This is a genomic window from Bartonella sp. LJL80 (assembly GCF_054871565.1).
Genome location: NZ_JBTXLM010000004.1, coordinates 346029 through 509651, shown reverse-complemented (window position 1 = coordinate 509651; position 163623 = coordinate 346029). Strand labels below are relative to the sequence as shown.

The 163623-nt window shown below is 46.4% G+C and carries 161 protein-coding genes, 6 tRNA genes and 2 pseudogenes (1 of these 169 cut by a window edge); 75 read left to right on the top strand and 94 right to left on the bottom strand.

Annotated features, from left to right (window positions below; genetic code table 11):
* Positions 1 to 344, top strand: a 344-nt coding sequence (locus ACYSNS_RS09215) for a contractile injection system protein, VgrG/Pvc8 family (protein ID WP_461722837.1), incomplete at its 5' end; no start/stop codon positions are given.
* 111 nt (positions 345 to 455) lie between these two features.
* Here ACYSNS_RS09215 and tssF read toward each other — a convergent pair.
* The 9 genes from tssF to ACYSNS_RS09170 form a co-directional block, all read right to left on the bottom strand.
* Positions 456 to 2222, bottom strand: coding sequence for a type VI secretion system baseplate subunit TssF (tssF, locus tag ACYSNS_RS09210; RefSeq protein ID WP_461722836.1), 1767 nt, complete (start codon positions 2220 to 2222; stop codon positions 456 to 458).
* 608 nt (positions 2223 to 2830) lie between these two features.
* Complete coding sequence (locus ACYSNS_RS09205; RefSeq protein WP_461722835.1) at positions 2831 to 3088, bottom strand: hypothetical protein; 258 nt, start codon at positions 3086 to 3088, stop codon at positions 2831 to 2833.
* The gene (locus tag ACYSNS_RS09200; RefSeq protein WP_461722862.1) at positions 3049 to 3258 is read right to left on the bottom strand and encodes a hypothetical protein; all 210 of its coding nucleotides are present in this window, start codon (positions 3256 to 3258) and stop codon (positions 3049 to 3051) included. The genes ACYSNS_RS09205 and ACYSNS_RS09200 overlap by 40 nt, the downstream gene beginning before the upstream one ends.
* A 327-nt stretch (positions 3259 to 3585) precedes the next feature.
* Positions 3586 to 3661 (bottom strand) — tRNA-Thr (locus ACYSNS_RS09195).
* A gap of 125 nt (positions 3662 to 3786) precedes the next feature.
* Complete coding sequence (gene aat, locus ACYSNS_RS09190; protein WP_461722861.1) at positions 3787 to 4356, bottom strand: leucyl/phenylalanyl-tRNA--protein transferase; 570 nt, start codon at positions 4354 to 4356, stop codon at positions 3787 to 3789.
* A gap of 38 nt (positions 4357 to 4394) precedes the next feature.
* Positions 4395 to 5753: an acetyl-CoA carboxylase biotin carboxylase subunit gene (accC, locus tag ACYSNS_RS09185; RefSeq protein WP_461722834.1), complete on the bottom strand. Its 1359-nt coding sequence runs from the start codon at positions 5751 to 5753 to the stop codon at positions 4395 to 4397.
* A gap of 14 nt (positions 5754 to 5767) precedes the next feature.
* Positions 5768 to 6244 (bottom strand): acetyl-CoA carboxylase biotin carboxyl carrier protein, encoded by a 477-nt coding sequence (accB, locus tag ACYSNS_RS09180; protein ID WP_461722833.1) that lies wholly within the window; start codon positions 6242 to 6244, stop codon positions 5768 to 5770.
* 265 nt (positions 6245 to 6509) lie between these two features.
* Positions 6510 to 7370, bottom strand: coding sequence for a DsbA family protein (locus ACYSNS_RS09175; protein ID WP_461722832.1), 861 nt, complete (start codon positions 7368 to 7370; stop codon positions 6510 to 6512).
* Positions 7371 to 7390: 20 nt separating this feature from the next.
* Complete coding sequence (locus tag ACYSNS_RS09170) at positions 7391 to 8812, bottom strand: M48 family metalloprotease (protein ID WP_461722831.1); 1422 nt, start codon at positions 8810 to 8812, stop codon at positions 7391 to 7393.
* A gap of 95 nt (positions 8813 to 8907) precedes the next feature.
* Between ACYSNS_RS09170 and ACYSNS_RS09165 the strand changes: the two genes are divergently transcribed.
* Complete coding sequence (locus ACYSNS_RS09165; RefSeq protein ID WP_461722830.1) at positions 8908 to 10077, top strand: pyridoxal phosphate-dependent aminotransferase; 1170 nt, start codon at positions 8908 to 8910, stop codon at positions 10075 to 10077.
* Positions 10078 to 10102: 25 nt separating this feature from the next.
* Positions 10103 to 11089: a tRNA dihydrouridine(20/20a) synthase DusA gene (gene dusA, locus ACYSNS_RS09160; protein ID WP_461722829.1), complete on the top strand. Its 987-nt coding sequence runs from the start codon at positions 10103 to 10105 to the stop codon at positions 11087 to 11089.
* Between the two features lie 7 nt (positions 11090 to 11096).
* Here the strand turns inward: dusA and ACYSNS_RS09155 are convergent, their stop codons facing one another.
* Positions 11097 to 11792 (bottom strand): TIGR02281 family clan AA aspartic protease, encoded by a 696-nt coding sequence (locus tag ACYSNS_RS09155; protein ID WP_461722828.1) that lies wholly within the window; start codon positions 11790 to 11792, stop codon positions 11097 to 11099.
* Between the two features lie 36 nt (positions 11793 to 11828).
* Positions 11829 to 12602 (bottom strand): adenosylcobinamide-GDP ribazoletransferase, encoded by a 774-nt coding sequence (locus ACYSNS_RS09150; protein WP_461722827.1) that lies wholly within the window; start codon positions 12600 to 12602, stop codon positions 11829 to 11831.
* A gap of 97 nt (positions 12603 to 12699) precedes the next feature.
* On the opposite strand from ACYSNS_RS09150, the gene cobT reads away from it, so the two are divergent.
* Positions 12700 to 13707, top strand: a complete 1008-nt coding sequence (gene cobT, locus ACYSNS_RS09145) for a nicotinate-nucleotide--dimethylbenzimidazole phosphoribosyltransferase (protein ID WP_461722826.1) — start codon at positions 12700 to 12702, stop codon at positions 13705 to 13707.
* A gap of 3 nt (positions 13708 to 13710) precedes the next feature.
* Here cobT and thiM read toward each other — a convergent pair whose 3' ends face one another.
* The 8 genes from thiM to ACYSNS_RS09105 all read right to left on the bottom strand — a co-directional run bounded on the left by thiM (position 13711) and on the right by ACYSNS_RS09105 (position 19788).
* A complete protein-coding gene (gene thiM / locus ACYSNS_RS09140; protein WP_461722825.1) occupies positions 13711 to 14517 on the bottom strand; it encodes a hydroxyethylthiazole kinase in 807 nt (268 codons plus the stop codon).
* On the bottom strand, positions 14518 to 15003 hold the full coding sequence (locus tag ACYSNS_RS09135; protein ID WP_461722824.1) for an Lrp/AsnC family transcriptional regulator: 486 nt from the start codon (positions 15001 to 15003) through the stop codon (positions 14518 to 14520). It abuts the gene before it with no gap.
* Between the two features lie 99 nt (positions 15004 to 15102).
* Positions 15103 to 15738, bottom strand: a complete 636-nt coding sequence (locus ACYSNS_RS09130; protein ID WP_461722823.1) for a uracil-DNA glycosylase family protein — start codon at positions 15736 to 15738, stop codon at positions 15103 to 15105.
* 56 nt (positions 15739 to 15794) lie between these two features.
* The gene (locus ACYSNS_RS09125; protein WP_461722822.1) at positions 15795 to 16343 is read right to left on the bottom strand and encodes a thermonuclease family protein; all 549 of its coding nucleotides are present in this window, start codon (positions 16341 to 16343) and stop codon (positions 15795 to 15797) included.
* 13 nt (positions 16344 to 16356) lie between these two features.
* Positions 16357 to 16980 (bottom strand): glutathione S-transferase family protein, encoded by a 624-nt coding sequence (locus ACYSNS_RS09120; RefSeq protein WP_461722821.1) that lies wholly within the window; start codon positions 16978 to 16980, stop codon positions 16357 to 16359.
* Positions 16981 to 16989: 9 nt separating this feature from the next.
* Positions 16990 to 17508 (bottom strand): molybdopterin-guanine dinucleotide biosynthesis protein B, encoded by a 519-nt coding sequence (mobB, locus tag ACYSNS_RS09115; RefSeq protein ID WP_461722820.1) that lies wholly within the window; start codon positions 17506 to 17508, stop codon positions 16990 to 16992.
* Positions 17505 to 18122: a molybdenum cofactor guanylyltransferase gene (gene mobA, locus ACYSNS_RS09110; protein ID WP_461722819.1), complete on the bottom strand. Its 618-nt coding sequence runs from the start codon at positions 18120 to 18122 to the stop codon at positions 17505 to 17507. Before mobA ends, mobB begins: the two co-directional genes overlap by 4 nt.
* A 46-nt stretch (positions 18123 to 18168) precedes the next feature.
* The gene (locus ACYSNS_RS09105; RefSeq protein WP_461722818.1) at positions 18169 to 19788 is read right to left on the bottom strand and encodes a fumarate hydratase; all 1620 of its coding nucleotides are present in this window, start codon (positions 19786 to 19788) and stop codon (positions 18169 to 18171) included.
* Positions 19789 to 19941: 153 nt separating this feature from the next.
* Here ACYSNS_RS09105 and ACYSNS_RS09100 point away from each other — a divergent pair, with 153 nt between their 5' ends.
* Positions 19942 to 21891: a L,D-transpeptidase family protein gene (locus tag ACYSNS_RS09100; protein WP_461722817.1), complete on the top strand. Its 1950-nt coding sequence runs from the start codon at positions 19942 to 19944 to the stop codon at positions 21889 to 21891.
* A gap of 162 nt (positions 21892 to 22053) precedes the next feature.
* Here the strand turns inward: ACYSNS_RS09100 and rpmG are convergent, their stop codons facing one another.
* The 5 genes from rpmG to topA form a co-directional block, all read right to left on the bottom strand.
* Complete coding sequence (gene rpmG, locus ACYSNS_RS09095; protein WP_241437046.1) at positions 22054 to 22221, bottom strand: 50S ribosomal protein L33; 168 nt, start codon at positions 22219 to 22221, stop codon at positions 22054 to 22056.
* A 102-nt stretch (positions 22222 to 22323) separates the two neighbouring features.
* Positions 22324 to 23496 (bottom strand): MFS transporter, encoded by a 1173-nt coding sequence (locus tag ACYSNS_RS09090; RefSeq protein ID WP_461722816.1) that lies wholly within the window; start codon positions 23494 to 23496, stop codon positions 22324 to 22326.
* Positions 23496 to 24218, bottom strand: coding sequence for an NUDIX hydrolase (locus ACYSNS_RS09085; RefSeq protein ID WP_461722815.1), 723 nt, complete (start codon positions 24216 to 24218; stop codon positions 23496 to 23498). Before ACYSNS_RS09085 ends, ACYSNS_RS09090 begins: the two co-directional genes overlap by 1 nt.
* Entirely contained in the window at positions 24215 to 26428 is a 2214-nt protein-coding gene (rnr, locus tag ACYSNS_RS09080) for a ribonuclease R (RefSeq protein ID WP_461722860.1), read from the bottom strand. The genes ACYSNS_RS09085 and rnr overlap by 4 nt, the downstream gene beginning before the upstream one ends.
* 75 nt (positions 26429 to 26503) lie before the next feature.
* Entirely contained in the window at positions 26504 to 29119 is a 2616-nt protein-coding gene (gene topA / locus ACYSNS_RS09075) for a type I DNA topoisomerase (RefSeq protein ID WP_461722814.1), read from the bottom strand.
* A gap of 240 nt (positions 29120 to 29359) precedes the next feature.
* Here topA and ACYSNS_RS09070 point away from each other — a divergent pair, with 240 nt between their 5' ends.
* Positions 29360 to 29530, top strand: a complete 171-nt coding sequence (locus ACYSNS_RS09070; protein WP_461722813.1) for a hypothetical protein — start codon at positions 29360 to 29362, stop codon at positions 29528 to 29530.
* On the opposite strand, the gene dprA is transcribed toward ACYSNS_RS09070, so the two are convergent.
* Genes dprA through ACYSNS_RS09050 form a run of 4 tightly spaced genes read right to left on the bottom strand, consistent with a single transcriptional unit; the run spans position 29511 to position 33621 of the window.
* Positions 29511 to 30695 (bottom strand): DNA-processing protein DprA, encoded by a 1185-nt coding sequence (dprA, locus tag ACYSNS_RS09065; RefSeq protein ID WP_461722859.1) that lies wholly within the window; start codon positions 30693 to 30695, stop codon positions 29511 to 29513. The genes ACYSNS_RS09070 and dprA overlap by 20 nt on opposite strands.
* On the bottom strand, positions 30695 to 31333 hold the full coding sequence (gene plsY / locus ACYSNS_RS09060) for a glycerol-3-phosphate 1-O-acyltransferase PlsY (protein WP_461722812.1): 639 nt from the start codon (positions 31331 to 31333) through the stop codon (positions 30695 to 30697). The genes dprA and plsY overlap by 1 nt, the downstream gene beginning before the upstream one ends.
* Before the next feature lie 27 nt (positions 31334 to 31360).
* Positions 31361 to 32656, bottom strand: coding sequence for a dihydroorotase (locus ACYSNS_RS09055; protein WP_461722811.1), 1296 nt, complete (start codon positions 32654 to 32656; stop codon positions 31361 to 31363).
* Entirely contained in the window at positions 32656 to 33621 is a 966-nt protein-coding gene (locus ACYSNS_RS09050; protein WP_461722810.1) for an aspartate carbamoyltransferase catalytic subunit, read from the bottom strand. The genes ACYSNS_RS09055 and ACYSNS_RS09050 overlap by 1 nt, the downstream gene beginning before the upstream one ends.
* 135 nt (positions 33622 to 33756) lie before the next feature.
* Here ACYSNS_RS09050 and ACYSNS_RS09045 point away from each other — a divergent pair, with 135 nt between their 5' ends.
* Entirely contained in the window at positions 33757 to 35385 is a 1629-nt protein-coding gene (locus tag ACYSNS_RS09045) for an acyl-CoA dehydrogenase family protein (RefSeq protein WP_461722809.1), read from the top strand.
* On the opposite strand, the gene ruvX is transcribed toward ACYSNS_RS09045, so the two are convergent.
* Positions 35370 to 35849 carry a Holliday junction resolvase RuvX gene (gene ruvX, locus ACYSNS_RS09040; RefSeq protein ID WP_461722808.1) on the bottom strand — a complete coding sequence of 160 codons (480 nt, stop codon included), beginning with the start codon at positions 35847 to 35849 and terminating at the stop codon, positions 35370 to 35372. The genes ACYSNS_RS09045 and ruvX overlap by 16 nt on opposite strands.
* Positions 35850 to 35945: 96 nt before the next feature.
* Here ruvX and ACYSNS_RS09035 point away from each other — a divergent pair, with 96 nt between their 5' ends.
* From ACYSNS_RS09035 to gatA, 3 genes are all read left to right on the top strand, one after another.
* Positions 35946 to 36650: a metal-dependent hydrolase gene (locus tag ACYSNS_RS09035; RefSeq protein WP_461722807.1), complete on the top strand. Its 705-nt coding sequence runs from the start codon at positions 35946 to 35948 to the stop codon at positions 36648 to 36650.
* A gap of 76 nt (positions 36651 to 36726) precedes the next feature.
* A complete protein-coding gene (gene gatC, locus ACYSNS_RS09030; protein ID WP_461722806.1) occupies positions 36727 to 37014 on the top strand; it encodes an Asp-tRNA(Asn)/Glu-tRNA(Gln) amidotransferase subunit GatC in 288 nt (95 codons plus the stop codon).
* 27 nt (positions 37015 to 37041) lie between these two features.
* Complete coding sequence (gene gatA / locus ACYSNS_RS09025) at positions 37042 to 38523, top strand: Asp-tRNA(Asn)/Glu-tRNA(Gln) amidotransferase subunit GatA (protein WP_461722805.1); 1482 nt, start codon at positions 37042 to 37044, stop codon at positions 38521 to 38523.
* A gap of 209 nt (positions 38524 to 38732) precedes the next feature.
* Here the strand turns inward: gatA and ACYSNS_RS09020 are convergent, their stop codons facing one another.
* The 6 genes from ACYSNS_RS09020 to gloA all read right to left on the bottom strand — a co-directional run bounded on the left by ACYSNS_RS09020 (position 38733) and on the right by gloA (position 44158).
* Positions 38733 to 39443, bottom strand: coding sequence for an ABC transporter ATP-binding protein (locus ACYSNS_RS09020; RefSeq protein ID WP_461722804.1), 711 nt, complete (start codon positions 39441 to 39443; stop codon positions 38733 to 38735).
* A complete protein-coding gene (locus tag ACYSNS_RS09015) occupies positions 39430 to 40212 on the bottom strand; it encodes an ABC transporter ATP-binding protein (RefSeq protein ID WP_461722803.1) in 783 nt (260 codons plus the stop codon). The genes ACYSNS_RS09020 and ACYSNS_RS09015 overlap by 14 nt, the downstream gene beginning before the upstream one ends.
* Positions 40209 to 41267 (bottom strand): branched-chain amino acid ABC transporter permease, encoded by a 1059-nt coding sequence (locus tag ACYSNS_RS09010; RefSeq protein ID WP_461722802.1) that lies wholly within the window; start codon positions 41265 to 41267, stop codon positions 40209 to 40211. Before ACYSNS_RS09010 ends, ACYSNS_RS09015 begins: the two co-directional genes overlap by 4 nt.
* Positions 41267 to 42343, bottom strand: a complete 1077-nt coding sequence (locus ACYSNS_RS09005; protein ID WP_461722801.1) for a branched-chain amino acid ABC transporter permease — start codon at positions 42341 to 42343, stop codon at positions 41267 to 41269. Before ACYSNS_RS09005 ends, ACYSNS_RS09010 begins: the two co-directional genes overlap by 1 nt.
* A 113-nt stretch (positions 42344 to 42456) precedes the next feature.
* The gene (locus ACYSNS_RS09000) at positions 42457 to 43590 is read right to left on the bottom strand and encodes an ABC transporter substrate-binding protein (RefSeq protein WP_461722800.1); all 1134 of its coding nucleotides are present in this window, start codon (positions 43588 to 43590) and stop codon (positions 42457 to 42459) included.
* A gap of 127 nt (positions 43591 to 43717) precedes the next feature.
* On the bottom strand, positions 43718 to 44158 hold the full coding sequence (gene gloA / locus ACYSNS_RS08995; RefSeq protein ID WP_461722799.1) for a lactoylglutathione lyase: 441 nt from the start codon (positions 44156 to 44158) through the stop codon (positions 43718 to 43720).
* Positions 44159 to 44385: 227 nt separating this feature from the next.
* Here gloA and ACYSNS_RS08990 point away from each other — a divergent pair, with 227 nt between their 5' ends.
* From ACYSNS_RS08990 to ACYSNS_RS08970, 5 genes are all read left to right on the top strand, one after another.
* On the top strand, positions 44386 to 44961 hold the full coding sequence (locus ACYSNS_RS08990; protein ID WP_461722798.1) for a cold-shock protein: 576 nt from the start codon (positions 44386 to 44388) through the stop codon (positions 44959 to 44961).
* A 109-nt stretch (positions 44962 to 45070) separates the two neighbouring features.
* Positions 45071 to 45556: a DUF192 domain-containing protein gene (locus ACYSNS_RS08985; RefSeq protein WP_461722797.1), complete on the top strand. Its 486-nt coding sequence runs from the start codon at positions 45071 to 45073 to the stop codon at positions 45554 to 45556.
* Entirely contained in the window at positions 45553 to 46326 is a 774-nt protein-coding gene (locus ACYSNS_RS08980; protein ID WP_461722796.1) for an alpha/beta fold hydrolase, read from the top strand. The genes ACYSNS_RS08985 and ACYSNS_RS08980 overlap by 4 nt, the downstream gene beginning before the upstream one ends.
* 36 nt (positions 46327 to 46362) lie before the next feature.
* Positions 46363 to 47175 (top strand): serine O-acetyltransferase, encoded by an 813-nt coding sequence (gene cysE, locus ACYSNS_RS08975; RefSeq protein WP_461722795.1) that lies wholly within the window; start codon positions 46363 to 46365, stop codon positions 47173 to 47175.
* Positions 47176 to 47264: 89 nt separating this feature from the next.
* Positions 47265 to 47477: a DUF3126 family protein gene (locus ACYSNS_RS08970; RefSeq protein ID WP_461722794.1), complete on the top strand. Its 213-nt coding sequence runs from the start codon at positions 47265 to 47267 to the stop codon at positions 47475 to 47477.
* A 199-nt stretch (positions 47478 to 47676) separates the two neighbouring features.
* Here the strand turns inward: ACYSNS_RS08970 and radC are convergent, their stop codons facing one another.
* Genes radC through sfsA form a run of 3 tightly spaced genes read right to left on the bottom strand, consistent with a single transcriptional unit; the run spans position 47677 to position 50010 of the window.
* Entirely contained in the window at positions 47677 to 48453 is a 777-nt protein-coding gene (gene radC / locus ACYSNS_RS08965; protein WP_461722793.1) for a RadC family protein, read from the bottom strand.
* Positions 48454 to 48470: 17 nt separating this feature from the next.
* Complete coding sequence (gene map / locus ACYSNS_RS08960; protein WP_461722792.1) at positions 48471 to 49301, bottom strand: type I methionyl aminopeptidase; 831 nt, start codon at positions 49299 to 49301, stop codon at positions 48471 to 48473.
* A 4-nt stretch (positions 49302 to 49305) separates the two neighbouring features.
* Positions 49306 to 50010: a DNA/RNA nuclease SfsA gene (sfsA, locus tag ACYSNS_RS08955; RefSeq protein WP_461722858.1), complete on the bottom strand. Its 705-nt coding sequence runs from the start codon at positions 50008 to 50010 to the stop codon at positions 49306 to 49308.
* 177 nt (positions 50011 to 50187) lie between these two features.
* Between sfsA and ACYSNS_RS08950 the strand changes: the two genes are divergently transcribed.
* The 5 genes from ACYSNS_RS08950 to ttcA all read left to right on the top strand — a co-directional run bounded on the left by ACYSNS_RS08950 (position 50188) and on the right by ttcA (position 53803).
* Complete coding sequence (locus ACYSNS_RS08950; protein WP_461722791.1) at positions 50188 to 50373, top strand: hypothetical protein; 186 nt, start codon at positions 50188 to 50190, stop codon at positions 50371 to 50373.
* A gap of 48 nt (positions 50374 to 50421) precedes the next feature.
* Positions 50422 to 51270, top strand: coding sequence for an RNA methyltransferase (locus ACYSNS_RS08945; RefSeq protein WP_461722790.1), 849 nt, complete (start codon positions 50422 to 50424; stop codon positions 51268 to 51270).
* The gene (murI, locus tag ACYSNS_RS08940; RefSeq protein ID WP_461722789.1) at positions 51263 to 52063 is read left to right on the top strand and encodes a glutamate racemase; all 801 of its coding nucleotides are present in this window, start codon (positions 51263 to 51265) and stop codon (positions 52061 to 52063) included. The genes ACYSNS_RS08945 and murI overlap by 8 nt, the downstream gene beginning before the upstream one ends.
* A gap of 197 nt (positions 52064 to 52260) precedes the next feature.
* The gene (rpsD, locus tag ACYSNS_RS08935) at positions 52261 to 52878 is read left to right on the top strand and encodes a 30S ribosomal protein S4 (RefSeq protein ID WP_461722788.1); all 618 of its coding nucleotides are present in this window, start codon (positions 52261 to 52263) and stop codon (positions 52876 to 52878) included.
* An 88-nt stretch (positions 52879 to 52966) separates the two neighbouring features.
* Positions 52967 to 53803 carry a tRNA 2-thiocytidine(32) synthetase TtcA gene (gene ttcA, locus ACYSNS_RS08930; RefSeq protein ID WP_461722787.1) on the top strand — a complete coding sequence of 279 codons (837 nt, stop codon included), beginning with the start codon at positions 52967 to 52969 and terminating at the stop codon, positions 53801 to 53803.
* A gap of 53 nt (positions 53804 to 53856) precedes the next feature.
* On the opposite strand, the gene ACYSNS_RS08925 is transcribed toward ttcA, so the two are convergent.
* The 8 genes from ACYSNS_RS08925 to purC all read right to left on the bottom strand — a co-directional run bounded on the left by ACYSNS_RS08925 (position 53857) and on the right by purC (position 60334).
* A complete protein-coding gene (locus ACYSNS_RS08925; protein ID WP_461722786.1) occupies positions 53857 to 55137 on the bottom strand; it encodes a multidrug effflux MFS transporter in 1281 nt (426 codons plus the stop codon).
* 72 nt (positions 55138 to 55209) lie between these two features.
* On the bottom strand, positions 55210 to 55542 hold the full coding sequence (gene grxD / locus ACYSNS_RS08920; RefSeq protein WP_461722785.1) for a Grx4 family monothiol glutaredoxin: 333 nt from the start codon (positions 55540 to 55542) through the stop codon (positions 55210 to 55212).
* A 99-nt stretch (positions 55543 to 55641) separates the two neighbouring features.
* Complete coding sequence (locus ACYSNS_RS08915) at positions 55642 to 55875, bottom strand: BolA/IbaG family iron-sulfur metabolism protein (RefSeq protein ID WP_461722784.1); 234 nt, start codon at positions 55873 to 55875, stop codon at positions 55642 to 55644.
* Between the two features lie 68 nt (positions 55876 to 55943).
* Positions 55944 to 58154: a phosphoribosylformylglycinamidine synthase subunit PurL gene (gene purL / locus ACYSNS_RS08910; protein ID WP_461722783.1), complete on the bottom strand. Its 2211-nt coding sequence runs from the start codon at positions 58152 to 58154 to the stop codon at positions 55944 to 55946.
* Positions 58155 to 58184: 30 nt separating this feature from the next.
* The gene (locus tag ACYSNS_RS08905) at positions 58185 to 58583 is read right to left on the bottom strand and encodes a hypothetical protein (protein ID WP_461722782.1); all 399 of its coding nucleotides are present in this window, start codon (positions 58581 to 58583) and stop codon (positions 58185 to 58187) included.
* Entirely contained in the window at positions 58580 to 59248 is a 669-nt protein-coding gene (gene purQ / locus ACYSNS_RS08900; protein ID WP_461722781.1) for a phosphoribosylformylglycinamidine synthase subunit PurQ, read from the bottom strand. The genes ACYSNS_RS08905 and purQ overlap by 4 nt, the downstream gene beginning before the upstream one ends.
* 12 nt (positions 59249 to 59260) lie before the next feature.
* Positions 59261 to 59500, bottom strand: a complete 240-nt coding sequence (gene purS / locus ACYSNS_RS08895) for a phosphoribosylformylglycinamidine synthase subunit PurS (protein WP_461722780.1) — start codon at positions 59498 to 59500, stop codon at positions 59261 to 59263.
* A gap of 69 nt (positions 59501 to 59569) precedes the next feature.
* Positions 59570 to 60334 carry a phosphoribosylaminoimidazolesuccinocarboxamide synthase gene (purC, locus tag ACYSNS_RS08890; protein ID WP_461722779.1) on the bottom strand — a complete coding sequence of 255 codons (765 nt, stop codon included), beginning with the start codon at positions 60332 to 60334 and terminating at the stop codon, positions 59570 to 59572.
* A gap of 211 nt (positions 60335 to 60545) precedes the next feature.
* Between purC and ACYSNS_RS08885 the strand changes: the two genes are divergently transcribed.
* Positions 60546 to 60866: a DUF1476 domain-containing protein gene (locus ACYSNS_RS08885; protein ID WP_461722778.1), complete on the top strand. Its 321-nt coding sequence runs from the start codon at positions 60546 to 60548 to the stop codon at positions 60864 to 60866.
* Positions 60867 to 61045: 179 nt separating this feature from the next.
* Here ACYSNS_RS08885 and ACYSNS_RS08880 read toward each other — a convergent pair whose 3' ends face one another.
* The 3 genes from ACYSNS_RS08880 to rpe form a co-directional block, all read right to left on the bottom strand.
* Complete coding sequence (locus tag ACYSNS_RS08880; RefSeq protein WP_461722777.1) at positions 61046 to 61594, bottom strand: RBBP9/YdeN family alpha/beta hydrolase; 549 nt, start codon at positions 61592 to 61594, stop codon at positions 61046 to 61048.
* 104 nt (positions 61595 to 61698) lie between these two features.
* Positions 61699 to 63000 (bottom strand): adenylosuccinate lyase, encoded by a 1302-nt coding sequence (gene purB, locus ACYSNS_RS08875; protein WP_461722776.1) that lies wholly within the window; start codon positions 62998 to 63000, stop codon positions 61699 to 61701.
* A gap of 16 nt (positions 63001 to 63016) precedes the next feature.
* The gene (rpe, locus tag ACYSNS_RS08870; protein WP_461722775.1) at positions 63017 to 63685 is read right to left on the bottom strand and encodes a ribulose-phosphate 3-epimerase; all 669 of its coding nucleotides are present in this window, start codon (positions 63683 to 63685) and stop codon (positions 63017 to 63019) included.
* A gap of 215 nt (positions 63686 to 63900) precedes the next feature.
* On the opposite strand from rpe, the gene ACYSNS_RS08865 reads away from it, so the two are divergent.
* Positions 63901 to 64437 carry a flavin reductase family protein gene (locus ACYSNS_RS08865; RefSeq protein WP_461722774.1) on the top strand — a complete coding sequence of 179 codons (537 nt, stop codon included), beginning with the start codon at positions 63901 to 63903 and terminating at the stop codon, positions 64435 to 64437.
* On the opposite strand, the gene ACYSNS_RS08860 is transcribed toward ACYSNS_RS08865, so the two are convergent.
* The 4 genes from ACYSNS_RS08860 to ACYSNS_RS08845 form a co-directional block, all read right to left on the bottom strand.
* On the bottom strand, positions 64438 to 64971 hold the full coding sequence (locus ACYSNS_RS08860) for a hypothetical protein (protein WP_461722773.1): 534 nt from the start codon (positions 64969 to 64971) through the stop codon (positions 64438 to 64440).
* A gap of 96 nt (positions 64972 to 65067) precedes the next feature.
* Positions 65068 to 66093 (bottom strand): YcjF family protein, encoded by a 1026-nt coding sequence (locus tag ACYSNS_RS08855; protein WP_461722772.1) that lies wholly within the window; start codon positions 66091 to 66093, stop codon positions 65068 to 65070.
* Complete coding sequence (locus tag ACYSNS_RS08850; RefSeq protein ID WP_461722771.1) at positions 66090 to 67526, bottom strand: YcjX family GTP-binding protein; 1437 nt, start codon at positions 67524 to 67526, stop codon at positions 66090 to 66092. The genes ACYSNS_RS08855 and ACYSNS_RS08850 overlap by 4 nt, the downstream gene beginning before the upstream one ends.
* An 80-nt stretch (positions 67527 to 67606) precedes the next feature.
* Complete coding sequence (locus ACYSNS_RS08845; protein WP_461722770.1) at positions 67607 to 68173, bottom strand: SixA phosphatase family protein; 567 nt, start codon at positions 68171 to 68173, stop codon at positions 67607 to 67609.
* A gap of 142 nt (positions 68174 to 68315) precedes the next feature.
* Between ACYSNS_RS08845 and dksA the strand changes: the two genes are divergently transcribed.
* Positions 68316 to 68732, top strand: a complete 417-nt coding sequence (dksA, locus tag ACYSNS_RS08840) for an RNA polymerase-binding protein DksA (protein ID WP_461722769.1) — start codon at positions 68316 to 68318, stop codon at positions 68730 to 68732.
* Positions 68733 to 68788: 56 nt separating this feature from the next.
* Here the strand turns inward: dksA and ACYSNS_RS08835 are convergent, their stop codons facing one another.
* A complete protein-coding gene (locus tag ACYSNS_RS08835) occupies positions 68789 to 69496 on the bottom strand; it encodes a flagellar biosynthetic protein FliO (protein ID WP_461722768.1) in 708 nt (235 codons plus the stop codon).
* Positions 69497 to 69751: 255 nt separating this feature from the next.
* Here ACYSNS_RS08835 and ACYSNS_RS08830 point away from each other — a divergent pair, with 255 nt between their 5' ends.
* Together ACYSNS_RS08830 and ACYSNS_RS08825 are read left to right on the top strand one after the other, a co-directional pair.
* Complete coding sequence (locus tag ACYSNS_RS08830) at positions 69752 to 72307, top strand: response regulator (RefSeq protein WP_461722767.1); 2556 nt, start codon at positions 69752 to 69754, stop codon at positions 72305 to 72307.
* 101 nt (positions 72308 to 72408) lie between these two features.
* On the top strand, positions 72409 to 73512 hold the full coding sequence (locus ACYSNS_RS08825) for a branched-chain amino acid ABC transporter substrate-binding protein (RefSeq protein WP_461722857.1): 1104 nt from the start codon (positions 72409 to 72411) through the stop codon (positions 73510 to 73512).
* A gap of 132 nt (positions 73513 to 73644) precedes the next feature.
* Here the strand turns inward: ACYSNS_RS08825 and ACYSNS_RS08820 are convergent, their stop codons facing one another.
* The 3 genes from ACYSNS_RS08820 to purM all read right to left on the bottom strand — a co-directional run bounded on the left by ACYSNS_RS08820 (position 73645) and on the right by purM (position 76832).
* On the bottom strand, positions 73645 to 74856 hold the full coding sequence (locus ACYSNS_RS08820) for a hypothetical protein (protein WP_461722766.1): 1212 nt from the start codon (positions 74854 to 74856) through the stop codon (positions 73645 to 73647).
* A gap of 294 nt (positions 74857 to 75150) precedes the next feature.
* Positions 75151 to 75762: a phosphoribosylglycinamide formyltransferase gene (purN, locus tag ACYSNS_RS08815; RefSeq protein WP_461722765.1), complete on the bottom strand. Its 612-nt coding sequence runs from the start codon at positions 75760 to 75762 to the stop codon at positions 75151 to 75153.
* Positions 75759 to 76832: a phosphoribosylformylglycinamidine cyclo-ligase gene (gene purM / locus ACYSNS_RS08810; protein ID WP_461722764.1), complete on the bottom strand. Its 1074-nt coding sequence runs from the start codon at positions 76830 to 76832 to the stop codon at positions 75759 to 75761. The genes purN and purM overlap by 4 nt, the downstream gene beginning before the upstream one ends.
* A gap of 166 nt (positions 76833 to 76998) precedes the next feature.
* On the opposite strand from purM, the gene ACYSNS_RS08805 reads away from it, so the two are divergent.
* Together ACYSNS_RS08805 and ACYSNS_RS08800 are read left to right on the top strand one after the other, a co-directional pair.
* Positions 76999 to 78210, top strand: a complete 1212-nt coding sequence (locus tag ACYSNS_RS08805; protein ID WP_461722763.1) for an AI-2E family transporter — start codon at positions 76999 to 77001, stop codon at positions 78208 to 78210.
* Positions 78207 to 78896, top strand: coding sequence for a P-loop NTPase family protein (locus ACYSNS_RS08800; RefSeq protein ID WP_461722762.1), 690 nt, complete (start codon positions 78207 to 78209; stop codon positions 78894 to 78896). The genes ACYSNS_RS08805 and ACYSNS_RS08800 overlap by 4 nt, the downstream gene beginning before the upstream one ends.
* 163 nt (positions 78897 to 79059) lie before the next feature.
* Here ACYSNS_RS08800 and ACYSNS_RS08795 read toward each other — a convergent pair whose 3' ends face one another.
* Positions 79060 to 79683 (bottom strand): hypothetical protein, encoded by a 624-nt coding sequence (locus ACYSNS_RS08795; RefSeq protein WP_461722761.1) that lies wholly within the window; start codon positions 79681 to 79683, stop codon positions 79060 to 79062.
* A 153-nt stretch (positions 79684 to 79836) separates the two neighbouring features.
* Here ACYSNS_RS08795 and ACYSNS_RS08790 point away from each other — a divergent pair.
* The 3 genes from ACYSNS_RS08790 (at position 79837) to ACYSNS_RS08780 (ending at position 80413) form a co-directional block, all read left to right on the top strand.
* Positions 79837 to 79913: transfer RNA gene (locus tag ACYSNS_RS08790), tRNA-Pro, on the top strand.
* Between the two features lie 86 nt (positions 79914 to 79999).
* Positions 80000 to 80305: an ETC complex I subunit gene (locus tag ACYSNS_RS08785; RefSeq protein ID WP_461722760.1), complete on the top strand. Its 306-nt coding sequence runs from the start codon at positions 80000 to 80002 to the stop codon at positions 80303 to 80305.
* 31 nt (positions 80306 to 80336) lie between these two features.
* A tRNA-Arg gene (locus ACYSNS_RS08780) sits at positions 80337 to 80413 on the top strand.
* 210 nt (positions 80414 to 80623) lie between these two features.
* Here the strand turns inward: ACYSNS_RS08780 and ACYSNS_RS08775 are convergent.
* The 3 genes from ACYSNS_RS08775 to ACYSNS_RS08765 are packed head-to-tail and all read right to left on the bottom strand — an operon-like array spanning position 80624 to position 82988.
* Positions 80624 to 81379, bottom strand: coding sequence for a metallophosphoesterase (locus ACYSNS_RS08775; protein WP_461722759.1), 756 nt, complete (start codon positions 81377 to 81379; stop codon positions 80624 to 80626).
* An 8-nt stretch (positions 81380 to 81387) separates the two neighbouring features.
* The gene (locus ACYSNS_RS08770; RefSeq protein WP_461722758.1) at positions 81388 to 82704 is read right to left on the bottom strand and encodes a DNA polymerase IV; all 1317 of its coding nucleotides are present in this window, start codon (positions 82702 to 82704) and stop codon (positions 81388 to 81390) included.
* On the bottom strand, positions 82695 to 82988 hold the full coding sequence (locus ACYSNS_RS08765; protein ID WP_461722757.1) for a DUF3572 domain-containing protein: 294 nt from the start codon (positions 82986 to 82988) through the stop codon (positions 82695 to 82697). The genes ACYSNS_RS08770 and ACYSNS_RS08765 overlap by 10 nt, the downstream gene beginning before the upstream one ends.
* Before the next feature lie 74 nt (positions 82989 to 83062).
* Between ACYSNS_RS08765 and ACYSNS_RS08760 the strand changes: the two genes are divergently transcribed.
* Positions 83063 to 83428 (top strand): response regulator, encoded by a 366-nt coding sequence (locus ACYSNS_RS08760; protein ID WP_461722756.1) that lies wholly within the window; start codon positions 83063 to 83065, stop codon positions 83426 to 83428.
* 154 nt (positions 83429 to 83582) lie between these two features.
* Here ACYSNS_RS08760 and rpsI read toward each other — a convergent pair whose 3' ends face one another.
* The gene (gene rpsI, locus ACYSNS_RS08755; protein WP_461722755.1) at positions 83583 to 84068 is read right to left on the bottom strand and encodes a 30S ribosomal protein S9; all 486 of its coding nucleotides are present in this window, start codon (positions 84066 to 84068) and stop codon (positions 83583 to 83585) included.
* Between the two features lie 2 nt (positions 84069 to 84070).
* Positions 84071 to 84535 (bottom strand): 50S ribosomal protein L13, encoded by a 465-nt coding sequence (gene rplM / locus ACYSNS_RS08750; RefSeq protein ID WP_461722754.1) that lies wholly within the window; start codon positions 84533 to 84535, stop codon positions 84071 to 84073.
* 264 nt (positions 84536 to 84799) lie between these two features.
* Here rplM and ACYSNS_RS08745 point away from each other — a divergent pair, with 264 nt between their 5' ends.
* The 3 genes from ACYSNS_RS08745 to recJ all read left to right on the top strand — a co-directional run bounded on the left by ACYSNS_RS08745 (position 84800) and on the right by recJ (position 88539).
* Positions 84800 to 85222, top strand: a complete 423-nt coding sequence (locus ACYSNS_RS08745) for a CoA-binding protein (protein ID WP_461722753.1) — start codon at positions 84800 to 84802, stop codon at positions 85220 to 85222.
* A gap of 96 nt (positions 85223 to 85318) precedes the next feature.
* Entirely contained in the window at positions 85319 to 86605 is a 1287-nt protein-coding gene (locus ACYSNS_RS08740) for an O-acetylhomoserine aminocarboxypropyltransferase (protein WP_461722752.1), read from the top strand.
* A gap of 149 nt (positions 86606 to 86754) precedes the next feature.
* Entirely contained in the window at positions 86755 to 88539 is a 1785-nt protein-coding gene (recJ, locus tag ACYSNS_RS08735) for a single-stranded-DNA-specific exonuclease RecJ (protein WP_461722751.1), read from the top strand.
* A gap of 140 nt (positions 88540 to 88679) precedes the next feature.
* Here the strand turns inward: recJ and ACYSNS_RS08730 are convergent, their stop codons facing one another.
* On the bottom strand, positions 88680 to 91295 hold the full coding sequence (locus tag ACYSNS_RS08730; protein ID WP_461722750.1) for a hypothetical protein: 2616 nt from the start codon (positions 91293 to 91295) through the stop codon (positions 88680 to 88682).
* Between the two features lie 390 nt (positions 91296 to 91685).
* Positions 91686 to 93764: a DNA topoisomerase IV subunit B gene (parE, locus tag ACYSNS_RS08725; protein ID WP_461722749.1), complete on the bottom strand. Its 2079-nt coding sequence runs from the start codon at positions 93762 to 93764 to the stop codon at positions 91686 to 91688.
* Between the two features lie 168 nt (positions 93765 to 93932).
* On the opposite strand from parE, the gene ACYSNS_RS08720 reads away from it, so the two are divergent.
* Positions 93933 to 94892 carry a glycosyltransferase family 2 protein gene (locus tag ACYSNS_RS08720; RefSeq protein ID WP_461722748.1) on the top strand — a complete coding sequence of 320 codons (960 nt, stop codon included), beginning with the start codon at positions 93933 to 93935 and terminating at the stop codon, positions 94890 to 94892.
* Positions 94889 to 95809 carry a ChbG/HpnK family deacetylase gene (locus ACYSNS_RS08715; protein WP_461722747.1) on the top strand — a complete coding sequence of 307 codons (921 nt, stop codon included), beginning with the start codon at positions 94889 to 94891 and terminating at the stop codon, positions 95807 to 95809. Before ACYSNS_RS08720 ends, ACYSNS_RS08715 begins: the two co-directional genes overlap by 4 nt.
* 35 nt (positions 95810 to 95844) lie before the next feature.
* On the opposite strand, the gene ACYSNS_RS08710 is transcribed toward ACYSNS_RS08715, so the two are convergent.
* From ACYSNS_RS08710 to ACYSNS_RS08680, 7 genes are all read right to left on the bottom strand, one after another.
* Entirely contained in the window at positions 95845 to 96249 is a 405-nt protein-coding gene (locus ACYSNS_RS08710; RefSeq protein WP_461722746.1) for a GtrA family protein, read from the bottom strand.
* A 28-nt stretch (positions 96250 to 96277) separates the two neighbouring features.
* A complete protein-coding gene (locus tag ACYSNS_RS08705; protein WP_461722745.1) occupies positions 96278 to 97834 on the bottom strand; it encodes a glucosyltransferase domain-containing protein in 1557 nt (518 codons plus the stop codon).
* 13 nt (positions 97835 to 97847) lie between these two features.
* The gene (lipB, locus tag ACYSNS_RS08700; protein WP_461722744.1) at positions 97848 to 98582 is read right to left on the bottom strand and encodes a lipoyl(octanoyl) transferase LipB; all 735 of its coding nucleotides are present in this window, start codon (positions 98580 to 98582) and stop codon (positions 97848 to 97850) included.
* A gap of 334 nt (positions 98583 to 98916) precedes the next feature.
* Entirely contained in the window at positions 98917 to 99567 is a 651-nt protein-coding gene (locus tag ACYSNS_RS08695) for a TPM domain-containing protein (RefSeq protein WP_461722743.1), read from the bottom strand.
* Positions 99561 to 100358 (bottom strand): TPM domain-containing protein, encoded by a 798-nt coding sequence (locus ACYSNS_RS08690; protein ID WP_461722742.1) that lies wholly within the window; start codon positions 100356 to 100358, stop codon positions 99561 to 99563. Before ACYSNS_RS08690 ends, ACYSNS_RS08695 begins: the two co-directional genes overlap by 7 nt.
* Before the next feature lie 50 nt (positions 100359 to 100408).
* Positions 100409 to 101038, bottom strand: a complete 630-nt coding sequence (locus tag ACYSNS_RS08685; protein ID WP_461722741.1) for a LemA family protein — start codon at positions 101036 to 101038, stop codon at positions 100409 to 100411.
* 382 nt (positions 101039 to 101420) lie between these two features.
* Positions 101421 to 101496 (bottom strand) — tRNA-Val (locus tag ACYSNS_RS08680).
* Positions 101497 to 101737: 241 nt separating this feature from the next.
* Between ACYSNS_RS08680 and ACYSNS_RS08675 the strand changes: the two genes are divergently transcribed.
* The 21 genes from ACYSNS_RS08675 to ACYSNS_RS08575 all read left to right on the top strand — a co-directional run bounded on the left by ACYSNS_RS08675 (position 101738) and on the right by ACYSNS_RS08575 (position 123534).
* Positions 101738 to 101814 (top strand) — tRNA-Asp (locus tag ACYSNS_RS08675).
* Between the two features lie 470 nt (positions 101815 to 102284).
* The gene (locus ACYSNS_RS08670; protein WP_461722740.1) at positions 102285 to 102650 is read left to right on the top strand and encodes an NADH-quinone oxidoreductase subunit A; all 366 of its coding nucleotides are present in this window, start codon (positions 102285 to 102287) and stop codon (positions 102648 to 102650) included.
* Positions 102641 to 103222, top strand: a complete 582-nt coding sequence (locus ACYSNS_RS08665; RefSeq protein WP_461722739.1) for a NuoB/complex I 20 kDa subunit family protein — start codon at positions 102641 to 102643, stop codon at positions 103220 to 103222. The genes ACYSNS_RS08670 and ACYSNS_RS08665 overlap by 10 nt, the downstream gene beginning before the upstream one ends.
* Positions 103223 to 103236: 14 nt before the next feature.
* On the top strand, positions 103237 to 103848 hold the full coding sequence (locus ACYSNS_RS08660; protein WP_461722738.1) for an NADH-quinone oxidoreductase subunit C: 612 nt from the start codon (positions 103237 to 103239) through the stop codon (positions 103846 to 103848).
* Positions 103845 to 104285 carry a GFA family protein gene (locus ACYSNS_RS08655; RefSeq protein WP_461722737.1) on the top strand — a complete coding sequence of 147 codons (441 nt, stop codon included), beginning with the start codon at positions 103845 to 103847 and terminating at the stop codon, positions 104283 to 104285. The genes ACYSNS_RS08660 and ACYSNS_RS08655 overlap by 4 nt, the downstream gene beginning before the upstream one ends.
* 2 nt (positions 104286 to 104287) lie before the next feature.
* Positions 104288 to 105478 carry an NADH-quinone oxidoreductase subunit D gene (locus ACYSNS_RS08650; protein ID WP_461722736.1) on the top strand — a complete coding sequence of 397 codons (1191 nt, stop codon included), beginning with the start codon at positions 104288 to 104290 and terminating at the stop codon, positions 105476 to 105478.
* Positions 105478 to 106260 (top strand): NADH-quinone oxidoreductase subunit NuoE, encoded by a 783-nt coding sequence (gene nuoE, locus ACYSNS_RS08645; RefSeq protein WP_461722735.1) that lies wholly within the window; start codon positions 105478 to 105480, stop codon positions 106258 to 106260. The genes ACYSNS_RS08650 and nuoE overlap by 1 nt, the downstream gene beginning before the upstream one ends.
* Before the next feature lie 49 nt (positions 106261 to 106309).
* Positions 106310 to 107617, top strand: coding sequence for an NADH-quinone oxidoreductase subunit NuoF (gene nuoF, locus ACYSNS_RS08640; RefSeq protein WP_461722734.1), 1308 nt, complete (start codon positions 106310 to 106312; stop codon positions 107615 to 107617).
* A 65-nt stretch (positions 107618 to 107682) separates the two neighbouring features.
* The gene (gene nuoG / locus ACYSNS_RS08635) at positions 107683 to 109752 is read left to right on the top strand and encodes an NADH-quinone oxidoreductase subunit NuoG (protein ID WP_461722733.1); all 2070 of its coding nucleotides are present in this window, start codon (positions 107683 to 107685) and stop codon (positions 109750 to 109752) included.
* Between the two features lie 24 nt (positions 109753 to 109776).
* Entirely contained in the window at positions 109777 to 110823 is a 1047-nt protein-coding gene (nuoH, locus tag ACYSNS_RS08630; RefSeq protein WP_461722732.1) for an NADH-quinone oxidoreductase subunit NuoH, read from the top strand.
* A gap of 12 nt (positions 110824 to 110835) precedes the next feature.
* Positions 110836 to 111327, top strand: coding sequence for an NADH-quinone oxidoreductase subunit NuoI (gene nuoI / locus ACYSNS_RS08625; RefSeq protein WP_461722731.1), 492 nt, complete (start codon positions 110836 to 110838; stop codon positions 111325 to 111327).
* Between the two features lie 98 nt (positions 111328 to 111425).
* Positions 111426 to 112046: an NADH-quinone oxidoreductase subunit J gene (locus tag ACYSNS_RS08620; RefSeq protein ID WP_461722730.1), complete on the top strand. Its 621-nt coding sequence runs from the start codon at positions 111426 to 111428 to the stop codon at positions 112044 to 112046.
* 13 nt (positions 112047 to 112059) lie between these two features.
* Positions 112060 to 112368, top strand: coding sequence for an NADH-quinone oxidoreductase subunit NuoK (nuoK, locus tag ACYSNS_RS08615; protein ID WP_461722729.1), 309 nt, complete (start codon positions 112060 to 112062; stop codon positions 112366 to 112368).
* Between the two features lie 6 nt (positions 112369 to 112374).
* Complete coding sequence (gene nuoL, locus ACYSNS_RS08610; RefSeq protein WP_461722728.1) at positions 112375 to 114339, top strand: NADH-quinone oxidoreductase subunit L; 1965 nt, start codon at positions 112375 to 112377, stop codon at positions 114337 to 114339.
* A complete protein-coding gene (locus ACYSNS_RS08605; protein ID WP_461722727.1) occupies positions 114339 to 115808 on the top strand; it encodes an NADH-quinone oxidoreductase subunit M in 1470 nt (489 codons plus the stop codon). The genes nuoL and ACYSNS_RS08605 overlap by 1 nt, the downstream gene beginning before the upstream one ends.
* Before the next feature lie 16 nt (positions 115809 to 115824).
* Positions 115825 to 117279 (top strand): NADH-quinone oxidoreductase subunit NuoN, encoded by a 1455-nt coding sequence (nuoN, locus tag ACYSNS_RS08600; RefSeq protein WP_461722726.1) that lies wholly within the window; start codon positions 115825 to 115827, stop codon positions 117277 to 117279.
* A 5-nt stretch (positions 117280 to 117284) separates the two neighbouring features.
* Positions 117285 to 118088 carry a biotin--[acetyl-CoA-carboxylase] ligase gene (locus tag ACYSNS_RS08595; RefSeq protein ID WP_461722725.1) on the top strand — a complete coding sequence of 268 codons (804 nt, stop codon included), beginning with the start codon at positions 117285 to 117287 and terminating at the stop codon, positions 118086 to 118088.
* Positions 118089 to 118137: 49 nt separating this feature from the next.
* On the top strand, positions 118138 to 119814 hold the full coding sequence (locus ACYSNS_RS08590; protein ID WP_461722856.1) for a ribonuclease J: 1677 nt from the start codon (positions 118138 to 118140) through the stop codon (positions 119812 to 119814).
* A gap of 434 nt (positions 119815 to 120248) precedes the next feature.
* The gene (proS, locus tag ACYSNS_RS08585) at positions 120249 to 121574 is read left to right on the top strand and encodes a proline--tRNA ligase (RefSeq protein ID WP_461722724.1); all 1326 of its coding nucleotides are present in this window, start codon (positions 120249 to 120251) and stop codon (positions 121572 to 121574) included.
* On the top strand, positions 121574 to 122854 hold the full coding sequence (locus tag ACYSNS_RS08580) for a lipoprotein-releasing ABC transporter permease subunit (protein WP_461722723.1): 1281 nt from the start codon (positions 121574 to 121576) through the stop codon (positions 122852 to 122854). Before proS ends, ACYSNS_RS08580 begins: the two co-directional genes overlap by 1 nt.
* On the top strand, positions 122854 to 123534 hold the full coding sequence (locus tag ACYSNS_RS08575) for an ABC transporter ATP-binding protein (protein WP_461722722.1): 681 nt from the start codon (positions 122854 to 122856) through the stop codon (positions 123532 to 123534). The genes ACYSNS_RS08580 and ACYSNS_RS08575 overlap by 1 nt, the downstream gene beginning before the upstream one ends.
* A gap of 50 nt (positions 123535 to 123584) precedes the next feature.
* On the opposite strand, the gene ACYSNS_RS08570 is transcribed toward ACYSNS_RS08575, so the two are convergent.
* Both ACYSNS_RS08570 and ACYSNS_RS08565 read right to left on the bottom strand, forming a co-directional pair.
* On the bottom strand, positions 123585 to 123899 hold the full coding sequence (locus ACYSNS_RS08570) for an AzlD domain-containing protein (RefSeq protein WP_461722721.1): 315 nt from the start codon (positions 123897 to 123899) through the stop codon (positions 123585 to 123587).
* The gene (locus ACYSNS_RS08565) at positions 123896 to 124618 is read right to left on the bottom strand and encodes an AzlC family ABC transporter permease (protein WP_461722720.1); all 723 of its coding nucleotides are present in this window, start codon (positions 124616 to 124618) and stop codon (positions 123896 to 123898) included. The genes ACYSNS_RS08570 and ACYSNS_RS08565 overlap by 4 nt, the downstream gene beginning before the upstream one ends.
* 146 nt (positions 124619 to 124764) lie before the next feature.
* Here ACYSNS_RS08565 and ACYSNS_RS08560 point away from each other — a divergent pair, with 146 nt between their 5' ends.
* Together ACYSNS_RS08560 and mfd are read left to right on the top strand one after the other, a co-directional pair.
* Positions 124765 to 125058, top strand: coding sequence for an FAD assembly factor SdhE (locus ACYSNS_RS08560; RefSeq protein ID WP_461722719.1), 294 nt, complete (start codon positions 124765 to 124767; stop codon positions 125056 to 125058).
* Between the two features lie 2 nt (positions 125059 to 125060).
* On the top strand, positions 125061 to 128555 hold the full coding sequence (gene mfd, locus ACYSNS_RS08555; protein ID WP_461722718.1) for a transcription-repair coupling factor: 3495 nt from the start codon (positions 125061 to 125063) through the stop codon (positions 128553 to 128555).
* A gap of 152 nt (positions 128556 to 128707) precedes the next feature.
* On the opposite strand, the gene ACYSNS_RS08550 is transcribed toward mfd, so the two are convergent.
* Positions 128708 to 129382, bottom strand: coding sequence for a DsbA family oxidoreductase (locus ACYSNS_RS08550; protein ID WP_461722717.1), 675 nt, complete (start codon positions 129380 to 129382; stop codon positions 128708 to 128710).
* 13 nt (positions 129383 to 129395) lie between these two features.
* Positions 129396 to 131123, bottom strand: coding sequence for an extracellular solute-binding protein (locus tag ACYSNS_RS08545; protein WP_461722716.1), 1728 nt, complete (start codon positions 131121 to 131123; stop codon positions 129396 to 129398).
* Positions 131124 to 131543: 420 nt separating this feature from the next.
* Between ACYSNS_RS08545 and ACYSNS_RS08540 the strand changes: the two genes are divergently transcribed.
* Positions 131544 to 132158, top strand: a complete 615-nt coding sequence (locus ACYSNS_RS08540) for an invasion associated locus B family protein (protein WP_461722715.1) — start codon at positions 131544 to 131546, stop codon at positions 132156 to 132158.
* A 588-nt stretch (positions 132159 to 132746) separates the two neighbouring features.
* On the opposite strand, the gene gpt is transcribed toward ACYSNS_RS08540, so the two are convergent.
* The 3 genes from gpt to ACYSNS_RS08525 all read right to left on the bottom strand — a co-directional run bounded on the left by gpt (position 132747) and on the right by ACYSNS_RS08525 (position 134486).
* The gene (gpt, locus tag ACYSNS_RS08535; RefSeq protein WP_461722714.1) at positions 132747 to 133244 is read right to left on the bottom strand and encodes a xanthine phosphoribosyltransferase; all 498 of its coding nucleotides are present in this window, start codon (positions 133242 to 133244) and stop codon (positions 132747 to 132749) included.
* A gap of 118 nt (positions 133245 to 133362) precedes the next feature.
* Positions 133363 to 134121, bottom strand: coding sequence for a competence/damage-inducible protein A (locus ACYSNS_RS08530; protein WP_461722713.1), 759 nt, complete (start codon positions 134119 to 134121; stop codon positions 133363 to 133365).
* Between the two features lie 128 nt (positions 134122 to 134249).
* On the bottom strand, positions 134250 to 134486 hold the full coding sequence (locus ACYSNS_RS08525; protein ID WP_461722712.1) for a DUF2171 domain-containing protein: 237 nt from the start codon (positions 134484 to 134486) through the stop codon (positions 134250 to 134252).
* Positions 134487 to 134706: 220 nt separating this feature from the next.
* Here ACYSNS_RS08525 and ACYSNS_RS08520 point away from each other — a divergent pair.
* From ACYSNS_RS08520 to ACYSNS_RS08485, 8 genes are all read left to right on the top strand, one after another.
* Positions 134707 to 134782, top strand: a tRNA-Lys gene (locus ACYSNS_RS08520).
* 520 nt (positions 134783 to 135302) lie between these two features.
* Positions 135303 to 136433: a septal ring lytic transglycosylase RlpA family protein gene (locus tag ACYSNS_RS08515; RefSeq protein ID WP_461722711.1), complete on the top strand. Its 1131-nt coding sequence runs from the start codon at positions 135303 to 135305 to the stop codon at positions 136431 to 136433.
* A 54-nt stretch (positions 136434 to 136487) separates the two neighbouring features.
* On the top strand, positions 136488 to 137651 hold the full coding sequence (locus ACYSNS_RS08510; protein WP_461722710.1) for a D-alanyl-D-alanine carboxypeptidase family protein: 1164 nt from the start codon (positions 136488 to 136490) through the stop codon (positions 137649 to 137651).
* A gap of 29 nt (positions 137652 to 137680) precedes the next feature.
* The gene (tmk, locus tag ACYSNS_RS08505) at positions 137681 to 138331 is read left to right on the top strand and encodes a dTMP kinase (protein ID WP_461722709.1); all 651 of its coding nucleotides are present in this window, start codon (positions 137681 to 137683) and stop codon (positions 138329 to 138331) included.
* The gene (locus ACYSNS_RS08500) at positions 138324 to 139361 is read left to right on the top strand and encodes a DNA polymerase III subunit delta' (protein WP_461722708.1); all 1038 of its coding nucleotides are present in this window, start codon (positions 138324 to 138326) and stop codon (positions 139359 to 139361) included. The genes tmk and ACYSNS_RS08500 overlap by 8 nt, the downstream gene beginning before the upstream one ends.
* 86 nt (positions 139362 to 139447) lie before the next feature.
* On the top strand, positions 139448 to 140995 hold the full coding sequence (gene metG / locus ACYSNS_RS08495) for a methionine--tRNA ligase (RefSeq protein ID WP_461722707.1): 1548 nt from the start codon (positions 139448 to 139450) through the stop codon (positions 140993 to 140995).
* Between the two features lie 2 nt (positions 140996 to 140997).
* Positions 140998 to 141771, top strand: a complete 774-nt coding sequence (locus ACYSNS_RS08490) for a TatD family hydrolase (RefSeq protein ID WP_461722706.1) — start codon at positions 140998 to 141000, stop codon at positions 141769 to 141771.
* Between the two features lie 10 nt (positions 141772 to 141781).
* Entirely contained in the window at positions 141782 to 142594 is an 813-nt protein-coding gene (locus ACYSNS_RS08485) for an MBL fold metallo-hydrolase (protein WP_461722705.1), read from the top strand.
* A gap of 334 nt (positions 142595 to 142928) precedes the next feature.
* Here the strand turns inward: ACYSNS_RS08485 and ACYSNS_RS08480 are convergent, their stop codons facing one another.
* Positions 142929 to 144347 (bottom strand): c-type cytochrome, encoded by a 1419-nt coding sequence (locus ACYSNS_RS08480; RefSeq protein WP_461722704.1) that lies wholly within the window; start codon positions 144345 to 144347, stop codon positions 142929 to 142931.
* A 5-nt stretch (positions 144348 to 144352) separates the two neighbouring features.
* The gene (locus ACYSNS_RS08475; RefSeq protein ID WP_461722703.1) at positions 144353 to 146578 is read right to left on the bottom strand and encodes a PQQ-dependent dehydrogenase, methanol/ethanol family; all 2226 of its coding nucleotides are present in this window, start codon (positions 146576 to 146578) and stop codon (positions 144353 to 144355) included.
* A 908-nt stretch (positions 146579 to 147486) separates the two neighbouring features.
* On the opposite strand from ACYSNS_RS08475, the gene ACYSNS_RS08470 reads away from it, so the two are divergent.
* On the top strand, positions 147487 to 147855 hold the full coding sequence (locus ACYSNS_RS08470) for a hypothetical protein (RefSeq protein WP_461722702.1): 369 nt from the start codon (positions 147487 to 147489) through the stop codon (positions 147853 to 147855).
* Between the two features lie 17 nt (positions 147856 to 147872).
* Positions 147873 to 147998, top strand: a pseudogene (locus tag ACYSNS_RS08465) (N-acetyltransferase); the annotation flags it as partial.
* A gap of 12 nt (positions 147999 to 148010) precedes the next feature.
* Here ACYSNS_RS08465 and ACYSNS_RS08460 read toward each other — a convergent pair.
* From ACYSNS_RS08460 to cbiE, 9 genes and pseudogenes are all read right to left on the bottom strand, one after another.
* Complete coding sequence (locus tag ACYSNS_RS08460; protein WP_461722701.1) at positions 148011 to 149024, bottom strand: alpha/beta hydrolase family protein; 1014 nt, start codon at positions 149022 to 149024, stop codon at positions 148011 to 148013.
* A 171-nt stretch (positions 149025 to 149195) separates the two neighbouring features.
* Positions 149196 to 149699 (bottom strand): ClbS/DfsB family four-helix bundle protein, encoded by a 504-nt coding sequence (locus ACYSNS_RS08455; RefSeq protein WP_461722700.1) that lies wholly within the window; start codon positions 149697 to 149699, stop codon positions 149196 to 149198.
* Between the two features lie 116 nt (positions 149700 to 149815).
* Positions 149816 to 151008: pseudogene (locus ACYSNS_RS08450) on the bottom strand (ISNCY family transposase); the annotation flags it as partial.
* A gap of 80 nt (positions 151009 to 151088) precedes the next feature.
* Positions 151089 to 151895: a methyltransferase domain-containing protein gene (locus tag ACYSNS_RS08445; RefSeq protein ID WP_461722699.1), complete on the bottom strand. Its 807-nt coding sequence runs from the start codon at positions 151893 to 151895 to the stop codon at positions 151089 to 151091.
* Positions 151888 to 152871, bottom strand: a complete 984-nt coding sequence (locus tag ACYSNS_RS08440; protein WP_461722698.1) for a bile acid:sodium symporter family protein — start codon at positions 152869 to 152871, stop codon at positions 151888 to 151890. Before ACYSNS_RS08440 ends, ACYSNS_RS08445 begins: the two co-directional genes overlap by 8 nt.
* 93 nt (positions 152872 to 152964) lie before the next feature.
* On the bottom strand, positions 152965 to 153495 hold the full coding sequence (locus tag ACYSNS_RS08435) for a gamma carbonic anhydrase family protein (protein WP_461722697.1): 531 nt from the start codon (positions 153493 to 153495) through the stop codon (positions 152965 to 152967).
* Between the two features lie 32 nt (positions 153496 to 153527).
* Complete coding sequence (gene hflX / locus ACYSNS_RS08430) at positions 153528 to 154871, bottom strand: GTPase HflX (protein ID WP_461722696.1); 1344 nt, start codon at positions 154869 to 154871, stop codon at positions 153528 to 153530.
* A 54-nt stretch (positions 154872 to 154925) separates the two neighbouring features.
* Positions 154926 to 155165, bottom strand: coding sequence for an RNA chaperone Hfq (gene hfq, locus ACYSNS_RS08425; protein WP_461722695.1), 240 nt, complete (start codon positions 155163 to 155165; stop codon positions 154926 to 154928).
* A 110-nt stretch (positions 155166 to 155275) separates the two neighbouring features.
* Positions 155276 to 156505 (bottom strand): precorrin-6y C5,15-methyltransferase (decarboxylating) subunit CbiE, encoded by a 1230-nt coding sequence (gene cbiE / locus ACYSNS_RS08420; RefSeq protein ID WP_461722694.1) that lies wholly within the window; start codon positions 156503 to 156505, stop codon positions 155276 to 155278.
* On the opposite strand from cbiE, the gene cobG reads away from it, so the two are divergent.
* The 4 genes from cobG to cobJ are packed head-to-tail and all read left to right on the top strand — an operon-like array spanning position 156491 to position 160720.
* On the top strand, positions 156491 to 157942 hold the full coding sequence (gene cobG, locus ACYSNS_RS08415; protein ID WP_461722693.1) for a precorrin-3B synthase: 1452 nt from the start codon (positions 156491 to 156493) through the stop codon (positions 157940 to 157942). The genes cbiE and cobG overlap by 15 nt on opposite strands.
* A gap of 6 nt (positions 157943 to 157948) precedes the next feature.
* Positions 157949 to 158575, top strand: a complete 627-nt coding sequence (locus ACYSNS_RS08410; RefSeq protein ID WP_461722692.1) for a precorrin-8X methylmutase — start codon at positions 157949 to 157951, stop codon at positions 158573 to 158575.
* Entirely contained in the window at positions 158572 to 159312 is a 741-nt protein-coding gene (locus ACYSNS_RS08405; RefSeq protein WP_461722691.1) for a precorrin-2 C(20)-methyltransferase, read from the top strand. Before ACYSNS_RS08410 ends, ACYSNS_RS08405 begins: the two co-directional genes overlap by 4 nt.
* A gap of 4 nt (positions 159313 to 159316) precedes the next feature.
* A complete protein-coding gene (cobJ, locus tag ACYSNS_RS08400) occupies positions 159317 to 160720 on the top strand; it encodes a precorrin-3B C(17)-methyltransferase (protein WP_461722690.1) in 1404 nt (467 codons plus the stop codon).
* Here the strand turns inward: cobJ and ACYSNS_RS08395 are convergent.
* The 3 genes from ACYSNS_RS08395 to folP form a co-directional block, all read right to left on the bottom strand.
* Positions 160717 to 161268 carry a hypothetical protein gene (locus ACYSNS_RS08395; protein WP_461722689.1) on the bottom strand — a complete coding sequence of 184 codons (552 nt, stop codon included), beginning with the start codon at positions 161266 to 161268 and terminating at the stop codon, positions 160717 to 160719. The genes cobJ and ACYSNS_RS08395 overlap by 4 nt on opposite strands.
* Before the next feature lie 119 nt (positions 161269 to 161387).
* The gene (gene folK / locus ACYSNS_RS08390; protein WP_461722688.1) at positions 161388 to 161873 is read right to left on the bottom strand and encodes a 2-amino-4-hydroxy-6-hydroxymethyldihydropteridine diphosphokinase; all 486 of its coding nucleotides are present in this window, start codon (positions 161871 to 161873) and stop codon (positions 161388 to 161390) included.
* Positions 161870 to 162712 (bottom strand): dihydropteroate synthase, encoded by an 843-nt coding sequence (gene folP / locus ACYSNS_RS08385; protein WP_461722687.1) that lies wholly within the window; start codon positions 162710 to 162712, stop codon positions 161870 to 161872. Before folP ends, folK begins: the two co-directional genes overlap by 4 nt.
* A 102-nt stretch (positions 162713 to 162814) precedes the next feature.
* Between folP and ACYSNS_RS08380 the strand changes: the two genes are divergently transcribed.
* Positions 162815 to 163444, top strand: a complete 630-nt coding sequence (locus ACYSNS_RS08380) for a DUF922 domain-containing Zn-dependent protease (protein ID WP_461722686.1) — start codon at positions 162815 to 162817, stop codon at positions 163442 to 163444.
* Between the two features lie 6 nt (positions 163445 to 163450).
* Here ACYSNS_RS08380 and ACYSNS_RS08375 read toward each other — a convergent pair whose 3' ends face one another.
* On the bottom strand, positions 163451 to 163623 hold the 3' portion of the coding sequence (locus ACYSNS_RS08375) for a 2Fe-2S iron-sulfur cluster-binding protein (protein ID WP_461722685.1). The gene runs 148 nt beyond the window's last position; the window shows 173 of its 321 coding nt (coding positions 149–321); its start codon lies off the right edge, out of view — the gene reads right to left on this strand; its stop codon occupies positions 163451 to 163453.

Sequence of the window (163623 nt, the reverse complement as noted above, 5' to 3'; positions counted from 1 at the left end):
AGAAGGATTACGAGCTTTATGACTATCCCGGCCGTTATAAGCAGGATGCTGCCGGCAAACCCTTCACCCGTTATAAGCTTGAGGCAGCGCGCGTTGATGCCTCGCTTGCTTACGGCATCTCGAACGCCCCGCATTTGCTCACCGGCCATGCGGTTGATTTGCAAGAGCATCCAGACAAAAAGCTGAACCAGAACTGGCGTTTGCTGACCATCCGCCATGAAGGTGTGCAGCCACAGGCATGCACAGACGACGACCTATGGATCGTTGGCATGAAGGATATTTTACATTTCAACGGCTCTGCATGGGAGCGTATAGATTTTCCTGGCAATCCGCCTATCCGGTAAAATTGCTTAAATATAAATTTTTACATGAAAAACTCTAGCATAACGCTTGGCTACGGCTTTTGGTTATTAGCTTTTAGAACGACGACGCACCTTTTTGGGCGGGATGAAGTGTTAAATCAAAGGTTGTGTTCCATATCTTACAGGCCATTCAAATATTTCACCCGATCTAGTCAGCTTAAATTCCAGCTGATGGAAGGCATTGGTTGTCGCATAGAACCGGAAAAAATGCGATAATATGCTCCCGAAGAAGTAAATCTCTCCCAACGAGGGAAAAGCATCATCATTGATCCAAAGTGTTGTCCTGATCCCCCTTACAGGTCTTCCTTGAAATAAACGATCAACTGGATGTGTTTTTACATCGACGATACCATTGAGCCTTTTGTCAAATTCACGTTCTTCCTGCCGGTTATGGGCTATGACATAATTATATTTACGGATGAGATTTTTAATCGCTTCCGTATTGTACAGATCATGATAGTTGGGCGACAAGCCGGAAATAAGATTCCAATTGAAATGGCTATCCTGTGGCGGATAGACCGTTGCTGTTGGCTTTGTAATGTTTGCATAAGTAACAAAAGCCGGCATTGTATCTGTTGACTTGCAAATATCCCCTATATTCAGTTTGGATGTTCGTTTTTCATCGAAACAGAGAAGCTCAGCAATCAGGCTTCGATTGTTGGGGATGGCTGGCTGCCCATTGCGTTTGCAAAAATAAAGGGATATTTTTTTGTTCTTATAATCAAGTTGATCTTCTACCTTAACCTTATAGAACACATCCTCACTAATACGGGGATCGTCGGTATCCTGAGATAGGGCTGTGAAAGGTTTATATTCAACCTTATTCAGGATATTGGTATTAAGATCGTTTTGCCGGGCATTTTTGAGACAAGTTATATCATAAATACTGATGTCATTCACCAATTGACCATAGGGGACGAGCTCATAATAAGCCTTGTCATCATGTACTTCAATCATTGTCGAACTATGCTTGTAAAGGTTGACGGCGGGGACAACATAAAGGCTGAAATCAACATCTCCCACTGCAATATCGGTAGGAAAAGGCCGGCTGAACTCAAAAATCAACTCAAAAGTGGCATTTTGGTTATTGTTGAAATAAGAGGCGAGGTTTTTGATATCGTAGCCAAGAAATTTATCAGGAAAAACAAAATATTCATGTAAAATTCTATGCGCAATAAAATTATCTTTTGTTTGCGGCTGTAAGGCCTCTTCATCGCTATAGCCGATAGGCGTTATCTGGCTAATAACGTTAAGTTGCTTTTTGCTGCCATCTGAAAATTGGATATAGGCTTTATCGATGAATTCCCCGATCCACAGGAATAATTCGGTTTTTGATTGCTTATCACCTGTGAGTGTCAGGCGAAGGTCCTGCATATTCATTTCGGATAAAGGTTGTCCGGTTAAGGATTCAAATTTTATTGAAAGTGAGGCATTGTCACGCGTTCTATAAAGATTAACTCCCTTGATTTCCAATGGGTAAATATCTGCATCGTAAGCCATGACATAAAGACTTTCGAGTCTATCGATGTCCTTTGATTTAATAACACTTTTAGCCTTAATTGTTTGGCGCTCGGTTATGGCTTTTTCAATTGGGTTGAATTTTACCAACGTGGTTGATGGAAACGGACGAATAAGGTTGGGGCACACAACAGATAAGACCGACGTTGTAAAGTCGTTCATCTCATCATCGATTTCAGATCGAACTCGCGTCGTTAAGAAAGCGAATGTTTCAATCAATCGTTCGACATCTGGATCAGTTGAGGTTTTGCCAAAAAACTTTTCGAGTTTTGGGTTTAGATTGGTAAAATTTTGTGCAGATTCTCTTAAATATCCGAGCTCATTTTGATAAAGTTTTTCCATTTTTTTACCTTAAGAAATCTTCATCTATTACTGATCGAAGAAAGTTTCTGTATGCTGACAGTAGATATTTCAGGAAACATCGAGTTATTCTGGCTGCATTTTGGTTTTAAATCAAGCGATGTGCACCGTTGTTTCATTTTAGTCTACGTTCCATTTTCTCAAAAGTCATGGGCCATTTTTTCAATATATGTATTTGGTCATTTCTCCTCCGGTATTTCATTTTTGAAGTGCTTGCCCTGTTGCGGGTGCGTGGCGAGGGTTATTGTGAAGCCGTCGAAGCGCAGGTTGCCCTAAGCCTTGGCTTCTGCCTGATATTACGGAGCAATCGGTTCGGTTGCTGTCAGCTAGAAACGGATGAACATAGCCGTCATGTCCGTGAGAATGACGATATCGCACTCAAGGCGCTGTAGCTGACGGCTCATCTGGTCGAGACGGCGGGTAAAGGCTGCTTCCTGTTGGTTTTCGGCATCCGCGGATAACAGCTAGGCGATTGTGGCCTCGATGATCGACGCGCGTGACAGGTTTTGGGCTTGACCAGCCGGTCAAGGCGGGCTTGCAATTCGGCCGTGAGATAGAGAAGGTATTGCGGATTTTCATGAGGCTTCCTTTCAAAGGTCGCTGCCGTCATCGGGATCGAGTGTTGCCTGGCGGGCAAGGCCGCGCATGTCGCGCTTTATCTGTCGTGAATTGCGATTGTTCTGCTCATCGTCAACCTCGTCGAGCATGGTAAATTGCGTCGCTGGATCGTAATCAGACTTTGCCGGCATGATCTCTTCATGTTCCGGCAGTTCTGGTTCGCAACGAATGCCGCCATTGGCTGGATCGGCTAACGCGGCCGTGTCTTGCGGGTGTTGATGCCGCGGCATGATTCTGTCAGTCCACGGATCGTTCGGGCAATCACATTGCTGCCTTTTAAGGTCGGGGGCCTGAAGGATACGGGCGGCAAGCAGCGGGGCATAAAAATAGCGGGCTTTTTTGCCTTGATCGGTGGGGTTGCCGACGGCATGACGATTTTATCGTCGGCCGGCAGTTGCATAAACTTGCCCGGCGTGAACAGGGCGCGCGGTGTTTCTGAGCGTGACACCATCATGTGCCCAAGCCCTCTTGACGTAGCGATGCATATCGTTCCCAAACGCATAGGAAGAAAACTGCTTGTTATCCACAGCTAACAGCAATGAACCGAACACAGCCAAGCCACTTTGATACTCTCAAAAAAAGACCGGAGAGGAAGAGTAGAGTTGGGAGATGGTGCCGCAGTTTCAAAAGGGAGAGGATAGATAAACTGCCTTTATACGATATTCCGCGTCACAAAACCCACCACTTTTTTTGTGATGAAGATAACATACAACTCATTGAAAATGATTGGTGCCCCCAGAGAGACTCGAACTCCCGACCCCCTGATTACAAATCAGGTGCTCTACCAACTGAGCTATAAGGGCACACGGCAGTGCAAGTAGCATAAACTATCCAAAAGGCAAATAGAAAAGTGCACAAAATTCAATCTTTTCCAATAGGATTACCAGATAAGCTGTGTGAAGCGTTTTTCACAGTATCCATTGCCGCATTAAAACGTCGCTACATCCTGCATTGCTGCCGCTAATAGTGCTTCATATGCTTTGCGCGGCACCTCTACTACGCCGAATCGTTCTAGATGCGGCGTGGTGAATTGGGTATCGAGAAGTCTAAAATTATTCGATCGTAAATGTTCAACCAAATGGACAAGGCATATCTTTGAAGCGTCTGTTCTGCGTGCAAACATACTTTCACCGAAAAAAGCCTGCCCCAGCGCAATTCCATAGAGACCGCCGACCAAGGTTCCCTCAGCCCAAGCTTCTACCGTATGGCAATAACCCATGTCGAACAGCTGTTTATAGGCATCACGGATAGTCTTATTGATCCATGTGGTTTCACGACCGGGCTGAGCTTCTGCACATCCTTTTATCACGCCATCAAAATCACTATCTAAACGAATCTCGAAAGGCTTTTGCCTTATGCGCTTTTGTAGGCTTCGCGGCACGTGGAAACGTTCAAATGGTATGATACCCCGTTTCTCAGGTCGTACCCAGAATATTTCAGGATCGTTCGCATCCTCAGACATAGGAAAGAGACCCTGCGCATAGGCGTTCAACACCAGCTCAGGGTCTAATGTGTCATCTTGTGACATCGGCGATGTTACTGGCGCTGGCCAGAACTTTTCTCTGCCAGATATTTCTCGAGCCAATGGATGTCATAATTGCCTTTTGCTATGTCTTCATTGCCGATTAAGTCACGGAAAAGTGGAAGCGTCGTATTGATTCCATCGACTACAAATTCATCAAGTGCACGCCGCAGACGCATCATGCACTCTAGACGCGTACGGCCATGGACAATCAACTTTCCAATCAGGCTGTCGTAATAAGGCGGAATGCGATAGCCGGAGTAGACACCGGAATCTACGCGGATACCTAGACCACCCGGAGTATGGAAATGCGTTATCAAGCCGGGCGAGGGGGTAAAGTTGACAGGGTCTTCTGCATTAATACGGCATTCAATAGCATGTCCGGAAAAACGAATATCACTCTGTTTGGCTGAAAGACCGCCGCCTGAAGCCACACGAATTTGTTCGTGTACGAGATCAATTCCGGTGATAGCCTCCGTTACTGGATGCTCAACCTGAAGCCGCGTATTCATCTCGATAAAATAAAACTCGCCGTTTTCGTAAAGAAATTCAATGGTTCCGGCGCCACGATAGCCCAACTCTGCACATGCATTGGCAACAATGCTACCAATTTTTTCACGTGCCTTATCGTCGAGTGCTGGTGAGTTGGCTTCTTCCCAAACCTTTTGATGGCGTCGCTGCAGAGAGCAATCACGCTCACCAAGATGAATGGCAGCGCCAGCACCATCGCCCATAACCTGAACCTCGATATGACGCGGCTTTTCTAAATATTTTTCAATGTAGACTGCATCGTCTCCGAAGGCTGCACCGGCCTCTGTTCGCGCTGTATTCAAGGCGATTGATAATTCGTCAGCCGAGCGAGCCACCTTCATACCACGGCCGCCGCCGCCAGCAGATGCTTTGATGATAACGGGGTAGCCGATTTCGTTAGCAACGCGAGCCGCTTCAACATCATCTGTGACGGCACCGTCTGAACCGGGGACTACGGGAATGCCGAGGCGTTTCGCAGTTTTTTTGGCTTCAATCTTATCACCCATAATGCGAATATGGGCAGCAGTCGGGCCGATAAAAGTAATAGCGTGGGCTTCCAAAATCTCGGCAAACTTAGCATTCTCAGACAGAAATCCGTAGCCGGGATGGATAGCATCTGCACCCGTAATTTCACATGCCGACACAATCTGATGAATATTCAGATAAGAATCGCGTGACGGAGGCGGGCCAATGCAAACACTTTCATCTGCCAGCCTGACATGCATTGCATCAGCGTCGGCTGTGGAGTGAACAGCGACTGTCTTAATCCCTAATTCTTTACAAGCACGAAGAACGCGAAGAGCTATTTCACCACGATTGGCTATCAGGATTTTCTGAATCATATCAAGATCCCGTCTTATTCAACTACAACGAGCGGTTCACCGAACTCAACAGGCTGTGCATCTTCAACAAGAATGGCAGTAACAGTGCCTGACCGCGGTGATGATATCTGATTCATTGTCTTCATCGCTTCGATGATAATGAGCGTCTGTCCTTCAGATACTTTCTGGCCAATTTCAATAAAGGGACGGGCACCAGGTGCAGGTGCAAGATAAGCGGTGCCGACCATAGGCGATGTAACGGCATTTTTGGAGCGCTCTTCTTTAGCAGGTGCGGCAGGCGTAATCGGTGCAGCTTGCGCAGCGGGTGCCGGTGCATAGACCGTCTGAACTGGCGCGCCACCCATAAGCTGGCGCGAAACGCGTATGCGCAGATCACCCTGTTCTACTTCAATATCCGATAGATTGGTATCATTGAGAATTTCAGCAAGATCGCGGATAAGCTCTTTGTTAACACCGGTGCTTTTGGCTGTACCTGTAGGTTTTGTTGCCATCTTTTTTAACTCCTCGATCGTCAAGACCGTTATTATTTTATCACCAAGATCGCAGGCTTCATTAAGGCCATCGACCATATCCGACTTGCCATGAACGCAAATACGAACGATTTTTTTGCACAATAAGAGCCGTCATGGATTTCCTCACAGACAGCCAAGAACCTTATCACCGCTTATAAGCATGTTAACCAAAAAGCGAAAGTGCAAAATCCGCACCCGCTTTATAACGTCAACAAAAGTTTAACAAATATAAGCCTGTATCGCGCTAATTTGACGATATAGCCTTGATTTTTTTCTCGAGAATGTCTTCGCCGACAGCTCCTACCATAACTTCATTGCCCAAAATGTAGGATGGCGTGCCATTGATATTCAACGCATAGGCGATTTGCCCGTTGGTCACGAAAGGCTGTTGCAGTTTTGGATCCTTCATTTCATTTCGAAGTTTTCCCTCTTCAGCTCCAAGCTTCACTGCAATTGCGATAGCCTTGGCTTCGTTCGCGCGACCCTCACTTGTTAGCAGTTGACGATGGAATTCGGGGTATTTTGCCGGTAACAGCTGTTTAAATGCCCGCGCTACGATATGCGCTTTGACGGAATCGGAACCGAGAATGGGGAAATCCTTGATGACAACACGGAGATCTTTATCACCGTCAATGAGGGCTTGGATATCGGGATAAGACTGTTTGCAATATCCGCAATTATAGTCAAAAAATTCAACCAGCGTTACCTTGCCGTCGGGATTGCCCAAAACAACGTCATCAGGAGAATTGAATATCTCTTTCGACATGGTTTTTATCGCAGCAGATTGGCTTTCTGCTGTTTTTTCTTCTTGTTTTTGACTGAGTGCGTCTTGCACTTCAATCATGATTTCTGGATTCTGAACAAGATAATCTTTAACGACTTTCTTGATGTGGTCATCTGAATTCTGATTGGTGATCTTGTCACTTAGCGTTTTGATAAAATCAGCATCATTCAAAAGTTGGCTTTTTACACTATCAAGCGTTTTGCTGTCTATTTCTGCTGCATTTGCGGTTCCGATAAAGGCTGCCGCCGACAACATTAAAAGGCCCGCCAATTGCGACATCTTATTGTGTCGGCTTCTATTGTTTTCGATACATTGGATCATCTGGAATGCCTTTATGTTGCTCAACGTTTACTTGACTGTGTTGTATTGAGAATATCCTGCGCACGCAACCAGTCTGCGGAGCCTTGCTTCAATTTCTGTTGCGCGCGCGTTGCAAATATACGCGCTTGCATACGGTTTCCGTTATAATAATGCATATCAGCTGTGGCCAAATCTGCCTGCGCCACCTGACCGTTCCGGCCATAAGCCATAGCGAGATAGCCGTAACCGGCAGCAAATTCAGGCTCCTTGCTGATACCATCGCGAATTTCTGTGATGGCTAAAGCGACATTCTTCTGGTTATTTGTTAAAAGGAGGGCGCGGCCATAACTTATACGCAGCAGGCTTGAGCCGCGAGGATCAAGTTCGGCAGATCGCTTGTAAGCTGCAGCGGCACCTGCAGGGTCGTTTGCTTTTATCAAAGCATCGCCCAATAATTCCTGAAAGAAAGGATTTTTTGGATCCTCTTTGACCAGGGCATTTACCTTGGCAACGCCATTTTTCGGCGAGCCGCTGCCAACTGCCAATATTGCTTCACCATAACGGGCGGGTAATCCTCGCGGATCATTCTTGAACATTCGCCTCAATTCAGTAAACTGGCCTGTATTCGCAGCGATCTTTGCACGCGCCATATCATGTCGACGTTGCAATTCAGGTGGATCTTTTTTGTCAAAATAAGGACTTTGTTTTGCCAAAGTTTCAAGTGCCGCAATACGCTCGCGTGGTAGAGGATGGCTTATTCGATAGGGATCCACTTTGGAGCCGGATAATGCAAGAGCACTGGAAAAACGCTCAAAGGTGATCAACATGCCCTTGGTCGATTGTCCGCTTTTATTGAGATAGTTGACAGCGGCCCTATCCGCTGCTGATTCTTCGCTGCGTTGATAGTTCAACAACGTACGCATGGCGATTTCACTGCTGCCCGCCGCGATTCCTCCGCCTGCACCTGCTGCGGACGGATTTCCGGTTGTTGCGCCCGCAACCCCGGCACCAATGCCAAGAAGCATGCCGATGACGGCCATGGTTTGGGCCCGCTTTAATTGTTCACGCAAGCGTTGTTGGTGTCCATTGGCCAGATGGCCGGTTTCGTGCGCTATCACGCCAATGATTTCATTGGGTGTTTCAGCTTGCATGAGGGCGCCGATGTTGACGAAAATACGCTTTCCGTCAACGAAAGCATTGAAGCTTTGGTCATTCACGATGATGATTTGAATATTTGATGTTTTCAGACCGGCAGCCTTGAAAATCGGCGCTGTGTAATCTGCCAGCAATTGCTCAATTTCGGCGTCACGAACGATGGGAACAGACTGCGATTGTGCTTGGGCGTTAGACAATAACGGCGTAAAAGCTAAACTACCGGCCAGAAATAGGCGGAAGATTGCGCTGAGCGACGTTTTTTTGAAGAAAGATAAGCGTTGTGCTAACTTTTGCAGCCGTTTTATCATCAGCGAGCCTTCGGTTTGAATAGGAGAAGCGCGAAAAATTGAGTTGTTTTAGTCATAGCTTTCGGGCATTTGTGCGGCATATCCTTTGATTTTATATGTTTTTTGTGTTGGAGGCCAGTGTGATTTATCTATCTGAAAGAAGTCGGGTGGAACCATTCTTTGCAATGGATGTGCTGGCTGCAGCCAATAAACGTCGTGCCGAGGGCGCGCCAGTTATCTCTATGGCTGTAGGGCAACCGGCTGCACCATGCCCTCGTATTGTGTTGGATACTGCAGCGAAATCGTTGCGTGATGGCCATATAGGATATACGGACGCGCTCGGCATTGCGCCGCTGCGGGAAAAAATATCAGCCTATTATTATCAGCATCATGGCGTTGCCATCTCGCCTGAGCGTATCGCTGTTACAACCGGTTCGTCTGCCGGCTTCAATCTGGCCTTTTTAGCATTGTTTGATGTCGGTGATCGTTTGGCGATAACGCGTCCGGGTTACCCAGCCTATCGTAATATCATGAAAGCATTGGGCATAGAGGTTGTCGAGATCGAGACGGAAGGGAGCGGGCTGTTGACAGCAGACCGTCTTGCAGAAGCACATAAGGACGGTAAGCTGAAAGGTGTGCTTTTTGCGTCACCTGCTAATCCGACAGGTGCGTCCATATCAAGCGACGAAATGGAGAAAATTGCGGATTTCTGTCGTGAAAATGAGATAAAGGCAATATCGGATGAAATTTATCATCGATTGAATTTTTCGGGACCCGATGTAACCGCATTATCATTCGGTGACGACATAACCGTTATAAATTCATTTTCAAAATATTATTGCATGACCGGCTGGCGGATAGGTTGGATGGTACTGCCTGCTGTCGCCGTACGTGCTGCGGAACGTATTATGCAAAGCCTTTATATTTCTGCTCCCGAGCTTTCGCAACAGGCTGCCGTTGCGGCATTTGATGCCACCGCAGAGCTGGAACTTGTGAAGGACAGCTACCGCATTAACCGACAAAATCTCCATCAGCAACTTCCAGCAATGGGATTTGATTTGCTGGCGCCAATGGATGGCGCATTTTATGCGTATTGCAGTATTCACAAACATAGCAATGACAGTATGGAATTTTCACGTAAAATGCTTGAAGAAACCAATGTTGCTGCGACGCCGGGAATAGATTTCGATCCTATTGAGGGAAACCGTGCTATGCGTTTTTCCTATGCTGGATCGCCAAAGGACATCAGTGAGGCATTGTCACGATTGTCCAATTGGCTGCGATAGGTAAGGTCTGAAAGAATAATTTGTAATGCCAATATACCAAGCTTCCAATATTCCAAAGTTTGCTGTTGCACCCATGCTTGATTGGACAGATCGACATTGCCGTTTTTTCCATCGTGTTTTAACTAAAAAAACGCTGCTCTATACTGAAATGGTCGTGGCCGATGCTGCTATACATGGGGTGAGGGAGCGACTTCTTGGGTTTAGCGATGCGGAGCATCCGCTGGCGCTACAGCTAGGTGGGAGCGACCCTGTTAAGTTATCGGAAGCTGCGCGTATCGGTGAAGAATTTGGCTATGACGAGATAAATTTAAACGTCGGTTGTCCATCTGATCGCGTACAATCCGGCACCTTTGGCGCATGCCTGATGTTACAGCCCGATGTTGTTTTGAAGGCTGTTGCGGCAATGAAACAAGCTGTATCAATTCCGGTGACAGTAAAATGCAGAATTGGTGTGGATGATCAAGATACACAACCGGCATTGGACGAATTGAGCGCCAAAGTATGGAGTGTTGGTTGTGATGCTTTATGGGTGCATGCCCGAAAGGCATGGTTGCAAGGGCTTAGCCCGAAGGAAAACCGCGATATCCCGCCGCTTGATTACGAACGCGTTTATTCTCTAAAGCGTGAAAATAAAAATAAAATCATAGGGATAAATGGTGGGGTGAATTCAATAGGTGAGGCTGTTGACCATCTGCAAAATGTTGATTGTGTCATGGTGGGGCGTCAAGCCTATCATAATCCTGCCTGTCTTTTGGATGTTGATAACGCAATTTATGGGATGAGCGAAGCGAAGACGGATGAGGCATCAATCATAGACAAAATGTGTGAGTATGCTGCAAAGCATATAGAAAACGGCGGACGCTTGTCTCACATTTCACGCCATATGGTAGGCATGTTTCATGGCAGAAAAGGCGCGCGAAAATGGCGGCAAATCCTATCAAGTGATGCAAATCACTATGATGCTGGTACAGATGTGTTGAGGCTGGCATTCAGCTATATTGATCGTGAGTGAAATATTGTCAGTCTACCAATATCAAGCGATCGCCGCGCACCGAATAACCGGACAAGCGGTCAAGATAACTCATGCCGAGTAGGCTTCCCGAAAGATCACCACGCTTGCTGACCATCGCTGGAATATTGTGCCGTTCTATAGCGCCGATCTTGAGCGCATCAATCATAATTACCGCGGTATGCGTCTGCCCATTGGCCGTGTCCACGGGAAGCGTAAAACTGAGTTTATTGACGTCTATACCGATAGCGGCAGCATCCTCATAGGACAATATGACGCTGGAAGCGCCCGTATCGATGGTAAACAGGATGGATTTCCCGTCGACTTCAGCGCGTGATTGGAAATGCCCGTTGGCTGCACGCTCGAGTGTTACCGTTGTCCCGTCTTCTGTGTAACGTGTAACTGGACTGCCTGGGATGAGGCCAGCGGTTATGTTGCTGGCAAAATCTTGGATTTCGTAACGTGTATTATACACCAGCATCAGCGCGAAGATTGCGGCCAGCCAGATGGCGGTACTTCTCACCATATGAGTGAGCTTGATGCCGGAACCAAGAAGGCCGGACGCCAAGACCAGCCCCCAAATACCGTAATAGCTTGCTTGCGCCAGCTTGTCGGTATCGATACTCGCGTTGCCGGAATTGTTATACCCCATGAAAACCAAGATGATGGCGGCAAGAACGGCGATAATAAGCCAAAACGATTTCATAGATACCCCGGTCAAAATAATAGATCATAACTTGTTTTAGCAAGCCAAATGAAAGGTAACGAGTAGAAGTACCATGAGGCATTGTTGTGTTGCTCCCAAGGTATCACCGGTATAACCGCCGATACGTCGCAGACACATTACTGAAAAAAACATAATGAACAAGGCGGAAACAATTAAAGCACTGATAAACCAAAAAAGACCGAAAACACCTAAAGCGCCTAAAAACATGATCGCGATAGCAGATACAATGGCGCAGAGACTTGACTGTGCCGTTGGGTGGCCGGCTTTGGCTGCTGTTCCTGCCAATCTTGCGAGGGGTAACCGCGACCATAACCAAACCATGCCGCCGCGACTGGCCGCCTCCGCCACGATCAATGCTAGAGCTGCTGATAAGAGTCCATTATTTGTTAAAATCGTCGTGAATAGAGCGGTGCGCAGACCTACAGAAAAAATAAGCGCCAGAGTTCCATAAGTACCAATGTGCGAATCCTTCATGATCGCAAGACGTTGCTCTTTGTCTTTTGTAACGAAAAAAGCATCCGCAACATCTGCCAAGCCGTCTTCATGGAGAGCGCCGGTCGCAATTGTCACGCTCATGATCGCGATAAACGCCGATATTCCATCCGTAAAACCAAGCATGAAAGTAATGCCGAGGCATATGGAACCGAACAAACCAATGAGTGCACCGGCAATCGGAAAATAGGCTGCATCGTCGGCGATAGTATAATTTGCTGAGAACCATCGATTTGATACCGATAACCGCGAGAGAAATGCCAAAGCGCGCATGGTGGGGCTGATAAAATCACGCAATGTCGCCCGTGCTCCTATTAAAATTAAGTTGAATTGCTTATAGAACGGTCTGATGTGAGATTCTATTCATTCGTTTCAAATTTGACAGGATGTTTCAGTGACCCTTAGTCCATTCGATGATTTCCGTGCTTTGTTATCCAATTTACCAGACCCGGATGAGTTTGCCATGACGCTTGCGAGAAAACGTCAGGCAGAATTGACCAAACCGAGGGGATCTTTGGGCAAGCTTGAAGATATCGCAGTGTGGTACGCTGGCTGGAAAGGCGGTGAAAAGCCTATCGTGACCCGTCCGCTTGTTGCGGTTTTTGCCGGCAACCATGGTGTAACGGACGAAAATGTTACACCGTTCCCAAGATCAGTCACCCAGCAAATGGTCGAAAATTTTGCATCTGGTGGGGCCGCGATCAACCAGATTTGCGTGGCCTACGATCTCGGTTTGAAAATTTTTGATCTTGCATTGGACTATCCAACAATGGATATTACCAAAGATGCTGCAATGGATGAACGCGGCGCTGCAGCTACAATGGCCTTCGGTATGGAATCGATCGCGGGCGGAACGGACCTACTGTGTTTGGGTGAAATGGGGATTGGTAACACCACAATAGCAGCCGCGCTTTCCATGGGATTGTTTGGTGGAGAGGCTGAAGAGTGGACTGGTCCGGGCACTGGCTCAACGGGCGAATTCTATCAACGTAAACTTAATGCCGTTAAAAATGCGATTGCGCTGCATAAAGACCATCTTTCTGACCCCTTTGAAGTCATGCGGCGCCTTGGTGGTAGAGAGATAGCAGCGATTGTCGGTGCTATTCTTGCCGCTCGTATGGAACGCATTCCGGTTATATTGGATGGTTTCGTCGTGACAGCCGCTGCCGCAATCCTACACAAGGCTCATCCGCGCGCGCTAGACCATTGCATTGTCGGTCATGTTTCTGCGGAGCCTGGTCATAGGAAACTTCTGCAAAAGCTCGATAAAGAGCCTTTGCTGGACCTGAATATGCGTTTGGGTGAGGGGACAGGGGCGGCAATGGCTGCTGGCGTCGTTAAGGCGGCTGTATTAACCCATGCTCAAATGGCTACATTTTCTCAGGCCGGTATCAGCGTTTAAACGCTAAGGTCGCCATTGACAGATTTCAACAACGTTTGAGATGTCATAATCGTCGATCTTGGCCAGTGCGTCTATAAAAAGCGGCACGAAAGTGCCGGGGCCAGCGGCTTTATCGCCTGCCAATTTTCCAGCTGCGGCAAATAAAGCCATTGCACCGATAGCGGATTGGAGCGCGTTATCGGGCATTATTGCTATAAACGCGCCCGTTAGGCATGTAAGGGCGCAGCCGGTTGCAGACGTTTTGGACATCAGCGGATGCCCACCTTTAAGCGCCCAATGGCTTTCACCATCAGTGATAAAATCTGTCGAACCAGACATTGCAACGACTGTATTTTTAATACGAGAGAGGTGGATTGCAGCCGTATATGCTGTTTCCACCGGATCCCGACTATCGACGCCTTTGGCAGATGTCTTGTCTGTAAAGGCGATAATCTCCGACGCATTTGCCCGAACAATTGCAGGATTAAACGACAATAGATCGCGTGTTGCATCACGCCTGAATTGCGAAGCAAAATGCGCAACCGGATCGAATACTACAGGTTTTCTCGATTCCGACGCACATTTCATGGCCGACAACATTCCGCTATAGCGTTCCCCGGTCAAGGTTCCGATGTTGATGGTTAATGCGTCCGCAATTTTTGTAAACTCGGCGGCTTCTTGTGGAGCATAAGCCATGACCGGTGATGCGCCAACAGAATTCAAAACATTGGCGCTGAAGTTCATCGCTACTTCATTGGTAATGCATTGGACGACCGGTGATGCTTTACGTATCTCGCCCAGACACTTTCGAAGATCCAACGCATGCGTCATTTAAGAGCGGTTGCTTTCCTTTTCCAGCATCATATAATCCAGCGGAAGTTCGGTGGTATATTTGATCTGTTCCATTGCAAAAGCCGATGACACATCTCTGATGTCAATTTTTGCAATCAGTTTTTTATAGAAAACATCATAGGCCGCGATATCCGGCACAACCACGCGCAGAAGATAATCGACATCACCACTCATGCGGTAAAATTCCACCACTTCCGGGAAGTCCTGAACAACCTCTGAAAAGCGCTTTAACCATTCATGGTTGTGGGACCCAGTGCGTACTGAAACGAAGACGGTGACGCGGGTGTTGACCTTTTCAGGCGATAGAACCGCAACGCGCCGTTGAATGACGCCATCCTCTTCAAGTTTCTGGATACGCCGCCAGCAAGGCGTGGTGGAAAGACCGACTTTCTTTGCAACATCGGCGACAGCCAGTGTAGCATCTTCCTGAAGAAGCCGAAGAATTTTTCTATCAAGACGATCCATAGCAACATCCATAGATTAAATAAAATCAGTATTAAACCTCTGCTTACACGAAAAATAATTTCATATAAATAGATTAATTCAAAAATTATTCTATTAAAACTATGAAAATTGCCGGACAAGCGTTTTTAGTTTTGGTAGTAGTTCATTTTCAAACCAGGTATTGCGCCTGATCCAGCTTGTATTACGCCATGAAGGGTGCGGTAATGGAAGAACATTATACCCGCGCGATTGCTTCATATTGAGAATATTTTTCCAATCTTGAACGGTAGCCGTAACTGATGTGCCTCGATGATCGTCAATGTGGTATTTTTGGGCATATCCTCCGATAGCAAGTACAAGCTCGATCTGTGGCATAGTTGCAAAAATCTTGTCATGCCAAATGGTTTTGCACTCTTTTCTAGGCGGGAGGTCACTTTTATTTTTGTCATAACCAGGAAAACACAATCCCATTGGCACAATCGCAAATTTGCTCGTATCATAAAATTGTTCATTGGATACCCCGAGCCATTCTCTCAGGCGATCGCCGGATCTGTCGTTGAAAGGAATGCCCGTTTCATGCACGCGCAATCCAGGCGCTTGACCCGCAATTGCAATCTTTGCATTGGCTGATAGATAGACCACAGGTCGCGGTTCGTGGGGGAGAGGCGGCAGATATAGGGGGGCATCATAACATATCCTGCAATGCGATACATCATCCTTGAGCTTATCAATTAGGCAGGGGAATGCTGATTTCATAATCCTATATATGCAGTCATGCGTTTCAAACTGCAACGGTCGGCGGAACAAATGCTTTAGCGCGGATGGCTCCGGCGCCAATCTCGCGGTCGCTGAAAGGGAGAAGCCCAGAGGCCGCGTCGCTCACGACGTGCTAACGTTTCTTGTACCGGATAGCCATGATAGCTTACCGCCCAGCCATCCTCGACCATTTGCTTGTTGAGATCAATTTCACCGGCTTTGCATCTTGCCAATATCCGGTGAAATTTATCCTTGGTTTGCCACGTGCAAACAACAAGTTGGTTTGCAATAAGCGAGCCAAGATGTGCTTTGGCTCTTACACCGCATTCGTACCGGCTCTCTTTAGGGCCACAGAGTTGATGAAGCTCAGGTGCATCAATATCAATCAGTCGAACCTTCGTGCCAGAGATAACGAGAGAATCGCCATCAGCTATTCGGGGTTTCCCGGTCAAAATGTTATCCGTCCCGTCATTTGGCAATGGAACTTTGTTTTCTGGCCAACTCAAAAAGGCTGCCACACCGATCACAACGATCGCCACAGCAATATCGGTAAAACGAAAACGCCGCTTGCCGGATTTTGACCAAGACCGGTTGCTTTTCATCATGCGGATTTTAGCTTTATGTGATTGGCGTCATGACGTGTTTGATGTAACCCGGACGAGCCTGCAATTTTTTGTACCACGCTTCTACATTGCTGAACGATTGTGTCCGGGGCAAGTCGAGTGCGTAATAATAATAAACGAATACCCCGGTGATGATATCACCGATGCCTAGTGCATCGCCTGAGAGGTAAGGGGCCTCTGCCAGTGCCCGATTAACAATTTTCAAACCGTTTTCAAAATTTTGGACGCCGGATGTTACCTTTTCAGCTTTTCTTTCCTCAACTGGAAGACGCACCGAGTGGAAAAGAATATCCTTGAACGGTTCAAACAGTGTTCCCATGGTCCAATCCATCCATTTTTCAGCGGAAGCCCGTTTGGAACAATCTTCAATCCACAGAACCCCTTTGCCATAGCGTGCAGCGAGGTAGCGGACGATGGTGTTTGATTCCCATAATACCAGTTCATCATCCTTGATCGTTGGCACCAATCCGTTTGGATTCAAGGCGAGAAATTCCGGCGTATCAAGCCCGCCATAAGCTCCGCCAGCCTTGATGTGTTGATAGTCAAGCCCGATCTCTTCGAGCGTCCAAAGAACTTTTTTGACGTTGCTGGAAGTTGCGCGTCCCCAGAGTGTAAGCATTTATCTTCTCTATTTATGTTTGAGTTGCATATGGTGTTCAACGAAATCGGCTATTGCAGCGATATTGTCGATATCAAATATCGGAATCTGAGTATCAGCTATCGGCATATCGGTTGCAATCGCCACTATATGTGGATCGGTATCGCTTAATGCATCACCGCTTTTGCCGCCTGTTCTACGAACTTCCAATTTGTCATGCGTGTCTTTTTTATAGCCTTCAACAATAACCAAGTCACAGGGAGAAAGGCGACTGAGCATATCTGAAAGGATAGGCTCCTCATCTGTCTTATTTTCATGAATAATAGCAAATCGGCGTGATGATACCACAGCCACTTCTTTTGCGCCGGCTTTGCGGTGTCGCCATGAATCTGTGTCCTCATGGTCTATATCAAAGTCGTGATGGGCGTGTTTGACGGTGGCAATTTGATAGCCGCGTGCAGTCAATTGCTCAACAAGACGAACAACCATGGTTGTTTTTCCGTTGTTTTTCCAACCTGTTACACCAAAAACCTTATGCATTTCCTTCATTCTTTCCCAAAGATTTCCCGCTTTGCAAATTCGAGATCTTGCAGCGTGTTAATGTTAAAGAATGCGCCCTTGGGATAAGGATTGTCAAACGATATGGTTTCCGCCTTTTGTCCGAAAGCAAAAGCGCGAATGCTTTTCTTTTGAGAGCTAGCCATAAAAGCTTGCAATTCCGGTAGAAGATATACCGGCCAAAGCGCGAATGCGGGTTGTAAGCCAACCGGAGTTTCAGCAAGTCGTATCGGTTGTTGCTCGCCAATATTTTTCAGCATACGCTGAAAGTAATCGTCTGGTATGATCGGACTATCAACCGGGATAGTAACGATGAATGCGTAATTACGGTATTGCGCGTATTGTAATGCTGCAGCGATTCCCGCTAAGGGGCCGGAATATCTGTGATGTTCATCGTCGGCTATAAACTTGATATTCGTATCGCCGATATCGTGGCTGGTTGTGTTGGAACTAATAACCACGTCCAACTGATTTACTCGAAAATTCTCAACAGCAAGTTGTAACAGCGTAGCATGACCTATTTGCAAGTCGGCTTTGTCTCGTCCCATGCGCGAAGATTGGCCGCCAGCAAGAACAACGCCGAGAACTTCCAAAAAAGCAGCCAATCTGTCTATTCCTTCAATAAGTCGTTCTGTTTACCAATACGATCATTCAGCTTAAGTTAAGTTCTTTGAAAAAATCATTTCCCTTATCGTCGATAACAATAAAGGCAGGGAAGTCGACCACCTCAATGCGCCAAATGGCTTCCATGCCCAATTCGGGATATTCGACCACTTCAACTTTCTTGATGCAATCTTGTGCCAATCGTGCAGCCGGTCCACCAATAGAGCCAAGATAGAATCCTCCATGCGCCTGACAGGCATCACGTACCGCTTTTGATCTATTGCCTTTGGCGAGCATCACCATTGAGCCGCCGAAGGATTGGAATTGATCAACGAACGAATCCATGCGTCCCGCAGTGGTGGGGCCGAACGAGCCCGATGCATAACCCTCTGGCGTTTTCGCAGGTCCAGCATAATAGATGGGATGGTTTTTGAAATATTTCGGCATAGGGTCTCCCGCTTCCAGTCGAGCGCGAATTTTTGCGTGTGCCATATCACGGGCAACAATAATAGGGCCGCTCAACGAAAGCCGGGTCTTTACAGGATGTTTTGCAAGCTCTGCTAGAATTTCTTGCATTGGTTGGTTCAGGTCAATTTTGACGACATGAGATGTCAGGCGTTCCTCATCAATATCCGGCATATATTGTGCGGGATTGGTTTCTAACAGCTCCAGAAAGATACCTTCTTTGGTGATCTTTCCCTTCGCCTGTCGGTCAGCTGAACATGACACCCCTAATCCGATTGGAAGCGATGCACCATGACGCGGTAAGCGAATAACACGGACGTCATGACAGAAATATTTTCCACCAAATTGTGCACCGACCCCCATTTGTTGCGTAAGTTTATGAATCTCTTTTTCCATCTGAACATCGCGAAATGCGTGACCGCTATCCGAACCTTTGGTTGGCAGCCCGTCGAGATAACGTGCTGAAGCGAGTTTAACGGTTTTCAAATTAATTTCAGCCGATGTGCCACCTATGACAATGGCCAAGTGATAGGGCGGACATGCCGATGTGCCGAGCGATAGAATTTTATCCTTTAAAAAATCGATCAAACGGTCGTGGGTCAAAAGCGAAGGTGTCCCTTGATAAAGGTAAGTCTTGTTTGCAGAACCGCCACCTTTGGCCATGAAGAGGAATTTGTAGGCATCTTCCCCCTCGGCATACAGATCTATCTGGGCGGGAAGATTGTTGCGTGTGTTTTTCTCTTCAAACATTGAAAGGGGGGCGACCTGAGAATAACGCAAATTCTTGCGCTGATACGCACTTAAAACCCCTTTCGAAAGTGCAGCTTCGTCGTTTCCTTCAGTCCATACGCGCCTGCCTTTTTTACCCATGATAATTGCCGTGCCGGTGTCCTGACACATCGGAAGAATACCTCCAGCGGCAATATTGGCGTTTTTGAGTAGATCGTAAGCAACAAATTTATCATTATCGGTGGCTTCAGGATCGGATAGAATGGCTGCCAATTGCTTGAGGTGACTGGCCCGAAGCAGATGATTAATGTCGGCAAATGCCGCATCCGCGAGTAGTGTTAAAGCCTCGGTGTCAACAACCACCATTTCCTCACCGCGAAAAGTATCACGATGCACAAACTGGTCTGTAAGCTTTTTATAAACGGTTTCATCCTGTTCCATAGGGAACAACTCGTATTGTTGCACGTCAGACATTCGTTTAACTCCGGGGTATCTTTTATTTTGTCTTAGCTTTATCTCAAAAGTCGATCTTTGGGCAATCTATGTGTCCATATAACGGTTTGATTTAAGAGCTTTTATACCAAAATGTTTTAAGTGTTCTCCATTGTCATCCGGATACCCTTTGCTATGACCACCAAAACACTTACCAAAGTCACTGCTTCAATCATCGCTTCGGCAATGCTCAGCGTTTCTCCGATAGTGCTGACGCCTGCTGATGCTGCCAACAGTCTTATGGAATTGTTTGGTAGAAGGTCCACTGCACCCGTGTCAGTGCCTGCACAAGTTGCGCCTACTGTGCCGAAGAGCCCTATGACGCCTAAGGTGAAGGCGGCTGATATGAAGCGCGTTACTGTTTCGGCACCCAAGGTTTACGATTATAAGCCAGAAAAACTCGTTCTTATTGATTTTTCACAGATCGATTTCCAGGCGACCAATTCAACGCGCAGTAGCACGGCCGAGACAAGGCTTCCTTTATTGCCACCTTATAATGTGGTGCTGGAAGGAATAGGCAGTGATGAAACCCCTGTGAATGCGCCTTCCCAGTCGCATGATTTCTCTAAAGTCAATGTGAAGGCGGAGAAGCCAATAGCAGATGCCATTGTTAAATTTTATAGCCTTCATCGAGGCTATGTTTGGTCTCAAAACGGAAGTTTGAACGATAAGGCTAAACAGCTATTGCGATTTTTTAATCGCGCTGATGAAGATGGTTTGCAGCCAAATGATTATATGGTCCAAGAGCCAGACGTCTCTCTCACGGGCGAAGCACGCAATGATGCCCTTCTTGCGTTTGATGTTGCTTTAAGTGCGCGCGCGTTGCGTTATGTCACAGATGCCGCAGAAGGACGCATCATCGCGGATAGGTTATCAGCGTTTCATGATCTTCCACGAAAAAATCTCGATCTTGATATGATCATGCAGCAGATAAACGGTACCGATCAACCACAAACGATGTTGAGTGGATATCTGCCACAGTCTAACGCCTATTTGGCATTGAAACTGGAACTGGCAAATTTGCCTCATTCCGATACGTCTCACACTGTGCAGTTGGCTCGTAATACCGTTATAAAGCCCGGACAAAATGACAGTGCATTGCCGCAGTTTATAAGCCTGCTTTTACAGAGAGCTCCTCGGTCATATTTGGACTCCCATCGTGATGTGCTGGAAAAACATCAAACGGATACCAGTTACGATCTTGAGTTGCGCGATGCCATCGTCGCGTATCAGAAACTTGTCGGCAATAATGGAGACGGTGTTATTGGCCCGGCCACAATTTCTGCGCTGATGAATGATAACGCCGCCGTCAAACGTGAAAAGATTATTGCATCTCTCGAACGTTTGCGATGGCTGCCGCACGACTTTGGCAATCGCTACGTCTTTATCAATCAAGCCTCATATCGCGCACAGTATTTTGATGACCATCAAATTAAGCTGGATATGAAAGTCGTTGTTGGGAGCCCGCGTAATCAAACCTACTTTTTTTATGATAATATTCGATTGGTCACTTTCAATCCATCTTGGGGCGTTCCACGCTCAATCGTTTTAAACGAAATGTTACCGCGCATTGTTAGTGATAATGGATATCTTTCCCGCAACAATTATGAGCTTTATGACAGCGCTGGAAAGCGGGTTTCTGCTGGGGCAGTCAATTGGCAACGGGTGGCCTCCACGGGCAATGGTGTCAGCATTCGCCAAATGCCGGGCAAAAATAATGCACTCGGCGAACTGAAGATCCTTTTCCCGAACAAGCATGATATTTATTTGCATGATACGCCGAATAAAACCGCTTTTACGCGCGATATGCGCGCCGTTAGTCACGGGTGCGTCCGGTTGGAGCATCCCCGTGAAATGGCTGCTGCGGTATTGGGGAAATCCGTTTCAGACTTGCAGCCCTACTTTGGTAAAAATGAACGCAGTGTTTCACTGAAAGAACAAGTCCCCGTCTATCTGACATATTTTACCGCTTGGCCCGACGTGAAGAAAGGTCAGATCAAATACTATGATGATGTCTATGATCGCGATGAGCTTTTGATAAAAGCGATGGAAAAAACAGATATGTCACGCAGCCAAGAAAGCTGATTCTGTCTTTTCGTCACACTTTGCAACGATATGCCGTCTTGACATAGAGGGCCTTTATGGCCTTGGCTTGAACAGTGTCATGCCCCGATAAATGCGGTTCTGGATAATAAAAAAACCTGCCTTCGTGACAAAGGCAGGTTTTTTGTGTTCGACAGAAACCGATTACTTAATCTTGGTTTCTTTAAACTCGACATGCTTTTTAGCAATCGGGTCATATTTACGTTTGCTCATTTTGTCAGTCATTGTACGGCTGTTTTTCTTCGTAACGTAGAAAAAACCGGTATCTGCAGTCGACAAAAGCTTAATCTTGATGGTTGCTGCCTTGGCCATGATAAGGGTCCTGTTCTTACAAAAATAACACCGCCCTGCTGCCGGAACGCATTTCCGGCGCAAGCGGATTTTGCGGCGACACTACGGATGTTGTGAAAAAAGTCAAGAGCGGAAAAGCTTTCCAATCAATCTCGACAGCACTAAAATGATATAAAGCCCAAAAAAAGCGGCCATCGTGCTCGAAAATCCATAAGGATTAAAAATATCCATTGCCTTGCCGATGATAGCAGGCCCAACCAGCATACCGATGCCATAGCAAAAGATAAAGGCAGAATTGGCCGCAGCCAGTTCGTGCCCCTTTAAACGCGCACCAAGCTGTGCAAGCCCGATTGTATAAAGTCCGGCTGAAACGCCGCCTAAAATAAACAGGTCAAGCATGAGCGCCCACTGAAAATGCGCAATCCAAGGAACCGCCAACGTTCCAGCAAGACCTATTATTGCACATCCCATAAGCGGATAACGGCGATCCTTCACGAAATCGCTAATGATACCGATTGGAATAAGCAATAATACATTACCAAGCGCCAGTATGGCCATGAATTTCGCCGCTTCATTTTCGGCATAGCCGAGCGAAAGACTAAAAGGGGTGATAAGCGTCAAAGCGCCCATCTGGATTGCACCGTAGACCAAAACAGCCATGGTTGAGGTGGGGACCGAGAAAATGTAGGGTAAAAACGCGACGTGTTCCCCATCCTTGAATTGCGGGCTTAAACGCCACGCTGCCAAAATAGGAATTGCGGCCAGAGCAATAAGAAAACATGCTGTCCCAAAGGGGATGAATCCATGGCTTCCGACTCGGGCAAGTAGGGTGGGACCCACGGTAAATCCAAGACCGAGAGTTATTGCATAGAATGCCAACACCATGCCGCGTCTTTTGGGCGGTGCAGAGCTGTTTACCCAGAATTCCGATAGGATAAACATAATGGTCATGGCAAAATGCAACGTGAAACGTAGTACAAACCATATCCATATCGACTGGAAATAATAAAATCCGAGAAAACTTGCGCAGCCGACAAACATCATAATCAGAATAGATCTTGCGACGCCAAGTTTCATCGCGATTCGTGCAGCGAAAACAGCTGCTATAATGGTGGCTATTCCCCCGACGGTGCCGCTATAGCCGATAACACTGCTGGAAAAACCCCGCGCGGCCATCAAAAGGGAAATCAATTGCGTTCCCAAACCTAAAGCTACCCCTACGGCCCCGATGGTGGCGGTGGCCGCAATGATGGCACGCCATGAATGGTTATTGCAGTCTGGTGTTTCGGTATGCATCAGTAAATATCGATTGTATCTTGATGTTGAGTGCCATGCGCGGCGTGAAAGAATTCAATAGGAACCGGATCGTGTAACAACGGCGATTTCTGTAAGACCTGTGCAGCTATTTTCATGATCTCCCGTGTTATGGGGTGAATGGATAAATCCTCCGGTGCTTGGAAACTAACCCACTGTAAGTCCTCAAGCTCTTCTGAAGGCTGCATGTCTAATGGATTGAGTACATTTGCGGCATCTGTCAAAAAAAAACGTGTGTCATATCGCCTGACATTTCGTGGCGGGGTAATCGCACGCGCAAAATACCGCAGTGATGATAGAACGGGAATGATTCGGTGTTTGTAGAGGAACGCCCAATGCGGATGAATGCGCGATTTCTGCATCACACCCAAACGTTTTCCGATCAGGAGCCCCGTTTCCTCGTAGGTTTCACGAATAGCCGCTAACGCAATGGCATTGGCAGCGTTGGCTGACCCAGCTTTTCCCAATTCTGACAATATACGTTTTTCATCAACTGCATGCAGCGGAGCATCTGCGTTGACATGATAATCAGCTCGATCAACTCGTCCACCGGGAAAGACAAAGTAACCGGGCAAAAAAGCGTGTTGGTGATGTCTTCTGCCCATCAACACAAAAGGAATTTGGTTTTTCCAACGCACGATGAGCAATGTCGCAGCATTTTGCGGACGTTTTGGACGTGATTTCGCAAGCAATGTGCTATTCAACGCCTGCGTCCTCTTCTTGCCGTACGGCCATTATCGCGTTTGCCTTTCTGGCTTTTATGAAAAGATGAAGGCGAAAACGGCAATGGACGGGGCGGGCTTAACATTTCAAAGCGCAAAGCACCTGCAATCGGCTGCGCCTCGACGAGTCGAACCTCGACATTATCGCCAAGTTGATACCATTTGCGGCTGCGCTCTCCGTTCAACGCATGTCTCGCTTCATCAAAATGATAGTAATCCGACGCAAGCGTAGAGATGGGAATAAAACCATCTGCACCAAGCCGATCAAGCGCGATGAACAGGCCAGATTTTGTGACGCCTGCTACACGACCGTGAAATGTTGCGCCAATTTTATCCGCTAGAAAATGGGCAATCAGCCGATCAACGGTTTCACGCTCTGCTCCCATGGCTCTACGTTCAGTCAGCGAGATTGATGCCGCAATATCATCGAGTTCGCCTTGCTGATTGTCTGTTAGGCCATCACTACCAAGTTTTAAGGCACGTATCAGTGCTCGGTGAGCGATAAGATCGGCATAACGACGAATTGGAGATGTGAAATGAGCATAATTATGCAGGTTTAAGCCAAAGTGGCCAATATTTTCAGGTGTATACTCGGCTTGCGATTGTGAACGCAAAACGACCTGATTGACCAATTCCTGTTGTTCTGTCTTATCGACGCGTGCCAATATTCCATTCATACGGGCAGGGGTCAGCTCTGCACCGCGTGCAAGCGACATGCCTAACGAATGGAGGAATTCACGTAATGCCTCCTGTTTGGCGAGCGAGGGCTGGTCATGAACGCGGAATATCAAAGGTTGGTTTTTTGCCTTCAAAGTCTCGGCTGCCGCAACATTGGCTTGAATCATACACTCTTCTATCAGCTTATGCGCATCAAGCCGCGGCGGTACAACTACATCTTCGACACGTCCCTGTTCATCAAGAAGTATTTTTCTCTCGGGCAGGTCCAGTTCCAGTGGTTGCCTTTCTTCCCTTGCATGACGTAAGACTGAATAAGCAGCCCACAACGGTTTCAGTATGGTCTCGAGCAATGGAGCCGTTTTGTCATCGGTTTTTCCATCTATTGCGGCTTGCGCTTGCTGGTAGGACAGCTTTGCTGCAGAACGCATCAAAATCCGGTGAAAACTGTGTTTGCGTTTGTGCCCCTGAGCATTAAATACCATTCGTACCGCCATTGCGGGACGGTCTTCTCCCTCACGCAAGGAACAGAGATTGTTAGAAATACGTTCAGGCAGCATTGGCACGACGCGATCCGGAAAATAGACTGAGTTTCCGCGCTTAAGGGCTTCAATATCGAGCGCTGTTCCGGTTCTGACGTAATAGGCGACATCGGCAATCGCGACAGTTACGATAAAGCCGCCTTCATTGGCGGGATCGGAATCTGCTATGGCATGAACAGCGTCATCGTGATCTTTTGCATCAAATGGATCGATTGTTATCAACCCCAATTCACGCCAATCTTCGCGATGATCCATTGTAACAGGTTTGGCTTCTTCTGCTTCCTTTATAACGGATTCCGGAAAAATATAGGGAATGTCATGAGAGATAATGGCGATCATTGAAAGAGCCTTTTCACTCTTTATCTCACCCAATACCTCACGCACACGACCGCGTTTAAGTCCATAACGGTTGTCACGCCCAATCTCGACCTCAACCAGGTCTCCCACTTTTGCATGCATTTCCGCAGTCGCGTCGATGACAACTTCGCCGGCTTTTCGGTCAATGGGCTCTAAGCGCCATTCACCCTTATCCGTCTGGCGGAGAACACCAATTGTCGTTGCCGCTTTTTCGTCGAGCTTTTTGATGACCCGACCAGTATAGGCGGGACCATCAGGCGCTTTATTTCGGAAGATCTTTGCCAGTATCCGATCGCCAACACCAATGGCGGGGCCGCGGCCATGACGCGATGGATGCACTGAAACCAAAGGTGCTTCATCACCTTCCCATTCGACCGGACGAGCAAGGAAACCACCGTCTTTGTCGCGTTTCAATATATCTAACGAAGTCACCGGTGGTAAGCCGTTCTTGACAACGATGTTCTTTCGCTGTTTGGAAACCAGTCCCTCATCCTTTAGGTTACGCAAAAGGTCTTTCAACCATATGCGTGCATCACCTTTTAGATTAAAAGCCTTTGCTATTTCCCGTTTGCCGGAAAGATGCGGATTTTCTGTGATAAAAGAAAGGATATCCTGCATTGAAGGCAGATTTTTCTTGGCCTTTGTAAAGCCGGGATGCTGTTTGGTCGATGGCTTGTCATCCCGTTTCACAAATTAATCCGCCTTTTTTACAGTTGTCTTCTTTGTTGTGGTCTTTTTTGCTGCTGCTTTTTTTGGAGCGGCTTTTTTTACCGGCGCTTTCCGCCCTTTTTTAGGAGCGGCCGATTTTGCAGAAATCAAGACCAATGCCTCTTCGAGTGTAACAGAGGTTGGCTCTTTACCTTTCGGAAGTGTCGCATTGACCTTTCCCCAATTTACATAAGGGCCATAACGCCCGTCTCTGACCGTGACCGTCCCACCGTCTGGATGGTCGCCCAGCGTAGCCAAGGCTGCAGCAGTTGTTCGACCACGGCCGCCGCCTTTCGCCTGTTTTTCTGCAAGGACTGATACAGCACGGTTGATTCCAACGTCAAATACTTCCTCGGCATTATCCAGATTGGCATATTGGCCGTCATGGGCAATATAAGGGCCGTAACGACCAATAGATGCCGTTATTGGTTTACCCGTTTCCGGATGAAGTCCAATTTCTCGAGGAAGAGCCAAAAGGGCTAAAGCCTTTTCAAAAGTCATATCAGCCTGTGCCCAACCCTTTGGCAGCCCGGCACGCTTGGCCTCTTTGCCTTCACCGCGTTGTACATAAGGGCCGAAGCGTCCGCTCCTCAACGAAATATCCTCGCCGGTTTGTGGATCTTGCCCTAATACTGACGGTTCGTCAGAGCGGGCGGCCTCGCCGTCTGATCCATTTTCACTTCCCAACTGACGAGTGAATTTGCACTCAGGATAGTTTGAGCAGCCGACAAAAGCACCGTAGCGTCCCAGCTTCAGCGACAATTGACCGGCATGACACAAGGGGCATGAACGGGGATCGCTTCCGTCTTCTCGCGGCGGAAATGCCAAAGGTGCCAATGTCTCATTCAGCACATCAAGAACATTGGTGACACGCAATTCTTTAATATCTGCAACAGATGCGTTGAAAGCATCCCAGAAGTCGCGCAAGACCTGCTTCCAAGAAAGCTTGCCATCCGAAATCAGATCAAGCTTCTCTTCAAGGTCTGCAGTAAAATCATATTCGACGTAGCGGTTAAAGAAATTTTCAAGGAAAGCGGTAACAATACGTCCCTTTGCCTCTGGAAACAACTTGCGTTTGTCTATCGTGACATATTCTCTATCGCGGAGCGTTGCCAAGGTCGAGGCGTAGGTGGATGGACGCCCGATACCCAGTTCCTCAAGCTTCTTAATCAGTGATGCTTCCGAATAGCGGGGCGGCGGTTCGGTTGTGTGTTTTACCGCTTCTACATCATTCTTTTTCAGTCTTTCGTTGGCCTGCATGTGCGGCAAGCGTGCTGAATCTTCGTCATCGCCGGCATCTTCATCTTTTTGATCGGTATATGCGGCAATAAAACCGTCAAATCGGATAACGGAACCTGTGGCGCGCAAGTTGGCATGGTCAGAACCGCGAATAGCTTCGATTTCAACGGTTGTCCGCTCGATATCGGCAGGTAACATCTGGCTTGCAATCGCGCGTTTCCAAACCAGCTCATACAAGCGAGCCTGATCGTTATCCAAATACTTCCTTGCTTGCTCGGGTGTGCGCTTGAAGTCGGTGGGACGGATGGCTTCGTGGGCCTCTTGCGCATTTTTTGCTTTAGTTGAATAAAAGCGCGGCTTTTCTGGGACGTATTTGTCACCAAATTCACCTGCGATGGCTTTACGCGCACCATCGATGGCTTCGGGTGCCATTTGAACGCCATCGGTACGCATATAGGTTATAAGACCGGTCGTTTCTCCCCCAATGTCCACGCCTTCGTAAAGCTTTTGCGCCACTTGCATAGTCCGTGAAGCCGAAAAGCCTAACTTTGAAGACGCAGCTTGCTGCAGCGTCGATGTAGTGAAAGGTGGAGAAGGATTTCGTTTCGTAGGTTTGGCTTCAACGCTTAGCGTCCTATATTCAGCGCTTTGCAACATTGAGCGTATAGTATCTGCCTGTTCCTGGGTTTTTATGTCCAGTTTACCGAGCTTCTTTTGGTTATAATTGGTCAAGCGGGCAATGAAAGCATCGTTGCGAGGTGTGACCAACTCTGCCGCGATAGACCAGTAATCTTCACGGATGAAGCGTTCGATCTCCGACTCACGGTCGCAGATAAGACGAAGCGCCACCGATTGCACCCGACCAGCCGAACGGGCTCCGGGCAGCTTTCGCCATAAGACCGGGGAAAGTGTGAAACCAACCAGATAGTCTAAAGCGCGTCTGGCAAGATAAGCATCAACCAAAGGTTCATCAATATCTCTTGGATGTGCCATGGCTTCCAAAACTGCCTGCTTGGTGATGGCGTTGAAGACAACTCTTTTTACCGGTTTATCCTTAAGAACCTTCTTTTGACGCAAAACTTCCAGTACGTGCCAAGAAATGGCTTCACCTTCGCGATCAGGGTCAGTTGCCAAAATCAATCCGTCAGCGTCTTTTAACGCCTTGGCAATTTCCGTCAAACGCTTTGCGGACGCACTATCAACATCCCATTTCATGGAGAAATCTTCATCTGGCAGAACAGAACCGTCCTTGGCCGGAAGATCACGAACGTGACCAAAGGACGCCAAAACCTTAAAGTTCGAGCCTAGATATTTATTGATTGTTTTAGCTTTTGCCGGTGATTCGACGACGACAACATCCATATTTATATCCGTTTACCTGAACCAGATTTCGATTTCAAACTGCTCTCAAATGAACAGCGAAACGACTTTGGTCAAGGCTAAATGGAAAAAAAAACGATAATACAACTATTGATTGCAAATGGTTGTAATGCACGTTATAAGAAAAAAGTGGAATATTTCCGGGGTCGTTTCCGAGGGGGAAATGGAAAAAGGTTTTGTTCTGCAGAACAGAGCGGGGGTGCGCAACAATAGGAGGGACCCATGCCTAAGAACCGCTTAAAAGTAGTAGGTTATATAGCCGACATGTCACGGCAAATGAATAAGATGGCGTTGAATGCGCAGATGCCGTTTCTGGCTTTCTTGCTCGAAATGGTGGTGAATGAGGGACAGGATATGTTAAAAAGTACGCGCCCTAATCGGGATAATCGCTAACGGAAAGTGATACATACCCACCGGAATGGCGGATGAGCTTGCCGGCAAGGTCTAGTTCAATCAGCAAAAGATACATTCTTTGCAAGGGGACACCGGAGTGAATGCAGAGCGTTTCTATGTCGATTGGCGTGGTTGAAAGTGCCGATAAAACAGAAGCCAATTCATTATCCGAGGAATCGTGCCCTTCCTGTTCAATCGGTTCATTATTGTTGGAAGGGAAGGGGAGAAAATCTTCTGCCGGACTCTCAAAAAAAGAGTACTGAGCATTTTGTGGTGTAGATGGGGTGAGGGGCGTCAGAGTTTCCGCAAGGTCGCTGGCATTAGTCACTAAAAGCGCTCCATCTCGTATAAGATGATTGGGGCCAGCGGCCCTTGGGTCGAGTGGAGAGCCAGGTATGGCAAACACAATACGCCCAATTTCTGCGGCTAGCCGCGCAGTGATAAGAGAGCCAGACCGCGCAGCAGCCTCGACAACGAGAAGTCCGAGTGAAAGACCGGCAATGATGCGATTCCGTCGCGGAAAATCGACCGCTCTCGGCTGCCAGCCAATCGGCATCTCACTGATAATGGCACCACCCTGCTCAATAATTTCTTGATATAGTCTCGTATTCTCAGGTGGATAGATATGATCAATGCCGCCAGCTAAAACTGCAATTGTGCCAGACGACAAACTCGCCGAATGAGCAGCAGCATCAATACCGCGAGCTAAACCTGAAACGATGGAAAAGCCCAATTCGCCCAAGCTTTTTGCGAACTGAAAAGTGATCTTTTTACCGGGTGCGGAGGCATTGCGTGAACCAACGATACCAACAGACGGTTTTTGAAAAACTGTTGGATTTCCTTTGATGGTTATCAAGGGTGGTGGATTGTCGGTTGCCCTGAGTAAAGGTGGATATTCGGGCTCTCCAACGCCGACGAATTGAACACCTATCTTATGAGCGGCATCCAGTTCGCGTTCTGCGTCTTCTCGGCTTGCGACACGGATGGGCTTTCCCGCTCCACCTTTGCTGCTTAACTCTGGCAAAGCACAAAGCGCCTTTTCCGCTGAACCATAATGCTCAATAAGGCTCATAAAAGTAACAGCCCCGACATTCTCGCTGCGTATCAGCTGCAGCCAATGTAGACGTTGCTTATCAGTTAGACGGATGCCCTTACGATTTTGCATCATTTGCTCTTTTTGCCAATTTTGCTTTCTTCACCCTTTATGAGACGGCTTATATTCGCATGATGTTTTACAATAACAATAATACTCATGACTGCAAGCACTGTGGCAATCATATGAGAAGCGGGTATCGGCATAAAAACAAAGACAAAAACGGGCACGAGCAACATTGCGAACAGTGCAGATAAAGACGAATAACGTGTCAAAAATGCCGTTAAAAGCCAAACACATGCAAAAAATAGCGCAGATGGCCAAAAGAAACCGAGACATACGCCCAAGTAAGTTGCGACACCTTTACCGCCCTTGAATTTCAACCAAATTGGATATAAGTGGCCGATAAATGCAGCAAAACCACCAAGCGCGATAAAAAGGTGATCTGCATGAGGCGCAGACAGAAACGCGGCCAAATAAACGGCAATCGTCCCCTTCAACATGTCACATAGAAGAGTCAGGGCGGCGATTTTCTTATTGCCTGTCCTTAAAACATTCGTGGCTCCGATATTACCAGAGCCGATCGATCTCACATCGCCAAGACCGGCTAGACGGGTAAAAATAAGGCCGAATGGTATGGAACCAATCAGATAACAACCCAAGAGGGCTGCCCATAAAACAAATTGCGTAGGGCTGGTTATATCTGCCATGAAAACAGGCTTTCTTTCTACTACGTGTTAATGCGTCTGATATTGATAGACTGAACGACCGCGAACATAGGTTTGTAAAACACGCCCTTGGAAGCGGGCATTTTCAAATGGCGTGTTTTTTGAACGGGAGTGCAACATATCCAGAGTTAGAACCCAAGGTTCATCGAGATCGACGATAATGAAATCAGCATCTCTTCCATTCTGCAATGTGCCAGTATCCAGCCCCAATAACCGCGCAGGGTTGGTGGATAGAAGCTCTATAATTCGTAAAAGTGGAAGCGAACCGTCGTGATAAAGCCTTAATGCAGCTGCCAATAATGTCTCCATGCCGACGGCGCCGGCCTCGGCATCTTCAAATGGCAGCCTTTTTGTATCGACATCTTGTGGATCATGGGACGAGACAACAATGTCAACCGTACCGTCTCGAACAGCCTCAATCATGGCTTGTCTGTCATCTTCGGCTCGAAGTGGCGGCGTTAATCGAAAGAATGTACGATATTCGCCAATGTCATTTTCATTCAATGTTAGATGGTTGATGGAGGTGCCTGCCGAAATGGTGCTGCCCCGTTGTTTGGCGACGCGAATAGCATCCGCAGACATTGCTGTGGAGATCTGAGAAGCATGATAGCGGCACTTTGTCAGCGCTGCTAAACGTAAATCTCTTTCTAGGGGAATAACCTCTGCTTCCCTGGGAGCGCCAGCCAATCCCAGCCAACTGGCAAGCAGGCCCTCGTTCATTACACCGCGTCCGGTCAAATTTCTATCTTGTGTTTCATGCATGATAGGAACATCGAAATCACGAGCATATGTCATGGCGCGGCGCATGACAGAAGGATTTTCAATGGTTTTCCGACCATCTGTAAATGCAACGGCCCCTGATGCCTTGAGTAGTCCAAATTCGGTCATTTCCGTACCATCAAGACCTCGCGTGATCGAAGCCGCAGGATGAACTTTGACGCGGGCAGTTTCACGCGCAGTACGCATGACAAATTCTACCAATGCAACATCATCAATGACAGGATGAGTATCCGGCATCATGACAAACGACGTCACCCCGCCCGCTGCGGCTGATTGGCTGGCAGATGCAATCGTTTCGCGATGTTCCGCGCCAGGTTCGCCGACGAAAACGCGCGCGTCGACCAATCCTGGAAGAATCGCTCGCCCTGCCAAATCAACGATTTCGGCTCCCTCTGGAGCTCCTTGATTGTAAGCGTTTGCACCTGAGGCAACTATTTGTCCATCCTGCACGATCAAAGTGCCGATCTCGTCTTTACTACAGGAGGGGTCAACAATGCGGGCATTTTGAAAGACCATAGTTTTCATCAATGTTCTCCTTCACCCCAGTTATGACGCGGATCCAAAAGCGCTTCCATGACAGCCATGCGTACCGCTACCCCCATTTCAACTTGTGTTTGTATGACGCTATGCGGGCCATCGGCGATATCGGAAGCTATTTCCACTCCACGGTTCATCGGGCCGGGGTGCATAACAATGCAATCGGCATTGGCACGCTGAAGCTTTTTCTGGTCTAGACCGAAGAAATGAAAATATTCTCGTACCGAAGGTACAAATGAGCCAGCCATCCTTTCGCGTTGCAGCCGCAGCATCATGATAACGTCGACACCTTCCAGTCCCGTATTCATGTCGTTGAACACTTCAACACTCATATCGGCAATGCCGGAGGGTAGAAGGGTCGAGGGTGCAATAACCCTGACACGTGCACCAAGTGCATTCAGGCTGATGATATTTGACCGGGCTACGCGTGAATGGAGAACATCGCCACATATCGCAACGGTCAATCCTGCTATCGTGCCTTTGGCCCGACGGATGGTAAGAGCATCCAATAAGGCTTGTGTCGGGTGTTCGTGCGCACCATCGCCAGCATTGACAACCGAGCAACCAACCTTTTGCGCCAATAAGGCTGCCGCTCCGCCGGAACTATGACGAATAACGAGGATGTCGGGATGCATGGCATTGAGTGTCATGGCGGTATCAATCAGCGTTTCGCCTTTTTTAACCGACGAATTACCGACCGACATATTCATAACATCGGCGCCGAGCCTCTTTCCGGCCAGCTCAAAAGAAGATTGAGTCCGTGTAGAAGCTTCAAAAAACAGATTGATTTGCGTGCGACCACGCATAGAGGACTTTTTTTTATCGATCTGTCTGGATATTGCCACATTTGCGTCGGCTCGATCCAATAAGATGGTAAGGTCGTGGGCGTTTAGGCCTTTTATGCCTAATAGATGGCGGTGTGGAAAGATAGGAAAAGGCGTGTTTTGTGTCATAGCAGGTGTTTCCTATAGAGTCTCGCCGAGACTACAACAAGCGTTGCATTTGATGCAATGAGAGTTTTTAACCGCTAAAAAACCAAATGTCTGTAAAACAATGGATCTGCGATTCGAAAAACTAGGGATAAGTCTGTGAACGCTCTCGCCAGCCAAAATACACAACGAAAAAATGCCTTTCTCAGCGATGCCGTTCTCTTTCGGTTTGCTTCGGTGCTTCCAACGGGCTTGCTTGCGGGCTTTGAGGAAGTGGGGGCTTTCGTGGCGAGTAAAGAGGCTTCTGATTTGGCTCGCTTGGCAAATGTACACCGTCCATCCTTGCGCCGCGAGGACGAATGGGGAGATGCTGTTCAACAGCTGGAGATCCATCCTGCATACCACGCTTTGCAAAGGCGTTCAAAATTGGCGGGTCTGGCGTCTTCTTTATGGGAGCAAGGTACGGCTGAAAACGGTGCTCGCTATCAAGCGCGTGCAATGCGTCTCTATTTGATGGCGGGCCTTGAAACGGGGCATTTAAACGAAATTATGTTGAACAGCGCGGCAATTGCTGCGCTGATTGGTGAAACCGATCTTTTTCAAAACTGGCAAAACGCACTGCTTTCCCGTCAACATGATTTTTCCACGCGCCCCATATCTGTAAAGAAGGCTGCAACGCTTACATTTGCGTTTGATGACGGTATGCAGGTATCTCGTGGCGATAAGCACGTCGCGTCTGCATCCCGTGTATCTTTTGATTCGAATACGAGCCGTGATCTTTATCGGATTGATGCGGTTAAAGGATCGGTGATCAATCCAATGGCTGATGGTTATTTCGTCACTGCAGGTGTTGGCGGGCAGACAAGCTGCTTCCTTGTACCACGACTGCAAGAAAACGGTATGCTGAACGGCGATTTATCCATTGATTTTCTCAATCATCGCTCAGGAGAATGTTCGGTTCCTGAAGGACAAGTTTCGTTCCACCAAAGCCATGGATGGCTGATCGGTCAACTTGGAGATGGAGAAAAGGTCATCCGGGATATCGAAACGATGATCCGTTTTGATCAGGCGATTATTTCTGCCGGCGTGTTGCGGGCGGCATTGCAATCAGGGGTTAATTTTTTCCGTCGGGGAAATCCACGTCAAGCGCTTTCGCCTTTGACTGAGCGGGTTTTTGCCGATTTGGCTTTGGATGTGACTGCTGCACAATGCCTCGTTATACGGTTGGCACGTGCCTTCGATCAGGCTGCCCATGATCGCAGTGAAGCTGCGTTTGCGCGCATCATGACGCCGATCATCGCCATGCACGTTAATCAATTGGTCGTACCGATTTCGGGAGAGATTATTGCCCAAGTCGGCAAGAATGCGTTTCATGTCGACAGTCGTTTATCCCGTATGTTGCATGACGCACCGGCGCGAGCTATGCAGGGGGCAGGCGGAAACGATCTCGTCAATGACACTGTCAGAATGGCGGAAAAAGCGCCCGGACTTTTTCAGCAATTATTGGACAAAATAGCATTGGATATCGGCGCAGCTGGTCCAAAGACGGTGGAGATACTCAAAGCGGCTGCGCAGGTGGCAGCAAGCGATATCGGCGCGGGCAGGCTGTTTGTTGAACAAATGGCCTATGCAGGTGCAGCCGCAGCATTACGGCAAACCGATATGGATCATATAACGGCTGCATATGTTGAAAGCCGTCTTGGTGGTCAATGGCGTTCGTCTTACGGCATGTTAAGCGCTCGTCACAATGCCGGTCACATATTGGGTACGCTCTATCCAGCGGTTTGAAGCAGAGTTTGTAAACGATCAAGCGCGCCCTGCAGAATAAACGATGCAGCTGCGGAATCAATTCGGTCGGCTCGTTTTGTACGTGACACATCCATTTCCAGCAGACCGCGCTCGGCTGCGACAGTCGATAAACGCTCATCCCAAAAAATAAATGGGACATGTGTCAAACTATCCATATTTCTTACGAAAGCGCGCGTTGCCTGAACGCGTGGTCCGCTGCTGCCATCCATATTGATGGGGAGCCCTATGATTGCAGCGCCGATATTTTCCTGATCGAATATACTATTCAATGCAACGGCATCTAAGGAAAACTTTTTACGGCGCAAGACAGGACGAGGATTGGCAAATCGCCATCCAAGGTCGGACACAGCAATACCGATTGTTTTCGTTCCCAGATCAAGGCCGGCAATGTTCTTTCCGGCAAGAGGTAAATTTGATATTTCGGATATGTCGATAACGGGCATGTGACTTGTTTCTCTTCGGCATCCCTTGGCATTCTTTGTTAAAGCGTTCATATATTGATCGATATGAAAAGACCAATCAAAAGAGGAGTAGGTACAATGAAACTTACATGGTTAGGTCACGCCGCTTTCCGTATTGAGACCGGTAAAGCTGTCATTTTGGTCGATCCGTTTCTAACCGGTAATCCGGCTGCCAAAGACCTCGATATCAAGCAAGCGATAAAAGGTGTTACGCATATTGCGCTCACACATGGGCACAGTGACCATGTGGGTGATACGGTAGCTATAGCCAAGGAAAAAAATATTCCGGTGACAGCCAATGCAGATCTAGGTGCATGGCTTGGAGCGCAGGGAGTTGCAAATGTGGTGCCGGGAAATACTGGTGGAACGCAGCACCATAGCGGTTTTTCAATAACATTCGTCAATGCATTACACTCGTCTGCTGTGCTGACACCCGACGGCGTTTCCCAATGTTTAGGAAACCCCAATGGTCTGGTGTTTCATTTTGACGATGCCCCGACGCTCTATCATATGGGTGATACCGACATATTTTCAGATATGAAGTTGATTGATGAGCTACATTCGCCCGAGATTGGTATCGTTCCAGTTGGTGATTTTTTTACCATGGGCGGCGCTGTCGCTGCACTGGCTTGCCAACGGTATCTGAATCTAAAAACCGCTATTCCCTGTCATTATGGTACTTTTGGATTGCTCGATCAAACGGCAGATACGTTTGTTAACGCGATGGATGGCAGCAAAACAGCGGTTGCAGTGCCGAAAGTCGGTGAAACGCTTACTTTTTAACGCTCTTTTCTTGCGCTCTTCGGTGATGAGCTGTATAGCCCGATAGGTTAATTTAATTTCATACAGGAAGTTTTTTATGTCTGTAGATATGAAAACGGTTAAACGTGTGGCGCATCTGGCACGCATCGCCGTACAGGATGATGAAGCCGAACGTATGACCGGCGAATTGAATGCAATATTGGGCTTTGTCGAGCAACTTGATGAAGTCAATGTCGATCATGTTGAGCCGTTGACTTCTGTAATGCCGATGGCTCTACGTATGCGAGAAGATGTCGTGAGTGACGGCAACAAAGCAGCCGACATTGTTGCCAATGCACCGTTGAGCGAAGAAAATTTCTTTCTTGTGCCCAAAGTTGTTGAATAAAACTCCCAGCTATATTTGAGACCCAACATGACCGATTTGACGACGCTGACAATCGCTGAAGCCCGTGACGCCTTAAACAAGCGTGAGTTCAAGGCGACAGAATTGACGGAAGCCTACCTCCAGGCAATTGAGGCATCCAATCCTGCAATCAATGCCTATGTCACCGTTACCGGAGACCAAGCGCGCCAGATGGCAGAGGCGTCGCAGCAACGCATCGAAAAAGGCGAGGCGGGAGCACTAGAGGGCATTCCCCTGGGCATCAAAGATCTGTTTGCGACCTATGATGTACATACACAAGCCTGTTCCCATATTCTGGAAGGCTTCAAGCCGAAATATGAATCGACGGTCACTGCCAACCTTTGGTCTGATGGTGCCGTAATGTTAGGTAAACTCAATATGGACGAGTTTGCCATGGGATCTTCCAACGAAACATCACACTATGGACCAGTCGTCAATCCTTGGCGGGAGTCCGGCTCGACAGATGAACTCGTACCTGGTGGTTCTTCGGGTGGTTCAGCTGCCGCCGTTGCAGCCCGTCTTTGCGCTGGCGCAACGGCAACGGATACAGGCGGGTCTATTCGCCAACCTGCAGCCTTTACTGGCACCGTTGGGATCAAGCCGACTTATGGCCGTTGTTCACGTTGGGGAACAATTGCTTATGCATCTTCACTCGATCAGGCAGGCCCGATTGGGCGGGATGTCCGCGATTGTGCTATTATGCTCAAATCTATGGCATCGTTCGATCTGAAGGATTCAACATCTGTCGATCTTCCCGTACCTGATTATGAAAGCTTCATCGGTCAATCGGTTAAAGGCATGAAAATCGGTATTCCAAAAGAGTACCGTGTTGAGGGGATGTCGGAGGAGATATTGGAGCTTTGGCAAAAAGGCATTGCCTGGTTGAAGGATGCTGGTGCGCAGATCGTCGATATATCGCTTCCGCATACGAAATATGCCTTGCCAGCATATTATATTGTTGCTCCGGCTGAAGCATCTTCCAATCTTGCCCGTTATGATGGCGTACGTTTTGGACTTCGCGTACCCGGTAAAGATATCATCGAAATGTATGAAAATACCCGTTCTGCCGGTTTTGGCGACGAGGTAAAGCGGCGTATCCTGATCGGGACTTATGTCTTGTCAGCAGGTTATTATGATGCTTATTATCTTAAAGCGCAGAAGGTGAGAACACTTATCAAGCAAGATTTTGATCAGTGTTTTGAAGCGGGTGTGGATGCAATCCTCACACCGGCAACACCAACCGCCGCTTTCGGCGTTGCCGATGAAAAGCTAAAAAATGACCCTGTTGCGATGTATCTCAATGACATTTTTACGGTAACTGTCAATATGGCCGGTTTACCTGGAATTTCGGTTCCCGCCGGTCTTTCTTCGCAAGGCTTGCCACTAGCGCTCCAATTGATTGGCAAATCTTTCGCTGAAGAAAAGCTGTTTCAAACAGCACATGTAATTGAACAAGCTGCCGGAAAGCTGACGCCAGCGAAGTGGTGGTAAGCCATCTGACTGTTGTCATGATCTTAAATCTCGTGTGATTAAAGCTACGTCGATACTGAGTGTATGACGTAGCTACCCTCAACACAGGCTTTCGCACTCATCAAAGTGATGTTGAAGTCTCGACAGCAGATAGATGATATGCGTACATGGTCCAGTGTAAACTTCACGTTGTATGCTTGATATCCATTAGAAGCACTAGCAGCGTGAAATCAACCGCCTAGATATGCCTCTTTTACTCTTGGGTCATCCAACATGGCTTTGCCTTCACCCTCAAGGATAATTTTCCCCACTTCTAATATGTAAGCATAATTGGCGATAGAAAGAGCCGCAAAAGCATTTTGTTCGATCAATAAAACGGTTTTTCCCATCTCGTTAATCTTCCGGATGATGGAAAAAATCTCCTGCACAAGGATGGGAGCCAATCCAAGAGATGGCTCGTCCAGCATGACAAGGTCAGGGTTGCTCATCAAAGCGCGTCCCACAGCCAGCATCTGCTGTTCACCACCGGACATGGTTCCACCTAGCTGTTTTGATCTTTCCCGCAATCTTGGAAAGAGATCGAATATCCATTCAATGTCACGGGATATTCCTGCTTTATCATGACGAATATAAGCACCTAGTTGTAGATTTTCCATTACCGTCAGATGCGGCATTATACGCCGCCCCTCAGGACTGAGCGCTATGCCTTTTCTTAGAACCTCTTCAGGCTGGCATCCAAGGATATTTTCACCCTTATAGCAAATAGCACCATTAACCGAGCGATTAAGGCCTGCGATAGAGCGTACCGTGCTGCTCTTACCGGCACCATTGGCACCGATCAGCGTGACTATCGAGCCTTCTTTAATGGTCATTGATAAGCCTTGAACAGCCTCAATTGCTCCATAACGCACATGGAGATTGTCAATTTTAAGAATGCTCATGGAACTCTCCGCCTAAATAGGCCTCAATTACTTTAGGGTTGTTACGAATTTCGTGTGGAGAGCCATCAGCAATACAGGCGCCATATTCCAGCACCCAAATGTGCTCGCATAATCCCATAACCACGCGCATATCATGTTCGATCAGAAGAATTGTCAAATCAAACTCTTCACGTATCCTTGCGATAAATCCGCGTAATTCTTCGCTTTCTTGAGGGTTCATCCCTGCGGCTGGCTCATCGAGCAGCAAAAGCTTAGGTTCTGTTGCCAATGCGCGGGCAATCTCAAGTCTTCTTTGCGCACCGTAGGCCAGCGCAGTTGCTGGTTGGTCGGCGAGATGATCAAGATGCACACGTTCAAGAAGCTGCATTGCCCGATTGCGAATTTCGCGCTCTTCGCGTACCGCACCAGGTAAGAACATAGCGCTTGCAAACCAAGGGCTTTTTTGACGGATATGGGCACCGACCATAACATTTTGCAAAACATTCAAGCCGGTGAAAAGGCGTATGTTTTGAAAAGTCCGTGCGATATGTCGTTTGCAGACGAGATGAGGAGGAAGGCCGGACACCTTTTCCCCGTCCAGCATAATGTTACCACCGGTTGGTTTGTAAAAACCGGATATCATGTTGAAAACGGTCGTCTTTCCGGCGCCATTCGGGCCAATAAGGCCGGTAATGCTTCCGCTTTTAATGTTAACATTAATCCCGTTTACCGCGGTCAAACCGCCAAACTTCATGGTAACATCATTTAGCGTAAGGATATCTCTATTCATGATTTACCTCCGCTTTTTGACGCACGTTCACGTTTTAAAAACCTATAGATTCCGTTCCACGAAAATTCGCGTGTGCCCAGAAGGCCGCTGCGCCAAAACAGAATAATCGCCATAAGTAGGATAGAGAATATGACCATTCGCAGCCCCGGTATTCCGGGAATTTGAAGAAATCCGAGATCTATAGGACTTTCGACGATTCGGAGCCATTCCAACATAACGGTGATGATAACACTACCGATAATACTGCCAGTTATGGAGCCCAGCCCTCCTGCCACAACGATCATTAATATATTGAATGTAAGTAGGAAATTGAACATTTTAGGATCGATGGTCGAGATCAGAGCTGCCATCAACGCACCGCCTACGCCGGCGAAAAATGCGCCAACGGTAAATGAAAGACAGCGATAGTAAAACGTATTGATACCCATTGTTTTAGCGGCAATTTCATCGTCACGAATAGCGCATAGAGCGTTGCCGGTATTGCTGCGCAATAACAAAACAATAAATATCACTGTAAAAGCCAGCCAACCATAGTTCCACCATAAAGTGGCATATTGCGGAATGCCCTTTATACCAAGCGAACCATTGGTAATCGGCGCAGCGTTCGTAATAACAACGCGGATAATTTCTGCGAAGCCCAGTGTCGCAATACCAAGATAATCACCTCCTAGACGTAATACAGGTATCGCAATCACCAATCCCAGTAAGGCCGCACATAGACCGCCCAAGATTACCGCAAAAAAGAAAGGTAGTTGCAGATTCTGCAATGGCCCGAACATTGGTTCCAGGATCCACATCATCTGTTTTTGTTCAGGCGACAATAACAAAATTGCGCATACATAGGCACCGATCGCCATAAAACCAGCATGTCCAAGAGAAAACATACCAGTGAAACCGTAAATCAGATTGAGAGAAACAGCGAGAATGGCATTAATGGCTATCAGGTTAAGGATACGAACCGTATAAGCGTCAAACGCATTTTCTGCGTAAAAGAGAAAAGCGATCAGGCAAGCTATACAGATAAGCGATAGGATGATCTGTGAGGATTTTGACATTAGATTTTTTCCTCATTCTTTTTGCCCATAAGACCGGTCGGCATGACCAGAAGGATCATGATGAGCAAGATGAAGGCAAATGCATCGCGATATCCGGATAGCGAAGGAAAGAATGCAATTATCATGATCTCGATGAAACCCAAAAGTAATCCGCCGAGCATTGCGCCTGGAACCGACCCGATGCCGCCAATCACAGCGGCAATAAACGCCTTCAAGCCGGGGATCACGCCCATATAAGGATTGATCTGCGGATAGCGCAGCGCCCACATGATTCCTGCTATGGCTGCAAGCGCTGAGCCAAGGCCGAAGGTGAATGCAATGATCTTATTGACAGAGACACCCATAAGGCGTGTCGTTTCAATGTCGCGCGAGATAGCTCGCATAGCTAGGCCTGGTTTTGTTTTATTGATGATCCATAGCAGAACGACAACCAAAACAAATGATACGACCGGCACAATCAATGCCATTGGTACAATACGGATAATGCCGGCTGGACCTTCCCCAAATTGCCACTGAATGGGCGTAACCAAAATATCTGGCTGTTTAACACTTTTGGGCACACCGGTGAAAAGAACTGTCGCTAGATTTTCAATTAGGAATGACATGCCGATGGCGCTGATCAAGGCTGAAATTCTCGGAGCATTACGCAAAGGTTTATAAGCGATACGATCAACAGCGATACCGCCAGCGCTTGTGACAAACACGGCAAAACACACAGCAAGAATCCAGATCGGTGTGAAATCTTGCGGAGAGATAATGCCATAATATGCCAAGGCCAAGATCAAGATACAGAAGACAGCCAACCAATAGCTTTTGATCCGTGTTTTGAAACCGATAAAAACTGAATAATAAACCAGTACAGCCAATAAGATCAGCAAAACAGCAGCCCAAGCAGGCATGAAACTGATTGTGGAAAAAAACACGAAATAAGCGCCCAACATAAAAATGTCGCCATGGGCGAAATTGATCAGCCGCAATATGCCGTATACCATGGTGTAACCAATGGCGATAAGTCCGTAGAGGGACCCCAATGCCAGCGCATTAAAAAAATGCTGGATGAACATTTCTGTGCTCATCTCTCACCCTTCCTTCATTCAGATTGGCTTGAACCTTTAGGCCACACACAATCAATATGGTCCGGCTGATGTTTCCACATCAACCGGACCTTCAACCTTGCCAAAACATGGTATTACAGTGCGGGTGTTACTTCACCCATATAGACACGTTTGCCGTCTTTGATTTCAATCACACCAATCGGAATTTCAGGATTGTGGTTTTGATCCATTGTCATCCCACCAAAAGGTGTCTGGAAATCTTTTAATTTTGCAAGCTCGGCCGTGATAGCCTCGCGATCATCACTACCGGCATTTTGTATGGCCTGCATGAACATCATGTACGAAGTATATCCAAGTACGGCATTAACGTTCGGCTCCTTATTAGGATAGGTTGCTTTCCACTCGGTGGTGAAATCTTGAGCAGCCTTGGGCATATTCGGCATGTTTTCGTCATAAGGGAATGTTGTGTGCAGGAAACCTTCAGCAGCTTTACCACCAATTGTAACTGTTTCCGGATTATCCATTGCATCACCACCCATAATTCGGAAAGTGGCTCCGAGTTCACGGGCTTGCTTCATGATGATTGCACCTTCGGCAAAATACGCAGGGATGAAAAGCACGTCAGGTTGCTGCGAAATTATCTGCGTCAGTGCGGCTGAAAAATCCTGATCACCTGAATTATAATTGAGATTGGCGACAACTTCACCACCTTGTTTGGTAAACGAGCTATTGAAGTAATTGGCCAAACCGATAGCATAGTCGTTGGAAACATCCTTGAGGATGGCCGCTTTTTTCGCGTTCAGATTCTTAATCGCGTATGTTGCGGCCCCAGCACCCTGATAAGGATCAATGAAACAGGCACGGAAGTAATATTTTTTACCCTGTGTTACCAAAGGATTGGTTGCAGATGTTGCAATAGCAGGTGTTTTCGCTTGCTCCGAAACCTCGCCTCCCGCCAATGCCAGCGACGATCCGTAAGTACCAATGATACCCTGAACTTTATCAGAAGCGGTCAAGCGCATGACGGCATTGGCTGCCTCTACCTTATCCGATTTGTTATCAACGATAACAAGCTCCACCTTTCGGCCAAGAACTTCCGGCATTTTCTTGTGGGCTAGCTGAACACCTTCGAGTTCCAATTGCCCTCCAAAAGCATTTTGACCGGTCAACGGCAGATAGACGCCAATTTTGATTGGGTCAGCAGCATAAGCGCTTGCGGTCATCGCAAGTGCCGCTAGTGCAGTAGATAAAATTTTCCTGAAAGCCATTTTGTTATCCCTCTCCATTTTACGGTGCAGAAAATGCCGTCTTTACATTTTATTAACGTGTTCCAAAACGGCATACAAGCTACGTCGCCCCTCCGACGTGGACTAATTTACCGATTTTCCCGTTTTTTCACCAATTTCCAATATTCGGCATAGATGCCCAAGGTTCCTTAACAGCTAACCGGTCACCCTTCTGCAGTAATTCAATGGAAATACCGTCTGGAGATTTGATAAAGGCCATATGTCCGTCACGCGGTGGGCGATTGATGACAACGCCTTGAGCCACCAAATGCTCACATGTCTCATAGATATTATCGACTTCATAAGCCAGATGTCCGAAATTGCGTCCGCCAGTGTATTCCTCTGTTTCCCAATTATAGGTCAGTTCTAACTCTGGAGCGTGATGCGCTTCGGCGTTTTTCAGATCTTGCGGGGCAGCCAGATAAACAAGCGTAAAACGCCCTTGTTCATTTTCGATCCTGCGGGTTTCGATCAATCCAAACACTTTGCAATAAAAATCCATGGATTGCTGTAGATCTTTGACGCGAACCATCGTGTGTAAGTAACGCATATTGAGCCTCTTTCATTCATTCGTGGACAGAATTTAGCCTTTTTTAAACGTATTTAAAAGCGGTATCCACTGCTAATACACATGCCAAACACCCCCAATTGTGGCTGTCGACATAGACAAGATGGGGAAATCTCATATGGGTACTTGCGCCCGTACGACGGAGCAATGTTTACTTGCGAGAAGAGAATCATTGTTGATTTGATCATGTTGACAGGACCAAACGGATTATGACGAGCAAGGAAACATCAGAAGACTACCTTCTGTCTCAGGATAGTTCTGACAGTGCTGCCGATGTTATTGAGATCAGCGGAAGCATTAAATGGTTCGATGTCAGTAAGGGTTATGGCTTTATTGTTCCCGATATTGGCGCTCTTCCCGATATTTTATTGCATGTGACCATTATGCGCAGAGATGGTTTTCAAACTGCGCTTGAGGGTGCCCGCATCGTTTGCATCGTCAAGCAGGGAGACCGCGGTCTGCAGTGTATTCAAGTCAAATCTATAGACCTTTCAACTGCAATTCATCCATCAGAACTACCGGCGCGGACACATGTTGTCGTGACGCCGGAAAGCGGACTTGAGCGCGCAATTGTCAAGTGGTTCAATCGTGATAAGGGATTTGGCTTTCTCACACGCGGCGAGGGGACAGAGGATATTTTCATTCATATGGAAACCTTGCGTCGCTTTGGGTTGGCCGAGTTGCGCCCTGGACAGGTTGTTTTGGTGCGTTACGGAACGGGTGGAAAAGGTTTAATGGCGGCGGAGGTGCATCCGGATATTGCCACGCCATTTCCAACACATTAGCGATCTCGACCTATTTAGTTACACATACAGCTTTTTCGTACAAGAAATGCCATGGTTTTGGCATTGAATGGGGATGATAAGCAGATCGCATAATTTTTAAGGGTCTGAAATGCATAGGCTAATCGTTGGTTTTTTGCTGTATCTTTATTTAGGAATGGTCTCGGCGTTTGCACAGCAGGCCATGCATATACCTGTCGATGCAACACCTCTCGTAATTGAAACGGCGGATGGAAAAGCTGTCTATGATGTAGAGATTGCCTTTCAACCGGAACAAACCGCAGCCGGTTTAATGTATCGGACAGATTTTCCACGCGATAGAGCTATGCTATTCAAATTCTCCGATCAACGCATTGTCACCATGTGGATGGCGAATACACCGCTCTCGCTCGATATGGTTTTCATTGATGACACGGGTGTCATCGTTTCAGTCGCCGAAAATACGACGCCATTTTCAACCAAAATTGTGTCGTCACGTATGCCCGCTTCGTTTACGATAGAGCTGAATAGTGGTGAAGTTGCTCAAAAGCATATTGCGCCCGGGCAACGTGTCATTCATCCTGCAATTTGCGGTGCTTGCAAGGTAGACCAGAAATGAGCGCTGAAGACGTAGAATTTTTTGAACATGATGGATTTCGCCTTGCCTTTCGGCAAGAGGGGCAGGGACAACCCATATTACTCATACATGGATTTGGCTCATCTGCACGGGTCAATTGGTATGCTCCAGGGTGGTTTAGAGTTTTAAACGAAGCTGGCTATCGGGTGATCGCTATAGATAACCGCGGTCATGGTGACTCGGAAAAAAGCCACGATCCGGCAGTTTATACGCCGGAAGTAATGGCAGGTGACGCGGCAGCACTGCTCCAGCATCTGGGAATCGAAAAAGCACACGTCATGGGATATTCCATGGGGGCACGTATCAGCGCATTCATGTGCATGCTTTATCCTACCTTCGTCAACAGCGTCATCTTTGGCGGTTTGGGAATCGGAATGGTCACCGGTGCAGGCAACTGGGAACCGGTTGCGGAGGCTCTCCTGGCGGATGATATTGCAAGCATAACCAATGCCCGCGGTCTTATGTTTAGAAAATTTGCTGATCGCACAAACAGTGATAGGGAAGCGTTGGCGGCTTGTGTAATCACCTCAAAAAAAGAGTTAACAGCTGCGGAGGTTCATTCAATCAAGCAGCCTGCACTTGTAGCGGTAGGATCTCTTGATGAAATAGCGGGTGAAGCAGAGCCTCTGACAGCTTTACTACCGCATGGCGAAACGCTGGTCATTCCTAACCGCGATCACATGCTGGCAGTTGGCGATGTTGTCTATAAAAAAGGCGTCATAGATTTTCTTTCCCGCCATCCTATGTCATAACGAGCATCATAATATCAAAGGCTGGAAGGATGAGCCATGTTGTCTCGCGCAGAATATGAAGCGCTCCATCGTAAGCCCGAATTACTTTGGAGTGAGATAAGACAAGAGGCTTTGGCAGCCGGCGAAGCTGATCCTGCGCTCGCAGCATTCTTTTATAATGCTATTTTGAAACATACCAGTCTTTCACATATGATCGCTGGTAGAGTCTCTGCCCGTTTGTGGACACGCGAACTGAACGAAGATACCCTTTTTCAAATTTGCTTGGACCAAACGGTAAAAATTGATCACTTCGAAGACAGTATAGCCGCCGATATTCAGGCGGTGTATCATAGAGATCCTGCATGTCACCGCTTTATGGAACCGGTGCTTTATCTCAAAGGTTTTCTTGCGATACAAGCACACCGTTTTGCGCACAATTTATGGATTCAGGATAGGAAAGACCTGGCCTTGTTTTTACAAGGGCGTTCGTCATCAGTTTTTCAAACCGATATTCATCCGGCAGCCAAATTTGGGAATGGTATCTTCCTTGATCACGCAACTGGTTTTGTTGTGGGTGAGACTGCTGTTATTGGTGATAATGTATCGATTTTACAAGATGTGACGCTTGGTGGAACTGGTAAGGAATGTGGTGATAGGCACCCGAAAATACGCCACGGTGTTCTGATCGGGGCAGGGGCAAAAGTGCTTGGCAATATAGAAATAGGCGAATGCGCAAAAATTGCTGCATGTTCTGTGGTATTGAAACCGGTTCCGGCCCACGCCACTGTTGCTGGTGTACCGGCGAAAATTATAGGTGAAACCCATGACGAAGAGCCGGCTTTGAGCATGAACCAGGGTTTGGAAGAATAAAATAAAACCTCATCAGCTTCTTTACAGATAGAAGCGGGTGCCTTATCTGCCCTTATGTAATAAAGAACTCACAAATGCAGGAGATCGCAGTGAAACCTGACGAAATTAAAAAGCTTGATTCCTACTTCAAGCGCACATTCCAAAATCAATCACTGCAAGTCAAAGCCAGACCACGGAAAGATGATTCTGCCGAGGTTTATATGGGCGACGAATTTCTAGGTGTTGTCTATCGCGATGAAGATGAGGGTGAGCTCTCTTATAATTTTTCAATGGCGATTTTGGATATTGATCTCGACGAATAGAAGCTTAAGCCGCGCGAATGTCACGTCGTTTTGAAAAAAAATCACAACGCCAACACTTGGCTTTGTATTCATCTCGTCCGTTTTGCAGCGCTGCAAATTCTAAAAACTGCAACTGCAACTGAATATTCATCCTTGCATCAAGCTATTTCGATCTTTGCTGTTTTTCATAAAGTCGACTGCAGGAGTTGATGACAAAATCTTATATGAGTTTCATAGCGCGAAAGCTGGTATAACCATTGCGCGCTATGATGATATGATCATGAATTGCAATACCTAAAGCGTTTGCTACGTCCTTCAGAGTGTGAGTCATTGCGATGTCTTCTCTTGAAGGTGTAGGATCTCCAGAAGGATGGTTGTGCACCAGAATGAGTGCGGATGCCGACAATTGCAATGCTCGGCGTACCACTTCACGAGGATAGACGGGTGTATGATCTACCGTCCCCACCTGTTGGATTTCATCTGCAATCAGGCCATTTTTCTTATCAAGGAACAATATCCGAAATTGCTCGCGTGTTTCGTGCGCCATGGCAGCCTTACAATAGGCCAGAACTTTGTCCCACGATGAGAATATATCGCGTTTGCGTAACTCGGACCTGTTAAGCCGCTCCCCAATTCCCGCAATGATCTTCAAATCTCCAGCAACTGCAGGCCCGCAGCCCGGCACTTCAAGCAACAAATGCAGTTCTGCCCCTAATACGTCGGCAAGGCTGCCAAATCTTGCGATTAAGGCCTTGGCCAAAGGTTTTGTATCTGCACGCGGAATAGATCGAAATAGAAGAAGCTCCAAATATTCATAATCTGCAAAGCCGCTGCCATTCGTCTCAAAATATCGCTGCCGCAAACGTTCCCTATGACCTTTGTTAAGCATAGGCTCTTTAGGCTTTTTTGTTTGATTCTCCGTTGGTTTGGGCAACCCAGATGTCAAGGCAAATGCACCACTTTCGGCAAAGGCATTTTTATCCAGATTTTTTGCCATAGTAGCGCAGGCTCCTCTTAGGAAGACGCATTTGCAAGATAGAATATATTCTTTGGAGACCGCGTAAAGATCTCACACCCGTCTTTTGTAACACCTATCGTATGCTCGTATTGTGCAGTAAGTGACCGATCACGCGTGACAGCTGTCCATCCGTCACTAAGAACCTTCACACCGGGTTTACCGAGATTAATCATAGGTTCGATGGTAAAAATCATACCTTCGCGCAATTCCGGTCCTTCACCAGCTTTGCCATAGTGCAAAATGTTAGGAGTGTCGTGAAAGAGCTGGCCAATACCGTGACCACAGAAATCGCGGACGACCGAACAACGTTCTGCTTCGGCATAACGCTGGATCGCCGCGCCGATATCGCCTGTTGTTGCACCCGGTCTTACCGCAGCAATACCACGCATAAGGCTTTCATGTGTCACCTCAAGCAGACGTTCCGAAGCGCGCTTGATTTGTCCAACCGGATACATTCGGCTTGAATCACCATGCCAACCGTTAAGAATGAATGTTACGTCGACATTGACAATTTCTCCCTCCCGCAACGGCTTATCATCGGGTATGCCGTGACAGACGACGTGATTGATGGACGTACAACATGAATGGCTGTAGCCGCGATAGTTCAAATCAGCCGGTAATGCGCCGCGATCCGCGCCGTAAGCAAAAACAAAATCATCTATCTGCTGCGTGGTGACGCCCGGCTTCACAATATCGGCAAGAGCATCAAGACATTCTGCTGCAATCAGACAAACTTTGCGCATTTCCGCAAACGCCTCGTCATCAAAAATACGGATTTGACCATCATATTTGATCGGTGCATTTTTATAATTAACGTAATTGACCATTTGTCTAAATATTCTCTATCTTTATACGTTGAACGGGTATGATACTTTCCGGGCTTATCATGCATTTAACCGCGTATGCTTCCACCCCGGCTTTTAAGGCTAAATCGAACTTATGTCCATAAACAGGATCGAGATCCCGACAGATCCTGAATGCCTCACAATCCCCCCTTTGAATCAGGTAAAGCATAGCTGCTCGTTTGCCTGATTGCACGACTTTTATCAATTCGTCCAAATGTCGTGATCCGCGTTCGGTTACCGTATCTGGAAATTCGGCGACATCCTTGAGCCGGATGAAATGGACATTTTTCACCTCCAGATAACAATCTGGAAGATTGTCGCCCTTCAGCAGGAAATCAATGCGTGATTTCTCACCATAGCGTTGTTCAGGAAGAATGTGTTGATAGTTCGCGAATTCAGGGAGCAGATGGGTTTGCATTGCCTCTAATGCCAACCTATTCGGCAAGCTGCTGTTGACACCGACCAAAGTGTTATCGGCCTCGACGATTTCTAGCCTGTAAGCATATTTACGCGTGATACTGTCACTGTGAGATAGCCAAGCTTTCGAACCAGGGGTAGTTAAACCCAACATCGACCCCGTATTGGGAACCGATACGGTTGTCGTAGTTTCGCCGTCAAATGATACATCTGCCAGAAAACGCTTGTAACGACGAAGAAGTGTGGCTGGTCTTAAAGGCGGTGTAAAAAACATCAAGACATAATAAGTTCTGATGACGCGTATTGCAATCGGTCAGATATCTTTCAACATTTTCAATGGCGTTAGGTAAAACTTTCAAACAAAGATTGAAAGGCCGACATTCATCCATTTTTGATGCTTTAAAATGCCGATATTAAATCATTTATAGTCATATTTGCACATAAGACCATCATGGTTGCGATTACCGCTGCTGCCATTAATGTTATCGTCGTTCTGGTCTCTATATTCATCATGCTGCCCTCGCTTGATCTGGTATGTCTATCTTTGCAATTGAAGATAAAAAATGGGCTTGAGTTAGGCGTGAAAAAGGCCATTTCGCGTTCATTTAAAGAACCGGTGATTGTGTGGTTGAGGTAACGCGCCTAAAACGCTAAAAGACGACGATCATGACAATTGGTGGACAGTATGGCAGGAACAGATAGAAAGCGCGAAAATATCACGGGCGGACCGATTATCATTTTGGTTGAACCGCAACTGCCTGAAAACATCGGTATGGTCGCTAGAGCAATGGCGAATTTCGGATTGTTCAATTTGAGGCTCGTTAATCCACGCGAAGAATTTCCCAGCGAGAAGGCGATCGCGGCTGCGAGCAAAGCAGACCATGTTATTGCAAACACAAAAGTGTTTTCGAGCCTAAAAGAGGCGATTGAAGACGTTAATTACGTTTTTGCGACTACAGCACGGGCGCGTGACTGCTTCAAACCTGTGAGGAGCGCCGTTGAGGCAGCAGGTGATTTACGTCGGCGCGAAGAATTGACGCAAAATACCGCAATTTTATTTGGTCGCGAAAGATGGGGATTGAATAATGAAGAAATCAGTCTCGCTGATGAAATTGTAACTTTTCCGGTCAATCCTGCATTTGCTTCTCTTAACATCGCGCAAGCCGTACTGCTAATGTCATATGAATGGATGAAATCAGGGCTGAGCGACAACACAGAAACACTATTCCGCGGTCCAGAGATTGAACCAGCTCGAAAAGCTACTCTTCACGGTTTCTTCGAACAACTGGAGACTGCGCTTGATATCCGCGGTTATTTTCGTCCCAAAGAACGTAAAGACGTGATGATTGGTAATTTGCGATCCGTGTTAACGCGTGCGAATTTCGGAGAAGCTGAAGTTCGGCTGTTGCGTGGGGTTATATCATCGCTTGATCATTTTTCACCAAAACTTCCTCGTGGCGCAGGAGCCCCTGAAGAGCGCAAACGCATAAAACGAGTGGACGTCAACGAAGACGGATTGGAAAACGATGTGTGAACGTCCCATTCTTTTTTTTGATAGCGGAATAGGCGGCTTGACCGTATTGCGGGAAGCGCGGATCATAATGCCCGAGCGGCAGTTCATCTATGTGGCTGACGATGCGGCCTTTCCTTACGGTGCTTGGGAGGAAGATAAGCTCAAACTCCACATTATTGACTTGTTCCATAAACTTTTGGCGCAATACGATCCTGCTCTTTGCGTGATTGCTTGCAATACTGCATCCACCCTTATTTTGAATGAATTACGTCAGATTTTTCCATCAATCCCGTTTGTGGGCACAGTTCCTGCGATAAAACCCGCAGCAGAACAAACACAATCTGGTTTGATTTCCGTTTTAGCGACACCGGGAACGGTGAAAAGGGCTTATACGCACGAGCTTATCTCGTCATTTGCAAGTCAATGTCATGTACGTTTGGTTGGAAGTGCCAAATTGGCAGGCTTTGCTGAAGATTATCTTCGTCGACGCCCGATAGATCGCGATGCAGTGACGCAGGAGATCGCACCGTGCTTCATGGAAAAAGAGGGGAGCCATACGGATATTGTTGTGCTTGCATGTACGCATTATCCATTTCTCGTAAACCTGTTTCGTAAATGTGCTCCGTGGCCGGTGGACTGGATAGATCCAGCTGAGGCGATAGCCAAACGGGCGCTCTCGCTGTTGCCTGACGAAACAAATAAAAACGCTTTGGATCATCTCGTCGATATGGCGTATTTCACGTCGCATCGCGCCGACTACGAAACAAGACGTCTGCTTCATGGTTTTGGCCTAAAATGTGATTGGATGCCTTGACTTCCAGTCCAGATACCCATAGAAGCACCCCAGTTGTTTTTGATTTAAAAGCGGCATTAACCAACGTGTCCCGTGGGCAGTCTCGCAAAGCGTGCGCTGATTGCCCTGTCAGTCTTCAAATATGAAGGCAGAGGAGGGCGCGTTTCCTAGAGGTTGTTCTTAATGCTCAACCTCGTTTTTTGTTTGAAGGAAATGCGATGAGTAAGCGCGAATCTGCGAAATATAAAATTGACCGCCGTATGGGCGAAAATATCTGGGGCCGTCCAAAGTCTCCTGTTAACCGTCGTGAATACGGTCCAGGTCAGCATGGTCAGCGCCGTAAGGGTAAACTTTCTGATTTTGGTATTCAGCTTCGTGCAAAGCAGAAGTTGAAGGGTTTTTACGGTGATATCTCGGAAAAACAATTCCGTAAAACCTATGAAGAAGCTGCCCGTCGTCGTGGTGATACCGGTGAAAACCTTATTGGTTTGCTGGAGTCCCGTTTGGATGCAGTGGTTTATCGCGCCAAGTTTGTTCCCACGATTTTTGCTGCCCGTCAGTTTATCAATCATGGTCACGTCAATGTTAACGGCCGTCGTACCAATGTGCAGTCTTACCGTTGTAAGCCAGGTGATGTTATTGAGGTTCGTGAAAAATCAAAACAGATGATCCTCGTTCTTGAGGCTGTTCAGTTGGCAGAACGCGATGTTCCTGAATACATCGATGTCGACCATAACAAGTTGAAGGCAACTTATACACGCATTCCTGCATTTTCGGATGTACCGTATGCAGTTCAGATGGAACCTAATCTAGTTGTCGAATTCTATTCACGTTAATCGTGTTATATATGTCTTTTCAGCAGGGAGCCGTTGGCTCCCTGTTTTGTTTTAAGGCTTTCTTGTCTAATGCTTGAAGGAACGGGACATGACCAGTGATATAAATGATGCCGCGTTGCAGTTGGATGGTTGCCATCCGATGTTTCAAAACGCGCCATCTACGGTTGAGTTCAACAAATTGAGAAAGCGTGTTTTAAGACATATGCGACAGGCTATAGAAGACTTTTCGATGGTTAATGCCGGTGAAAAATGGCTGGTTGCGTTGTCCGGCGGCAAGGATTCGTATGGGTTGTTGGCGTTATTACTGGACTTGAAATGGCGTGGCTTGCTTCCTGTAGAACTTTTGGCCTGTAATCTTGATCAAGGTCAGCCGGGTTTTCCAAAGCATATTTTGCCGGATTTTCTGGAAAGCAACAATATAGCCTATCGGATTGAGTATCAGGATACCTATTCAGTGGTAACTGACAAATTAGCAGAAACGCAAACCTATTGCTCACTATGTTCCCGTTTGCGCCGCGGAAATCTCTATCGTATCGCGCGAGAAGAGGGGTGCACGGCGCTTGTACTTGGCCATCATCGCGACGATGTGCTTGAAACGTTCTTCATGAATTTGTTTCATGGGGGGCGTCTTGCAGGTATGCCCGGTAAACTATTGAACGACGAAGGTGATTTACATGTATTGCGTCCGCTGGTCTATGCAGCTGAGGAGGACATGGAAAAATTTGCCCAAGCTATGCAATTTCCCATTATCCCGTGTAACTTGTGTGGCAGCCAAGATGGGCTTCAGCGCAATGCGATGAAGGCGATGTTGAGTGAGATTGAACGGAAAATGCCGGGACGTAAGGACACAATGATCCGTGCCCTGACCAATGTGCGGCCGAGCCATCTACTTGATAAAAAACTGTTTGATTTTGGCGGTTTATGAACTTCATATGGTGCCGCCGGACCATATGAAGCTTTTGTTTATTTCCGCGATGATCATTTGCCTTTTTCGTCGATCACGGTCATCGTTTGGGAATGGTTGACTTGTTGGAACAAACGACCATTTTCGGCAAACAACACAAGAATGACTGCGCCACAACCTAAAAAGAAAAAACCTGCCGCAATGGGTGTCGTTGAGCCATCGAATTGCTGGCCAATCAGAAATCCGAGACCTGCGCCAATTGTCGTTTGCATGAAACCAAAGACCGACGACGCTGTTCCTGCAACTTTGCCCAATGGCTCCATAGCAAGTGCATTAAAGTTTGCGCCCATGCCACCGAAAGAAAACATGATCAAGGTGAAGAGGACCATGTAACAGAAAAAAGGAATAACTCCGCCTGCAAGCGCTGACCATATAAACCAGATCAAAGCCGATATGCAGAACATCAGCAGCAAGCCATGCGAAATTCTTCGCATGCCGAAGCGGCCGACAAAACGTGAATTCAGAAATGCAGAGAGAGCTTGAAAGGCAGCTACTGTTGCAAAGGCTGCAGGAAACCAGACGCCCAAACCATAGATTCCATCATAGATTTGTTGAGCGGTGTTCAAAGCCCCGAAAAGCCCACCTAAAATAACAGAGAAAGCAAGCGTATAGCACAAAGCCACCTTATTGGATACAACAGTCCATAGGCCTCTGCCGACCGATGAAAATGTTAAAGGCCGCTTCTCATAAAGGGTTTCAGGCAAACGTAAAAACACCCAAAGCGCAATGATCAAGCCAGCTACTGCCATGAAAAGAAAGATCAGCTGCCAATGTTCAAATACCATAATGGCTTGTCCTGTGGCGGGTGCTATGACAGGCACGATCATAAAAACCATCATAACGATCGACATGACTTCGGCCATCTTACGACCACCGTAGATGTCGCGCACAATCGAAACCGTAAGCACGCGTGTAGCAGCGGCGCCTATTCCCTGAATGGCACGTAAAACCAGAAGTCCAGTAAAACTTGGAGCAAAAGCACAAGCGGCAGACGCCACCGAATAAAAAATCAAACCAGCGATAATGGGCTTTCGGCGGCCGTACCGGTCGCTGATAGGGCCAAAGAAAAGTTGGGACAGGCCGAACCCGACGAGATAACAAAAGATAATGTAATGTTGGTCATTTGCGCCGATCATCTTCAAACTATGCGAAATCTCACTCATAGCAGGCAGCATGATATCAATCGCGAAAGCATTGGTAGCCATCAACGCAGCAATCATGATGACGAACTCTTTATAGCCGAGACGTGATTTTACAAAATCGATGTGCTTTTGCTCTTCAACCGAGTGTGACATGCAAATCCCCAAAATGAAAAGTGCCGACCATTGATCGGCACCCTCACATAGTTTTAATCAAAATCCAAACAGTTATGCTGTTTTAACAGCTATACCTTTTTCTTCAAGAAGCTTTTGCAACTCGCCTTCCTGGAACATCTCACGGATAATATCGCAGCCGCCAACAAACTCGCCTTTAATATAGAGTTGAGGAATGGTTGGCCAATTTGCATAATCCTTGATGCCCTGACGCAATTCGTCTGATGTCAGAACGTTGACGCCTTTATAGTCAAGACCGAGATAATCCAGAATCTGAACAACTTGTCCAGAAAATCCACACTGCGGAAAACCTGGTGTCCCTTTCATGAATAGAACGACATCATTGGATTTAACTTCATTGTCAATAAAATCGCGGGCAGCGCTCATTTGTTTTCCTTCCGTATTGGCAACCTCATCCGGCCGCCGGCATGTCAAATCATTTAAGGTTGGTGAAGCATAATAACAAGTATCTCGGCTTCATCATCATTATTCAGGTACACTGGTTTGTAGGGCCAAGGCATGCAAAACACCGCCCATATTACCTTTTAAAGCCTCGTATACCATCTGATGCTGCTGCACCCTATTTTTTCCCCGAAAGCTTTCCGCCACCACTTCAGCCGCATAATGTTCACCATCACCAGCTAAATCGCGGATTGTCACTTTGGCGTCGGGAATGCCTTCGCGAATGAGTGTTTCAATCGCATGTGCGTCCATTGCCATGGGGTATTCTCCTATCCTATTCATCCGGTGTCAAAATATCATACCATCTATTTTGATGCGACCGTCGTTTATTCATTTCCCATAAAATCTGGAAACCAGCTTTCATAGGCATGTTGTAATTTATCAATAGGCAGATCGAAAACGTCTTCGACAGCCATTGTGTCGCCAACGACTTTACCGATGACATCCACTTGTACGCCTGCTTTTACAGCATCCGCTTCAATAGACTTTATGGTGTCTGCAGGCACTGAAAGGATATAGCGTGCCTGATCCTCACCAAAAAGCTCGGCATGTTTTGGTGTATTCCCGGTGAGGCGCACTTTTAGGCCTTTACCTGATTTGATCACCATCTCTGCCAAAGCAAGTGCCAAACCGCCATCGGACAAATCATGACACGCATGTATCTTTGAAGTCTGGATAAGTTCACGCACAAAAAGCCCGTTGCGCTTCTCGAGATCAAGATCAACATGAGGTGCCGTACCAGATGTCTGGTTCAGGATATCGCGTAAATAGATAGATTGACCGAGATGAGAGCCACATCCGCCAACCAATACGATAACATCTTCCTGTTGCATCCCGTCGATGCGTGCCATTTTATTCCAATCGGCCAATAAGCCTACGCCGGCCATCGTTGGAGTGGGCAGAATGGCTTCACCATTTGTCTCATTGTAAAGTGACACATTTCCCGAAACAATCGGGAAATCCAACGCCTTACATGCTTCGCCAATACCTTTAATCGCAAAAACCAGTTGTCCCATAATTTCAGGTTTTTCCGGGTTTCCGAAGTTGAGATTGTCTGTCGAGGCTAATGGTATAGCGCCCGTTGCCGTTATATTGCGCCAACATTCAGCAACGGCCTGCTTGCCGCCTTCATATGGATCGGCTTCGCAATAGCGTGGCGTAACATCAGAGGAGAAAGCGAGCGCTTTTTTCCCATGCCCATCGACGCGAATAACACCCGCATCACCACCAGGACGGACGAGGCTATTACCTTGGATCAGCGTATCATATTGTTCATAAACCCAACGGCGTGAGCTCTGATCGGCTGAGCCAAGAAGGGTTACTAGAGCTGCGCCAAGATCGTCCACTTGTTTGATCTCATTTGCGTCAATACGCTCAGGAACGTTAGGTTCAGTCCAAGGCCGATCATATTCCGGCGCTTCATCACCAAGTTCTTTGATAGGAAGATTTGCAACTTCGTGCCCCTGATGAGAAACCCTGAAACGCAAATCGTCAGTCGTCTTGCCGACGATGGCAAAATCCAATCCCCATTTATGGAAAATAGCTTCAGCCTGCTTTTCAAGTTCTGGTTTCAGAACCATTAGCATGCGTTCCTGACTTTCGGAAAGCATCATCTCGTAAGCAGACATGTTTTCTTCACGGATGGGCACAAGATCGAGATTGAGTTCAATCCCAAGATCACCCTTGGCCCCCATTTCAACGGCCGAACACGTTAAACCGGCGGCCCCCATATCCTGGATCGCGATGACAGCTCCTGAAGCCATCAATTCAAGACAAGCTTCCAAAAGACATTTTTCCGTGAACGGATCCCCAACCTGCACGGTGGGGCGTTTTTCTTCAATGGTATCATCGAATTCAGCAGATGCCATCGTCGCGCCGCCAACACCGTCGCGCCCTGTTTTCGCACCGAGATAGACGACTGGTAGGCCAACACCTTCGGCTTTGGAATAGAAAATCGCATTTGTCTTTGCTATACCCGCCGCGAAAGCATTGACAAGGATGTTGCCATTATAGCGCTTGTCAAAATTGACTTCTCCTCCAACGGTTGGAACGCCAAAAGCATTGCCATAGCCACCGACGCCTGAAACGACACCTGAAACCAGATGTTTCGTGCGCGGGTGATCCGGCGCACCGAAGCGCAAAGCATTCATAGCAGCAACGGGCCGTGCGCCCATAGTAAATACATCGCGTAAGATACCGCCAACACCGGTGGCCGCGCCCTGATAGGGTTCGATATAAGACGGGTGATTATGGCTTTCCATTTTGAAAACCACGCATTCACCATCGCCAATATCAACGACACCAGCATTTTCACCCGGCCCCTGAATGACGCATTGACCTGCAGTAGGAAGGGTACGTAACCACTTTTTTGATGATTTATAAGAACAATGTTCGTTCCACATTGCCGAGAAAATACCCAGTTCCGTAAATGTGGGCTCCCGACCGACGAGCTTCAGAATACGATCGTATTCATCCGGTTTCAAACCGTGGGCTGCAATGAGTTCAGGTGTAATCGCAATGTCGTTATTCACGCTCATTGGTATCTGCTCCATAAAAAAGAGAGTTTATCAGCACTGATTGTCGCCCTTTGTCCAGCGATCAAGATCATCAGCAATGTCGTTCCCCATAGGGCTTCCCATGAGCGGGCCGTAAGCCGATACTTTAGCTGGCTGACCTTCAGCCTCTACTACAAGCAGAGGTTTTCCACCTGGGTTGTTATAAGGAACGACGAGAATACGCGGGCGACCCGAATAGGATTGAAGTTCGGGCGCAAGTCTGTAAGTTCTAAATTCGCTCTTATTACCCTTGAACCAGCATTGATTGGCAGTCAATGCTATATGTTCCATGGTTTTTAAAGAGGTTTCGCCACTGGCAAGCTCAATATTACCGGGGCCGGGCCTTACACAAGACGCGACCACTATTGATGCGGAAAGACAGACCAAGAGTAACTGTTTTTTATTCTTCACGCTGCTACCTCTAAAACGCTGGCAAATAAACCACGCCCATCCACACCGCCATGAGCGGCTTCGATAAGGTTCTCAGGATGCGGCATCATGCCGAGCACGTTACCCTGCTCATTAACAATACCAGCGATGTCATGGACTGAGCCGTTAGGATTGGTTCCTTCGGCATAACGGAATACGACCTGGCTGTTATCTTCCAGTTTTTTAAGTGTATCTGGATCTGCAAAGTAGTTACCATCATGGTGGGCGACGGGGCATCTAATAAGTTGACCTTGAGCGTAAGCTTTCGAAAAGATGGTATGCGCGTTAACAACCTCAAGCTTCACTTCACGACAGACAAATTTCAATGACGCATTGCGCATAAGCGCACCAGGCAATAATCCGGCTTCCAGAAGAATCTGGAAACCATTGCACACACCCATAACTCTGACACCCTTGGAAACCTTTTCCCGGATAGCTTGCATGACCGGCATACGTGCGGCAATCGCGCCGCATCGCAGGTAATCGCCATAGGAAAATCCACCGGGGATAACGATAAGATCGACATCAGGAAGGGTTGTTTCCGTCTGCCAGATTTTTAGCGGTTCAATACCGGTGACTTGATGCAATGCGGCGATCATATCGCGATCACGGTTGAGCCCCGGTAACTGAATTACGGCTGTTTTCATCATAGTGTCCGATCAGATGAGGTCGATCTGGTAATTTTCGATAACGGTGTTTGCCAATAGCTGCTCACACATCTGTGTTAGCTGCTTTTTTGCGTTGTCTGCCGACATATCGTCCAATACGATGTCGAAGACCTTGCCTTGTCTGACAGATTGGACGCCTGTAAAGGCGAGACTATCCAATGCGCCACCAATAGCTTTTCCCTGTGGATCGAGAACACCATTTTTTAAAGTAACTGTAACACGCGCTTTCATTATTCTTTCCTGCGATTATTGCCATCGTGGCAGAAAAGGCAAAGGCGGCCAGTTAGCCGCCCGCCGATATTATTTTACAAGAACAGGACCCGTGGGGCGGGGTTGTTCATTTTCGTTCATGATGCCGAGACGTCTTGCAACCTCTTGATAGGCTTCAACTAGCCCGCCCATATCGCGACGGAAACGGTCTTTGTCCATTTTTTCTTTGGTATGAATATCCCAGAGACGTGCTGAATCTGGCGAAATTTCATCTGCCAGCACAATCCGCATCATATCGCCTTCCCACAACCGGCCAAACTCCATTTTGAAGTCGACAAGCTGGATACCGACAGCAATAAATAGTCCTGAAAGGAAATCGTTTATGCGAATGGAAAGCTGCATAATGTCTTCAAGCTCTTGGGGGCTGGCCCAGCCAAAAGCTGTGATATGCTCTTCTGAAACCATCGGATCATCGAGTTCATCTTTTTTATAATAATATTCGATGATGGATTGCGGCAGCAGTGTGCCTTCTTCAATACCAAGACGCTTGGAGAGTGAACCGGCAGCGACGTTACGCACAACAACTTCAAGCGGAATGATTTCAACAGCTTTAATCAACTGTTCACGCATATTTACCCGCTTTATGAAATGCGTAGGGATGCCAAGCCTATCAAGCTGCGTGAAAATATATTCAGAAATGCGGTTGTTCAACACGCCTTTACCATCAATGACTTCGTGCTTTTTTGCATTAAATGCAGTAGCATCATCTTTGAAAAACTGGATATACGTGCCAGGCTCTGGTCCCTCATAGAGGATTTTTGCCTTGCCTTCATAAATACGGTGGCGACGATTCATCGTGATTCTCTACTGTTTGTCGGGATAATAAATTGTTCAACTCTTCCCTAAACCAATTGCACACATTTCTCAATGACCGCATGGCTCGCTTCTGTCAGTTTTTAGCGTTTTGAACCGACAAATTTATGGTTATGGTCTTGCCTACAGTGTTTAAATACGGCAAGAGAAGTAAAATAACTCAAACAACACCGAATGAGCAGGAGACACTTCGATGGATGGAATGAAAGAGCGTGAAGGCGCTTTTGAAAAAAAATATGTGTTGGATGAGGAAATTCGGTTTAAAGCAGATGCCCATCGTAATCGTATGATTGGTTTGTGGGCTGCAGACCGTTTGGGCAAAAACGGCGATGCTGCTGATGCCTATGCGAAGGATGTCGTTATGACCGCTTTAAAGCACGGTCGCGAAGATGATGTCATTGCCAAGATCGTTGCAGATTTCACGACCGCTAATCTACCGGTGGATGAAAATGAACTGCGTGAAAAAATGGCGCAACTCATGCAAGAATCGCTTGCACATTTTCAAGCGAGCTAAGAATTATTTGTTAAAAAGAAAACCCGCTGCAAGCATTTGGCTTTGAAGCGGGTTTTTCTATGTATTCAAGATCGAATTTAGAGCGTTTTGCGAAAAATGTTAAACGGTTTGTGAATAAAAAATGGATTGTAAACAATAGGCTAGAGCGTCGATCTAATCCAATCAGATCAAAATTCGCTCTAAAGCTTTGCAAGAAATTGCGATAAGACCATGAGGCCTTCTGGCCATGGACCATGGCCGGATGCTGCATTGATATGTCCGGCTTCCCCAGCATCTAGAAACAAAGAACCCCAATCTTTCGCGATATTTTCAGCGACATCGAAACTGCAATATTCATCATTGCGGCTTGCGATTACTAGTGAAGGGAAGGGTAATGCTTCACGCGGATATGGTCCAAAGGTCATGAGATGTTTTGGCCTTATCGACGGATTAGCGACATCGGGTGGTGCGACGAGAAAAGCTCCGCGCACTTTCTTTGCGATACGGGGTACCGCTTGGATGACAGTTGGAACACCTAGCGAATGCGCTATAATTGCGACAGGTTTATCAGCTTCTTCGACGGCCTTCTCAACCTGATAAACCCAGTCCTCAAGAACCGGCTTTGACCATTCTGCCTGTTCAACCCGACGTGCTGTCGAAAGTTTTTTCTCCCAGCGGGTTTGCCAGTGCTCAGGCCCCGAACCTGTGTAACCCGGCACAATAAGAATATCGAGCTGACTTGCTTTCATGATCGCACGCAGTTGCCTTTCCTTTAACAATGAAGGCTGGTGAAAAATAAGATATCCACCAGCCTCCATTCTTATAAACTATCGACTGAATTATACGCGAAAATTCAACCAAAAACACGATGGAAAATCGTATCAACATGTTTGGTGTGATAGCCAAGATCAAATTTTTCGCGAATTTCTTCTTCGCTCAAAGCTTTACGAACATCCTCATCGGCTAATAATTCTTCAAGAAAGTCTTTGCCCTGTTCCCAAACTTTCATCGCATTGCGCTGGACAAGGCGGTAGGAATCTTCACGGCTGACGCCTGCTTGCGTCAAAGCCAACAATACGCGTTGCGAGTGCACCAATCCACGAAATTTATTCATGTTTTTCATCATATTATCGGGGTAAACAAGAAGTTTCTCAATAACGGATGTCATCCGCGCCAACGCAAAATCCAACGTGATTGTTGCGTCCGGGCCAATGAAGCGTTCAACAGAGGAATGCGAAATATCACGTTCATGCCACAATGCGACATTTTCCATGGCAGGTATCGAAAAAGAGCGCACCATACGGGCCAGTCCAGTCAGGTTTTCAGTCAAAACGGGATTACGCTTATGCGGCATTGCAGAGGAGCCTTTCTGGCCCGGAGAGAAATATTCTTCTGCTTCAAGAACTTCTGTGCGCTGCAAATGTCGGATTTCAACCGAAAGGCGTTCAATGGAAGAAGCTAAGACACCCAGTGTCGCAAAATACATTGCGTGCCTGTCGCGCGGGATGACCTGAGTGGATACAGGTTCTGGATGCATGCCTAACGCTTTTGCGACATGCTCCTCAACACGCGGATCGATATTGGCAAATGTACCGACAGCACCTGATATCGCACATGTAGCAATCTCTTCACGCGCTGCAACCAGACGCGCGCGACAACGAGAAAATTCTGCATATGCCAATGCCAGTTTAACACCGAAGGTCGTCGGTTCGGCATGGATCCCGTGGCTACGACCGATCGTTACCGTGTCTTTGTGCTCAAATGCGCGTTTTTTTAGAGCTGCCAAAAGTTGATCAATATCGGCAAGCAGAATATCGCTGGCACGCATCAATTGCACATTGAGCGTTGTATCCAACACATCCGAGGACGTCATGCCCTGATGAACGAAACGGGAATCGGGGCCGATAAATTCCGCCAGATGTGTCAGAAATGCTATAACATCATGTTTGGTAACCGCTTCGATCTCATCAATCCGTGCGACGTCAAACGTCGCACTGCCGCCTTTTTCCCATATGGTCTTGGCTGCTTCCTTGGGAATAACACCGAGCTCTGCCAAAGCATCACAGGCGTGGGCTTCGATTTCGAACCAGATGCGATATTTAGTTTCAGGCGACCAAATTGCAACCATTTCAGGACGGGAATAACGCGGGATCATGGTGTTTTCCTTATGTTCAGTCTTGCGCAGCTCTGCGAAGCGCTTCGATACGAGTTTTATAGATTTCTTTACTGCCATTTTTATAGATGGCTGAACCGGCGACAAACGCATTGGCACCTGCCTTCGCAGCCATACCAATAGTCTCGGTTGTGACACCGCCGTCAACCTCAAGATCAATAGGACGCTGTCCGATCATGGCATGAATGCGCTTTATCTTTTCTACAGTTTCAGGAATGAAGCTTTGACCGCCGAAGCCCGGGTTGACGGTCATAACCAGGATAAGATCCAATTGATCGAGAAGGTATTCAATAACCCCTTCGGGCGTGCCCGGATTAACCGCAATTCCAGCCTTTTTGCCCAATGATTTGATTGCCTGCAGTGAACGATGAATATGGGGGCCAGCTTCTGCATGAACTGTAATAATATCAGAACCAGCCTTTGCAAACGCTTCTAAATAAGCATCTGCAGGCGATATCATCAAATGGACGTCGAAAACAGCATCCGTCAATGGACGTATCGCCTTCACCACATCTGGTCCGAATGTGATATTAGGAACGAAATGCCCATCCATGACATCTATATGGACCCAATCGGCGCCGGAATCGATGACATCCGTTACCTCTTGTCCGAGTTTTGAAAAATCGGAAGCTAAAATAGAGGGGGCAATCAACTGTTGACGGGGCATGTCTCTCTCCTGCGTTGACGCTTCCTATCATGGAAGGCAATGATGTTAAACCCGCATTTACGGCTGATCCACATGACGATGGACCAATTTCTGCAAATATGTTTAAAACGATGATTGACAAATGATCTATAAAATTGCGTCAAAAAGAGTTATCAGATAGTGATAATTGCATGATCTGTACTTGAAAGTTTCTCAAAGCTGTATAAGTCGGAATAATGACTGAGCATTCTACACATCTGATACCCTACGGGCCACCTATCGAGACTGTATCACCGCTGGAATATCGTGATGCGATGAGCCATTTTGCGGGGGCGGTTCACATTGTCACGACCGATGGAGTGAGGGGAAAGCGCGGTGTAACCATTTCAGCCTGCTGTTCCCTTTCAGATGATCCGCCTACGGTTCTGGTTTGCCTCATGCGTCACAACCAGGAAAACCGTCTTTTCATCGATAACGAGAAATTCTGCATCAATACACTGGCTGGTCATCATCGCGACCTGTCGGATATTTTTGCCGGGCGGGGCAAGTTAAATCAGACAGAACGGTTTTTGGCTGGGCAATGGCAGACGCTAAAAACCGGTGCGCCAGTTCTGGATGATGCACTCGCATCGCTCGATTGCCAACTGGTCAGTTGGCATGTTCACGCTACACATTATGTCTTAATCGGTGAGGTTGTGGCAATTAAACGCAATCAGGCAGACGACGCATTGATGTATCTCAATCGTGCCTATCATACCTTACCACTAACGTGATTATTTCTTTGCTACGTCGCGTGTAAGGTCGCTTGTACGTTTCAGCTTCATTCCAACTACGGGTATGAGATCATTTTCGATCTTAACTGAAACCGTTATATTCATCGAGTTTTTATCAGCAAGTCTGGCCATCATTGCACCGTTTAATTGCTTTCGATTAAGCCCGAATACCATATGGTCACTCCCGACTTTACCCGAAATGACGTCAAGACCTTCACCTTTTGACCCATCGTTAAATGCACCGGAAAACCCGGTGGGGCCACGCAAAACCGTCGCTTTCATAGGTTGAGAAAAAACGCCAACGCGGCAATTGCCGTCCAATGTCATGCCGGTTTGGACAACTTCAGAAGTCCCCGCAAAATTACAGGTAAATTTTGTCCCTTTATATTTACCCGCGACCACCTCACCTGGACCTGACCAATTGCCTTCAATCGAACGGAAAAAATCAGCATCACTATCGGAAGCGTAGGCATTATTGGTCAAAGTGCAGGAGAGCAGCGAAATTGCAACAAGCGACTTGAAGATGATTTTCATTTTGGTACTACTCTACTTCTACACGTTACTCAGGTCAGACGCCGCATAAAACACAGCAATCAATTGCCATCATTATGAATAGAAATGGTTAATGCTTTATTCTGAATCTGACGTGCTGTTTTGTTTTTTTTCGCGTGTTTTTGGCTTCTGCCCGTTGAGACCAATAAGATCGCTCGTGAAGTCGCTCAAGCCTGGTCGCCTTTGCCCGTCGAACGGAAAAGGCCGTAAAGCGTCCATGGCAGCGATTCCAATGCGCGTTGTCATTAAGCCGTTCACAACACCTTCGCCCAAACGGGCCGAAAGACGCGTTGCCAATCCCTGACCTATAACTTGTTGCACCAACCCGTCACCGATAGCCAAGCTGCCGGTAACAGCTAAATGTGCCAATACACGGCGCGCGAGTGCGATGAAACCGAAACGTCCCGGGCGAGCTCCGTACAATGTAGCGAGCTTGCGGATAAGGCGAGTAGATTCATAGAGCACATACCCCAGATCTACCAAAGCACGCGGACTGACGGCCGTCACGATGGATACGCGTTTGGCTGATCCAAGGATGATCTTCCGCGCTTCCAAATCCAATGGCCGTAGAATTTCATGTTCGGCTAAGTGAATGAGGCCGCGCCCGTCTATAATATCATGGCGGTGGGATTGCATCGCGCTGCGCCCGCCAAATGTAAAAGCCGTATGAGATGTATAGCGGATAAGATCATCGACAGACTTTCTCGCCATAACCATGTCATCATTTTTGACCGCAATTGCTGCTTCATCTCTTAGGTGATCAACAGAACGCAGCCGCATCAACGCGCGTATCTCGTTTAAGATGAAGATCAACAGAGCCAGGAAACCGATAAGTGTTGCAGCGAGTGCCGTCCATCCCAAAAAGCTGTATCGTTCAAACAACGAGCGAACCAGTCCGTCAGCCCATAATCCGAGACTTAGAATTATTAACACTGATAGCGCAGAAAGACATAGTTTTCCCCAACCGAAAGCTGAACCAATACGTTCCGGCGCGACAAGACCGAGTTTTTCCAACTCTGTTGTGTCTTCAGTCGTGAAAGGATTTTCCTGTTCTTCCACTACAGAAGATAGATCCGTAATGGCCTGTGGCTTGCGACTATTCATGAGAGATAATCTCCAAAAAGGAATTCCAAAGCCCGATCAAGACGAATGTGGGGAAACGCATCTTGACGAAAGGTTTGCGGCGGGCGGAAACGCACAAACTTCAACAGATTTTTGTTCGGCGCATCAATAAGCCGTCCCAGTGTATCGGGTAGATCACCGGGAAAAATACCGGTTTCTGTTTCTCCATCAAAGATCAGTCCATCCACGACCTCATTTGGCATAGGGGTACCGATAACGATAGGCAATTCATCACCGTTTTTCCGCAAGGTTCCCTCACGTGTCGATCTTACTGCTGCAAGAGCAAGCGTATCAGTTGCGGCACCACGATATCCTGCAGCCTTTACAGCATCTGCCACGATCTCGGCGGTGATTGTTTCCAGGTGGTCATGACTGGTGTGATGAAGATGGTCAGCCTTTGTCGCAGCAACGAGAATACGCGTGATTTTGTGTTTCCAAAGATTGGTAATCCAATTGTTCTTTCCTGTCCGAAAACTGGATAGAATTTCGCCTAAAGCTCTCTGCATCTCTAAGATCGAAGCGCGGCCGCCATTTATGGCCTGCAGTGCATCAACAAGAATGACTTGCCTATCCAGTCGTGCAATATGTTCGCGAAAAAAAGGCTTTACGATGTGTTTTTTGTAAGCTTCATATCGACGTTCCATAACGCCTGCGATGGAACGCTCAGGAAAATGGCTATATCCAAGATCGGGCAGGGGAGAGAAAGTCAGCGCGGGAGCACCTTCAAAGTCACCCGGCATTAAAAAACGCCCCGGAGGCAAAACGGAAATGATATTATCGTCGTTTTTTGCCGATCTGAGATAGTGTTTAAAACTGTCGGACAGGCGTTCTATATCGCCCTCACTCGCATCAGATAAAATATTGATGCTTTGTATTTCAGCACGCCAGTCTTCAGAATGCGAAAAATGCTGCGGTGAGCTTGCTCGTTCTATGGCTTCTACACAAAATTCGCGATAGCTTTTATTTAGAAGCGGCAGATCCAGCAACCATTCACCCGGATAGTCAATGAGGTCGATGTTCAGCTTGCCTCGCGGGAGCAGCTGCAACGCAGAAGGCCGCGGTGTATAATCCAATTTGAGACGCAATTGTGATATTGAACGGGTGGAATCCGGCCATATCCTGTCACTTATCAACGCATCAACGTGTTTTTCATATTCAAAACGAGGTATTTTACCGTCAGAGCTTTCAGTAAGTTCTGCATGAACAAGGCGTCCTTCGCGCATAACCTCAAACATAGGTAAGCGGCCGTTTTCAACAAGATTGCGGACTAGGGAAGTAATGAACACGGTCTTTCCAGCACGTGAAAGTCCGGTAACACCAAGCCGCAAGGTTGGTCGTGTTATACTGGCCGTGCGATCGGCCAAGGCATCGAGCGCGATGAAAGTCTCATCCTTCAGGGAGGTGAATGAAGCCAAATACACTTGTTCCTTTTCAATAACACCCGATAACTTTTGCTATATGGGGCCTGTCGTTCTTGGCAACAAGGGGATGGCGGCTATGCGTGGTATATATCATTCATCACACATTGTCCTGACAGGTCGGCCGTCGCGGTCTTCGGTAAAGACAACAGAGCGAGCGTTGCCGGAGGGAAATTTTTGGAAAAATACGTTTTAGAACTATGTTTATCCCAAAGCCGAAATGCCACCTCGGCAATGCTCGGATTATGTCCAATGAGCAACGTTGAGGGCCTATATTCCTGACGAAGCAGTGTCAAATAATCATCTACACCACCATCATACAACAGGTTATAGTAATTAATATCGGCCAAAATGGTGAGGTCGAGCGCCTCTAATGTCTGCTTTGTTCGCAAGGAAGGCGAGCACAAGACATGCAACGGCGGTTTCAAACTTTCCCGAATTTCAGCTCCGATATGTCTTGCTTGCTCCCTTCCATGTTGTGACAACGGCCTGTCGAAGTCCAGCATACCAGTTTTGGCTTTCTCGGCCTCTGCATGACGCAGTAATGCAATTGTAGGAAAAATCACTTGGTATGTGTCCTGATATGAGGGGGTGAAATTATAGGTTGACGAGCGGTGACGGACAGGCAAAAGTTGTAACATCATTTTTCATAATAAAGAAGATGTTGTCATTTCTTTGCAATATCAACATGTTGAAAAACCAATAAAGCAAAATCTTTTGTCTTGTGTTGCTGCATCTTGCACAATATATAGAGGCGCACCTACCATATGTGGAGACTTTATGGTTATGAGCGAAGCGATTACACTTGAATATCGTCCTACCGAAGACGAGCCTTTTATGAACGAAAGGCAGAAAGCATATTTCCGTGCGAAGTTGATTGCCTGGAAAAGTGATATCTTGCGTGAAGCGCGTGAAACGCTTGAAAATCTACAGGAAGAAAATGCCAATCAACCGGATTTGGCAGACCGAGCCTCTTCAGAAACAGATCGTGCGATTGAATTGCGCGCGCGTGATCGGCAAAGAAAGCTGATATCAAAGATTGATGCAGCGCTCGAGCGGATTAATGATGGTACCTATGGGTATTGTGAGGAAACTGGTGAGCCAATCAGTATTAAACGTCTTGATGCACGTCCGATAGCTACTTTATCGTTAGAAGCACAGGAACGGCATGAAAAACGTGAAAAAGTCTATCGAGACGATTAATAGTTTTCAAACTAAAACGCCCTCATATAATTGAGGGCGTTTTAGTTTATCGGCTATCAGGGCTTATCCACCCGAACCGCTTCGCGAAGTTCATCTTCAAACATTCGGTCGAATTCATCACCTAAATTGACATGCCGTGTACTATCATTGGGCTGCACCGTTAAAGACGGTTCTCTGCGGCCTTCTATTTCTGCTGAAATTTTATCATCTCTCAAATCTTGGCTTGCATCGTGACGTAACGGAGCGTTTTGCAATGATGGTGTTGGTTGAATTGGTTGCCTGGAGGCGTGTTCAACCGCGCTGTTAATATTTTGCGTTGGAGAACTCTGCATACGCGGTGTAGCCATGTGTGGACGCCTTACCTCAATATCAGGCTCCGCTAATACGGGTTCTTTATGGATGTTGGTATCCTTTGTGGAGGCTTGAACAACATCTGGGTAATGCTGACGGTGGTCGGCAAGATCGCTACCGGTAACAATGTTCGTTTCGATAACGACATCGGTAGGGCCACCTATCAATATAAGATGTTCTACGTTATCACGCCTAACAAGTACCAGCCTGCGCGTACGATCGACCGCAGCTGCATCGCGAACTGAAAGTCGCGGAGTACGACCCTTGCCACCCATGACAAAAGTGCCGCCGTTGAATCTGCGCAGAACCGCAATGGTTATCGCAATTGCAGCAATGACCACGACGAGAACGACAAGGCTGGTGATGATGTTAGCCGCTGAGCTCCCAATCTGGTTTGATAACCAGGCGTTCATACTAAGTCTCCTGTAATATTTCGAATATGCAACACACGCATTTCAAACTCTATAGACGTTTTATAGCCAGAACATGGCGTCTTAAAGGTAAAAAGGAATACGCAACACCCCCGATCCACCAAAAACTTGGCTAGGGCCAGATAAATTTGCAGGATAAACATTGGGTAAGACAAAGCCAAGGCTTCATGCCAGTGCTCAATTCAGGCACTATATGCAAACAGAATCATTCGTCAATTTGAAAGGCGCAGGCTAGAAATGGAAAAACGATTGCCACATAGACAAACATCGTTATTTCCGGCCCGCATGATGTTTTTTCTAAGAGTGTTAAGTGCACTCTTACTGCTGTTCATAATAGGTCTGTTGCCGGTTGCGTACTGGAGCAGTTTTGAAAAACTGAATCTATCTTTCCTCATCATTTTTTTGCTTTTGGCAACGGTGGGATTTTCGGCACTGTTAAGTTTCAGTCTCGGTGTTTTTCACCATACACATTCTGGACTGGAAGAAGACATTTTACTGCTTGACCAATTGGATGATGCTTTGGTGCTGACAGACAGCTCTGGAATGGTGATCCGAGCAAACGCGTCTTACAAGCAGCTGTTCAAAAATCACGATCCAAACATTTTCAATTCACTTTCTATATCGAGTGATTTTGATGCCGTAATGTATCGTTTGAAGGCGAAAGCGCTAGCGGGTGAGTGTGGTCGGGAAGAGGTGCGACTGAACAAGCCGATGTTCAGTCAAGCGCTATCTGATACGCAATTTTGGTATAGCCTGTCTGTAAAGCCATTGCGTGACGGCCATAGGTTGATGCTCATGTGGCGTTTGGCGGATATGGGTTCCACGCAGCAGAAAAACGAGCCATTATTCCAAAACTTACAGGAAGCCATCAACCATCTTGATCAGGCACCTGTTGGTTTCCTCTCATTGGACGGAAATGGTAAAATTATCTACGTGAATGCGACGCTTGCCGATTGGTTCAGTATTGATCTCGCAGCTTTTGATGTTGGCAAGATAGAATTTAGTCAACTCTTCGCGACAGAAAAGCAATTTTCAACATGGAAAGAGATAGAGCAGCTGTGTCAGTCTGCGAGCGGGGTAGTCGGATTTCCAGTGCAGCCACGTGATCACGTGGGAACAAGCACCCAGTATCGCGCTTATCTGTCGTATAATGGAGTGAGAGATGAAGAAGATATCATCTATCGCATGGTTATCGTTCCGCTTAGCTCCACAGAAACAAAGCAGCTACCGTCCAACGCAGATAATGGCAAATTTGAATGTTTTTTTGATCAATCTCCTTTTGCCATTGCCACTGTCGGAAAAAATGGTGAATTGCTGCGTATCAATGCGCCATTTGCTCAGCTTTTCGGAATTTCTCGAGATACACAGCCGCCAGTTAATCTGAGAACGCTCGTTGAGCAAAGCGATGGTTCTCGCATTGAGCGTATCTTGAAACAAGCAGTATCTGGCATGCACGCTGCTCCCATGTTGGAAACAGTTATGGCAGCAGAGGCTTCACGCCATCTGCGACTTTATTTTATCCCTTCCAATCGCGGGCCACAACAATCTGGAGATGAAGCAGCCATTCTTTCCGTCATCGAAACCACGGAACAAAAAACACTTGAGGATAAGATGGTGCAAGGCCAGAAAATGCAGGCTGTCGGTCAGCTTGCAGGCGGTATCGCACATGATTTCAATAATGTTTTGACCGCGATTCTTATGTCATGCGATCTTCTACTGGCAAGCCACCGCAGTTCCGACCCCGCTCACTCCGATCTGATTAATATAAAAAACAATGCCAATCGCGCGGCGTCGCTCGTTCAACAGCTTTTAGCCTTTTCCCGCCGTCAAACTCTGCGGCCGGAAGTAATAGATCTTACTGAGCTTTTATCTGACGTTCGTAATCTTCTTATGCCTCTTCTCGGTAGTAATGTTCAATTGAAAGTCATCCATGGTCGTGACCTATGGGATGTAGAGGTCGATCAGTCATCTTTTCAGCGTGTGTTGATGAATTTGGTTATCAATGCACGGGATGCAATGCCAGAAGGTGGTTGTGTGACAATTTCAACATCCAATATTGACCGAGATGAAAGCTTGAAATTTGGGTATGACGGATTGGCAGCAGGAGAATATGTGGAACTTGATGTCCAAGATACAGGCACTGGCATCGCAAATGCTGTCAAAGAAAAAATGTTCGAGCCGTTCTTTACGACCAAAGAGGTTGGTAAAGGTACAGGGCTCGGCCTATCAATGGTCTATGGCATCATTAAGCAGTCAGGTGGTTATATCTACTGTGATAGCGAGGAGGGCAAAGGCACAGTATTTCGTATCTTTCTTCCTCGCCACATTCGTCCACTGGTCGATAGTGCTGTCAGCCAACCGCAATTGAGCGGGCAAGAATCCGCTCTGGCAGACAAGAACACCGACCTTTCTGGTTCAGCGACTGTGCTACTGGTAGAGGATGAAGACGCTGTGAGAATGGGCGGCGTACGCGCGCTGCAATCGCGTGGTTACACAGTTCTAGAGGCCGGTAACGGTGTCGAAGCACTCGAAATCCTAGAAGAGCAAGCGGGCGCTGTCGACATCGTCGTCTCTGATGTGGTGATGCCGGAGATGGATGGGCCGACGCTTCTCGGCGAACTTCGAAAAAAATATCCTGAGATAAAGTTTGTTTTTGTTTCAGGCTACGCAAAGGATGCTTTTGCCAAGAATCTGCCTGAGGATGCGGTATTTGGCTTTTTGTCAAAACCGTTTACGCTTAAGCAGCTTGCACTTAAAGTGAAGCAAACGCTTGAAGGCGCTCCAGATGTATAACGTTTTTTCGTTGCCAGTGTGGATACAACATTGAATTCGTGCACAGCAGGTGCGAATATGAAATTCTTTACAATGATCAGGAGGGTGAAATATTGCGTAAAATTTTAATTTCTACCGTTTCGGCTTTGGCGATGTGCGGCGGTTTTTGGGCTACCACTGCTCAAGCTGATATTACCATCGGATTCATAGGGCCTGTTACAGGCGCTGTTGCTGCATACGGTATACAAGTGAGTAATGGTGCGAAAGTCGCCGTTGAAGAAATCAATAAAAAGGGCGGCGTAAACGGCGAAAAGCTTGTACTGAAAGTTTTTGATGATGCAGCAGACCCAAAGCAGGGCGTCTCTGCGGCCAATCAGGTTGTCGGTGAGGGGATACTATATGTTGTCGGCCCCGTGACATCGAACTCGTCTTTGCCGGTTTCGAATGTGCTTGAAGAAAACGGCGTTCTGATGATAACGCCATCGTCTACAACACCGGAACTTTCATCGCGGGGCATGTGGAATATTTTGCGCACCATTGGCCGTGATGATCAGCAAGGTGACTATGCGGCAGACTTTTATGTCAAGAACTTCAAGGATAAACGCATAGCAATCATCCATGATAAAGCCACTTACGGTAAGGGACTGGCAGATGCCTTCAAAACGGCGCTCAACCGTGGTGGTGTCAATGAAGTTTATTATGGAAACATCAGTCCAGGCGAAAAGGACTACAGCGTGATGGTCACACGTTTGAAATCTGAAAACGTCGATTATGTATATTTTGGTGGCTACCATCCAGAAGCTGGCTTGCTTCTGAAGCAGATGCGTGAACAAGGTGTTGAGGCTCCGCTTATCGGTGGCGACGGATTCAACACATCCGAATTGTGGTCGATCGCGGGAGATGCTGCTGAAGGCACAATGTTTACTAACTCCATTGATGTTCGCACCAATCCTGAAGCTCAAGCCGCAGTGAATGCGCTACAGGCACAGTCTATTCCGCCAGAAACATTTACGTTGAATGGTTATGCGGCTGTGCAAGTGCTGGCCTATGGTATCGAAAAGGCAGGTTCTGCAAATGATCCGGAAGCAGTCGCTAAAGCCGTAAAATCGGGTGAGCCAATCGCAACGACCCTAGGAAATATTACATATGGAGATCGCGGCGATATGACATCAAAGGTTTTTTCAATGTATAAGTGGCATGAAGGCAAGATAGTCTCTGCAGAGTAAACATGTCTAAGGCGGCCTTGCGCCGCCTTTTTATATATGTAAAAACTACCCTATCTAAAAAATAAGCGGCCGGTGTCACAACGGCAATGTGTACGGTTCCGGTAATGATTACTCTGTGCTTAAAACCCTAGTCTAGTTACTGGCAACAGCAGACGATTGAAAAACACGATTAAGCAATTGCGCGCCGTCTTTTTGCATATTTGCCTGCATTTTGTTTTCTGTCGCGACGAGTAATTGCGAGACAGTATTGTTTCTTATGGCTACAGGATTGCGCTCATACCCGATACGCAGGAAAAAATTGGCTGTCGGGACTTTGTCACGAAATGCGGTTGGCATCGTCACCATATCATAGCCGTTTCCATCGCCCGTAAGATTGAGCATTTCAAGTTCCGCGCCAGTTAAAGAACGAGAAACACCTTTTCGCCTTAGAAAAGCTAGAGACGTCTTCAGTTTATGAATTTGCAGGAGAGGTCCGACATCCTTGTCCATCGTCATTGCGTGCATTCCAAGACCAGCTTCCGTTTTGGCAAGCTCAGCCTGCGCGCTCCACCGATGAGGCACTGTCTTTGCTTTTGCCGTCATTTTGTCAACCACGGCAGCTTTCGACAAAAGACGTGTTCTCTCCGCACCACTGCTGTTTTGTGCACGTGAGCGCAATTCGTTCGCGATTTCCCCACCATATTCCCACATTAAGCTGACACTGGCTGTCGCAACCAATTGATTATATCCAATAGCAGTCGATATCGGTCTGGCATTTTCACGACCTTTGATCATGCCAGACTGCAGGTCGTGTGTCCCGTCGCCACCGGTTTCAAATGCGTAAACAGCAACCAATTGTTGACGCGTTAACCCCACTTGCTGCGCAGCGTTTGCATAAGCGCGCATAAATTCCGCTTCGTTTGCCGGACGTTCTGGGGCAAACCCATATATTTTTTTAGATGCGGCAATAAAATCAGCAGTTCCCGGGATTGTTCCTTTGGAACCGCTTGGCGGCGTTTTTGAAGGAGGTTTGCGAGGACCGTTATATAGAGGTGGTTGTGAAAGAACATAGTCGGATAATGCAATAGATTGTCCGGCAGCGCGTTTTTGGTTGCGGATTTTTCGCTTTTCGCTCACCTGATCCCAATAGGCTGATGCTTGCCGATCATAAACACTATAAGCGCTTTTCCATGCAGCATAATCTGAATCGGTCACATTCTTGAGAGCAGAATCAGAACGGATACTTCCCGTTGTCTCAGACGAAGGTTTTTGCGAAGAAAACTGCATACTTTTCAGGGAATCCGACATGCATCCCCCGATGACAATGCTGAAACCTAGTAATAATGTCGTTTCCAATTTACGCACAACAAATCTGCCTTCTGAATAGAGATTGCAGAATTATGCTTTTGATTGGTTGATAATGTATGAAGGCGTAGGTAACGTTTTTTCAAAAAATATTGTTAGCAAGCATCAGAAGAATAAGGGGAAAAATTTCCCCCATAGATAGAGAAATATGCATTTACCTCTTAACAGATTGGCAACCGCAGGTCTGTCTCTTTCGCTTGCTACGGACATTGTAGCGCCATAAAAACTCTACGTCAGTACAAGCGCTTTTCTGATGACGAGCTTTGATGGTCAAAATGTCAGGAGATCAGCCAGCTAAAATGCAAAAAGCTGTTGTTCTGCATCTACGCAATTATGTTTACCTTCAATAAAGGCGCGCAGAATCGCAGGGTATAGTTGGTGCTCTACCTTTAAAACCCGCTGTGCCAATGATTTTGCTGTATCGCCCGTTAAAACCGGTACGCAGGCTTGGCCAAGTATCGGGCCTTCATCCATACCCTCAGTGACCAAATGGACTGTACAGCCAGAAACCTTGACGCCGGCGTCGATCGCTTTTTGATGCGTATCAAGGCCTTTGAAGAGCGGGAGAAGCGAGGGATGAATGTTTAATATCCGACCACTATAAGGCGCGATAATAAAGTTGGATATTAAGCGCATATATCCGGCCAAGCAGATAATATCGGGATTATAGAGTTCCAGCGTATCAAGGACTGCCTGTTCAAAAGCCGATTTCGTCGGATATGATTTACGTTCAATGCAATGGGTGGCAATACCGAGTGCCTTGGCTTTTTCGATACCCCCTGCATCGTTGCGGTCACTTATCACCGCGGCAATTTCTGCTGGATAGTCCTTTTGACGTGCTGCTTCAGCCAGTGCGATCATATTTGATCCACTACCCGAAATAAAAATTACAATCCTTTTTTTCATAGGGCAAGCTTACCTTGATAGGTCACGCCGGAAGTCTCACGGTGAATGAGGCTGCCGAGGCGAATAACCTTCTCGCCATTCTCAATCAGAGCATCTGCAACTTCATTCGCCGCTTCCGCACGCACCACAACAATCATTCCGATGCCGCAATTGAAGGTGCGCAACATTTCTTTTTCAGCAATATTTCCTTGCTGTGCCAGCCATGAAAACACCGCTGGTACGTGAATGGCGGGAAGATCGATCTGCGCGGCTAAATGATCGGGAAGAACACGCGGAATATTTTCAGGAAAACCGCCGCCGGTAATATGAGCCAGAGCCTTAATGCCATGATGCTCTTTTATAACTGAAAGCAGAGAACGGACGTAGATTTTTGTAGGTGTCAGCAATGCTTCAGCAAGCGATTGGGTTTCGTCAAAGGGAGCCTTATCGTTCCAGCCGCATCCACTGCGTTCAACGATTTTTCGAACGAGAGAGAAACCATTAGAATGGACGCCGGAAGATGCCAGACCTAGAATGACATCGCCTTCCTTTAAACTTTCACTCGGCAAAAGATGTCCCCGCTCCGCTGCCCCGACAGCGAAACCGGCAAGGTCGTAATCGCCCTTGGCGTACATTCCAGGCATTTCAGCTGTTTCACCACCAATTAACGCAGCACCCGCCTGCCGGCAGCCTTCCGCAATACCAGCTACAATTTTCGCGCCTTGGTCGGCATCGAGTTTTCCCGTTGCAAAGTAATCCAAAAAGAAAAGGGGTTCTGCCCCTTGAACTACAAGGTCATTGACGCACATGGCCACCAAATCAATACCAACCGTGTCATGTATCCCACAATCAATGGCAATTTTAAGCTTAGTGCCAACGCCGTCATTCGCTGCAACGAGAATAGGATCCTTGAAGCCAGCCGCCTTAAGATCGAACAAGCCGCCAAAACCACCAATCTCAGTATCAGAGCCCGCACGACGGGTGGAGCGGACCAATGGTTTGATTTTTTCCACCATTGCATTGCCCGCATCAATATCGACGCCGGCATCCGCATAGGTTAGATTATTGCCAACGCTTTTATTGTCGCTCATTGAATTCGTCCTCGTTCAAGATCACATTCAGATCGCTACGCAATGCCATGATCGCGGTGATCCTGCAAGTTTTATCGCAGTCTCGTGAAAGATATAAACGATTGTTTGCTTGACCTTGCGCAAAGAAGTCGCATATCAGATAGGATAATGAACCGCGCGGATTTCCATGAGCAAGACACACGTTGAAAAAGACAGTGCCGAACAGGCCACAAAAACGAAAAAAAAGGCCCCAAAAGGCGGCAGATCACGAAGGCCGGTTTACGTGCCGGCCTATGCAAGCGTACCATTTCGCGGCAGCGTGAAAAAGCAAGCGGTTTTCTGGCTCGGTACGTTACTATTTTTTATCATCTTCATGTTCGTTTTCAGTTCGGTGCTCTTACCGTTTGTGGCAGGAATTGCACTCGCCTATTTTCTTAATCCGATTGTCGAACTGCTTGAAAGGTTTGGTATTTCCCGCGTTTGGGGTACGGTTCTTATTACAATATTCATCATGCTTGTCTTGGTGGTTGCACTAACAATCCTTATTCCGGTCATTAGTTCGCAGTTACAACAATTTATTCGTGACGGTCTTCCAGTTTACGTCAATCGGATTCAGACATTTTTTACAGAGCATAGTTTTGATTGGATAAAAAGCTATCTGGGTAGTGACCCGACTGAAATTCAATCGAATATTCAGGCGATGTTGGGACAAAGCTCCGATCTTGTCAAATCGGTCCTGAATTCGGTTTTGAATTCTGGTAAATCGATCGTCAATCTCGTCAGCCTGTTCGTTGTTGCTCCTGTCGTTGCGTTTTACATGCTGCTCGATTGGGAACGTATGGTCGAAACAATCGACTCGTGGATACCAAGGGATCATTTGGAAACGGTTCGTGGTATTTTTCATGAAATGGATAGAGCTGTCGCCGGTTTCATACGGGGGCAGGGCACGGTTTGTCTAATTTTGGGTGCATATTATGCAGCTGGCCTTACAGTCGCAGGGCTTAATTTCGGACTGTTAATTGGTCTCTTTGTTGGCCTGATCAGTTTTATTCCTTATGTCGGCTCAATGACAGGCTTTGTGCTTTCCGTCGGTGTAGCATGGGTGCAATTTTATCCAGACGACTGGGCTTGGATCATTGTTGTCATGGGTGTATTTTTTGTGGGGCAGTTTATTGAGGGGTATATTTTGCAGCCTAAACTGGTGGGATCCTCCGTTGGGCTACATCCGGTTTGGCTGATGTTCGCACTTTTTGCTTTTGGCTCTCTTTTTGGTTTCACAGGTATGTTGATAGCCGTTCCGGCAGCAGCCGCAGTGGGCGTGCTTGTACGCTTTGCGTTGCATACATATCTTGCATCGCCGTTATATTCTCAAAGCGGACGGGTGGAGCGTGAAGAATGAACGCGTCGCTCGAACAATTGCCGCTTGCTCTCTCACATTCAACAAATTTCTATCCCGATGATCTTGTTGTCACAAAGAGCAATATTGCGGCGTTTGAGCTGATTGAACGCTGGCCATCATGGTCTTTGCCCGTTGCGGTTTTAACAGGGCCAAATGGTGCCGGAAAAACACATTTTGCACGCGTTTGGGTAAATTTATCGAACGCTTTTATCGGCAACCTTACCGACATTGATACGGCCATTACCAAGGTTGGGGAGGGGTATTCAGTGCTGCTGGAAGACGTCGATGCAAATCCAATGCAAGATGTGGCCCTTTTTCATCTCATTAATGCGGTGAAGCAGGCCAACACGGTCGATCCCCGAGTGACTTTACTTTTGACAGCGCAGACCAATCCTTCACAATGGAATGTCGAGCTTGAGGATTTATCCAGCCGACTGAAATCCGTTACCTTAGCGCGCTTGGAACAACCTGACGATGAATTATTGACTTCGGTCGCGTTCAAACTCTTCGCTGATCGCCAGATTGCCGTCGACGCTCAAACGATTGGTTTTCTTATCAGTCGTGGGGAGCGTTCTTTATTAGCTTTGGAGCATCTTATTGAATCGATTGATCGCTTGGCATTGCAACGCAAAAGCAAAATTACAAAAACCATCATCAGTGAAGTTCTACAGGGGCATGACGAATAGCTAAACCGGTTCGTTAAGCGAAAGCTCGGCAATGCAGGAGCTCATCGCGAGATCGATCGCTTTTAGACAAAGATTTTGATGGACTGAAAACGATAGCGATCATTGTTGACGACGGTTTTTTCTGCTGTTCTTTGCCAAATAACCGCCAATGGATTTGATTTTACTATTTAATTGAACTGGTCGCATTTGTATCAATACCGCTGCGCGACTTCGATGCCGTTAGGGTTTCATCCTTCGCCCAGCCGATGATATTTGTGGAAGGCACGACGATTCGATGCCATCTTCCATTTGTTTCATAAGACCGCATTTCTTGACCCTTTTCGACAAAGGCAACTATCTTCGACGTTTGATCCGCCTTGAAGTAAATTGTTGTACGTTTTTGGGCATAAATCGCATTCGCCGCATTATTGATTGCGAATTGACCTTTCGGAGGCAGATGTCTATCGACCGAATAGGGCGGACGACTGACAACGGTATCAATTTTAGGCTTGACCGAAGTGACCTGTATAGAAGGGGCAGCAGCAGGGACGGGAATTTTAGGTCTAGGCAATCCATTACCAAGCACTGGATCAGATGCGAAAGCGGCAGGTTTTTGTATGGGGGCTACCACTTCTTTTTGTTGCATAGCGATTGTTTGTTTCTTTTCAACGCTACGGCTGCCGGGAGAGTAATACCAACCGGCCGCACCGAGAATCAAAATAGCTCCGAACGTCATGTATCCCGTTATCGAGTGAGATTCTGAAGTTTTTCTAGAACGTTTTGTGGTATTTTTCTTCCGTACGGCCATCTTTGATCCTTTCCAATAACCGCATTTTGACACCAAAACGTTTGGAAAAAGTTATCCGTAGAAAGAATTTTGTCGTTATACCAGAAAAAATACGTTTTGCGCTTGCACTTCTCGTAGGAAGAATTTAGGGAAGGTGCGTCGAAGGCAAATCGTCGGAGCGTAGCGCAGCCTGGTAGCGCACCTGATTTGGGATCAGGGGGTCGTAGGTTCGAATCCTATCGCTCCGACCATGCCTTGATTTGACAAAAAGATGATGCGACATAGTGCTAAGAATATTGTTATATAAATGCATTGCATGATCTGAAGGGAAGAAATCATGGTTGCTCGTATTTACAGTCCTGCTAAAACTGCCATGCAGTCTGGAAAAGCTAAAACAGGATTTTGGGTTCTCCAGTATGAGCCAAGTGAAGCTAAAATGATTGAGCCTTTGATGGGTTATACCTCAACGGCCGATATGAAAAGTCAAGTTCGACTTGAATTTGAAACGCAGCAAGAAGCTGTCGCTTACGCTATAAAAAATGGTATTCCCTACAAAGTTGAAGAAGCTCACGAAGCTGAGCGGAAAAGAGTTTCCTACTCTGATAATTTTCGCAGCGACCGTCAGCAACCTTGGACACATTAAGACCAGCTTATAGCATTCTCATGTTTAATGCGGTCCCGTAGCTCAGTTGGATAGAGCAACGGCCTTCTAAGCCGTGGGTCACAGGTTCGAATCCTGTCGGGATCGCCACCTCTTCTGTCGCGAACGTAGTATTTATTTATCTTGATAAGTGTCTGTAAATTATCCTTAACAAAGCGGTGAATAATTGCTGTGCTATAGAATGGCTATGGGCTTATCCTATCACGCAGCTATCTTAGCGTAAACTTCATCGATTGATTGAAACCCTAGTAACCAGCCATCTACCTAATGAAAGGTGTGGGACGATCATATAATTGGCCGCTACGATGTCCATGTCAGGTCTTTACGATCCAGAAACGTTCCATAACCTCTATCTATAACGACAGGGGCGACCTTTTTGAGTTCACCATCACAGGCTTGCAGAAACTCAACATTGATATCATCATCAATGAGACAGCAGGTAAGGCGTCCGGAACGATAAATTCCCGTATCAATAGAAATACGGTTTTCAGTTATCACCGGATAGTCGCCCACAATTGTGTGCCCATGAATAACAACCGGCGCCGCAGGATCAACGTGATCGAGAAAACTATCCCTTATCCAACATAGCGTTTCTTCGCTTTGCTGCTCAATCGGGATGTCAAAATCGATACCCGCGTGGGCGCTGATAAAGCTTCCTTCAAGACGATACAGACAAGCCTCACTCAATAGCCTGAGATGCTCCGGATAAAGATGTGAAACATCATTGACGCGTGATCGATCAACTTCATATGAAGCAAGCGTTTCCTCACCCCCATAACGCAGCCATGCCGTCATACTCTCAGATCGAGCACCCTCTTTTATGACAGATCGAAATTTTTGATCGTGATTCCCAAGGTGAAGATGACAATCTGGCCATAGGTTTTTCGCATTCAAAACGAGTTGTAAAACAGCGCGCGAATCGGGGCCCCTGTCCACGAGATCACCAATAAAGTTAACGCAAACATCCTCAACGTGATAATTTCGAGATATCTCGTTTAATAGCAATTCCAATGGTTCCGGATATCCATGGACATCACCAATGTAAAACCTTTGCATTTAATATCCTAACTGTCTTTGTCTTCGCCGGATTTCGTCGTTTTACGCCCGAAGGTGTAACCGGTTTCAATCGCGCTACCACCGAATTTCTTGCGCAATTTATCTATAGCAGTCTCGGCTGCGGCACGTTTGAGTGCAGTGCCATCAAGCAGGTCCGCTGGATCCGGTGAGAACCGCTCTGTGAGGTGCTGTATTCCTACGCCTAAGAGACGAAAGGCGGTGCCATCGACTTCTTTTTCAAGCAATTCGAGACTGACGCGAAATATACGGTCGGCTAGCTGCGTTGGATTTTGAAGATGCTTGTTCCGAGTACGGCTTTTAAAATCCTTCGTTTTCAACTTTAGTACAACAGTTTGTCCTGCGATGTCGCTCATCTTCAAGCGATATGCAACTTTCTCGGATAGTGCACGTAGTACAGGTACGAGATCACCCTTGTCTTTCAAATCACTGGAAAATGTTGTTTCCGCAGAAACGCTTTTCATTTCATGTGATGGCTCGACCCGACGACTGTCCTGACCGCGTGACAGGTGAAACAATCGTTGGCCCATCTGTCCGTAGCGTCTCATCAAAGAACTCTCCTCCATTTGCTGGAGCTGACCTATTTGGGTAATGCCATCACCCGCCAATTTCTGCGCGAGTGAAGCACCGACACCCCAAATGGTCGTTACCGGCCTTTGTGCTAAGAAGGATAGGGCTTCCTCCTTGCCAATAACGGAGAAACCTTTTGGTTTATCGATGTCGGATGCTACTTTTGCGAGAAATTTACAGTAAGAAAGACCAACGGATATGGTTATGCCTATCTCACGCTCCACTTGGTCGGCGAAACGTGCCAGAGTATAGGCTGCAGGCGCCTTGTGAAGCTTTTCTGTTCCGGTCATGTCCAGAAAAGCTTCATCAATGGAAAGTGGTTCCACTAAAGGCGTTAAATCATGCATGAGAAGCTTTATCTCTGCTCCGACACGCGTGTATTTTCCCATATTCGGCGGAACAACGACTGCATCTGGACATAGCTCCAACGCTTTGAACATTGGCATAGCAGACCTGACGCCGTTGATACGCGCTATGTAACAAGCCGTCGATACAACCCCTCGCTTCCCACCTCCAATGATGACAGGCTTATCGCGTAGTTCGGGGTGATCTCTCTTTTCCACGGATGCATAGAATGCATCGCAGTCTATATGTGCCAAAGAGAGCCTATATAATTCATTGTGGTGGATCAAACGTGGCGATCCGCATTTTTGGCAGCGTTTGTTGTTCTTTTGTTGAAGTGTGAAACAATCGCGACAAAACCCAAAATTCGGTTGATCAAATGGTGCTAAAGCCATTCAATATGCTCTCCACCGGGTAAAAGTTGTTGCGCCTGACTGATCGCTTGAGGAGGGTACCCAGATGCATCGGAAAAAGCTAAGAGTGTCGGCTCATGCGCTAGAATAAATTGTAAAACGCCCGCGAGAAAGCCGGAAGAACGTGCTGCCTCACGGATTTCCAGCGCTGTTATGCCGGTAAGATTGAGAAAACGGGGCATAAGTTCAACGTCATTTGCAATAAACAGAAGCGCTGCAATTGCAAGTTCTTCCGCTTCTTCACGATTATTAATCTGTTTTTTCATATCATTTTAGCCAAGTGGTAACCGAATGGAGTGTACTCTTGCAAATGTAATGCCGAAAGAGCGGAGTTTGAACGATGCCGAAAAAAGTCATGATTGTGGAAGATAACGAATTAAACATGAAGTTGTTTCGCGATCTTGTCGAAGCCAGCGGCTACGAAACCGTTGAAACGCGTAGCGGACTTGCCGCATTGGATTTAGCTAGAAAAAATGAACCCGGTTTGATTCTCATGGATATACAATTGCCGGAAGTCTCAGGCATTGATGTCATTAAGCAGTTGAAAGCTGACAGCGAACTCAAAAAAATCCCCGTCGTAGCCGTTACAGCTTTTGCTATGAAGGGCGATGAAGAACGCATCCGGGCCAGTGGTTGTGAGGACTACATGTCCAAACCGATATCAGTTCCCAATTTTATAGCCATGGTCAAACGCTTTTTAGGCTAGTGGTATTAAATTCATACAATTATTACTATCCAACATACGAATCGAACCAAGACACGTTCTACGCACGCAAATGACGTCTAATATGAAGATTCGGCATTACTCAAAAGAAAAACCCCGCATGAAAGCGGGGTTTTCCAATATATCTGAAACGATATTAACGCTTCGAGAACTGGAAAGAACGGCGAGCCTTGGCCTTACCGTATTTCTTACGTTCAACAACGCGACTGTCACGCGTAAGGAAGCCACCCTTTTTCAAGATAGCGCGCAATGCTGGTTCGTAATAGGTCAAGGCCTTGGAAATACCGTGCCGTACAGCACCGGCTTGGCCAGAAAGGCCACCACCAGCAACAGTCGCGATAATGTCAAACTGACCATCCCGATTTGTCGCAACGAGTGGCTGGCGCAAAATCATCTGAAGGACTGGACGAGCAAAGTATTTGTCGAAATCCTTACCATTTACGATGATCTTACCGGAACCAGGCTTTACCCATACGCGGGCAACTGCATCTTTACGTTTGCCGGTAGCGTAAGCGCGGCCCTGATCATCAAGTTTCTGCACATGTACTGGTGCAGCGTTTTCGGTAGCTTCAACAACACCGGTTGCCGCACCAAGTTCGGAAAGAGAATTGATCTCAGCCATGATTAAGCAATCCTTTTGTTTTTACGGTTCAAAGCGCCGACATCAATAGCTTCCGGCTGCTGTGCTTCATGTGGGTGCTGGCTGCCAGCGTAAACACGAAGATTCTTCATCTGGCGACGACCAAGCGGCCCGCGGGGAATCATGCGTTCAATTGCTTTTTCTACGACACGTTCAGGAAAACGACCTTCGAGAATCTGGCGCGCTGTGCGCTCTTTGATTCCGCCAATATAGCCTGTGTGCCAGTAGTATTTTTTGTCTGTATATTTCTTGCCGGTCAACGCGACTTTGTCAGCATTGATAACAATAACATTATCACCATCATCAACGTGAGGTGTGAAGGTTGCTTTATGCTTACCGCGAAGACGGTTTGCAACGAGCGTGGCAAGACGACCTAGAACAAGGTTTTCAGCGTCAATGATGACCCATTTCTTTACCACTTCAGCAGGCTTTTGTGAAAAAGTTGCCATTGAAGGTTTCCTTTATAAAATCCCTCGTAAAACGAAGGCGTTTTTTGTTGCTTGACGTTGTGGCGATGACCACAACAAAAAAACACGCCTTTGCGGCATGTTGGGCGGATACATATATCGTTGGACATGAACGGTCAACATAAAAATAACCGCATATTATCAATGTCTTATTATTGTGGTATCATAATACCTTGTTCTTTTATATGCACGTTATCCAGGCCTATGCTATAATCATATGAAAACAGAAATTTATAAGGTAATCCCATGTCAACCGGCAGCTATTTAACAGACCACAAAGCGATCGTCACCCTATTGCAGGGCGTAAGCAGCATTGCGCTTGTCGGTGCCTCCGCTAACCCTGAGCGACCAAGTTACGAAGTTATGGCTTATCTATTATCGCGTGGGTATGATGTATTGCCTGTCAATCCCGGTCTGGCTGGTGGTTCAATTTTGAACCAAATAGTCTACGGCAGTCTTGCAGATATCGATAAACCGGTAGACATGGTCGACGTTTTCCGAAAATCCAATGCGGTTGTTGGCGTTCTCAATGAAGTTTTGAAAATGCGGAAAATTCCGAAGATTTTTTGGACCCAATTGGGCGTTTTTGACGAGGATGCCGCCGAGATTGCAGTGAGAAATGGATTAACCGTTGTTATGGACAGATGTCCAAAAATAGAACTGTCTTGATTAAGAAAGTTTTTTTCTCAACAACATAGAGAAACGGTTTTCTTGCTGTACCTGAAAACGCGTATATTTTAGGTAAAATAATTATCGGAGGATTTGATGAAAAACAAACAACCAGGCTTTGAAACATTAGCGGTGCATGCAGGCGCTGCGCCCGATCCCACAACAGGGGCAAGGGCAACGCCAATCTATCAGACGACGGCATATGTCTTTGATGATGCAGATCAGGCAGCAAATCGATTTGCGCTCACCGAACCCGGCAATATTTATACGCGTATAACCAATCCTACCCAAGCAGTTTTAGAAGAAAAAATCGCGACACTTGAGGGCGGCACCGCAGCGCTTGCGACATCGTCTGGTCATGCTGCTCAATTCTTGACATTTCACACGCTTATGGAGGCGGGCGATAACTTCGTCGCTGGCAGACAACTCTATGGCGGCTCTATCAACCAATTTGGAAATGCATTCAAGTCATTCGATTGGCAGGTTCGTTGGGCCGATAGCGAAAACCCTGCGTCTTTCATCGATCAAATAGATGCGCGCACGCGTGCTATTTATATAGAAAGCTTTGCAAATCCAGGTGGCATTGTTGTCGATATCAAGGCCATTGCCGATATTGCTCATGCTCATGGAATCCCCCTGATTGTCGACAATACATTGGCGACACCCTACCTCGTTCGGCCAATTGAACATGGTGCTGACATTGTTGTTCATTCCTTGACGAAGTTTATCGGTGGTCACGGAAACTCAATGGGTGGCATCCTCATTGATGGCGGCACCTTTGATTGGGCGAAGTCGGGCAACTATAAAAAACTTACAGAGCCTCGACCCGATTATGCCGGTATTGTGCTTTATGAAGCATTGGGCAATGTGGCGTTTGCGCTTGCTGCCCGCGTTTTAGGAATGCGTGATTTTGGACCGACGATATCGCCATTCAATGCGTTTCTTCTCCTAACTGGAGCAGAAACATTGCCACTTCGCATGCAAAAACATTGTGACAATGCCTTATCGGTAGCCCAATATCTACAAAAACATCATAAAGTGTCATGGGTTAATTATGCGGGGCTTGCGGATAGTAAATATCATTCGTTGCAACAGCGTTATGCGCCAAAAGGCGCAGGTGCCGTATTCACCTTTGGTGTAAAGGGCGGTTACGATGCAGGTGTGAAGTTTGTTTCATCTTTGAAACTGTTTTCACTCTTGGCAAATATTGGAGATACAAAATCTTTGGTTATCCACCCCGCTTCTACAACGCACCGACAATTGACCGACGATCAACGTGTTGCAGCTGGTGCAGGACCCGACGTTGTTCGACTGTCTATAGGAATTGAAGATGTTGACGATATTGTAGCAGATATCGACCAAGCCCTGAACTCTTTGCGTTAATAACAATGACGGCGGACATTTTGAGGCATTTTTGAGTGCTGGAATGTTCGTCTTCGCTTACTTAATGAATCCATTTGTATGTTACTTGATATGCCAATATTTATGATCTTGAATTGCTTTTAATTCCGGTTTGTAGCATCACAATCAATATGACGCAGAAAAAACGCTTTTTTTTAAACGTGACGCATTCAGCCGTTGGACAAGCTTGGCTTGATAGTTTGGATGTCGACGGCGCTAATCAAGCAATGGTGATTTCACAGAAATATGGAATTGCTGAACCACTTGCGCGTGTTCTAGCAGCACGCGGTGTAGAGGAACATTTGGCGGTTGACTACCTCAACCCGACTATTCGCAGCTTGTTGCCTGACCCGAAACTTTTGAAAGATATGGAAAAGGCTGCCGATAGGCTGGTGAAAGCCGTTATCGCTAAAGAAAATGTTGCGATCTTCGGAGACTACGACGTCGACGGCGCCTGTTCGTCAGCAATATTATACCGGTTCTTAAGTGCACTTGGCTTAAACTGCCGTATTTATATTCCTGATCGCATAGTCGAGGGATATGGGCCAAATCCGCAAGCCATGAAAATGTTGGTCGAGGAGGGTGCCAGTCTGATTGTTACCGTCGATTGTGGTGCAAATAGCCCTGAAGCCATAAGAGCGGCGCGCCAAGCGCAAGCAGATGTTATTGTTTTGGACCACCATCAAATGGGAAGTATTCACAACGAAGCAAATGCCTTGGTAAACCCCAATCGGCCGGATGATCAATCGGGGCAGGGGCATCTTTGTGCAGCAGGCGTTGTTTTCATGACAATAGCATGGACCAGCCGGTTGTTGCGTCAACAACAACGAAACGGGAATCTGCCGGATATTTTAAAGTATTTAGATTTGGTGGCGCTAGCTACGGTATGTGATGTGGTACCGTTAATGGGAGTCAACCGTGCGTTCGTTACGAAAGGCATCCAGGTCGCGCGCAGCATGAGCAACCCAGGTATCGCAGCATTGTCGAGAGTTTCTCGGGTAGGCGAGCCATTGAATAGCTTCCATCTTGGATATTTACTGGGGCCGCGTATAAATGCTGGTGGGCGTATTGGTGATCCGGCTTTGGGTGCAAAATTGCTTACCTGTGAAAATCTTGAAGAAGCTAATTCTATTGCCGAACAGCTCAATAGCCTCAACCAAGAACGGCAAGACATGGAGGCGCAGCAATTAGAACAAGCTGAGGCCGACGTGGCCTACATGGCGCGTGACGGTATACCGAAAGTGATTGTCGTCGCTCACGCAGACTGGCATCCAGGTATCGTCGGAATCATGGCAGCGCGCCTGAAAGAGCGGTTTCATTGTCCTGCATTTGCAATAGCACTCAAATCCGATGGTACCGGAGCGGGGTCAGGACGTTCAATAAGTGGTATCGATTTGGGAGAACTCGTTCGAGAGGGCGTTGAACTTGGCATATTAGAAAAAGGCGGCGGGCACGCAATGGCTGCGGGCCTCACCATAAAAGAGGCCAACATTGAACAATTCAGGTCATGGTTAGAGGGAAAGTTATCGGAACGGGTTGATAGTTTACGTGCGCAAAAAAGCCTTTTAATTGACGGGACAATTTCTGCGGCCGGCGCTACAAAGGATCTGTATGACATGGTGGATAAAGCTGGACCATTCGGATCAGGTAATGCAACACCGGTCTTTGCTCTTCCCGCGCATCGGCTGGTCGATATTAGAGAAGTGGGAAAAGGGCATCTCACTATGTCTATCTCAAACGTATCGGGAGCCAAATTGAAGGCAATTGCTTTTCGTTCAGTGGGGACTCCGCTTGGAGACTTTCTGCAATCACATGTTGGGCAAACGATCCATATAGCCGGTAATTTGAGTTTAAATTATTGGAATGGCTCCATCTCAACTCAGCTGCGCGTCATTGATGCAGCTGAATCCAGATAGGATAAAGGCAGAGCGAAAACCGCTTATCAACTGTATTGAGGACAAAGGCGTCAATGAAGTGATTTGGCCATCACAAAACCACCTGAGAATAGTTGCAGAGCTGTGATGACCAAATTCGTGTATTCAGGCTCTATCGCCCATCAAAACTGATACTTCAATTTCACAGAACCACCCCCGCCTTGCCTTTGTCCGGCGTAACCTTCACCAGCAACGTCAATGTTGAACGGTTTGCCTTTTACAGGGGTAAATGAAACACCGAGCTCAAGAACGGCGGTGTCTCCTTTCAATGACGGCTTATCAAGCTCGAAACTATAAGCCCGGGCTGATACTTCGCCTTTAAATTCATGTTCGTATGCAGCACCTATATAAGGTTTTATCTGTTCGTTTATGCGGTGGGAATAGCGTGCACCAACTCTGATTTTACTGCTCGCGGAGCTGTCGAAACGCAAACGATCTTTCCCTATTGAAACAGTATCACTTTCCATTTTTGTCCACATGTAGCGCGTATAAACATCCAACGATTGATAATCATTGAAGTTAAACACATAGCCTGCAACTGCATGAGCTCCATAATATCTTACTTTTGAATCGTAACGGCCGCGGTACCCTTCACCATCGACAAGATCAGAACTATCAAAGTCCATCGTGGTTTCACCCGTACGGATGGAACCCTCGGCGTAAAGGCCATCGTTGACGTCAGACCGGAGCTTTGAGACGCGTCCAAGTCCCGTTCCAGAAAAATCTAAACGGAACAACAGTCCTCCACCGCTATAATTTACATTGCCATCGCCATAGATGGAGCCAGTTTCAATTGCATTATAACTATCGTAATTGCCGCGCCCAAATTCATAAAATGCCGCTAAGGTCAATTGATGACCCGCACCGAAAGAAAGTCCTGAAGCGATGCCGAGCGCTGTATTTACGCCTTTTACATCAATATGGCTTCCAGTTTTATAACGTGAAGATCCGCCGCTTGTAACTATGAAAGGCACAAACCCATAGTGCGATACATCAGCATCAGCCGCCGCTAAAGCTGCACGCGCAGCATTGCCACCATGGATAGCTATAAGATCCGAACCTTGTGTCAGGAAGGCAAGAGATGCTGCACGCCCTGCTGAAAACGCGTTGGATGATGGGTTCAATTCAATCGGATCAACAGGCTTAACAGGTGGAATACCCGGTTCAGGATCGGGTGTCGGTTCCGGCTTTGGATCTGGGCCCGGACTAGGCTCGGGATCAGGGTCGGGCTTGGGAGGATTCGGATCAACTTCGGTTTGCTGTTTAACCGTCAGAACGAGGGCATTGCTGCTATCAGACACTTCCATATTGTAGTTCAGGAAGAAACCTTGAGAAACAGTTATATCCTTGCTTCCAAACCCATGCGCTTTGTCGATGAGCGTGATACTGTCACCGACATTCAAAACGTTGCCGTCATTTGTCATGGCGACCGTTTGGGTGGTCCCCGTTAGATTGACTGAATCATTCCCGGTGATTTTAATCAGTGTATCACCACTGACCACATTTTTAGGCAAGATCCAGTTATAGTTTTCGAAATTATAGATCCCTTTGACGCTGCCGCGATATTCATTCAAATTAAGTGTATTGCCACTGAAAATCTCCACGGCATTGGCGTTGTAGTCATAACCGCCATATAGACTTCCGATTATGGACATTTTTTCACCGAAAAGCGCAACTGTGTTATTTACAGCTTGTCCCGATGATGTTGAACCACCAATCACATCCGCATTAATTGTACCGCCGTATATATTGACTTTATTGGACGACGATACCCCACCGGAACTTTGGCCGCCATAAATGGTTCGTGAAACTGTTCCTGCAGTTACATTCACAGTGTTTTCACTAACTAGACCTGAGCCAGGGGTGATGCCGCCAAAGACAAAGCGAACACTTCCACCGTCTATATTAACGGTGTTTCCAGTCGCTTGCTTGCTTGAACTGCTGCCGCCATAAACAAAAGCAACATAGCCTCCAGTTACAGTAACGCGATTTTCTACCGCATCATTCGTACTACTCTCGCCTCCGGATAACGAACCAGAAATCGTACCTTTTGAAAAATCAATGCTATTACCGCTAACCTTTCCGTCTCTGCTCCCTCCACCCACAATGCTCGCTGTAGACGATGTATTGACAGGTAAAAAGGTCCCTCCAGATACAGTGACGTTATTCCCTACAACATCACCACTCAGGCTATATCCACCATAAACCTGACGATACGCAACGCCTGCATTGGCACCATACTGGATGGTACCCCCAGAAATTTCCACTTTATTGCCTGAAACGATACCACGAGCGCTGTAGCCTCCGAAAACAGGGCCCATTGTGCCACCATTGACAGAAACAACATTGTCCATAACGGCACCATCTGCGCTGTAACCGCCATAAACGCGAGAAGGGATGGCGTAAGATGAACCGGAAACACCTGAGTTTACGGTTACATTATTATTGGACGGAGAGGTAACACTTGGCAATAAACTCTGCGCGCCACTATTATCTGCCGCGGGATCGCTTGTTAATTCAGAGCCATTGCCAGTGAAAATAATTTCTTCAGCATATGCAAAAGAACCGATCGTTGCCAACGAAGCGACCGTGCCTGATACTAATTTGAGTAAATGCAGTGCCGCAATTCGGTGATATTCCACACGTTTCGGGAAAAATTCTGCTACAGGACGTAGCGAATGCGAAAATTTCAAAGTGCGCACCGACAAGATGCGTTCTTCGCGGAAAGTATTTTTCATTAGACTACAGGCCGTTTCGGTTCGTGCTTACGACAAAGAGAAAAATCAACCCACCGCTTTAATTCAACGTAGAGCCATAGACTTAAAAAATGGCTAAATTATAACGACTGTTTTTTTATTAGCTCGTAAATGTAATGATGAAGCCACGCCGGCGAACAGGTCACTATTCGATCGAGTTATATCGGGGATCAAATCTTGTTAGGCTCTTTTGATACTTAGCCCTAAAATGGCCCGAACCTTCCCGTATGTGGGTTAAGCGGGCTAATTCCAGATTGAACCAGATAAACCACTTATCACACAACGTATATCCGATTCAAACTGCTACTGAGCCAGGATTGATCCAAAGAAAATTTGAATCTATCCAGAGATAGATATCAAACAGTTTCAGCCCTAAATATCAAGATCGTGCGCGAACACCGCATTTTCTTGAATGAAACGGAAACGAGCTTCTGGTTTGGTTCCCATAAGATCGTCGACAACCTCTTTTGTGAGTTGGTTGTCCAGGACATCAATATCGACGCGCAACAAGGTACGTTTCTTCGGATCCATCGTCGTTTCTTTCAATTGATCCGCGCGCATCTCTCCCAATCCTTTGAAACGTCCGATCTCTATTTTTCCACGTCCGGTAAATTTGGTTTTCAATAACTCATCTTTATGCGCATCATCGCGGGCATAAGCGACATTCCCGCCCTGCGCGATACGATAAAGCGGCGGCACGGCTAGATATAGATGTCCTTCGCGAATAAGGTCAGGCATTTCCTGATAGAAAAATGTAATCAGCAAAGACGCAATGTGGGCGCCGTCGACATCTGCATCCGTCATGATGATGATACGATCATAGCGTAAATCATCTTGCCGGTATTTGGATCGTGTTCCACAGCCAAGTGCTTGCACTAAATCGGCAATTGTTTGGTTGGCGACCAGCTTATCACGGCCAGCACTTGCAACGTTTAGAATCTTCCCGCGGAGAGGCAAAATTGCCTGTGTGGCACGATTGCGCGCCTGTTTTGCAGAACCACCAGCTGAATCACCTTCCACGATAAACAATTCCGCTCCAGCGGCGGCATTTTGGGTGCAGTCGGCTAATTTTCCCGGCAAACGGAGTTTTCTCACCGCTGATTTCCGGCTCACTTCTTTTTCTTGTCGCCGCTTGAGCCGCTCTTCAGCCCGTTCTACAACCCAATCGAGTAGCTTTGTTGCTTCCTGAGGCGCATTTGCAAGCCAATGGTCAAATGGATCACGAATAGCATTTTCCACTATCCGTTGGGCTTCAACAGTGGCGAGACGGTCTTTTGTCTGCCCGACAAATTCGGGTTCACGTATGAAGACTGAAAGCATCGCCGCAGCTGAAATCATAACGTCATCCGTCGTGATAACAGAAGCCCTTTTATTTCCGGTCAGCTCAGCATAGGCCTTTAAACCACGGAGCAATGCCTGCCTTAAACCCGCTTCATGAGTTCCACCTTCACCAGTGGGAATCGTATTGCAATAAGAATGTACGAAACCATCGCCGCCATACCAAGCAACAGACCACTCGACAGATCCGTGGCCGCCGCGCTGCTCTGTTTTTCCAGCAAATATCTCGTTTGTAACGCGATAATCACCCCCAAGAGAAGTTTCTAGGTAGTCCTTCAAACCACCAGGGAAATGAAAAACAGCTTTTTCAGGAACATCTTTTGCTCCATTCAGCTTTTCAGGAGCGCAGCTCCATCTGATTTCAACGCCGCCAAAAAGATAGGCCTTCGAACGCGCCATCTTATAGATGCGTTCGGGCTCAAAAGCAGCTTTATTGCCAAAAATCTCCGCATCCGGATGGAACCGCACACGCGTACCACGACGATTGTGAACATCTCCCAAATCTTGAAGTGGTGTTTGGGGAACGCCACGAGAAAAACATTGTTTGTAGAGCTTTTTACCACGCGCTACCTCGACTTCCATGTCATCGGATAACGCATTTACGACTGAAATACCGACACCATGAAGGCCGCCCGATGTTTCATACGCTTTACCGTCGAATTTTCCGCCAGAATGAAGTTCGGTCATAATCACTTCAAGCGTAGACTTGTCAGGCATTTGAGGATGGTTTTCTACCGGGATACCACGACCGTTATCGGTAACTGTGAGATAGCCTTCAGCATCAAGGGAAACATCGATGAAATTAGCATAGCCCGCCACAGCTTCATCCATAGCATTATCGATCACTTCAGCAAAAAGATGATGCAATGCTTTGCTGTCTGTGCCACCGATATACATCCCCGGGCGAAGACGGACAGGTTCCAAACCTTCTAAAACGCGAATGGAAGATGCCCCGTAACTATCTTCTGCAGCAATTTCAGCCTTTAGAGCTCTTGGTTGCGACATCTGAGGTTCACTGGCGGCCGATTGCACTTTCGGCTCCGTTTTTTCAGTTTCCTTTGCTTTTTGCACATTGCCAAACATGTCAAAAAGATCGTTGTCATTGTCATCCATGGGAGCTTATATCTATCTTCTGGCTTACTTTAAAATTCAACACGAATCATAGCCTAATTTATACATTTTTCAGCAAAAAACGACAACGTTCCTGTTCTGTTCACAAGGCTTTTCTTTCGGCGCATTTCGTGCGAAGAAGTGCAATATAGCACACCATCCGGATTTTCTATGACTAAAATAGCAATTATCAGTCCTGTATATAACGAAGGAAGCAGTATCAACTCTTTTATCAAAAGGGTTGATGAAGTTTTTGCACGTTCGTCATATGAGGTTCGCATTGTTTTGGTTGACGATGGCTCAGTCGATGACAGCTGGTTCCATTTAAAAAATGCAATTGCAAGCGACTGCGAGATCACTAGTATTCGATTAGCAAAAAACTTCGGCAAAGAAGCTGCTATTGCTGCCGGATTGTCGGTAGCGGATGCCGATGTGGTAATAACTATCGACAGTGATTTGCAACACCCTCCAGAGCTTATCCTCGAAATGCTGAAAAAATGGGAAGAGGGGGCCGAGATCGTTGTTGCTGTTAAGGAAGAACGCCAGGAAGAGTCTTTTTTCAGTCGGTTGGCCGCTCAATCCTTTTATCGAATTTTCCGTTGGATTACGGAAAATGATATTCAGGGTTCGAGTGATTTCATTCTTCTCGACCGAAAAGTTGTAAAAGCACTACGCGCGCTCCCCGAAAAATTATTTTTCTATCGTGGTGTCGTTCACTGGTTGGGCTATAAACAAACCAGCGTATCGTTCACCCCGGCAAATCGGTTAGTCGGTGTTAGCGGTTGGTCGTTCTGGAAGAAAGTGAGATTGGCGATCGATTCTCTGACTGGTTTTTCAGCAAAACCGCTTATGTTAATTTGGGCGCTCACACTCGTTTTCATAATTTTCGCTGCACTGGTGGGCGGCGACGCGGTCATCTCTAAGTTCTTAGGCAAGGCGGTGAGCGGCTTTTCAACGCTTATTCTGGTTGTTCTTATTACCGGGATCGCAATTTTGTCGTCTTTTTGTTTACTGACGGTCTATGTCCGACAAATTTTTTATGAAGTAAAGGCACGACCACGATATTTCATAAGTGAGAAAAGTGGCGTTGGTGACGAGGAAACACAGAGTATTGAGGAAAAAGCAAGTTGACATTGCATTGCCTTTTTCATGCTGATGACTTCTCACTAAATGAATCTTGCTCAAATGGCATTATAAAAGCGATGTCCAAAGGGCGGCTGCAGGCTACAAGTATCGTTGCAGGCGGAGCAGACCAAAGCAATTATGATCAACTTAAAAGTGTCGATCCTCTTTATGTGAATGTGCATCTCAATCTTTTAGAGGGAAGGGCGCTCCACACCGGTGGCAATTTGGTTGACATAGCGACCAGTGATGGTTTTTTTCATCTTACACTCGGTCAACTTCTATTAAAGCTCTCAAATCCGCTCAAGCGGGACCTATTGCTTTCTTGGATATTTGACGAATTTTGCAAGCAAATAGACTATGTTCACGCAATTTTCCCGGAGAAACAAATTCGGCTCGATGGGCATCTCCATATTCACGTTTTACCAGCTCTTCGACCGGTTATAAGAGCGCTCATCGAAAAATATCCCATTGCTTACATACGAACGCCGTCAGAGAAATATTACCGAACGAACCGTAACTATTTTTCAAAGCTCAAAGGAAACGCTCGGCGATCTTTGTTGTCTCATTGGGCAAAGGGGATGCAGCAAATCTTGCGTCGATACAATGTCGGCACAGCTGATTATTTCCTTGGTAGTACTTCAAGTTGTGATCTTACGCTCGCAGATATTGACAATGGTTTGGCGAAAATTAAAAAACTTGCGGGTAAAAAAGACGTATTGGTGGAGGTGATGACGCATCCCATTGTCAAATCCTTAGATGCAGATCGGTTTTATAAAGATAGTCGTTACATCAGTGCACATATAACTGATGAACGCTGCAATGAATTGGATGCTTTAATTTCAGAGGCTTTGGTGGACATTCTTTTGAAAAATGATGCCGTTTTCTTTACGTCTGACAGTCGAATAATGGCTATTCGCGACTAAAATCGAATAGAAGGCAATCTTCGAAAAACGAAAGTTCATTTTTTGAAAAAAAAGAAGTGGCTTGTTGCATAGTTTAAAAACAATCCAGAACACGAACCTACCGCAACAGCAAATAACAACACAATAGGCGTTGTCGGGGTGAAATTCTTGAGAATGAGCATACTGGTGAAATAATTAACACTGCCACCGATTGCGGCCAGTGCAATGTAAGTGCTCCAACCTTTCATTTTGCGCAAATGGGCATCTCGTCCTTTAAACGAAATGCGACTGTTGAATATCCATGTAAATGTTGCCGCAACAGCAAAAGCCAGAGCCCTAGCAACCCAAAGGTTTAATCCGAGCGCGCTGAAAATCCATAACATGACAAAATCAATAACAAATGCAATGCTACCTGAAATGGCAAACCATATAAAAGATCGATAACGTTTGTAGACGCTCATTGTTGATTTCTGTTTCGTCTGCGTCATTTCAGTCTTCGTCATCACGACCGATACCGTTGTATTCAGTCAAACACATTTCACGACGACCAACCCAAATAAACAGATGGTCTCCAATATCATATATAGAAAAATAGGGGCGTTTAGTATCTGGTTTCATTTGTGTGGAACATAATTGTCCAACGGTTTTTCGAACATCAATATGTGTCTCCGCCCAAATGACGTTGTCATAGCCAAATTGTTTCAACCGCAACCACAACGTCCAATCTGCTACACGGGGAAGCATATGGCGCAAAAGACGCATTCGTTCGGATGTTGTATCCACAAAAGGTGCAACCCCAAATTTGCCCAGGATGAACGCTGGTTTGTCGATAGGATATTTTTCCAAGGAGGTTGCCAATTGTTGAACCAGATATTGATCACGTTTATTCTGATTGCGAATGGCATTATTGGCAATGTAGCTAAAAGCTAGAGGACAAATCAAAATTAGAATTATGATGAACCATGTAATCCGTGTCGTTGCGATGCGCTGTAAATCGAGTACAAGAGATGACCTTTGTAGGCGTGTTGAAAAGCGCAATGTCAAAAAAACAATGACGACAGAGAAGAAAATTGACGATGCCATGAGGCGCGGTGCGATCCGCCCGTTTCCAACTACTCCATAGAGAACACCTAGAGATAGAGGTAAGATTAGAATAAACGTGAAAGAGACGATTGCTGCACGTAAGAAGCGATGAGAGAACTGAGCGTCTTTATAAAAACGTAATTGGATCTCGAGAAGTCCGACCAATATCGCTAGTCCATACAATGACTTTCCAGTCGATGATAAAAAACCGAAATACCGCGAATACACGTTTTCCAACATAACCGAATAATAATAAAGAATATTTCGGTCACCCATAAAAACCAAGGCGCTTTTCTGCTCGGCGAATTTCTGAATAAATAATTTAGCGAATAGATAATATAATACGCAGATGACGACTGCTAGAATCAGGCCTTTAAGTAAGTATCTTCCTGATTCCTGCAAGCTATCGCCACGGTAAAGACGGTAAAGTACCTCTATGATCATAAGGGTCGTAAAAACATTGATGAATGACTGATAAAAACCCATCGCGATAAAGCAGAATAATGCTGCGCGGATTTTTGCAGTCGGAAAATACGCCCATGCCATTAAACCACAAGCCAACCCAGCTGCCATGATTACGCAATCGAAGCGATAAAGCATAGATGCTAGCAAAAATGGATTAAATAAGAAAGTAATCAAAAGCGTTGCAGTCGTACAATTAAATGGCAGCTTTCGAACCTGTAAGGCGCGACAAGTTGCCGTGACGATCAATACCAATGCTACGACGAGAAAAAGCGGCGATGAGTCTGGAAGCCATTGCCAATCAGCTGAAATGATATGGGCCAATATGTCGGCGAATGGTCGTCCGAGCGGTGACCACCCCGGTTGTTGTTCTACCACCCGGAAATAATCATCGCGATAATAATCATTACTTATAATGAGCGGAAAATAGAATACCAAGATCGATAATATTGCAGTGATATAGAATTTTTGATTATTATCTAATTTTGCATCAACCATCATCTTCAACTTGCTTCTAGATTATCTTTGTGGGCCCAAAAATATCTTCAAATGCAAGTTTAAGTGCAATGTCAAGATCATTCATCGTTACTGGAAGCCCCAAGTCGACGAGGCTTGTCACACCATGATCGGCGATTCCGCAAGGTACGATACCGGAATAATGCGATAGATCCGGTTCAACATTGATTGCGATCCCGTGAAAACTTACCCATTTGCGTAAACGGATACCGATTGCAGCTACTTTATCCTCTGCCGGAAAGCCTTGTTGCGTGGATTTCTTGTCTGGACGGACAACCCAAACACCAACACGGTCCTCTCGTCTTTCGCCCTTTATATTGAAGCGTGCCAACGTTTGAATTATCCACTCTTCCAATGACGCAATAAACGCCCGCACATCCTGTTTACGACGTTTGAGATCTAACATTACATAAGCGATACGCTGACCTGGGCCATGATATGTAAATTCTCCGCCGCGGCCAGCGTCATAGACTGGAAATTTGTCAGGAGCCAACAGGTCACTCATTTGCGCACTTGTGCCAGCGGTATAAAGAGGAGGGTGCTCCAGTAGCCAGATACGTTCTGGACTCTCGCCAGATGCTATGCGCGAAACGTGCTCCTCCATCATCGCGAGTGCATCCGGATACGCAATCAATGTGTCGCTCACCAGCCATTCAACTGGTTCTGACCGATGCGCAGGCTTAAATTGATGATCCAAATTTTCGCGATTCTTGTATTGTTTTGGGTGTGTCATTTGCTATGCCGGAGCCAAATTCGTTTCGAATTAAAATGAACAATTTGCTTTACTCCGTTTTTTAGCCCTGTTGATAGGACTGCACAACCAAAATCGAAATTGCTATCATTGCTTCCCCTGCATTCGCGGCCTTGCCAAACCGTATGATGCTGGAAGTTGTTGGGCTATCCGACTCAACAAGCTTTTCAAAATATCACAAAACTAAGCCGATCAATCCAAATAGGCTGCAATTTTGCTCTATACTGGCGTGTGAGCAACTGAAACTAACAAACCATACAGTTGCTATACTGCCCAGCGAAGGAGGGGCACATAAACGTAATGCTTCAAACGAATCTTATAGTTCTACGATGTGATCTGGAAGTTCGTTTAACGAGCCTTCACTTGGTGGAAAATGCGCCGCTAATATTGTACCGGCATGGTTTATAGCCTCGACGTAGGCTGCGGAAAGTTCACCTTTTTGCGACTGCTGTATCATCCCGCGGATCATCGAATCCCATGTCGATTGCGAAACTTTCTCTGCAATTGCCGTGTCCGCAATCACTTCTGCATAATGTTCTGCCAAGGAGACGAACAACAGAATTGCTGTTCGGTTACTGGTGCGGTGTACATTTTGGGCAAGAAACTGCTTGACAGCGTTGTTATGGCAAATTCCTTTTTTCAGCGACGCTGGTGTCATTGCAAGCCGTAAACCAGGCAAGATAGATAAATAGAAGAGCCCAACAAGATACACCAAAAGCATACCTGCACCAAAATAATGCAGTGGAACATCGCGCCAACTCCAGTGCAGCCAAAAGGCAACAAGAATGGCGGCAATGAAAACCGTCAAGGTCCACACGAAACACGAAGTAAAAAAGTAGGTGTCACTTTCGCGGGTGAATACAGCGTAGATTTCACCGCTCGTCGTCTGTTCTGCGCTATGTATAGCAGCGCTTATTTCGTCATGCTCTTCAATGCTGAAGGACGTTCGATCGCTTGTCTTTACCATCTTCCGGACGCTCCGCCGCCACCTGACGATCCGCCGCCACCGCCGAAGCCGCCACCAAATCCACCACCTGAACGTCCCCCGCCAAAACCGCCACCGAAGCCGCCCCCGCCAATTCCACTGCCGAGAAACCAAAGAGTGAAAACGATTCCAAGCCAACGATAACGCTTAGGCCCGACCTTTTTGCCGAATATAGAGGCCAAAACGGGAAGGCCTACAAAAATGAAAAATAGAACTATGATGATTATGTTGGAAATCGACTCGCGTCGTTCGTCTTGCTGACGCTTGTCAACCTCAATAGCCTGCTTTTCGCGCACGCGTGCTTCAAAATCGGCACGGTTACCTTCAAGGATATCGGTTATGGCATCTGTGGCCTCAACAATACCAAGCTGATAATCGCCGTCGCGGAAATTAGGCAGAATGACACTATTGATGATGACGGCGGAAACAGCGTCCGTTAGATCACCTTCCAATCCATACCCGACTTCTATTCTCACGCGCCGCTCATTCGGAGCGACCAGCAATAATACGCCGTTGTCCATTTTCTTTTGCCCTAGCGCCCATTGTCGGAACAACGTATTGGCAAAATCTTCAATATTATAGCCACCTAAACTAGACACGGTAGCTATGACGACCTGGTCGCCGGTTTGACGCTCAAGTGCTTCTAATTTTTCAGTTAGCCGCAATTTAGTTTGATCATCTAAGAGATTAGCGCGATCGACAATCCTGCCCGTAAGGGCAGGGGTATCTTGTTGCGCAAAAGAATCGCTTAAAAAAAACGGCCCAACGAACATCACAACTGCTATGAATAGCAGCCATAAAAAATTGGGCCGCGTCATAGGGGTCATTGATTGAACTCTACTTTTGGCGCCTGTTGCGCCGCCGTATCAATCGTAAACGTGGGCATCGGCTTTGCGTCGCGGAACCATATCCATGTCCAAATCATGGTGGGCATCGTTTTAATGGCTGTGTTGTAAACACGTACGGCTTCAATATAATCGCGCCGAGCAACTGCTATGCGATTTTCTGTCCCTTCCAGCTGAGACTGTAATGCAAGAAAGTTTTGATTCGCTTTCAAATCAGGATAATTTTCAACCACTGCCATCAATCGAGAAAGTGCTCCGGATAGATTTGCCTGATTGTTCAAAAATTGTTGCATAAGTTCTGGATTATTCAACATATCGGCATTGATTGTTGTTTGCGTGGCTTTTGCCCGCGCTTCCACAACCCCCGTCAGCACCGCCTGCTCGTGTGATGCATATCCCTTAACAGTCTCTACGAGGTTCGGAATCAGATCAGTACGTCTCTGATACTGATTTAATACCTCGCTCCAAGCAGCGTGAGCCTTCTCCTCATTTGTGGGAATGGTGTTAAAGCCGCATCCGCTCAAAAGTGGAACGAAAATCGCCAGCAAGAAGAGTATTGGTGCAGACTTATAGAACTGATTTTTCGAAAGCGTTGTTGTGTAGGACATAAAGGTCTCTCCAAATAAAATCATCTTCGATAACATAGGAGCATATTATGTAATGAAAAGACTAGAGTGGGCGCTATTTCTGTCAAATAACATCTATCCACTCCAATCCAAGCGCAAAACCTCGCGTTTGTTACGCTTGGAGATTTTAACAGCATTCCCGATCGATGGTCACCACACTGCCATTCATGGTCGTTGGTAGCCGAACTCTTTTATACGGCAACGGCCCACCTTCATTCGCTAACTTTGAATCATCAAATGCAAAGGATAGTTCTACAAATTTTGCACGACAGAAATGCCAAAGAAAAATCAAAAAAGATAAATTCTTCATCAAGTCTCTGAGTGAGACGCTAAAAACCTGCCGGATATATAAAGGAAATATAAGTGGTGGGCGATGAGAGACTCGAACTCCCGACATCCTCGGTGTAAACGAGGCGCTCTACCAGCTGAGCTAATCGCCCACTGTTACGTATATCCGTAACAAGGTGTGCATGCTTTAGGCAAAACTTTCGTGAAGTGCAAGCAAAAGATGACAAAGAATTTTTTTTTTTTTGGAGAAAAATAAAAAACACCGCGTTTGCGGGCATTTGATGAAAGAACGTTATTTTTTTTATAAAAAAGATTTTCATGTCGCTTGACAGGAGCAAACGAACCCCTTAAACGACCGCTCACACCAGTTAAAATGACTGGTTCGAAAAGTGCGCGGGTGTAGCTCAGTTGGTTAGAGTGCCGGCCTGTCACGCCGGAGGTCGCGGGTTCGAGCCCCGTCACTCGCGCCATTTTTCGAAAATCAAATTCCCAAAAAAAAGATGGAACAAAGGGTCGCTTCTGTTCAGAAGTGTTTTCTAGTTGTGTTATAACGGCACAATGCAGATTGCGAACGCCTTGGCTCGCAAAAACGTGATCAATCAAAACGATTTGATCGCATTGTGAAATTTCATCCGACTTTTTTTAGAGCTTTTCTAACTGACTGGTTTTATGCTCTTTTTCTCATCTGCGACTTGAGTGGCGCACGAAAAATCCCTCTTTCCATACTGCAATTTGTGCACAGTTTGCATTTTTCTGATTGCGTTACCTATTGCGTCAAAACGTTCTGTGGGGTAACCCTCCTGCTAAGATTTGTCGCACGGCATGCCCTTGAAGCTGTACGGGCGGGATTAACAAGAAATTTGACAGATTCACCCAGTCTGAATTAAGCAGGGTGTATTGGTTGTGTTAATTCAGCACCTATTAAAGGCAGAAGTGGACCATGACTGATCTATTAAGCTCCTATTTGCCCGTATTGATTTTTATCGTCGTGTCGGCACTCATATCCGGTGTGTTGTTGGTGATGCCCTATATAGTGGCATACCGTTCGCCGGACCCTGAAAAGCTTTCGGCATATGAATGCGGTTTCAATTCTTTCGATGACGCGCGTATGAAATTCGATATCCGGTTTTATCTGGTGTCAATTTTGTTCATTATTTTCGATCTTGAGGTTGCATTTCTCTTCCCTTGGGCTGTGTCTTTCGGCGCGATGGGGTGGTTCGGTTTTTGGTCGATGATGGTCTTTTTGGCGGTTTTGACGATCGGTTTCATTTATGAGTGGAAAAAGGGAGCCTTGGAATGGGATTGACAGGCAGCAATTCAACTTTGGTCGCTCCGAAGCCCAAAGGGATTATTGATCCCAATACGGGCAAACTCATCGGATCTGATGATAAGTTTTTTCAAGATATAAATGCTGAGTTGTCTGATAAGGGCTTTTTGGTCACATCTGCTGATGCTTTGATAACTTGGGCTCGCACTGGTTCTCTCATGTGGATGAGCTTTGGTTTAGCCTGTTGTGCGATTGAAATGATGCAGTGTTCAATGCCGCATTATGACAATGAGCGTTTTGGCTATGCACCACGTGCTTCACCGCGGCAATCCGATGTTATGATGGTAGCTGGTACGTTGACGAATAAAATGGCGCCAGCATTACGTAAGGTCTATGATCAGATGCCTGAGCCGCGTTACGTGATATCAATGGGCTCTTGTGCGAATGGTGGTGGCTATTATCACTATTCATATTCAGTTGTGCGTGGTTGTGATCGTATTGTTCCGGTTGACATCTATATTCCCGGCTGCCCTCCAACAGCTGAAGCGCTACTATATGGCGTCTTGCTGTTGCAGAAGAAAATCCGGCGTACCGGTTCTATCGAGCGTTGATGAAGGCTGTTTAAATGACTGTAGAAGCATTGACTGAATTGCAGACGTATCTAACTGAGCGGCTTGGTAAAAAAATCCACGAATCGACGATGGCTTTCGGTGAACTGACGTTGATATCGGAACTCAATTCTATTGTTGATGTGTTGATGTTTTTGCGTGATGACTCTCAGTGCCAGTTCATTAATTTAACCGACATAAGTGGCGTTGATTATCCGCAGCGCGACAAGCGTTTTGATGTTTCTTATCAGCTCTTGTCACCGCGTCAGAATCTGCGTTTGCGTGTAAAGGTTCGTACCGACGAAGATACACCGGTTCAGTCGGCCTGCGCGGTTTTCCCAGGTGCTGAGTGGTATGAGCGTGAAACCTACGACATGTATGGTATTCTGTTTTCAGGGCATCCTGATCTCCGCCGTATTTTGACGGATTACGGCTTTGAGGGGCATCCTTTACGCAAGGATTTTCCCGTAACAGGATTTGTTGAATGCCGTTACGACAATGAGGTCAAAAGAGTTATTTATGAGCCTGTTGTATTGCGGCAAGAAATGCGCAACTTTGATTTTCTGTCACCGTGGGAAGGTACTGAATATATCCTACCGGGCGATGAAAAGGCGGGTGGTGCTAAATGATTGCATCAGACAAATCATATCCGTCTCGTGAGGGTGGCTGCATCTGTGGTGAAGTTCGCTTTCGGGCAGAGCCAAAATCTTTAGATGTCGGGGTATGTCATTGTGGCATGTGTCGGCGTTGGAGTGGTGGTGTTTTTATGGCGATAGAAGTTCAACCCGACTGGCAGGAAATCGGTAAGTCGGAATCTTCGGTTTATACATCATCCGATTGGGGCCAGAGACGGTTTTGTCATCATTGCGGAACAACCATAGGTTGGCAGCTTCAAGACGGTTCCCATCTATCACTGGCTGTTCCAGCTTTTGATAATGATGATGGTTTTGTGTTTACTTCTGAAATCTATATCGACAAAAAACCCGCATATTATGAATTTGCTAATCAAACCAGCAAGTTAACTGAGGCCGAGGTGTTGGCCGCGCTTGCAGAAAAGGGGATTTGATCGTGGCTGAGGTCAATGTCCGGAACTTTAATATCAACTTTGGTCCGCAGCATCCGGCGGCGCATGGTGTTTTGCGTATGGTGCTTGAATTGGACGGTGAAGTGGTGGAGCGCGTTGATCCACATATCGGTTTGCTCCATCGTGGTACCGAGAAGTTGATGGAAACGAAAACCTATCTTCAAGCCACACCTTATCTCGACCGACTTGATTACGTGGCGCCAATGAATCAGGAACATGCTTTTGTTCTTGCCGTAGAAAAGTTGCTTGGTGTCGAAGTGCCAAAGCGTGGCCAATTAATTAGGGTATTGTTCTCAGAAATCGGTCGAATTCTAAATCATCTGCTGAATGTTACCACCCAAGCCATGGACGTTGGCGCTTTGACGCCACCTTTATGGGGTTTTGAGCAGCGTGAAAAACTGATGATCTTCTATGAGCGCGCCTGTGGCGCTCGCTTACATGCCAATTATTTTCGTCCAGGCGGTGTGCATCAGGATCTGCCTGAAGTCTTGGTTGAAGATATCGGGAATTTCATAGATCCTTTTTTGGTCGCACTTGGTAAACTTGATGCACTCGTAACACCAAATCGTATTTTCAAGCAGCGTAACGCAGATATTGGTGTTGTCAGCATCGATGAAGCTTGGGCACGCGGTTTTTCTGGCGTGATGATTCGCGGCGCGGGTGTTCCGTGGGATCTTCGTAAGAGCCAGCCCTATGAATGTTATGACGAGATGGAGTTTGATATTCCGGTCGGTAAGAATAGCGATTGTTACGACCGCTATCTGATCCGTATGGAAGAAATGCGTCAATCAGCGCGGATTATGCGTCAGTGCGTCGAGCGTTTGCTCAGCACGGAAAAGGATAGCCCGGTTTCATCGCTCGATCATAAGATCACGCCGCCTAAGCGTAGTGCGATGAAAAACTCTATGGAATCCCTCATTCATCACTTTAAACTTTTCACAGAGGGTTTCCATACACCTGCCGGTGAGGTTTATGCGGCGGTAGAAGCTCCAAAAGGTGAGTTTGGTGTCTATCTCGTGTCGGATGGCACGAATAAACCCTATCGTGTAAAATTACGTGCACCCGGTTTTGCGCACCTGCAGGCTATGGATTTCCTTACAAAAGGGCATATGCTCGCAGATGCAACTGCAATTCTTGGTTCAATTGATATCGTTTTTGGAGAGGTTGATCGCTGATGTCCGTGCGTCGTCTTGCTGATGAAGCCCAACAACCGGGTATTTTCTCTTTCAATAAGGAAAACCAGCTCTGGGCTGAAAAAACTATTGCGAAATATCCTGAAGGTCGTCAGCAATCTGCAGTCATACCGCTATTGATGCGCGCACAGGAACAAGATGGCTGGGTAACGCGTGCAGCAATTGAGCATATCGCTGATATGTTATCTATGGCATACATCCGCGTTATGGAAGTGGCTACGTTCTATACTCAGTTTCAATTGAAACCTGTTGGCACAAAAGCGCACATACAGGTCTGCGGTACCACACCTTGCATGTTGCGCGGTTCGGGTGAACTCATTAAAGTATGTCAAAATAAGATCCATCATGATCCCTTTGCGACGAATAAAGATGGTACACTTTCATGGGAAGAAGTTGAATGTCTGGGTGCATGTGTTAATGCCCCGATGGTTATGATCTTCAAAGATACATATGAGGATTTGACGCCAGAGCGTCTTGAAGAGATTATAGATGCCTTTGAGGCCGGTAAGGGTAATACCGTTCCTGTAGGGCCGCAAAACAGTAGAACTTCTTCTGAACCGATCTCTGGATTAACCTCCCTAACGGATACTGAATCGAAATCAAAATCCGCGGGGGTTAAGGCATCGGTGAAGAGTGCAGCACGCGAAGCGGCAACACCTGCAACCGACGCGGCGTCAAAAGACACGGATACGTTGGTCGGTTCTCCCGCAATCAAAACACCGGTTGAAAAACGGAATACCGACAAAAAAACTACGAAGAAATAGCTTTAGTTAAAACAATTAACGTATTGATTGATAGAGGAAAAGGTGAGACATGCTGGCTGATAAGGATCGCATCTTCACCAATATTTACGGTTTCAAGGATAAGTCGCTCAAAGGCGCGATGTCGCGCGGCAATTGGGACGGTACGAAAGCTATCCTGCAAAAAGGCCGTGATTGGATTATCGACGAGATGAAAGCCTCGGGACTTCGTGGTCGCGGTGGTGCGGGCTTTCCAACCGGTATGAAATGGTCTTTCATGCCAAAACAGAGCGATGGCCGCCCGCATTACCTCGTCGTTAATGCTGACGAATCCGAGCCTGGTACCTGCAAGGATCGCGAAATATTGCGGCATGATCCGCATACGCTGATCGAAGGTTGCGTCATCGCAACATTTGCAATGGGTGCCAATACGGCTTTTATTTATATCCGCGGTGAATACATCCGTGAACGTGAAGCTTTACAGGCCGCAATTGATGAATGTTATGAAGCAGGTCTACTTGGCAAAAAGACCAAACACGGGCACCCTTGTGATATCATTGTTCATCATGGCGCAGGTGCTTATATTTGCGGTGAGGAAACCGCTCTCCTTGAAAGCTTGGAAGGTAAAAAGGGCCAACCTCGCTTGAAGCCTCCTTTTCCTGCCAATATGGGTATTTACGGTTGTCCCACGACGGTAAATAATGTGGAATCGATTGCTGTTGCACCAACGATTTTGCGCCGCGGCGCGGCTTGGTTTTCCGCCATTGGTCGTCCCAATAATGTAGGGACGAAGCTGTTCATGATATCCGGGCATGTTAATACGCCTTGTACAGTTGAAGAAGGTTTAGGAATAACATTCCGCGAGCTGATAGAAAAACACGCAGGTGGCATTCGAGGAGGTTGGGATAATCTTCTTGCGGTTATTCCCGGTGGCGCGTCCTGCCCGGTTGTGCGTGGCGAAAATATGCCTGATGCCATCATGGATTTCGACGGCATGCGGGAAGTTGGCTCTTCTTTTGGCACTGGCGGAGCTATCGTCATGGATAAATCAACAGATATCATAAAGGCTATCTGGCGTATTACAGCATTTTTCAAGCATGAAAGCTGTGGGCAGTGTACCCCGTGTCGTGAAGGTACCGGCTGGATGATGCGTCTATTGGGAAGAATGGTAGAAGGACGCGCGCAAAAACGCGAGATTGACCTTCTTTTCGATGTATCAAAACAAGTGGAAGGGCATACGATCTGTGCGCTCGGCGATGCTGCAGCGTGGCCTGTTCAAGGACTCATTCGTAATTTCCGTCCTGAGATCGAAAAGCGAATTGACGATTATACGCGAAATGTCGTGCAAAGCAAAAATATCGCTTTGGAAGCGGCAGAGTAGTTATACTTATTTGGTTAAAACAAAGAACTAAAGTTTAAGCGGAAATACCGCGGACTGGAATGATGATGGCGAAGATCAAAGTTGACGGTAAAGAGATCGAAGTACCCGATCACTATACGCTGCTACAGGCGGCCGAAGCGGCTGGTGCTGAGGTGCCACGTTTTTGTTTCCACGAGCGTCTTTCAGTCGCAGGAAATTGCCGTATGTGCTTGGTTGAAGTCAAGGGAGGGCCTCCAAAGCCTCAGGCGTCTTGCGCAATGGGTGTGAGAGATTTGCGCCCTGGTCCGAATGGTGAAGCGCCTGAAATGTTTACCGATACACCAATGGTAAAAAAAGCGCGTGAAGGCGTGATGGAATTTCTTCTCATCAATCATCCGCTTGATTGCCCTATCTGCGATCAAGGCGGCGAATGTGACTTGCAAGATCAGGCAATGGCCTATGGTCACGACTTTTCGCGTTACAAAGAAAATAAAAGAGCCGTCGAAGATAAGTATATTGGCCCGTTGGTAAAAACGGTCATGACACGTTGTATTCATTGCACACGTTGCGTGCGCTTTACAACCGAAGTCGCCGGCATATCCGAGCTCGGCCTCATCGGTAGGGGTGAAGATGCTGAAATCACCACCTATCTCGAACAGGCGATGACCTCAGAATTGCAGGGAAATGTGATTGATCTATGCCCCGTCGGCGCGCTAACTTCTCGCCCCTATGCATTCCATGCACGGCCTTGGGAGTTAACCAAGACTGAATCGATTGACGTAATGGATGCGCTCGGCAGTGCAATTCGCGTTGATACACGTGGTCGCGAAGTCATGCGCATTATGCCTCGGATCAATGAAGACATTAACGAAGAATGGATCTCGGATAAAACACGTTTCATATGGGATGGCTTGCGGACACAGCGGCTTGATCGGCCTTATATCAGAAAAGATGGAACTTTGATTGCGTCAAGTTGGAGCGAAGCTTTTGCGGCGATCAAATCTGCAGTCACTAATACGCCAGCGAAAAAAATCGGAGCGATTTCTGGTGACTTGGCCACTGTCGAAGAAATGTACGCTCTCAAATTGCTCATGGCTTCGCTCGGATCTGATAGTATCGATTGTCGCCAAGACGGTTCCGTCCTGGCAACGGAAAACGGTCGGTCTTCATATGTGTTTAATCCTACGATCGCGGGCATAGAACAGGCAGATGCTTTACTAATTATCGGCAGCAATCCACGGTTTGAGGCAGCCGTGCTTAATGCCCGTATCCGCAAACGCCAGCGTATGGGGCATTTTCCTGTCGGTCTCATCGGTGAACAAGTTGATTTAAAATATCCCTACTCATACTTGGGTGCGGGAAGCGATAGTTTATCGTTGTTATCAAACGGAAAAGGTGAGTTTTTTGATATTCTCAAAAATGCTGAAAAGCCGCTTATTCTCATTGGTCAAAACGCGCTAACTGGAAAGAATGGCATTGCTATTCTTCAAGCTGCTGCAAAGCTTAGCGTTAAGGTTGGGGCATTATCGGACGATTGGAACGGTTTTGCCGTCCTGCACACCGCTGCTTCACGTGTCGGCGGTCTCGACATTGGTTTTGTATCGGATAAGGGAGCCGACGACATTATCAAGTCCTCTGAATTGTTGTTTCTCCTCGGCGCGGATGAAATTGATCTCGGTTCGAAAAAGGGCTTTACCGTTTACATAGGTAGCCACGGTGATGCTGGGGCTCATGCGGCAGATGTTATTTTGCCTGCTTCTGCCTATACTGAAAAATCTGGCATCTACGTCAATACTGAGGGGCGTGTGCAGATGACCAACCGAGCAGGTTTCGCCCCGGGCGAAGCCAAGGAAGACTGGGCGATCCTACGCGCATTATCCGAGGTTTTAGGTCAGAAGCTTCCGTTTGATTCGTTGAACCAGTTACGGCAAAAATTGTTCGCAGATTTCCCGCATATGGGTTCGATTGGATCAATCAAACCTGGAAATATCGGCGATATCACAAAGTTAGGCTCACAAGTCGGTGAACTGGGCAAGCAAACATTTGCTTCTGCGGTAAAAGACTTCTATTTGACGAACCCAATAGCGCGTGCGTCGGCAGTTATGGCCGAATGTTCGGCTCTTGCCAAAGCCCGTTTAACGGAAGCTGCAGAGTAAGGGTAGAGAGGAAAAGTAACGACAATGTACGATTTCTTTATAACCTGGCTTTTGCCCTTATTGATTGTGGTTGGTAAAACCGTATTGCTTCTGGTTGTTCTGTTGGTTTTGATCGCCTATCTGCTTTATGCAGATAGAAAAATCTGGGCTGCTGTGCAATTACGTCGCGGGCCGAATGTCGTCGGGCCATGGGGATTGTTTCAATCCTTTGCCGATTTGATCAAGTTCGTGGTCAAGGAACCTATTATTCCGGCTGGGGCTAATAAGGGTGTGTTCCTTCTGGCGCCGTTTATTTCAGCAGCACTTGCCTTATCTGCATGGGCTGTGGTTCCGGTAAATGAAGGTTGGGCTGTAGCCAGTATCAACATAGGTCTCCTATATATTCTGGCCATATCATCGCTCGAAGTCTACGGCGTAATTATGGGCGGCTGGGCATCAAACTCCAAATACCCGTTTCTCGGCGCCTTGCGCTCAGCTGCACAAATGGTTTCTTATGAGGTTTCGATAGGTTTTGTTCTTGTAACTGTAATCCTTGTCAGCGGATCTTTGGACCTGACAACGATTGTAAAAGAACAAAACACCGGCTTGGGCACAAATCTCGGTATGCCCTTTGGTAGCTTTCTTGATTGGAATTGGCTCGCTCTCTTTCCAATGTTTATAATCTTCTTCATTTCTGCTCTGGCGGAAACAAATCGCCCTCCTTTTGATCTGGTCGAGGCTGAATCCGAACTTGTTGCCGGCCATATGATCGAATATTCATCAACACCATACATGCTGTTCTTTTTGGGAGAATATGTAGCCATCGTCTTGATGTGTGCTTTGACGACTATTCTATTCTTGGGTGGTTGGCTTCCACCATTAGATGTATGGTGGTTGAATTGGGTTCCGGGTGTTATCTGGTTTGTATTGAAGGTATGCTTTGTATTCTTCTGGTTCGCTATGGTGAAAGCCTTCGTACCGCGCTATCGTTATGATCAGCTGATGCGTTTGGGTTGGAAAGTTTTTCTGCCGCTTTCATTGGCAATGGTCGTTATTACCGCCGCCTTCCTCAAAATTACCAATCTCGGTTAAGGAGTGGAGCAAATGTCAGGTCTTTATCAAGCTGCAAAATCGCTTCTCCTTCTGGAGTTCGTAAGCGCCTTCTTTTTGGCAATGCGTCAATTTTTCTCGCCTAAGCCGACGATTAATTATCCTTATGAGAAGGGCGTCGTCTCACCTCGGTTTCGCGGTGAGCACGCTTTGCGTCGCTATCCCAATGGTGAAGAGCGTTGCATTGCATGTAAATTATGTGAAGCAATTTGTCCTGCGCAAGCCATTACAATTGAAGCAGGTCCTCGCCGTAACGATGGTACTCGCCGTACAGTTCGCTACGATATTGATATGGTAAAATGCATCTATTGCGGCTTCTGTCAGGAAGCTTGTCCGGTTGAAGCGATTGTCGAGGGGCCAAATTTCGAATTTGCGACCGAGACGAGAGAAGAATTGTACTACGACAAGGAAAAACTCCTTGCCAACGGCGATCGTTGGGAGCGTGAAATCGCTCGCAACATCGCGATTGATGCGCCTTATCGCTAAGGTGCAAAATGAGTGGTCGGGTAGAGAATACACGACATAATGCAATCCGACGTGAACTTGTTTACGTCAACCTTTTTGGTTTAACTTAGGGGAAACCAATGCTAACAGGTCTAGCTGCGGCGTTTTTCTATTTGTTCGCCTTCATCATGCTCGCGAGTGCGGTCATGGTTGTTGCCGCGCGCAATCCGGTCCATTCTGTACTTTTTCTTATTTTGGCATTTTTCAATGCTGCAGCATTATTCCTGCTAACAGGTGCTGAGTTCCTCGGTCTTATACTGCTGGTCGTTTATGTTGGCGCTGTGGCCGTTCTGTTCCTTTTCGTTGTCATGATGCTTGACGTTGATTTCGCAGAACTGAAAACCGGTGCTTTAAAATACGCTCCAATCGGTGCGCTTATTGGAATTATAGTTGCTGTAGAGCTCATAGTAGTTTTCGTCAGCATGCGTTTTTCGCCAACGGTAGCGCAACATGTTACGCAACCTATGCCCGACTTAGCGCAACGATCAAACACACAAGCCTTAGGTGACATTCTTTATACGGACTATGTTTTTTACTTCCAGATAGCTGGTCTTGTTTTGCTGGTTGCCATGATCGGCGCCATTGTTTTGACACTGCGACATAAAGCCGGTGTAAAGCGTCAGTCTATTGCCGAGCAGGTCGCGCGTTCTCCAGAAAACGCGATTGAGATCAAAAAGGTCCAGTCTGGAAAAGGGATTTAACGGGAAGACTATTATGCACGTTGATATTGCTCACTATCTGACCGTTTCTGCCATGATGTTCACAATCGGCATTTTCGGTATTTTTCTGAATAGAAAGAATGTCATTATCATTCTGATGTCGATTGAGTTGATTTTGCTTTCTGTCAATCTGAACTTCGTAGCATTCTCTTCGGTTTTACACGATCTGGTAGGGCAGGTGTTCGCCTTGTTCGTGTTGACTGTTGCTGCTGCTGAAGCAGCTATTGGCTTGGCTATACTTGTTGTGTTCTTCCGTAACCGCGGTTCAATTGCGGTTGAAGATGTTAATGTGATGAAAGGCTGACGCGTTATGTTTTACGCTATTGTCTTCCTTCCGCTTCTGGGGTTTCTTATTGCCGGATTGGGTGGAAAAACTATCGGAGCTCGTGCCGCCGAACTCGTGACCTGTACGTTCATGGTGATCGTTGCGGCGCTTTCCTGGGTAGCCTTTCTTACCATTGCAATGGGAAATGGGGATCCAGTTAATGTGCCTGTCCTCCACTGGCTCACTGTTGGTGGCCTGACATTTGACTGGGCGTTGCATATTGATACGCTTACAGCGGTCATGCTCGTCGTTGTTAATACAGTATCTGCTTTGGTTCACATCTATTCTATCGGATATATGCATCACGATCCGTGTCGTCCGCGTTTCTTTGCTTATCTCTCTTTTTTCACCTTCATGATGTTGATGCTGGTAACAGCAAATAACTTGATACAGATGTTTTTCGGCTGGGAAGGTGTTGGTCTCGCCTCTTACCTGTTGATCGGTTTTTGGTTTCAGCGTCCTTCTGCCAATAAAGCAGCGATGAAAGCCTTCGTAGTCAACAGGATCGGTGATTTTGGCTTTCTGCTGGGCATATTCAGTATTTTCGTTCTGTTTCAATCTGTTAATTTTGATGTTATTTTTGCAAAAGCCGCGGATAATAGTTTTGTTCAGGGTATGACCTTTTTGAACTGGCAGCTGAATGCGCAAACTGCGATAACAGTCACATGTTTGCTTCTCTTTGTCGGCGCCATGGGTAAGTCGGCACAATTCCTTCTTCATACATGGCTCCCTGATGCCATGGAAGGTCCGACACCTGTTTCTGCTCTTATCCATGCTGCAACAATGGTGACAGCGGGTGTATTTATGGTCGCTCGTATGTCGCCGATCTTTGAACTTTCCACAACGGCTCTCACTGTTATTGTCATTGTTGGTGCCACGACCGCATTCTTTGCAGCAACCGTTGGCCTCGTGCAAAATGATATCAAGCGTGTTATCGCCTATTCAACGTGTTCGCAGCTCGGCTACATGTTTGTTGCCTTGGGTGTTGGTGCCTATGGTGCTGGCGTATTCCATCTTTTTACCCACGCTTTCTTCAAAGCGCTACTGTTCCTTGGTGCCGGTTCGGTCATACATGCCGTATCCGATGAGCAGGATATGAGAAAAATGGGCGGCTTACGCAAATATATTCCGACAACCTATTGGATGATGATAGTTGGTACGATTGCCCTTACTGGTGTTGGTATACCCGGCACACTTTTCGGCACAGCAGGATTCTTCTCGAAAGATGCAATTATCGAATCTGCGTTCGCATCGCATAACATCGCCTCAGGCTATGCTTTCTGGCTTCTCGTTATTGCAGCGCTTTTCACGAGTTTTTATTCTTGGCGTCTTATCTTTATGACGTTCCACGGTAAGCCACGTGCGACAGCGGATGTCATGCACCATGTACATGAATCAGCACCCGTCATGCTTGTTCCTCTTTTCATACTTGCGATTGGCGCGCTTTTTGCTGGTGTAATTTTCCAGCCACATTTTTTCGGCGACCTATATGATAGTTTTTGGAAGGGAGCATTATTCACCGGTTCTGAAAACCATATTTTACATGAAACACACGGCGTGCCGCTATGGGTGAAATGGTCTCCATTTATCGTGATGGCTGTAGGCTTTGTACTTGCTTACCTATTCTATATCGTAGCAACTGCGATCCCGAAGGCTTTGGCGAAAGCTTTCCCCTTCGTGTATCGGTTCTTGCTCAACAAATGGTATTTTGACGAACTCTATAACGTCCTGTTTGTTCGTCCCGCCTTTGCAATCGGCCGTTTTCTTTGGAAAGTCGGCGATGGTAAAATCATCGACGGCATGGGGCCAAACGGTATTGCGGCCCGTGTTGTTGATATTACTAACAAGGTGGTTCGCCTGCAGACAGGGTACCTTTATCATTACGCATTTGCGATGCTGATTGGTGTCGCAGCGCTCATCACTTGGATGATGATCGGGAGCTTAAACTGATGACCGACTGGCCAATTCTTTCTACGGTCACATTCTTGCCGCTTGTCGGTGTGGTCTTGATCCTTTTGATCAAAGACGACACCGAAGCAGCCAAGCGCAATATTCGCAATGTGGCACTTTTCACAACGCTGTTTGTCTTTGTTATTTCGCTCGTTATCTGGGCCGGATTTGATAACAGCAATCCCGGCTTCCAGATGGTGGAAAAGCTCAATTGGCTTGGTGGTGGCATTAGCTATCACATGGGCGTTGATGGTATTTCTGTTCTCTTCGTCGTTTTGTCAGCTTTTCTTATGCCATTTTGTATCTTGGCAAGCTGGGAAACCGTAAAGGATCGGCTTAAAGCCTACATGATCGCATTTCTGCTTTTGGAAGTCGCGATTATCGGCGTGTTCTGCGCTTTGGACGCCGTTCTGTTTTACGTCTACTTTGAAGGTAGTTTGATACCGATGTTTATCATCATTGGTGTCTGGGGCGGTCCGCGTCGTGTTTACGCAAGCATAAAATTCTTTTTGTATACATTGCTTGGTTCGGTTCTCATGCTGGTAGCTATTATGGCTATGTATTGGGAATCTGGTACGCTCGATATTCCTACCTTGTTGACGTATCAATTTCCCGCACATATGCAAATTTGGCTTTGGCTGGCATTCTTTGCGTCATTCGCAGTCAAAATGCCGATGTGGCCGGTCCATACATGGTTGCCTGATGCCCACGTCGAAGCACCAACAGCCGGTTCCGTTATCTTGGCAGGCGTATTGTTGAAACTTGGTGGATATGGCTTCATTCGCTTTTCTTTGCCTATGTTTCCTATTGCATCAGCAGAACTTGCGCCCTTCGTGTTTACCCTATCTGTCATCGCGATCATTTACACATCGTTGGTTGCGCTTGTTCAGGAAGACATGAAAAAGCTTATCGCGTATTCTTCTGTTGCGCATATGGGCTATGTCACGATGGGTATTTTTGCTGCCAATGAACAAGGTATCCAGGGTGCGATTTATCAAATGCTTTCGCACGGAATTGTTTCAGCTGCATTGTTTCTATGTGTCGGCGTAATCTATGATCGCCTTCATACACGCGAAATATCGGCTTTTGGCGGCTTGGCCAATAATATGCCTAAATATGCCGTTGTATTCCTTATCTTTACGATGGCAAACGTTGGCTTGCCTGGCACGTCGGGTTTCTTGGGCGAGTTTTTGACACTGATCGGAGTCTTCCAAGTCAATACTTGGGTCGCGCTTTTTGCAACGACTGGGGTTATCCTTTCTGCTGCCTATGCGCTTTATCTTTATCGTCGCGTTGTCTTCGGTACGCTTGATAAGGAAAGCCTCAAAGCGCTTCTCGATCTTTCACCACGTGAGAAATTCATTTTATATCCAATGATTGTTCTTACAATTTTCTTTGGCGTCTATCCCACACCGATCCTTAAAACGACGGCGTCCGCGGTAGAGGCTCTTGTCAACCAGCTGCACTAATAAGAGGCGAACGCCCATGCATACTGATTTAATGGCTCAATTGTCGCTGATATTTCCAGAACTTCTGGTCGCACTGGGCGCTTTGGTGCTGCTCTTGATTGGAGTTTATTCGGGTTCCCGCTCTTATATCACCATTACAGGCCTAGCTATTGCCGTGCTCGTCGCGACGATCATCGTCATTCTTGTCTTTCCTAAGGACGGTTTCTTTTACAATAACGCGCTCATTATTGATCCGTTTAGCCGCTATATGAAGGTTTTGACATTGATCGGAGCGTTGTTTGCGTTGATCATGTCTGTAGGTTTTGCGCGAGCCGAAAAGTTTGACAAGTTTGAGTTTCCGGTTCTTGCACTGCTTGCGACACTTGGCATGATGTTCATGATTTCAGCCGGAAACATGCTATCTTTGTATATGGGCTTGGAGTTGCAATCACTCGCTCTTTACGTTCTGGCTGCTATTAACCGTGATAACGTCAGGTCATCAGAGGCTGGCCTAAAGTATTTTGTGCTGGGCGCACTATCGTCGGGTATGTTGTTATACGGTATTTCGCTGATCTATGGTTTTACAGGACAAATTGGTTTCCGCGAAATCGCAAGTGTTCTTAATGGCGAAGTGCCTCAGCTTGGAATCATCTTCGGAATGGTTTTTGTTCTGGCTGGTCTCGCTTTCAAGATATCGGTAGTGCCATTCCATATGTGGACACCAGATGTCTATGAAGGTGCGCCAACGCCAATCACAGCGTTTTTTGCCGGTGCACCCAAAATTGCGGCAATGGCCCTTATCATCCGGGTGATTGTCGATTCATTTTTGCCACTCGCCGGAAGTCAAGGTGTTATGCCTGCTTGGCAGCAGATTTTGGTTTTTATGTCTATAGCATCAATGATATTAGGCGCCTTTGCAGCCATTGGACAAAGCAATGTGAAAAGGCTCATGGCTTACTCTTCAATCAGTCATATGGGTTATGCTTTGGTTGGTCTGGCGGCCGGTAGTGCTATCGGCGTTCAGGGCGTTATCTTATACATGACAATTTATCTTGCCATGACATTAGGCTCCTTTGCTTTTATTCTCGGCATGCGCACACGTGATGGAAATGTTGAGAATATCTATGACCTTGCCGGATTAGCTCGAACCAATCCATTTATGGCCGTTGTCATGACCATTCAGCTTTTCTCCCTAGCAAGTATTCCTCCTATGGCCGGTTTTTTCGGTAAATGGTATACCTTTTCGGCAGCTGTCCAAGCTGGCTTAACACCATTAGCAATCATTGGTATGGTCGCTTCGGTCGTTGGTGCCTTTTATTATTTACGTATGATTAAAATTATGTGGTTTGATGAAGCGAAGGCAGGTTTCGTTCCTCTTTCCGGCGAACTGAAATTTGTGCTGGCATTGTCGGGCATATTCGTTCTGTTTTATGTTTTCTTCGGCGTATATCTCGCTCCTTTGGCGGAGAATGCTGCAGCATCTTTATTTTAACTAAGATGGAATTTGCTCTTTCGACATTTGCAGAGCAGCTAGGATACAAGGTGGAGTCACGCGATTGCGTTGACTCCACCAATCGTTTAGGGCTGCAACTCGCCTCTGAAGGCAGCAACGGTCATGTATGGATCGTCGCCCGTGAGCAGACGCAAGGACGTGCGCGGCGAGGGCGGGGATGGAACAGTCCGCGAGGAAATCTCTATGCAAGCCTGCTTTTGACTGCAGGAATAGAAGTTGAACGCGCTGCACATCTTGGTTTTGTTGCGGGTGTCAGCATGGCCGAGGCAGTTAATGCGTGTATAAACCAACAAGATAACAAGAGTGATATCGTTCGTCTCAAATGGCCGAATGACATACTGTTGAAAGGAGCAAAGGGCTCAGGAATTCTACTTGAACTTGTGAAGCTTAAAGACGGCCAAAATGCTCTCGTGATTGGTATTGGCATGAATGTTAAACATCATTATGAACAGGCGCCGTACCCAACACAGTCACTCGAGAAGCTCGGGTTCGACGTCGATTGCGCCGTTTTATTCAAAAGTCTTTCACAATTTTGGGCGGCGAATTATTTGCTCTATTGCGGAGAAAATGGGGCTGAGCTTATCCGCCAGAAATGGCTTTCCTTTGCGGCTGGCTTGGGACAAAAGATACACGTGGTTGGCAAGAATGGCACTATAGAAGGCGTTTTTACCGGCCTTGACGATCATTTTAACTGCATTGTTACAGACGACAACCATCATGAAACCAAGATCACTGCTGGTGATGTTCATTTTGGTGCGGTTGCTTCTGTAGGCAGTGCGCTATATTAATGCATACACTAGTAGATGAAAGAATGCAGCAGCATTCCAGGAGACGATGATGGCGGCAGCCGAAGACAATGAATTGATATTCTTACCACTTGGCGGCGTAGGCGAAATTGGTATGAATCTCGGTGTCTATGGTTACGGACCGGAAGATGATCGTGAATGGCTTTTAGTTGATATGGGCGTAAGCTTCGCTGGACCTGAGCTGCCGGGCGCAGATCTTATTTTACCTGATATTCGTTTTTTAGAAAGCGAACGACATAATATACGCGGTTTAGTTATTACACATGCTCACGAAGACCATTATGGAGCGGTGTTGGATTTGTGGCCAAGGTTGAAAGTTCCTGTCTATTGTACCCCTTTTACTGCGGGGCTTCTCGAGAGCAAAAGAGAGTCAGACTTTAAGTCCTATGACATTCCTCTCAATATATTCAAAGCTGGCGAGCGATTTCAAGTAGGGCCATTCGAGGTGGAAGCGGTCGCCGTGAGCCATTCGATTCCAGAGCCCGTTTCGTTGGCGATTAAGACATCGCTTGGCACAGTTATTCATACAGGTGACTGGAAGATTGACCCCGAACCATCACTTGGAGCGGTAACAGATGAAAAACGGTTCCGCGAATTGGGTAGTGCAGGCGTTCTTGCGCTTGTTTGCGATTCAACCAATGCGCTTCGCGAAGGTGTTTCCCCCTCCGAGCGTGAGGTCGGTCAAAGTCTTGCTGATATCATTTCTCAAGCGCCTGGTCGTGTTGCTATCACAACATTTTCATCAAATGTTGGGCGTATTCGGTCGATAGCTTTAGCTGCAAAGGAAACCGGTCGCCAGGTTTTATTGGTGGGGCGGTCGATGAAACGTAGCGTCGCCGTAGCTGGCGATCTAGGTTACATGGAAGGACTCGATCCTTTCATTTCAGAAGAAGATTATGGCTATGTTCCGCGTGAAAATGTCGTCATGGTTTTAACGGGAAGCCAAGGTGAACAAAGAGCTGCTTTGGCAAAATTATCACGTGATGAAATGCGTAGTATCGCGCTATCACCCGGGGACACAGTTATTTATTCTTCGCGCAGTATTCCAGGGAACGAAAAAGCGATCATCGACACGCAAAATCGTCTTATCGATCAGGGCATTCGTATCATAACGGATCATGACGCGCTTGTTCATGTTTCGGGACATCCTAGGCGCAATGAATTGCTGAAGATGTATGAATGGGTTAAACCGGAAATTCTTGTACCGGTTCATGGCGAGGCTGCACATCTTACAGCACAAACAGCTTTGGGACGACAGGCAGGAATAAACACCGTGGCCGAAATAAGAAATGGCGATATGTTACGTCTTGCGCCTGGCCCAGTCGAGGTTATCGATCAAGCGCCTATCGGTCGGATTTACAAGGATGGAAATCTCATAGGTGATGAAGACGAAATGGGGATTACCGAGCGTCGTAAGCTGAGCTACGTAGGGCATGTAGCCGTATCGCTTCTTATGAACGCTAAGCATGATTTGGTCGAAGACCCTGATCTTGTTGCATTCGGGTTACCGGAGACAGACGGTCATGGAGAATTGATAGAAGACTTATTACTTGATGCCATAGAGGCCGCTATAGATAATATCCCGCGGGTAAGACGCAAAGACAACGAACTGATCCGCGAGGCAACACGAAGGGCTGTTCGGTCTGCTGCAAATGAGGTTTGGGGAAAAAAACCTGTCTGCACAGTGTTTTTACATCGATCAAAGTAAATTTGTGCCGGAATCAAGAGAAGGCAAAAAAAAGCAAGGCCCAAGGCCTTGCTGAATATGGATTGCACGCGACGATCTATTCCTTATAAGGTGGCTGCGGATAACCGCGCTCAGATCAATTTCCTCCCAGATTTAACCGCGTAAGGGGCAGTTATATCTGCCCCTGTTTATCATCATAATGCTAATCGAAATATTGGTACTTGTCATTAAAAAAAACATTTTTTGGCACATTTTTGCCACATTAAATTTATGACTAGATAAAAGCATATGGGATTTTATGCGTTCATAAACGTAAAACTTGCACATTTCTGGGCAAAACCGAACCTCTTCATAAACTAGTCCTATTTTCAAGGTCCAATATAGCAGTTATGTTTCATCGACTGTTTTAGAAAGAGCTCCGATTCGACGAGCTATATTAGGGATTTTTATTCTCCATGCGGCTATCTCGTTATTTCCTGCCTATTTTGAAAGAAAATCCAAAGGAAGCAGAAATTGTTTCCCACAGGCTGATGTTGCGATCTGGCATGATTCGTCAACAAGCTTCTGGAATTTATTCTTGGCTTCCAATGGGAAAAAAGGTTCTCGATAAAGTTTGTAAAATTATTAGAGAAGAGCAAAATCGCGCCGGTGCATTGGAAATATGGATGCCGACAGTACAGTCTGCCGATCTCTGGCGTGAAAGCGGACGTTATGATGCCTACGGCCTCGAAATGTTGCGTATTAAAGATCGTCAGGAACGTGAGTTGTTGTATGGTCCGACGAATGAAGAAATGGTAACGGATATTTTCCGTACACATGTTAGGTCTTACAAAGATCTGCCATTAAATCTATACCATATTCAATGGAAATTTCGTGACGAAATCAGACCCAGATTTGGTGTTATGCGTTCGCGTGAGTTTCTTATGAAAGACGCTTATTCATTTAATCTGGACTTCGAGGGTGCAAGAGCGGCTTATAACAGAATGTTTGTCGCCTATCTGAGAACGTTTGCTAGAGCTGGTTTGACAGCCATTCCTATGAGGGCTGACACAGGTCCGATTGGAGGAGATCTCAGCCATGAATTCATCATTTTAGCCGACACGGGTGAAAGTGCGGTTTTTTGTGACAAGCAATTTTTGGATATGCATGTGCCACCTGCGGATGTTAATTTTAACGATGATGCAAAACTCGAAGAAATCGTTACGCAATGGACCACACCATATGCAGCGACAGAAGAGATGCATGATGAGCAACATTGGAAAAGCGTTCCTGACGGAGATAAAGTTTCCGCAAGAGGTATTGAGGTAGGCCATATCTTCCATTTTGGCACAAAATATTCTGAGCCTATGGGCGCCAAGGTTATGGGTGCTGATGGTAAAGAACATGCTGTTTCAATGGGGTCCTACGGTATCGGCCCTTCAAGGCTGGTCGCAGCTGCCATCGAGGCATCACACGACGATAATGGAATTATATGGCCCAAGGCCATCTCACCATTTGATGTCGGTATCATCAATATGAAGCCCGGTGATCAGAAATGTGACGAACTCAGTGAAAAGCTCTATCAATCACTGACAAATGCCGGATTGGATCCTTTGCTTGACGATACGCAAGAACGCGCAGGTTCGAAATTTGCAACGATGGACCTTATCGGGCTTCCTATTCAGGTAACTGTTGGTCCAAAAAGTGCCGCGCAGAACGAGGTTGAGATAAAGGATCGAAAAACCGGTTCTAAAGAAGTTCTTTCTATTGACGCCGCCGTACGTCGCTTAACGGAGCTTTGATGCGCTTGCCTGACAAGATCAGTAGTCGTTTTGGTTTTTCATCTTATGAATGGATGATAGCCTTTCGTTACATGCTTCCTAACCGTAAGCAGATGTTTACGTCTGTGATATCCATCATATCACTGATAGGTATCATGTTGGGTGTGTTTGCACTGATCGTCGTTATGGCAGTGATGAACGGATTTCGGACTGAATTGCTTGACCGTATTTTGGGTATGAACGGACACTTGGTCGTACAGGCGATTGATAGTGACTTTTCAGATTACAACACGATTATCCCTCGTGTTGAGGGCGTTAACGGTGTGAAGTTCGCTCTCCCGGTAGTGGAGGGGCAGGCACTCGCACAAGGTGATATCGGCGGTGGAACGGGTGCTTTGGTTCGCGGCATGCGCAAACAAGATCTTGATAAGCTGACCACCGTAACAAAAAACATCAAATTCGGAACGCTTGATAATTTTGATAAACAGGATGGCGTGGCCATTGGTAGCGGAATGGCCGAAAAGCTTGGTCTTTCGGTTGGTAGCGATATACGCATTATCACACCTGATGGAGACGTCACGCCGTTTGGTGTCAACCCGCGTGTCAAAGCCTATAAAGTTGCGGCGATTTTTTCTGTTGGCATGTCTGAATACGATTCAATCTTTGTGTTTATGCCGCTGAAAGAAGCGCAGGCATTTTTTAATTTAGACAATAAGGTACAGTCGCTGGAATTGTTTTTAGACAATCCCGATGCTGTTGACCAGATAAGCCCAGAAGTTGAAAAAGCCGTTGGGCGTCAAGTCTATATGATTGATTGGCGCACCCGTAATCAGGCGTTTTTCTCGGCATTGCAAGTAGAGCGCAATGTCATGTTTTTCATTCTTTCGCTTATTATTCTCGTAGCTGCACTGAACATCATATCCGGCCTTATCATGCTGGTTAAAGATAAAGGGCACGATATAGCAATATTGCGCACGATGGGTGCGCGACAGAGCGCGGTGATGCGCATATTTATTGCGACCGGCATGGTCATTGGGATCATTGGTACAACCATGGGATTGCTGCTTGGTGTCCTAACATGCGCAAATATCGGCCATATCCAAGATTTCGTATCATGGCTATTCAATGTTGACGTGTTCAATCCGCAGCTTTATTTCCTGACAAAGCTGCCCGCAAGACTGGAATGGGGGCAAACTGCCATGGTAGCCTTCATGGCAATATTCCTTTCGTTTTTAGCAACAATCATTCCAGCATGGCGGGCCGCCAAGCTCGATCCTGTTCAAGCTTTGAGGTATGAATAATGTCGACCGTTTTAGAGCTTGTTGATATAGAGCGGCGATATTTGGATAGTGATAAACCGCTTGTGATTCTGGACAAAGCCAACTTTACGCTCAACAGCGGTCAAACCGTTGCACTCGTAGCGCCTTCAGGCGCCGGGAAATCCACCCTTTTGCATATTGCAGGCTTATTAGAGCGACCAAATGGCGGTGATGTTCTATTGCGTGGCAACATATGTTCCAGTCTTTCCGACAATGATCGGACGGCAATCAGACGGAATGATGTCGGCTTCGTTTATCAATTTCATCATTTATTGCCCGAATTCACGGCATTGGAAAATGTCATGATGCCCCAGATGATCGCCGGGCTAAAAAAGTCGGAGGCAGCAGATAGGGCGCTTAAATTACTAACGTATCTCAGAGTTGGACATCGTGCAAAGCACCGTCCTTCAGAGCTATCAGGTGGTGAACAACAACGCGTAGCTATTGCGCGTGCTGTGGCAAATGCACCGTCAGTGCTTCTTGCAGATGAGCCAACGGGTAATCTGGATCCTGTCACCTCTGCTTACGTTTTTCAGGCACTTTCGGCCCTGGTAAAACAATCAGGTCTTGCCGCGCTTATCGCTACGCATAATCATGCATTGGCAAAACAGATGGATAGACGTATCACGCTCAAGGGCGGTAAAATCATCGAACTTCCTTAGTTGATTCAAAGAGCAAGACAAATACAATAAACTTCTGAATTCATTTGTTTTTATATATTCTGAAAAACAAGATAAGCTAGGATACTTGCGATAACACTCACGAACAGACTACGCGTAAGCATTCCGGCAAAAAATGAAATAAACGCAGCGCATAAGGCTACAGACAAGCCAAAGCTGGTTGTCTGAGGTTTTGCCAATATTTCCGCCGCGATAATCGCTGATAGAACAGCAGCGGGAACGAAATGAAGCCAATGCTTTAGCAATTTTGGAAAAGGCCGATGGGCAAGGAATAGTATCGGAACAATACGGATAAACGCGGTTACGATAGCGGCAACGACAATGCCCCAGCCAACAGTGTCGATCATGATTTTGCTTTCTCCGTCTTTACCAGTAACAGCATACCGAGAGTTGCGGCAATGATAGTTGCAATGATTGTTGCTGGATTAGCACCTAACCAGCCATTGCTAAAGACAGTAACAAACATAGCTATGATGATGACGACAACATCAAGCTTTTTTGTTTGGCTGGCATACCACCCAAGAAGTAACAGACCTATAAACATGCCCACAAGGCTGAAACTTAAGCTGTCGCGCAACCAGTCCGGCAAGGCAGATGCGAACAAACTCCCCAACAAGGTTGCCAAAATCCAATTCAGCCATGCAGTGAGGTTTAAGCCGAATAGCCAGAAGAACGGCAAACTATTATTATTTTGGCGCGCATATTGCGATGCAACCCCAAACGTCTCGTCGGTCATTAGGAAGCCACCGATTAGCTTTTCCACTAAACACGCTTTTGAGAAAAACTGCGACATATAGGTATTGATCAGAAGATAACGCATATTGATAAAAGCCACAGCTAAACCAATCTGTAACAGGCCCGCTCCGGTTGAGATAAGAGAATAGAAGAGAAAATGTGCAGAACCGGCATAAACGAACACACTGAGGCAAACAATTTGCAAGATCGTGAAACCAGACACGGCTCCTATAGCACCACAAGCAAAACCGACAGCCCAGTATCCTAGTAGGGTGGGAAGGCATGCGATCACACCGAGCTTGAAAAGAGCGAAATTATTTGTTGAGGGCATGCGGAAACTCGTAAATATAAAATAAGTGACTTAATCGGATGTGATAGTGATATCAAGCGGACATTCAACACATTGTCAAATCGGCAATTGTTGAAACATCCGTACGAGCACGGTATATCCGATTGATCATAGAGCAGGAGACTATCATGACAGGTTCAAGAGCGGATTGCAGCCGATTGGATACGAGAAGAAGAAAACTGGTATTTCGTGCTTGGCATCGTGGAATTCGCGAAATGGATCTTGTTCTCGGTCAATATGTTGATGCGCATGTGACTACTATGGATGAAGAAACCATTGATCAACTCGAATTCATCATGTCATTTGAAGATCGTGACCTGTTGACATGGGTCACCGGCGAAGTTGCCATACCCAAAGATGTCGATACACCACTTTTTCAAGATATTCTTAATTATCGTAAACGGATGGATTTCAACATATAGCCATGTCCGTTTTTAAAAAAATCACATTTACAGATACGACCACGCGTCACATCCTCTTTGACGGTGTTCCTGACGGTTATGAGCCTTTCATCCTATCTCGTTTGGTACAGGATCTAGGCAACAAAGGCCCCTTAGTCTTTGTTGCCAGAGATGGTCAACGCTTGGATGATCTTAAACAAGCCTTGGAATTCATCGAGCCGCAATTGCCCGTTCTCCAGTTTCCTGCGTGGGACTGTCTACCCTATGACCGTGTTTCACCGAGTTCTGCCATATCTGCGCAAAGAATGGCGGCATTGGCCGACCTTGCCGCGCTCCTAAAAGCACCGCATCCAGCAATAATTCTAACAACTGCCAATGCAGTTATGCAAAAGCTTCCTCCCCGATCATTACTTGACGGACAGCTCCTGAAAGTGCGGCCCGGTCAGACTGTCGATATGGATCGGCTAATCCATCACCTGGAGAGAAATGGATTTGAACGCGTCGCTACGGTGCGGGATGTGGGCGAGTTTGCAGTTCGCGGTGGGATTGTCGACTTGTATGCACCGGGCGGCGACGACCCCATGCGTTTGGATTTTTTCGGCGATACTTTGGAAACAATCCGTGCATTCGATGCAGCAACGCAACGCACTATCGAGACGCGAAAAGAGTTTTCGATGCAGCCGATGAGTGAAATTACACTCACACCGGAATTGATAAGCCAGTTTCGAACCAGCTATATAAAAACTTTCGGAGCAGCCCAACGGGACGATGCGCTTTATGAAGCGATATCACAGGGAAGGCGGTTTTCCGGCATGGAACACTGGTTGCCGCTTTTTTACAGTAAATTGGATAGTTTCTTTGATTACATCGGTGAAATACCGATAGTATTTGAACATTTGGTTGATGAAGCGCTCGTCGAGCGCCGACGACTGATCGAGGATTATTATCAAGCTCGAAAAGAACAGCAAGGCGGTAAAGACACAGCAATGCCTTATCATCCTGTCGAGCCGGATGGCCTCTATTTATCACCGGACAGAGTTTTTGAGCTTGCCAAAAAATGTCGACAAAGAGTGGATTTGACCCCGTTTAATGTCCCAGAATCGTCGGGATATGCTGTCGTTCATAGCAAAACATCACCTGGATATGATTTCGTAGAGGAAAGAAACGCTGAAGATAAGAATTTATTCGAAAGCGTGGTCGATCATATAGCCGAGCTGCGCGCAAGCGGAAGCAAAGTGCTGCTTACAGGCTGGAGCGAAGGTTCTCTTGATCGACTTCTGCAAGTACTCGATGAGCATGGTTTAAAAAAGATTGAGAAAGTCAGTTCATTACACACTGTCAAAGCGACGCCAAGAGATCGTATCACAGCGGGTGTTGTTACGATTGAGCATGGGTTTGTTGCTGAAGATCTCGTCGTTATTGCAGAACAGGATATTCTCGGCGATCGTCTTGTCCGTTCGGCTCGACGTCGCAAACGCAATGCAGATTTCATTTCCGAAGTGACGACATTAAATAGCGGAGACATTGTTGTCCACGTTGATCATGGCATCGGTAAATTTATTGGATTAAAAACGATTACGGCAGCGGGTATTCCACGCGATTGTTTGGAAATCCATTATGCCGGAGACGATCGGCTGTTTCTGCCTGTAGAAAATATTGAGCTACTCTCTCGCTATGGTGGAGAAGGTACAAGCGCCGTACTCGACAAGCTGGGCGGAGTAGCTTGGCAGGCGCGCAAAGCAAAGCTGAAGAAACGACTATTGGAAATTGCGGGTCAACTAATACGCATAGCGGCTGAGCGTGCTATGCGCGGTGCACCTGCATTAACACCGCCTCTCGGACCGTTTGACGAATTTGTAGCCCGTTTTCCTTACGAGGAGACAGAAGACCAGTTGCGGGCAATTGATGCGGTGCTTGATGATTTGGCTGCGGGTAAGCCAATGGATCGGCTTATTTGCGGTGACGTTGGATTTGGAAAAACAGAAGTCGCAATTCGTGCAGCTTTCGTTGCTGCGCTGAATGGATATCAGGTCGCTGTGGTCGTTCCCACAACACTATTGTCACGACAACATTACAAAACGTTTGCTGCGCGCTTTCAGGGCCTACCTATCAAGATCGGACATGCGTCTAGGCTCGTCGGCTCCAAAGAGTTGCAGGGCGTTAAAACCGGTGTCAAAGATGGAACTGTCGATATCGTCATTGGTACGCACGCTTTACTGGGATCATCAATCGACTTTGCGCGACTGGGTCTTTTGATTATAGATGAAGAACAGCACTTTGGCGTAAAACACAAAGAGCGGCTGAAAGACCTGAAAACAGACATACACGTGTTAACACTGTCTGCAACGCCCATTCCGAGAACATTGCAATTGGCGCTCACTGGTGTACGTGAATTGTCTCTCATTACAACGCCGCCAGTCGATCGTATGGCAGTACGTACCTTCATATCGCCGTTCGATCCACTGATTGTACGCGAAACTCTACTGCGTGAGTATTACCGTGGCGGTCAAAGCTTCTATGTTTGTCCACGCATATCCGATCTCAACGACGTTCAGGAATTTTTGCAACAGCATGTACCGGAGCTAAAGGTCACCGCGGCGCATGGCCAAATGCCCCCGGGACAACTTGATGATATCATGAACGCGTTCTATGATGGTCAATATGATGTCCTTCTTTCAACGTCAATTGTTGAATCCGGTTTGGATATCCCATCAGCAAATACACTTATCGTGCATCGCGCCGACATGTTTGGTTTGGCAGCGCTTTACCAATTACGCGGACGGGTAGGGAGGTCAAAGCAACGCGCATACGCATTGTTCACACTGCCAAGTGGAAAAGTCCTCACACCCGGTGCAGACCGTCGTTTGAAGGTATTGCAATCGCTTGATACCTTGGGTGCGGGTTTTCAACTTGCAAGCCATGACATGGATATCCGCGGAGCCGGCAACTTGCTTGGTGAAGAACAATCAGGGCATATTAAAGAAGTTGGCTTCGAACTCTATCAGCAAATGCTGGAAGAGGCGGTTGCGGAGCTTAAAGATGGTTCCCAAGTTGTCAGCAGCCAATGGTCTCCGCAAATATCGTTAGGAACAGCGGTTATGATACCGGAATCCTACGTTCCGGATCTTCCTTTACGTATGGGGCTTTATCGTCGTCTTGCAGAACTTGAGGATCTCAACGAGATTGATGCGTTTGGGGCAGAGTTAATTGACCGATTCGGTCCTATGCCGGTTGAAATTCAGCACTTGCTTAAAGTGGTTTACATCAAGTCTCTATGCCGTTCCGCCAATGTCGAAAAATTGGATGCTGGCCCGAAAGGGGTAGTCATACAATTTAGAGATAATAATTTTGCAAACGGCGTAGGTTTAGTGAAGTGGATAGGCGAGCAAGGCAGCATGGCTAAGATCAGAGCAGATCAAAGCATCGTATTCATTCGTGACTGGCCGAGTGCAGACAAACGTTTAAACGGAGCTGCAACAATCATGACACAGTTGGCAAAACTTGCAAATGCAGGGTAGGGTGACGAAGAACCTCGCTCTATCCGTCTGATACCGTGTTTCTTCGCGGTATAGGAGCTACAATGGAATAGTTGTTTGACAATAGCCCGGTTTATCAAGCGATAATCAGGTAAACATGAAAGTTTTCAAACGCAATGTCTATACGCTGTGGCTCAGCGATCTTCCGCTGTTCCGGGTTCGAAACCGTCTGCTATTTGCTGAATTGCGTCAGCCAGAACTTCGGTTGGCTGCGCTCCCATAATGACAAATTTTTGGTCAAGTATAAAACATGGAACACCACGAACACCAATGTTCGACGCCGTCATGATATCTTGTGTGATCGTATCGCGGTCAATAGCGGTTTGCAAAAGCTTCTCAACAACGTCTGCACGCATGCCAACAGCCGCAGCAGCATCCACTAGCACCGCGTGGTCCCCAATATTTTGGCCTTGTTCGAAATAACGCGAATACAGCTCAGCCACGAGTTTATCCTGGATTCCGTTAGCATCCTGAGATGCCCAATAAACCACCCTATGAGCATCCAAGGTATTGGGCGCAATCTGGATTGCTTCGAAATCAAACATGATTCCATCAATTTCGCCGAGTTCAGACAATGTCTTTTCTGCCTCATCAACGGCGCTCTGACTCCCTAGAATGCTTTTCATATGAAGCTGATAGGGTTTCCCTCCAATAGGCATTTGAGAAGTCAGTTGGAATGGCTTCCAATTTAATTGGGTTTCAACACCTGCGAGGCTGTCAAGCGCTTTGAACAATCGCTTGCGCCCCAGATAGCACCACGGGCAAACGAGATCGGAAACAATATCAATGTAAATGAGTGGCTTAGTCATGGCGTGAGTTCCATTATTCATGCCACCAAGCGGGAAGCCGGTAGCCATAAAGTGATGTGTAATCGGGATGCTTTATGTAGGACCATCGCGCAACCCACTGATAGGGAAGGTGATATAGAGGAAGATAATAATATCCCGAAATGAGTACACGATCCAATGCCCTGACAGAAGCAACAAAATCGTCATTTGAACGGGCGTTAAGCATCGCAGAGATCATCGCGTCAATTGCCGGGTCTGCCGTGCCCGCAAAATTAAAGCTCCCTTCAATATCACGCGATGAAGATGCCCACCTGTTCAACTGTTCATTGCCTGGAGATAGAGACGCTTTTAGCTTTCCAAAAATCATATCGTAATCAAATGATCCAAGACGATTTTGATATTGTGTATCATCTACCGTCCTCACCTCGACATCAACACCAATTCTTGTTAGAGACCTCTGATAGGCGAGAGCAATTTTTTCTTCTTCCAAAGTCTGTGTCATGATTTCAAAGTGCAGCGGTTTGCCATCCGGTGCAATTGCTTTATTGTTTTCACGAGTGAATCCCGCTTCAACGAGTAATTTCCATGCCTCTTGCGCTGATTTTCTATCCATACCCGATGCATCGGTTTTTGCGCTGTGCCAAGTCCCATCCATGACTTCTGGCAAGACAGATTCAGGGAAGGGGGCCAACAGCCGCTTTTCCCGTTCCGATGCAGCGATACCGACCGAAGACAGATTAGAACCCGACCAGAAACCTTCTGTACGGCTATAAACGCCATCGAACAGATTTTGATTAACCCATTCAAAATCGAAAACGAGTGACAAGGCTTGCCGTACGCGCCGATCGGAAAACATCGGGCGTCTTGTATTGAATACAAATCCGATCATGTCCGCCGGCGTACCCTTTTTGATGTTTTCCTTTATAACTCGACCATCTCTGACCGCCGGAAATTCATATGATAATCTCCAGCGATTAGGGTTGGCTGGCTCTTCAATAAAAACATCAAGAATACCCTTTTTAAAAGCCTCAAACCGCGTATTATCATTACGAAAATACTCGATTTGCACAGTTTCAAAATTGTTAAGGCCACGATTAACTGGAAGATGCTTTCCCCAATAATCCGGATTGCGCTTGTAGACAACGCGTTCTCCCGGATCGACCCGCGAAATGACGTATGGCCCACTGCCAGGGATCGGTTTCAACCCATTTTGCTCAAAAGTTTCTGGATCGATCGCATGTTTAGGCAAAATCGGAATACTACTTGCAAGAATCAGCGGAAATTCTCGATCTTTAGACGCAGGAAAACTTAGCTTGACCGTGAGGTCATCAATTTTCTCTACATGTTCAATTCGCTTCATATAACGGTCAAACGGCGGCCTGCCCTTTTCCTTGAGCAGTTCGACCGTAAAAAGCACATCTTCGGCCGTTATCTGTTCACCGTCAGAAAACCGCGCCCGTGGATTAATATGGAAGGTTATTTCTGTGCGCGTGTCATTGAGGTCAACGCGGTCGGCAATGAGACTGTAAAGAGTGAACGGTTCATCCCTTGAGCGCACCATCATGGCCTCATATACAAGCCCGCCGAACTGTTCATCTGCAAAGAGCCCACGAGCGGTCGTTCTAAAGCTGCGGATTACAAAAGGGTTTAATCCGTCAAACGTACCAACCACGCCATAGGTGATCTTTCCATCCTTGGGAGCATCCGGAGAGGCGTAAGGAAAATGGTCAAAATCACCCCTGAGTGCAGGTTCCCCATGCATCGCAATGCCCTCAGCGTAAGCATTTACGAGTTGCACACAGAAAAATACGCACACAGCAGCGAATAATTGTCTGGATATACGGGCAATGTCCATAAACAACCTATCTCTAGAAACAGCGATGATTCGATCATTTTTACCCTATTTAGTGGATTTATGGGCAAGTTTTATGATTTTTCGTATAGATTTTGAATAAACGAATGCCACATTGATAAACCGTAAGTGATTTGCCTTGGCAGGATATCGATGCAATCTGTGATTTGCTTGGCTCGAACGCTGGATTTTTATGCTAATCTTGTGTAAATGCCGCTAAAGGAAGGAAACGTCATTCTGTCGCCTTAATTGCAATTCAGGCACTAAGACAAATTGGATGTTTCCCTTTCGGGATTGTTTTTTTCGTGCATTGAAAGGATTTGCCTGATCATGTCCCATAAAAAGACCTACGCTGCTATTTCAGCATTGGCTGGCGCTGCTGCATTGTTTGTTGCGTCACATGGCACCGCCAATGCACAGGGCATGCCTCAGGGCTGGTATAAAGTGTGCAGCAAGCAACAGGATGTTGATGTTTGCAACACGATGAACACAGTTGTTTCGAACACAGGACAACCGTTGACAGCTGTTAATCTTGTTGAGGTTAAGGGTAAGCAGAATGAAAAACGCATCGGCATTCAGGTTCCGACCGGTCGCTTCATTCCAGAAGGGGTCCACGTTCAAGTTGGTGATGGCCCTGTAAAGAAGATTCCTTACGTAATCTGTAACGGACCTAGCTGTATTGCAAATGACACCTTTGACGACAAGCTCATCAGTGCCATGAAAACAGGCTCGAAATTGACTATTACAACGATCAATTTCCGCGGCGCCCCTAATCCCGTTGAAATCTCACTTGAAGGTTTCACTGCCGCTTATACCGGCCCTGGAATGCAGGAAAAGGATTTTGAAGCTGAACAGATGAAGCTTCAGCAAGCTGTTCAAGCAAAACAGAAAGAAATCGAAGACCGTATGCGTGCGGAACAGGAAAAAGCGAAATCCGGCAATTAATAACCGGATCGTGAAAAAAAGGCCCGAGGGGGCCTTTTTTATTACCTTTTTTGTGAATTTCTCGTTTTTCAGCAGACGAGCCTAGTTGTTTGATCGAATGCAACGCTTGAACGGCTTGTATCGATTTTTCTGCTTAGTTTCTCTCGTCGTTCTATCGCTAACTCTGCCTCAGACTGTAAAACCGGATGAAGCCATCTCGCGGTTTTAGCTTCAAACTGCGCCATATGATCGAAACATAGCGAGATATAACTGCCAATCTATCTTACAAGTATTGCTAATCATGTAGGCGATTTAAATAGCCGCCTTATTATCAGCGCTGTAAGCAGGGGATGGGATACGTGTTTTGCAAAGTCGTAATCTTGGCTTTCAACATAGACTGTTAAAGAGAGACATGACGTCTAAAACGATTCCTGCGATAGACTGATGATATCTGTTTTTTTATGTGAGTATCCGTTGGCCCTATTAGGCCCCTTTTTAGCAAAAATATCGAACGGCTATTCTAAAGGAATGTTTACCGCGATAGTGATCAAGAGAGACATACATCAGCTTCTTATCGCCAAAAAGGATGCATGGCACAGATCAGCGTATTCATCCGGAATGTGATTCAGCGATAGGTTTTTGGAATGTATAGCCCATATCCCACGGGAAATAGATCCAAGTATCCTGACTGACTTCCGTGACAAATGTATCAACCAATGTCCGCCCCTGAGGCTTGGCATACACAGTGGCGAAGTGGGCATTGGGAATCATGTCACGAACGATCTTGGCGGTTTTTCCTGTATCCGTTAGATCGTCGACAACAAGCACACCTTCACCGCCATTTTCCTTCAATTCCTCGCTGATCCCCTTGAGAACCTGCATCTCGGATTGATTGAGGTAATCATGATATGAAGCAATGCAGACTGTTTCTATCATGCGAATACCGAGCTCGCGACAAATAATCGCGGCAGGCACCAAGCCTCCACGCGTAATCGCGACCATAGCACGCCACTCTTTTCGTTGGCCAGCGATACGCCAAGCCAGAGCCCGCGCATCACGATGAAACTGATCCCAGCTTACAGGGAAGGCTTTGTCTGGAAGCGACATGTCAATGCTCCTAACGAGTTTAATTTGCGTTGGCGCGTTTTAAGCTGATTTAGTGAAGAATTACAACATTACAAGCAGACAATACCCAGTTTCATTGCGCATAAATGCTACCGGATCATCATGATGCCAGTTCCATTTCTCCTATCAACGCTTGCACATCAGCAGCAGCGTGTTTGAGTGCTTCAACCGTTCTCGAACGAACTACTATATCGAGCGAAAATACATTTTCATCATAGTGGGGGTAGGAACCAATAATGACGTCCTTATGTGCTTGTTGAATAAGCTGCAATTTCTCAGCAATCGTTCCTTCACCAAACGGGCAGGGGATTGATATAGATTGGTAAGGAGACCCTCTACGGAGATTAGGTAAAACAGTGTTGAACATTGCTCGAAACACTGAAGGAACGCCGGCTAACACATAGACATTGTCTATAACAAATCCGGGCGCAGCCGATACGCTATTTTCTATTAAATTCGAACCTTCGGGCATTCGTGTCATCATACGTCGCGACGCAGTGTATTCCAGTCCTCTGCCTTGATAATATTGGCTCAAAATAGCGTCGGCCCTATCATCAAATATGCATCGGTGTCCAAACGCATGGGATATTGCTTCTGCAGTGATATCATCATGTGTCGGGCCGATACCGCCTGAGGTGAATACATAATCGAAAGCAGAACGCATTTCATTGACGGTTTTAACTATCTTCCCTCTGTCGTCGCCAATGATTCGCACTTCATTAAGATCAATCCCTATTTTGTTAAGCTCTTCAGCGAGAAAACCAATATTTTTGTCTTTTGTTCTACCAGAAAGGAGCTCATCTCCAATCGCGATCATTGCAGCGGTAACAATCACATCATTTTCTGCAGTTGAAGTCATATCTGTCTCCGCTCAACTTCTATCAAAAGATAGGCGACTATAAGCGTATACGACCATTCTGTCATTGCCATAACAAATAAAAAAGGTGGCTGGCGCCACCTTTATCTTGTTTCTCCGTCAGCGAAAATTTAATGCGCATCTTCCAGCGTCACGGCAACATCAGCTTTGGCTGATAGGCGCACTTTTTGATTTTCGATGTCTGCCACGAGATTCAATGGAATATATCGATGCTCTCCCTGGGCTTGTCCATTGTCGGTTTTTGTCAGTTTAATGCGGTCCCCCTCAACTCGATCGACTGTACCAACGTGTACGCCATCCGCACCTATAACTTCAAAATGTTCACCAATTTGCTGCTGTATATTCACGATTACGCTCCTTTTCATGTACTTCAATAATAGAACGCGGCAAATGATGAAAGGATGCGATGGCTCGAAGATAAATCTTTAAAAAACTTAATTATGGCTTCCATTAACCCCAATCAGCTAATTATTTTGCACAATCAAAAATATTTTCTCAAAAGGTGTTGACCAAACGATAAGTCGACCGTATGTTCCGCGCACTTTCAGCAGGAACTAACCTGCAGGAGAGCGCGTAGCTCAGCCGGTAGAGCAACTGACTTTTAATCAGTAGGTCCAGGGTTCGAATCCCTGCGCGCTCACCACATCTTCTCTTAAATCTCTTCCAACATCTCGGTAGTTTTTACAGCAAGCGTTGTTATTTAGATTTTGGTTTTCCTAGTCGGCCTTATGCCAAACGATACACCATCGGCTAAAAATGACGTTCTTCCATATAAAAAACCAAACGATTAAGTTGAGTGAGATTGATTTAAATCTTGCTCAGACGTCAAATGAACGATTCGGAATATGTTATTGCGTATTGCGACAAGAAAATTCTCGTCCATCAACGATCTGATTGTCAAAAGCCGATAGATTTGTGATCATCAAGCTATTCCGCCAACAATTTCTTATCCTCCTATAAACCGGTGTCTTGCGCGTTAACGATATTGCTAAAAATGGTGGCGATTCCCATTTACCAATCTTAAATGTTTCTTAATGTTATGTTAATTGAACAAGCATGGCGTGTGGATTGAGTTATGTTCCGCACACATTGAAATTGCACGTAAGCTCTACAGGGTAAGCCATCTCGTTTTTTCGTGATGGGAAAATCAAGCGGACTGACTGATGCCTTTACGGACTAAACAGTATAAACACATATTGAAGCAAAAAATCATTCCTGGTTTGTTGTTTACTTTTTCTGCAATAGCACTTTCGGCTTGTGCCAACAGTGCGAAAGATGTGGCAAACAGCCTTGTTAAAAAAACCAATGTTGATAGCGCGCGTGAATATGGCGCTATACCGATACCTAAACCCGCTATGACAAAAACATCCGACGTCGTACGCGGGGGCGGACGGGCCATTGTCGGCACGCCCTATCGTGTTAGGGGAAAATGGTATTATCCTAAAGAAGAACACGGTTATCAAAAAATCGGCCGCGCATCTTGGTACGGTTCTACATTTCATGGCAGGTTAACCGCCAATGGCGAAACCTATGACATGCATCATCTAACAGCCGCCCATCCAACAATGCCACTACCAAGTTACGCACGTGTGACGAATTTGGAAAATGGCTCTTCCGTCATTGTAAGGGTAAATGATCGGGGACCTTATGCAAAGGATCGTATCATTGATCTATCAAAACAAGCAGCCAAAATGTTGGATTATAAGGATAGCGGGACTGCGAATGTTAAAGTCGAATACGTTGGAAAAGCGCCGGTAGAAGGAAATGATGACGCCTATCTCATGGCCTCTTATAAGCCCGGCGGCAACGCTTCTGACGTTTTGCTTGCTATGTCCGAGATAAAACGTGGTTCTGAGAGTGAGCGTACAGCAGAGGCCTTCAGCGGAGTTGTCAATACGGCGACTGACACAGCTATTCCCAACCTACCTCAGGTCGGACCGGTATTGACAGAAAAACCGCAGGCGCCACAATGGGCTGCCTATGCAGAAGAAAAAACAAACCCCACAGTATTTGAGCGGTTCAATACTGCTTTATCACCAGCGACAGAACATTATTCCAATGATGACGAGATCCAAGCAATAGAGTTAGGCTCTTTTACAGACAAGAGCAAAGTTGCAATTCTTTGTAGCCGTTTACAAAATGCAGGTTCTGTTTCCGTAGAAAAAACAACGGATGAACAACTGGGGTCTTCTTATCACTTAAAGCTGACAGGTTTCACCAATCCCGATGATGCACTTCGTTTAGCTTGGGCTTCCGGCGCTACAGATGCGTTTCTTGTACGAAGCACTGAATAAGCACTTGTTTGTTTTGTTTGTTTGTGATGATAAATCCAATATCGGAGATTTGTCATGCGCTCGCTCATTACCCATCTAATTATTCTGTTGATTTATGGATTGTCAGCAACGACGCTATCAGCTCAAACATTCCAGACACCAGCACCGCAAGCATTGTTATTAGATGGTGAAACTGGCGCCGTGCTTTACGAAAAAGATGCGTCCAATCGCTTTGAACCTGCTTCTTTGGCAAAACTGATGACGGCAGAGGTTATCTTTCATCTCATCCAGAAAGATCAATTGACCGCACAACAAACATTCACCGTTAGCAATTACGCCTGGCGGACCGGTGGCGCGCCATCAAGAACATCGACGATGTTTGCTGCTTTAAATAGCAGCATCAGTGTGCAGGATTTGCTACGCGGTATGATTGTCGTCAATGGAAATGACGCTGCAATTGTATTGGCAGAAGGCGTAGCGGGTAGCGAGAATCAATTTGCCAAATTGATGAATGAACGTGCGAAAGAGATCGGATTGACTGACAGCCATTTTGTTAATGCCACAGGTCTTCCAGCCGAGGGGCAGTATACGACAGCACTTGATATGGCGAAATTATCACGACACATCGCACTGACCTATCCGGAGATGTATACAATCTATCGAGAGCCCGCGATTACGTGGAGCAAGATATTTCAACGCAATAAAAATCCACTTATGAATCTGGATATCGGTGCAGAGGGCCTTGCACTTGGGTTCAGCGAACGTTCGGGATTTTCTATAGCTGCGGCTGTTAAAAAAAATAACAGGCAGTTATTTCTGGTACTGAATGGCTCCAAAAAAGATAAAGATCGAACGAGCGAATCCGTACGGCTCATTAATTGGGGCCTGACAGGTTTTGACCGAAAACTCGTTTATGACACGGGTGATGTTATAGGTTATGCTCGCGTATTTGGTGGTCAATCCACGCATGTACCTGTTATTGTTAAATCACCGGTTGGTATTATGCTTGCAAATGAAAAAGCGCCTGTTATCAGGGCAAAAATCGTCTATCATGGTCCACTGGATGCTCCGATAAAAAGCGATACCAAGATTGGTATGTTGCAGATTTTAGCGGGCAAAAATGTCTTGGTTCAAAGCGCAGTCTATACCGCAGCTGATGTTTCTGAAACAGGTTTGGCAGGCAAGACGCAAGATGCTTTGTATGAACTGACCGTGGGCTGGCTGCGTCAATACTTTTGAAGTGAGAACAAATTGAAAAAGGGTAAGCTGTGAAAGGCTGTTTTATAACCTTCGAAGGCGGTGAAGGGGCAGGAAAGTCCACACAAATCAAAGCGTTGCAAAACCATCTTAAAGGTGAAGGCTTTGACGTCTTAGTCACACGAGAACCAGGTGGCACATCTGGAGCCGAAGCGGTGAGGCACGTTCTTCTTTCTGGAATTGCTGAAAAATATGGCCCAGCTGTCGAAGCAATCCTTTTTGCAGCTGCCCGAGCCGACCATGTCGATGGTCTCATCGCACCGGCACTTGAAGCGGGAAAAATAGTTTTATGCGACCGATTTATCGATTCAACGCGGGTTTACCAAGGTTTACAGTCGTCAGGTGAAGATAGTTATCTCACAATCCTTGAACGTGTTGCCATTGATGGCTGCTTTCCTGATCTAACATTCATTTTGGATATTCCTGCGAAGCAGGGGATGATGCGCGCTATGGAACGGCGAGCCGTTGGAACAGATATTGATCGTTTTGAAAAAGATACTTTAGAAATCCAAGAGCTGAGGCGACAAGCATTCCTTAAAATAGCCCATGACGACCCGAAGCGATGTAATGTTATAGATGCCACCCAAACTATTGAACAGATAGCGACGCAGATAGCCAACATCTGTGACGAATACCTAAAAAGCAATAGCAGCCATGACTGAACTCAATATACCCCGGCAATATGACGACATTGATGGCGTATTGCTGCCTTCACAAAATACCTTATTGTTTGGTCACAGTCGTATTGTAGATTTTTTGTCGCAAATACGTCGGGAGGGGCATTTGCATCATGCATTATTATTTGAAGGTCCTCAAGGCATAGGAAAGGCAACCCTGGCTTTTCAATTGGCGTGGAATGTCATTTCGAATATGTCAACCGGATTCGTTCAACCAGATCAGAGCTCGAATATTTGGCGACAAATAGCACAGGGCAGTCACCCTGCTGTGGCTCATATATCAAGACGATTTGATGTTAAAACGGAAAAATTCAAAACCGGCATTTCGGTCGAGGATATTCGTGATGTTCATCACCTGCTTAATCAAACTTCGCATGATGGTGGTTGGCGCGTTGTCATTGTCGACCCCGCTGACGATATGAATAGGAATGCAGCAAACGCCATATTAAAGACGCTGGAAGAGCCACCCGCAAAAACGCTTTTTATACTTATTTCTCACTTCGCTGGTCGCTTGCTACCGACCATACGATCGCGCTGTCACGCAGTTAATTTCCGCACTCTGGGTTCCAGTGACATGAAAAAAGCATTGGAACACGTTCTGCCCAATCATCTTCCCGCGCAGAGTGAACTCGATACCGTCATAAAAAAATCAAATGGCAGCGTGCGGAAAGCGGCGTTGCTTCTATGTTATGGCGGTTTGGAAATATCACGTACGCAAGACGAAATTCTTAGCCAAAAGGTTTTTGATCCGGGTAGGGCACAGAGCCTTGGTCATGCTCTATCGGGCAGGGAAGCCACTGTACAATTTCAACAATTTTGTGATGATCTGCTAGACCGCATAGCCCAAATGGCAACTGCCGATGCTGAAGCTGGTAACATTTCCGCATCCAATCGTCATGCCTCTCTATGGCGTGAGACATCGGATGAAATTGCGCAAACAGAGGCATTCAATTTAGATAAAAAGCAATTCGTTATTAATCTGCTTTTCAAGCTCCACAAGGTGCTTCACCCATAAGTTTGCACATGCTTTTTTCGTGACAATCCAGCCAAGTGCCGTTATGTCAGTATCAAAAGAAAACATTATTTGAAAACGAGCTTACAATGCGTGAGAAATTCTACATAACAACGCCAATTTTCTATCCAAACGGCAATCCTCATATCGGGCATGCTTACAATGCGATAGCAACTGACGCTATGGCGCGTTTTCAACGAGCCGATGATAAAGATGTTTTCTTTCTCTCTGGAACTGATGAGCATGGATTGAAGATGCAGCAAACGGCAGAGAAGGAGGGTATTACTCCGCAAGAGCTCGCCGATCGCAATAGCGCTGTATTCCAAAAGATGCTTGCGACATTGAACTGCTCCAATGACGACTTCATCAGGACCACCGAGCCACGTCATTTTGCAGCTTGTCAGGCCCTATGGCAGTTAATGGAAGCCAATGGCGACATTTATCTCGACCGTTACGCAGGTTGGTATTCCATCAGGCAGGAAGCTTATTACGATGAGAGCGACACAGAGGTTGGCGAAGATGGTATCCGTCGTGAAAAAGAGGTAGGCTCCCCCGTTGAATGGAATGAAGAAGAAAGCTATTTCTTTCGCCTCTCCCGTTATGAAAAACCTCTTCTTGATTATTTCGAGCAACATCCAGATTTTATCGGCCCAAATGAACGTCGAAATGAAATCATAAGCTTTGTAAAGTCCGGCCTTAAAGATCTTTCGATTTCGCGTACGACTTTCAATTGGGGTATTCCGGTGCCTGGCAATCCAAAACATGTTATGTATGTTTGGGTTGACGCTTTGACAAACTATCTTACAGCCGTTGGGTTCCCGGACAAAACCGCAGCAAAAAAAGACTTTTGGCCAGCAAATGCACATATAATCGGAAAAGATATCATCCGGTTCCATGCCATTTATTGGCCAGCCTTCCTGTTATCTGCCGGCATCCCACTTCCTAAACGCGTTTTTGCCCATGGTTTTTTGCTGAACCGCGGAGAAAAAATGTCGAAATCCGTTGGTAATGTTGTTGATCCTTTTACAATGGTCGAACATTATGGCTTGGATCAGGTACGTTACTTCTTCCTGCGCGAGGTTTCTTTCGGTCAAGATGGCAGTTATAGCCATGATGCTATCGTCAATAGAACCAATGCTGATCTTGCCAATGATCTGGGAAACCTAGCTCAACGATCACTATCAATGATCGCCAAAAATTGCAGTGGTATTGTTCCAACGCCTAAGGCGTTTCTGCCCCAAGATGAAGCTTTATTAAAGCAATGCGCCTCGGCTTTGGAAACCGCTCGCCAAGCTATGGATAAGCAATCTCCGCATCTTGCTCTTGCCGCTATATTTGCCGTTGTTGCGGAAGCAAACAGGTATTTTGCCGGTGAAGAGCCATGGGCTTTACGCAAGACTGACACCGAACGATTTGATACTGTTCTATATGTTACAGTTGAAGTGCTGAGGCGCGTTGCAATCATGGTTTGTCCGTTCATTCCTCAATCCGCGGGCAAGCTCTTGGATATTCTGGCCGTGGGGCAGGGTGAGCGCAGCTTGCGCTACGTGACCGACGGCGAAATGCAAATCGGAGCGACCCTACCGCAACCTGAACCGATCTTTCCGCGCTATCTCGCGAAAGATGAAGATAATTGACCATGTTAATTGATACTCATTGCCACTTGGATTTCGACGTCTTTGCCGATAGGCTGGATGAAGTTATCCAGCGCGCAATTGCCGCCGGCGTGGGGCGCATGGTAACTATTTCTACCCATGTACGAAAATTGGATCGTCTCTTAGCAATAGCCCAAAGCTACGAAAACGTGTTCTGTTCAGTCGGTACACATCCCAATAGCGCTCATGAAGAACCTGATATAACCGCAAATGAGCTATTGGAACTCGCGAAACATCCCAAGATAGTTGCAATAGGCGAGGTGGGACTGGACTATCACTATGACTATGCCACTCCCGAGGAACAAAAAACTAGTTTCCTTCAGCACATAATAGCAGCGCGAGAAAGCCAGTTGCCACTTGTCATCCATGCGCGCAATGCCGATGAAGATATGCAAGCAATTTTAATTGAAGAGACAAAAAAAGGCGCTTTCCCATTCATCCTTCATTGCTATTCTTCCGGGATGGAGCTTGCTCGTACCGGAATCGATCTTGGCGGATATATCTCTTTTTCGGGCATATTAACGTTCAAAAGTGCATCTGAAATTCGGGCGATCGCAATGGTAGTTCCACATGACCGACTTCTTGTTGAAACGGATGCGCCCTTTCTGGCACCTGTACCTTTTCGGGGTGAAACCAACGAACCATCATTTGTCACAAACACTGCTGCGGTCCTTGCTCAAACAATCGGTATTGATCGCGAAATGTTGGCATCAATAACCACCGAAAATGCATTTCGGCTTTTCTCCAAAATGTCATAGGAGTGGGCTGATGATGGATCACTATAAGTTTACGATACTCGGATGTGGCTCGTCACCGGGTGTCCCACGCCCTAATGGTGATTGGGGAGACTGCGATCCGAGTAACGCTAAAAATAGACGGTTCCGGACATCTCTACTTGTAGAAAGAATTTCTGTTTCCGGTAGCAAAACGACTATTGTGATAGACACTGGGCCTGATTTTCGTTCTCAGATGATCAGAGCCAACGTTCAATTGTTGGATGGTGTAGTTTACACACACGCGCACGCTGACCATATTCATGGCATTGATGACTTGCGCAGCTATGTCATTGGGCAAAAACGCCTTATGGATATCTATGCAGATCACGCAACGTTTGCACGGCTCGAAGAGGCATTTGGTTATTGCTTCAAAACACCGGAAGGCTCTAGTTATCCACCTATATTGCAACACCACACGATTTCGCCAAATGACGAGTTTTTCATTGAGGGGAAGGGCGGAAGGGTCTCAATGCTTCCTCTCTTGCAGATACATGGCGATATCCATTCTTTGGGATTTCGTATTGGAAACGTTGCCTATTGTACAGATGTCAGTGATTTCCCAGCATTCACACCGCCGTTGTTACAAGACCTTGATGTATTGATAATAGGGGCACTGCAGTATCGACCGCATCCAAGTCATTTCTCGCTCGATCAAGCATTAGAATGGGTGGAACGCTTGCGACCTAAAAGGGCTATTCTCACACACATGCACGTTCCACTCGATTATGATGCGGTTATGGCTTATACACCAGACCATGTGGAACCCGCCTTCCAGGGTATGCAATTCGATGTTCATATCTCTTAAATAAGCGCCATTTGGAAAATCTTTTTTGTTCAGATTTTGAATTGATTGATGCACGAGTGGTGCAAGTTAGCAAGAATAATAAAAACGTTTATACAGCTCGTGAACGGCTTCGAGCGTTGTATTCCGATAGAGTATATGATCGTCGCTTTAGATAGATTCGTAAGATCGAAGAATATTTTTGCCTTATTATCGGGGAAGCAGCAATAGCCATAAATACCTGCAGCGACGGGAAGGGTGTTTATGCTCTATTTTTAAAACACGATACCACAAAGTGCAAATTGATATCCCTGTCTCAGGAGATCAAGCTCCTTAGGGCAGGAGCTTCATTTTTCTTCTATTGTGGATAATCTTTGCCATTATGCGTTTCGATTCCGAATGTCCAATTTCCTCCCATCGGTTGTGGCGTTATATTTGTCCATCCGCCACGCGTGACGCCTAAATTTGCTGATGATGAGCGAATTTTTCCGACGTCAGCAGCTGTAACCACTGTACTTGCAACATTTCCCCACCCAGTACGAATGAAATTGACGACGTTAGCAACGTCCTCATTTGTTAGGTTAGAAAAATTAGGCATAGCCACCGCAGATGGAGTCCATCTAGAGGGAGGCAAGACCGCACCGTTCAGAACAACGTTGATACTTGACGTTGGATTTTTAGCATTCACAACTGGATTGTTCCGTAAAGCAGGGAAGATGCGCGCGATACCTTCGCCACTGTTAAGATGGCATATAGAGCATTGTTCAGCATAGATCTTCGCCCCATTGCTCAAGTTGTTTATGTCCCCAGCTAGCATACGGTTTGTCTTTGTTTCTGCTTTAAATTGCGCTTGTTGCAACGGTACATCAGGAAGACTTTTTAGATAGAGCGCCACTGCACGCAGATCGTCTTCTGTCATATATTGCGTACTCCAGGCTACTACATCCGCCATGCCCCCCAGAACGGCTGAGTGATCTGAACGTCCAGTTTTAAGCAACATTGCTATTTCATCTGCATTCGCAGCCCCGAGACCGTAAGTGGGATCATTGCGTAAACTAATGGGTGTCCAATTATCAATGACGCTGCCACCGGAAAGAAATTCGCTATCCTTTCCTTCGTATCCTTGTTCCTGTAAGCCAATGCCGCGTGGTGTATGACATGCGCCGCAATGTCCAGGACCTGTAACGATGTACTCACCGCGCGCAAGCAAGGGCTCTACTCCAGCCGGCGCTCTATAAGGAACAACGCGCGGTGAAAAAGCCATCCTCCATATCGTAACCGGCCAACGGATAGAAAGGGGCCAAACAATATCAGCACGTTTGTTTGCGTTTTCTACTGCCGGAACTTTTAGCATAAAAAACGCATAAAGTGCCCTTACATCCTCGTCCGTCATCCGCGAGAATGACGGGTAGGGCATAGCAGGATAAAGCGTGTCGCCACCTGGTCGAACACCAAAGCGTACGGCCTTATCAAAATCTGCAAGAGTAAAACTACCAATACCCGTTTTTTTATCAGGTGTAATATTTGTGGAATACATGACTCCAACCGGGCTACTGATACCCAATCCACCAGCGTAATAAGCACCACCTATTGACGTGTGACAAGCAGCACAATCGCTCACTCTAGCAAGATATTCACCCTGTTCTATCAACGATGGATCGGGTGTTAGAACTTCATGAAATCGACTTTCCACATGCGCGAGAAATGTTAAGCTTGTAAAACCGAAAATACCCACAACAATGATAATCGAAACTAAAATAGCTAGTTTTCTTTGCATGGCCATTAGTCCTGTTTAGGGCTTGGTTGACGGTTGATAACCTCTTTTTCGTAAGTGTGGTTGGCTTCATCAATGATGTAATTACGGATGGCTTCAATTTGATCTGGCGTCATGTCATCGCCAAAATCAACCATCCCGTAAGCTCTCAACGCCCCCTTGCCAACAACATTGTAAAAACCATCTTCAGTACGGATGGCTCCCGACCAACGAAGATCAGGCAAAACGCCACCTGAGACGACGCTGCCACCATGGCATGAGGAACAAAAAGTTGTATATTTTACATAACCCTCGGTTACCGCTTCTTTTTTATACTCGACAGGTGGCTTGACGGGTTCGAACCCACTTCCATGAACAGGCGGTAATGATGCTTTGCCATCCAGAGAAAATACAAGCAAACGCGAACGGTTAACTTGAGGCTTATTGTTGCTTTTACCTGCAAAACTCGCGCCATTACCCAACGGAAAGGCACCACCCCAACCTGCCATTAAGGCTACATATTGCTTGCCTTCGACTTCATAGGTCATCGGTGGCGCAATCACGCCAGTCTGTGTGTTAAACTCGAATAAATCCTTTCCGTCCTTTACATCGTAAGCATGGAACCCGCCATTTGCGAGTCCTTGAAATAAAAGTCCACCAGCCGTGGCAAGCAACCCGCCATTCCAAGGACCATGATGATCAACACGAAAAGCCTCCTGCTGTTTTATTGGATCCCACGCAATAATCCAGCCATCCGTAGGTGGCATATCGTGAGCAGCAGGTTTATCCGTGCTGGTAGGCGAATTTCGCGGGTCTGCCTTCACAAGCCCCATATTCATGGTTTTGTCATTGTGGGTGAAAGTCTTCGCCGGATCGTAGTAACCCGGTATCTGCTGAGCGGGAATATAGACCAGATTGGTTTGAGGGCTATAAGCCATTGGTGCCCAATTATGGGCGCCTAAAGGCCCGGGAACAACCACTTCCGCTTTACCACTTAAAGCATAAAGTGCGTCTCTATTAAAATTTGGCCTTCCGGTGATCGGATCTAGTCCACTGGCCCAAGTGACAGGTACAAAGTTTTTACCAGAAATAAATTCGCCTGTCTTTGCATCAAGAATATAGAAAAAACCGTTTTTGGGGGCGTGTACAATGACATGGCGTTTTTGTCCATTGATCATCAGATCCAACGTCATGATCTGCTGGACAGACGTGTAATCCCACTGATCCATTGGCGTTTCTTGGAAGTGCCAAACATATTCACCGGTCTCCGGCCTAATCGCTACAATACTGCCTAAGAAAAGATTATCGCCAAAATTGTTGGACCTCAAAGCGTAATTCCAAGGTGAACCGTTGCCGACACCTATATAAACGAGGTCGGTCACCGGATCATACACAATTGAATCCCATACAGTCCCACCACCGCCTTGGCGTATCCATGCACCTGTTTTCGACCACGTTGAATATGCTTTATTCATAAGAACATTATCGGAGGGGGCGTGATCTGGCTCGTTCTTGGCATTTGGAACCGTGAAAAAACGCCAAGCAAGCTTTCCGCTATCGATATGATAAGCTGAAACAAAGCCCCGAGCGCCAAACTCAGCCCCACCATTACCAATGAGCACCAATCCCTTAACAACACGGGGTGCACCTGTCATTGTATAAGCACGCTGCTCACCTAAAGCGGCATCTTGCGGTATTGTATCTACAGACCAAAGGACTTTTCCAGAAGTTGCGTCCAGTGCAATCAATCGGCCATCGAAAGCCGGTACAAAAATTTTTCCGTGATCATAGGCGAGACCACGATTAACGGTATCACAACATCCAAGAACACCGATTCTTCCAGGCACCTGAGGATCATAGCGCCATAGAATTTTTCCACTAACAGCATCAAGCGCTATAACCTTGCTCCATGCAGTAATGACATACATTACTCCATCAACGACCAACGGGGTCCCTTCTTGTCCACGGTTGGTATCGAGATCAATATACCAATCCAGTTTCAGGCCGCCGACATTTTTTCTGTTGATTTTATTGAGAGGGCTGTATCTTTGTTCGGAATAAGTTCTGCCATAACTCAACCAGTTTTGCGGTTGTTTATCAGCTTTCAAAACAATCGATTGCGTGTTTCCTAAATTGTCAATTGTTTGCGCCGTCGCAGAATTCGAACAAAGAATAACTGTTGCTATAACTGCGAAATAATTTCTCAAAATACGTCTTGAAGACGCGCTATTCGTACACCCTTTGTTAATTTTCATCGTATTAGCCCCCCTTATATTGTCTCTTTTTATCGCCTAAAGTCCGACCAAAAAAATGAATAAAAAAGGATATGATCTTTTTCGATTCAATAGTATCTGTTGCTTCCTTTGATCGCTATTGAAAGAAGGTTAACACGTTTTGTGTATATTGCGATCGAATAACTCCTTAGCGTATTTCAAATATATGTGTTCATTCTTGCTTCGGATTTATAGTTTTTTTGTTGATCCGCGCCAATTTCAATTTAATAAAGAATATTCGCGGGTTAGCGCTAAGTTATCAATTTAAAGAAAAATAAATTTTTGGGTAATTTACCTTCATCGAAGGTTCTAAAGGGCAGGGTAATAATTGATACCTTTTAATTCCCAACGATCCTAGCAGCACGTACGCCATGATTATTTATGCAACCAAAACGCTTTAACGTCATACAGCTTCGCAAATAGGTGTTGAACCATTTTGATTTAGGTGTCTTTATCTCACCCAGCCTTATCGTATGAGGATTTTTGGTACATCATCAACTAAACACAACCGCGTTGCGATTGTTCTATGCATACCAAAGATGTCAATGCCGGTTAAGAATGCGACATCCTTAGCCAAATAGAAATTCGACAGTCCTACCCACTTGGCGCATACGGTAAGCTCCCGAACAGGCTGGCTGGTCAGGCTTGCACGGCCTGATTCGGGAGCGTTTCCAGATGTAACCCCTGACTTTAGCTTTGACAGCTGTGGAAAAAGCAGAAACAATAATTCATAATGGAAAAACGTTGTATTCTATAAACTAATATGCAGGTAACGTGACATGTTTAGATACTAAGAGTTTTGCCATGCCTGTTGAAGGTTTTCCCCATTACTCTTTGGATATTGATACTGTTATTCCCGTTTCTGTTGTCAGAGGGATATCTTTCGGACAATGTTCTACTGCTCTCCATCTTTTCTGAAACGCTTTTGCCAGAAAATTGCGTTTCACTCTCGGAACGGAAAAAAGACCCTGCAATTTCTTGAGCGTTGTATAGATCCAAAACAAACAGTATGTGCGATTGCTTCAAACGGGCATCTTGCTGGTTTTGCGGCCATTAAAAGTAATCAGTCTGGGTTTATTAATCCTACACTTGCAACTTTTCTCAATGAATACGGTATTTTTGCAGGTTTTGTTCGCGCATTAATAATGAAACAGCTAAATTATAAGCCTGCCGTTAATGAGTTAATGGTAGAAAGTATATGTGTAAATGAGTCTTATCGGGGGGTGGGCAAGCCCTTCTTGCGCATCTTAAACATTTAGCTGGTCATCAGGATAAAAACCTTACTCTGGACGTTATCGCAGAGAACAACGGTGCAAGAAGACTTTATGAACGTACTGGCTTTTATGAAGTTGGGCAAAAAAATTGTTTTTTTCTGCCCCTCTATTTGGTTTTCGGCACATAATAAGGATGCAATTCAGTCCACACAGTCTTGGTTCAGGACCCATGATGAGATAGTTTCCAGTGCCCCATGTGAATATGAGTATTTTCCAAGTAGGAGAAACAATCCTTGTTTCCATAAAGGCCATTGAGAAGTAAGTTGATAATCAAACCATTCGCTTCGTAAAAGCCCGTGAGTTGCCCCTGGCAATTTCCTGATACAGCGAGGAGTGCTTGCGGGTAGTTTTTTTGCCCAGACCGCAGCTGTTTCATCAGCGTCTACATTCCGGTCATCTTTGCCCATCAGAATTAACACCGGAGTATATGTGCCAGAAATATCTTTTGTCGCATCAGCCAAAGAATTCCTGCTTTCGAAGTCTTGGCGTGTACATTTGGAGGTACAGGGAATAACAGCTGTTTCTGCTGTAAACTGGCTGTCAAAAACCGCTGCTTCATGTTTTTCAGCATCCTGAATATGATTAAGCGAGTGACCTTCGATTTTAAGTCGTTGTCCTGTATAGTATATACTCTGATCTCGCCAGTTTATCGCGGCACCAATCAGTACAAAAAATTCAGTTGTTGACAGTTGGCTTGCCTGCGGCACAACCCAACCAGCCTGCGAGAAGCCAAGATAACCTCCGCGACTTTTTTTCAGCTCTGGCTGTTCTCTCATTTTTTTTAACGCCAAAACCGCTTCCTCTGCGCGATCTGGCATTGTCTGTGCAAGCCAATTGCCTGTACTTTCACCTACTCCAGGTTTATCCCATGAAAAAACAGCAATTCCCTGTGAGACAAGGAACTTAACCAATGGAATATACCCATCTTCTGACCAGCGGTCTTGAGGTCCATCTCCATGAACTAAAAGCACAAATGGAGGAGAATCTTTACCGTGAGGAAGGATCAACGTTCCCACCAGAGTATCGTTATTATGCTTAAAAGACACATTCCGTTGCTGCCCGTAACCCGAAATATCAAAATCAGAAAATCGGGCGAGTAAGCAAATGATAAGAACGGCAATCATAGTTGAAAATGACACAATATATTTAATCATCTAAAATTCTTTGTATTTTATAAAAGTTAAATACTGATTTTGGGAATTAAAATTATAAAACACAAAAAATATTGCCTTTAAAATCTATTCTCAATCTGTATAAATAATGCAAAATTCCGGCTGATAGGTTATTTAAATGAGGCTGACATAGATAGATAGTCGCTCACTGATTTAAATGGCCTTGATCCATTTGCGTATACGTTTAACTGCATTGCTATAGGGTGAAGATGTATTGAACTGAATCATTCTTCCCATGGTCCATTTTCCGTACCACTTCTGCTCATAAAGCTCGACATTATTACGTTTTTTGATTTCTTCAACGATTTTTTCTTTTGCTGCCTTAAGCTGACTTTTTAATTGGACAAACGGTACATACTTATAATCGGCATAGAATTTTTGAGCCAGTTTCCCTAGTTCATTCCACTTATATCCAGTTTCAGGAAAATCCGTATATTTGTCATTGGCATCATTATCAAGCCACTTTAAAACTAGCTCATTCCATCCTAGGAGATAGGCAACAAGATCAGAAACCGTTATCTTTGTATCTTTCGCGTGTCCATCCAAGTCTGGCAGATCAGTGAGACCAGACGGCAATTTTTCCAATTCAGAATAAAGCTTATCAAAATTAGTACTGATGGCTTGTAGCAACTCATCCTTGTTTTGCGGTGTAGCCATGTCGTTAAGCTCCTTAAAATCGTTATAATGATGGATCATGTTTAAGCATTAAAATCAATACAGCCCGCATAACTCACCTCAATATCCGTGGTTTAGACACTTTTCATGTTAGTTTGTTTTTTCTTGTATCCATTGCCTTTGCTACCATCAGGTATAGCAAACATATGATTTTGTTGTCCCGTTCGCCGTGGTGCGTTTTTACTACGGCTCATTTACCTTTGGTCCTGGATTTCAGCAATGTAATCCAATGCTGCGCCTAATCGCTTGTTTTCAACCATCTCTGCTCTGTTGACAGAACGCAACTTATCAAAAGTGCGATAGGGTAGGGATATTGCTTCATACTCGATTTCCAATCGGTAATCCGGGTAGTCACACACAAGAACTTTTTGTCCTGCCAGCCGCTTAGAGGTCACTGTAGGTTCAAGAATGAACATAACCTTGTCATATCTAAGCGTCAGCGTATGGGGCAGCCGCCTTACTTCTTTATTACACATGGCATTATCGAGATTATCATAATCTCGTTAAAGGCCGGTGCATGTTTTTAGATAAACGTGCTTCTTTACAAAAACGTATATTAAAATCGTGATTAAATCCAAGAACAAACGCATTTGCTGCCTTTATAGTATTGACATTACGTAGTCTCAACTCTTTGACTAGGGGGGCTTGTAACGTCCTGTTCGCGCGTTCTACACCGCCCTTCGCCTAGGGTGTATTAGCGCAAATAATATCGATATTGAGCTCATGTAAAGCCCGACCAAATTGAGTGAATCCGCTCGTTCTATCTTTCACGGAAGCATGTGTTGCCCGAAAAACTCCGTGTTTGTCACTATAGAAGGCGAGGGGTTTCCCCCACCTTTCAATATAAGCTTTTGTGGCATGAAAATATTCGAATTTATTTTCTGATTCAGCGAAGCGTAGATGCATTAGCCTTCCCGTTGCGTCGTCAATAGAAACCAGTAGGGCACACATTTAGGGCCGCGATCTTCGAACCACCAGTGATGCGAGCCGTCAATCTGGATAAGTTCGCCAAAGCAATCTCTTCGCATTCGAGGTGGATGAATTCGTTTTTACGTTCTTTACGCGTCAACCATAATCCTGCTTCGGCCATCCACTTGCTTAAAGTCTCTCTGCCAATAGATATCTGGTGGTGTTCTATAAGCTTATCACGGGCCAATGTCGGCCCCAAATGAAGCTCATATCATTTTAACAATCTTTGTAATTGTGAACGACTGATATTTAAAAGATTGGCGACAGCCACAACACTGAAACGTTTTTCTTCAATCTTCTGGAAATCTCTACAGTGAAGCATTACTACATGGCGCTTATAAAAAAAATCGCATAAGATATATTATGGAACTTTTTTGTGTATCTATTAATGGCGAAAGTCTATTAGTTCGCTTTTCTCGTTATGAATAATTGTCCCGTTACGGGTTCGCCTTGCTCCATACGGACAACGATATCGGTGATGGCAACAATATCAAAGCTATTTGCAGATAAGCAGTGCCGTATGTAGCGTTCTTGATGAGCAAAACGCTGATGCGCACCAACTTTGTAATCCAGCCCATTGAAACTCTCTAAGGAAAGACTTTCCGTCGAAAAACAAAATAAACCGCCGTACTCAGTGCATCGGCTGACATGTTCGAAAAATGTTTCAATTTCACCCATGTATGGCAATACGTCTGTTGCTACAATTAAATCCCATGTTTCCTTGGCTCGAGAGACGAAGTCCACGGCATCTCCTACAAACAATTGCGTATAATCACCTTTTTCATAGGCAATCTCAATCATGTTTTCGGAGAGATCAACGCCGGTCTTTTCACCCGCCAGATCGTCTAGAGCATCGGCGGAAAGACCGGTCCCACATCCTAAGTCAAGCATTTTGATAAAAAGTCTATCGGGCGCAGCAGCTTGTAATGCCTCACGAAGCTGCAAGGGAACATCATACTCCAATTGATCTACAAGAATGTAATCAAACATTTCTGCGGTTTGATCAAATAACGTGGATATGTATGCGCGTGGCGCGTTTCGTGGCACATCGCCACGTCCCATTGACGCCAATCTAATACGAATGCCGCCATGGTCCTCGGGATCAATGGTCAATGCCTTTTTATAACTGGCTTCAGCGCCATCAAAATCGCCGCTTTTTTCTAATTTTAAGCCAAGATTATACAGTGTTTCCAGATCGTCTTTAATCATGAATACCACGTTTCTTACGAGATTCGGCTATATGTCGCGCGATAATTGTACAGGCCATAAGCTGAATTTGATGAAATAACATGAGAGGAAGCACAACAGCACCGATTTTCCCCCCTGCTCCAGCGAAGATTGCGTTGGCCATTGGCGCACCGCTTGCAAGACTCTTCTTTGAACCGCAGAATGTTATTGTGATGCGATCTTCTTCCTTGAAACCCATGAGTTTCGAACCATACCACGTTATGATCAACACGATAACAAGCAAAACCACGTCGATCACAATCATGACCAATAGATCATGCCAGCTCGTCGTACTCCACAATCTATCGGTCATTGCTTCACTAAAAGCGAGATATACCACCATGATGATGGACCCACGATCGACGATGGATGTCAGCCCCTTATGGCTACGTATAAAATCACCAATCCAACGCTGGCATATCTGACCAAAAACAAAGGGAACAAGAAGCTGCAACAGGATACTTTCGAGCGCGGTCGTTGATATCCCGCCACTGCCACTGCTAGTTGTAAAGAGGATGCCAACAAGTAAAGGCGTCAAAAACATGCCAAATATATTGGAAGCGGAAGCAGACACGATGGCCGCCGGCACATTTCCACCCGCGATCGACGTAAAAGCTATTGACGATTGGACTGTAGACGGCAACACACATAGATAGATGATGCCGGCATAGAAGGTGGATTCCTTCAATCCTGGAACGAGCCAACCCGCAGCGAGTCCGAGAAGTGGAAAAAGGACAAAAGTGCATGCCAGGACAGTGAGATGCAACCGCCAATGAATTATGCCAGCAACGACCGCTTGCCGAGACAGCTTAGCACCGTGCAGAAAAAACAATAAGCCAACAAATATCTTCGTTAATAAAGAAAACCACTCGGCAGGTACACCCGAAATCGGTGCAACGCTTGCGATCAATATGGCCAAAATTAACGCGCTAAGAAATTTGTCAGGTAAAAATTTCATATTGTGTTTCCCTGAAGAGCATAATGCGGTCAAATATTTTTAGACGATATAGCCGGACTGTGCGATAATATCTACGCTGAAAAGCAACAAAGACTATGAGATTGGCAACAGGCCTCGTTTAAAACGCATGGCGTTTTCGCGATAACGAAAAGCCGAAGCAGCGATTCCGGCAATTTCATCATCATTCAATTCGCGAACAAGACGTGCTGGACTGCCTAAAACAAGAGAATTAGGTGGAAATATTTTTCCTTGAGTTACAATCGTCCCTGCCCCAACAATAGATCCCGTTCCAATTTCTACATGGTTCATAATGATTGCGCCCATTCCAATGAGGCAACGATCAGCGATGACACAACCATGTATAATCGCCCGGTGTCCTATTGTGCAATCGCGTCCGACACTGACATTAATCCCCTCATCTGTATGGATAACCGCGAGATCCTGAATATTAGAACCTTCCCCGATAACTATCATTTCATTGTCACCGCGCAAGATCGCGCCAAACCAGACACTGCTATATCGGGCAAGTGTAACCCGACCGATGATATCGGCGCTATCCGCAACCCATGAAGTCGCTGAATCTTCAATAACCGGTTCTATTCCGTTCAATGCGTAAATAGACATTGTCCCCAAACCAATGAATTAATGACAATAGATCAACGTGATGCGGCAAGCAGTTTTTCCAATCTGCGATGGGCTTCAGCACTCAACCTAGCATTCACCAGAACACAGCCATCTTCTCGCGAAGTTTGTTCAACCTGCCCTGCATTGGTATATAGCCAATCGAGTAAAGATAGTTGATCTGGCTGCAAAACGAGTTCTATGTTAAGCATCTCTCCAGATACATTTCTTTCGATCAGTGACAGAAGTGCATCAATGCCCTGCCCCGTGAGCGCGGAGACCGTCAACGCTTGGTTTATCGAAGTGCGGGCGGTATCTTCTAGAGCCATAAACGTCATACTATCGAGCAGATCAACCTTGTTCCAGACCTCAACAATGTGCTTGGGATCATCAACATCGACATCCAGGCTGGACAAGATGTCCAAGACATCCTGTGCGTGCGCACGATGGTCTGGATCAGACATATCTCGAACGTGCAAAATCAGATCCGCCTCAATTACTTCCTCCAATGTTGCTCTGAAAGCAGCGATGAGATGCGTCGGAAGATTAGAAATAAAGCCAACGGTATCGGAAAGGATAACAGTTTGGCCATGCGGCAAAGTTATTCGCCTCAAAGTAGGATCAAGCGTGGCAAAAAGCATATCTTTGGCTAAAACGTCTGCACCTGTCAATCGGTTGAATAACGTTGACTTTCCAGCATTGGTATAACCAACTAATGCAATAACAGGGTGTGGTGTTTTTTTTCGCTTTGCACGATGCAGAGCACGCGTCTTCACCACGGTTTCCAATTCACGCCTGATGCGAACGATCTTATCTTGCAACAGTCGCCTGTCCGCTTCTATCTGTGTCTCACCGGGGCCACCGAGAAACCCGCCACCGCCACGTTGGCGCTCCAAGTGTGTCCAGCTACGAACAAGTCGCCCCTTCTGGTAATTAAGGTGCGCCAACTCAACCTGCAGCACACCTTCTTTCGTTCGGGCGCGATCGCCGAAGATTTCAAGAATAAGCGCGGTTCTGTCTATGACTTTACAATTCCAAGCTTTTTCCAGATTCCGTTGCTGCACGGGGGAAAGCGACTGGTCTACAACTGCAAGCTCGACGTCTTTGTCTGATATAATGTCTGCAAGCTCATTAACTCGGCCAAGCCCAAGCAAAGTTGCGGGGCGAGGAGCCGCAACATTGACAGACTGACAGTCGACAATATCAAGACGTATTGCACGAGCAAGTCCCGCTGCTTCCTCAATACGAGATTGGATTGAGCGTTCATGCTGGCGTTTTTCAGCATCTTTTTCATACAGAACCGGCACAATAACGATAGCACGCGTTGCTACAGTTTCGCGTGATATCAGTTTTCCCGCTCTATCGTTATCATCCATCATAATGAATTAACGTGCTTGTAAACATAAAGCTTCACGAAGCACGAAACAAAACGCCTACTCAGCTTCTTCACCTTCAAACATTTGCACGGGCTGGCTTGGCATAATCGTTGAGATTGCATGCTTATAAACCAGTTGTGAATGTCCATCACGACGAAGCAAAACGCAAAAATTGTCAAATGATGTGACAATACCCGTCAATTTAACGCCATTCACCAAAAAAATTGTCAGAGAGATTTTCTGTTTCCGAACTGCATTCAAAAATAGATCTTGGAGGTGCTGCGATCGTTCAGCCATTGTTTTTATACCTTTGTTGCGAACCGCATGAATAATAATCAACGCATATCGAACGAAAAAACATCAAATGTCAACGTGAAACTGTATTCTTATTACGGCGTTCGAGCGCCTTATTTTCGGCGATGCACCGGCTTTTCGGCAATCATCATTGTGAGCGGCAAAGACGGACGCCAAACCTGAAACCTTCCTAATCCCGACGCTTCAGATAAACTGATGGAGATCATTCTGGCATTAAGACGCTTCGAATATGTTTGCAGCAGAGCCGCTGTCTCAAGCGTGACCGCATTTGCAACAAGCCGACCACCGTCTTTCAGACAGTTCCAACACATATCAAACAACTGAGGATGGGTTAGCCCTCCACCGATAAAGATCGCATCGGGACGCTCTAATCCCTCAAATATAAAAGGCGCTTCACCTTCTAGAACTTTTAAGTTTGGAACACCCAATTGATTTGCGTTGAAGCGGATATTTTCTTGGCGTTTGACATCTTTTTCGATCGCAAAAGCCATTGAGTTTGCGGCGCTGCGCATCCATTCAATCGATATAGAACCACATCCAGCGCCGATATCCCATAACAATTCGTTTTTTCGCGGTGCCAAATGAGCCATCGTAAGCGCGCGGATATTCTGTTTAGTCAATTGTCCATCGTGCCTGAACGCCCGATCGGGGAGCCCACAAAATGAAGAATATTCAGCCGCATCATTCGATGAAATACATTGCACGGCTACTATATTCAGGTCTGTACAGTCGGTGAGATTGAACTGTTCGGCGGTCGCTTGTCGAATTCTTTCTCTTTCGCCGCCGATATGCTCTAAAACGATAACTTTGCTTTCTCCAAAACCACGATCAGTCAATATTTTGGATAACGCCATTGGACTTTGGGCATTTTCAGACAAAATGAGCATATGAACGTCGTCTTGCAGATGACGATTGACGACGCCCAACGGTCGTCCATGCACTGAAAGACAAATGGTATCCTGGAGTGCCCAACCAAGACGTGCAGCGGCCAGTGAAAACGAAGATGGGCTTGGCAATATTACCAATTCTTCAATTGATAAACGTTTGACCAACGTGGCACCTACCCCAAAAAACATTGGATCACCGCTTGCCAATACGACCACGTTTTCCGATCTTAAGCGCAATAGATCGTCAATAGCGCGTTCAAAAGGTGTTGCCCAATTCCAAAGCTCAGCCTCCAAACTTTGCGGCAAAAAGCTCAGGTGACGCTTGCCGCCGAAGATGTAGCTAGCCTCCCGCACTATCTTTTGTTGATGTATCGAAAGGCCTTCCCAGCCATCTTCGCCGATACCAATGATCGTTAGCCAATGTTTTTTGTTCATATTCGTTGCTTGGCAACCCATTTCTACTTATTATCTTTTATTAGATTCTGGCGCGCTCAAGAGCAAGTGGAAATGAAACCTCCAACATCCTTACCCACGAAGGCTACAGTCTTTCAATTGGTCGACAACGACAGACGCTGGGCTTGCCCTGGTTTTTTCCGTATGCCCGAAGCAAATGACGGTGGCATTTGCCGTATAAAACTTTCGCTTGGTCAATTAAATACGGCACAAATATTAGGAATTGCCGATGCTGCTGATGCATTTTCTAATGGCTATATTGAGTTGACAAGCCGCGGCAACATTCAACTCCGAGCGGTGCATGAAAGCAATAAACCAAAGCTCATTGAAAAATTGCTTGCATTGGGGCTTGGACCATTAACACCAAAGGGTGATGACATTCGTAATGTCATGGTTGCTCCAACTGCCGGAATAGACACTTCCATGCTATGCGACACGAGACGCATAGGAAAAGAACTTCTCTACAAATTACAAACACGGGAAACATATGCTGAATTATCACCAAAATTCTCGTTCTTGATTAATAGCGGGGAAAGCACCGCCGTTCACGATCACGTGGCGGACATCTGGGTAGAATATATCAACGACGGGAAAAGATGTAATTTCGGTTTCGCTTCCCGTCCTTTTCAGCACCCAGAAAATTGTAGTGCTTTAGGGAATATTTCGGCAGATTCCGTTATTCCATTTATTGAAACATGCCTTTTAGCTTTCATCGACATTCAAAAAAAACATCCTACGATCACACGCATGAAGCACCTTATCGCGGCGAACAGATTGGGAGAGTTTCTATCCGCCGTCATTGATCAATGTGGTTTTGATGCGGCAGGAAAATCTTACCTGGAAACATCTCGTCAACAAGCGCTCATTGGTATTTTCCCGCAGATCCAAAGCGGATTTCATTATGTAGGAGCACGCCCTGCTCTTGGCCGAGTTTCTGCTGGTCAAATGCATGAATTGGCTGATCTTTCAGATCAGCGCGAAATCAAGACACCTATTCGCATTACACATCATCAAGGAATTATTATACCCGATTGCAGCCGCGGAGAGGCAGAAAGCATTCAAACGCTTCTAACAAGGGCGGGATTTACTACACATTGTGAAAGCGCAGCCAGTAAAGTTTATTGCTGCGCGGGCGGTCCCATTTGCCGATCAGGACTCTCTAATGTCCAAAGGGATGGGCGCCAACTGATTGAGCTTTTAGATTTTCCCTGTGTTGAACCAATACATTTAACCGCTTGCGCCAAATCGTGCGTGGCAACGGTTCCGTTTGCTTTCACAGCTTTAGCAACACAAGACGGTGTTTATAGCTTATACAAAGCAAGCGAATCTGCGGAACATACATTTGGCATTCGTTTAGCTGATGGTATGGGTATTGCTGAAATAGCGCGATATATGAACACAGAAAATCAAAAGGCATAATTCAACATGTTCGACTATATTAAAGATGGACAGGAGATTTATCGTCAGTCATTTGCTACGATCCGTAGCGAAGCGAACTTGAAGCGATTTTCACCAGATATTGAGAAGTTAGCGGTTAGAGTTATCCATGCTTGCGGTATGGTCGACATTGTCGAAGACATTGCCTTTTCAAAAGGTGCGGGTCTAGTAGGAAAAAATGCCCTTATCGAAGGTGGAGCTATCCTTTGTGATGCAAAAATGGTATCGGAAGGTATTACGAAAAGGCGACTTCCGGCTAATAATCGTGTCATTTGCACGCTGCAGGAACCAGAAGTGCAAGCACGAGCGCAATCCATCGGGAACACACGATCTGCAGCAGCGGTAGAACTATGGGAGCCATATATAAAGGGTGCCGTCGTAGCGATTGGCAACGCTCCTACCGCGTTATTTCATCTTCTTAACTTAATTGAACAAGGGTTTGAAAAACCTGCGCTTATTATTGGTTTTCCTGTCGGATTTATTGGTGCAGCCGAGTCGAAGATAGCTCTCGAAAACAACACATTTGATATACCCTATATTGTTGTACATGGACGACGTGGTGGTAGTGCAATGGCGGTCGCTGCGATCAATGCATTGGCGAGCGAAAAAGAATGAGTGAGAAAACAGTACAACTGTACGGCGTGGGCGTTGGCCCTGGAGATCCTGAACTGATCACAGTGAAAGGTATGAAGGCTATACAATCGGCCGATGTGATCGCTTATCATGAAACGAAAAAACGAAATAGTAATGCGTTAAAGATAGCCAAACAATGGATACCTGATAGCGCCGAATTGGCTCCAATCACCTACCCAATAACAACGGAAAAAGACAGTTCTTCCGATGGTTACAACAATATATTAAATGATTTCTACAACCAAACAGCCGAGTATATAAGCAGTTTTTTGAAAGTCGGAAAACGGGTTGTGGTTCTGGCCGAAGGCGACCCGTTATTTTTTAGCTCGTTCATGTATATCTATGATAAGCTCGGCAAAGATTATGCAACAGAGATTATTCCTGGCATATCCTCCATATTCGCTTCGGCAGCAATATTTCAGACCCCTATATGCTATCGAAATCAAACACTCACTGTTCTATCCGGCGTTTCAAGTGAGAGCGAACTTACGCGCAAACTCGCTGATGGTGACGCATTTGCTATCATGAAACTCGGTCGCAATCTTGGGAAAGTGAGAAAAATTTTGAAGAAGTTGGGAATGGTCGAGCGTGCCTTATACATTGAACGCGCTACGATGGAAAACCAAAAAATTGTTTCATTGTCGGAGGTTGACGAAGACTCTTCACCCTATTTCTCTCTCATTTTGATACCGGGCATTCCCCAAAGGACATTGGATTAAGATTTTGCATCCGTTGAGTTTTAAAAATCCTGCAGTTTTTATCTTTTCTGAAAATGCACTGCAACATGCCTTAACGATAGCGGCGCGCCTAAACAATGTGGATATTTACTCTACAAGACGCGTCCCTCACGATTCGTGCACTGTCGTTGACACCATGTCGAATGCGATCGTCCAAGCATTTCAAGATCAACGTCCCATCATCGCGTTCTGCTCAACCGGTATTGTTATAAGGCTATTGGCTCCCCTGCTGAAAAATAAATTTGAAGAGCCACCAGTCCTATGCATCAGCGAAGATGCCGCGACAGTGGTGCCGTTATTGGGTGGAGCGTGCGGCGCCAACGATCTGGCCTATAAACTATCCGATACACTTAAAAGTTATGCAGCGATTACGACGAGTGGCCCACTGCGTTTTGGCATCAATCTACTAACACCACCAGACGATCTCGAACTCATGAATAGAGAGCATGCTTCTGGTTTCATCTCTGCATTATTAGCGGGTGCATCTGTATCCGTCATTGGTGAACACCCGTGGTTTCAAACATCGTCCCTGCCTTTGGATTCACAAGCTAACCTCAGGATCGTTATTGAACAGGAAGGAACGAAGGGAAACGAAAACACTCTTGTTTACCGGAGCAAACCAAACAAAGTCGGAGTTCTCTCCGTGATCGGCCTTGGTCCTGGAAATAAGAAATACCTCACATCTTCTGCACGCACTGCATTAGCCAGCGCAACAGACATCTTTGGATATGATTATTATATAAAGCTGGCTGGTCCGTATGCCCCCCATCAAACAGTCCATCCAAGTAATAATCGCGAGGAACTCGATCGATCGAACAAAGCGTTACAACTTGCAGCGACCGGTCGCAACGTGGCGATCGTATCTTCTGGCGATCCCGGTATATTTGCCATGGCCGCAGCCGTCATGGAATGTATAGAGCTAAGCAAGGAGCCTGCCTGGAAAAATGTATGTTTACAGATAGAACCCGGAATTACAGCCGCACAGTCTGCGGCCAGCCAGATTGGCGCGCCCTTAGGGCACGACTTCGCGGTAATTTCACTTTCAAACAATCTGAAAGCTTGGGACAAAATTGAGGAACGGCTAATATCAGCATTGAAGGCTGATATGGTGATGGCCCTTTATAATCCCGTTTCAAGAGCGAGACCTCACCAAATTTATGATGTTATAGCGCTGTTACGCCAACATTGCCCGCCTGACCGCTTAATCATGGTAGGTACGGATGTTACACGCGAGGGCGAGATCACGACGATTACCGAGCTAGGCGAACTCGATCCAAATAGCGTCACAAGCCGATCAGTTGTGATTGTCGGCTCAAGTCAAACACGAAAATTCAACCATCAAGATCGTTTATGGGCTTACACGCCTAGATCCTATCCTTTCGGCCTTTAGTAAAGTGATTGCCCCGATGGAGCAGCCGCGTCAGGCTTGGCGATAGCGGTAGATGCTGTTTTTTCCGTGACAGCCTTGGTTGAGGCAGCAACGTTTACAGTCGACGAATCAGTATTCTGCCTCTGTGAGGTTTTAACTCTGTTTTTGGCAGGTACAGAGGTTTTTGTGGCAGCATCCTTCGCAGCTTGTTCCTCAGCTGCTATCTGATCTGCGCTTTTTGGCGAAGTATCAATTACGGACTTGACAACACCGCCCGAACTTACCGTGCAGACCGCATCACGCAAATCCACTTTTAGGATAACTTGTGTGGAGCCATCACCTGCTTTACGCGAGTCGACAGCTTTGATGACACGAGTAGGAAGATAATACTTATTGGCTGCGCTATTGACGCAGGCTTGTGCTAAATCCGGATCGACATTCCGAATGGGATTGAGCGAGACAAAGCGTGGCGCGGAATTGTCGCCCGCCGGTTTCGTGACGGTACAACCCGAAATAGCCAAAAGCAAACCTGATATAAGAACTGAAGATTTGGAAAATGCCCGCGGCATATGACACCTCAAAAGGAACTACAGGCAAGATCGCACCCTGCCAAACATGAAAAACGCATTTAACGGCTTTTTTCAATTTCGTCATTAACAATATTAGGTTATTCGCTTATCTACTACGCTCACTGTGTCGTAAGTATCACAATATTAGGATCGCGGCATCGTTCATTCCATTCTTGTACCGGCTTACCATGTATGACGAGATCGGGTGCTATCTCGTTCAACGGCTGCAAGACAAATGGACGCTGGGTCAAAAAAGGGTGCGGAAGTGAGAGACGTGGGGATTGATATTCCTCAACGCCTTCGTAGAAAAGCAAGTCGATATCTAGAGTACGTGGCCCCCACTTTTCTTCGCGTACCCTGCCCTGCTCTTGCTCTATGCGCAAACAAAGACGAAGAAGTTCTTCTGGCGCAAGGTCAGTCTCAAGCTCGCAGCAAAGATTAAGAAAGCTAGATTGATCAACCTTTCCCCAAGGCGGTGTTTGATAAAAAGATGACACGGCATTGAGTTTGATGGCCCGCGATTGTCTTAGACTTTCTAAAGCCCGTTTCATCGTGGTTTGCACATCCCCTACATTACCGCCCATTGCAATCCAAGCGCGCGTCACGGGTTCTCTCCTTTCGCCATGAGCAAAGCATCAATGACCGCTAATGCATCTCTGTTGATCCCCACATCATGAACCCGGAATATCGAAAATCCGGCTTGCCTCAAAATTACTGATGTTGCTGATGTTGCAACATCTCGCTGTCTAGCATTCTCATGACCGGTAATTGCCCCTAAAAACCTCTTTCTGGATGTAGCTGCCAAAAGAGGCTTTCCAAAGCAATGAAGCTCTGATGCTCTTCGCATGATTTCCAAATTCTGCTTCGCATCCTTACCGAATCCAAATCCGGGATCCAAAACAATCGCATCATCGGATATTCCTGCTTTAGATGCTATATTAAGTGATAAATCGAAGAAGAACTTCTGATCTTCGATTAAATCAGACTTAACCTCTCGGTCACGCGAATTGTGCATAACAACAATGCCTGCCCCGCTTTGCGCGATGATATTGGCCATCTCATCATCTTTTTGCAGACCCCAAACATCATTCACAATATGAGCACCTGCTTGAATACTTTTTTCAGCAGTTTTTGCATGATAAGTATCAATCGATAGTAACGCGTTGCCTAAGCCATGAAGCGCTTCTATGACTGGCAAAACCCGCTGCTGCTCATCTTGAGGATGCAAAACATCAAACCCTGGGCGAGTAGATTCGCCACCAATGTCAATAATGTGAGCACCATCAAGAATCATATGATCCGCATGATCTATAGCATTTTGAAGGTGCACATAAGCTCCACCATCAGAAAAGGAATCTGGTGTAACATTCAGAATTCCCATAATTATTGCAGTTTCTGATAATGTGATGGAATTGCCACCACCGATCTTCCATTTCGTCATCATACTGATCGTCGTCGTCTTTCAGATTTTAATTTTCCGAATGCAATTTTACCACATTCATGCAATCATTGTTGATAGAATATTATGCCAAACAAAGCAGGATGAATGATGTTAGAAAAAACTTTGAGTGCGATAGCAACCGCTTATCTGCTCTTTGCCGCACTCCCCAATGGTGCACAAGCAGCCAAGATTTACAAAACTGTTAAATATTATACCATTTCTGGAACGACCGCTGCACAGTTAGACAAAGCATTGACACGCAAAGGTCCATATCTAAAAAGCACAGGACAACATCATCCCGGGGCAACTACCATATCATTCGACCCCAAATTAAAACTCGTTCGCAGCGGAAAATATTGCAAAGTCGACCATGTGAATGTTGATGTTCGGGCGAAAGTCTTGTTGCCAAGATGGCAGCAGCGAAATAAGACGAAATCCGTCGAAATGGCGGTTGTCTGGGATACATTATCACGCGACATTAAGCGTCATGAAGAAAGTCATATCGTCATTGCACGTGCTCATGCGTCAGAAATTGAGCATGCAATACAGGCCCTACCCTATCAAAAGGACTGCGCTACACTTAGTCGCAATATAGAAAAAACAACATTAGAAATTTTGAAAAAACATGATGAGGCACAAAAACAGTTTGATCGTGTAGAATCGATAAATTTTGAAAAGCGTTTTTACAATCTCCTGATAGCCCGCGTGAACCAACTGCAAGAAACTAAAAAATAAGATATTTTAAGCTTGACGCGATGGGACGTGTACTATCATACCGTCCATCGTCCCATCCAAAACGATCTGGCAGGACAGGCGTGAATTATCTTGGGTTTCATATGCAAAATCCAACATATCTTCTTCCATTGAATTGGGATATCCAACGCGGTCAATCCAACTATCGTCAATGATCACAT

Excerpts from the sequence above, each read along its gene's own strand:
- tssF (WP_461722836.1), bottom strand. The coding sequence starts at position 2,222 with ATGGAAAAACTTTATCAAAATGAGCTCGGATATTTAAGAGAATCTGCA.
- ACYSNS_RS09205 (WP_461722835.1), bottom strand. The coding sequence starts at position 3,088 with ATGCCGCGGCATCAACACCCGCAAGACACGGCCGCGTTAGCCGATCCA.
- ACYSNS_RS09200 (WP_461722862.1), bottom strand. The coding sequence starts at position 3,258 with ATGCAACTGCCGGCCGACGATAAAATCGTCATGCCGTCGGCAACCCCA.
- accC (WP_461722834.1), bottom strand. The coding sequence starts at position 5,753 with ATGATTCAGAAAATCCTGATAGCCAATCGTGGTGAAATAGCTCTTCGC.
- accB (WP_461722833.1), bottom strand. The coding sequence starts at position 6,244 with ATGGCAACAAAACCTACAGGTACAGCCAAAAGCACCGGTGTTAACAAA.
- ACYSNS_RS09175 (WP_461722832.1), bottom strand. The coding sequence starts at position 7,370 with ATGATCCAATGTATCGAAAACAATAGAAGCCGACACAATAAGATGTCG.
- ACYSNS_RS09170 (WP_461722831.1), bottom strand. The coding sequence starts at position 8,812 with ATGATAAAACGGCTGCAAAAGTTAGCACAACGCTTATCTTTCTTCAAA.
- ACYSNS_RS09165 (WP_461722830.1), top strand. The coding sequence starts at position 8,908 with ATGTTTTTTGTGTTGGAGGCCAGTGTGATTTATCTATCTGAAAGAAGT.
- dusA (WP_461722829.1), top strand. The coding sequence starts at position 10,103 with ATGCCAATATACCAAGCTTCCAATATTCCAAAGTTTGCTGTTGCACCC.
- ACYSNS_RS09155 (WP_461722828.1), bottom strand. The coding sequence starts at position 11,792 with ATGAAATCGTTTTGGCTTATTATCGCCGTTCTTGCCGCCATCATCTTG.
- thiM (WP_461722825.1), bottom strand. The coding sequence starts at position 14,517 with ATGACGCATGCGTTGGATCTTCGAAAGTGTCTGGGCGAGATACGTAAA.
- ACYSNS_RS09135 (WP_461722824.1), bottom strand. The coding sequence starts at position 15,003 with ATGGATCGTCTTGATAGAAAAATTCTTCGGCTTCTTCAGGAAGATGCT.
- ACYSNS_RS09130 (WP_461722823.1), bottom strand. The coding sequence starts at position 15,738 with ATGAAATCAGCATTCCCCTGCCTAATTGATAAGCTCAAGGATGATGTA.
- ACYSNS_RS09125 (WP_461722822.1), bottom strand. The coding sequence starts at position 16,343 with ATGATGAAAAGCAACCGGTCTTGGTCAAAATCCGGCAAGCGGCGTTTT.
- ACYSNS_RS09120 (WP_461722821.1), bottom strand. The coding sequence starts at position 16,980 with ATGCTTACACTCTGGGGACGCGCAACTTCCAGCAACGTCAAAAAAGTT.
- mobB (WP_461722820.1), bottom strand. The coding sequence starts at position 17,508 with ATGAAGGAAATGCATAAGGTTTTTGGTGTAACAGGTTGGAAAAACAAC.
- ACYSNS_RS09105 (WP_461722818.1), bottom strand. The coding sequence starts at position 19,788 with ATGTCTGACGTGCAACAATACGAGTTGTTCCCTATGGAACAGGATGAA.
- ACYSNS_RS09100 (WP_461722817.1), top strand. The coding sequence starts at position 19,942 with ATGACCACCAAAACACTTACCAAAGTCACTGCTTCAATCATCGCTTCG.
- rpmG (WP_241437046.1), bottom strand. The coding sequence starts at position 22,221 with ATGGCCAAGGCAGCAACCATCAAGATTAAGCTTTTGTCGACTGCAGAT.
- ACYSNS_RS09090 (WP_461722816.1), bottom strand. The coding sequence starts at position 23,496 with ATGCATACCGAAACACCAGACTGCAATAACCATTCATGGCGTGCCATC.
- rnr (WP_461722860.1), bottom strand. The coding sequence starts at position 26,428 with ATGCAGGATATCCTTTCTTTTATCACAGAAAATCCGCATCTTTCCGGC.
- topA (WP_461722814.1), bottom strand. The coding sequence starts at position 29,119 with ATGGATGTTGTCGTCGTCGAATCACCGGCAAAAGCTAAAACAATCAAT.
- ACYSNS_RS09070 (WP_461722813.1), top strand. The coding sequence starts at position 29,360 with ATGCCTAAGAACCGCTTAAAAGTAGTAGGTTATATAGCCGACATGTCA.
- dprA (WP_461722859.1), bottom strand. The coding sequence starts at position 30,695 with ATGCAAAATCGTAAGGGCATCCGTCTAACTGATAAGCAACGTCTACAT.
- plsY (WP_461722812.1), bottom strand. The coding sequence starts at position 31,333 with ATGGCAGATATAACCAGCCCTACGCAATTTGTTTTATGGGCAGCCCTC.
- ACYSNS_RS09055 (WP_461722811.1), bottom strand. The coding sequence starts at position 32,656 with ATGAAAACTATGGTCTTTCAAAATGCCCGCATTGTTGACCCCTCCTGT.
- ACYSNS_RS09050 (WP_461722810.1), bottom strand. The coding sequence starts at position 33,621 with ATGACACAAAACACGCCTTTTCCTATCTTTCCACACCGCCATCTATTA.
- ruvX (WP_461722808.1), bottom strand. The coding sequence starts at position 35,849 with ATGCCCGTTATCGACATATCCGAAATATCAAATTTACCTCTTGCCGGA.
- ACYSNS_RS09035 (WP_461722807.1), top strand. The coding sequence starts at position 35,946 with ATGAAACTTACATGGTTAGGTCACGCCGCTTTCCGTATTGAGACCGGT.
- gatC (WP_461722806.1), top strand. The coding sequence starts at position 36,727 with ATGTCTGTAGATATGAAAACGGTTAAACGTGTGGCGCATCTGGCACGC.
- gatA (WP_461722805.1), top strand. The coding sequence starts at position 37,042 with ATGACCGATTTGACGACGCTGACAATCGCTGAAGCCCGTGACGCCTTA.
- ACYSNS_RS09020 (WP_461722804.1), bottom strand. The coding sequence starts at position 39,443 with ATGAGCATTCTTAAAATTGACAATCTCCATGTGCGTTATGGAGCAATT.
- ACYSNS_RS09015 (WP_461722803.1), bottom strand. The coding sequence starts at position 40,212 with ATGAATAGAGATATCCTTACGCTAAATGATGTTACCATGAAGTTTGGC.
- ACYSNS_RS09010 (WP_461722802.1), bottom strand. The coding sequence starts at position 41,267 with ATGTCAAAATCCTCACAGATCATCCTATCGCTTATCTGTATAGCTTGC.
- ACYSNS_RS09005 (WP_461722801.1), bottom strand. The coding sequence starts at position 42,343 with ATGAGCACAGAAATGTTCATCCAGCATTTTTTTAATGCGCTGGCATTG.
- ACYSNS_RS09000 (WP_461722800.1), bottom strand. The coding sequence starts at position 43,590 with ATGGCTTTCAGGAAAATTTTATCTACTGCACTAGCGGCACTTGCGATG.
- gloA (WP_461722799.1), bottom strand. The coding sequence starts at position 44,158 with ATGCGTTACTTACACACGATGGTTCGCGTCAAAGATCTACAGCAATCC.
- ACYSNS_RS08990 (WP_461722798.1), top strand. The coding sequence starts at position 44,386 with ATGACGAGCAAGGAAACATCAGAAGACTACCTTCTGTCTCAGGATAGT.
- ACYSNS_RS08985 (WP_461722797.1), top strand. The coding sequence starts at position 45,071 with ATGCATAGGCTAATCGTTGGTTTTTTGCTGTATCTTTATTTAGGAATG.
- ACYSNS_RS08980 (WP_461722796.1), top strand. The coding sequence starts at position 45,553 with ATGAGCGCTGAAGACGTAGAATTTTTTGAACATGATGGATTTCGCCTT.
- cysE (WP_461722795.1), top strand. The coding sequence starts at position 46,363 with ATGTTGTCTCGCGCAGAATATGAAGCGCTCCATCGTAAGCCCGAATTA.
- radC (WP_461722793.1), bottom strand. The coding sequence starts at position 48,453 with ATGGCAAAAAATCTGGATAAAAATGCCTTTGCCGAAAGTGGTGCATTT.
- map (WP_461722792.1), bottom strand. The coding sequence starts at position 49,301 with ATGGTCAATTACGTTAATTATAAAAATGCACCGATCAAATATGATGGT.
- sfsA (WP_461722858.1), bottom strand. The coding sequence starts at position 50,010 with ATGTTTTTTACACCGCCTTTAAGACCAGCCACACTTCTTCGTCGTTAC.
- ACYSNS_RS08950 (WP_461722791.1), top strand. The coding sequence starts at position 50,188 with ATGGTTGCGATTACCGCTGCTGCCATTAATGTTATCGTCGTTCTGGTC.
- ACYSNS_RS08945 (WP_461722790.1), top strand. The coding sequence starts at position 50,422 with ATGGCAGGAACAGATAGAAAGCGCGAAAATATCACGGGCGGACCGATT.
- murI (WP_461722789.1), top strand. The coding sequence starts at position 51,263 with ATGTGTGAACGTCCCATTCTTTTTTTTGATAGCGGAATAGGCGGCTTG.
- rpsD (WP_461722788.1), top strand. The coding sequence starts at position 52,261 with ATGAGTAAGCGCGAATCTGCGAAATATAAAATTGACCGCCGTATGGGC.
- ttcA (WP_461722787.1), top strand. The coding sequence starts at position 52,967 with ATGACCAGTGATATAAATGATGCCGCGTTGCAGTTGGATGGTTGCCAT.
- ACYSNS_RS08925 (WP_461722786.1), bottom strand. The coding sequence starts at position 55,137 with ATGTCACACTCGGTTGAAGAGCAAAAGCACATCGATTTTGTAAAATCA.
- grxD (WP_461722785.1), bottom strand. The coding sequence starts at position 55,542 with ATGAGCGCTGCCCGCGATTTTATTGACAATGAAGTTAAATCCAATGAT.
- ACYSNS_RS08915 (WP_461722784.1), bottom strand. The coding sequence starts at position 55,875 with ATGGCAATGGACGCACATGCGATTGAAACACTCATTCGCGAAGGCATT.
- purL (WP_461722783.1), bottom strand. The coding sequence starts at position 58,154 with ATGAGCGTGAATAACGACATTGCGATTACACCTGAACTCATTGCAGCC.
- purQ (WP_461722781.1), bottom strand. The coding sequence starts at position 59,248 with ATGAAAACAGCCGTAATTCAGTTACCGGGGCTCAACCGTGATCGCGAT.
- purS (WP_461722780.1), bottom strand. The coding sequence starts at position 59,500 with ATGAAAGCGCGTGTTACAGTTACTTTAAAAAATGGTGTTCTCGATCCA.
- purC (WP_461722779.1), bottom strand. The coding sequence starts at position 60,334 with ATGAATCGTCGCCACCGTATTTATGAAGGCAAGGCAAAAATCCTCTAT.
- ACYSNS_RS08885 (WP_461722778.1), top strand. The coding sequence starts at position 60,546 with ATGGATGGAATGAAAGAGCGTGAAGGCGCTTTTGAAAAAAAATATGTG.
- ACYSNS_RS08880 (WP_461722777.1), bottom strand. The coding sequence starts at position 61,594 with ATGAAAGCAAGTCAGCTCGATATTCTTATTGTGCCGGGTTACACAGGT.
- purB (WP_461722776.1), bottom strand. The coding sequence starts at position 63,000 with ATGATCCCGCGTTATTCCCGTCCTGAAATGGTTGCAATTTGGTCGCCT.
- rpe (WP_461722775.1), bottom strand. The coding sequence starts at position 63,685 with ATGCCCCGTCAACAGTTGATTGCCCCCTCTATTTTAGCTTCCGATTTT.
- ACYSNS_RS08865 (WP_461722774.1), top strand. The coding sequence starts at position 63,901 with ATGACTGAGCATTCTACACATCTGATACCCTACGGGCCACCTATCGAG.
- ACYSNS_RS08860 (WP_461722773.1), bottom strand. The coding sequence starts at position 64,971 with ATGAAAATCATCTTCAAGTCGCTTGTTGCAATTTCGCTGCTCTCCTGC.
- ACYSNS_RS08855 (WP_461722772.1), bottom strand. The coding sequence starts at position 66,093 with ATGAATAGTCGCAAGCCACAGGCCATTACGGATCTATCTTCTGTAGTG.
- ACYSNS_RS08845 (WP_461722770.1), bottom strand. The coding sequence starts at position 68,173 with ATGATGTTACAACTTTTGCCTGTCCGTCACCGCTCGTCAACCTATAAT.
- dksA (WP_461722769.1), top strand. The coding sequence starts at position 68,316 with ATGAGCGAAGCGATTACACTTGAATATCGTCCTACCGAAGACGAGCCT.
- ACYSNS_RS08835 (WP_461722768.1), bottom strand. The coding sequence starts at position 69,496 with ATGAACGCCTGGTTATCAAACCAGATTGGGAGCTCAGCGGCTAACATC.
- ACYSNS_RS08830 (WP_461722767.1), top strand. The coding sequence starts at position 69,752 with ATGGAAAAACGATTGCCACATAGACAAACATCGTTATTTCCGGCCCGC.
- purN (WP_461722765.1), bottom strand. The coding sequence starts at position 75,762 with ATGAAAAAAAGGATTGTAATTTTTATTTCGGGTAGTGGATCAAATATG.
- purM (WP_461722764.1), bottom strand. The coding sequence starts at position 76,832 with ATGAGCGACAATAAAAGCGTTGGCAATAATCTAACCTATGCGGATGCC.
- ACYSNS_RS08805 (WP_461722763.1), top strand. The coding sequence starts at position 76,999 with ATGAGCAAGACACACGTTGAAAAAGACAGTGCCGAACAGGCCACAAAA.
- ACYSNS_RS08800 (WP_461722762.1), top strand. The coding sequence starts at position 78,207 with ATGAACGCGTCGCTCGAACAATTGCCGCTTGCTCTCTCACATTCAACA.
- ACYSNS_RS08795 (WP_461722761.1), bottom strand. The coding sequence starts at position 79,683 with ATGGCCGTACGGAAGAAAAATACCACAAAACGTTCTAGAAAAACTTCA.
- ACYSNS_RS08785 (WP_461722760.1), top strand. The coding sequence starts at position 80,000 with ATGGTTGCTCGTATTTACAGTCCTGCTAAAACTGCCATGCAGTCTGGA.
- ACYSNS_RS08775 (WP_461722759.1), bottom strand. The coding sequence starts at position 81,379 with ATGCAAAGGTTTTACATTGGTGATGTCCATGGATATCCGGAACCATTG.
- ACYSNS_RS08770 (WP_461722758.1), bottom strand. The coding sequence starts at position 82,704 with ATGGCTTTAGCACCATTTGATCAACCGAATTTTGGGTTTTGTCGCGAT.
- ACYSNS_RS08765 (WP_461722757.1), bottom strand. The coding sequence starts at position 82,988 with ATGAAAAAACAGATTAATAATCGTGAAGAAGCGGAAGAACTTGCAATT.
- ACYSNS_RS08760 (WP_461722756.1), top strand. The coding sequence starts at position 83,063 with ATGCCGAAAAAAGTCATGATTGTGGAAGATAACGAATTAAACATGAAG.
- rpsI (WP_461722755.1), bottom strand. The coding sequence starts at position 84,068 with ATGGCTGAGATCAATTCTCTTTCCGAACTTGGTGCGGCAACCGGTGTT.
- rplM (WP_461722754.1), bottom strand. The coding sequence starts at position 84,535 with ATGGCAACTTTTTCACAAAAGCCTGCTGAAGTGGTAAAGAAATGGGTC.
- ACYSNS_RS08745 (WP_461722753.1), top strand. The coding sequence starts at position 84,800 with ATGTCAACCGGCAGCTATTTAACAGACCACAAAGCGATCGTCACCCTA.
- ACYSNS_RS08740 (WP_461722752.1), top strand. The coding sequence starts at position 85,319 with ATGAAAAACAAACAACCAGGCTTTGAAACATTAGCGGTGCATGCAGGC.
- recJ (WP_461722751.1), top strand. The coding sequence starts at position 86,755 with ATGACGCAGAAAAAACGCTTTTTTTTAAACGTGACGCATTCAGCCGTT.
- ACYSNS_RS08730 (WP_461722750.1), bottom strand. The coding sequence starts at position 91,295 with ATGAAAAATACTTTCCGCGAAGAACGCATCTTGTCGGTGCGCACTTTG.
- parE (WP_461722749.1), bottom strand. The coding sequence starts at position 93,764 with ATGGATGACAATGACAACGATCTTTTTGACATGTTTGGCAATGTGCAA.
- ACYSNS_RS08720 (WP_461722748.1), top strand. The coding sequence starts at position 93,933 with ATGACTAAAATAGCAATTATCAGTCCTGTATATAACGAAGGAAGCAGT.
- ACYSNS_RS08710 (WP_461722746.1), bottom strand. The coding sequence starts at position 96,249 with ATGAGCGTCTACAAACGTTATCGATCTTTTATATGGTTTGCCATTTCA.
- ACYSNS_RS08705 (WP_461722745.1), bottom strand. The coding sequence starts at position 97,834 with ATGATGGTTGATGCAAAATTAGATAATAATCAAAAATTCTATATCACT.
- lipB (WP_461722744.1), bottom strand. The coding sequence starts at position 98,582 with ATGACACACCCAAAACAATACAAGAATCGCGAAAATTTGGATCATCAA.
- ACYSNS_RS08695 (WP_461722743.1), bottom strand. The coding sequence starts at position 99,567 with ATGGTAAAGACAAGCGATCGAACGTCCTTCAGCATTGAAGAGCATGAC.
- ACYSNS_RS08690 (WP_461722742.1), bottom strand. The coding sequence starts at position 100,358 with ATGTTCGTTGGGCCGTTTTTTTTAAGCGATTCTTTTGCGCAACAAGAT.
- ACYSNS_RS08685 (WP_461722741.1), bottom strand. The coding sequence starts at position 101,038 with ATGTCCTACACAACAACGCTTTCGAAAAATCAGTTCTATAAGTCTGCA.
- ACYSNS_RS08670 (WP_461722740.1), top strand. The coding sequence starts at position 102,285 with ATGACTGATCTATTAAGCTCCTATTTGCCCGTATTGATTTTTATCGTC.
- ACYSNS_RS08665 (WP_461722739.1), top strand. The coding sequence starts at position 102,641 with ATGGGATTGACAGGCAGCAATTCAACTTTGGTCGCTCCGAAGCCCAAA.
- ACYSNS_RS08660 (WP_461722738.1), top strand. The coding sequence starts at position 103,237 with ATGACTGTAGAAGCATTGACTGAATTGCAGACGTATCTAACTGAGCGG.
- ACYSNS_RS08655 (WP_461722737.1), top strand. The coding sequence starts at position 103,845 with ATGATTGCATCAGACAAATCATATCCGTCTCGTGAGGGTGGCTGCATC.
- nuoE (WP_461722735.1), top strand. The coding sequence starts at position 105,478 with ATGTCCGTGCGTCGTCTTGCTGATGAAGCCCAACAACCGGGTATTTTC.
- nuoF (WP_461722734.1), top strand. The coding sequence starts at position 106,310 with ATGCTGGCTGATAAGGATCGCATCTTCACCAATATTTACGGTTTCAAG.
- nuoG (WP_461722733.1), top strand. The coding sequence starts at position 107,683 with ATGGCGAAGATCAAAGTTGACGGTAAAGAGATCGAAGTACCCGATCAC.
- nuoH (WP_461722732.1), top strand. The coding sequence starts at position 109,777 with ATGTACGATTTCTTTATAACCTGGCTTTTGCCCTTATTGATTGTGGTT.
- nuoI (WP_461722731.1), top strand. The coding sequence starts at position 110,836 with ATGTCAGGTCTTTATCAAGCTGCAAAATCGCTTCTCCTTCTGGAGTTC.
- ACYSNS_RS08620 (WP_461722730.1), top strand. The coding sequence starts at position 111,426 with ATGCTAACAGGTCTAGCTGCGGCGTTTTTCTATTTGTTCGCCTTCATC.
- nuoK (WP_461722729.1), top strand. The coding sequence starts at position 112,060 with ATGCACGTTGATATTGCTCACTATCTGACCGTTTCTGCCATGATGTTC.
- nuoL (WP_461722728.1), top strand. The coding sequence starts at position 112,375 with ATGTTTTACGCTATTGTCTTCCTTCCGCTTCTGGGGTTTCTTATTGCC.
- ACYSNS_RS08605 (WP_461722727.1), top strand. The coding sequence starts at position 114,339 with ATGACCGACTGGCCAATTCTTTCTACGGTCACATTCTTGCCGCTTGTC.
- nuoN (WP_461722726.1), top strand. The coding sequence starts at position 115,825 with ATGCATACTGATTTAATGGCTCAATTGTCGCTGATATTTCCAGAACTT.
- ACYSNS_RS08595 (WP_461722725.1), top strand. The coding sequence starts at position 117,285 with ATGGAATTTGCTCTTTCGACATTTGCAGAGCAGCTAGGATACAAGGTG.
- ACYSNS_RS08590 (WP_461722856.1), top strand. The coding sequence starts at position 118,138 with ATGGCGGCAGCCGAAGACAATGAATTGATATTCTTACCACTTGGCGGC.
- proS (WP_461722724.1), top strand. The coding sequence starts at position 120,249 with ATGCGGCTATCTCGTTATTTCCTGCCTATTTTGAAAGAAAATCCAAAG.
- ACYSNS_RS08580 (WP_461722723.1), top strand. The coding sequence starts at position 121,574 with ATGCGCTTGCCTGACAAGATCAGTAGTCGTTTTGGTTTTTCATCTTAT.
- ACYSNS_RS08575 (WP_461722722.1), top strand. The coding sequence starts at position 122,854 with ATGTCGACCGTTTTAGAGCTTGTTGATATAGAGCGGCGATATTTGGAT.
- ACYSNS_RS08570 (WP_461722721.1), bottom strand. The coding sequence starts at position 123,899 with ATGATCGACACTGTTGGCTGGGGCATTGTCGTTGCCGCTATCGTAACC.
- ACYSNS_RS08565 (WP_461722720.1), bottom strand. The coding sequence starts at position 124,618 with ATGCCCTCAACAAATAATTTCGCTCTTTTCAAGCTCGGTGTGATCGCA.
- ACYSNS_RS08560 (WP_461722719.1), top strand. The coding sequence starts at position 124,765 with ATGACAGGTTCAAGAGCGGATTGCAGCCGATTGGATACGAGAAGAAGA.
- mfd (WP_461722718.1), top strand. The coding sequence starts at position 125,061 with ATGTCCGTTTTTAAAAAAATCACATTTACAGATACGACCACGCGTCAC.
- ACYSNS_RS08550 (WP_461722717.1), bottom strand. The coding sequence starts at position 129,382 with ATGACTAAGCCACTCATTTACATTGATATTGTTTCCGATCTCGTTTGC.
- ACYSNS_RS08545 (WP_461722716.1), bottom strand. The coding sequence starts at position 131,123 with ATGCATGGGGAACCTGCACTCAGGGGTGATTTTGACCATTTTCCTTAC.
- ACYSNS_RS08540 (WP_461722715.1), top strand. The coding sequence starts at position 131,544 with ATGTCCCATAAAAAGACCTACGCTGCTATTTCAGCATTGGCTGGCGCT.
- gpt (WP_461722714.1), bottom strand. The coding sequence starts at position 133,244 with ATGTCGCTTCCAGACAAAGCCTTCCCTGTAAGCTGGGATCAGTTTCAT.
- ACYSNS_RS08530 (WP_461722713.1), bottom strand. The coding sequence starts at position 134,121 with ATGACTTCAACTGCAGAAAATGATGTGATTGTTACCGCTGCAATGATC.
- ACYSNS_RS08515 (WP_461722711.1), top strand. The coding sequence starts at position 135,303 with ATGCCTTTACGGACTAAACAGTATAAACACATATTGAAGCAAAAAATC.
- ACYSNS_RS08510 (WP_461722710.1), top strand. The coding sequence starts at position 136,488 with ATGCGCTCGCTCATTACCCATCTAATTATTCTGTTGATTTATGGATTG.
- ACYSNS_RS08500 (WP_461722708.1), top strand. The coding sequence starts at position 138,324 with ATGACTGAACTCAATATACCCCGGCAATATGACGACATTGATGGCGTA.
- metG (WP_461722707.1), top strand. The coding sequence starts at position 139,448 with ATGCGTGAGAAATTCTACATAACAACGCCAATTTTCTATCCAAACGGC.
- ACYSNS_RS08490 (WP_461722706.1), top strand. The coding sequence starts at position 140,998 with ATGTTAATTGATACTCATTGCCACTTGGATTTCGACGTCTTTGCCGAT.
- ACYSNS_RS08485 (WP_461722705.1), top strand. The coding sequence starts at position 141,782 with ATGATGGATCACTATAAGTTTACGATACTCGGATGTGGCTCGTCACCG.
- ACYSNS_RS08480 (WP_461722704.1), bottom strand. The coding sequence starts at position 144,347 with ATGCAAAGAAAACTAGCTATTTTAGTTTCGATTATCATTGTTGTGGGT.
- ACYSNS_RS08475 (WP_461722703.1), bottom strand. The coding sequence starts at position 146,578 with ATGAAAATTAACAAAGGGTGTACGAATAGCGCGTCTTCAAGACGTATT.
- ACYSNS_RS08470 (WP_461722702.1), top strand. The coding sequence starts at position 147,487 with ATGTTCTACTGCTCTCCATCTTTTCTGAAACGCTTTTGCCAGAAAATT.
- ACYSNS_RS08460 (WP_461722701.1), bottom strand. The coding sequence starts at position 149,024 with ATGATTAAATATATTGTGTCATTTTCAACTATGATTGCCGTTCTTATC.
- ACYSNS_RS08455 (WP_461722700.1), bottom strand. The coding sequence starts at position 149,699 with ATGGCTACACCGCAAAACAAGGATGAGTTGCTACAAGCCATCAGTACT.
- ACYSNS_RS08445 (WP_461722699.1), bottom strand. The coding sequence starts at position 151,895 with ATGATTAAAGACGATCTGGAAACACTGTATAATCTTGGCTTAAAATTA.
- ACYSNS_RS08440 (WP_461722698.1), bottom strand. The coding sequence starts at position 152,871 with ATGAAATTTTTACCTGACAAATTTCTTAGCGCGTTAATTTTGGCCATA.
- ACYSNS_RS08435 (WP_461722697.1), bottom strand. The coding sequence starts at position 153,495 with ATGTCTATTTACGCATTGAACGGAATAGAACCGGTTATTGAAGATTCA.
- hflX (WP_461722696.1), bottom strand. The coding sequence starts at position 154,871 with ATGATGGATGATAACGATAGAGCGGGAAAACTGATATCACGCGAAACT.
- hfq (WP_461722695.1), bottom strand. The coding sequence starts at position 155,165 with ATGGCTGAACGATCGCAGCACCTCCAAGATCTATTTTTGAATGCAGTT.
- cobG (WP_461722693.1), top strand. The coding sequence starts at position 156,491 with ATGTTTTTTGTTCATATTCGTTGCTTGGCAACCCATTTCTACTTATTA.
- cbiE (WP_461722694.1), bottom strand. The coding sequence starts at position 156,505 with ATGAACAAAAAACATTGGCTAACGATCATTGGTATCGGCGAAGATGGC.
- ACYSNS_RS08410 (WP_461722692.1), top strand. The coding sequence starts at position 157,949 with ATGTTCGACTATATTAAAGATGGACAGGAGATTTATCGTCAGTCATTT.
- ACYSNS_RS08405 (WP_461722691.1), top strand. The coding sequence starts at position 158,572 with ATGAGTGAGAAAACAGTACAACTGTACGGCGTGGGCGTTGGCCCTGGA.
- ACYSNS_RS08395 (WP_461722689.1), bottom strand. The coding sequence starts at position 161,268 with ATGCCGCGGGCATTTTCCAAATCTTCAGTTCTTATATCAGGTTTGCTT.
- folP (WP_461722687.1), bottom strand. The coding sequence starts at position 162,712 with ATGATGACGAAATGGAAGATCGGTGGTGGCAATTCCATCACATTATCA.
- ACYSNS_RS08380 (WP_461722686.1), top strand. The coding sequence starts at position 162,815 with ATGATGTTAGAAAAAACTTTGAGTGCGATAGCAACCGCTTATCTGCTC.